Origin of the sequence: Pseudomonas sp. 10S4 (assembly GCF_034344865.1) — a bacterium.
Taxonomy (GTDB): Bacteria; Pseudomonadota; Gammaproteobacteria; order Pseudomonadales; family Pseudomonadaceae; genus Aquipseudomonas.
The window spans coordinates 6,028,510-6,259,195 of the sequence record NZ_CP133774.1; the positions used below are offsets into that span (position 1 = coordinate 6,028,510).

Annotated in this window: 185 protein-coding genes and 34 pseudogenes (1 of these 219 cut by a window edge); 123 read left to right on the plus strand and 96 right to left on the minus strand. The window is 59.1% G+C overall.

What is annotated here, in order from left to right; all coding sequences use genetic code 11:
- Positions 1-114: 114 nt before the first annotated feature.
- Positions 115-1,181: pseudogene (locus tag RHM58_RS28100) on the plus strand (phosphotransferase family protein).
- 38 nt (positions 1,182-1,219) lie between these two features.
- Positions 1,220-1,987, plus strand: coding sequence for an SDR family oxidoreductase (locus RHM58_RS28105; protein ID WP_201197393.1), 768 nt, complete (start codon positions 1,220-1,222; stop codon positions 1,985-1,987).
- Between the two features lie 310 nt (positions 1,988-2,297).
- Here the strand turns inward: RHM58_RS28105 and RHM58_RS28110 are convergent, their stop codons facing one another.
- Positions 2,298-3,128 (minus strand): hypothetical protein, encoded by an 831-nt coding sequence (locus RHM58_RS28110; RefSeq protein WP_322268810.1) that lies wholly within the window; start codon positions 3,126-3,128, stop codon positions 2,298-2,300.
- A 20-nt stretch (positions 3,129-3,148) separates the two neighbouring features.
- On the minus strand, positions 3,149-4,900 hold the full coding sequence (locus RHM58_RS28115; protein WP_322268811.1) for a hypothetical protein: 1,752 nt from the start codon (positions 4,898-4,900) through the stop codon (positions 3,149-3,151).
- Between the two features lie 213 nt (positions 4,901-5,113).
- Here RHM58_RS28115 and RHM58_RS28120 point away from each other — a divergent pair, with 213 nt between their 5' ends.
- Positions 5,114-6,229, plus strand: a complete 1,116-nt coding sequence (locus RHM58_RS28120; protein WP_201254936.1) for a Gfo/Idh/MocA family protein — start codon at positions 5,114-5,116, stop codon at positions 6,227-6,229.
- 3 nt (positions 6,230-6,232) lie between these two features.
- Here RHM58_RS28120 and RHM58_RS28125 read toward each other — a convergent pair whose 3' ends face one another.
- The 6 genes and pseudogenes from RHM58_RS28125 to RHM58_RS28150 form a co-directional block, all read right to left on the minus strand.
- Positions 6,233-6,388 (minus strand): hypothetical protein, encoded by a 156-nt coding sequence (locus tag RHM58_RS28125; protein WP_242486219.1) that lies wholly within the window; start codon positions 6,386-6,388, stop codon positions 6,233-6,235.
- Positions 6,389-6,939: 551 nt separating this feature from the next.
- Positions 6,940-7,188 carry a DUF1652 domain-containing protein gene (locus tag RHM58_RS28130; RefSeq protein WP_201254937.1) on the minus strand — a complete coding sequence of 83 codons (249 nt, stop codon included), beginning with the start codon at positions 7,186-7,188 and terminating at the stop codon, positions 6,940-6,942.
- 193 nt (positions 7,189-7,381) lie between these two features.
- The gene (locus RHM58_RS28135; RefSeq protein ID WP_201204400.1) at positions 7,382-8,878 is read right to left on the minus strand and encodes a helix-turn-helix transcriptional regulator; all 1,497 of its coding nucleotides are present in this window, start codon (positions 8,876-8,878) and stop codon (positions 7,382-7,384) included.
- Positions 8,879-9,094: 216 nt separating this feature from the next.
- Entirely contained in the window at positions 9,095-9,988 is an 894-nt protein-coding gene (locus RHM58_RS28140) for a LysR substrate-binding domain-containing protein (protein WP_201254938.1), read from the minus strand.
- 6 nt (positions 9,989-9,994) lie between these two features.
- Positions 9,995-12,165 (minus strand): annotated as a pseudogene (locus RHM58_RS28145) (molybdopterin cofactor-binding domain-containing protein).
- Entirely contained in the window at positions 12,165-12,629 is a 465-nt protein-coding gene (locus tag RHM58_RS28150) for a (2Fe-2S)-binding protein (RefSeq protein WP_201204403.1), read from the minus strand. Before RHM58_RS28150 ends, RHM58_RS28145 begins: the two are co-directional and overlap by 1 nt.
- A gap of 118 nt (positions 12,630-12,747) precedes the next feature.
- Between RHM58_RS28150 and RHM58_RS28155 the strand changes: the two genes are divergently transcribed.
- The 8 genes from RHM58_RS28155 to RHM58_RS28190 all read left to right on the plus strand — a co-directional run bounded on the left by RHM58_RS28155 (position 12,748) and on the right by RHM58_RS28190 (position 22,159).
- Positions 12,748-13,638 (plus strand): LysR substrate-binding domain-containing protein, encoded by an 891-nt coding sequence (locus RHM58_RS28155; protein WP_322268812.1) that lies wholly within the window; start codon positions 12,748-12,750, stop codon positions 13,636-13,638.
- A 339-nt stretch (positions 13,639-13,977) separates the two neighbouring features.
- Positions 13,978-14,907 carry an amidohydrolase family protein gene (locus tag RHM58_RS28160; RefSeq protein WP_322268813.1) on the plus strand — a complete coding sequence of 310 codons (930 nt, stop codon included), beginning with the start codon at positions 13,978-13,980 and terminating at the stop codon, positions 14,905-14,907.
- 4 nt (positions 14,908-14,911) lie between these two features.
- The gene (locus RHM58_RS28165; protein WP_201204406.1) at positions 14,912-15,817 is read left to right on the plus strand and encodes an amidohydrolase family protein; all 906 of its coding nucleotides are present in this window, start codon (positions 14,912-14,914) and stop codon (positions 15,815-15,817) included.
- Between the two features lie 166 nt (positions 15,818-15,983).
- Positions 15,984-17,369 (plus strand): UbiD family decarboxylase, encoded by a 1,386-nt coding sequence (locus RHM58_RS28170; RefSeq protein WP_201204407.1) that lies wholly within the window; start codon positions 15,984-15,986, stop codon positions 17,367-17,369.
- Positions 17,366-17,995, plus strand: coding sequence for a UbiX family flavin prenyltransferase (locus tag RHM58_RS28175; RefSeq protein ID WP_201254939.1), 630 nt, complete (start codon positions 17,366-17,368; stop codon positions 17,993-17,995). The genes RHM58_RS28170 and RHM58_RS28175 overlap by 4 nt, the downstream gene beginning before the upstream one ends.
- Before the next feature lie 92 nt (positions 17,996-18,087).
- Positions 18,088-19,128, plus strand: a complete 1,041-nt coding sequence (locus RHM58_RS28180) for a CobW family GTP-binding protein (protein ID WP_322268814.1) — start codon at positions 18,088-18,090, stop codon at positions 19,126-19,128.
- Positions 19,129-19,402: 274 nt separating this feature from the next.
- A complete protein-coding gene (locus RHM58_RS28185; protein ID WP_201204412.1) occupies positions 19,403-20,755 on the plus strand; it encodes a nucleobase:cation symporter-2 family protein in 1,353 nt (450 codons plus the stop codon).
- 12 nt (positions 20,756-20,767) lie between these two features.
- Complete coding sequence (locus RHM58_RS28190) at positions 20,768-22,159, plus strand: amidohydrolase family protein (protein ID WP_322268815.1); 1,392 nt, start codon at positions 20,768-20,770, stop codon at positions 22,157-22,159.
- Between the two features lie 257 nt (positions 22,160-22,416).
- Here the strand turns inward: RHM58_RS28190 and RHM58_RS28195 are convergent, their stop codons facing one another.
- Complete coding sequence (locus RHM58_RS28195) at positions 22,417-22,788, minus strand: DUF6124 family protein (RefSeq protein ID WP_322268816.1); 372 nt, start codon at positions 22,786-22,788, stop codon at positions 22,417-22,419.
- A 513-nt stretch (positions 22,789-23,301) separates the two neighbouring features.
- Between RHM58_RS28195 and dapF the strand changes: the two genes are divergently transcribed.
- Positions 23,302-24,105 (plus strand): diaminopimelate epimerase, encoded by an 804-nt coding sequence (gene dapF / locus RHM58_RS28200; protein WP_322268817.1) that lies wholly within the window; start codon positions 23,302-23,304, stop codon positions 24,103-24,105.
- 116 nt (positions 24,106-24,221) lie between these two features.
- Here the strand turns inward: dapF and RHM58_RS28205 are convergent, their stop codons facing one another.
- The 3 genes from RHM58_RS28205 to RHM58_RS28215 all read right to left on the minus strand — a co-directional run bounded on the left by RHM58_RS28205 (position 24,222) and on the right by RHM58_RS28215 (position 28,138).
- On the minus strand, positions 24,222-25,130 hold the full coding sequence (locus RHM58_RS28205; protein WP_201254949.1) for a DHH family phosphoesterase: 909 nt from the start codon (positions 25,128-25,130) through the stop codon (positions 24,222-24,224).
- A 98-nt stretch (positions 25,131-25,228) separates the two neighbouring features.
- Positions 25,229-26,512 (minus strand): Zn-dependent hydrolase, encoded by a 1,284-nt coding sequence (locus tag RHM58_RS28210; protein ID WP_322268818.1) that lies wholly within the window; start codon positions 26,510-26,512, stop codon positions 25,229-25,231.
- A gap of 141 nt (positions 26,513-26,653) precedes the next feature.
- Positions 26,654-28,138: an NCS1 family nucleobase:cation symporter-1 gene (locus tag RHM58_RS28215; RefSeq protein ID WP_322268819.1), complete on the minus strand. Its 1,485-nt coding sequence runs from the start codon at positions 28,136-28,138 to the stop codon at positions 26,654-26,656.
- A gap of 620 nt (positions 28,139-28,758) precedes the next feature.
- Here RHM58_RS28215 and hydA point away from each other — a divergent pair.
- From hydA to preA, 3 genes are all read left to right on the plus strand, one after another.
- Positions 28,759-30,198 carry a dihydropyrimidinase gene (gene hydA, locus RHM58_RS28220; RefSeq protein ID WP_201204420.1) on the plus strand — a complete coding sequence of 480 codons (1,440 nt, stop codon included), beginning with the start codon at positions 28,759-28,761 and terminating at the stop codon, positions 30,196-30,198.
- Between the two features lie 202 nt (positions 30,199-30,400).
- Entirely contained in the window at positions 30,401-31,768 is a 1,368-nt protein-coding gene (locus RHM58_RS28225; RefSeq protein ID WP_201204421.1) for an NAD(P)-dependent oxidoreductase, read from the plus strand.
- Positions 31,769-33,043, plus strand: a complete 1,275-nt coding sequence (gene preA, locus RHM58_RS28230) for an NAD-dependent dihydropyrimidine dehydrogenase subunit PreA (protein WP_201204422.1) — start codon at positions 31,769-31,771, stop codon at positions 33,041-33,043.
- Between the two features lie 116 nt (positions 33,044-33,159).
- Here preA and RHM58_RS28235 read toward each other — a convergent pair whose 3' ends face one another.
- Positions 33,160-33,780, minus strand: coding sequence for a TetR/AcrR family transcriptional regulator (locus tag RHM58_RS28235; RefSeq protein ID WP_201197383.1), 621 nt, complete (start codon positions 33,778-33,780; stop codon positions 33,160-33,162).
- A gap of 135 nt (positions 33,781-33,915) precedes the next feature.
- Between RHM58_RS28235 and RHM58_RS28240 the strand changes: the two genes are divergently transcribed.
- The 3 genes and pseudogenes from RHM58_RS28240 to copD all read left to right on the plus strand — a co-directional run bounded on the left by RHM58_RS28240 (position 33,916) and on the right by copD (position 35,652).
- Entirely contained in the window at positions 33,916-34,356 is a 441-nt protein-coding gene (locus RHM58_RS28240; RefSeq protein ID WP_201254944.1) for an acetyltransferase, read from the plus strand.
- A gap of 67 nt (positions 34,357-34,423) precedes the next feature.
- Positions 34,424-34,789 (plus strand): copper homeostasis periplasmic binding protein CopC, encoded by a 366-nt coding sequence (gene copC / locus RHM58_RS28245; protein WP_201254945.1) that lies wholly within the window; start codon positions 34,424-34,426, stop codon positions 34,787-34,789.
- A gap of 3 nt (positions 34,790-34,792) precedes the next feature.
- Positions 34,793-35,652 (plus strand): annotated as a pseudogene (gene copD / locus RHM58_RS28250) (copper homeostasis membrane protein CopD).
- Between the two features lie 104 nt (positions 35,653-35,756).
- Here the strand turns inward: copD and RHM58_RS28255 are convergent.
- Both RHM58_RS28255 and RHM58_RS28260 read right to left on the minus strand, forming a co-directional pair.
- Entirely contained in the window at positions 35,757-36,917 is a 1,161-nt protein-coding gene (locus RHM58_RS28255) for an HlyD family secretion protein (protein WP_322268820.1), read from the minus strand.
- Positions 36,914-38,578 carry an MFS transporter gene (locus RHM58_RS28260; RefSeq protein ID WP_201204430.1) on the minus strand — a complete coding sequence of 555 codons (1,665 nt, stop codon included), beginning with the start codon at positions 38,576-38,578 and terminating at the stop codon, positions 36,914-36,916. Before RHM58_RS28260 ends, RHM58_RS28255 begins: the two co-directional genes overlap by 4 nt.
- A gap of 307 nt (positions 38,579-38,885) precedes the next feature.
- Here RHM58_RS28260 and RHM58_RS28265 point away from each other — a divergent pair, with 307 nt between their 5' ends.
- The 4 genes from RHM58_RS28265 (at position 38,886) to RHM58_RS28280 (ending at position 43,309) form a co-directional block, all read left to right on the plus strand.
- Positions 38,886-40,181: an OprD family porin gene (locus RHM58_RS28265; protein WP_322268821.1), complete on the plus strand. Its 1,296-nt coding sequence runs from the start codon at positions 38,886-38,888 to the stop codon at positions 40,179-40,181.
- 335 nt (positions 40,182-40,516) lie between these two features.
- On the plus strand, positions 40,517-41,335 hold the full coding sequence (locus RHM58_RS28270) for an NAD-dependent epimerase/dehydratase family protein (RefSeq protein ID WP_322268822.1): 819 nt from the start codon (positions 40,517-40,519) through the stop codon (positions 41,333-41,335).
- 26 nt (positions 41,336-41,361) lie between these two features.
- On the plus strand, positions 41,362-42,252 hold the full coding sequence (locus RHM58_RS28275) for an SMP-30/gluconolactonase/LRE family protein (RefSeq protein ID WP_322268823.1): 891 nt from the start codon (positions 41,362-41,364) through the stop codon (positions 42,250-42,252).
- 172 nt (positions 42,253-42,424) lie between these two features.
- A complete protein-coding gene (locus RHM58_RS28280; RefSeq protein WP_322268824.1) occupies positions 42,425-43,309 on the plus strand; it encodes an aldose 1-epimerase in 885 nt (294 codons plus the stop codon).
- On the opposite strand, the gene RHM58_RS28285 is transcribed toward RHM58_RS28280, so the two are convergent.
- The 12 genes and pseudogenes from RHM58_RS28285 to pedF form a co-directional block, all read right to left on the minus strand.
- Entirely contained in the window at positions 43,294-45,021 is a 1,728-nt protein-coding gene (locus RHM58_RS28285) for a NahK/ErcS family hybrid sensor histidine kinase/response regulator (RefSeq protein WP_322268825.1), read from the minus strand. The two genes, RHM58_RS28280 and RHM58_RS28285, sit on opposite strands and share 16 nt — an antisense overlap.
- Positions 45,005-46,169: pseudogene (gene ercA, locus RHM58_RS28290) on the minus strand (alcohol dehydrogenase-like regulatory protein ErcA). Before ercA ends, RHM58_RS28285 begins: the two are co-directional and overlap by 17 nt.
- A 224-nt stretch (positions 46,170-46,393) precedes the next feature.
- A complete protein-coding gene (gene pqqE / locus RHM58_RS28295; RefSeq protein WP_322268826.1) occupies positions 46,394-47,527 on the minus strand; it encodes a pyrroloquinoline quinone biosynthesis protein PqqE in 1,134 nt (377 codons plus the stop codon).
- Positions 47,524-48,276 (minus strand): pyrroloquinoline-quinone synthase PqqC, encoded by a 753-nt coding sequence (gene pqqC, locus RHM58_RS28300; RefSeq protein ID WP_322268827.1) that lies wholly within the window; start codon positions 48,274-48,276, stop codon positions 47,524-47,526. The genes pqqE and pqqC overlap by 4 nt, the downstream gene beginning before the upstream one ends.
- A gap of 124 nt (positions 48,277-48,400) precedes the next feature.
- Positions 48,401-49,315 (minus strand): pyrroloquinoline quinone biosynthesis protein PqqB, encoded by a 915-nt coding sequence (gene pqqB, locus RHM58_RS28305; protein WP_322268828.1) that lies wholly within the window; start codon positions 49,313-49,315, stop codon positions 48,401-48,403.
- A gap of 55 nt (positions 49,316-49,370) precedes the next feature.
- On the minus strand, positions 49,371-49,442 hold the full coding sequence (pqqA, locus tag RHM58_RS28310; protein ID WP_003253598.1) for a pyrroloquinoline quinone precursor peptide PqqA: 72 nt from the start codon (positions 49,440-49,442) through the stop codon (positions 49,371-49,373).
- 303 nt (positions 49,443-49,745) lie between these two features.
- Positions 49,746-51,267: pseudogene (locus RHM58_RS28315) on the minus strand (aldehyde dehydrogenase family protein).
- A gap of 300 nt (positions 51,268-51,567) precedes the next feature.
- On the minus strand, positions 51,568-53,346 hold the full coding sequence (locus RHM58_RS28320) for a PQQ-dependent methanol/ethanol family dehydrogenase (protein ID WP_201256077.1): 1,779 nt from the start codon (positions 53,344-53,346) through the stop codon (positions 51,568-51,570).
- 177 nt (positions 53,347-53,523) lie between these two features.
- Positions 53,524-54,462, minus strand: a complete 939-nt coding sequence (locus RHM58_RS28325) for a quinoprotein relay system zinc metallohydrolase 1 (RefSeq protein WP_322268829.1) — start codon at positions 54,460-54,462, stop codon at positions 53,524-53,526.
- Between the two features lie 15 nt (positions 54,463-54,477).
- Positions 54,478-55,239 carry a quinoprotein dehydrogenase-associated SoxYZ-like carrier gene (locus RHM58_RS28330; RefSeq protein WP_322268830.1) on the minus strand — a complete coding sequence of 254 codons (762 nt, stop codon included), beginning with the start codon at positions 55,237-55,239 and terminating at the stop codon, positions 54,478-54,480.
- Complete coding sequence (locus RHM58_RS28335; protein WP_201256074.1) at positions 55,239-56,114, minus strand: substrate-binding periplasmic protein; 876 nt, start codon at positions 56,112-56,114, stop codon at positions 55,239-55,241. Before RHM58_RS28335 ends, RHM58_RS28330 begins: the two co-directional genes overlap by 1 nt.
- Positions 56,115-56,117: 3 nt before the next feature.
- On the minus strand, positions 56,118-56,579 hold the full coding sequence (gene pedF / locus RHM58_RS28340; protein WP_201256073.1) for a cytochrome c-550 PedF: 462 nt from the start codon (positions 56,577-56,579) through the stop codon (positions 56,118-56,120).
- A 240-nt stretch (positions 56,580-56,819) separates the two neighbouring features.
- On the opposite strand from pedF, the gene RHM58_RS28345 reads away from it, so the two are divergent.
- The 6 genes from RHM58_RS28345 to RHM58_RS28370 all read left to right on the plus strand — a co-directional run bounded on the left by RHM58_RS28345 (position 56,820) and on the right by RHM58_RS28370 (position 62,025).
- The gene (locus tag RHM58_RS28345) at positions 56,820-58,004 is read left to right on the plus strand and encodes an ABC transporter substrate-binding protein (protein WP_201256072.1); all 1,185 of its coding nucleotides are present in this window, start codon (positions 56,820-56,822) and stop codon (positions 58,002-58,004) included.
- Positions 58,005-58,043: 39 nt separating this feature from the next.
- Positions 58,044-59,003 carry a YVTN family beta-propeller repeat protein gene (locus tag RHM58_RS28350; RefSeq protein ID WP_322268831.1) on the plus strand — a complete coding sequence of 320 codons (960 nt, stop codon included), beginning with the start codon at positions 58,044-58,046 and terminating at the stop codon, positions 59,001-59,003.
- Positions 59,000-59,731, plus strand: coding sequence for an ABC transporter ATP-binding protein (locus RHM58_RS28355; RefSeq protein ID WP_322268832.1), 732 nt, complete (start codon positions 59,000-59,002; stop codon positions 59,729-59,731). Before RHM58_RS28350 ends, RHM58_RS28355 begins: the two co-directional genes overlap by 4 nt.
- The gene (locus RHM58_RS28360) at positions 59,728-60,519 is read left to right on the plus strand and encodes an ABC transporter permease (RefSeq protein ID WP_322268833.1); all 792 of its coding nucleotides are present in this window, start codon (positions 59,728-59,730) and stop codon (positions 60,517-60,519) included. Before RHM58_RS28355 ends, RHM58_RS28360 begins: the two co-directional genes overlap by 4 nt.
- Positions 60,520-60,745: 226 nt before the next feature.
- Complete coding sequence (locus RHM58_RS28365; RefSeq protein WP_201256068.1) at positions 60,746-61,303, plus strand: PQQ-dependent catabolism-associated CXXCW motif protein; 558 nt, start codon at positions 60,746-60,748, stop codon at positions 61,301-61,303.
- A gap of 56 nt (positions 61,304-61,359) precedes the next feature.
- Positions 61,360-62,025: a response regulator transcription factor gene (locus RHM58_RS28370; RefSeq protein WP_201256067.1), complete on the plus strand. Its 666-nt coding sequence runs from the start codon at positions 61,360-61,362 to the stop codon at positions 62,023-62,025.
- A gap of 142 nt (positions 62,026-62,167) precedes the next feature.
- Here RHM58_RS28370 and nahK read toward each other — a convergent pair whose 3' ends face one another.
- The 5 genes from nahK to RHM58_RS28395 form a co-directional block, all read right to left on the minus strand.
- A complete protein-coding gene (gene nahK / locus RHM58_RS28375) occupies positions 62,168-64,804 on the minus strand; it encodes a hybrid sensor histidine kinase/response regulator NahK/ErcS' (RefSeq protein ID WP_322268834.1) in 2,637 nt (878 codons plus the stop codon).
- Positions 64,734-65,897, minus strand: a complete 1,164-nt coding sequence (nosP, locus tag RHM58_RS28380) for a nitric oxide-sensing protein NosP (RefSeq protein WP_201256065.1) — start codon at positions 65,895-65,897, stop codon at positions 64,734-64,736. The genes nahK and nosP overlap by 71 nt, the downstream gene beginning before the upstream one ends.
- Positions 65,898-66,089: 192 nt before the next feature.
- Positions 66,090-66,896, minus strand: coding sequence for a sulfite exporter TauE/SafE family protein (locus RHM58_RS28385; RefSeq protein ID WP_322268835.1), 807 nt, complete (start codon positions 66,894-66,896; stop codon positions 66,090-66,092).
- A gap of 9 nt (positions 66,897-66,905) precedes the next feature.
- On the minus strand, positions 66,906-68,150 hold the full coding sequence (locus RHM58_RS28390; RefSeq protein ID WP_322268836.1) for an NAD(P)/FAD-dependent oxidoreductase: 1,245 nt from the start codon (positions 68,148-68,150) through the stop codon (positions 66,906-66,908).
- A 235-nt stretch (positions 68,151-68,385) separates the two neighbouring features.
- Positions 68,386-68,739 carry an ArsR/SmtB family transcription factor gene (locus RHM58_RS28395; protein WP_201204439.1) on the minus strand — a complete coding sequence of 118 codons (354 nt, stop codon included), beginning with the start codon at positions 68,737-68,739 and terminating at the stop codon, positions 68,386-68,388.
- Between the two features lie 104 nt (positions 68,740-68,843).
- Between RHM58_RS28395 and RHM58_RS28400 the strand changes: the two genes are divergently transcribed.
- Entirely contained in the window at positions 68,844-69,707 is an 864-nt protein-coding gene (locus RHM58_RS28400; RefSeq protein ID WP_201204441.1) for an MBL fold metallo-hydrolase, read from the plus strand.
- 20 nt (positions 69,708-69,727) lie between these two features.
- Here the strand turns inward: RHM58_RS28400 and bkdR are convergent, their stop codons facing one another.
- Positions 69,728-70,216 carry a Bkd operon transcriptional regulator BkdR gene (bkdR, locus tag RHM58_RS28405; RefSeq protein ID WP_169368978.1) on the minus strand — a complete coding sequence of 163 codons (489 nt, stop codon included), beginning with the start codon at positions 70,214-70,216 and terminating at the stop codon, positions 69,728-69,730.
- A gap of 186 nt (positions 70,217-70,402) precedes the next feature.
- On the opposite strand from bkdR, the pseudogene RHM58_RS28410 reads away from it, so the two are divergent.
- The 6 genes and pseudogenes from RHM58_RS28410 (at position 70,403) to RHM58_RS28435 (ending at position 77,160) form a co-directional block, all read left to right on the plus strand.
- Positions 70,403-71,637 (plus strand): annotated as a pseudogene (locus RHM58_RS28410) (3-methyl-2-oxobutanoate dehydrogenase (2-methylpropanoyl-transferring) subunit alpha).
- Position 71,638: 1 nt separating this feature from the next.
- Entirely contained in the window at positions 71,639-72,697 is a 1,059-nt protein-coding gene (locus RHM58_RS28415; RefSeq protein ID WP_322268837.1) for an alpha-ketoacid dehydrogenase subunit beta, read from the plus strand.
- Complete coding sequence (locus RHM58_RS28420) at positions 72,698-73,972, plus strand: dihydrolipoamide acetyltransferase family protein (protein ID WP_322268838.1); 1,275 nt, start codon at positions 72,698-72,700, stop codon at positions 73,970-73,972. It begins immediately after the preceding gene.
- A 3-nt stretch (positions 73,973-73,975) separates the two neighbouring features.
- Positions 73,976-75,358 carry a dihydrolipoyl dehydrogenase gene (gene lpdA, locus RHM58_RS28425; RefSeq protein WP_322268839.1) on the plus strand — a complete coding sequence of 461 codons (1,383 nt, stop codon included), beginning with the start codon at positions 73,976-73,978 and terminating at the stop codon, positions 75,356-75,358.
- Positions 75,359-75,669: 311 nt separating this feature from the next.
- Positions 75,670-76,689, plus strand: coding sequence for a branched-chain amino acid aminotransferase (locus RHM58_RS28430; RefSeq protein ID WP_322268840.1), 1,020 nt, complete (start codon positions 75,670-75,672; stop codon positions 76,687-76,689).
- Positions 76,690-76,818: 129 nt separating this feature from the next.
- Positions 76,819-77,160: a hypothetical protein gene (locus RHM58_RS28435; RefSeq protein WP_322268841.1), complete on the plus strand. Its 342-nt coding sequence runs from the start codon at positions 76,819-76,821 to the stop codon at positions 77,158-77,160.
- Positions 77,161-77,231: 71 nt separating this feature from the next.
- Here the strand turns inward: RHM58_RS28435 and RHM58_RS28440 are convergent, their stop codons facing one another.
- Complete coding sequence (locus tag RHM58_RS28440; RefSeq protein WP_322268842.1) at positions 77,232-77,993, minus strand: ArsR/SmtB family transcription factor; 762 nt, start codon at positions 77,991-77,993, stop codon at positions 77,232-77,234.
- An 82-nt stretch (positions 77,994-78,075) separates the two neighbouring features.
- Here RHM58_RS28440 and RHM58_RS28445 point away from each other — a divergent pair, with 82 nt between their 5' ends.
- Positions 78,076-79,194, plus strand: coding sequence for a cytochrome P450 (locus tag RHM58_RS28445; protein ID WP_322268843.1), 1,119 nt, complete (start codon positions 78,076-78,078; stop codon positions 79,192-79,194).
- Between the two features lie 4 nt (positions 79,195-79,198).
- Here RHM58_RS28445 and dmeF read toward each other — a convergent pair whose 3' ends face one another.
- From dmeF to RHM58_RS28460, 3 genes and pseudogenes are all read right to left on the minus strand, one after another.
- On the minus strand, positions 79,199-80,128 hold the full coding sequence (gene dmeF, locus RHM58_RS28450) for a CDF family Co(II)/Ni(II) efflux transporter DmeF (protein ID WP_322268844.1): 930 nt from the start codon (positions 80,126-80,128) through the stop codon (positions 79,199-79,201).
- A 13-nt stretch (positions 80,129-80,141) separates the two neighbouring features.
- The gene (locus tag RHM58_RS28455; RefSeq protein ID WP_201257098.1) at positions 80,142-80,417 is read right to left on the minus strand and encodes a metal/formaldehyde-sensitive transcriptional repressor; all 276 of its coding nucleotides are present in this window, start codon (positions 80,415-80,417) and stop codon (positions 80,142-80,144) included.
- Between the two features lie 316 nt (positions 80,418-80,733).
- A pseudogene (locus RHM58_RS28460) lies at positions 80,734-81,043 on the minus strand (DUF6124 family protein); the annotation flags it as partial.
- A gap of 222 nt (positions 81,044-81,265) precedes the next feature.
- On the opposite strand from RHM58_RS28460, the pseudogene RHM58_RS28465 reads away from it, so the two are divergent.
- The 3 genes and pseudogenes from RHM58_RS28465 (at position 81,266) to RHM58_RS28475 (ending at position 83,171) form a co-directional block, all read left to right on the plus strand.
- Positions 81,266-82,485, plus strand: a pseudogene (locus RHM58_RS28465) (colicin E3/pyocin S6 family cytotoxin).
- Positions 82,486-82,500: 15 nt separating this feature from the next.
- Positions 82,501-82,740: a pyocin S6 family toxin immunity protein gene (locus tag RHM58_RS28470; protein ID WP_322268845.1), complete on the plus strand. Its 240-nt coding sequence runs from the start codon at positions 82,501-82,503 to the stop codon at positions 82,738-82,740.
- A 95-nt stretch (positions 82,741-82,835) separates the two neighbouring features.
- Positions 82,836-83,171 carry a hypothetical protein gene (locus RHM58_RS28475; protein WP_322268846.1) on the plus strand — a complete coding sequence of 112 codons (336 nt, stop codon included), beginning with the start codon at positions 82,836-82,838 and terminating at the stop codon, positions 83,169-83,171.
- Between the two features lie 197 nt (positions 83,172-83,368).
- Here RHM58_RS28475 and RHM58_RS28480 read toward each other — a convergent pair whose 3' ends face one another.
- Positions 83,369-83,707, minus strand: coding sequence for an FKBP-type peptidyl-prolyl cis-trans isomerase (locus RHM58_RS28480; protein WP_169368969.1), 339 nt, complete (start codon positions 83,705-83,707; stop codon positions 83,369-83,371).
- A 172-nt stretch (positions 83,708-83,879) separates the two neighbouring features.
- Here RHM58_RS28480 and RHM58_RS28485 point away from each other — a divergent pair, with 172 nt between their 5' ends.
- Entirely contained in the window at positions 83,880-84,953 is a 1,074-nt protein-coding gene (locus RHM58_RS28485; protein WP_322268847.1) for a sensor domain-containing diguanylate cyclase, read from the plus strand.
- Positions 84,954-84,987: 34 nt separating this feature from the next.
- Here the strand turns inward: RHM58_RS28485 and RHM58_RS28490 are convergent, their stop codons facing one another.
- Complete coding sequence (locus RHM58_RS28490) at positions 84,988-85,293, minus strand: RcnB family protein (RefSeq protein ID WP_201257100.1); 306 nt, start codon at positions 85,291-85,293, stop codon at positions 84,988-84,990.
- Between the two features lie 148 nt (positions 85,294-85,441).
- On the opposite strand from RHM58_RS28490, the gene RHM58_RS28495 reads away from it, so the two are divergent.
- The 3 genes from RHM58_RS28495 to RHM58_RS28505 all read left to right on the plus strand — a co-directional run bounded on the left by RHM58_RS28495 (position 85,442) and on the right by RHM58_RS28505 (position 88,426).
- The gene (locus RHM58_RS28495; protein ID WP_201257096.1) at positions 85,442-86,047 is read left to right on the plus strand and encodes a DJ-1/PfpI family protein; all 606 of its coding nucleotides are present in this window, start codon (positions 85,442-85,444) and stop codon (positions 86,045-86,047) included.
- A 288-nt stretch (positions 86,048-86,335) separates the two neighbouring features.
- Positions 86,336-87,628 (plus strand): MFS transporter, encoded by a 1,293-nt coding sequence (locus RHM58_RS28500; protein WP_322268848.1) that lies wholly within the window; start codon positions 86,336-86,338, stop codon positions 87,626-87,628.
- A 27-nt stretch (positions 87,629-87,655) separates the two neighbouring features.
- A complete protein-coding gene (locus RHM58_RS28505) occupies positions 87,656-88,426 on the plus strand; it encodes a substrate-binding domain-containing protein (RefSeq protein WP_322268849.1) in 771 nt (256 codons plus the stop codon).
- On the opposite strand, the gene RHM58_RS28510 is transcribed toward RHM58_RS28505, so the two are convergent.
- On the minus strand, positions 88,416-89,330 hold the full coding sequence (locus RHM58_RS28510; protein WP_322268850.1) for a LysR family transcriptional regulator: 915 nt from the start codon (positions 89,328-89,330) through the stop codon (positions 88,416-88,418). The two genes, RHM58_RS28505 and RHM58_RS28510, sit on opposite strands and share 11 nt — an antisense overlap.
- Before the next feature lie 882 nt (positions 89,331-90,212).
- Here RHM58_RS28510 and RHM58_RS28515 point away from each other — a divergent pair.
- Together RHM58_RS28515 and RHM58_RS28520 are read left to right on the plus strand one after the other, a co-directional pair.
- On the plus strand, positions 90,213-90,650 hold the full coding sequence (locus tag RHM58_RS28515; RefSeq protein ID WP_201257094.1) for a GNAT family N-acetyltransferase: 438 nt from the start codon (positions 90,213-90,215) through the stop codon (positions 90,648-90,650).
- Positions 90,651-90,799: 149 nt separating this feature from the next.
- Positions 90,800-91,420 (plus strand): tyrosine-type recombinase/integrase, encoded by a 621-nt coding sequence (locus RHM58_RS28520; protein ID WP_322268851.1) that lies wholly within the window; start codon positions 90,800-90,802, stop codon positions 91,418-91,420.
- A 387-nt stretch (positions 91,421-91,807) separates the two neighbouring features.
- Here RHM58_RS28520 and RHM58_RS28525 read toward each other — a convergent pair whose 3' ends face one another.
- The 3 genes from RHM58_RS28525 to RHM58_RS28535 form a co-directional block, all read right to left on the minus strand.
- On the minus strand, positions 91,808-92,836 hold the full coding sequence (locus RHM58_RS28525) for an alpha/beta hydrolase family protein (RefSeq protein WP_322268852.1): 1,029 nt from the start codon (positions 92,834-92,836) through the stop codon (positions 91,808-91,810).
- A 649-nt stretch (positions 92,837-93,485) separates the two neighbouring features.
- A complete protein-coding gene (locus RHM58_RS28530; RefSeq protein ID WP_201257092.1) occupies positions 93,486-94,055 on the minus strand; it encodes a DJ-1/PfpI family protein in 570 nt (189 codons plus the stop codon).
- A 138-nt stretch (positions 94,056-94,193) separates the two neighbouring features.
- On the minus strand, positions 94,194-94,757 hold the full coding sequence (locus RHM58_RS28535; RefSeq protein WP_322268853.1) for a TetR/AcrR family transcriptional regulator: 564 nt from the start codon (positions 94,755-94,757) through the stop codon (positions 94,194-94,196).
- Between the two features lie 115 nt (positions 94,758-94,872).
- Between RHM58_RS28535 and RHM58_RS28540 the strand changes: the two genes are divergently transcribed.
- The 6 genes and pseudogenes from RHM58_RS28540 (at position 94,873) to RHM58_RS28570 (ending at position 104,926) form a co-directional block, all read left to right on the plus strand.
- Complete coding sequence (locus RHM58_RS28540) at positions 94,873-95,520, plus strand: glutathione S-transferase family protein (RefSeq protein ID WP_242486401.1); 648 nt, start codon at positions 94,873-94,875, stop codon at positions 95,518-95,520.
- 765 nt (positions 95,521-96,285) lie between these two features.
- Positions 96,286-96,801 (plus strand): Hcp family type VI secretion system effector, encoded by a 516-nt coding sequence (locus tag RHM58_RS28545; protein WP_054051032.1) that lies wholly within the window; start codon positions 96,286-96,288, stop codon positions 96,799-96,801.
- Between the two features lie 131 nt (positions 96,802-96,932).
- Positions 96,933-98,974 (plus strand): annotated as a pseudogene (gene tssI / locus RHM58_RS28550) (type VI secretion system tip protein TssI/VgrG).
- A pseudogene (locus RHM58_RS28555) lies at positions 98,919-99,703 on the plus strand (DUF4123 domain-containing protein). The pseudogenes tssI and RHM58_RS28555 overlap by 56 nt, the downstream one beginning before the upstream one ends.
- Positions 99,700-104,513, plus strand: a pseudogene (locus tag RHM58_RS28565) (RHS repeat-associated core domain-containing protein). Before RHM58_RS28555 ends, RHM58_RS28565 begins: the two co-directional pseudogenes overlap by 4 nt.
- The gene (locus RHM58_RS28570; RefSeq protein WP_201257082.1) at positions 104,510-104,926 is read left to right on the plus strand and encodes a hypothetical protein; all 417 of its coding nucleotides are present in this window, start codon (positions 104,510-104,512) and stop codon (positions 104,924-104,926) included. Before RHM58_RS28565 ends, RHM58_RS28570 begins: the two are co-directional and overlap by 4 nt.
- A 29-nt stretch (positions 104,927-104,955) precedes the next feature.
- Here the strand turns inward: RHM58_RS28570 and RHM58_RS28575 are convergent.
- A pseudogene (locus RHM58_RS28575) lies at positions 104,956-105,426 on the minus strand (transposase); the annotation flags it as partial.
- Positions 105,427-105,613: 187 nt separating this feature from the next.
- Positions 105,614-105,970, minus strand: coding sequence for a VOC family protein (locus RHM58_RS28580; protein WP_201257080.1), 357 nt, complete (start codon positions 105,968-105,970; stop codon positions 105,614-105,616).
- A gap of 302 nt (positions 105,971-106,272) precedes the next feature.
- Here RHM58_RS28580 and RHM58_RS28585 point away from each other — a divergent pair, with 302 nt between their 5' ends.
- A complete protein-coding gene (locus RHM58_RS28585) occupies positions 106,273-106,815 on the plus strand; it encodes a demethoxyubiquinone hydroxylase family protein (RefSeq protein ID WP_322268856.1) in 543 nt (180 codons plus the stop codon).
- 558 nt (positions 106,816-107,373) lie between these two features.
- A pseudogene (locus tag RHM58_RS28590) lies at positions 107,374-109,187 on the plus strand (monovalent cation:proton antiporter-2 (CPA2) family protein).
- 139 nt (positions 109,188-109,326) lie between these two features.
- On the opposite strand, the pseudogene hcnC reads toward RHM58_RS28590, so the two are convergent.
- From hcnC to RHM58_RS28620, 6 genes and pseudogenes are all read right to left on the minus strand, one after another.
- Positions 109,327-110,585 (minus strand): annotated as a pseudogene (hcnC, locus tag RHM58_RS28595) (cyanide-forming glycine dehydrogenase subunit HcnC).
- Entirely contained in the window at positions 110,578-111,987 is a 1,410-nt protein-coding gene (gene hcnB / locus RHM58_RS28600; protein ID WP_201257074.1) for a cyanide-forming glycine dehydrogenase subunit HcnB, read from the minus strand. Before hcnB ends, hcnC begins: the two are co-directional and overlap by 8 nt.
- The gene (locus tag RHM58_RS28605; RefSeq protein ID WP_201257075.1) at positions 111,984-112,298 is read right to left on the minus strand and encodes a (2Fe-2S)-binding protein; all 315 of its coding nucleotides are present in this window, start codon (positions 112,296-112,298) and stop codon (positions 111,984-111,986) included. Before RHM58_RS28605 ends, hcnB begins: the two co-directional genes overlap by 4 nt.
- Positions 112,299-112,505: 207 nt before the next feature.
- On the minus strand, positions 112,506-113,081 hold the full coding sequence (locus tag RHM58_RS28610; RefSeq protein WP_322268857.1) for a hypothetical protein: 576 nt from the start codon (positions 113,079-113,081) through the stop codon (positions 112,506-112,508).
- Between the two features lie 298 nt (positions 113,082-113,379).
- The gene (locus RHM58_RS28615) at positions 113,380-114,321 is read right to left on the minus strand and encodes a hypothetical protein (protein WP_201204483.1); all 942 of its coding nucleotides are present in this window, start codon (positions 114,319-114,321) and stop codon (positions 113,380-113,382) included.
- Between the two features lie 209 nt (positions 114,322-114,530).
- Complete coding sequence (locus RHM58_RS28620; protein WP_201257077.1) at positions 114,531-114,866, minus strand: hypothetical protein; 336 nt, start codon at positions 114,864-114,866, stop codon at positions 114,531-114,533.
- Positions 114,867-115,034: 168 nt separating this feature from the next.
- Here RHM58_RS28620 and RHM58_RS28625 point away from each other — a divergent pair.
- Positions 115,035-115,719 (plus strand): annotated as a pseudogene (locus RHM58_RS28625) (response regulator transcription factor).
- Positions 115,697-117,091 (plus strand): sensor histidine kinase, encoded by a 1,395-nt coding sequence (locus tag RHM58_RS28630; protein ID WP_201257078.1) that lies wholly within the window; start codon positions 115,697-115,699, stop codon positions 117,089-117,091. The pseudogene RHM58_RS28625 and the gene RHM58_RS28630 overlap by 23 nt, the downstream one beginning before the upstream one ends.
- 127 nt (positions 117,092-117,218) lie before the next feature.
- On the opposite strand, the gene RHM58_RS28635 is transcribed toward RHM58_RS28630, so the two are convergent.
- Both RHM58_RS28635 and RHM58_RS28640 read right to left on the minus strand, forming a co-directional pair.
- Positions 117,219-117,629 (minus strand): SRPBCC family protein, encoded by a 411-nt coding sequence (locus RHM58_RS28635; RefSeq protein WP_322268858.1) that lies wholly within the window; start codon positions 117,627-117,629, stop codon positions 117,219-117,221.
- A 27-nt stretch (positions 117,630-117,656) separates the two neighbouring features.
- A pseudogene (locus RHM58_RS28640) lies at positions 117,657-117,722 on the minus strand (short-chain dehydrogenase/reductase SDR); the annotation flags it as partial.
- Here RHM58_RS28640 and RHM58_RS34200 point away from each other — a divergent pair.
- From RHM58_RS34200 to RHM58_RS28665, 6 genes and pseudogenes are all read left to right on the plus strand, one after another.
- Positions 117,723-117,833: pseudogene (locus tag RHM58_RS34200) on the plus strand (LysR family transcriptional regulator); the annotation flags it as partial.
- Between the two features lie 472 nt (positions 117,834-118,305).
- Positions 118,306-118,602 carry a hypothetical protein gene (locus RHM58_RS28645; protein WP_322268859.1) on the plus strand — a complete coding sequence of 99 codons (297 nt, stop codon included), beginning with the start codon at positions 118,306-118,308 and terminating at the stop codon, positions 118,600-118,602.
- Between the two features lie 272 nt (positions 118,603-118,874).
- Positions 118,875-121,598, plus strand: a pseudogene (mgtA, locus tag RHM58_RS28650) (magnesium-translocating P-type ATPase).
- A 188-nt stretch (positions 121,599-121,786) separates the two neighbouring features.
- The gene (locus tag RHM58_RS28655) at positions 121,787-123,436 is read left to right on the plus strand and encodes a Na/Pi cotransporter family protein (RefSeq protein ID WP_322268860.1); all 1,650 of its coding nucleotides are present in this window, start codon (positions 121,787-121,789) and stop codon (positions 123,434-123,436) included.
- Positions 123,424-123,776, plus strand: a pseudogene (locus RHM58_RS28660) (SLOG family protein). Before RHM58_RS28655 ends, RHM58_RS28660 begins: the two are co-directional and overlap by 13 nt.
- Before the next feature lie 37 nt (positions 123,777-123,813).
- A complete protein-coding gene (locus RHM58_RS28665) occupies positions 123,814-124,584 on the plus strand; it encodes a hypothetical protein (protein WP_322268861.1) in 771 nt (256 codons plus the stop codon).
- Positions 124,585-124,596: 12 nt separating this feature from the next.
- Here the strand turns inward: RHM58_RS28665 and RHM58_RS28670 are convergent, their stop codons facing one another.
- Positions 124,597-125,511 carry a pyridoxal-phosphate dependent enzyme gene (locus tag RHM58_RS28670; RefSeq protein ID WP_201255605.1) on the minus strand — a complete coding sequence of 305 codons (915 nt, stop codon included), beginning with the start codon at positions 125,509-125,511 and terminating at the stop codon, positions 124,597-124,599.
- Positions 125,512-125,621: 110 nt separating this feature from the next.
- A pseudogene (locus RHM58_RS28675) lies at positions 125,622-126,414 on the minus strand (SDR family NAD(P)-dependent oxidoreductase).
- Between the two features lie 125 nt (positions 126,415-126,539).
- On the opposite strand from RHM58_RS28675, the gene RHM58_RS28680 reads away from it, so the two are divergent.
- Together RHM58_RS28680 and RHM58_RS28685 are read left to right on the plus strand one after the other, a co-directional pair.
- Positions 126,540-127,478, plus strand: coding sequence for a GlxA family transcriptional regulator (locus tag RHM58_RS28680; RefSeq protein ID WP_322268862.1), 939 nt, complete (start codon positions 126,540-126,542; stop codon positions 127,476-127,478).
- Positions 127,479-127,746: 268 nt separating this feature from the next.
- The gene (locus tag RHM58_RS28685) at positions 127,747-128,406 is read left to right on the plus strand and encodes a methyltransferase family protein (RefSeq protein WP_201255602.1); all 660 of its coding nucleotides are present in this window, start codon (positions 127,747-127,749) and stop codon (positions 128,404-128,406) included.
- A 119-nt stretch (positions 128,407-128,525) separates the two neighbouring features.
- On the opposite strand, the gene RHM58_RS28690 is transcribed toward RHM58_RS28685, so the two are convergent.
- The 7 genes from RHM58_RS28690 to RHM58_RS28720 form a co-directional block, all read right to left on the minus strand.
- A complete protein-coding gene (locus RHM58_RS28690; RefSeq protein WP_201204492.1) occupies positions 128,526-129,194 on the minus strand; it encodes an HAD-IA family hydrolase in 669 nt (222 codons plus the stop codon).
- Positions 129,195-129,257: 63 nt separating this feature from the next.
- The gene (locus RHM58_RS28695; RefSeq protein WP_322268863.1) at positions 129,258-129,665 is read right to left on the minus strand and encodes a response regulator; all 408 of its coding nucleotides are present in this window, start codon (positions 129,663-129,665) and stop codon (positions 129,258-129,260) included.
- 113 nt (positions 129,666-129,778) lie between these two features.
- The gene (locus RHM58_RS28700; RefSeq protein ID WP_201255600.1) at positions 129,779-131,386 is read right to left on the minus strand and encodes a GMC family oxidoreductase; all 1,608 of its coding nucleotides are present in this window, start codon (positions 131,384-131,386) and stop codon (positions 129,779-129,781) included.
- Positions 131,387-131,534: 148 nt separating this feature from the next.
- Positions 131,535-132,752: a mandelate racemase/muconate lactonizing enzyme family protein gene (locus RHM58_RS28705; RefSeq protein WP_322268864.1), complete on the minus strand. Its 1,218-nt coding sequence runs from the start codon at positions 132,750-132,752 to the stop codon at positions 131,535-131,537.
- Between the two features lies 1 nt (position 132,753).
- Positions 132,754-134,073: an MFS transporter gene (locus RHM58_RS28710; RefSeq protein ID WP_201255598.1), complete on the minus strand. Its 1,320-nt coding sequence runs from the start codon at positions 134,071-134,073 to the stop codon at positions 132,754-132,756.
- Positions 134,074-134,157: 84 nt separating this feature from the next.
- The gene (gene aldA, locus RHM58_RS28715; protein WP_322268865.1) at positions 134,158-135,582 is read right to left on the minus strand and encodes an aldehyde dehydrogenase; all 1,425 of its coding nucleotides are present in this window, start codon (positions 135,580-135,582) and stop codon (positions 134,158-134,160) included.
- Positions 135,583-135,816: 234 nt separating this feature from the next.
- A complete protein-coding gene (locus tag RHM58_RS28720; RefSeq protein WP_201255596.1) occupies positions 135,817-136,749 on the minus strand; it encodes a LysR substrate-binding domain-containing protein in 933 nt (310 codons plus the stop codon).
- A gap of 384 nt (positions 136,750-137,133) precedes the next feature.
- On the opposite strand from RHM58_RS28720, the gene RHM58_RS28725 reads away from it, so the two are divergent.
- The gene (locus RHM58_RS28725; RefSeq protein WP_322268866.1) at positions 137,134-138,369 is read left to right on the plus strand and encodes an MFS transporter; all 1,236 of its coding nucleotides are present in this window, start codon (positions 137,134-137,136) and stop codon (positions 138,367-138,369) included.
- Here RHM58_RS28725 and RHM58_RS28730 read toward each other — a convergent pair.
- A complete protein-coding gene (locus RHM58_RS28730) occupies positions 138,307-139,221 on the minus strand; it encodes a LysR family transcriptional regulator (protein ID WP_322268867.1) in 915 nt (304 codons plus the stop codon). The two genes, RHM58_RS28725 and RHM58_RS28730, sit on opposite strands and share 63 nt — an antisense overlap.
- A 116-nt stretch (positions 139,222-139,337) precedes the next feature.
- Between RHM58_RS28730 and RHM58_RS28735 the strand changes: the two genes are divergently transcribed.
- From RHM58_RS28735 to RHM58_RS28770, 8 genes and pseudogenes are all read left to right on the plus strand, one after another.
- Positions 139,338-140,219, plus strand: coding sequence for a hypothetical protein (locus tag RHM58_RS28735; protein ID WP_201255593.1), 882 nt, complete (start codon positions 139,338-139,340; stop codon positions 140,217-140,219).
- 59 nt (positions 140,220-140,278) lie between these two features.
- The gene (locus tag RHM58_RS28740) at positions 140,279-141,508 is read left to right on the plus strand and encodes a M24 family metallopeptidase (protein ID WP_201255592.1); all 1,230 of its coding nucleotides are present in this window, start codon (positions 140,279-140,281) and stop codon (positions 141,506-141,508) included.
- Between the two features lie 460 nt (positions 141,509-141,968).
- The gene (locus RHM58_RS28745) at positions 141,969-143,603 is read left to right on the plus strand and encodes an ABC transporter substrate-binding protein (protein WP_322268868.1); all 1,635 of its coding nucleotides are present in this window, start codon (positions 141,969-141,971) and stop codon (positions 143,601-143,603) included.
- Between the two features lie 75 nt (positions 143,604-143,678).
- Positions 143,679-144,634, plus strand: a pseudogene (locus tag RHM58_RS28750) (ABC transporter permease).
- Positions 144,631-145,467: an ABC transporter permease gene (locus RHM58_RS28755; protein ID WP_201255589.1), complete on the plus strand. Its 837-nt coding sequence runs from the start codon at positions 144,631-144,633 to the stop codon at positions 145,465-145,467. Before RHM58_RS28750 ends, RHM58_RS28755 begins: the two are co-directional and overlap by 4 nt.
- Positions 145,468-145,469: 2 nt before the next feature.
- Complete coding sequence (locus RHM58_RS28760; RefSeq protein ID WP_322268869.1) at positions 145,470-147,128, plus strand: ABC transporter ATP-binding protein; 1,659 nt, start codon at positions 145,470-145,472, stop codon at positions 147,126-147,128.
- Between the two features lie 86 nt (positions 147,129-147,214).
- Positions 147,215-148,397 (plus strand): annotated as a pseudogene (locus RHM58_RS28765) (hypothetical protein).
- Between the two features lie 256 nt (positions 148,398-148,653).
- Positions 148,654-149,529, plus strand: a complete 876-nt coding sequence (locus RHM58_RS28770; protein WP_201255586.1) for a LysR substrate-binding domain-containing protein — start codon at positions 148,654-148,656, stop codon at positions 149,527-149,529.
- Positions 149,530-149,653: 124 nt separating this feature from the next.
- Here RHM58_RS28770 and RHM58_RS28775 read toward each other — a convergent pair.
- The 7 genes and pseudogenes from RHM58_RS28775 to RHM58_RS28810 all read right to left on the minus strand — a co-directional run bounded on the left by RHM58_RS28775 (position 149,654) and on the right by RHM58_RS28810 (position 156,388).
- Positions 149,654-150,888: pseudogene (locus RHM58_RS28775) on the minus strand (MFS transporter).
- Positions 150,889-151,257: 369 nt separating this feature from the next.
- A pseudogene (locus RHM58_RS28780) lies at positions 151,258-152,693 on the minus strand (NAD-dependent succinate-semialdehyde dehydrogenase).
- Positions 152,690-153,724: an aldo/keto reductase gene (locus RHM58_RS28785; RefSeq protein ID WP_201255583.1), complete on the minus strand. Its 1,035-nt coding sequence runs from the start codon at positions 153,722-153,724 to the stop codon at positions 152,690-152,692. The pseudogene RHM58_RS28780 and the gene RHM58_RS28785 overlap by 4 nt, the downstream one beginning before the upstream one ends.
- Positions 153,725-153,734: 10 nt before the next feature.
- Positions 153,735-154,247, minus strand: coding sequence for a formaldehyde-activating enzyme (gene fae, locus RHM58_RS28790; protein WP_054615233.1), 513 nt, complete (start codon positions 154,245-154,247; stop codon positions 153,735-153,737).
- Between the two features lie 375 nt (positions 154,248-154,622).
- On the minus strand, positions 154,623-154,919 hold the full coding sequence (locus RHM58_RS28800; protein ID WP_322268870.1) for a pentapeptide MXKDX repeat protein: 297 nt from the start codon (positions 154,917-154,919) through the stop codon (positions 154,623-154,625).
- Between the two features lie 75 nt (positions 154,920-154,994).
- Positions 154,995-155,774 (minus strand): molybdopterin-dependent oxidoreductase, encoded by a 780-nt coding sequence (locus RHM58_RS28805; RefSeq protein ID WP_201255581.1) that lies wholly within the window; start codon positions 155,772-155,774, stop codon positions 154,995-154,997.
- The gene (locus RHM58_RS28810; RefSeq protein WP_201255580.1) at positions 155,771-156,388 is read right to left on the minus strand and encodes a cytochrome b/b6 domain-containing protein; all 618 of its coding nucleotides are present in this window, start codon (positions 156,386-156,388) and stop codon (positions 155,771-155,773) included. Before RHM58_RS28810 ends, RHM58_RS28805 begins: the two co-directional genes overlap by 4 nt.
- Before the next feature lie 158 nt (positions 156,389-156,546).
- On the opposite strand from RHM58_RS28810, the gene RHM58_RS28815 reads away from it, so the two are divergent.
- Entirely contained in the window at positions 156,547-157,488 is a 942-nt protein-coding gene (locus tag RHM58_RS28815) for a class I SAM-dependent methyltransferase (protein WP_201255579.1), read from the plus strand.
- Positions 157,489-157,676: 188 nt separating this feature from the next.
- Here RHM58_RS28815 and RHM58_RS28820 read toward each other — a convergent pair whose 3' ends face one another.
- Positions 157,677-158,444 (minus strand): helix-turn-helix transcriptional regulator, encoded by a 768-nt coding sequence (locus RHM58_RS28820; protein WP_201255578.1) that lies wholly within the window; start codon positions 158,442-158,444, stop codon positions 157,677-157,679.
- A 111-nt stretch (positions 158,445-158,555) separates the two neighbouring features.
- Here RHM58_RS28820 and RHM58_RS28825 point away from each other — a divergent pair, with 111 nt between their 5' ends.
- Positions 158,556-159,659, plus strand: a complete 1,104-nt coding sequence (locus RHM58_RS28825; protein ID WP_201255577.1) for a polyamine ABC transporter substrate-binding protein — start codon at positions 158,556-158,558, stop codon at positions 159,657-159,659.
- 44 nt (positions 159,660-159,703) lie between these two features.
- Positions 159,704-160,818: pseudogene (locus tag RHM58_RS28830) on the plus strand (P1 family peptidase).
- Positions 160,819-160,938: 120 nt separating this feature from the next.
- On the opposite strand, the gene RHM58_RS28835 reads toward RHM58_RS28830, so the two are convergent.
- Positions 160,939-161,550: an NAD(P)H-dependent oxidoreductase gene (locus RHM58_RS28835; protein ID WP_322268871.1), complete on the minus strand. Its 612-nt coding sequence runs from the start codon at positions 161,548-161,550 to the stop codon at positions 160,939-160,941.
- An 86-nt stretch (positions 161,551-161,636) separates the two neighbouring features.
- Here RHM58_RS28835 and RHM58_RS28840 point away from each other — a divergent pair, with 86 nt between their 5' ends.
- A complete protein-coding gene (locus RHM58_RS28840) occupies positions 161,637-162,263 on the plus strand; it encodes a TetR/AcrR family transcriptional regulator (protein WP_201255574.1) in 627 nt (208 codons plus the stop codon).
- Between the two features lie 155 nt (positions 162,264-162,418).
- Here the strand turns inward: RHM58_RS28840 and RHM58_RS28845 are convergent, their stop codons facing one another.
- Positions 162,419-163,141: a GNAT family N-acetyltransferase gene (locus tag RHM58_RS28845; RefSeq protein WP_322268872.1), complete on the minus strand. Its 723-nt coding sequence runs from the start codon at positions 163,139-163,141 to the stop codon at positions 162,419-162,421.
- Between the two features lie 176 nt (positions 163,142-163,317).
- Between RHM58_RS28845 and RHM58_RS28850 the strand changes: the two genes are divergently transcribed.
- The 3 genes from RHM58_RS28850 (at position 163,318) to RHM58_RS28860 (ending at position 166,664) form a co-directional block, all read left to right on the plus strand.
- Positions 163,318-164,424, plus strand: a complete 1,107-nt coding sequence (locus RHM58_RS28850) for an alkene reductase (RefSeq protein ID WP_322268873.1) — start codon at positions 163,318-163,320, stop codon at positions 164,422-164,424.
- 136 nt (positions 164,425-164,560) lie between these two features.
- Positions 164,561-165,448: a LysR family transcriptional regulator gene (locus RHM58_RS28855; protein ID WP_322270913.1), complete on the plus strand. Its 888-nt coding sequence runs from the start codon at positions 164,561-164,563 to the stop codon at positions 165,446-165,448.
- 196 nt (positions 165,449-165,644) lie between these two features.
- Positions 165,645-166,664 carry a Gfo/Idh/MocA family oxidoreductase gene (locus RHM58_RS28860; protein WP_322268874.1) on the plus strand — a complete coding sequence of 340 codons (1,020 nt, stop codon included), beginning with the start codon at positions 165,645-165,647 and terminating at the stop codon, positions 166,662-166,664.
- Between the two features lie 193 nt (positions 166,665-166,857).
- Here the strand turns inward: RHM58_RS28860 and RHM58_RS28865 are convergent, their stop codons facing one another.
- Both RHM58_RS28865 and RHM58_RS28870 read right to left on the minus strand, forming a co-directional pair.
- Positions 166,858-168,129, minus strand: coding sequence for a YbiU family protein (locus RHM58_RS28865; protein ID WP_322268875.1), 1,272 nt, complete (start codon positions 168,127-168,129; stop codon positions 166,858-166,860).
- Positions 168,130-168,283: 154 nt separating this feature from the next.
- Positions 168,284-169,156, minus strand: a complete 873-nt coding sequence (locus RHM58_RS28870; protein ID WP_322268876.1) for an AraC family transcriptional regulator — start codon at positions 169,154-169,156, stop codon at positions 168,284-168,286.
- Positions 169,157-169,513: 357 nt separating this feature from the next.
- On the opposite strand from RHM58_RS28870, the gene RHM58_RS28875 reads away from it, so the two are divergent.
- Complete coding sequence (locus RHM58_RS28875; RefSeq protein WP_201255570.1) at positions 169,514-170,251, plus strand: hypothetical protein; 738 nt, start codon at positions 169,514-169,516, stop codon at positions 170,249-170,251.
- Positions 170,252-170,296: 45 nt separating this feature from the next.
- Here RHM58_RS28875 and RHM58_RS28880 read toward each other — a convergent pair whose 3' ends face one another.
- The 4 genes and pseudogenes from RHM58_RS28880 to RHM58_RS28895 form a co-directional block, all read right to left on the minus strand.
- Positions 170,297-171,097, minus strand: a complete 801-nt coding sequence (locus tag RHM58_RS28880) for a hypothetical protein (protein WP_201255569.1) — start codon at positions 171,095-171,097, stop codon at positions 170,297-170,299.
- A gap of 326 nt (positions 171,098-171,423) precedes the next feature.
- Positions 171,424-171,993, minus strand: a complete 570-nt coding sequence (locus RHM58_RS28885) for a YceI family protein (RefSeq protein ID WP_322268877.1) — start codon at positions 171,991-171,993, stop codon at positions 171,424-171,426.
- Between the two features lie 68 nt (positions 171,994-172,061).
- A complete protein-coding gene (locus RHM58_RS28890) occupies positions 172,062-173,420 on the minus strand; it encodes an ATP-binding protein (protein ID WP_201255567.1) in 1,359 nt (452 codons plus the stop codon).
- A pseudogene (locus tag RHM58_RS28895) lies at positions 173,417-174,075 on the minus strand (response regulator transcription factor). Before RHM58_RS28895 ends, RHM58_RS28890 begins: the two are co-directional and overlap by 4 nt.
- A 131-nt stretch (positions 174,076-174,206) precedes the next feature.
- Here RHM58_RS28895 and RHM58_RS28900 point away from each other — a divergent pair.
- From RHM58_RS28900 to RHM58_RS28920, 5 genes are all read left to right on the plus strand, one after another.
- Positions 174,207-174,530: a PepSY domain-containing protein gene (locus tag RHM58_RS28900; protein WP_322268878.1), complete on the plus strand. Its 324-nt coding sequence runs from the start codon at positions 174,207-174,209 to the stop codon at positions 174,528-174,530.
- A gap of 82 nt (positions 174,531-174,612) precedes the next feature.
- Positions 174,613-175,074: a DUF2271 domain-containing protein gene (locus RHM58_RS28905; RefSeq protein WP_322270914.1), complete on the plus strand. Its 462-nt coding sequence runs from the start codon at positions 174,613-174,615 to the stop codon at positions 175,072-175,074.
- Between the two features lie 25 nt (positions 175,075-175,099).
- Positions 175,100-177,280: a PepSY domain-containing protein gene (locus RHM58_RS28910; protein ID WP_322268879.1), complete on the plus strand. Its 2,181-nt coding sequence runs from the start codon at positions 175,100-175,102 to the stop codon at positions 177,278-177,280.
- The gene (locus RHM58_RS28915; RefSeq protein ID WP_322270915.1) at positions 177,270-178,241 is read left to right on the plus strand and encodes an FAD:protein FMN transferase; all 972 of its coding nucleotides are present in this window, start codon (positions 177,270-177,272) and stop codon (positions 178,239-178,241) included. Before RHM58_RS28910 ends, RHM58_RS28915 begins: the two co-directional genes overlap by 11 nt.
- A 31-nt stretch (positions 178,242-178,272) precedes the next feature.
- Complete coding sequence (locus RHM58_RS28920) at positions 178,273-178,974, plus strand: VIT1/CCC1 transporter family protein (protein WP_322268880.1); 702 nt, start codon at positions 178,273-178,275, stop codon at positions 178,972-178,974.
- A 59-nt stretch (positions 178,975-179,033) separates the two neighbouring features.
- Here the strand turns inward: RHM58_RS28920 and RHM58_RS28925 are convergent, their stop codons facing one another.
- The 3 genes from RHM58_RS28925 to RHM58_RS28935 form a co-directional block, all read right to left on the minus strand.
- Positions 179,034-179,831 carry a c-type cytochrome gene (locus RHM58_RS28925; RefSeq protein ID WP_322268881.1) on the minus strand — a complete coding sequence of 266 codons (798 nt, stop codon included), beginning with the start codon at positions 179,829-179,831 and terminating at the stop codon, positions 179,034-179,036.
- A gap of 25 nt (positions 179,832-179,856) precedes the next feature.
- Positions 179,857-181,254: a cytochrome C gene (locus tag RHM58_RS28930; protein WP_201255560.1), complete on the minus strand. Its 1,398-nt coding sequence runs from the start codon at positions 181,252-181,254 to the stop codon at positions 179,857-179,859.
- A gap of 290 nt (positions 181,255-181,544) precedes the next feature.
- Entirely contained in the window at positions 181,545-182,456 is a 912-nt protein-coding gene (locus RHM58_RS28935) for a universal stress protein (protein WP_322268882.1), read from the minus strand.
- Positions 182,457-182,778: 322 nt separating this feature from the next.
- Between RHM58_RS28935 and RHM58_RS28940 the strand changes: the two genes are divergently transcribed.
- From RHM58_RS28940 to RHM58_RS28950, 3 genes are all read left to right on the plus strand, one after another.
- Positions 182,779-183,204, plus strand: coding sequence for a potassium channel family protein (locus RHM58_RS28940; RefSeq protein ID WP_201255558.1), 426 nt, complete (start codon positions 182,779-182,781; stop codon positions 183,202-183,204).
- Positions 183,205-183,309: 105 nt separating this feature from the next.
- The gene (fnr, locus tag RHM58_RS28945) at positions 183,310-184,053 is read left to right on the plus strand and encodes a fumarate/nitrate reduction transcriptional regulator Fnr (protein ID WP_322268883.1); all 744 of its coding nucleotides are present in this window, start codon (positions 183,310-183,312) and stop codon (positions 184,051-184,053) included.
- A 137-nt stretch (positions 184,054-184,190) separates the two neighbouring features.
- Positions 184,191-184,754, plus strand: coding sequence for a GNAT family N-acetyltransferase (locus RHM58_RS28950; RefSeq protein WP_201255556.1), 564 nt, complete (start codon positions 184,191-184,193; stop codon positions 184,752-184,754).
- A gap of 57 nt (positions 184,755-184,811) precedes the next feature.
- Here the strand turns inward: RHM58_RS28950 and RHM58_RS28955 are convergent, their stop codons facing one another.
- Entirely contained in the window at positions 184,812-185,735 is a 924-nt protein-coding gene (locus RHM58_RS28955; protein WP_322268884.1) for a universal stress protein, read from the minus strand.
- Between the two features lie 209 nt (positions 185,736-185,944).
- On the opposite strand from RHM58_RS28955, the gene RHM58_RS28960 reads away from it, so the two are divergent.
- Together RHM58_RS28960 and RHM58_RS28965 are read left to right on the plus strand one after the other, a co-directional pair.
- Positions 185,945-186,847 carry a GGDEF domain-containing protein gene (locus RHM58_RS28960; RefSeq protein ID WP_201255554.1) on the plus strand — a complete coding sequence of 301 codons (903 nt, stop codon included), beginning with the start codon at positions 185,945-185,947 and terminating at the stop codon, positions 186,845-186,847.
- 258 nt (positions 186,848-187,105) lie between these two features.
- The gene (locus RHM58_RS28965) at positions 187,106-188,032 is read left to right on the plus strand and encodes a universal stress protein (protein ID WP_201255553.1); all 927 of its coding nucleotides are present in this window, start codon (positions 187,106-187,108) and stop codon (positions 188,030-188,032) included.
- 93 nt (positions 188,033-188,125) lie between these two features.
- Here RHM58_RS28965 and RHM58_RS28970 read toward each other — a convergent pair whose 3' ends face one another.
- Positions 188,126-188,530 (minus strand): acyl-CoA thioesterase, encoded by a 405-nt coding sequence (locus RHM58_RS28970; RefSeq protein WP_322270916.1) that lies wholly within the window; start codon positions 188,528-188,530, stop codon positions 188,126-188,128.
- 43 nt (positions 188,531-188,573) lie between these two features.
- Here RHM58_RS28970 and RHM58_RS28975 point away from each other — a divergent pair, with 43 nt between their 5' ends.
- Positions 188,574-189,221, plus strand: a complete 648-nt coding sequence (locus RHM58_RS28975; RefSeq protein WP_322268885.1) for a VOC family protein — start codon at positions 188,574-188,576, stop codon at positions 189,219-189,221.
- Between the two features lie 20 nt (positions 189,222-189,241).
- Here the strand turns inward: RHM58_RS28975 and RHM58_RS28980 are convergent, their stop codons facing one another.
- Positions 189,242-190,600: an MATE family efflux transporter gene (locus tag RHM58_RS28980; protein WP_322268886.1), complete on the minus strand. Its 1,359-nt coding sequence runs from the start codon at positions 190,598-190,600 to the stop codon at positions 189,242-189,244.
- A 255-nt stretch (positions 190,601-190,855) separates the two neighbouring features.
- Here RHM58_RS28980 and RHM58_RS28985 point away from each other — a divergent pair, with 255 nt between their 5' ends.
- The 6 genes from RHM58_RS28985 to RHM58_RS29010 all read left to right on the plus strand — a co-directional run bounded on the left by RHM58_RS28985 (position 190,856) and on the right by RHM58_RS29010 (position 195,103).
- Positions 190,856-191,476, plus strand: coding sequence for a DUF5343 domain-containing protein (locus RHM58_RS28985; protein ID WP_322268887.1), 621 nt, complete (start codon positions 190,856-190,858; stop codon positions 191,474-191,476).
- A complete protein-coding gene (locus RHM58_RS28990; RefSeq protein ID WP_322268888.1) occupies positions 191,469-192,056 on the plus strand; it encodes a Swt1 family HEPN domain-containing protein in 588 nt (195 codons plus the stop codon). Before RHM58_RS28985 ends, RHM58_RS28990 begins: the two co-directional genes overlap by 8 nt.
- 103 nt (positions 192,057-192,159) lie before the next feature.
- Entirely contained in the window at positions 192,160-193,062 is a 903-nt protein-coding gene (locus RHM58_RS28995) for an abortive infection family protein (protein ID WP_322268889.1), read from the plus strand.
- 27 nt (positions 193,063-193,089) lie between these two features.
- Complete coding sequence (locus tag RHM58_RS29000; RefSeq protein WP_322268890.1) at positions 193,090-193,875, plus strand: hypothetical protein; 786 nt, start codon at positions 193,090-193,092, stop codon at positions 193,873-193,875.
- A gap of 449 nt (positions 193,876-194,324) precedes the next feature.
- Positions 194,325-194,597, plus strand: coding sequence for a hypothetical protein (locus tag RHM58_RS29005; RefSeq protein ID WP_201256441.1), 273 nt, complete (start codon positions 194,325-194,327; stop codon positions 194,595-194,597).
- Between the two features lie 104 nt (positions 194,598-194,701).
- Positions 194,702-195,103 carry a GFA family protein gene (locus RHM58_RS29010; RefSeq protein WP_322270917.1) on the plus strand — a complete coding sequence of 134 codons (402 nt, stop codon included), beginning with the start codon at positions 194,702-194,704 and terminating at the stop codon, positions 195,101-195,103.
- A 118-nt stretch (positions 195,104-195,221) separates the two neighbouring features.
- On the opposite strand, the pseudogene RHM58_RS29015 reads toward RHM58_RS29010, so the two are convergent.
- Together RHM58_RS29015 and RHM58_RS29020 are read right to left on the minus strand one after the other, a co-directional pair.
- Positions 195,222-196,175, minus strand: a pseudogene (locus tag RHM58_RS29015) (NAD(P)-dependent oxidoreductase); the annotation flags it as partial.
- Positions 196,176-196,315: 140 nt separating this feature from the next.
- The gene (locus RHM58_RS29020) at positions 196,316-196,822 is read right to left on the minus strand and encodes an AAA family ATPase (protein WP_322268891.1); all 507 of its coding nucleotides are present in this window, start codon (positions 196,820-196,822) and stop codon (positions 196,316-196,318) included.
- A gap of 164 nt (positions 196,823-196,986) precedes the next feature.
- Here RHM58_RS29020 and RHM58_RS29025 point away from each other — a divergent pair, with 164 nt between their 5' ends.
- Complete coding sequence (locus RHM58_RS29025) at positions 196,987-197,466, plus strand: phage infection protein (protein ID WP_322268892.1); 480 nt, start codon at positions 196,987-196,989, stop codon at positions 197,464-197,466.
- Positions 197,467-197,790: 324 nt separating this feature from the next.
- On the opposite strand, the pseudogene punC reads toward RHM58_RS29025, so the two are convergent.
- Positions 197,791-198,986: pseudogene (punC, locus tag RHM58_RS29030) on the minus strand (purine nucleoside transporter PunC).
- Between the two features lie 122 nt (positions 198,987-199,108).
- Between punC and punR the strand changes: the two are divergent.
- Positions 199,109-200,046: pseudogene (punR, locus tag RHM58_RS29035) on the plus strand (DNA-binding transcriptional activator PunR).
- 72 nt (positions 200,047-200,118) lie between these two features.
- Positions 200,119-200,349: a hypothetical protein gene (locus tag RHM58_RS29040; protein WP_201256436.1), complete on the plus strand. Its 231-nt coding sequence runs from the start codon at positions 200,119-200,121 to the stop codon at positions 200,347-200,349.
- 51 nt (positions 200,350-200,400) lie between these two features.
- Here RHM58_RS29040 and RHM58_RS29045 read toward each other — a convergent pair.
- Positions 200,401-200,639: pseudogene (locus tag RHM58_RS29045) on the minus strand (3-methyl-2-oxobutanoate hydroxymethyltransferase); the annotation flags it as partial.
- A 179-nt stretch (positions 200,640-200,818) separates the two neighbouring features.
- Between RHM58_RS29045 and RHM58_RS29050 the strand changes: the two are divergent.
- Together RHM58_RS29050 and RHM58_RS29055 are read left to right on the plus strand one after the other, a co-directional pair.
- Positions 200,819-202,195, plus strand: a complete 1,377-nt coding sequence (locus RHM58_RS29050) for a pyridoxal-phosphate dependent enzyme (RefSeq protein ID WP_201256435.1) — start codon at positions 200,819-200,821, stop codon at positions 202,193-202,195.
- Positions 202,192-203,370: a cystathionine gamma-synthase gene (locus RHM58_RS29055; protein WP_322268893.1), complete on the plus strand. Its 1,179-nt coding sequence runs from the start codon at positions 202,192-202,194 to the stop codon at positions 203,368-203,370. Before RHM58_RS29050 ends, RHM58_RS29055 begins: the two co-directional genes overlap by 4 nt.
- 45 nt (positions 203,371-203,415) lie before the next feature.
- On the opposite strand, the gene RHM58_RS29060 is transcribed toward RHM58_RS29055, so the two are convergent.
- A complete protein-coding gene (locus RHM58_RS29060) occupies positions 203,416-204,306 on the minus strand; it encodes a LysR substrate-binding domain-containing protein (RefSeq protein ID WP_322268894.1) in 891 nt (296 codons plus the stop codon).
- Between the two features lie 213 nt (positions 204,307-204,519).
- On the opposite strand from RHM58_RS29060, the pseudogene RHM58_RS29065 reads away from it, so the two are divergent.
- The 5 genes and pseudogenes from RHM58_RS29065 to RHM58_RS29085 all read left to right on the plus strand — a co-directional run bounded on the left by RHM58_RS29065 (position 204,520) and on the right by RHM58_RS29085 (position 209,969).
- Positions 204,520-205,639: pseudogene (locus RHM58_RS29065) on the plus strand (ABC transporter ATP-binding protein).
- 15 nt (positions 205,640-205,654) lie between these two features.
- Positions 205,655-206,575, plus strand: a complete 921-nt coding sequence (locus RHM58_RS29070) for an ABC transporter permease (protein WP_201206687.1) — start codon at positions 205,655-205,657, stop codon at positions 206,573-206,575.
- Positions 206,575-207,381, plus strand: a complete 807-nt coding sequence (locus RHM58_RS29075; protein ID WP_201206689.1) for an ABC transporter permease — start codon at positions 206,575-206,577, stop codon at positions 207,379-207,381. The genes RHM58_RS29070 and RHM58_RS29075 overlap by 1 nt, the downstream gene beginning before the upstream one ends.
- Before the next feature lie 28 nt (positions 207,382-207,409).
- Positions 207,410-208,457: pseudogene (locus RHM58_RS29080) on the plus strand (extracellular solute-binding protein).
- Positions 208,458-208,517: 60 nt separating this feature from the next.
- Entirely contained in the window at positions 208,518-209,969 is a 1,452-nt protein-coding gene (locus RHM58_RS29085; RefSeq protein ID WP_322268895.1) for an amidase, read from the plus strand.
- Positions 209,970-210,266: 297 nt separating this feature from the next.
- On the opposite strand, the gene RHM58_RS29090 is transcribed toward RHM58_RS29085, so the two are convergent.
- Together RHM58_RS29090 and RHM58_RS29095 are read right to left on the minus strand one after the other, a co-directional pair.
- Entirely contained in the window at positions 210,267-210,896 is a 630-nt protein-coding gene (locus tag RHM58_RS29090) for a LysE family translocator (protein ID WP_322268697.1), read from the minus strand.
- A 298-nt stretch (positions 210,897-211,194) separates the two neighbouring features.
- Complete coding sequence (locus RHM58_RS29095) at positions 211,195-211,896, minus strand: GntR family transcriptional regulator (RefSeq protein ID WP_322268896.1); 702 nt, start codon at positions 211,894-211,896, stop codon at positions 211,195-211,197.
- Between the two features lie 179 nt (positions 211,897-212,075).
- On the opposite strand from RHM58_RS29095, the gene RHM58_RS29100 reads away from it, so the two are divergent.
- From RHM58_RS29100 to RHM58_RS29130, 8 genes and pseudogenes are all read left to right on the plus strand, one after another.
- Positions 212,076-212,909, plus strand: coding sequence for a fumarylacetoacetate hydrolase family protein (locus tag RHM58_RS29100; RefSeq protein WP_322268897.1), 834 nt, complete (start codon positions 212,076-212,078; stop codon positions 212,907-212,909).
- An 81-nt stretch (positions 212,910-212,990) separates the two neighbouring features.
- Positions 212,991-213,911 (plus strand): VOC family protein, encoded by a 921-nt coding sequence (locus RHM58_RS29105; protein ID WP_322268898.1) that lies wholly within the window; start codon positions 212,991-212,993, stop codon positions 213,909-213,911.
- A gap of 119 nt (positions 213,912-214,030) precedes the next feature.
- A complete protein-coding gene (locus RHM58_RS29110) occupies positions 214,031-215,647 on the plus strand; it encodes a bifunctional 3-(3-hydroxy-phenyl)propionate/3-hydroxycinnamic acid hydroxylase (protein ID WP_322268899.1) in 1,617 nt (538 codons plus the stop codon).
- 67 nt (positions 215,648-215,714) lie between these two features.
- A complete protein-coding gene (locus RHM58_RS29115; protein WP_322268900.1) occupies positions 215,715-217,076 on the plus strand; it encodes an outer membrane beta-barrel protein in 1,362 nt (453 codons plus the stop codon).
- Positions 217,077-217,136: 60 nt separating this feature from the next.
- Positions 217,137-218,393 (plus strand): MFS transporter, encoded by a 1,257-nt coding sequence (locus tag RHM58_RS29120; RefSeq protein WP_322268901.1) that lies wholly within the window; start codon positions 217,137-217,139, stop codon positions 218,391-218,393.
- 285 nt (positions 218,394-218,678) lie between these two features.
- Positions 218,679-219,434, plus strand: a pseudogene (locus RHM58_RS34205) (MCP four helix bundle domain-containing protein); the annotation flags it as partial.
- Positions 219,426-220,289, plus strand: coding sequence for a methyl-accepting chemotaxis protein (locus tag RHM58_RS34210; protein WP_416195345.1), 864 nt, complete (start codon positions 219,426-219,428; stop codon positions 220,287-220,289). The pseudogene RHM58_RS34205 and the gene RHM58_RS34210, both read left to right, overlap by 9 nt.
- A gap of 37 nt (positions 220,290-220,326) precedes the next feature.
- Positions 220,327-221,100, plus strand: a complete 774-nt coding sequence (locus RHM58_RS29130; protein WP_322268903.1) for an ABC transporter ATP-binding protein — start codon at positions 220,327-220,329, stop codon at positions 221,098-221,100.
- Here the strand turns inward: RHM58_RS29130 and RHM58_RS29135 are convergent.
- The gene (locus RHM58_RS29135; protein ID WP_322268904.1) at positions 221,060-221,800 is read right to left on the minus strand and encodes a TetR/AcrR family transcriptional regulator; all 741 of its coding nucleotides are present in this window, start codon (positions 221,798-221,800) and stop codon (positions 221,060-221,062) included. The two genes, RHM58_RS29130 and RHM58_RS29135, sit on opposite strands and share 41 nt — an antisense overlap.
- Before the next feature lie 190 nt (positions 221,801-221,990).
- Here RHM58_RS29135 and RHM58_RS29140 point away from each other — a divergent pair, with 190 nt between their 5' ends.
- Positions 221,991-223,208 (plus strand): acyl-CoA dehydrogenase family protein, encoded by a 1,218-nt coding sequence (locus RHM58_RS29140; protein ID WP_322268905.1) that lies wholly within the window; start codon positions 221,991-221,993, stop codon positions 223,206-223,208.
- Between the two features lie 61 nt (positions 223,209-223,269).
- On the plus strand, positions 223,270-223,752 hold the full coding sequence (locus tag RHM58_RS29145; protein ID WP_242485784.1) for a flavin reductase family protein: 483 nt from the start codon (positions 223,270-223,272) through the stop codon (positions 223,750-223,752).
- A gap of 49 nt (positions 223,753-223,801) precedes the next feature.
- Here RHM58_RS29145 and RHM58_RS29150 read toward each other — a convergent pair whose 3' ends face one another.
- Positions 223,802-224,701, minus strand: a complete 900-nt coding sequence (locus RHM58_RS29150; protein ID WP_322268906.1) for a LysR substrate-binding domain-containing protein — start codon at positions 224,699-224,701, stop codon at positions 223,802-223,804.
- Positions 224,702-224,815: 114 nt separating this feature from the next.
- On the opposite strand from RHM58_RS29150, the gene RHM58_RS29155 reads away from it, so the two are divergent.
- From RHM58_RS29155 to RHM58_RS29165, 3 genes are all read left to right on the plus strand, one after another.
- Positions 224,816-225,391 (plus strand): nuclear transport factor 2 family protein, encoded by a 576-nt coding sequence (locus tag RHM58_RS29155; protein WP_322268907.1) that lies wholly within the window; start codon positions 224,816-224,818, stop codon positions 225,389-225,391.
- 114 nt (positions 225,392-225,505) lie between these two features.
- Complete coding sequence (locus RHM58_RS29160; protein WP_322268908.1) at positions 225,506-226,840, plus strand: MFS transporter; 1,335 nt, start codon at positions 225,506-225,508, stop codon at positions 226,838-226,840.
- A 56-nt stretch (positions 226,841-226,896) separates the two neighbouring features.
- Complete coding sequence (locus RHM58_RS29165; RefSeq protein WP_322268909.1) at positions 226,897-228,258, plus strand: outer membrane beta-barrel protein; 1,362 nt, start codon at positions 226,897-226,899, stop codon at positions 228,256-228,258.
- 309 nt (positions 228,259-228,567) lie between these two features.
- Here RHM58_RS29165 and RHM58_RS29170 read toward each other — a convergent pair.
- A pseudogene (locus tag RHM58_RS29170) lies at positions 228,568-228,848 on the minus strand (hypothetical protein); the annotation flags it as partial.
- A 124-nt stretch (positions 228,849-228,972) separates the two neighbouring features.
- Here RHM58_RS29170 and RHM58_RS29175 point away from each other — a divergent pair.
- From RHM58_RS29175 to RHM58_RS29185, 3 genes are all read left to right on the plus strand, one after another.
- Positions 228,973-229,473, plus strand: a complete 501-nt coding sequence (locus RHM58_RS29175) for a lysozyme inhibitor LprI family protein (RefSeq protein ID WP_322268910.1) — start codon at positions 228,973-228,975, stop codon at positions 229,471-229,473.
- Positions 229,470-229,673: a hypothetical protein gene (locus tag RHM58_RS29180; protein ID WP_322268911.1), complete on the plus strand. Its 204-nt coding sequence runs from the start codon at positions 229,470-229,472 to the stop codon at positions 229,671-229,673. The genes RHM58_RS29175 and RHM58_RS29180 overlap by 4 nt, the downstream gene beginning before the upstream one ends.
- Positions 229,674-229,816: 143 nt before the next feature.
- Entirely contained in the window at positions 229,817-230,293 is a 477-nt protein-coding gene (locus RHM58_RS29185) for a tyrosine-type recombinase/integrase (protein WP_322268912.1), read from the plus strand.
- Between the two features lie 139 nt (positions 230,294-230,432).
- On the opposite strand, the gene RHM58_RS29190 is transcribed toward RHM58_RS29185, so the two are convergent.
- Positions 230,433-230,686 carry the final stretch of an AraC family transcriptional regulator ligand-binding domain-containing protein gene (locus tag RHM58_RS29190; protein ID WP_201256429.1) on the minus strand. 709 nt of this gene lie beyond the right edge of the window, so only the last 254 of its 963 coding nucleotides appear in the window; its start codon lies beyond the right edge, outside the window; its stop codon occupies positions 230,433-230,435.

Below are 230,686 nucleotides of genomic sequence, written 5' to 3' on the forward strand. Positions count from 1 at the left end.
TGATTATCCAGCAACACGCTAACCTATAAGACCGAGCCATGCTTGTGGCACGTCCGTCTCACCATTAGATTAGCCAATGATGTCTGGCCTCCAAAATAAGCAGAAGGGATAAGCATGGCGCTTACTGACCAGTCCACCCGTATCCGCTCCGGCGAAGAACTCGATGCCAGCCTGATCGATCCGTACCTCAAGGCCCATATTCCGGGTTTAAGCGGCACACCGGCGATCAGCCAGTTTCCGGGCGGTGCGTCGAACCTGACCTACTTGCTGGAATACCCCGAGCAGGAATTCGTCCTGCGTCGTCCGCCGTTTGGCCACAAGGCCAAGTCCGCTCACGACATGGGCCGCGAATTTCGCATCCTTAATCAACTCAAGGACGGCTTCCCGTACTGCCCCAAGGCCTACGTGCACTGCACCGACGAATCGGTGATCGGCGCCGAGTTTTATGTGATGGAGCGGGTCAACGGCATCATCCTGCGCTCGGATCTGCCACCGGAACTCGGTCTGGATGCCACCAAGACCGAGGCCTTGTGCAAAAGCTTCATCGACAAGTTCGTCGAACTGCACCAAGTCGACTACAAGGCCTGTGGCCTCGCCGACCTCGGTAAACCCGAAGGCTACGTGGCGCGGCAGATCAAAGGCTGGAGCGAACGCTACGAGAAAGCCCTGACCCCCGACGCGCCGCAGTGGGACGTGGTCAAGGCCTGGCTCAACGACAAAATGCCGGCCGACCACCCGACGTCGAGCATCGTCCATAACGACTACCGCTTCGACAACGTAATCCTGGACCCGGACAACCCGATGCAGATCATCGGCGTGCTCGACTGGGAACTGACCACCCTCGGCGATCCGCTGATGGATTTGGGTAACACCCTCGCCTACTGGATCGAGGCCGGCGACCCGGCGCCGGTGCAACTGATGCGCCGCCAGCCGAGCCACGCGCCGGGCATGCTGACCCGCCGCGAATTCGTCGACTACTACGCCGAGCGCTCCGGCATTCAGATCGACAATTTCGACTTCTACTACACCTACGGTCTGTTCCGCCTGGCCGGCACGTGCAGCAGATTTATTACCGTTTCTTCCATGGTCAGACCCAGGACAAACGCTTCGCGCAGTTCATTCACATGAACAAACTGCTGGAGCAGATGAGCTTGCAGGTCATCCAGAAATCCAGCCTTTGATCCAGGCCCCCTAATAAGACTTTTTATAAGAGAATCCCATGTCCAAGACTCAGTTGTTCGACCTCGACGGCAAGATCGCTTTTGTCTCCGGTGCCAGCCGCGGCATCGGTGAAGCCATCGCCAAACTGCTGGCCCAGCAAGGCGCCCACGTGATTGTTTCGAGCCGCAAACTCGACGGCTGCCAACACGTGGCCGACGCGATCATCGCCGCTGGCGGCAAAGCCACCGCCATCGCCTGCCACATCGGCGAAATGGAACAGATCACCCAAGTCTTCGCCAGCATCCGCGAACAATTCGGGCGCCTGGACATCCTGGTCAACAACGCCGCAACCAACCCGCAGTTCTGCAACGTGCTGGACACCGACCTCAGCGCCTTCCAGAAAACCGTCGACGTGAACATCCGCGGTTACTTCTTCATGTCGGTGGAAGCCGGCAAGCTGATGCGCGACAACGGCGGCGGCAGCATCATCAACGTGGCTTCGATCAATGGCATTTCGCCGGGGATCTTCCAGGGCATCTACTCGGTGACCAAGGCTGCGGTGATCAACATGACCAAAGTCTTTGCCAAGGAATGCGCGCAATTCGGCATCCGCTGCAACGCCCTGCTGCCGGGCCTGACGGACACCAAGTTTGCGTCGGCGTTGGTGAAGAACGATGCGATTTTGAAGACTGCGCTGCAGCAGATTCCGCTGAAGCGGGTGGCGGATCCGAGTGAGATGGCGGGTGCGGTGCTTTATCTTGCCAGCGATGCGTCGAGCTATACGACTGGGGTTTCGTTGAATGTGGATGGTGGGTTTTTGTCCTGATCCCGATTTGCCCTGCCTGAAGAAACTGCCTGTAATACAGATGTCGCGGGCATACTCTTCAGGCACTCTGGTCACTCAATAAGTGTTTTACTTCAAGCTCAATTAAAACGCACATCAGAACGAATCAAGTGTTATCTCAATCCGACACACTCAGAGTCTCCCACGCACAGCCACCAGGACATGCCTGATAGATATAAAAAAGCAGCTGTTCATCAACGTAGACATCGTGCGTTTAGAGTTGAACCCTGCTACGACACCCGATCGCTGAATGGGCAGCGACCGGGCGGTAAGGAATCGTCTCCTTACGTTTCTATGAAATAGCCAGCAGTGTGATCCTATCTTCCACCAAAGGCGTTAACGAATACTTGAAAAAAACTGTCTCCTGAACGACACGCTCAACATTCGCTATAACATCTAGCCGTACGGTGCCACTTAAACTATCAAACTGCCTCCCTAGAGGCGGCCGAAAATCAAATTCACCGGGGCTGTTTTCGATGTAGATTTTGGATACCCCGGATGAAACTTCAACACGCATGCTATATTCCCGCCCTCGGACGATACTTTGCGAACCGAAAACCTCCTCATCATCTATAAAATACTTCGCATGTATTTGCCTGCTAATAGGTAGCGCCAATGGCACATCCATCCCCTTACCAACAAGTCTTAGTTCAAACGTGCCGGATTTGTTTGCAGATCCTTTGACAAGCCAACTATACCTTGTTGTTTCCAAGCTCCAAGTTGGCGTACAAGTCAAATCCTCCGCGACAACTCCACTTCCTCTAACCCATTGCAAACTCACTTCGAGGCCTGCCAACGGACTATCCGAGTTGGGAGTCAATGAGATCGTGTGTGTTGCATCTCTCAGGTACAGCACTTCGGAGTTAGTTGCCTCGTTACCGTCAATTTGAAATCTCGCCTCATCAGCGAGTCGACTCGAAAGAAGCTTGCTGACCGCCAAGGTAATCGGCGTGCTCATCCCCTGCCCCGTCAGGGTCAATTGAAAGGTGCCGCTTTTGGTCGCCCCCGTGATGGCCCAACTGTGAGCGGTTTGCGCGCTGCTCAAGGCCGGCACACTGGTCACGTTCGCCGGGTCCAGCCCGGTTTTGATGCTGCACGTCAGCGTCACCGGATAACCGGCCAATGGGCTACCGGCCTTGGGTGTCAGGGTGAGTGTCTGGGCAACGCCCCGGAAAAACACATTGCCCCCGCCGGAACAGGTGCATTAGCAATTTTTACATCCGCTTCATCAGCCAAATTTTTCGAGAGCAATCGACAAGGCAGAGGTAGTACGTCGGGGCGCTCAAGAAAACGAAATTGATACCCGAAATAGCCACTTTTCGCCGCAGCGCCAGTCACGGTCCAGATCAAGGTTTTGTTTTGCCCAATGACTTGCCCATTCGCCTCACCCACCCCAGGGACCACGGTCGCCAGTGTCGAATCTCCGTCACCGGGGTCCAGAACGATAGACATGCCAATCATGGCATCGTCTTTGAACTTCACCTCCAACGTGGTGGGTTGCGCTCGAAAAAACACCAGGTTCGGCGTTTGCAAATCAATGGACGCGCCCCCAACCTTGATCGATTCGATCACGCTCATGTTTAATTTCGAAACGACTCGGCTATCGATTGCCCTGGGCGTCGGAACCAAAGGGCAGCTGACGTTGAGGCGAAAGGCAGCGCTGACGGCGCCCGCAGTGATCTGCCACGTCAGCCTCCCGTCATCCGGCACCTCAACCAATGCTTTGAGCGGTGGAACAGCGCTTACTCGTGCGCCGTCACCGACCTCTTCAAGCGCCACCTGCAGCCCGACCATCCAGGGCTCGAAAGTCAGGGTGAGCGGCTTATTTTCACCGCTGAAAAAAGTGGCGGTGGTGTCCGTCACAGGTCTCCCGTCCACTTCGACTTTTACAATCTCGTCGGCCAGGTTCTGGGAAATCACCCGAGCCGTGATCGGTTGCCAATCACGTTGCAGTTTCGAACATTTAAGACCCAACGAGAAAAGCCCGCGATTCGCGTCGGGGCCGGACGACGTCACACGCCACAAGGCGTTGGCGCCCTCCAATGGTGTGGGAGTGCCAAGGGGTGGATTGAAAACGAGCCCTAAATCGGAAGACGGGACCGAGTCCGAGGTGAGTTCGAAGAGTGTCAGCTGTGAGCCTTTAAGCCGCTCATCCGGGTTGAGTAAGGTCAACGTGTTGTCCTGACCGCGCAGCAATACCACACCCGTTTTTGCCACCTCGGCCACCGGTTTTTCATTGACTTGTAGCGTCGCTGTACTGCCCCAGGGTGTAACGGCTAATACTTCAACCGCTATCTCTTCGCTGACAGTGCCGCGCTCGAAATACAGACTCGGTACGGTCAATGTAAAAGTCCGCACGCCCGTTTTGTCGGCGTTGAACTCATAGGTCGTGATGCCATTTGCCGAGGGCGAGACGTCCAGGGTTTCGCCGTCCAGTATCCAGTTCACCGGAATCGGAATGCCGTCGCGGGTGTAATGGGAAATCACCTTCGAGGACAGTAATGTTTTCTCTTCGTATGCCAGCACCAGAAACTGTTCGTTGCCACGTGTCTCGACGAATTCGAGTCGATGATGCCCTTGTGACACGGCTACTTTGTGGGCCGGCGCGGTGAACTCTGTCTGGATCCATACCTCGTAAGTTTCGGCGGCTGCCGTCGCCGGTTTGTAATCGCAAGCGATCGACCATTGCAAACCGTCCTCTGCAAACGGCGTGTATTCAGCGATCTTCGGGGTGGCGGTGAACGGCAACCCGGCGGCTGATGGATCATTCAAACTCGCGCCCTGATTGATCCAGGGGCTGTCAGCCAGAGCCTTGATTGTCAGGGTGTGTGCGCCACCGTGACAAAAATACAAAGGCGTATCTGTCGCTGATCTCGAATCTCGCATAAGGCTCATCGCCGTAGTCTCACCTTGTTGGATGGTTCAACTATCGAGAACCAACCATCCGCTGGCAACTGTCAGAAATTACAGTTCTTTAGAAAAAATCGAGATAAAAAACGCAAATAAATCACGAATACGGATTCAGAATTATTTTTCTGTTTGTTTACTTTCTTGTATTTTTATTCCATAAATACCCATCCTGAAAACAAAACCAAAAGGACCCCGGCTATGCGCGAACTCGGTATCGGACTCATCGGCACAGGTTTTATGGGCCGTGCCCACGCCTTGGCGTTTCGCAATGTCAGCGCGGTATTCGAACTGCCGCTGAAGCTCAAACTCGCCGCACTGGCCGACGCCGATCCGCAGCGCGCGCGGCAGTGTGCCGAGGCCTGGGGTTTCGACAGCGCCCACAGTGACTGGCAACAACTGATCGATGATCCGAAGGTCAATCTGATCGCCATCACTACCCCCAATCATCTGCACTACCCGATGGCCATGGCCGCCCTCGCCGCCGGCAAACCGGTGTACTGCGAAAAACCGCTGGCGGTGAACCTCGAACAAGCCAACGCCATGCGTCTGGCGGCCAAAGCGGCGGGTGTGGTGACACGGGTTGGTTACAACTATCAGCACAACCCGATGATTGGCCTGGCGCGTGAGTTGATTCAGAACGGCGAGCTGGGCGACATCATCAGTTTCCAGGGTGAATTCAGCGAAGATTTCATGGCCGATGCCGCCTCACCCTGGTCCTGGCGTTGCGATGCCGAACATGCCGGCGGCGCGTTGGCGGACCTGGGCAGTCACTTGTTGGCAATGGCCCGTTATCTGGTGGGCGATGTCGAAGCGGTGTGTGCCGACACCCAGACCGTGCACAAACAGCGCCCCGCCACTGCCGGCAGTCAAGAGCAACGCCCTATCGCGGTAGACGATCAGGTTCATGCGCTGCTGCGGTTTACCAATGGTGCCCGGGGTACGTTCAGCAGCAGCTGGCTCAAGCACGGCTACAAAAATCACCTGAGTTTCGAGATCAGCGGCACCCGAGGCACCCTGCTTTTCGATCAGGAACGCTTGAATGAACTGCGCCTGTTTCGTACCGGGCAAGACGGCTTCCAACGCTTGCTTGCCGGGCCGAATTTGCCGGGTTATGCGGCGTTCAGTCCGGCGCCGGGGCATCAACTGGGTTACAACGAACTCAAGACGCTGGAAGTGCACGATCTGGTGATGGCATTGGCCGGAGTCAGTCAGGGCGGAACGGATTTCGAACAGGCGTGGGAAGTCGAACGGCTGGCAACGGCGATACGCGTGGCCGCCAACGAGTCACGCTGGGTCAGGCTTGAAGAAGTCTGAGGCTCAGCCGCCCATGACCTTCGGCAACTGCCAGTCATAATTCACCGACAACAGGCGCAACGTCAGGCACGCCGCGCCGGCCAACAGCGCGGCGGCCACGGGCGGCACACAACACCGCCGTACCGACCAGGTCGGCCACCAGCACAACTTTCTCGACACGGGGCTTCAACGACGGCTTCGCCCAGGCTTATTGAGTGACGCAGCGGGTGGTCGTGGTGACCCTAGTCACCTGCCCGTCCGCAAGCACATCGCCCATCACATCGGTTTTATCCATGGTCTGGCAGGTGCGTACTGCAGGTGGTGGTGGCGGAGCAGCGGGAGGCGGAGGCGGTGGAGGACTGGCACAACCACTTAAAATCACTGCGCAAAAGGCGAGTGACAGTGGTGTAAAAAAGCGTTTCGCAAGACTGTTCATTGGCTGACCTGCAGTGGCTGATCGACGTGTTTCCGCGACACGAAAACAACACCGCGCAGCCGCGGACCCGGTCACAGAAAATAAGTAGCACTCATTCCTTATAGCCCAGCCGCCGGCCAATGCCAGTAAACACCTGAGAACAGGGTTTGGTTTCGATCAAAAATGGCAGGAACGGTATCAATCCACTGTGGGAGCGAGCTTGCTCGCGATGGCGGAGCGTCAGTCAACGAAGACGTCGAATGTGATGCCCTCATCGCGAGCAAGCTCGCTCCCACAATTGGATGGTGTATACCGCTTACGACGTTTCAGGGCGATACAGCGCATTGGTCTCTAGCTCATACCGCAACTCTTCGATCAACGCCGCCACCGCCTCCGGCGACCGCAGGTTCACAATACTCAACCCACTGACCACCAGATCCACCTGCCCCGACACCGGGTGATAGAGCTTCACGGTCAAGGAGTTGTCTCCGGTGAGCGCGCAATCACAGGCCAGTGGCGAAAAGCTTTGCTCCAGTTGGGTACGCAACTGCGTCAAATAGATCATCTGACTCACCCGACCGACAGTGCAAAATTGAACACGCTGTCGAACTGATCGTTACCCATGTGGCTGTTCCTTTAGCTGTTTTGAAGGGGACGCGATAGTCGCCCTGAGACGCCTATCGCACCCTTACAGGCTAAGAACTGCCCGACCCGCCCAACACACTAATTTGCACCGTTGCGACTAGTGCATTTGCACCTTATCGCTGGCCCTTCGGCCGCCATTCACTGGAGAACAAACCGCGCTCCCGCGCCCAGACAATCGCCTCGCTGCGACTGTGCACATCGAGTTTGGAATACACCGTGGCGACATGATTGCGCACCGTGTTCGGCGCCAGTTTCAGGCGCGCGGCGATTTCCTTGTCGGCCAGGCCTTCGCAGATAAGCCCAAGCACATCGCGTTCCCGGGCGGTCAGGTCGGTGAAGGAGACGCTGGGCATCTTCGGCGAGTTGACGTTCTTCACGTTGGCGAGTTTTTCGATCAGGGTGCGGCTGAACCAGGACGCGTCCTTCATCACCTCTTCGATCGCTGACACTAACTCCAGCTCTGTGCGTTTGCGCTCGGTGATGTCCATAAACACCAACAGATAGCAAGGGTTGTCCTGAATGTTCACGGTGTCGGCCGAGACGGTGCACTCAATCAGCTCGGCGCCCTTCTTGCGCACCCGAACATCGACGCGATCCAGCCTGCTAGCCTTCTCCAGCGCAGCAAACAGCCGCGTGCGAGCACCCTTGTCATCGATAAAGTCGATCTCTGCCACGGTCTTGCCGAGCACTTCTTCACTGGGGTAAGCGAGGGTTTCGAGGAAGGCTTCGTTGACGTCGATCACCAACTGATGCTCGGCGCTGCACACCAGTGTCGGCACCGGGGTCAGGCGAAAGGCCTTGGCGAAACGCTCTTCACTTTGACGCAGGGCAAGCTCGACCTTGTGCCGTGGTTCCATGTCGACGAAGGAAAACAGCATGCAGTCTTCTTCGTTAAGCTCCAGGGGTTGCCCGGCCACGATCACCTGTTTGCTGCCGCCGTCGGCCAATTTAAGCTCGGCCTGCATTTGCGGAATCGTCGCGTGCTCGCGCAGACGATCAATCGCCAGGTCTTTCTTTTCCGCGCCTTCGAGGATGTCCAACTCGTAGGTCGACACGCCGATCACCTGATCTCGCGTGTAGCCAGTCATTTCCAGGAAGCCTGAATTGACCTTGATGTAACGCAAATCGCTGAGACGACAGATCACCGCCGGGGCCGGGTTGGCGTTGAAGGTCTTTTCGAAACGCTGTTCGGCGCTGGCCCACTCGGTGACGTCGTTCATGATCAACACCAGGGATTCCGGTGCACCAGCGCTGTCGGCCAGTTGCATACTGCGCACGCTGTGAACCCACATCCGCGTCTCGTCATCGGCCGGCGTCACTTCCACCAGTACGTCGCTGAAGATTTCACCTCGAGCGATGCGGCTGATCGGGTAGTTGTCCGTCGGCACCGGGTGATTGTTGCGATAGCGCAAGGCGAAACGCTGGGCGTACTCCTCGGCATTGGCGCCCAACTCGTCGATCTCGCTGACACCATGCATTGCCAGCGCGGCGGCATTGGCCCAGAGGATAGTCTGGTTGAGCTCCAGCAAAATCACCCCGTCCGACAAACCAGCGATGATCTGCTGCAACTGGCGACGATTGGTTTCGGTGGTCAGGACGTCCTGGCTCATTGGCTCTCCACAAAGTGCGGCGGCGCTTTTACGCGCCGCCCTGTGAAGATTACGACCGCGGGGGATTACGAACGTGCGGCCGAAAGGCCTTGGCCCTGATTGAAAACACAATCCCCCTGTGGGAGCGGGCTTGCTCGCGAAAGCGGTGCGTCAGTCAACAAAGATGTTGAATGTGGTGTCCCCTTCGCGAGCAAGCCCGCTCCCACATTGACCGTCTCAGCCTTGGCTGTCCTGCACGACCAACTCACGCAACGTATCGAGGAATAGCTTGAGCACTGGCGAGGCGTCGTCGGCGCGGTAGGTGACGTACAGCGGCACTTCCGGCAACGCCGGAGTCAGGCGCCGGAACACCAGGCCGACCGGGGCCATTTGCTCGATGGAGGCCGGCAGCAACGCGACGCCGAACCCGGCTCGCACCAGGCTGAGCAAGGTTTGCACTTCGATCACTTGCTGACGGATTTGCGGCGTGAACCCGGCCTTGATGCAGCACTGATAGAGAAAATCAGCAAACCGCGACTGCTTCAGCTCCAGCGCCACAAACGGCTCCTGCGCCAGGTCCGCCGGCGCCAGGCTTTCGCGTTGGGCCAGCGGATGGTCGGCCGGCATGACCACCCGGATCGGCTCGTAGATCAGCAGTTCGTTGCGTAACTGCGGATCATCGGAACCGACCCGAAAAACGCAGGCATCGATGCGTTTGGCCTTCAACGCCTTGACCTGAGCCGCCGGAGTCATCTCATGCAGACGCCAGTTGACCTGTGGATAGCGCTCGCGAAACAGGTGCAGCGCCCGGGGCAACACACCGACCATCACCGAACTGATCATGCCGATTTCCAGTTCCCCCAACTGCCCGCGACCAGTCTGCCGGGTCAGGTCCAGTGCGCGGTTCAGTTGCTCGAACACCAGCGGCGCCTGTTCCTTGAGCATCTGCCCGGCCGCCGTTAGCTCAACGCGGTGATGGCTGCGCTCGAACAGCGGTGTGCCGAGTTCTTCTTCCAGCAAACGAATCTGCTGGCTCAGCGGCGGCTGGCAAATGTGCAAGCGCTCAGCGGCGCGACCGAAGTGCAGCTCTTCGGCCAGGGCCATGAAGTAACGCAGCAAGCGCAGGTCCATGGTGGTTTATCCCAGAGTCAGTGGTGTCGAGCGTTGGCGCACACCGGTCAGGCTGAACAACGCATTGGCGATGGCCGGGGCCACTGACGGGCTACCGAGTTCACCGACGCCGCCGGGTTTGCTCGGCTCTCCGTCCAGCACCAGGATGTCCGTGGCGGGCATGTCCGACATCCGCGTGACGCGGTATTCGTGAAAATTGCTCTGCACCACCCGGCCTTGTTTGATGTCCAGACGATCGAACAACGCGTGGCCGAAACCCCACATCAGGCCGCCGTAGATTTGCTCCTCGACCCCGCCGGGCGACACTGCCAAACCACAATCGACCACGCAGGTCAGCTTGTCGACCTTGGTCACGCCGTCCTGTTTCGACACTCTGGCCACTATCGCGATGAAACTGGTGTAACCCTGATTGGTGGCGATCCCCAGCGCAGTGCCTTCCGGCAACGACCGGCCCCACCCTGCGCGTTCGGCGGCGCTTTTGAGCACCGCGACATGCCGGGGCCGGTCTTTCATGTTGGCCAGGCGAAACGCCAACGGATCTTGCCCGGCACCATGGGCGAGTTCGTCCATGAAGCTTTCCACAGCGAACACGTTGGGAATGAAGCTGACCGAGCGATACCAGCCGCTGGGCACGTTGCTTTCGTGTTTGACCCAGGCCAGATCGAGGTGCGGCGCACGGTAGGCAAAATCCCACGCGGTGATGGCTTCGGTGGTGCTGTAGTCCATTTTGTCCGGGCGCTCGAAATAGCCCGGCTCCCATTGTTCCGGCGAGGCTGGCGACACGGCATTGAGTTGCAACGCGGTCAATCGGCCCTCGGCGTCCAGCGCGCCTTTGGCCCGATGCAAGGTTGCCGGGTGCATGAACAACGCGCGCATTTCATCTTCACGGCTGTTCATCAACTTGACCGGGACTTTGGCCTGTTGCGCCAGGTACGCCACTTCGAACAGCCAGTACTTGGACTCTCGGGCACCGAAGCTGCCGCCGGACACCAACTCGTTGATCGTCACCTTGTCCTTGGCGATCTTGCACACGGTTTCTGCGGCCTCAAGCGCCGACGACGGCACCTGAACCCCGCCCCAGTAAGTGATCCCGTTGCCCTTGATGTGTGCGGTGATGCAGATCGGTTCCAGCGGATTCTGCACCTTGTACGGCATGCGGTAATCGGCTTCGAGCAGCTTCGCGGCGTTGGGCCATTGGGCGCTTACATCGCCTGCGGTCATCGCGGTGATACGCTGCGCGGTTTTGTCGTCGAGCGCTGCAATCTGGGCCTTCGCCAGCTCATCACTGTCGAACCCGGCCAACGGTGACTCGCTCCATTGCACGTTAAGCACGGCTCGGCCCTGATGAGCAGCCCAATAATTGTCGGCGAGCACCGCGACGCCTTCCAGATTGCCGCCGAGCACATCTGGTCGGCCGGGAATCGCAATCACTTTGCGCACGCCCGGTACTTGCAACGCGGCTATGGAATCGACCGAAAGCACTTTCGCCCCAATCACTGGCGCACGTTGAATCACCGCCACCAGCATCTCTGGCAACAGCACATCGATGCTGTACTTGAAACGCCCACAGACCTTGGCCGCCGCATCCCGTTTATGCCGCAGTTTGCCGATGTATTTGAACTGCGCCGGGTCTTTCAATGTGACCTTGGTGGGTGCCGGCAAGTGGGCGGCGACAGTGACCAGTTCACCGTAGCCGAGGCTGCGCTTGCTGGCGCCATGCAACACATGACCGTCCTCAGTGGTGCAACTGTCGGGGCTGACTTTCCATTGCTTGGCCGCCGCTGCAATCAACAGCACCCGTGCAGTGGCACCGGCCATGCGCAAGCGATCGTATTCCAGGGAAACACTGGTGCTGCCCCCGTGGAAAAGACCTTCCAGACCGGATGAATGTAAGCCTCGAAAAATGGATTTTCCGGGGTGATCACTTGCACGGTCATCGGGTTGACGTCCAGTTCCTCAGCCACGCACGCAGCCAGCGCAGTCTGAGTCCCGGTGCCGGAATCATGCTTGTGCACCACCAGTTTCACCGTGCCATCGGGCAGCACGCGGACCCAGGCGTTAGGTTCGAAGTCACCTGGCGTTGCCGCAATTCCCGACGGCAAATGGAACGAGATCGCCAGCCCCGCCGTCACGGTGGCCGATTGCTTAAGAAAAAGTCGGCGCGAGAGATTGGTCATCACGCCTCCTTCGGCGCAGAGGCTGCGCGTTTGATGGCTTTGTTGATCCGTCCGTAAGTACCGCAACGGCACACGTTGCCGGACATGGCGTTGCGGATAGAGTCGTCGTTCACCGCCGCCCCGGTATTGAGCAATGCGGCGGCGGACATGATCTGCCCGGATTGACAGTAACCGCATTGCGGCACATCTTCGGCAACCCAGGCCAATTGCAGCGGATGCTGTTCGGTGGGCGACAAGCCTTCGATGGTGGTGATGTGGTGCCCCGCCACAGCGGCGACCGGCAGTTGGCAGGAACGCACCGCGACGCCGTCCAGGTGCACGGTGCACGCGCCACACAGGCCCATGCCGCAACCGAACTTGGTGCCGGTGAGTTTCAAGTGGTCACGCAACACCCATAACAAGGGCATGGAGGGCGACGCCTCTACCAGCTCGCGTCGTTCGCCGTTTACCGTGAATTCGATCATTGTCAGGCTCCAAGAGAGCGGCCCGTCTTTGTGCGGGCCTGGTCATCGATTATTGGAAGCCTGCGCAACAGCGGGCCAGCGACGATTTCTGCCATCGTGTGTAAGTAGGACTAACAGCATGTACAAGCGATACCCGTCGGTGCAGTCCATGAGCGCGTTTATCCAGGCAGCCCGCAGCGGCAGCTTCTCCAGCGCCGCGCGCAAACTCGACCTGACCCACAGCGCCATCAGCCAGCAGATCCGTTCGTTGGAAGATTTCATCGGTCAACCGTTGTTCGTGCGTGAAGGCGGCGGCAGCAACCTGACCGATGCCGGGCAGTTGTTTGCCAGCGTGTTGTCCGACGGGTTGGCGCAGATTGATCGGGCACTGTCCTCGGTGAAAAACCGCAGCGTGGCGCAACGGCTGACGATTGATGTGGACAGCGAACTGGCCCAGAGCTGGCTCAATCCACGCTTGCCGGAGCTGCTGGATTTGTTGCCTGAGCATGAGGTGGTGCTGCTGTCGATGCCGCGTTCGGATCGCAGCTCTTTCGAGCGAGTGGATCTGGCGTTGCGCTACGGTTATGGCGATTGGGATGATTGCGAAATGACGCAGATTTGTGCGGACAGCGTCAGGGCCGTGGCGTCGCCGGCGTTGCTGGAACGGTATGGATTGCAGGTGCCGATCAGCCCGGAACAAGTGCTGGAATTACCGTTGCTGGGGTATACGCGCCGGTCGTGGATTCCGTGGCTGGACGCGGCGGGAATGGCTCCGGTGGAACCTGCGGCGCGGGTGGTGTTTGATAATGCGGCGAATCTGATTGCAGCGGCTGAAGCGGGTGTTGGCGCGGGGCTGGTGCGCGGCTTGCTGGCGGCGGATGCGTTGCGTTCGGGGCGGCTGGTTGAGCTGAATGACGCGCAGATTCCAGCGCATTACAACCTGTATGCGGTGTGGCCTCCGGGGCAGGCCGAGCGGGTGGCGCCGGTGGTTGAGGTGATCAAGCAGTTAGCCTTGCGTACACAGGGCTGACGCTTTCGTGAGCAAGCCCGCTCCCACAGTGGATCTTCAGTGGGTGCAGGATTGGTGTCTGACACCGATCAAACTGTGGGAGCGGGCTTGCTCGCGAAGAGGCCCGCAAATCCACCACAAAAACCGACCCGATATCGAACGCATATCAACACCCCGCCCAATTAATATTGTACGAACCCAATCCCCCTTCCAATACTTCCCCCAAGCAACCAGCGTCCCAAGCCGGATGCGACCAGGCGAGGGAATGCGCATTCGTGCGCATAGAAATGGCCGATGACCCGGGACGTGGTTGCTGTGAGCCCAGAGGCTCCCTTCCCCGCTATCAGGAGATCGACTTCAATGATCATCGATATCAGTTGCTATCCCACCGACCTGGTGGACCTCGCCTGGAGGCATGACGGTGACCCGTTCACCGGCGAGCGTCTGCTGGAGATGATGGATGGCCCCTACATGGTCAACGGCAAACCTCGCCGCATCGACAAAGCCTTCATCCAGCCGCCCCAGGGCAACACGATTTACACCTGGACCGACGGCGACCTGACCGGTCGCGAATCCATCGACGCCTACATGGCCTACACCCTGAAAATGGTCCAGACCTACCCGGACCGTTTCATCGGCTGCTTCGTCTACAACCCGCGCTGCGGTGTGGAAAATGGCGTCGAAGCCATCGAGCGTTACGTCACCGAGCACGGCTTCAAAATGGTCCAGATGCAGGCCAACATGCACGCCTATCGCCCTGACCGGGCACTGGATTGGGTGCGCCCGTGCTTCGAGAAATGCGCCGAGCTGGGCATCCCGGTCAAGCTGCACACCGGCGACGGGCCGTACAGCATCCCGTCGGAATGGGTGCCGATGATCAAGGAGTTCCCCAACGTCGATTTCATCATGGCCCACTTCGGGGTGCAGACCGGCGGCGTCTACGTGTTTGAACCGATGCAATGGGCGATGGAGTTGCCCAACGTCTACTGCGAATCGGGCTGGTGCCTGCAATCGCGAATCGTCGAGTTCGCCAAGGTCCTGCCGACCCACAAAATCCTCTTTGGTACCGACACCCCGCCAAACGAACCGGGCATGTGGCTGCGCCTGCTCGAAGTGCTCTGCCATGAGCCGCCGCAGGGGTTGAACCTCGACGAGGACACCCTCGAAGAGTACCTGGGCAACAACACCGCGCGGATGATCGGCCTCCAACCATCGCCACCACCGCGCACCGTCAGCGAAGCAGAGGCGCAACTCAAGCGCCCCGTCACCACTCAACTGGCCAGGAGCTGAATCGATGATTATCGACACCCATCTGCACCCCACCAACCTGGTCGACGAGGCCTGGCGCCATACCGGCGAACCGTTCACTGGCGAGCGCATGCTCAAGCTGATGGACGGCCCGTACATGATCAACGGCAAGCCTCGGCGTATCGACATGGGCTTCATCCAGCCACCACCGGGCAACACCGGTTACCGCGACGGCAACCGCCGGGGCCGTGAAGGCGTGCGCGACTACATGTCCTACATCGCCGAGCTGTGCATGAAGTACCCGGACCGCTTCATCGGCAACTTCAACTTCAACCCGCGCTGGGGCCCGGAAAACGGTGCGGCGGAGCTGGAATTCCACATCAAGGAATACGGCTTCAAGATGCTCAAGCTGCACGCCAACATGCATGGCTACCGCCCGGACCGCGCACTCGACTGGTTGCGCCCGGCGATGAAGGTCTGCGCCAAGTACAACATCGTGGTGTTGATCCATACCGGCGACGGCCCGTACACCATTCCGACGATGTTCTACCCGATCATCCGCGAGTTCCCGATGGTCAATTTCGTCATCGGTCACTTCGGCATCCAGACCGGCGGCAACTACTCGTTCGAAGCGTTCTGGATGGCCATGGATACGCCGAACGTCTACTGCGAATCCGGCTGGTGCTTCCAGTCGCGGATCGTCGAATTCGCCAAGGATTTACCGCGCAACAAGATCGTGTTCGGCACGGATTCGCCGCCGAACGAACCGGGGATGTGGTTGCGCGAACTTGAGGTGCTGTGTTCTCCGGCGCCACAGGGCTTGGGGATTGATGAAGATCACCTTGAGGACTACCTGGGCAACAACATCGCCCGGTTGTGCGGCATCGAACCGACACCACCACCCAAGGACCTGATCGAGGCGGACATTCGCCTGACCACCACGTACCTCTAGGCCTGGGCGCAATCCCATGTGGGAGCGAGCTTGCTCGCGATGAGGCCGTCACATTTAACATCTTGGTCGGCTGACACACCGCTTTCGCGAGCAAGCCCGCTCCCACAGGGAATCTCGTCTGTCCTCCCCCTGAGTGAACAGCACCGCTTTTTTACGAGGTGAAACCATGACCCTCTCGACGCTCGGCGATACCCAGGATTTCCACGATTTCATCGATGCCTATCGCCGGCAGTACCCGGACGATGTGCTGACCGTTCAGCAACAACTCTCTGCCGATCAGGACGTCACCGCCCTGGTCGATGCCCTAGCCAGCCAAGGTCGCGACCCGCTGCTGATCTGCGAAAAGGTTGGCCATCTCGGCGTGCCAGTAGCCACCAACCTGTTCGCCTCCCGAACCCGCATCGCCCGGATCTTCGGCGTAACCCCGGCGCAACTGCACGAGACCTTCCAGGCCCGCGCCAACAATCCGATTCCGCCGCGCTACGTCGACACCGGCCCAGTGCTGGACGAAATCTTCGAAGGCGAAGCCGTGGACCTCGCGTTGCTGCCAATGCTCAAGCATTTCGACAGTGATCGCGGGCCCTACATCACCAACGCCATCATCATTGCCGAAGACCCGATTACCGGCATCGCCAACATGAGCTATCACCGCTCGATGCGCCACGCTCGCCAGACCCTCGCCACCAGCCTGCATTCGCGCGGTCACCTGTGGCGGATGCTGCAAACCGCTCGCGAGCGTGGTGAAGAATTGCGCGTGGCCATGGTGGTCGGCGCGCATCCGTTATTCATGCTCGCCGCCGCAGCACGCTTGCCCTACGGCAGTGACGAACGTGCCGTGGCCGGTGGCCTGTTCGGCGCACCACTGGAACTGGTCAAGACCCCGCGCTACGGCATCGGTGTGCCGGCTTATGCCGAGTTTGTACTGGAAGGCGCCATCGACCCGGCGGCGTATGCCGAAGAAGGTCCGTTCGGCGAGTTCAGTGGTTATTCCTCGGACCGCTCGACCAACAACGTGCTGCGGGTCGATACCCTGATGCGGCGCAAGGATGCCTGGTTGGTCGACGTGGTCGGCGGGCGTTACGCCGAACACCTGACCCTGGCGCGGCTGCCACGGGAAGCGGAGATGAGCGAGAAACTCAAGGCACGTTTCCCGGCCGTCACCGCCGTGCACTACCCGAATTCCGGCACGCACTTTCATTGCTACGTGGCACTGGATCAAAGCCGCGACGGTGAAGCGCGGCAGATCATGCTCGCCCTGCTCGGCTGGGACCCGTACCTGAAAACCGTGATCGCGGTGGACAGCGACATCGACATCACCGATGACAGCCAAGTGCTCTGGGCATTGGCCACGCATTTTCAGCCACATCAGGACATCTTCGTCATCGACGGCTTGCCCGGCAGTCCGCTCGATCCGTCGTCCTCGGTCAACGGCACTACTTCGCGCATGGGGCTCGATGCAACGCGCGGTTCGGGGTTTGACGGAATCAAGGCGCAACTGGATCAGGACGTGGTCGAGCGCGCGCGCAATCTGCTCAAAGGCTATCAATCATGAGCCGCCAGCGGATGGTGGTCGGGATCAGCGGCGCATCGGGGTTTATCTACGGCGTGCGTTTGCTGGAGCTGCTCGCCGAGCTGAACATCGAAACCCACCTGATCATCAGCCGTGCCGCGCTACTGACCATGGCCCATGAAACCGACTACAAACTGGCGGACGTGACCGCGCTGGCCAGCCACTACCACCGCGCCGACGATGTGGCGGCCGGGATCGCCAGCGGTTCGTTCCGTTGCCTGGGCATGGTGGTCGCACCTTGCTCCATGCGCACTCTGGCGGAGATCGCCACCGGCACTTCTTCAGGGCTGATCGGCCGCGCCGCTGACGTCACGTTGAAAGAACGCCGCACGCTGGTGTTGATGGCCAGGGAAACCCCGCTGACCCTCGCCCACCTGCGCAACATGACCGCCGTCACCGAAATGGGCGGGATCATCGCCCCGCCGGTGCCAGCCTTCTACGCCCGCCCGCACAACCTTTCGCAAATGGTCGATCACAGCCTCGGCCGTGTCCTCGACCTGTTCGATCTCGACGCCGGCACCGCGCTGCGTTGGGGTGAACCCACAGAACCCTGTGGGAGCGGGCTTGCTCGCGAAGGCGGTGTGTCATTCACCGGTAATCGCGACTGATCCACCGCTTTCGCGAGCAAGCCCGCTCCCACCCAAAGCAGCAACACTCCAATTCAATGTGCACCGGTCAATTCGTCATCAAGGAGCATTACATGAACAGTCCATTCAACGCCCCAACCCCGAACCGAAAAATCCCGGTGACCATCCTCACGGGTTTCCTCGGCGCGGGTAAAACCACCCTGCTCAACTACATCCTCAAGGAAAACCACGGCCGAAAAATTGCCGTGATCGAAAACGAATTCGGCGAAGTCGGCATCGATGGCGACCTGGTGCTCAGCTCCGAAACCGAAGAAATCTACGAGATGGTTAACGGTTGCGTGTGCTGCACTGCCGAGGTTCGCGAGGACCTGGTGCGCATCGTCCGCGAACTGGTGGCGCGTCCGGTGCGGCTCGATCACATCCTGATCGAAACCAGCGGCTTGGCCGATCCGTACCCGGTGGCGCAGAGCTTTTTCATCAACGACCCGATTGCCGAGGAAGTGGAACTCGACGCCATCGTGACCATGGTCGACGCCAAGCACATCGCCCAGCACCTGGAGGATTTGCAACTCGACGGCGTCGACAACCAGGCGGTGGATCAGATTGTTTGCGCCGACCGGATCGTGATCAACAAGGTCGATCTGGTCAGCGCCGAAGACGTGGAAGCGTTGCGGGGCAAGATTCGCGGATTGAACGCCACGGCGGAACTGGTGACGTCCAGTTATGCCGAGATCGACCTGACGAAAATCCTTGGCATCGGCGCGTTCGAATCGACTCAGAAACTGATGGAGATCGGATCGGAGCATGACCATCACGCTGAAGAACATCATCACGATGAACCGGACCATGAGCACGATCCGAGCGTGTCCTCGGTTGGGATCGCCGTGGACGGCGCGGTGAATCTGGGCGCGTTCCATCGCTGGATCACCAAGCTGCGCAGCGAGCAGGCCGACAACCTTTACCGCATGAAAGGCGTGCTGTCGGTGGCGGATCGGGACCAACGCTACGTACTTCAAGGTGTGCACAGCCTGGTCGAGTTTCGCGCCTCGACCTCGTGGGGCACGGAGCCGCGCTCCAGCAAGATTGTGTTCATCGGCCGCGACCTGGACCGCGCGGCGCTGAACCAGGGCTTTGCCGCCTGCCTGGCAGGCTGAACACAGCATCGGAGCCGGTGGATGGCGGTTCCGGGCATATAGAACGAATAGCTGATGCCAGACAGTCAATTGTGCACTGAACCTGTGGCGAGGGAGCTTGCTCCCGCTGGGCCTCGAAGAGGCCCCCTTATCCCTCAAGAAGGGGGACTGCTGCGCAGTCCAGCGGGAGCAAGCTCCCTCGCCACAGGAACTCATCGCCCGCTCTTTCTTAACTGGTTGGCATCAGAACGAATACCCCTCTCTACCGAATAAAAACAGCAAGAGGTGTTTCCCCATGTCGTCAGCCACTACCGTCTCCACCGTGCACCCGGTCGACCAGATTTTGCCAGTCCGGCAAATGCTCACCCTCGGCCTGCAACACATGGCCGTCTCGTACATCGGCGCTATCGCCGTGCCGTTGATTGTCGCCAGCGCCTTGAAAATGTCCCAGGCCGATACGGTGGTGCTGATCAGCACCACGCTGTTCTGTTCCGGCATCGCCACGCTGTTGCAAACCGTCGGCTTCTGGAAATTCGGCGTGCGTTTGCCGATTCTTCAGGGCGTGGCGTTCAGCAGCGTCGGCCCGGTGATCGCCATCGGCACCAACCCCCAAGTGGGGTTCGCCGGGGTCTGCGGGGCGGTGATCGGCGCGGGGATTTTTACCATGCTCGCCGCGCCATTCGTGGGTCGATTACGCCGGTTTTTCCCACCGGTGGTGACCGGTTGCATCGTCACCGTGATCGGTTTGCAGCTATTCCCGATTGCTTATGAGTGGGTCGGCGGCGGCCGCAACGCCAGCAACTTCGGCGCCCCGGCTTACCTCGCCGTCGCCGCCGTGGTGTTGGCAACCATTCTGCTGGTCAACCGTTATGGCAGCCCGATGATGCGCAACATGGCGGTGCTCTTTGGCATGTTGGTCGGCGCGGGGCTGGCTTACGCGCTGGGCATGGGCAGTTTTCAAAGTGTGCAGGAATCGCCCTGGTTCACTGTGCCCTACCCGTTCTACTTCGGTTTACCGACGTTTAGCGTGATTCCGATCGCCACCATGATCGTGGTGATGATCGTGCAGATGGTCGAGTCCATGGGGTTGTTCGTGGCCATCGGCGACATCGTCGACAAACCGGTGGAAGAGAAACAAGTGATCAACGGCCTGCGCGCCAATGGTCTGGCCAGCACCATTGCGGGGATGTTCGCGGCGTTTCCGTTCATTGCCTTCATGGAAAACGTCGGGCTGGTGATTTTGACCGGCGTGCGCAGTCGCTGGGTGGTGGCGATCAGCGGTTTGCTGATGTGCACGGTGGCACTGGTGCCGAAGGCCGGGGCAATCATTGCCTCGATGCCCATGGCTGCGCTGGGTGGCGCCGGGATTGCGATGTTCGGTGTGGTCGCGGCGGCTGGGATTCAGACCCTGGCCAAGGTCGATTACGAGCGCAATCGCTACAACGTGTTGATCGTCGGTTTCACCATCGCCGCCGCCCTGGTGCCGGTGCTCGCGCCGACCCTGTTCAAGCAAATGCCCGAGTGGTGCCAGCCGTTCCTGCACAGCAGCGTGGTGATCGCCTGCCTGGTGTCGGTGTTGCTCAACGCCACGCTCAACGGCGTCAGCGTTCCTGATGCACCCGCTAAATCTGCCTCCCACATCCTCTGACCGGAGCCGACCATGACTCAACTGCAAAATATCCTGATCAAGAATCCCGTGGCGGTGATGACTGGCCTGCGCGGCCCGCGTGCCCGGGCCGGCAATGTCGACATCCGCATCGTCAATGGCCGCATCGCCGAAATGGCGGCTGGATTGGTGGCGCAACCCGGTGAACGAGTGATCGATGCGCGCAACGCTGTGGTCTATCCGGGCTGGATCAACACCCACCATCACCTGTTCCAGAACCTGCTCAAAGCCGTGCCCGAAGGGTTGAATCAAGACCTGCAAGGCTGGCTCGCCAGCGTGCCCTACCCGCGCCTCAACCGGTTTACCCCGCAACTGACAAGGATCGCTGCACGACTGGGAATGGCGGAACTGCTGCTGTCCGGCGTGACCACTTGCGCCGATCACCACTACCTCTATCACGCCCATGGCAGCACCGAGAGCGGCGATACGCTGTTCGACACCGCTGATGAATTCGGCCTGCGTTTCGTGCTGTGCCGGGGCGGCGCGCTGGGGTCGGCCAGCGCCCATCCGGGGTTCTCGAAAACCGCACTGCAACCGGAGACGCTGGACCAGATGGTCGGGGACATCGAGCGGCTCAAATCCCGCTATCACCAAGACACGCCAGACGCGATGCGCCGGGTCGTGGTCGCCCCGACCACCCCAACCTTCTCCCTGCCTCCGACCTTGCTCCGCGAACTGGCCCACACCGCCCGTGGGCTCAACTTGCGCTTGCACACTCACCTGTCGGAGACGCAGAACTACGTCAACTTCTGCCGCGAGAAATACAACTGCCTGCCGGTGGAATTCGTCGCCGAACACGAATGGCTCGGCCCCGACGTCTGGTTCGCCCACGCCGTGCATCTGCAACCCGGCGAAATCCGCATGCTCGCGCAAACCGGCACCGGCATTTCCCATTGCCCTGTGAGCAATGCACGCCTGGGCAGCGGCGTCGCGCCAGTGCCGCAAATGGTCGAGGCCGGGGTGCCGATTTCACTGGGGGTCGACGGTGTAGCGTCCAATGAATCCGGGAGCATGGTCGGCGAAGCGCACACGGCATGGTTGATTCACCGAGCAGAGCAAGGAGCGTCGGCGACCACCGCTGAAGAGGTGATCCACTGGGGCACGTCGGGTGGCGCGCAAGTGTTGGGGCTAGGCGCGGTCGGGACGTTGGAAGTCGGGCAAGCGGCGGATCTGGTGATCTATGGCCTGGACCATCCACGGTTCTTTGGCTTCCACGATATTGCCGTGGCGCCCGTGGTCGCGGGCGAACCGATTGCCGTGAAATACAGCCTCGTCGGTGGTCGCGTGGTGGTGGATGACGGCGTGATACCGGGGTTGGACTCGCAGCAAATGCGTGCTGACGCGTGGGATGGGGTGCGGCAGTTGATGACGCAGGATGTCGACTGACCGCCCAAAAACACAAAACCCTGTGGGAGCGAGCCTGCTCGCGATGGCGGAGTAACAGTCAACAAAGATGTTGGATGTGCTGACCTCATCGCGAGCAAGCTCGCTCCCACAGGGATGGGTGTTCAGCACAGATTTGCTCTCATACACAACACAAAAACTGTGGGAGCGGGCTTGCTCGCGAAAGCGGTGTATCAGCCAACAGCGATGTTGAATGTACTGACCTCATCGCGAGCAAGCCCGCTCCCACATGGGGTCTATTACGCCTGTTTCGATGGATCGATGTTGTCCAGCGCTCGATTCACCGCCAGTTCGCTCAGCATGATGACTTGCTGAAGCGCCAGCATGGTGTTGCGCTGCGGGCCTTCCAGCAACGCCGCAAAGTCACTCGCCATGACGCTCGCCGAGGCCAGGGATTCGCAGGCGTTGGCCAGCAAGGTCTCGGTGTCGATCTTGGGGAGGATCGTGAAAATCGTGCTGGGTTTACGCGGGGTGTCTTTGACGACAGCGGGATTGAGGTAGTGATTGAGGGCGCGCTCGGCGGCCTCTTTGAGTTTTTTTGAATCGAGGGTGGTGTACGTGAACGTGTCTTCGGTTTCGGATTCTGGTGGATTGGGTGTGGCTTTGAACATTGTGGAACTCCTACTTAAGTGGAGCCACCGCGACCTGTCGCTAAACAAGTAAGGGTGGCGACTGAACGCAGGTTAGCGAACCGGTTAGCAGGCATCCGGCAGACCCGAAGGTCTCCTGCGCTCAGCCGCCATAACGTAATTGCAGGTATAAAGCATGCAATACAGTTTGGGACGTTTTGTGCGCCTACTAGTCGGATCGCTAAACCCGGTCACTGAATATTCAGCGACCCGGAAACAATAAAGACCAGGCACAAGGCGCACAAGCCGGCGGATTCTGGCGTAGTTGTAGGCAAAGGCGCAAGGCGCTGTAGCCTCACATCCCGCGTGTAGGAAAGATCTTTAGCCACAAAATTTTTCGATGATTGCGGCCCGAGCACTCGGGACAATCCAACCAAAAGATCAACAGATTTCAGTCTTCGGTAGCGCTTACCGGGGCATTTATACGCCTTGCAAAAGCCACGCGAGCGCGGCTAGATCGCCCTACACCCAATGCCCCGTCGTCAGGACCTCTTTATGCCGCTGAGCTTTCATAAAATGCACGCCAACGGTGATGACTTCGTCATTGTCGACTCGCGAAACTCGGCCATTCCGATCACCAGCACCCTGGCTCGGCGAATGGGTGATCGGCACCGAGGCATCGGTTTCAATCAACTCGCAGTGATACTCGACTGTGAGAACGCCGCAGCGCGCGTGACGTTCTGGAATGCCGACGGCTCAGCGCTGGATACGTGCGGCAGCGCAACGCGGGGCGTCGCGGATATGCTGATGCGCGAAGCAAATGTGACGTCGATAGCGCTGCGAACCAACCGTGGTCTACTCACCTGCGAACGAACGTCAACCGGCGCTATTTCCGTCAACATGGGAGCGCCGCTGTTCGGCTGGTCGGATATTCCCCTGGCCCGAGAAATGGACACGGCGGCTCTACCGCTGACGGGAGACCCAACCGCTTGCAGCATGGGAAATCCGCACTGCACCTACTTTGTCGATGATCTGGCAGCCGTTGATATAGCGGCCATCGGACCGACGATTGAAAGCAACGCCCTATTCCCCCTCAAGACCAACGTGCACTTCGTCCAGGTCATTAACCGAGCGCACATTCGATTGCGTATTTGGGAGCGTGGGGGTGGTATTCCGTTGGGGTCAGGTTCCTGCTGTTGTGGCGCGGCGGTTAACGGGATTCGTCGCGGCTTGCTGGATGATAGCGTTGAGGTTGAATGCGATGGCGGAAGCGTAACGGTTCAATGGGATGGCGAGGGATCTGTTTTTCTCACCGGGCCGGTAGAGAAGATTTTTTCGGGAACATTCCTGGATCGCTAATTACGGGGTTTATAGCGGCTAGTTATCGCATTTCAAGGCCTCCACAAAACCTATGGGAGCGGGCTTGCTCGCGAAAGTGGTTTGACAGTCGACATCGCAAATCCACCCAAAAAATCTCAGCCGTCAGCACTCAGAGCCATCAGTTCCTTGCGCAGCATCGACCGCTCAAGAACAACCATCCCATCCAACCCCTCAACCTGCAGCAAATCGCTCAGTTTCAGTTGGCTGACCAAGGGCTCGACCAAAAAGTAGCTCCTGCCCTCGCTGATGCTGATGACGTTCAGCAGCCAGTCATCTCCCTGCAACGCTAGCCATTGAGTGATCGCCGCACGATGCTGCCGGATCAACGCCCCGGCATCCCACACCGTCATCTGCGCAAACACTTGAGGCAGATCGCTTTCAGGTTTCAAGCGTTTCATATCAGCCGCCAACGACTCGAAAAGATTAGATTCGATAGCCACCTGACATTCGAGAAAATACCGTTCAGGCCAGTCCACTGGCAGATTGGCGAGTCGCATCAGCACCGCATATGCCCGAACATCCAATTCGGTCACCAGCCGCCCGGTAAAGTTCATCGTGTTATCGAGAATCGCAGTCGCCAGCAGGGCTGCACTTTGCTCGCTGATACGAGGCAACAACCCCGACGCCTCCCAGCGCTCAAAAACCTGAGTCGCGGCGGCACCAATCCGGCGAATGTCCGCTGCGGGCCCGAGCTTCTGCGCCCAGTAATCTTCAAAGCCTGGATGATGGTCAATCACTTCCACGACCCTATCGAGCACCACTAACGGGTCGAAATGGGCGTAATCCGAGACATCCACCAATACGAACTCATCCCCGGCTTCCGGGCGGTAATCGTCGAGGGACACCGGCCAGCCGAGCACGGTTTTTGGAACGCTGGCATTGGGCGCCGCGCTACTGACCGCGCGAGCTTCGATCCCTTGCAGATTCAGCAATTCGGCGTAGGCGATGCAGCAAGCATAGGCGTCGATGTCCAGATAAGCCGAGCCTGAGGTGATGACTTTGATGGGAGACATTGCGCGTCCTTGGCGTCCATTTCAGGGGCGGCAACGTCTCACAGGCTCATGACAAAAACATGACATTTTGAATGTTGATGCAGCCGTACCTAAGCCGCCATTTCACCACTGGCAATCGCCGCCGACGCCGCCAACATCGCCCGCAACAACACCGCACACCCCGCCGCCAGATCATCCGGTGCGGCGTTTTCGATTTCGTTGTGGCTGATGCCGCCTTCGCATGGCACGAAGATCATCCCGGCTGGACCGAGTTCGGCGAGAAAAATTGCGTCGTGCCCTGCTCCGCTGACGATTTCCATGTGCGACAAGCCCAGCCCTTGGGCGGCGCCGCGGACGGCTTCGACGCAGCCCTTGTCGAAGTACAGCGGCGGGAAGTCGGCGGTGGGGGTCAGTTCGAAGGTCAGGCCGTGTTCCTCGCAGGTGGTTTCGATGACTTGGCGAACTTCGGCGATCATCGAATCCAGGCGCGCCGGCTCCAGGTGCCGGAAGTCGAGGGTCATGCGCACTTCGCCGGGGATGACGTTGCGTGAGCCGGGGTAGGCTTGCAGGCAACCGACGGTGCCGCAGGCGTGGGGTTGATGGCCGAGGGCGGCGCGATTGACCGCGCCGACGATGACGGCGGCACCGACCAGGGCGTCCTTGCGCAGGTGCATTGGGGTCGGGCCGGCGTGGGCTTCGACGCCGTGCAGTTTCAGGTCGAACCATTTCTGGCCGAGGGCGCCCATGACGATGCCAATGGTTTTGTGTTCGTCTTCGAGGATCGGGCCTTGCTCGATGTGCGCTTCGAAATAGGCGCCGACCGCGTGGCCGCTGACTTTGCGTGGTCCGGCGTAGCCGATGGCGTTGAGTGCTTCGCCAACGGTGACGCCGTCGGCATCGACCTTGGCCAGGGTTTCTTCGAGGGTGAATTTTTCCGCGAACACGCCTGAGCCCATCATGCACGGGGCGAAACGCGAGCCTTCTTCGTTGGTCCAGACCACCACTTCCAGCGGCGCTTCGGTTTCCACGCCGAGGTCATTGAGGGTGCGCAACACTTCAACCCCGGCGAGCACGCCGAAGCAGCCGTCGAACTTGCCGCCGGTGGGTTGGGTGTCGATATGGCTGCCGGTCATCACGGGTGGCAGGTTTGGATTGCGGCCGGGACGGCGGGCGAAGATATTGCCGACGGCGTCTATGGTGACGGTGCAGCCCGCCTCTTCGCACCAGTTGACGAAAATGTCCCGGGCCTGGCGGTCGAGGTCGGTCAGGGCCAGGCGACAGACCCCGCCCTTGACCGTGGCACCGAGCTTGGCCAGTTCCATGAGCGACTGCCACAGGCGGTCGCGATTGATGTGCTGATGGGTGGATTGCAGAACGTCTACGGCAGCGTTCATGGGGATCTCCTCAGGCAGTTTTTATGGTTTTCTTCAGGCAAGTTTCGGGGGTGTTTGAGGCCGCCTTCGCGAGCAAGCCCGCTCCCACAGGGGAACGCATTTCAAATGTGGGAGCGGGCTTGCTCGCGAAGGGGCCATCCGCTACACCGAAGATTTCACAACAGACGGACTGGTCCGCATCGAACACAACCCGTAGTAAATCAACCCTCCCAGCGCCGAGCCGGTAAACCAGCCATAGCTGTAAAACCAGCTGAATGCGCTGCTACCGAGCGAGAGCAACGTCAGCACCACCGGCACGCCAAACGCGATAAACCCAAACCAGTTCCACGCCGGATAGACGTCATCACGATAGAGCCCGGCCAGGTCCAGTTGCTGTTTCTTGATCAGGAAATAGTCCACCACCATGATCCCGGCAATCGGTCCGAGCAGGCTGGAATAGCCCAGCAACCAGTTGGAATAGACGGTTTCCAGGCTCACGTTCGAAACGATCAGCCCAAGCTTTTTCAGCAGTTCATGCCCCATCAGCAGCAACCCGACCAGACCGGTGAGCATCACTGCTTTAGTGCGGTTGATCACCTTCGGCGCGATGTTCTGGAAGTCGTTGGTCGGCGACACGATGTTGGCCGCCGTGTTGGTCGAGAGCGTGGCGATGATGATCAGCGCCATGGCTACCGCAACCCACACCGGGCTCTGGATATGCCCGATCAGGCTGACCGGGTCAGAGACGGTGACGCCCACCAGTTTCACCGACGCGGCAGTCATGATCACGCCGAGGGAGGCGAACAGGAACATGGTCAGCGGCAGACCGAAAATCTGCCCGAGGATCTGATCCTTCTGGCTTTTGGCGTAGCGACTGAAGTCCGGGATGTTCAGGGACAGCGTGGCCCAGAACCCGACCATCGCCGTCAGCCCGGCGGCGAAGTAACTGACCACGCTCGCGCCTTCAGGACGTTTCGGTGGAATCGCCAGCAATTCGGTCATCGAGACATTGGGCATCGCCCACACCAGCAAGCCAATGCCGACCGCCACCAGAAGCGGTGCGGACAGGGTTTCCAGCCATTTGATCGACTCGGCGCCGCGCAGCACCACCCACAGGTTCAACGACCAGAAGATCATGAAACCGATGACTTCCCCGGTCCCGCCGAGGGATTTCCAGCCCTCGAAAATCGAGCCCAGAAACAGGTGAATCGCTAACCCGCCGAACATCGTCTGGATACCGAACCAACCGCACGCTACCAAGGCGCGAATCAGGCACGGCACGTTGGAGCCAAGGATGCCGAAGGAAGAACGCAGCAACACCGGGAACGGGATGCCGTACTTGGTGCCGGCGAACGCGTTGAGGGTCAGCGGGATCAGCACGATCAGGTTGGCCAGCAGAATCGCCAGCAGCGCTTCGCCAACGCTCAAGCCAAAGTACGCCGTGAGCACGCCGCCGAGGGTGTAGGTCGGCACGCAGACCGACATGCCGATCCACAGCGCGGTGATGTGCCATTTGTTCCAGGTTCGTTCGTGCACCTTGGTCGGTGCCATGTCGTGGTTGTAACGGGGACTGTCGAGGACGTCGGTGCCGGCTTCGAGCTCAAACAAGCCGTCGCGCTCGGTCACTTGCGATCTGATCTGTTGCATGGCCGCTCCACTGTTCTTTGAATTATTTTTGCTCATCAGGGGCTGGCGCCAAGGAGCGCGAGCCGACGATGGCCGGAGGAACTGACAACTTTTACGGACCGGCCAAGGTGTCAGCGGCGGCATCAATAAACGTGCCGGGTGCCCCGCTTGCGCATCGGGCCGTGCCATAAAACCTTTATAACCAACTGATGTTTATCAGTTTTATTTATCCAACTATTGAGCCTTCGGTTACTTGTCACGCCACTCAGGCCGAATGGGCGGCAAGTTGTCCGAACAGTCAGGACTCAATCTGGTGCATGAATCTTTTTTTAAAGTTGCGGATCAACCATAGACCATCCTCAAACGGCTGATTTCACATAGGAAATCTCGTCGATTTTCAGATCCTGTCAAGTGCGTCAAAATGGTGAGAGGCCTCACCATTTTGGTGATTTTTATATTTAACTGTTATTTATCAATAGCTTAATATCGATATAAGCTTATAAAAAATATTCTTGCTCATTCCAATAACACCAGCTAGTTTCTATTCCTGACAGCCATGACAGGAATACACCTGTTTGCGGCCGCTTCATATAAAACATTTAGAACCGGCATAAGTCGGTCATGCCTGCGAGGAACTCGGAATGTCTCTGTTGATCCGTGGCGCCACCGTTATTACCCATGATGAAAGTTATCGCGCCGACGTCTATTGCGCCGACGGCGTGATTAAAGCCATCGGCAACAATCTGGATGTTCCGGCGGGTGCCGAAGAACTCGACGGCAGCGGCCAATACCTGATGCCCGGCGGCATCGACCCCCACACGCATATGCAACTGCCCTTCATGGGCACGGTGGCCAGTGAAGATTTCTTCAGTGGCACGGCGGCAGGTCTGGCCGGTGGCACGACGTCGATCATCGACTTCGTGATTCCCAATCCGCAGCAGTCGTTGATGGAAGCGTTTCATCAGTGGCGCGGCTGGGCCGAGAAGTCGGCGTCGGACTACGGCTTCCACGTGGCGATTACCTGGTGGAGCGAGCAGGTCCGCGAGGAAATGGCCGAACTGGTCAGCCATCACGGCATCAACAGCTTCAAACATTTCATGGCGTACAAGAACGCGATCATGGCCGCCGACGACACCTTGGTGGCGAGTTTCGAGCGTTGTCTGGAACTCGGTGCGGTGCCGACCGTGCATGCGGAAAACGGCGAACTGGTCTATCACCTGCAACGCAAGTTGATGGCCCAGGGCATCACCGGCCCGGAAGCGCATCCGCTGTCGCGACCATCGCAAGTGGAAGGCGAAGCCGCCAGCCGGGCCATCCGCATTGCCGAAACCATTGGCACGCCGTTGTACTTGGTGCATGTCTCGACCAAGGAAGCCCTCGACGAAATCACTTACGCCCGCAGCAAGGGTCAACCGGTGTACGGCGAAGTATTGGCCGGGCATCTGCTGCTGGACGACAGCGTCTACCAACACCCGGACTGGCAGACCGCCGCCGGTTACGTGATGAGCCCGCCCTTCCGCCCCCGCGGCCATCAAGAAGCGCTTTGGCACGGCTTGCAATCGGGCAACCTGCACACCACCGCCACCGACCACTGCTGCTTCTGCGCCGAGCAAAAAGCCGCCGGGCGTGACGACTTCAGCAAGATCCCGAATGGCACCGCCGGTATCGAAGACCGCATGGCGGTGCTCTGGGATGAAGGCGTGAACACCGGTCGCTTGTCGATGCAGGACTTTGTCGCGCTGACCTCCACCAACACCGCGAAGATTTTCAACCTCTACCCACGCAAAGGCGCGATCCGCGTTGGCGCCGATGCCGACCTGGTGCTGTGGGACCCGGAAGGTACGCGAACCATCTCCGCCAAAACCCACCATCAGCAGGTGGACTTCAACATCTTCGAAGGCAAGACCGTGCGAGGTGTGCCCAGCCATACCGTCAGCCAGGGCCGCGTGGTCTGGGCCGATGGCGACCTGCGCGCCGAGCGCGGTGCCGGGCGGTACATCGAACGGCCGGCGTACCCGGCGGTGTTTGATTTGCTGAGTAAGCGGGCTGAGTTGCACAAACCTACCGCCGTCAAGCGCTGACCCCTGTGGCGAGGGAGCTTGCTCCCGCTGGCCTGCGCAGCAGGACCAACACCAGTCGACCCTGGGTGTCAGGTGTATCCAATCGACTGGATATGGGGCGGCTTCGCCGCCCAACAGGAGCAAGCTCCCTCGCCACAGGTTATGCATGAACACCCAATGCCCACCAGAGGCAGCACCTCAAAAAAACATGAGGCCTTAAACCGTGATCAAGACCCTGAACCACCTCCCGCATCCCTACGAGAATGCGGCCACCCTCGCCGGCCATTTCACCGATCTGGCGCCGCCGCTCAACGACCGCCAGGCGCATCTGGAAGCCTCGCGCTGCCTGTATTGCTACGACGCACCGTGCGTGAACGCCTGCCCGAGCGAGATCGATATTCCGTCGTTCATCCGCAATATCCATCAGGAAAACGTCCAGGGCGCCGCGCAGAAAATCCTCTCGGCAAACATCCTCGGCGGCAGTTGCGCCCGGGTTTGCCCGACCGAAATCCTCTGCCAGCAAGCCTGCGTGCGCAACAACGACCATGAGTGCGCGCCGGTGTTGATCGGCCTGTTGCAACGCTATGCCGTCGATAACGCAAATTTCAGCGAGCACCCGTTCCAGCGCGCTGCCGCTACCGGCAAGCGCATCGCGGTGGTCGGCGCCGGCCCGGCCGGTTTGTCCTGCGCTCACCGCAGTGCCATGCACGGCCATGACGTGGTGATTTTCGAAGCGAAGGAAAAGGCTGGCGGCCTCAATGAATACGGGATCGCCAAGTACAAACTGGTGGACGATTACGCGCAAAAGGAACTGGATTTCTTGCTGCAAATTGGCGGCATCGAAATCCGTCATGGTCAGAAACTCGGCGAGAACCTGACCCTGAGCGAACTGCACCAGCAATTCGACGCGGTGTTCCTCGGCCTCGGCCTGGCCGCCAGCAAACAACTCGGGCTCGATCACGAGGACGCGCCGGGGCTGGTCGCCGCCACCGACTACATCCGCGAACTGCGCCAGGCCGATGACCTGACGCAACTGCCCTTGGCCGATCATTGCATCGTCCTCGGCGCCGGTAACACCGCCATCGACATGGCCGTGCAAATGGCTCGTCTCGGGGCTCATGACGTCAATTTGGTGTACCGCCGTGGCGTCGAGGACATGGGCGCCACCGGTCATGAACAAGACATCGCCAAAGCCAATCAGGTGCGCTTGCTGACCTGGGCACAACCGGAAGAAGTGTTGCTCGACGATCAGGGCAACGTGCGCGGCATGCGTTTCGCCCGTACCCACATGGTCGAAGGTCGCTTGCAAACCACCGGACAAACCTTCGAACTGGCCGCCGATGCGATCTTCAAAGCCATCGGCCAGGCCTTCGATGGCAGCGCCCTCGCCGACCCGCTGGCCCGGGAGCTCAAGCGTCAGGGCGAACGCATTCAGGTGGATGAAAACCTGCGTACCAGCATCCCCGGCGTGTATGCCGGTGGCGACTGCACCAGCCTCGATCAGGACCTCACGGTGCAAGCGGTGCAACACGGAAAACTGGCCGCAGAAGCCATCAACGCTCAACTCATGCTCAACGTGGAGGCTGCGTAAATGGCCGATCTCTCGATTGTCTTCGCTGGCATCAAAGCCCCCAATCCGTTCTGGCTGGCCTCCGCGCCGCCCACCGATAAAGCCTACAACGTGGTCCGCGCTTTCGAGGCCGGCTGGGGCGGTGTGGTCTGGAAAACCCTGGGTGAAGACCCGGCGGCGGTCAACGTGTCATCGCGGTACTCGGCACACTTCGGGGCTAACCGCGAGGTCATGGGCATCAATAACATCGAGCTGATCACCGACCGCTCGCTTGAGATCAATCTGCGGGAAATCACCCAGGTCAAAAAGGACTGGCCGGACCGCGCGCTGATCGTCTCGTTGATGGTGCCGTGCGTCGAAGAGTCGTGGAAGTTCATCCTGCCGCTGGTGGAAGCCACCGGCGCCGATGGTATCGAACTGAACTTCGGCTGCCCTCACGGCATGCCGGAACGGGGCATGGGTGCGGCGGTCGGCCAGGTGCCGGAGTACGTCGAACAGGTCACCCGCTGGTGCAAGACCTATTGCTCGCTGCCGGTGATCGTCAAACTCACGCCAAACATCACCGACATCCGTGTTGCCGCCCGCGCGGCCCACCGTGGCGGCGCCGATGCGGTGTCGCTGATCAACACGATCAACTCGATCACCAGCGTCAACCTGGAACAAATGGTCGCGATTCCCACGGTTGGCCATCAAAGCACCCACGGCGGTTATTGCGGTTCGGCGGTGAAGCCGATTGCGCTGAACATGGTCGCTGAAATCGCCCGCGACCCGCAGACCCAAGGCCTGCCGATTTGCGGCATAGGCGGCATCGGCAGTTGGCGCGATGCGGCTGAATTCATCGCCCTGGGCAGCGGCGCGGTGCAGGTGTGCACGGCGGCGATGCTGCATGGCTTCCGGATTGTCGATGAGATGAAGGACGGCTTATCACGCTGGATGGACAGTCAGGGTTACACCAGCATTTCGCAGTTTTCCGGGCGCGCGGTGGGCAACACCACGGACTGGAAGTACCTGGACATCAACTATCAGGTGATTGCGAAGATTGATCAGGAGGCCTGTATCGGTTGCGGGCGTTGCCATATTGCTTGCGAGGATACGTCGCACCAGGCGATTGCCAGCCTCAAGCAGGCGGATGGGACGCATAAATATGAAGTGATTGATGATGAGTGCGTGGGGTGCAATTTGTGCCAGATCACTTGTCCGGTGGCGGATTGTATTGAGATGGTGCCGATGGACAGTGGGAAGCCGTTTCTGGATTGGAATCATGATCCGAGGAATCCTTACCATGTTGCCCTTTAGGATCTGCTGCGCCTGATCTGACGCCTTCGCGAGCAAGCCCGCTCCCACATTTGGAATGCATTTCAAATGTGGGAGCGGGCTTGCTCGCGAAGAGGCCATTGGCTGCGCTGAAAATCTCAGGGTTCCAACCCAATCCCGCGCAATATCACACTCGTCACCGTCTGCACCGCCCGCTCGAACTGCATGTCCGACAACGCCTGATGATCATTCAGGATATTCACCTGATGATCAAAGTCCGCGTAATGCTGGGTCGACGCCCAGATCATGTACAGCAACGCTGAAGGCTCCACCGGCAAGATCCGTTTGTCCTCGACCCACTGGCGAATTTTCGCTTCTTTCATCTTGGCCCAGTCGTACAGGCTGACGTCCAGCGCCTCACCCAACGTTGGCGCGCCGTGAATAATCTCGTTGGCCCAGACTTTCGAACCGTACGGCCGGCTGCGGGAATGGTTCATCTTGGCGCGGATGTAGCTGCTGAGCACCACGCGCGGGTCGTCGAACATCTCAAAGCACAAGGCGTCCTGCTTCCAGACTTCCAGCAGGTCGAACAACACCGCGCTGTACAACTCGCTTTTGGTGCTGAAGTAGTAATGCAGATTGGAGCGCGGCAGTTGCACTTCGGCGGCGATGTCCGCCATGGCGGTGCTGCCGAAGCCTTTTTCGGCGAAAACCTTCTCCGCCCCCAGCAGAATTTTCTCGACGTTACTGCGACGAATCTCGATCTTGTGATTGCCCATGAGGGCTCCCTGACAACAGCGTTGCCCAAGACTAGCATCCGCTCTGGGTCGCGGCGACAGGCCATTTTCACTTCCCCGGGAAAACCGATTCGGTAGCATCCGCCGCTCTTTTCTCGCCGCAATGGATCACCCACCGTGAACATTCGACCCCGCGTCGCGGCCGACGATGCCGCCCTCGCCGCCCTTTGGGAACGCTCGGTGCGCGCCACCCATGACTTTCTCACTGAAGACGATATTCAGTTTTTCTATCCGCTGGTGCGCGATGCCTACCTACCAGCGCTGACAGTGTGGGTCGGTGAAAACCCGGACGGCACGCCCGCAGGCTTCATCGCCACTGGCGGCAACAATGTCGAAATGCTCTTTATCGAACCGGCCCAACGGGGTCAGGGCGTCGGCCGACAGTTGCTCGACCACGTCAACGCCCTGCACCCGACCCTGAACGTCGACGTCAACGAACAAAATCCCCAGGCCCACGGCTTCTATCTGCACTATGGTTTTGAACAGAGCGGCCGCTCGGAAACCGATGGTGAAGGTCGACCGTTCCCGGTGATTCACCTGACGCTAAAACCGGAGTAAACATTTCCCGGCGCGCACCGTTCATGCTTAAGTGACGCCCATTCCCCTGCCCCGAAGGTAATTGACCATGTTGCTGAAAAAAGCCCTGACCACCGCCGCCCTGCTCGGCTCGCTGCTCGCCGCTTCATCGGTGTTCGCCCACGCCCATTTGAAAAGTGAAACACCGGCCGCCGACAGCACCGTGACCGCGCCGACTGAACTGCGCCTGGTGTTTTCCGAAGGTGTTGAAGCGACCTTCACCAAAGTCAGCCTCAGCAAGGACGGCGCCGACGTTGCGGTGAAAAGCCTGGCCACCGAAGGCGCCGATAAGAAAACCCTGATCGTCACCCCGGCAGCGCCGTTGGCGGCGGGTGCTTATAAGGTCGAGTGGCACGCGGTGTCGGTCGACACCCACAAAAGCGAAGGCGCCTACAGCTTCAAGGTTGGCCAGTAATTCATGACCGACGCGCTGGTGCTGTGCCGCTTCCTGCATTTTGTGGTGGTGCTGATGCTGTTCGGGGCCTGGCTGTTCAGGCCGCTGTTGCTGAAAGCTGACGCCCACAACCTGGATCGGCAACTGGCGCGCGTCACCCGCGGGCTGACCGCCGTGGCACTGGTCAGCGGCGTGAGCTGGTTGCTGCTGATCACCGCCAGCATGGCCGGGGCCTGGGACGCGGCGTTCGATCCCTCGACCCTGCGCCTGGTGCTGCGCAATACCTTTTTGGCCAGGTCTGGACCTGGCACCTGCTGCTCAACGCCGTGCTGATGGGGTTGCTGCTGACACCACTGCGCACGAACGTGCCGTTGCGGTTGATCGTCAGCGGCCTGTTGCTCGCGACCCTGGCACCGGTGGGTCATGGCGCAATGCTCGACGGTCTCAGCGGCCAGTTGCTGATCCTCAATCAAATCATTCACCTGACCTGCGTCGGTGCCTGGCTCGGCGGGCTGATGCTGTTGGTGATGATTCTGCTGCACCCGAACAGCGACTCATTGAGCGCGGTTTTGCGCCGTTTCAGTGGGATCGGCTACGGCTTGGTCGCAGCGTTGGTGATCACCGGTTTGATTAACGTGCGAGTGCTGACCGGGGCGTTTTGGCCGACGCCGCTGCTGTCCGGGTTTGCCTTGATTCTGTTGATCAAGGTGGTGCTGGTCGCGGTGATGCTGGGGCTGGCGTTGTTCAATCGGTTGCGGATCAAGGACTGCGAGCAACGGGTTGGCGTGCTCAAGACCAGTGTAATTCTGGAGTGGTTGCTGGGGATGGGCGCGGTGGCGGCGGTTTCGCTGCTGGGCACCATGCCGCCGATGATTGTGGGTTGAAACACATACCCAATGTGGGAGCGGGCTTGCTCGCGAAGGCAGTATCTCAGGCGACATCGATGTTGGATGTGCCTCCGTCTTCGCGAGCAAGCCCGCTCCCACATTTAGTTTTGTGTGGTGTCAGGTTTATTGCTATCGCCTTCTGCCGCGGTATCAATGCTCACCACCACCGACATCCCCGGCCGTAACCGTTCAATCTGTTCCTGATCCGCATCCACCGTCACCCGCACCGGCACTCGCTGGGCGATTTTGACGAAGTTGCCGGTGGCGTTGTCCGCCTGCAACAGGCTGAACTCGGAACCGGTGGCCGGTGAAATCCGCTGCACCCGCCCCTTGAATTTACGATGGTCGAGCGCGTCGACGGTGAAGCTCACCGGTTGGCCGACTCGCACGTCGTCCATCTGGGTTTCCTTCATGTTGGCAATCACCCACAACTGGTTCGGCACCAGCGCCATCAACTGCGCACCGGAGTTGACGTAGGCGCCCAAGCGCACACCGATCTGTCCGAGCTGACCGTCACGCGGGGCCAGCACCCGAGTGTTGGACAGGTCGATCCGCGCCAGTTGCACCGCCGCTTCCGCGCTGGCCACCGCCGCTTCCAGCGAACCGCGATTGACGATCACCGTTTGCAGGTCCTGCCGGGCGATTTCCAGGTTGGCCTGGGCTTGGGCCACCGACGCAATGGTCTGGGCGTTGGCGGCGAGGGCTACGTCCAGCTCACGTTTGGACACCGAGCCGTCATTCACCAGTTCTTGGTTACGCCGCAGATCGGCCTCGCTCTTGCGCGACTGTGCCTGACTGTCGGCAATGGCGGCCTGCCGCAACTTGATGGTTGCTTCGGCGCTGTTGCGTTGCTGCACCACATTGGCCAGCGCGGCTTTCTGCACCGCCAGTTGTGCCAGGGATTGATCGAGGTGTTGCTTGTAGATCCGGTCATCGAGGCGCACCAGCAGGTCGCCGGCCTTCACAAACTGGAAATCCGTCACCGGCACTTCGTACACATAGCCACTGAGCTGCGGGCCGATGATTGTCACCTGGCCGCGGACCAAAGCGTTTTCGGTGGTTTCCACCGCGCTGCCGAAGGGCGGCAGTTGCCAGGCGTACAACACGATCAGCACACCGACGATGGCAATCGCCGCGAAGCCCATGGACGAGACGATCCGCACCCGCAACGAGCGCGGCTCAGTGGCCGGCGAGGACGGTGGCGCAACACCTTCAGGCGTGGCGGCGATGGCGTTGGTGGTCGTAGTGGTCGGTTCGGTCATGAAGAAGTGGCACCGCTGGATGGGACGGAAGGAGTGGCAGGCGCTGGGGCGACGGCTTGAGTAGTGCTCATCAGCCACAGGGCGCGAATGGAAATCCAGATCATGGTCAGCACGGCAATCACCGCGATCAGCATGAATACATCGTTATAGGCCAGCACATTGGCCTCGCGAGTTGCCGCCGTGGCCAGGCTGCGAATGCCCTGAAGATTGCGCAGGCTCGGGTCGGCGATCACCGAACCCACCGCGTTGCCGCCGCTCTGCACTCGAGCCGCGACACGCGGATCAAGCAAGGTCAGGTTTTCAACGATATTGCTGGAATGGAATTTCTCGCGAACGATCTGGAACGTGCCCAGTAGCGCCGCGCCGATCAGGCCGCCGAGGTTCTGGCAGATCCCGAATAACACCGAAAAACTCACCAGGTTACGCGGGTTGGTCAGCACGTTACGCGTGCCGAGAACCATGGTCGGGCCGAGGAAAAACGTGCCGCCGAAGGCCAGTAGAAACTGGCTGAAGTACATGTTTTCCGGGCGAGTCAGGTTGTTCGAATAACTGTCCATCACCGAGCCGACCGCCATCAGCGCCAGGGATACGATCAGCGGCATGAACAGGTGTTTGGGGTCGATGGTCAGGGCACTGGTCGCCAGGCCGGCGATGCTGCCGAGCAACATCACCACGTAGAGGCTGTGCAACTGCTGACTGCTCATGTTCAGCGCCTGCATAAACCCGACCGCGCCGGTGGACTGCTCCGACAGCACCATGCGAATCAGGATCACCGCCAGGGCCAGCCGAATCATCACGCCACTACCGAGCCAACGGGTCATCAGCATCGGGTTGCTGCGGTTATGTTCGATGGCAAGGCCGGCGAGGATCAGCACGATAGACGCCGCCGAGGCCACGCCGATCCATGGCGCTTCCAGCCACCAGTCGATGCGTCCCAGCGACAACACCGCACAGAGCAACGCCACACCTGTGGCGAGGATGGCGAAGGTCAGGAAATCAAGTTTTTCGAAGGTTTTGAAGCGATCGCCCGGTGGCAATTTGAGCAAGAAAACACAGCCCAACGTCAGAAGCGCCATGCCCAGTTCGAACAGGTATAAGCCGCGCCATTCGGCGATTTGCATCAAGTCTTCAGAGAATAATCGCGCCAGCGGTAATGCCAGTTGCGAAGTGCCGAGGCCCAGCACCAACGCCTTCATCCGCCATTTCGCCGGGAAGGCCTGGATCATGTAATACAGGCCGAGCGAACTCAGCGCCGCACCGACCATGCCGTGGGCCGCCCGCACGGCAATCGCCGAACTCAGGTCGTTGACGAACAAATGGCCGAAGGTCACCAGGGCGTAGAGCACCAGGAAGACTTCGGTGAACGCCCGCAAGCCGAACTGCTGGCGGAACTTCACCAGCAACAGGTTCATCGAGACGTTGGTCATCACGTAGGCCGCCGGCAGCCACGCCATCTCGGCGGTGGTCGCGCCGAGTGCGCCTTGCAGGTAAGGCAGGTTGGCAATCACCAGCGAATTGCCGAGGCCACCGGTCAACGCCACCAGCAAACCCACCAGCGCATACGCCAGCCGCTTGGGATTGGAGTGCTCGGGCGTCGAAGGGGAACCGGGCAAACTGGGCCGCTCGTGGGGCTGCCAATTGCGCGGGGCGTAGTGATCCATTCAATGGCCTTGTTCTGGGGATGCCTGCAGTTTGCCGGAAAACGACCGGCAAAACACGAACCCTGTAGGAGCGAGCGGGCGGCGTTCCGACTTGCCCGCGAAGACGGACCGTCAGCCACCATCAATGTTGAATGTTAGATCGCCTTCGCGGGCAAGCCTCGCTCCTACAGGGCTATTTTGGCACACGCATGTCATCGTACAACTTGTGATTGACATTCCCTCAAACCCTCGCAAATAATCGCCGCCAATGTTGTACGACGACGTATAACAAAAAATAAAAACAACAAAGCAACAAGGGAGCGTCACTGTGAGCAAGCTCGTCCGTCATTCCTCCGTCTGCACCCCTCGCCCGACCTTCGTACGCCGCCACACCTTGAGCCTGATCGGTTGCGGCAGCCTGGCCCTGGCCTTGCCCATGACCAGCCATGCTGAAGGTTTCGTCGATGACGCCACGGCCTCGCTGAACCTGCGCAACGCCTACTTCAATCGTAACTTCACCAACCCGGCCTACCCCCAGGGCAAGGCTGAAGAGTGGACGCAAAGCTTTATCCTCGACGCCAAATCCGGCTTCACCCAAGGCACCGTCGGCTTCGGCCTGGATGTACTGGGTCTGTTCTCGGAAAAACTCGACGGTGGTAAAGGCACCGGCGGTACGCAATTGCTGCCGCTGGATCACGATGGCCGCCCGGCGGACAATTTCGGGCGCTTGGGCGTGGCGCTCAAAGCCAAGGTGTCGAAGACTGAAATGAAGGTCGGCGAATGGATGCCGGTGCTGCCGATCCTGCGCTCGGACGATGGCCGTTCCCTGCCGCAAACCTTCCGCGGTGGCCAGGTCACTTCCAGCGAGATCGAAGGCCTGAAGCTCTACGGCGGCCAGTTCCGCGCCAACAGCCCACGCAACGATTCGAGCATGAGCGACATGTCGATGAACGGCAAAGCGGCGTTCACTTCGGATCGCTTCAACTTCGGTGGCGGTGAATACACCTTCAACGACAAACGCACGATGGTCGGCGTCTGGTACTCGCAACTCAGCGACATTTATCAGCAGGAATTTTTCAACCTGAGTCACAGCCAGCCAATCGGCGACTGGACGCTGGGCGCCAACCTCGGGTACTTCACCGGTAAGGAAGACGGCAGTGCGCTGGCCGGCGAACTGGATAACAAAACCACCTTCGCCCTGCTCTCGGCCCGGTACGGCGGCAGCACGTTCTATGTCGGCCTACAAAAACTCACCGGCGACAGCGTCTGGATGCGCGTCAACGGCACCAGCGGCGGAACCCTGGCCAACGACAGTTACAACAACAGCTACGACAACGCTCAGGAACGCTCCTGGCAAGTGCGCCACGACTACAATTTCGTCGCCCTCGGCATTCCCGGCCTGACCATGATGAACCGCTACATCAGCGGCGATAACGTGCACACCGGAGCAATCACCGACGGTAAGGAATGGGGCCGCGAATCGGAACTGGCCTATACCGTGCAGAGCGGCACACTGAAAAACCTCAACGTCAAATGGCGCAACTCGAGCATTCGCAAGGACTTCAGCACCAACGAATTTGATGAGAACCGGATCTTCATCAGCTATCCGATTTCGTTGTTGTAAGGCGTACGTCTCATTTTTTCATGCCTGGCATAAACACTGTGGTGAGGGGGCTCGCCCCCGTTCGGCTGCGAAGCAGTCGCAAAAGAAGGCTATTCGATTTGTCTGGCTGGGTACTGGGGCCGCTTCGCGACCCAACGGGGGCAAGTCCCTTGCCACAGCAAGCTCCCTCGCGACAGGTTCAGTGTGTTCATGTGCACATGGGTAGACAGATGACCCTCCGTCAATTTCAACCGATGGCTCGTTGACAACAACCGGACAGGCTAACGATACTTCGACCAAGTCATACGACAACCTACAACAAACTCAACAACAATAACTACGTACCAGGGACTTCCATGACCACCACACCTACAGCCCCTTTCAATCGTCTGCTGCTGACCGGTGCCGCCGGTGGCCTCGGTAAAGTTCTACGCGAGAGCCTGCGGCCCTATGCCAACGTGATTCGCCTGTCGGACATTGCCGACATCACCCCGGCCATCGATGACCGCGAAGAAGTCGTGCCTTGCGACCTCGCCGACAAACACTCCGTGCATCAACTGGTCGAAGGCGTGGACGCGATCCTGCACTTTGGCGGTGTATCGACAGAGCACGCGTTCGAGGAGATTCTCGGCGCCAACATCTGCGGCGTCTTCCACATCTACGAAGCGGCGCGCCGCCATGGCGTGAAGCGAGTCATTTTCGCCAGCTCCAACCACGTCATCGGTTTCTACAAGCAAGATGAGGTGATCGACGCCCACTCCCCTCGCCGCCCGGACAGCTACTATGGTTTGTCCAAGTCCTATGGCGAAGACATGGCCAGTTTCTACTTCGATCGCTATGGCATCGAGACCGTCAGCATCCGTATCGGCTCCTCGTTCGCGGAACCGCAAAACCGCCGGATGATGAGCACATGGCTGAGCTTCGGTGACCTGACTCAACTGATCGAACGTGCTCTGTACGCCCCGAACGTCGGCCACACCATCGTGTACGGCGTGTCCGATAACAAGAACGTCTGGTGGGACAACCGCTTTGCCACCGGCCTGGGATATGCGCCGCAGGACAGCTCCGAAGGGTTCCGCGAAAAAGTCGAAGCCCAACCGATGCCGGCCGCTGATGACCCGGCGATGGTTTACCAGGGTGGCGCGTTTGTCGCCTCCGGCCCGTTCGGCGACTGAGCCAACGTCCAAAGGAATGATTCGCCATGCAAGCCGAATTGATTGTCGATGCCCGTAACGCCGTTGGTGAAAGCCCGGTATGGGTCGCCGAAGAAAACGCCCTGTACTGGGTCGATATTCCCACCGGCGGCTTGCAGCGCTGGAGTGCCGACACCGGCCACGTCCATGCCTGGACCGCACCCGAGATGCTCGCCTGCATTGCGCGGCACAGCGACGGCGGCTGGGTTGCCGGGATGGAAAGCGGGTTCTTTCATCTGCTCCCGCACAGCGATGGCAGCCTCGACAGCGAACTGCTGGCCCACGTCGATCACGCCCGTCCGGACATGCGCCTGAACGATGGTCGCTGCGATCGTCAGGGCCGTTTCTGGGCTGGCAGCATGGTGCTGAACATGGGCGCCAACGCGGCGGATGGCACGCTCTATCGCTACTCCACCGGCCAGCGCGGACCGCTCGAACCAAGGATCTCTGGCTTCATCGTCCCCAACGGCCTGGGTTTCAGCCCGGACGGCCGGACGATGTACCTGTCGGACTCCCACCCTTTGGCCCAGCAAATCTGGGCCTTTGACTACGACATCGACAGCGGCACGCCGAGCAATCGTCGGCTGTTTGTCGACATGAATCAGTACGCTGGTCGTCCCGACGGCGCGGCGGTCGATGCCGAAGGCTGCTACTGGATCTGCGCCAACGACGCCGGGTTGATTCACCGCTTTACGCCCGATGGTCGACTGGATCGTTCCCTCGCCGTGCCGGTGAAAAAACCGACGATGTGTGCCTTTGGTGGCAATCGACTGGACACACTGTTCGTGACTTCAATCCGCCCCGGTGACGACCATGATGAACAGTCATTGGCTGGCGGGGTGTTTGCGCTTGACCCCGGCGTGAAAGGTTTGCCCGAACCGATGTTCAAAGGCGACTGAATACCTGTGGCGAGTTGCTTTTTGTGGCGAGGGGCTTGCCCCGTTGGGTCGCGAGCGGCCCCCTGCATTCCCTTCAGGCAGATCGAGTTGCCTGGATTGACGACTGCTGCGCAGTCGAACGGGAGCAAGCTCCCTCGCCACAAAAACCGATTCATTGAGCCCTGGAACCTTCATGACACCGACGATTCTCGAACTCGAAGATAACCTCACCCGCCTTACCCTCGCCCCCGAGCTCGGCGCGAGCATTGTCAACTGGACGGTACGCAGCACTGGCCAACCACTGCTACGCCACAACGACAGCCATGCACTCAACACCGGCCTGCCCGGCAAACTCGGCTGTTACCCATTGGCCCCCTGGTCCAACCGCATCGCCGAAGGTGGTTTCGACTGCCCGGACGGGTGGCTGGCCCTGACGCCCAACAGCCTCACCGATCCCTTGCCGATCCACGGCAGCGCCTGGCAGCAGTCGTGGCAAATCATCTCCCACACCCGCGATGAAGCCGTCCTGCAACTCGACAGCGCCACGCCATTCGCCTATCGCGCCCGGCAACGTTTCCAGTTGAGTGAAGGCAAGCTGAGCATCGAATTAACCGTCAGCCATTTGGCCGAAAGCGCCGCGTGGCATGGTCTCGGGTTGCACCCTTACTTTCCACGCACCGCCAGCACCCGGCTACAGGCAAGAGCCAAGCGCGTCTGGTTGTGCAACGAATCGAAACTGCCAACCCAACTCATCCCGTTACCCGCCGAATGGGATTTCCAGCAGCCCAAGGCCTTACCCGGAACGCTGGTGGACAACGGTTTCTGCGAATGGGATGGCCATTGCCTGATCCAGCAACCGGATCTGGGTTATGAGCTGGAATGCCAAGCCACCGGCAGCGATTACTACCTGCTGTATTGCCCAGTGGACCTGGGATTTTTCTGTATCGAACCGGTGAGTCATCCGGTCAACGCACATCACTTGCCTGGTCGACCAGGGTTGGTGTTGCTGGAACAAGGTGAGTCAACCGAACTCGGTTTCAGCCTGCAATACCGCGAGTTCAGCTACCCCAGCAACTGACTCAACACCGCGCGCAACTTGCCGGGTTTTACCGGTTTATTCAGCAGCGGCGCGTCGAGCTGCTGCAAGGAGCGGCGGCACTGGTCGGTGCGATCGGCGGTGATGATCACCGCCGGAATCACCTGATCGAAATGCTCGCGCAAATGCCGCACCACGTCGCAGCCCACCACCCCGTGATCGAGGTGATAATCCGCCAGAATCAGTTCCGGCGCGCGCCCCTGCAACGCCGCTAGCGCAGAGAGCTCATCCGTGGCGATGACCACGTCGCAGCCCCATTGCCCGAGCAACGCGCTCATGCTTTCCAGAATGCTGATTTCATTGTCCAGTACCAGTAAGCGTCTGCCCGGCAATGGATTGCCGGTGCTCGGCTGCGGTGCGGCCAGACTGATCGGTAAAGGCACCTCATGGGAGATTGGCACGTCGATGCTGAACACCGAGCCGCGTCCGGGCCAAGAACGCACCTGAATCCGGTAGCCGAGAATCTTCGCGATGCGCTCGACAATGGCCAGCCCCAGACCGACGCCTTTGCGGTCGGCAGCACGGCCGACGTCCAGTTGGTTGAACTCGAGGAAAATCGAGTCGAGCCGATCCGCCGCAATCCCACGCCCGGTGTCCCAGACTTCCAGTCGCAGCATTTCACCCCGACGGCGAGCCCCGAGCAAGATGCAGCCCTCGTCGGTGTAACGGCAGGCGTTGCTGAGGAAGTTGCGCAAAATCCGCGTCATCAGACGCAGGTCGGTGTTGATCGCGAAATCACCCATGTGCACCCGCAGGTTTAACCCCGCCGCCTCGGCCACGGACTGGAACTCGGACACCAGCGGCGCGAGCAATTCGTCGAGGCGGTAAAGCGCGACGTCCGGTTTCACCGCGGCTTGATCAAGCCGGGAAATATCCAGCAAATCGGTGAGCAAATCCTCGGCCCCTTCCAGGGCCTGGTGAGTGCGTTCCACCAACACCTGTTCGACGTCGGGCAACTGACGCTCGCGCAAGGTCGAGATCAGCAGCCGCGCGGCGTTGAGCGGTTGCAGCAGGTCATGGCTGGCGGCGGCGAGGTATTTGTCCTTGCTGCGATTGGCGGCCTCGGCGGCGTCCCGGGCATCGCGCAAAGCCTGGGCGATCTGTTTACGCTGGGTGATTTGCTGTTGCAGGTTGCGGTTGGCTTCCAGCAACTCGTCGGTGCGGGCGGTGACTCGTTGTTCAAGCTCATCGTTGAGTTGTTGCAGACGTTGCTGGGCGAGTTTGCGTTCGGTGATGTCAGCGACAAAACCTTCCACCAGCCCTTCCTGATCAGGTTTGAGCAACAGGTTCATCAGCACGTCGAGGCTGCTGCCGTCCTTGCGTCGCAATTGGGTTTCATAGCCGTGCAGGCTGCGTTCGGTCTTGAGGATTTCGCCGATGCTGGCCAGCTCTTTGGCACCGCCGATAAACAGGTTGCTGGCCAGATCGGCCAGGGAGAACAGCACCTCTTGTGGATCGTCGTAGCCGAGCATCCGCGCCAGCGCCGGGTTGGCGGCGCGCATGCCTTCCAGCAGGCTGGCCTGGAAGATCCCGTGGACGGCGTTTTCGAACAGCCATTTGTAGCGATTGCGCTCGGCCTCCAGTTCATCCAGCCGCGCGGCGAGTTCCGGGTAATGACTCTTGCGCGCCGAGTGGCTGCCTAATCCCAGTAACCCCGCCAGCGCCCGTTGCTGTTCGTCAGAGGGCTTCGCCATAGACGACCTCGACATCACGCTGACTGGATTCGCGCGGGTTGGTCAGGATGCACGGGTCATGCATGGCGTGTTGCGACAGGAACGGAATGTCCGCCATGCTGACCCCATGCAGGCCGAGGGTCTCGTGGAAGCCGATCGCATGTTTCAACGCGATCAAATGCTCCACCAGGCGCCCGCAAATCTGCCGATGATTCAAGCCCCGGCAATCGATGCCGAAGGTCTCGGCGATCACCTTGAAACGCTCCGGTGCCGAGCTGTAGTTGAACGCCACCACATGTTCCACCAGCACCGCGTTGCACAAGCCGTGGGGCAAGTCGAGAAAGCCACCGAGGCTGTGGGACATTGCATGTACGGCGCCAAGAATCGCGTTGGAAAACGCCAAGCCGGCCTGCATGCTGCCGAGCATGATTTTCTCGCGCAGGGCAATGTCCGTCGGGTTGGCGATCATTTGCACCAGGTTACCGTTGATCAGGCGCATCGCTTCGAGGGCGTGAGGGTCGGTCAGCGGGCCGTGGCCGGTAGAAACGAAGGCTTCGATGGCATGCACCAACGCGTCGATGCCGGTACAGGCCGACAGGAACGGGTCCATGCTCAGGGTGGTTTCCGGGTCGATCAGCGACACGTCCGGCACCGCGGCCTTGCTGACGATGGAGAACTTCATGCGTTCTTGCTGGTTGGAAATGATCACGAATTGCGAGACGTCCGCCGAGGTGCCGGCTGTGGTCGGGATCAAGATTAGCGGCGGGCTGGGCACGCGAATGGTGTCCACACCCTCGAACTCAAGGATGCTGCGCCCGTGGGCCACGACAATGCCGATGCCTTTGCCGCAGTCCATCGGGCTGCCGCCACCGATAGCGACGATCACATCGCAGTGGTTTTCCTTGTACAACTCGGCGCCGAGCATGACTTCTTCGACCCGCGGGTTGGGCGAGACATCGCTATATAAAAAATAATCGATGCCCTGGGCTTGCAGGCTGGCCTCGACATCGGCGACCCAACCGGCGGCAATCACCCCTGGATCGCTGACCACCAGCACCTTGCGGGCGCCGAAGGTCCTTGGCGTAGTTGCCGACGTTGTGCCGGCAACCGGCACCAAAAATGATTTCAGGCGAAACGAATTTACGCAGTTGACTGAGACTCTGGCTCATTGGAAAGCCTGTTTTTATTGTTTTGGAAGGTAGAACCCACACTAAAGCATCCGGCTGCGAATGCAATCAGACCAATGGGTAGCAGGCAGACCTTGAACTCACCGCAAATCCCCTGTGGGAGCGGGCTTGCTCGCGAAGGCGTCGTGTCAGTCGATATCCATGTTGCCTGAAACACCGCTTTCGCGAGCGAGCCCGCTCCCACAGGGGGATTTGTGGTGCCTGGTTCATCCGCGATAGATCAGCCGCGAAGCCTTCTCATTGCGCAGCGTCAGGTGTTCCATCCCCTGCCCCGGCGCGTCGGCTTCTTCGCGGGCCTGGAGGATCACCCCGTGGTGCGGCGACTTGCTGCACACCGGGTCGGCATTTTCGGCATCGCCGGTGAGCATGAATGCCTGGCAGCGACAGCCACCGAGGTCTTTGTGTTTTTCATCGCAGGAGCGGCACGGTTCCTTCATCCAGTCGTCGCCGCGAAAGCGGTTGAAACCGAAAGAATCGGTCCAGATGTGTTCGATGCTGTGCTCGCGCACGTTGGGAAACTGCACCGGTAACTGCCGGGCGCTGTGGCACGGCAACGCGGTGCCGTCCGGGGTGATGTCGAGAAACAGGTTGGCCCAGCCGTTCATGCAGGTTTTCGGGCGCTCTTCGTAGTAGTCCGGGGTGACGAAAATCAACTTGCACGGGTGGCCCTGAGCCTCAAGCCGTTCGCGGTATTCATTGGTAACGCGCTCAGCGCGCTGCAATTGCTCGCGGGTCGGCAACAGACCGACGCGGTTGAGTTCGGCCCAACCATAGAACTGACAGGTGGCCAGTTCGACAAAATCCGCCTCCAGTTCCAGGCATAAGTCGATGATGCGGTCGATGCGGTCGATGTTGTGCCGGTGAGTGACGAAGTTCAGCACCATCGGGTAGCCCTGGGCTTTCACGGCGCGAGCCATGGCGAGTTTCTGGGCGAAGGCCTTGCGTGAGCCGGCGAGCATGTTGTTCACCGCTTCATCGGCAGCCTGAAAGCTGATCTGAATATGGTCGAGCCCGGCGATCTTGAAGTCACGGACCTTCTGCTCGGTCAGGCCAATGCCGGAGGTGATCAGGTTGGTGTAGTAGCCCATGTCCCGCGCGGCTTTGATCAGCTCGGCCAGGTCCTGGCGCACCAAAGGTTCGCCACCGGAAAACCCCAGTTGCGCGGCGCCCATGTCCCGAGCCTCGCGGAATACGCGAATCCATTCTTCGGTGCTCAGTTCCTCACCTTGCTGGGCAAAGTCCAGCGGATTGGAGCAATACGGACATTGCAGCGGGCAGCGATAGGTCAGCTCCGCCAACAGCCACAGCGGCGGGCCGGGCGGCTGATGAATCAGGCTCACAGGGCAATCCCCCGGTGCCAGACGTTTTCGGTGGTGACGGTGTGATACGGCGGCCGTTCCAGTTCGTAGGCCATGCTCATCGCATCGAGCATGCTCCACAGTACGTCGAGCTTGAATTGGAGGATTTCCAGCATCCGTTGCTGACCGTCGACGGTGACGTAATGGGCCAGGGTGATGCGCAAACCGTGCTCGACATCGCGCCGCGCCTGGCTCAGCCGGGTGCGGAAATAATCGTAGCCGCCAGCGTCGATCCATGGGTAATGGGTCGGCCAGGCGTCGAGTCGGGATTGGTGGATCTGCGGGGCAAACAGTTCGGTCAGGGAACTGCTGGCTGCTTCCTGCCAGCAGGCGCGACGGGCGAAATTGACGTAGGCGTCCACGGCAAACCGTACGCCCGGGAGCACCAACTCTTGAGAGAGGATTTGTTCGCGGTCCAGCCCCACGGCTTCGCCCAGCCGCAGCCAGGCTTCGATCCCGCCTTCGCTGCCGGGCACGCCGTCGTGGTCGAGAATCCGTTGCAGCCACTCCCGACGCACGTCGCGGTCCGGGCAGTTGGCGAGGATCGCGGCGTCCTTGAGCGGGATGTTGACCTGGTAGTAGAAGCGATTGGCGACCCAGCCTTGAATCTGCTCGCGGCTGGCACGGCCGGCGTACATGGCTTGGTGGAAGGGGTGATGGATGTGGTAATAGGCGCCTTTGGCGCGCAGGGCGGCTTCGAATTCGCTGGGGGACATTGGGGTGTTGGTCATTGCGATTCTCCGAATTTCGCGGTGGCTGGGCTGGCCTCATCGCGAGCAAGCTCGCTCCCACATTGGATCTGCTGCGCACACAAGCCCCCTGTGGGAGCGAGCTTGCTCGCGATAAGGCCGCCCGCTACAGCTCAATACTCATGCCGTCATAAGCCACTTCCACCCCACGCCGCTCCAGCAACGCCCGCTCCGCGGAATTTGCATCGAGGATCGGATTGGTGTTGTTAATGTGGATCAGCACCTTGCGCTGGCGGGTGAACCCTTCAAGGATTTCAAGCATCCCGCCAGCACCGCTTTGCGGCAGATGCCCCATTTCACTGCCCAGGCTCTGCCCGACTTCGCACACGCGCATCTCGTCGTCGCGCCACAACGTGCCGTCCAGCAGCAGGCAATCGGCGCGCTGCATCCAGCTCAGCACTTCGTCATCGACCCTGCCCAGGCCCGGCGCATAGAACACCGAGGCGCCAGTACGCAAGTCTTCGATAAACAGGCCGATGGTGTCGCCCGGCTGCGGGTTGCCGCGATTGGGCGAGTACGGCGGTGCGTTACTGACCAAGGGAATCGCGCGAAATTGCAGGTGTTCGCAGGCAGCGATGCTGAACGGCTCGCGCGCCAGTTCGATGGGTTGCCATTGCAAGCCGCCGTTCCAGTGTTTGAGCATGGTGAACAGGGGGAAACCGCTGCTCAAATCCTCATGAACCCGTTCGGTGCACCAGACCGAGTGCGGGCACCCTTCGCGCAGGCTCAACAAGCCGGTGCAATGGTCGATCTGGCTGTCCAGCAGGATGACCCCGGCAATGGCGGTGTCGCGTAATTGACGCACCGGTTGCAACGCCGGGAAACTCTCCAGTTGCGCACGAATATCCGGGGAAGCATTGCACAGCACCCAATCCACGCCGTTGTCGCTCACGGCGATCGACGATTGCGTGCGCCGCTGCGCGCGCAGGCTGCCGTTGCGCATCGCGGCGCACTGCCGACAGTTGCAGTTCCATTGCGGGAAACCACCGCCAGCGGCGGAACCGAGAACGCGGATGTGCATGAGCAATGCTCCAGAAGGCAGGCCCGGCCAACGCGTCGGCTGGCCGGGTGATCAATCAACGGTTGGCGAAATACATCGTCACTTCGAAGCCAATACGCAGATCGGTAAACGCGGGTTTAGTCCACATGGGTCAATCCTCTTCTTGTGCCGGGCAATTCCGGTAAAGCCATTAATGCACGGGGCGCCTGGCGTCCGAATGCTACTTTCGAAGGAGGTGGCGGCGTGCGTTGGTAGGGGGTGGTGCACAGTTTTCAAGTACACGTAAAACCCAATGTGGGAGCGAGCTTTTGTGGCGAGGGGGCTTGCCTCCGTTGGGGCGCGAAGCGGCCCCGTCTATCCCAATAAGGAATGGGGACTGCTGCGCAGTCCAACGGGGCAAGCCCCTCGCCACAAAAGCTCGCTCCCACAGGGTTTGTGGTGTGCTTGTGGGTTAGAAGAACCCCAACGGATTGATGTCGTAGCTCACCAGCAGGTTTTTGGTTTGCTGATAGTGATCAAGCATCATCTTGTGGTTTTCACGGCCGACCCCGGACTTCTTGTAGCCACCGAACGCGGCATGGGCCGGGTACAGGTGATAGCAGTTGGTCCAGACACGCCCGGCCTTGATCGCCCGGCCCATGCGGTAGGCGCGGTTGATGTCGCGAGTCCACAGGCCGGCGCCGAGGCCGAACTCGCTGTCGTTGGCAATCGCCAGGGCTTCAGCTTCGTCCTTGAAGGTGGTGACGCCCACTACCGGGCCGAAGATTTCTTCCTGGAACACGCGCATTTTGTTGTGGCCCTTGAGCAGGGTCGGCTGGATGTAATAACCCGTCGACAAGTCGCCCTCCAGTCGCTCGGCCGCGCCACCGATCAGCAGCTCGGCGCCCTCCTCCTGGGCAATTTTCAGGTACGAGAGAATCTTGTCGTATTGCTGCTCGGACGCCTGGGCGCCGACCATGGTTTCGGTGTCCAGCGGGTTGCCGCGCTTGATCTTGACGATCTTCTTCATCACCTCGGCCATGAACGGCTCGTAGATCGATTCCTGTACGAGTGCCCGGGACGGGCAGGTGCAGACTTCGCCTTGGTTGAAGAACGCCAGCACTAGGCCTTCAGCGGCTTTCTCGATGAACTGTGGCTCGGCGTTCATGATGTCTTCGAAGAAGATGTTCGGCGATTTGCCGCCCAGTTCAACGGTGCTTGGGATGATGTTCTCGGCGGCGCAATGCATGATGTGCGCGCCCACCGGGGTGGAACCGGTAAACGCAATCTTGGCGATGCGCTTGCTGGTGGCCAGCGCCTCACCGGCTTCGCGACCGAAACCTTGGACGATGTTCAGCACACCGGATGGCAGCAAGTCGGCGATCAGCTCGGCGAAGACCATGATCGACAGCGGCGTTTGCTCGGCGGGTTTGAGCACCACGGCAGTTGCCGGCGGCCAGGGCCGGGGCGAGCTTCCACGCGGCCATCAGCAGCGGGAAGTTCCACGGGATGATCTGGCCGACCACGCCCAGTGGCTCGTGGAAGTGATAGGCGGTGGTCAGTTCGTTGATTTCGGCGGCGCCACCTTCCTGAGCGCGAATGCACCCGGCGAAGTAGCGGAAATGGTCAGCAGCCAGCGGCACGTCGGCGTTGAGGGTTTCGCGCACGGCTTTGCCGTTGTCCCAGGATTCGGTGACAGCGAGGATTTCGAGGTTTTGTTCGATGCGGTCAGCGATTTTCAGCAGCACCAGGGAGCGGTCCTGCGCCGAGGTTTTACCCCAGGCATCGGCAGCCGCGTGGGCGGCGTCGAGGGCCTTGTCGATGTCGGCAGCGCTGGAGCGCGGAAACTCGGCGATCACTTCACCGTTGACCGGCGAGGTGTTGGTGAAGTACTCACCATTGACCGGCGGGACGAATTCGCCGCCGATGAAATTGCCGTAGCGCGGTTTGAAGGAAACGACGGCGCCGGGTGTGCCAGGTTGTGCGTAGATCATGGTGGGCCTCTGTCTGGGTCGATGCCTGTCAAGCCAACAGGCGATGAACCGATAGTAGAGAGCCCCGCGTGCCGGGCGAATGCGCCGTTGGCAGGGGGATCTCGTTATTTGGTCGTAGGTTTGCCCATTGGTTGGGTGAACCCTGTGGCGAGGGGCTTGCCCCGTTCGGCTGCGAAGCAGTCGCAAACTCTGGCAATTCGACGGGTCTGAAAAATGCCAAGGGCCGCTTCGCGACCCAACGGGGGCGAGCCCCCTCGCCACAAAAGCCCGCTCCCACAGGGGTCTGTGGTGGAATGGGTTTTAGTGCTTGGCCACGACCAAGTCTTTCGGCAACTTGAAGGTCCAGAGCATGCCGCCCTGGTTGAAGTCCTTGATGCGCTTGGCCACTTCGCCGCCCCACAGCGGAACAGCACCGCCCCAACCGGACAGCACCGAGACGTACTGTTCGCCGTCCATTTCCCAGGTCACAGGTGAGCCGAGCACGCCGGAGCCGGTCTGGAATTCCCAGACCTTCTCGCCGGTCTTGGCGTTGAACGCTTGCAGGAAACCTTCCGGCGTGCCGGTGAATACCAGGTTGCCCTTGGTGGTCAGCACCCCGCCCCACAGCGGCGCGTAGTTCGTGTGGCGCCAGACTTCTTTACCGGTGACCGGATCGATGGCGCGCAGCACGCCGATGTAGTCTTCGTTCAACGGTTTGATGGTGAAACCGGCGCCAAGGAACGCCGCGCCTTTCTTGTAGGCGATGCCTTCGTTCCAGATATCCATGCCCCACTCGTTGGACGGCACGTAGAACAGCTTGGTGTCCTTGTTATAGGCCATCGGCATCCAGTTTTTCGCGCCGAGGAATGCCGGGGCGACGAAGACTGAACTGCCTTTGGCTTCGGCACCCGGTGCGCCAGGACGGCTGGCTTCGTTGTAGATCGGCCGGCCATCCTTATCCAGGCCGCTGGCCCAGGTGATCTTGTCCACGAACGGGAAGCCGCGGATGAACTTGCCGTTGGTGCGGTCCAGCACATAGAAGAAACCGTTACGGTCAGCGGTGGCGGCGGCTTTGATTTCTTTGCCGCCCTCGGTGTAGTTGAACGAGATCAACTCGTTGACGCCGTCATAGTCCCAACCGTCGTGGGGCGTGCTCTGGAAGTGCCATTTGATCGTGCCGTCATCCGGGTTCAGCGCCAGGCGCGACGACGAGTAGAGGTTGTCGCCAGGACGCAGGTGCGAGTTCCACGGCGCCGGGTTGCCGGTGCCGAATAGCAGCAGATTGGTTTCCGGGTCGTAGTAACCGCCGAGCCAAGGCGCGGCGCCGCCGGTTTTCCACAGATCGCCGGGCCAGGTCTTTCCGGCTTCGCCACCGGAGATGCCGTTCTCGATCGCTTTGCCGTCCTTGTAGACGTAACCCATGTGGCCTTCAACGGTCGGGCGGACCCACAGCAAGTCACCGTTTTTTGGGTCGTAAGCCGAGATCTTGCCGACTACCCCGAACTCGCCACCGGCCACGCCGGTGATCAGTTTGCCGTTGATCACCAGCGGCGCGGCGCTGATCGAATAGCCTTCCTTGTGGTCGGCCACCTGCTTGCTCCACACCACTTTGCCGGTGTCTTTGTTCAGGGCCACAAGTTTGGCGTCGAGGGTGCCGAAGAACACCAGGTCGCCGTACAGCGCCACGCCGCGGTTGATCACGTCGCAGCACGGGCGGATGTCATCGGGCAGGCGCGCGTCGTATTGCCAGAGTTTTTTGCCGGTGCGTGCATCCACCGCGAACACCCGCGAGTAAGAGCCGGTCATGTACATCACGCCGTCCTTGATCATCGGCTGCGCTTGCTGACCGCGCTGTTTTTCACCGCCGAAGGAGAAGGCCCAGACCGGCCGCAACTCCTTGACATTGTCGACGTTGAGGGTGTCCAGCGGACTGTAGCGCTGACCCTGGACGCCCAGACCGTTGGTGACGATCTGCTCCGGGTTTTTGGGGTCCTGGAGGATGTCCTGGTCAGTGACGGCGGCCAATACCGAGCCGGACAACAGCATGGCACTGAGCAGCACACTCAAGACGAAGGGTTGGCGACGTGCGGGTTGGGTCATGACGGCTACCTCTGCAGTTTTTATTATGCCCGGGGGATTTTCCCGGTCTGATGCAGATTCTTGGGCGCCGCCGCCCTTCCAACAATTGCCCGCAATGCTGAGATTGCTAGTCCCTTAGTACCGGGTCGGAGGGGATGCACCTCGGATTTTGTGATCAACACAACTCCAATGTGGTGTTCACTTGTCCGCGTTCGAATCGACGCGGGGCATTTGCGCGCGCTCATAGCCCGGGTACAAATGGCTGACGCTGCGGATCAGTTCGTAGCGGCTCAGGCTGATGCCGGCAAAACGCTCGGGGATGGGGCTGCGGATCATCTCGGACATGTCGCTGCCATTGGCGGCGCCGTCACGCAGCAATTGGTCGAGCCAGGTCAGGTAATCGCGCATCTGCTCGAACGGCTGTTGATCGGTGGCCACCGGGCCGTGGCCGGGCACGATCAGCGTCCAGGGCAGGCCTTGCAGAGTGGCGATGTCCGCCAGCCACACCGCCAGTCCCGGACTGTTCGGCGTGGTCAGCGCCCGCTGATAAAACACCAGGTCCCCGGCAAACAGCACGCCGGTTTGCTGGTCGAGAATAGCCAGATCCGCGCCGGTATGCCCACCCAGGCCTAGCAGACGCAAATCGTGGTTCCCAAAACTTCGCACGCCGGGGGTCAGCGTCTCGGTCGGCAACACCACTTCGGTGCCGCGCATCCAGTCGCCGACCAAGCGGTACATGTTCTCGGCCATGGCATCGCCCTGCTGATGCAGCAGTTCGGTGGTGCCGGCCAAAGCACCGATCGGCACATCAGTGAATGCCTGATTGCCCAACGCATGATCGGGGTGATGGTGGGTCAACAGCACTTCAATCACCGGTTTATCAGTGACCGCGGCAATCGCTTTGCGCATGGCTTCGCCGTAGCGTTTCGACGGCCCGGTGTCGATCACCACCACCCCGCGCTCGGTGACGATAAACCCGGTGTTGACGATGTTGCCACCGTTGGCCTTGGCGAAATTGTCGGTGCTGCCTTCCAGCAGCCAGGTGTCTTCGGCGATCAGTCGGGGCTTGAGCGAGTATTCAAGCTCCGCCAGCGCCGGCAGGCTCAAACCGATGAACAACAGCAGGATCCAGCGCATCACGCGCTCCTTGGGTCAGGGGACGGCCGCATCAAATTGATTGCCGCTGTTATCGCGCAGCAACAGGCGCGTCTGCCCTGCCCCTTCAATGTCAAAGGCCAGATTGGGGTTTTCGCTGACGGCGGGAAACAGCTCCAGCGTGGCCAGCAACTGATCGTTCTGATCCCGCAGTTCGGCGTGGTTGATGAAGAACTCCGGGATACCGCTGACCATGCCGTTGTCCATCGGGTGCGCCACCCGCAAGCGCACGCGGCTGAATTCGCCACGGGGATAACGCCCGCCGAGTACTTCGCCGATGTGTTCTTCCCAACCCGGCTGGGTGCGCACCACACTTGGTGCCGTGCAACCACCGCCCGCCGCATCGATCAGGGTCGATCCGACGTGCCAGAGGCCGTCGCGGGTCAGCACCGCCGCGCGCAACGGCGTGGCCTGTTCGATGCGGATACGGATCGATAGCCACGGCAGCACCCGGTCCAGCGGTTGAAAATCAACGATTTTCGGCAAGGGGTTGAGTTCGGCCCAGGCGAGGATCTTCACCACCTCGCCCTTGAACGCCCGAGCGTCAATTTCCAGCGGCACCTGGCGGGCGTCTTCGGCGAAGGGCGGCGCCAGCAGCTTGACCCGCTCGTCGAATACAAACGGTGCATCGCCGAGCATTTGCTTGTGATAGAACGCCCACATCACCGACGGCACCGGGTCTTTACCCGGATCGATGTCCACCGCATGGGCGGCCAGGGGTAACCAACAGGCCAACAGGCAACTCACTCGCCAGTTCACTATTGATACATCTCCGGCACTTCGTATTGCAGGCCGTAACTGGCATAAATGGCTTGCACCGAGCCCTCGCGGATCAAGCTTTCCAGCGCCTCCTCCACGGCATATGACAATTGACGGTTACTTTCATGCACCGCCATGCCGATCTCCCAGCGTTGCTTGCCCATGTTCGGGTAGGCGTTTTGCGCCAGCGCCACTTGCGGGTCGTTGGCTTCGTGAACCTGCCAGTCAATTTCGCCACGCATGGCCATCACCGCATCGACCTCACCGGCCTTCATCGCCGCAAAGGCCTGGGGAACGCCGGGATAGTGGTGAGTCTTGGCGGCGAGCATGCCGTTGAACACCGAGGTCAGGTAGAACGACGGCACGCTGTCGACTTCGACGCCAATCGGGTGCTGCTCGAACACCGCGACGCTGCCCACCGAGTCCAGCCGACGGCGGTCATAAGCGACTTGCCATTGTTCGTTCTGATAGGGGCCGAACATCACCACATGATCGTTTTCCAGCTCACCGAGCTCGTTGCGTTTCTGTGAGTAATCGCGGTCATAAGGCACACGCATCATCAGGTCGGCCAGTTGCTGATTGTGCAACTGGCTGCTGCGCCAGATGTAATCGCGCAAGTCGTCATCGAGCTTCTCCCCGGCGGGTGCCCAGATCAGCTTCAACTTCACCCCCAGTGCTTTGGCCAGGGCTTGAGCGAGCTCGACATCCACCCCTCGCGGCTGGCCGGCGTCTTCAAAACTGTAGGGGGCGAAGTCCTTGTAGACCGCGACTTTCAGTTCTCCAGCCGCGATCATTTGGTCATAGGTACGGACCTGCGCCTGCGCCACCTGGCAGCACAGCAACACAGTACTGATCAACACAGCGAGCAGGCGCATGGGTTACTCCTCGGAGTGCACGCTGTCCAGGTAGGTACGCACCGCCCACAAGGCTTCCTGACTCAGGTAATCGGCCATTTTCGGCATGTAGACCCGGCCATCACGCACCGCGCCGTTACGCACCCGCTGGACGAACCATTCATCACCGGCGTCGCCGACATCAAGCAGACGCAAATCCGGGGCGATGCCGCCAGACTTGGCTTCCAGGCCATGACAGGCCGCGCAGTTCTGGTTGTAGGCCGAAGAACCGATTTCCAGCGCCTTATCGTGCTGCGGGGAGTTACGGTACGGATTCACCGCCGCCCAGCCATCGGCATCGACTGGTACGCCAGCATCCTTGATCGGGGTCAGGCCCGGGGTTTCCACCGCTTGCGGTACCACGTTGCCGTGGGCCCAGACAGGACCTGCGCTGATAAAACCGGCCAGCAGTCCGGCAACAAGCAAGGCGTTGAGTTTTGTTGTCATTGTTATGCCCTCAGGGTTGCACGCAAAACCTCTTGGCAGAGGCTATGGCACCCATCTTAGGAATCCCGTCGCGCCAGCCCCATGCTGCTTTGGTGGTCGCCGTCTAATCCCTTGGTAGTAGGGCCAGTGGCGCACCGCCGCAGAGATTTACGACCTTGGTACTGGCTCTCCGATACTTTCTGCATATTTCCTCGACCCCGCAGGGTTCCTATGCTGGCGCTACTTGTAATGGAGTGCCCTATGCGCCAGCTTGCCCCTTACGCCTTGATCTACCTGCTGGCGATTGCCTGCGCCGCCGGGCTGGCGACCCAGAGTCAAGCCGCCGATGCGCCGTTGCAGGTGCAGATCGGCTACCTGGGTTATCGCCCCGATCCGGGGCCGCTGCTGTCCAATGTCATTCCCGAACCCACCGATGCCGGGCTGCGCGGCGCCGAACTGGCGATCACCGACAGCAACAGCACCGGGCATTTTCTCAATCACAGCTACAGCCTGGTCAGCGCCAGCGTCGACACTGCGGATGCGCTGATCGAAGCGGCCAAGGCCCAACACGAACAAGGCCTGCGTCTGTTTGTGGTGAATGCGCCGGTGGAAACCCTGCGCCGACTCAGCGCCGTGTTGCCCGACAGCTTGTTGTTCAACGCCGGCAGCCCGGATGACAGTTTGCGCACCACCGACTGCTTGCCGAACGTGCTGCACAGCCTGCCGAGCCGGGCGATGCTCGCCGATGCTTTGGCGCAATTTCTGGTGGTGCGCAAATGGCAACGAGCGCTGTTGATCGTCGGCCCGACCGCGGACGATCAAGCCTACGCCGCCGCCCTGCGCCGCGCCGCCAAACGCTTCGGCTTGAAACTGGTGGCGGAAAAAGCCTGGAGTTTCGACAACGATCAACGCCGCAGCGCCCAGGCCGACATGCCGCTGTTCACCCAGACCGCCGAGTACGACGTGGTGCTGGTGGCGGACGAACGCGGCGACTTTGGCGAATACGTGCCTTACCAGACCTGGTATCCACGCCCGGTCGCCGGCACCCAAGGCCTGACCCCGGTGGGCTGGCACAAAACCGTGGAAACCTACGGCGCCGCCCAGTTGCAGAAACGCTTCGAAGCCTTGGCCGGACGCTGGATGAATGACCGGGATTTCGCCGCGTGGATGGCCGTGCGCAGCATCGCCAGTGCGGTGACCAAACTGCGCCAGGCCGACCCGATGGCCATCCGGGCACTTGAGATCAGCGATCAATTGCCGCTGGACGGTTTCAAGGGTCGCAAGCTCAGTTATCGGTCGTGGAACGGTCAGTTGCGCCAGCCGATCCCGATCGTCCAGCCCCGGGCGCTGGTCAGCACCTCGCCCCAGGACGGCTTCCTGCACCCGTTCAACGAAATGGACAGCCTGGGCTACGACAAGCCCGAAGTGACCTGCCGCTTTCCCTGATTTTTCTTCCACGACAACCACAATAAAAAGGAATCCACCATGCGCCGTACCCTGCTCTCATGCGCCCTGCTGCTTGCCGCCGGGCACGCCGTGGCCAGCACCGCCTGGGTCTCCAACGAAAAGGACAACACGCTAAGCCTGATCGACATGCAGACCCTGCAAGTCACCGACACCTTGCCCGTCGGCCAGCGCCCGCGCGGTCTGTTGCTGTCCCACGACAGCAAGCTGTTGTACATCTGCGCCAGCGACTCGGACCGGGTCCAGGTGATGGACGTGGCCACGCGCAAGATCATCAAGGAGCTGCCGTCCGGCAAAGACCCTGAGCAATTCGCCCTGCACCCGAATAACCGTTGGCTGTACGTTTCCAACGAGGACGATGCGCTGGTGACGGTGATCGACACCGAAACCTCCAAGGTGCTGAGCCAGATCAACGTCGGCGTCGAGCCCGAAGGCATGGCGGTCAGCCCGGATGGCAAGTGGGCGGTGAACACCAGCGAAACCACCAACATGCTGCACTGGATCGACACCAGCACCCAGACCCTGGCCGACAGCACGTTGGTGGATCAGCGGCCACGGTTCGTCGAGTTCAACCACGACGGTACGCAGCTCTGGGCCTCAGCGGAAATCGGCGGCACGGTGACGATTCTTGACGTGGCGACCCGCAAGATCCTCAAGACCGTGAACTTCCAGATCAAGGGTGTGCACCCGGACAAGGTCCAGCCAGTCGGCATCAAGCTCAGCGCCGATGGCAAGTACGGGTTCGTCGCCCTCGGCCCGGCCAACCATGTGGCGGTGGTCGATGCCAAGACCTTTGAAGTGCTCGATTACCTGCTGGTGGGCCGACGCGTCTGGCAGATGTCATTCACCCCGGATCAGAAGCAATTGCTCGCCACCAACGGCGTCAGCGGTGATGTGTCGGTGATCGATGTCGACAGCCTCAAGGTCAGCAAATCGATCAAGGTCGGGCGCTATCCGTGGGGCGTGGTGGTCACGCCATGAACGCACTGGACGTCAGCGAGCTGAGCTTTGCTTATGGGGCGAAAGAGGCGTTGCGCCAGGTGAGTTTCAGCCTGGCGCCGGGTCGTTTTGCGGCGTTGCTGGGGCCGAACGGTGCAGGCAAATCGACGCTGATTGCCCTGCTGACCCGGCTCTACGATTTGCAGCGCGGGGACATCCGGGTTGGCGGCTGTTCGTTGCGCGATACCCCGCGCCCGGCACTCAAGCAATTGGGCGTGGTGTTTCAACAAAGCACCCTGGACCTGGACCTTAGCGTCGAGCAAAACTTGCGTTATCACGCCGCGCTGCACGGCCTGTCCCGGCGCCAGACGGGCCTTCGGGTCGAAGCCGAACTGGCGCGCCAGGCGCTGACCGAACGCCGTCGCGAAAAAGTGCGCGAACTCAATGGCGGCCATCGACGGCGGGTGGAAATCGCCCGAGCGTTGCTGCACGAACCGCGCCTGTTACTGCTGGATGAAGCCAGCGTCAGCCTCGACCCGGCCAGTCGCCTGGCGCTCAATCAACACATCCGCAGCCTGTGCCGCGAGCAAGGCATCAGCGTGCTCTGGACCACTCACCTGCTTGACGAAGTGCAGGCCAGCGACGACTTGTTGATCCTGCATCAAGGCCGGCTGGTGGCCAGCGGTCAAGCCGACGCCCTGAGCCTGGAACACGGCGGCGACCTCGGTTCAGTCTTCACTCGACTGACGACATCAGGAGCCGCCCGATGAATGCTTACTGGCAGTGTTTCAACGGCATCGTATTGCGCGAATGGCTACGCTTTGTGTTGCAGCGCACGCGGTTTCTGAGTGCGCTGGTGCGGCCGCTGTTGTGGCTGCTGGTGTTCGCAGCCGGGTTTCGCGCGGCACTGGGCATCGCGATCATCGAGCCTTACGACACCTACATTCCGTATGAGGTGTACATCATCCCGGGACTGGCCTGCATGATCCTGCTGTTCAATGGCATGCAAGGTTCACTGTCGATGGTTTACGACCGGGAGATGGGCAGCATGCGCGTGCTGCTGACCAGTCCCCTGCCCCGGACGTTTTTGCTGTGCAGCAAACTGCTGGCGACGTCGCTGATTTCGCTGTTGCAGGTGTATGCCTTTTTGGCGATTGCCTGGGTCTACGGCGTGCAACCTCCCGCCCTGGGCCTGGTGATCGCGTTGCCGGCGTTGTTGCTGGTGGCGTTGATGCTCAGCGCGTTGGGGCTGTTGCTGTCGAATGCGATCCGCCAGTTAGAGAACTTTGCCGGGGTGATGAATTTCGTGATCTTCCCGCTGTTCTTCCTGTCGTCGGCGCTGTATCCGCTGTGGAAAATGCGCGAGTCCAGTGAATGGTTGTATTGGCTGTGTGCGTTGAATCCATTCACCCACGCGGTGGAGTTGGTACGGTTTGCCCTGTATGAACGCTTCAACCCGTTGGCGCTGGCGGTGTGCGTGGGGTTGACGCTGGTGTTCGTGCTGCTTGCGGTACTCACCTTCAACCCGCAGCATGCCGCCCTGCGCAAGGCTGGCTAACAACACAAGTCCCCTGTGGGAGCGAGCTTGCTCGCGATAGCGGTGTATCAGTCAACATCAATGTTGAATGTGAGGGCCTCATCGCGAGCAAGCTCGCTCCCACATAAGGCGCCTGCCAATCAGGTGGAAATTACTACTTTAGTACTGGTTTACCTGTCTATCGTCGCATTCCAATCGCACCGGGACTGGCATGTAATGGGTTCATAACGATAAGGATTGAACCCCCATGCCGCGTGCCCGACGTCGTCTGCTGCGCCCTTGCCTCACCGCCCTGTCCCTCAGCCTGCTGCTGAGTACCGCGCACGCCGACACCCCGCTATTCTCCGCCGACGGCTACCGCATTGGCTTGTACCGCAGCCCGACACCGAATCAGCTGCAAGGCGCGACCATCATCGACACGCCGGCCCTGCAAACCCTGCTCAGTCAAACCCCGCGTCCGGTGCTGATCGACGTCTACCGTCGCCAATGGCTGCAAGGGCGTTTCATCGAAGACCAGCCTCATGAAAACCTGCCCGGCAGCCACTGGCTGGCCAATACCGGTGACGGCGACCTGACACCTGACTGGCAAGCCTGGTTTGCGCGTAATCTGGACAAATTCACCGACGGCGATCCGCAGCAACCGCTGGTCTTCTACTGCCGCGCCGATTGCTGGTTGAGCTGGAACGCGGTAAAACGCGCCGCCGCCATGGGCTATAAGTCTGTGTATTGGTATCGCGATGGCCTGGATGCCTGGCAAGCGGCGAACCTGCCCGTTGCGGCCGCCCAGCCCGAGCCCTTTCCCTGACTGAACACTTGCACGTTGTTGCCCCACCCAAAAACACAATAATGAGGTGAAAGGCTATGTACAAAATTCTGATTGCCGACGATCACCCGCTGTTTCGCGAAGCCATTCATAACGTCATCAGCGACGGTTTCCCCGGCAGCGAAGTGATGGAAACGGCCGACCTGGACAGCGCCCTGTTGCTGACCCGGGAACACGACGACCTGGACTTGATCCTGCTGGACCTGAACATGCCCGGCATGCACGGCCTCAACGGCCTGATCAACCTGCGCAACGAGGCGCCGACCATTCCGGTGGTGATCGTCTCGGCCGAGCAGGACAAGCAGATCGTGCTACAAGCCATCACCTACGGCGCGGTGGGGTTCATCACCAAATCTTCACCACGGTTGCAGATGACCGAGGCCATTCAGCAGATTCTCAACGGCAATGTGTATTTGCCGCCAGACATCATCCGCACGCAAAAACCCGGCACCCACCGGCGGATGAACGACAACCCGAGCTTTGCGCCGGAACTGCTCCAGGCCCTGACCCGCAAGCAGTTGCTGGTGCTTGAACGCATGACCAAGGGCGAGTCGAACAAGCAGATTGCCTACACTCTGGAAATCGCCGAAACCACAGTCAAGGCCCACGTCTCGGCGATCCTGCGCAAACTCAATGTGCACAACCGGGTGCAGGCGATATTGAGTGCCGGGGATATTGATTTTGGGTCTTATCTGCGGCGCTGAAGCCCCTGTGGCGAGGGGCTTGCCCCGTTCGGCTGCGAAGCAGTCGTAAACCAGCGACTCGATATGTCTGAGGATTACTGGGGCCGCTTCGCGACCCAACGGGGGCAAGCCCCCTCGCCACAGGTCCAGTGTCTGACTCAGGTTAGCGGGATGGGCCGAGCAAATGACTCATCGCTGTCTTGAGCTTCATCGGCCGCACTGGCTTATGCATCAGGGTGTGCCCCAACTCACGGATTTGCAGCTTGAGTTCGTTGCTGTAGTTGGCAGTGATCATCATCGCCGGGATGGCCGAGCCGCGCCGGGCGTTGATCCGGGCCACGGCATCGACGCCGTTCTGGTCATCGTCCAGGTGATAGTCGGCAATCAGCAAGTCAGCTTCTTCGTGATAGTTGTCGACCTGCCGCGCCAGGTCCTGCTCCGACAGCGCCGTCACCACCAGACAACCCCAGCCTTCCAGCAACGTGCGCATCCCCGCGCAAATCGCCGCATCGTTGTCCAGCACCCACACCCGCGCGCCACGCAGGCGTTCAAGCATCGGCTCGCTCATCAATAAACTCGGCAACGCCTTCGGCGCCGTGGCGCTGAGCGGCACTTCGACGGAAAACATCGAGCCCTTGCCCGGCCACGACCGCACGTAAACCCGGTGCCCGAGAATCCCGGCGATTTTCTCGACAATCGCCAGGCCCAGACCCAACCCGCGGTCCTGATCCGGACGCTGCACATCGCCGCGCTTGAACTCCTGAAAAATCTCCTCCAACCGGTTTTCGGCAATGCCCATGCCGCTGTCCCAGACTTCAATCGACAAGCGCTGATGGTGTCGCCGGCAACCGAGCACCACGCGACCGCTGTAGGTGTAGCGAATCGCGTTGCTCAGCAGATTGCGCAGGATCCGCGCCAGCAACTGAATGTCGCTGCGCACCAACGCCGAACAGGGAATGAAATGCAGCTCAAGTCCTTCACTGCGCGCCACTTGGGTGTATTCGGCGGCGAGGTTTTCCAGCAATTCACTCAGGGCGAATGGCGCAATGTCGGCCTTGATCACCCCGGCATCGAGTTTGGAAATGTCCACCAAGGTGCCCAACAGATTTTCCACGTCTTCCAGGGAATTACTGACATTGCGCACCAGAATCGCGTTGGCCACCGGCTCCCGGCGTTCCAGCAAGGCGCTGGTAAACAGCCGCGCGGCGTTCAACGGTTGCAGCAAATCGTGGCTGACGGCGGCGAGAAACTTGGTCTTCGACAGGTTGGCCTGCTCGGCTTCAAGCTTGGCTTCGCGCAGGCGTGATTCCGCTCGACGACGCTCATCAATCTCGCGCAATAACTGGTCGTTGAGGGCGGTCAGTTCTGCCGTGCGTTCGCGCACCCGCAGCTCAAGGTTTTGATAAGCCTGGTGCAAGGCCTCGGCGGTACGGCGGCGTTCGGTGATGTCGCGGATCAAGACGAAAATCCCCACCACTTCCCCGGTGGCCAGGCGATTGGGCACGTAGGAACGCAACATATAACGCTCCTGATTGTTGATGTTGGTTTCGGCAACCTCGAACGTCACGCTCTCACCGGCCAAAGCCCTGCCGACATAGGCTTCCAGGCGCTGGTAATGCTGTTCGCTGTGGACTTCGCGCAGGCTCTGCCCGAGCATCACGCCCCGGGGCCAGCAGTACCACTCTTCGTAGACTTTGTTGGTGAACTCGTAGACCAGATCGGCGTTCAGGTAGGCGATCAGCGCCGGCACATGGTCGGTGATCAGGCGAATCCAGCGTTCGCTTTCGCTGAGTGCCTCGGCGTGCTGGTAGCGTTCGGTGATGTCGGTGAAGGTGTTGACGAAACCGCCGGTGGGCAGCGGATGGGTGCGGATTTCCAGGACCCGGCCATCGTAAAGGCGTTGTTCGCATTCCTGCACTGGCCGTCCGTTGCTGTCGCGACTGGCCGGTGTCAACAGGTTCAGTTCACTGTCGGCGATCACTTCGGCGAACGGTCGATGGGCCGCCACCGGCGCCAGGCCGCTGAGTTCAAGGAAACGCCGGTTCCACAGTTCAAGGATGCCTTCGGCGCTGACCATCGCCACACCTTGAGACAGGTTGTCGACGGCCCGTTGCAGCAAGTGGGACTTCTGCGCCACGGCTTGCTCGCGGCGCACGGTTTCGCTGAGTTTGACGTCGGTGATGTCGGTGAACAGGATCACCCGCCCACCTTCCTGGGTCGGCCGTTCGCTGACTTGCAGCCAGCGACCATTTTGCAGGCGATACAACAGATTTTGATCGGCATGACCGCGAGGTTCTTCAGTGAACAACCCGGTGGCCGTCATCAGGCGCTTGACCTCCGCCAGGTGCATGCCGGCGATGATCCGCACCCGGCTGTTGCCCCAAAAGGACTTGAAGCGGCTGTTGAACAGCACGATCCGCTGGTTTTCGTCGAACAGCACGAAGGCGTCGGAAATGCTCTCGATGGCATCGATCAAATGTTGATGTGCCGTTTCGGCCCGCAGCCGTGCGTCGCTGAGCAAGTGATTGCCGGCCTTGAGCTCGGCCATGGCCAGGTTCAAGGCGTCGGTGCGCTCGCGGACCTGCTCGGCCAACACCACCGAATGCTGGAACGCCGCATAGGGATCGTTGCCTCGGGTGATGCCGGATTCGATGCGTTCGATCAGCGCGCCATTGATGCGCTGCAATTTGTAGTTGTCACGCTGCAGGCTGGCGATCTGCGCCTGAAGCTCAACGGTGCCCAGGGGAACGGCCTCGGGAAATGGCAACCCCGGTGAAGGTCTGGTTGATGTGCATGCCATTGAACTGTTCTCCGTAGGTGTTGAAACCCATCACCCGATGCTCACGCAAAAACGCCCCGATCGGCTCCAGGCTGCCGCGGTCTTCCAGTTCCAGGCGCCTGAGAAAGCAATCGCAGCCGATGGTCAGCAGCAGGTCGCCGAGGCGGTCCTCCAAACCTTCGAACAGTGCTTGCAGGTTCGGCAGCATCGGGCCGGGCGTCATGGCGGTGAGGACGATGCCGTTTTCCACGGCGCAGTAGAAACTCAGGCTCAGGTCCGGATGAGCCTGCTGGATGGCGCGCACGTAATACTGTTCGTTGATTCGCACCGCCAACGGGTGCGCGGCGAAAGTCCGGTGATCAAGCTCGGCCACTGGCACCCCAATGTGGCGGGCGTACTCCTCGGCGGCGGGCTCGGCGTTCAGTTCAAAGACCCGCCGCGACGCGCTATCAGCGCCGGTGACCACCAGTTTTTCCTCGCGGGGCAAGATGTGGTGCGTGGTGAACACCTCAAAGTCGAGCCAGGTGTTGACCAGCACCACCACCGCCGCGCCGCTGTGGAACTCGCCGCCGAAATACACGTGGGTGTGGGTCAGGTAGTTGTCATCGCCGGCGGAACCGCCGAAATGCGGAATGTCGCCCAAGGCCGCACTCAATGCGGCGAGGACCATTTCCTCACGGCTAGACAGGCCATCGAGCAGGGTCAGGGCAAAGCTGTTGCCCTTGATCGGCGCCAGGGTGTTGCTGCGACAGCCGCTCACCAGTCGTTCGACCATTTGCTGGGCGTCGATCAGGCTAAAGCGCTCCATTTCGTCGATCAGTTCGATGGCGATGGAGAAATGCCGATGATCGAAACCTACCGCCGTCACGCAGTTGCGGCCGTAACCTTGCGGGGTGATCTCCCCGGCGCTGGTGCAACCCACCAGGCGAATCCCGCCGAAGCTCTGCTGCAAGGCCTGGCCCAGCGCCTGCAAGTCGTACTCGGCGGAACAGAAAAACAGCACAAAGCCCAGATGCGGATGCAACAGCTGTCGCGCCAACTCCTGGGCCGCCTGCTGGGCATCGGTGGCCTGGGACATCGCACTGACCACACCTTCACTCTGGACCTGCTGCATCGTCGCCTCCCGCAGGTGCGCATGTATGAGGTGCGAGTGTACGAAGCCTGCGGGCCGGGACGTATGCTACTTGGGTAGCGGTCAGACGCTTCGATGGGATGAGAGTGGTTGTGCAGGATGCACCAGACACCACAATTCCAATGTGGGAGCGGGCTTGCTCCCACATTGGATGTGCGTTTTATTGGCTACCGGCTAGACGCCCGCTTTCAACAGCATGTAACCGGCAACCACGATGCAAACGCTGGCGAAACCGACTTGCAACGCTCGGGCCGGCACCAGGGCGCACAGCTTGCGACCAATGACCATGCCGACGTTGCTAGCGACGATAAACGCCACGCCCAAACCGTCGATCCGCACGCCCGCATGAAATGCGCCAATCACTCCGATCGCCGAGATCAGGCTGATCACCATCAACGACGTGGCGATGATCCCGCGCATCTGCACGTCGGTCAGTTGCTTGAACGCCGGGACGATCAGAAAGCCGCCACCCACGCCCAACAATCCTGACACCACGCCGGTCACCGCGCCGAGGGCTGCCAGGGTCGCGGTGCATTTGGCGGTCCAGGAAAAACGCCCGGTCTGTTGATCGAGCATGCAGTTCTTCTGGCCCCAGTTGGCGTGGCCGTGGTCGTTCGGGCCCTCCTCCTGACGTTCGCGGCGCAGCATCCGCCAGGCCACCATGACCATCAGCAGACTGAACAGGATCATCAGGATTTTTTCCGGCATCTGATGGGCAAAGTAGATGCCCACTGGCGAAAACACCGCGCCGAGCAAGGCGATCAACAGCGCCGCACGATAGCGCACCAGACCGTGGCGCAAGCCATCGATGGCACCGACCGCCGCCGCACTACCCACCGCAAATAATGCGACCGGCGCCGCTTGGGTCATGGTCCAGCCGAGCCCCAGTACCAACGCCGGCACCGCCAGAATCCCGCCCCCGGCCCCGGTCAAACCGAGGACCAGGCCCATCAGCACACCAAAAAAACTTGCCAGCAGCATAGGGTTCTCTCAATCGACCTTGGACAGGGCAGTCAGCCATTCGCGGCCCTTGAGCATGCCGTTCCAGTAGAACCACGGCAGCAGGCTCGCCTTCAGCCACCACGCAGAACGACGGGCTACGGTCGGGTCCAAGGGAAAGGTCGGCAGCAACTTACCGGCATAGCCAAACTCGGCGAGGATCACCTTGCCCTTCTCCACCGTCAGCGGGCACGAGCCATAGCCGTCGTACTTGAGCGGCAGCGGCTGTTGCTTGCGCAGGGCCAGCAGGTTTTCGGCCACCACCACAATCTGCTTGCGCACGGCGGCAGCGGTTTTCGCGTTGCTGGTGGAGCAGATATCGCCCAGGCCGAAAACCTCGGGATAACGCACATGTTGCAGCGTGTGCATGTTCACTTCGCACCAGCCGGCGGCATCGGCCAAGGGGCTCTCGCGGATGAAATCCGGAGCAACCTGAGGTGGCACGACGTGTAGCAGGTCAAAGGTTTTTTCTTCAACGGTGACCGTACCGGCAGCGTCCTTGACCTCGAACCAGGCGGTTTTCGCCGGGCCATCAACCTTGATCAGGTTGGAGGTGAAGGCCAGCCGTGCGTTGTATTTTTCGATGTACTTCATCAGCGGCGGCACGAACGTTGGCACACCGAACAACGCGGCACCGGCCAGGTTGAACTCGATGTCGATCTTGTTCAGCACACCACTTTTCAACCAGTGATCGCAGGACAGGTACAAGGCCTTTTGCGGCGCTCCGGCGCATTTGATCGGGATCGGTGGCTGGGTGAAGATCGCCTTGCCGCCGCGCAAGCCCTTGACCAGTTCCCAGGTGTAGGCCGCGTGCTGGTAGCTGTAATTGGACGTCACGCCGTGCTGGCCGAGGGCGTCCTGCAAGCCTTCGATCTTCTCCCAGGCCAGGCGCAGGCCGGGGCAGATGATGAGGTTTTGATAGCCGACCGTACGGCCGTCGTCGAGGGTCAGGTGTTTTTTGTCAGCCGCGATTTCAGTGACGGCGGCTTGCAGCCAGGTCGCTTGACGCGGCATGACGCTGGACATCGAACGTACGGTGTCTTCCACCGAGTAGGCACCACCGCCGACCAAGGTCCAGGCCGGTTGGTAGTAATGCTGGGCGCTAGGTTCGATAACGGTGATGTTCAACGACGGATCGCGCTTAAGCAGGCTGGCGACAAAACCAATCCCTGCCGTGCCGCCGCCTATCACCACGATGTCTGCACTGATGGTTGGGCCCCAGTGTTGATCGTTCATAGGTTGTTCCCTTTTTTACTGCTACACGCATTTAGCCGGGTTCGGGCCCGATACCCATCAGTTAAATTGAGTATCAAAGTCTGGCAAACACCCTGTGGCGAGGGGCTTGCCCCGTTGGGTCGCGAAGCGGCCCCTTCATTTATTCAGGTCAACCGAGTCGCCTGGATTTACGACTGCTGCGCAGCCGAACGGGGCAAGCCCCCTCGCCACAAGTAGGGTGCTCACCGTGCCTCCTTTAACTGACAGGTACAGGGTCGGCCCAACTTTTTAGAACCGCCCCGCAATACAGGCCGGACAGCGTTTTCATTACCTGAATCACTTCATGACTGGCCAGGCCATAGAAAATGTATTTGCCTTCACGGCGAGTCGCGACCAGGCCTTCATCGCGCAAAATGCCCAGCTGTTGGGACAGTGTGGGCTGGCGTACGCCGGTCATGGTTTCCAGTTCGCCAACGTTGCGTTCGCCCTGGGTCAACTGGCAGAGAATCAGCAAGCGATCCTCATTGGCCAAAGCCTTGAGCAGCGCGCAAGCTTTGGAGGCCGACGCCCGCAATTGGGCGACTTCACATTCGGTCAGACTGGATTGCATTTGCAGGATGCCTTCGACGTCACTTAAGCTGCAGACATTATGTGTAAACATAAAGTGTTGCAACCGGTTACTGTCTTTCCACCTTTTTCACAGGTTTGCCTCCCATGCCCGCGCTGATTGAAGCCTTCCTCGACCCCGCCTCGTCGACCTACAGCTACGTTGTCTACGAGCAGGCTGGCGGGTACTGCGCGATTGTCGACACGGTGCTCGATTACGACCCGGCCGCCGGGCGAACCGCGACTGTCCAGGCCGACCGAATCATCGCTTTCGTGCGCGAACAGCAGTTGCAGGTGCAATGGCTGCTGGAAACCCACGCTCACGCCGATCACCTCTCCGCCGCGCCGTATCTGCGTCGGGAACTGGGCGGGAAGATTGCGATTGGGCAGTCGATCAGCAAGGTCCAGGGCGTGTTCAAGACCCTGTTCAATCTGGAGCCGGAATTTTGTGTGGATGGCTCGCAGTTCGATCACCTGTTCGCCCCGAACGAATCGTTCATGATTGGCAACCTCAAGGCCACGGCCCTGCACGTGCCCGGCCACACCCCGGCAGACATGGCGTATTTGATCGACGGCGATGTGATTCTGGTGGGCGATACACTGTTCATGCCGGATGTCGGCACCGCGCGTTGCGACTTTCCGGGCGGCAATGCCAACCAGTTGTTCGCCTCGATCCACAAGCTGCTGGCCTTCCCGGCTGGCGTGCGGCTCTACGTTTGCCATGACTACCCGCCTGAGGGGCGCGAGCCTGAATGTCAGACCACGGTGGGTGAGCAGCGTAAAAGCAACATTCATGTGCACGACGGCGTTGAAGAGGCGGCGTTCGTCGCCATGCGGACGCAGCGCGATGCCGGGTTGGGGATGCCGAATCTGTTGCTGCCGGCAATTCAGGTGAATGTGCGGGCGGGGAATATGCCGCCGGCCGAGGATAACGGCGTGACGTACCTAAAGATCCCCGTTAATAAACTGTGAACGCTCCCACAGAGTTTCGCTTAGCCCCCGAGGGTCAACCCATTCGCCGGCAATGGCAGCGCGGTCTTATAGCGCACTTGCTTGAGCGCAAAGCTTGAGCGGATGTTGGCGACGCCAGGCACCTTGGTCAGGAAGTCCATCATGAAGCGCTCCAGCGACTGAATGGTCGGCACCAACACCCGGATCAGATAATCCGGGTCGCCAGCCATCAAATAGCACTCCATCACTTCCGGGCGATCCGAAATCGCTTCTTCGAAATGCGCCAGCGCCTCTTCCACCTGCTTCTCCAGGCTGACGTGAATGAACACATTCACATGCAGCCCCAGCAGGTCGGCGTCCAGCAGCGTGACTTGCTCACGAATCAGCCCTAATTCTTCCATTGCCTTGACCCGGTTGAAGCACGGTGTCGGCGACAGGTTGACCGAGCGTGCGAGGTCGGCGTTGGTGATGCGGGCGTTCTCCTGAAGGCTGTTGAGAATGCCGATGTCGGTACGGTCCAGTTTGCGCATGAGACAAAACCACCTGTTATTTTTGTTTATGCAGAATTTCTATCCTCAAATGACCGCCAACGCAACGAAACAGAGAGAAATATTCTCCTGCACCGGGCCTATGATGTTTGTAGGACAAGATTTCCATCATCCGTGGAAGGACTGCCAGCTCACTACAAGAAATTCACAAGATCGAGCGTAGAAGCCATGAACCAAGCGTATGAACCGCTGCAGTTGCACGTTCCCGAACCATCGGGCCGCCCAGGCTGCAAAACCGACTTCTCCTACCTGCGTCTGACCGATGCCGGTACGGTGCGCAAACCCCCAATCGACGTTGAACCGGCCGACACGGCTGATCTGGCCAAAGGCCTGATTCGCGTGCTCGACGACCAGGGCAATGCCCTCGGTCCGTGGGCTGAAGGCGTCCCGGTCGAGATCCTGCGTAAAGGCATGCGCGCCATGCTCAAGACGCGGATCTTCGATAACCGCATGGTGGTCGCCCAGCGTCAGAAAAAATGTCGTTCTACATGCAAAGCCTCGGCGAAGAAGCCATCGGCAGCGCCCAGGCCCTGGCCTTGAACATCGACGACATGTGCTTTCCCACCTACCGTCAGCAAAGCATCCTGATGGCCCGCGAAGTGCCGCTGGTGGACCTGATCTGCCAACTGCTGTCCAACGAGCGCGATCCGCTCAAGGGCCGTCAGTTGCCGATCATGTACTCGGTGCGCGATCACGGTTTCTTCACCATTTCCGGCAACCTTGCCACCCAATTCGTACAGGGTGTGGGCTGGGGCATGGCGTCGGCGATCAAGGGCGACACTAAAATCGCTTCGGCCTGGATCGGCGACGGCGCTACCGCCGAATCGGACTTCCATACCGCCCTCACCTTCGCCCACGTTTACCGTGCACCGGTGATTCTGAACGTGGTCAACAACCAGTGGGCGATCTCCACGTTCCAGGCGATTGCCGGTGGTGAAGCCACCACGTTCGCCGGTCGTGGCGTCGGTTGCGGCATTGCCTCGCTGCGAGTCGATGGCAACGATTTCGTCGCGGTCTACGCCGCCTCTGCCTGGGCCGCCGAACGCGCGCGCCGCAACCTTGGCCCGACCATGATCGAATGGGTCACCTACCGCGCCGGCCCGCACTCCACCTCCGATGATCCTTCGAAATACCGTCCTGCCGACGACTGGAGCCACTTCCCGTTGGGCGACCCGATTGCGCGCCTCAAGCAGCACCTGGTGAAAATCGGCCATTGGTCCGAAGAGGAACACACCGCCGTCAGCGCCGAGCTGGAAGCCGAAGTGATCGCCGCGCAGAAAGAAGCCGAGCAGTACGGCACCCTCGCCGGTGGCCAGACGCCAAGCGCCGCGACCATGTTCGAAGACGTCTACAAAGAGATGCCGGAGCACTTGAAGCGCCAGCGTCAAGAGTTGGGGATCTGACATGAACGACCACAACACCAGTATTGAATTGGAAACCGCCATGACCACGACCACCATGACCATGATCCAGGCCCTGCGCTCGGCCATGGACGTGATGCTTGAGCGCGACGACAACGTCGTGGTGTTCGGCCAGGACGTGGGTTACTTCGGCGGCGTGTTCCGTTGCACCGAAGGTTTACAAAGCAAGTACGGCACCTCCCGGGTGTTCGATGCACCGATCTCCGAAAGCGGGATCGTTGGCGTCGCCGTCGGCATGGGCGCCTACGGTCTGCGGCCGGTGGCCGAGATTCAGTTCGCCGATTACGTTTATCCGGCATCCGACCAGATCATTTCCGAAGCAGCGCGCCTGCGCTATCGCTCGGCCGGCGAGTTCACCGCGCCGATGACCCTGCGCATGCCTTGCGGCGGCGGCATCTACGGCGGCCAGACCCACAGCCAAAGTATCGAGGCGATGTTCACCCAGGTCTGCGGCCTGCGCACGGTCATGCCGTCCAACCCTTACGACGCCAAAGGCCTGCTGATCGCCTCCATCGAAAACGATGATCCGGTGATCTTCCTTGAGCCGAAACGCCTGTACAACGGCCCGTTCGACGGTCACCACGACCGCCCGGTAACCCCGTGGTCGAAACACCCGGCCGCACAAGTGCCGGACGGTTACTACACCGTGCCACTGGACGTTGCCGCCATCGCCCGCCCAGGCAAGGACGTGACCATCCTGACCTACGGCACCACGGTTTACGTGTCGCAAGTGGCCGCTGAAGAAAGCGGTGTCGACGCTGAAGTCATCGACCTGCGCAGCCTGTGGCCGCTGGACCTGGACACCATCGTCAAGTCGGTGAAGAAAACCGGCCGTTGCGTGATCGTTCACGAAGCCACCCGCACCTGCGGTTTCGGCGCGGAGCTGGTCGCGTTGGTGCAAGAGCATTGCTTCCACTACCTGGAAGCGCCGATCGAACGCGTCACCGGTTGGGACACCCCCTACCCGCACGCGCAAGAGTGGGCGTATTTCCCAGGTCCGTCCCGAGTGGGCGCGGCGTTGAAACGGGTTATGGAGGTCTGAATGGGCACGCACGTTATTAAAATGCCGGACATTGGTGAAGGCATTGCAGAAGTTGAATTGTCGGTGTGGCACGTCAAGGTCGGCGACCTGGTTGTCGAAGATCAGGTGCTGGCCGATGTAATGACCGACAAGGCGATGGTCGACATCCCTTCGCCGGTGCACGGCAAAGTCATTTCTCTGGGCGGTGTGCCGGGGGAAGTGATGGCGGTTGGCAGCATCCTGATCAGCATTGAAGTCGAAGGCGCGGGCAACTTTAAAGAGTCCTCGCAGCCTGCTCCGGTTGCTGCTAAAGAAGCACCGGTTGCAGCGCCTCCTAAAGTCGAAGCCGTAGCTGCAAGCAAGCCCGTAGCAGCGCCTCGTCCTGCGGTTTGTCAGGGCCCGATGGTTGCCCGTGACGCCGATGAACGTCCGCTTGCCTCCCCGGCCGTACGTAAACATGCGCTGGACCTCGGCATCCAGTTGCGTCTGGTGCGTGGCACCGGCCCTGCCGGTCGCGTACTGCACGAAGACCTCGACGCCTATCTGGCCGAGGGTCAGTCGAATGCCTCGACCGCTACCGCCGCTTACGCCCAGCGTACCGACGAAGAGCAAATCCCGGTGATCGGCATGCGCCGCAAGATCGCCCAGCGCATGCAGGACGCCACCCAGCGCGCCGCGCACTTCAGTTATGTCGAGGAAATCGACGTCACCGCCGTGGAAGAACTGCGCACACACCTGAACGAAAAACACGGCGCGAGCCGCGGCAAGCTGACGTTGCTGCCGTTCCTGGTCCGTGCACTGGTCGTTGCCCTGCGCGACTTCCCGCAGATCAATGCCCGTTACGACGACGAAGCCCAAGTCATCACCCGCCTCGGCGCGGTGCATGTCGGCGTCGCCACCCAGAGCGACATTGGTTTGATGGTGCCGGTGGTGCGTCACGCTGAAGCCCGCAGCCTGTGGGACAGCGCTCAGGAAATTTCTCGTCTGGCCACCGCCGCGCGTAATGGCAAGGCCAGCCGCGATGAGCTGTCCGGCTCGACCATCACCCTGACCAGCCTTGGCGCGTTGGGCGGCATCGTCAGCACTCCGGTGCTGAACCTGCCGGAAGTGGCGATCGTTGGCGTGAACAAAATCGTCGAACGCCCGATGGTGGTCAAAGGCCAGATCGTGGTTCGCAAGATGATGAACCTCTCCAGCTCCTTCGATCACCGCGTGGTCGATGGCATGGACGCGGCGCAATTCATCCAGGCCATTCGTGGCTTGCTCGAACAACCCGCAACCTTGTTTGTGGAGTAAGTGATGCAAACTCTGAACACCACGCTGCTGATTATCGGTGGCGGCCCTGGCGGCTATGTGACGGCGATCCGTGCCGGTCAGCTGGGCATTTCGACCATTCTGGTGGAAGGCGAATCGTTGGGCGGCACCTGCCTGAACATCGGCTGCATTCCGTCGAAGGCGCTGATTCATGTCGCCGAGCAGTTTCACCAGACGCAGCACCACAGCCAACATTCGGCCCTGGGCATCAGCGTTTCGACGCCGACCCTCGACATCACTAAGAGCGTCGAGTGGAAGGACGGCATCGTTGATCGCCTGACCACTGGCGTTTCCGCGTTGCTGAAGAAGCACAAGGTCCAGGTCGTTCAAGGCTGGGCGAAAGTAATCGACGGTAAAACCGTTGAAGTCGGCGACACGCGGATTCAGTGCGAGCACCTGGTGCTGGCCACCGGTTCGAAAAGCGTGAACCTGCCGATGCTGCCGATTGGCGGGCCGATCATCTCTTCTACCGAAGCCCTGGCGCCGAAGTCCGTGCCTAAACGACTGATCGTGGTCGGTGGCGGTTACATCGGTCTGGAGCTCGGGATTGCCTATCGCAAGCTCGGCGCCGAAGTCAGTGTGGTCGAGGCTCAGGATCGCATCCTGCCGGCCTACGACGCCGAATTGACTCAACCGGTGCACGAAGCACTCAAGCAACTTGGCGTGAAGCTTTACTTGAAACACAGCGTTCAAGGCTTTGATTCTACAAACAATACTTTGCAAGTTCTGGATCCGGATGGCGACGTTCTGAACCTTGAAACCGATCAGGTCCTGGTAGCGGTCGGTCGCAAGCCGAACACCCAGGGCTGGAACCTTGAAGGGCTGAACCTGGCCATGAACGGTTCGGCGATCAAGATCGACAATCGCTGCCAGACCAGCATGCGCAATGTCTACGCCATCGGCGATTTGAGTGGCGAACCGATGCTCGCGCACAGGGCCATGGCTCAGGGCGAGATGGTCGCCGAGTTGATCAGCGGCAAATCCCGCGAGTTCAACCCGACCGCCATCGCCGCCGTGTGCTTTACCGACCCGGAACTGGTGGTGGTCGGCAAGACCCCGGACGAGGCCAAGGCTGCCGGATTGGACTGCATCGTTTCGAGCTTCCCGTTCGCGGCCAATGGCCGGGCGATGACCCTGGAATCGAAAACCGGCTTCGTGCGGGTGGTCGCTCGTCGGGACAATCATCTGATTGTGGGTTGGCAAGCGGTCGGCGTGGGAGTTTCGGAGTTGTCGACCGCGTTCGGCCAGAGCCTGGAAATGGGCGCCCGGCTGGAAGACATCGCCGGCACCATCCACGCGCACCCGACGCTGGGCGAGGCGGTGCAGGAAGCGGCGTTGCGTGCGCTTGGGCATGCGCTGCACCTGTAAACGCTATCAAACTGTGGCGAGGGAGCTTGTGCTCCCGTTGGGTCGCAAAGCGGCCCCTTGCTGACTTCCCGGGATACCGAGTTGTCAGGATTTACGACTGCTTCGCAGCCGAGCGGGAGCAAGCTCCTCGCCACAGGTATTTTGAACAATGAAGAATCGGCGGCAAATTTCATGAGCTACCTAAGAAATCTGCCAATCAGCCGATAGTCCGGGCTGCGAAACAGGCCCGGAATGAAGTATTGTTGTCCCCATCCAGAAAAACGTCAGAAGCCTTGAACCGTTTCGGCGGTTGTTAAGTGATAGAGGGTGTCATGGGTAACGAAAGCATCAATTGGGACAAGCTGGGTTTTGACTACATCAAGACAGACAAGCGTTTCTTGTCGTACTGGCGCAATGGCGAGTGGGACGCAGGCACCCTGACCGAAGATAACGTGCTGCACATCAGCGAAGGCTCGACTGCCCTTCACTATGGCCAGCAGTGCTTCGAAGGCATGAAGGCCTATCGTTGCAAGGACGGCTCGATCAACCTGTTCCGCCCGGACCAGAACGCCCTGCGCATGCAGCGCAGCTGTGCTCGCCTGCTGATGCCGTTCGTGGAAACCGAGCAGTTCATCGAAGCCTGCAAGGCTGTGGTCCGCGCCAACGAGCGTTTCATCCCGCCTTATGGCACTGGCGGCGCGCTGTACCTGCGTCCGTTCGTGATCGGCGTGGGTGACAACATCGGCGTGCGCACCGCTCCCGAGTTCATCTTCTCGATCTTCGCGATCCCGGTCGGTGCCTACTTCAAGGGCGGCCTGACCCCGCATAACTTCCTGATCTCCAGCTTCGACCGCGCAGCCCCACAAGGCACCGGGGCCGCGAAGTGCGGTGGCAACTACGCCGCCAGCCTGATGCCAGGCTCCCAAGCCAAGAAGGCGCACTTTGCCGACTGCATCTACCTGGACCCGATGACCCACACCAAAATCGAAGAAGTCGGCTCGGCCAACTTCTTCGGGATCACCCACGACAACAAGTTCGTCACCCCGAACTCGCCATCGGTACTGCCGGGCATCACCCGTCTGTCGTTGATCGAGCTGGCGAAATCGCGTCTGGGCCTGGAAGTGATCGAAGGCGACGTGTTGATCGACAAACTGTCGGACTTCAAGGAAGCAGGCGCTTGCGGCACCGCTGCCGTGATTACGCCAATCGGCGGCATCAGCTACAACGATCACCTGCACGTGTTCCACAGCGAAACCGAGGTCGGCCCGGTCACCCAAAAGCTCTACAAAGAGCTGACCGGTGTACAGACCGGCGACATCGAAGCGCCAGCGGGCTGGATCGTTAAGGTCTGACCTGACGTAGCTGTCGCTTGAGTAAAAAAGCCCGGCCATCAAATTGATGGCCGGGCTTTTTTCGCTAGTGCTTTCATGCAAAAGGTCACTAGACTTGCCGGCAACCGATCAATAGGCGCTCTCCACACCATGGGCAAACTCTGGCGAAAGTATCTGGCCTTGCTGGACACTGAGTTCACCACGCAAGTGTTCGACAACATCAAGAACCTGCTGGTGTGCGCGTTGCTGCTCGCGGCAGGCACTAATGCGCTGCACAGCAGCCATCACATGTTCCTGGGACTGTTCGCCGCGGACGTAGCGGGCTGGTCGCTGATCGCGGTGTCGGCGCTGCTGATGGTGCTCAATGTCAGCGACGGTTTGCGGCGCTTGTCTCGGTTGCCGTATCACACAGCGTTTCAGGTGGTCTTGTTTCTGGTTTACCTGGTGTTGGCGATACGAGTGGTGGAAATTGTCTGGGATTTCCGGGCGTAGGGCAGATCAAAAGATCGCAGGCTGCGCCAGCGCCTACATAAATCACGCCGCAGCCCAATCTCCTTGACGAATCACAAGCCCCCCGTAGGAGCTGCCGAAGGCTGCGATCTTTTGATCTTGACCTGTTGAATCGACGAATCCGGCACCACCACATCAAACCGCACCCCAATCTCCTTACGCCCCAACGCCGTCAACGCCAACGCCCGACTGTCCAGATCCTGGGTCACCCATTTGCGCTTGATCGCCGTTTGCAACAACGCCGCCCCCAGTGAACCGCCCAAATGCGGCCGGCGCATACTCCAGTCCAGGCACGGGCAGGCAAACCGCCGGCGCAACGCGCTCAAATCCTTGACCTCAACCCCCAAGCCCTCGAACAACGCCTCGCCGCTCTCGCTCAGTTGATAAACCTGCTCATCGGTTTCCAGCAACCACCCCGCCTCGATCATCCGGTCATGCAGCAACACCGCCAGGGTGCCGGCCATGTGGTCGTAGCAAGTGCGGGCGAATTGCAGGCGATCCGGGGTGCGCGAATTGAACGTCGGCGCGGCGTTCTGGCCGAGCACCATCAAGGCTTCCAGTGCTTGGGCCACACGCTTGTCCGCGAGGCTGTAATAACGATGGCGGCCCTGAACGTGCAGCCGCACCAGCGCCGATTCCTTGAGTTTGGCCAAGTGCGCGCTGGCGGTGGAGGCACTGACCTCGGCAATCGCCGCCAGCTCGGTGCTGGTGCGGGCGTGGCCGTCCATCAACGAGCAGAGGATTTTCGTCCGGGCCGGCTCCGCAATCGCGGCCGCCACTTGAGAAACGCCGATGTCGTGTTGTTCAACGTTCATATTTCGCTCCCGGACGAATCAAGGCCTGGTTGGACTGGAGATAGTAGCAACACTTTTCCCACCACGAACAAGGCTGCGACCCATGGACCCGATCATCGCTGCGACTCATGCCGACCCTTACCCGTATTACGCGCAACTGCGCGCCGAGGGTGGGCTGGTTTTTCATCAAGGACTGAAACTGTGGGTGGCCAGCAGTGCTGACGCCGTGGCGGCGGTGTTCGCGCATCCGGACTGCCAGGTGCGCCCGCTGAGTGAGCCGGTGCCCAAGACAATTGTTGAAGGATTGGCCGGCGAAGTATTCGGTCGGTTGATGCGGATGAATGAAGGTGAACCGCAGCGCTGCCCGAGGTCGGCGATTGAGCCGGGACTGGCGTTGATCGACCGGAATGAAGTGCAAGCGTTGGTCAATGCGCGGTTGATCACCCCGGACGCCGAGGGTCTGTCCAAAGCGATGTTCCGCGGTCCGGTGTGCGTGGTGGCGGCGTTGTTGGGGTTCTCCCCTGCTCAGGGTCGGATGATCAGTGAGTTGACGGCGGACTTCGTGGCCTGCCTATCGCCGCTGAGTAGCCAGGCTCAACTGGATGCTGCGCATGGGGCGACTGAACAGTTGCGGGGTTATTTCATTGAGTTGCTGGATGATCCGGGCGCGCAAAGCCCACTGTTGAGCGACATCAAGCAGCGGTTCGGTGCTTCGGATAACGAGAGGCTGATCGCCAATCTGATCGGGCTGTGCTCCCAGGCCTATGAAGCCACGGCTGGGCTGATCGGTAATGCGTTGGTGACGTTGATTCGCAATCCATCGTTGCAGCGTGATTCGGCATCCATTGACGTTCTGATTTCAGAAGTCCAACGCTTCGATCCATCGGTGCAGAACACCCGTCGTTTCGTCGCCGCACCTTGCGAAATAGCCGGCGTGAGCCTGAACCCCAGCGACGCGATCCTGGTGTTGCTGGCCTCAGCCAACCGCGATTCGCAGCTCAATGACAACCCTGACGTTTTTCTTCTCGACCGTCCGAATCGTCGCAGCTTTACCTTCGGTTCCGGCCGCCACCAATGCCCCGGGCAGAGGCTGGCATTGAGTATCGCCACCGCCACGCTGACGCAGATTCTGGCGATGAAACCTGCGCTGGAACGTTTGACCTGGCACTACCGCCCATCCTTGAACGGTCGTATTCCGCTGTTCAGCGAGGGACAAACATGAACGCTTACGCGGCGGTGCGGTGTTCCACCGTCAGGTGAGACAACTCATGAACCGGCGCCAGACGCTCGCGAATCACCTCGGCACTGACGCTGGCCGCCGCGACCACGCTGACAATCGCCGCCCGCGCGTCAGGGCCGACCTGCCAGACGTGCAGGTCACTGATGGTCACGTCCCCCGACGACTCCAGCAACTCGCGAATTTCCTCGGCCACGTGTTCATCAGTGGTATCGAGCAGCACGGCGGCGCTGTCACGCATCAGGCCATAGGCCCAATTCGCGATCACGATGGCGCCGACGATGCCCATCGCCGGATCGAGCCAGACCCAACCCAAATAGCGGCCTGCCAGCAACGCGGCGATGGCCAGGATCGAGGTCAAGGCATCGGCCAGCACGTGGACGTAGGCTGAACGCAGATTGTTGTCGTGATGGTGACCATGGTCGTGGCTGTGGCCGTGATCATGGCCGTGATGCCCATGATTACCCGCCAGCAGAAACGCGCTGGCGATGTTTACCGCCAGCCCCACCACGGCAATCACCGTCGCCTCGGTGAAGGCCACCGTGGTCGGCTGGAACAGACGCAGGATCGACTCGCCAGCAATACCGAGCGACACCAGCCCCAGCACCATCGCCGAGGCAAAACCGGCCAGGTCACCGACTTTGCCGGTGCCGAAACTGAATCGCGCATTACTGGCATGACGCCGGGCAAACGCGTAGGCCGCCGCTGCGATGCCCAGGGCCACGGCATGGGTCGCCATGTGGAAACCGTCTGCCAGCAGCGCCATGGAGCCGGTGATGTAACCGGCGGCGATTTCGCCAATCATCATCACGAAGGTCAACGCCACCACCCACAATGTCCGGCGGGCGTTTTCATCGTGGGATGCACCGAGGAACATGTGATCGTGGGCGAAGCTTGAAGCCTGAGGTGTCAGTGTCATGTGGGTTGCAACTCTATTTCGAATAACGGCGGATGGCTTGCAGCAAGTCTTCCACGCCTTGGGCGCGTTCTTCGTTGCTGAGATCGGGATGGGCCACGTGTTCACGGGCGTGGGCGTCGATGAACTGATCCAGCAAACCGTTGACCGCGCCACGGATCGCCGCGACCAGGTGTAAGGTCTTGGCGCAGTCGGCGTCAGACTCGAGCGCCTTCTCCACCGCCTGAACCTGCCCGGCAATGCGCCGAACTCGGTTGAGCAAATCGTCTTTGTGTTCGTGAATGTGCGACATACCTATACCCCCTACCCCTATCTGGCGAGCATAGTCACTGATATGGCCGGGGCTGGCAAGGTGTTACTGGAAGTTTCTACAGCTGGAACGCGTTAGCGTTCTTCGCGAGCAGGCTCGCGCCCACAGGGAGTTTGTGTTGGACGGAGATTTCACTCACACCGCCGATCAACTGTGGGAGCGAGCCTGCTCGCGAAGACGCCCTGACAAACAACACTTCATCTGCGACGTAACTTGTGGCGAGGGAGCTTGCTCCCGCTGGGCTGCGCAGCGGCCCCAAAAAGAGGCCGCATCACAACTTCACCAAAGCAGGCCTTCCCTACTCAGTCGGCTCGATTCGATCCAACACCCGGTTCGCCGTGATCTCCGCCAACATAATGTTGTTCGAAATGCCCAGCAACGCATTGCTCGACTCACCCTCCAGATGATCCACCAAGTGATGGACCATCACATCGGCCGACGCCAGCGTCTCGCATAATTGGGCCATGAGGGTTTCGGTCGTTGCTTCGGGATCTACGCAGAACAGCGTGCAGGGTTTATGCGAGGTGGCTTTGATGTCGGCAATCGAGGGGACGTCGGGGGGCGTTGTGGTTTTTTGAGTCGGGTTCGTGCGGGGATGCCGGATCAGTTTATGACATGAAAAACATCACGTAGAGACTCACAGAAAAGACAGACAATAATTTTGAAGAACAGCGTTTCAGATTGGCTTATGGGGTTCAAATTCGAATAACTCGCGAAGAACCCAAAAAAGCCCCGCACAACGGACGGAGATTCAGACTTGTCCTACAGCTTCGAAATACCTTTCTGAGATAGCGTCCGCATCGTTTTCAAAAGATGAAACAAGGACGCTCATGCCTCACAAAACAGATATCCCCCGGGTTCAAAACCCTCCGTCAGGCGACGGGCACCACATCACCAGCCGCTATATGAACGCCACTGAACTGGCTGCGCGCGATGCCAGACAAAAATCCTATGAAGACATGTTGGCCCGGCAGCAGGCATTTGAAGATCGTTTTGTCAGGCTGCCAACGCAGAAGGATCAAAACTCTGTGGGTTGCGTGTTCGCCAAAAGCTGCAACCTCCCCGACGGCGTAATCAACCATGACAACCCAGCCGGGTTCGTCCCTGTCGAGAAACTGGCCGACTACGGAAAGTTTTCTCTTCTGGGTGGCCGCGAAAGGGACGCTGTGGGAAATATCCCTCTAAAAAAATCAGTGGTAGCGCGTTACCTGGTTCACTGGGCACGCTTGTCTTGGGCGGGGCCGGATCTGCTGGTTCCGGGATCACTGTTGCTGGTGGTACAGGCGTAGTGACGGCTGGTATTGCTGCCGGTGCCTTGGCAGGCGTAGTTGCACTGCTCTGGCCGTCGAGTCTTGGGGACAGCTCCCTGTACTCGGATGAACAGCTCAAGTCGCTTAAGGAAGGTCGTACACGTGTCCGACTGCATGTCGAACAACAGGCCGATGGCACATTAAAGGGATACGGGTACAACACCCAAAAACGCAGCGACTGGGAAATGATTCCCATCGTGCAGTTCGTAGTTCAAGGTTCTCAGCAAGTCGCTGACTTTGGCGATGGGACAACGCTGATATGGACGCCGCCTGTTGACCCGTCCAGCACTTCGGGAATCCCATCGTTAGAGGGTGCCCCACAAGCTCCGCAAATCTGGATTTATCCGCCAACACCAGCCGCTGACAGCACTATCGTCAACCCTGTGTACCCTCCCGAATACAAAGACTTCATTCTTGTATTCCCGGCTGATTCTGGTGTGCAACCGCTGTATGTTGTGATTTCAAGACCAGCTCTCGGCGGTGATATAAAGTACCACCGGCCGCCAAAGACATTACCTGCATATCCAGATGCGCTTCCCGTTAAATCAAAAACTAGCGTTCAGGGCGGCGGCGGCAGGCGCAGCCGGTGGAAAGACCGAAAGGGGCGAATATATGAATGGGATAGCAAGACAGGCGCAATAGAGATTTATGACAAGCAAGGTAAGCATCTTGGCGAGTTCAACCACGAAACAGGTGAACAGATAGATCCCGCACAACCCGGCAGATTCACCGATAAATAGATTAGGAGGACATTTATGTTTTTATGGATTAGTGGTTTTCTAAAAGGTGATGACGAGGATGACTCCTTAAAATACGAACTTACAGTTCGACCTGAATTTGAAGCTGCGTTAATGGGTGTTCTGGGCTGGGAAAGTCTTGATGAAAGCGCGGATGGGGAGTGGTTGCTCACCGGTGAGCAAGTCCAACAAATTGCTAAAGCTCTAAATGAGCCGTTACCGATTGACCTGGACCTTTTCATAGGGGTGCGGGGGTAGTTGGAACTGTGGCGATAGGGGCTTGCCCCAGTTTGGCTGCTCAGCAGTTGCCCAACCTGCCGACGCGGGCTGTCCAAAATTCCCGGAGCCAAAAAGTGAGCCTTATCTATCAAGATCCATCAATGAGCCATAACGATGCGATCAGTCTTCTAGCTAGCGGTTCAGAACCGAACGTCGTTGCCGCACTGGTTTCCATCGGCCTGAATGAGCAAGACAGAGTCTGGGCTCAAACCATGTGCTTGAAGTACCTCGACAGTGGCACTGAGTTGATCGCGGCATCGGCTATCACCTCGCTCGGTCATATTGCCCGCAGGCATGGTGAGCTGGACATGAATGCCGTGTTGCCTGCCTTCGATACGGCGAAGAAAAAATTTCCCGCACTTGAAGCGACTATTGCTGACACGCTCGATGATATTGAAGTGTTCACATGACTCGCTAAATCAAAAGATCGCAGCCTTCGGCAGCTCCTACAGGTCCGGCGTACAACGTGATATCGGTGTTAAACACAATTCAGGTAGGAGCTGCCGAAGGCTGCGATCTTTTGATCTTCAACCCCAAACAACAAAAAACCCGCCATCTCATTTCACCGAGATGGCGGGTTTTGTCGTTTCAAACCAAGGACAACGCTTTAATCATCCCGCGTCAGCACTTCCAGCAATTCAATCTCGAAAATCAAATTCGAATTCGGCGTTATCGCGCCCATCGTCCGTTCGCCATACGCCAGATGCGCCGGCACCAGCAGCTTGCGTTTGCCGCCGACCTGCATGCCCATGATCCCCTGGTCCCAACCCTTGATCACCCGCCCAGTCCCAATCACGCACTGAAAAGGTTTGCCACGGCTGTAGGAGGAATCGAATTCGGTGCCGTCTTCCAGCCATCCGCGATATTGAGTGGTGATCAGCGCGCCTTTGACCGCTGCTTTGCCGTCGCCCAACTCAAGGTCGATTACCTGAAGCTCATCATTCATTACATGCACTCGTCTGTTCACACCCTCGAAAGGGCTTCATGGGCAGCGTTTTCCCAGAATTGCAGGCAATTGGCAACCGTTCGGAGCGGTTTAGATCTATTTCCGGCAGTAAGCGTGAACTAATATAAGCGTCATCCCCCACGGTTAAACTCGCCATGACGGCCATCCCTGAATGAGTGTCCTCTGGATCAGCGCTGCCATTGGCTCAGTGATGCTTGCCGTGCTTGTTGCGCTGGTCTGTCGCCAGTATTCCCTGCAACAGCAACTGGTCGAATGCCGTGCGCTGATCGCCAGTCTTTCCACGGGACAAAACATCCATCTGGACGGTGACGCCGAGCGCTTTAAACGCAGCCAGTACTTCGCCCGCATCGGCACTTGGGACTGGGACGTGGACACCGACAAGCTCTATTGGTCGGAGGCGATCTACGGCATGTTCGGGTTCAAGATCGGTGAAGTCACGCCCTCCTACGCCCTGTTCTGTTCCTGCGTGCACCCGGACGACCGGGCCAAGGTCCGCGCCGGAGAGCTGCGTTGCCTGGAAACCGGCGAGAACCATGACGAGGAATACCGCGTGGTCTGGCCCGACGGCACCATCCGCTGGTTGCGCGAGACCGGCAATGTGGTGAAGAACGATCACGACGCCACGATCAAGATGCTGGGCGTGGTCCGCGACATCACCGAAGAAAAGGCGTCCGCCAGTTACCTGCAACACCTGGCCCATTACGACCCGCTGACCGGCCTGCCCAATCGCCTGGTGCTCGAAGAGCGCCTGTCCGAGGCACTGGAACAGGCACGCATCAGCGCCACACGGGTGGCGCTGGTGTTTGTCGACCTCAATGGTTTCAAGGCAATCAACGACCATTACGGCCACGCGGCTGGCGACCGGGTGCTGGTCACCACCGCCACGCGACTCAAGAGAATCCTGCGCTCAACCGACACCGTCGCGCGGATTGGCGGCGACGAATTCGTGGTGATCCTCCAAGGCCTGCCGCAAGGCATCAACCTGCAAGATGAAGCCCGCAGCATCTGCCAGAAAATCTTCGTCGAACTCTCACCGCCAGTGACGATTGGCAATGATCAACGACACATCGGCACCAGCCTTGGGGTCGCGGTGTTCCCGGATCATGCGCCGAGCATGGATCGGCTGATTCATATTGCGGATCTGGCGATGTATGAGGCGAAACGCAGTGGGAATAATCAGTATCGGTTGGGGACCAACAGCCCGATGCGCGTGCACAGCGAGTAGCTTCGCACGAGCGCCAAGACTCTAGTTCTGAGGCTTACCGCTCCACCGGCGTGACATCCACAATCGTCCCGCTGGTAATCAACACCATCATGTATTTGTCATTGATCTGCACCCACTGCGCATCAGACGTCGGCGCCTTCAGGCCTTTCGCCTTCCAGTTTTTCACGGCTTTTTCGCTGCGCTGATAAACCTCCGGCGCGCGATCGCCTTTCACCAGGCTGCGGGAGTTGTTGACGCCGGGCTGGACGGTTTTCTGCGGCTCGGCGGCTTGAACGATGGGATTGATAGCGGCGATACCGGCGACAAGGGCGAGGCTGGCGATAAGGGTTTTGCTGTTCATCGGTGAACCTCTTGGGATGTCGTGGTTACTGAGTTCCGACTGCGCGCGTGGCGAATCATTCCTTACTGTAGCGATGATTCTGCGGCCCACTGTACGGGAGACGTCGCGCCGGGTCGGCGTAGGCTGCGAAAAAACATCGGGATTCGCCATGCACATCGCCATTTTGACCTTCGACGGTTTCAACGAACTGGATTCGCTGATTGCCTATGGCATGCTCAGCCGCGTTTCGCTGCTGGGGGACCAGGACTGGCGGGTGAGCATTGCGTCGCCAACGCCACGAGTGACGTCGATGAACGGTTTGACCATCGATTCGCACATCGATCTGCAGCAAGCCTGCGCCGCCGATGCAGTGCTGTTCGGCAGTGGCATGAAGACCCGGGAAGTGGCCAGCGACCCGGTGATCATGGATCAACTGAAATTCGACCCGGCGCGGCAACTGCTGGGCTCGCAATGCTCCGGCACGTTCCTGCTGGCCAAGCTCGGGCTGCTCGGCGATACGCCGGCCTGCACCGACACCACCAGCAAACCCTGGGTGCAGGCGGCCGGGGCCAATATCGTGAATCAGGCGTTTTATGCCAATGGCAACATCGCCACGGCGGGCGGTTGTTTGTCGGCGCAATACTTGTCGGCGTGGGTGTTAGCCCGGCTCAAGGGTGTTGAAACGGCGCGGGAAGTCCTGCACTACTTTGCGCCGGTGGGTGAGAAGGAAAATTATGTGGCGCGGGGGATGGCGCATATCGAGGCGTATATCTGAGGGTTGGGTTGCTGGTTAGACCGTCATCGCGAGCAAGCTCGCTCCCACAGTTGATCGCTGTTGTTCACAGATTTTGTGTTCGCGGCAAATCCCTTGTGGGAGCGGGCTTGCTCGCGAAGGCGTCGTGTCAGGCGACATCAATACCAAGCGCATTGATCCGCTTCACGCATCAATGCATGCCAACTATGCAATTAACATATCGATCCCCCTGTTCCACTATCCGCGCCAATAAGAACCGTGCGCTGCCCCCACGCGGCGCACGTCATAAAAGCGGTGGAGTACACGTCAATGACAGCATCAATCCCTTCCGGGCGTTCTCACGCCGGTTCGATTTTCCGGGTGACCTCCGGCAACTTCCTCGAACAGTTCGACTTCTTCCTTTTCGGCTTCTACGCCACCCAGATCGCCGCCGTGTTCTTCCCGGCCAGCAGTGAATTTGCCTCGCTGATGATGACTTTCGCGGTGTTCGGCGCCGGGTTCCTGATGCGCCCGCTCGGCGCTGTGGTGCTGGGCGCTTACATCGATGATGTGGGCCGGCGCAAAGGCTTGATCGTCACGCTGTCGATCATGGCCAGCGGCACGATTCTGATTGTGCTGGTGCCCGGATACGAAACCATCGGACTGTTTGCACCGGCCCTCGTGTTGATTGGCCGCTTACTGCAAGGTTTCTCGGCCGGTGCGGAAATGGGCGGCGTCTCGGTGTACCTCTCGGAGATTGCCACGCCGGGCAACAAGGGCTTTTTCACCAGTTGGCAGTCGGCCAGCCAGCAAGTGGCGATCATTGTCGCGGCAGCGCTGGGCTATGGGCTGAACCAATGGATGGCGCCGACGATGATTGCCGATTGGGGCTGGCGGATTCCGTTTTTCGTCGGCTGCATGATCGTGCCGTTCATCTTTTTCCTGCGCCGCAACCTGGAAGAAACCGCCGAATTCGCTGCGCGCAAACACCGTCCAAGCATGGGCGAAGTGTTCCGCACCCTGGCGCAGAACTGGGGCATCGTGCTCGGCGGGATGATGATGGTCGCCCTGACCACCACCGCGTTTTACCTGATCACCGTGTACGCGCCGACCTTCGGCAAAACCGTGCTGCACTTGAGCACCTCCGATGCGTTGCTGGTGACGTTACTGGTGGGTGTTTCGAACTTCTTCTGGCTGCCGATTGGCGGCGCCTTGTCCGACCGTATCGGCCGGCGCCCGGTGCTGATTGCCATGTCGCTGCTGACCCTGGCCACGGCCTATCCGGCGCTGACTTATCTGGTGAACGCACCGAGCTTCATCAACATGCTGCTGGTGTTGCTGTGGCTGTCGTTCATTTATGGCTTGTACAACGGCGCGATGGTCGCCGCCCTCACCGAAATCATGCCGGTGGAAGTGCGGGTCGCCGGATTCTCGTTGGCGTATAGCCTGGCCACGGCGGTGTTCGGTGGTTTCACTCCGGCAATGTCGACGTTGCTGATCCAGTACACCGGCGACAAGGCTGCACCGGGTTACTGGATGAGTTTTGCCGCGCTCTGCGCGTTGTGCGCGACGCTGTTTCTCTATCGCCGCTCCACCGGTCGCCTGCAACCCGCCGTGTCGTGATTGACCTTTGACTGCGAGAAATAATCGATGAAAAAGCTTTTCAGCTATGCAGCGCTGGTCCTGATCGCCAGTTTGAGCACCGTCGCCCAAGCCGAAGAAATCCGTGTGATGACGTCCGGCGGCTTCACCGCTGCCTACAAAATCCTCGGCCCGGAATTCGCCGCATCCACCGGCAACACCCTGCACACCGACCTCGGCCCATCGATGGGTAAGGCGCCGGAAGCGATCCCCAATCGCCTGGCTCGCGGTGAAAAAGCCGATGTGGTGATCATGGTCGGCTACGCGCTGGACGACCTGATCAAACAAGGCAAAGTCGACCCGGCTTCACGGGTGGAACTGGCGGATTCGCGGATTGGCCTGGTGGTGCGCGAAGGCGCAGCGAAACCGGACATCAGTTCGGTCGAGGCTTTGAAAAAGACCCTGCTCGACGCCAAGTCGGTGGCCTATTCCGATAGCGCCAGCGGTGTGTACATCGAGGAGCAGTTGTTCAAGAAGTTGGGCATCGAAGAGCAACTCAAGCCGAAGTCGAAGATGATCCCGAAAATCCCCGTGGGCTCGGTGGTTGCAACCGGCGATTATCAACTGGGCTTCCAGCAGGTCAGCGAATTGCTGCCGGTGCCGGGGGTGAGTTTTGTGGCGAAGATTCCGGAGTCGGTGCAATCGGTGACCCGTTTCGCCGCCGGCATTCCGGTGGGCGCGCAACACCCGGCCGAGGCCAAGGCGTTGCTGGACTACCTGGCCTCCCCGGCCGTTCAACCGCAGGTGCAAGCCACCGGGCTGGACTCGGTCAGCCGCTGACCGCTGGCGGCTGGACTTTCATTGCCACCACCAGCCTTTCCAGTTCCAAGGCTGCCGGGGTCAACGTGCGACCCCGGCGCTTCAGTAGCCCGACACTGCGCATCACCAATGGATCGGTCAGCGGTACCCGGGTCAGAATCGGGTGATCTTCCACTGGCATCGCCATCATCGGCACTGCCGCCACGCCCAGCCCAGCTTCCACCAGCCCGATCATCGTCGTGACGTGACGGGTTTCGCAGATGCTCGGCCGCTGCGGCACTACGCCGGCGAGCGCTTGATCGAGCAAAAAACGGTTGCCCGAAGTCTTGTCGAGCGAGATGTAGTCCTGCTGGTAAAACTCATCCCATGTCACGCTGCTGCGCCCGGCCAACGGGTGATCGCGCCGACAGGCCACCACGTAGCCCTCTTGCACCAGCGGTTCAAAATCAATCTCGGCTTCCAGCGTGCCCAAGAAGCTCAGGCCAAAATCCGCCTCGCCGTTGACCACGGCGCTCAGCACGTCGTGGGCGCTGGAATCGAGGACCTTGACCTTGATCCGGGGAAATTGCCGGTGGTAATGAGCGATCACCCGCGGCATAAAGTAGTACGCCGCCGACGGCACGCAGGCGACGGTGACATGCCCGAGCCGGGTTGAGGCGACTTCGCTGATGCCCAGCAGCGCCACGTCCAGATCGTCCAGCAATCGCTCGACGCTGGGGATGAAACCACGCCCGGCCTGGGTCAGGCTGACCTTGCGGGTGGTGCGCTCGAACAGCTTCACGCCGAGGGCGTCTTCAAGCTTTTCAATACGTCGGCTCAAGGCCGGTTGGGAGATGCGCACCGTATCGGCAGCCTTGCGAAAACTGCCCTGCTCAACCACGGCGCGGAAGGCTTGCAGATCGTTCAGGTCGAAGTTGATGGCCATGGTGCGCACTCGGGGGACGGGCAGATTGATCAGCTTATCCTATGAATGTAACTAATTGATGCAAAATGTAACCGTATAGCCGGTCCTTTTCAGGAAAAATTAATGTTTTTCACAAAAATTAATTTATTCACGCGTAGCATCGAAGCCAGCCCAGTGCTCCTCTTGGGGAATTCCGTATACCAGTTTTTTCTGGGATGGCTCGTCGGTAAAGCACCGCCCCGGTCCTGCCGATGGGTCCACTCTGGTCGTAATGGCAGCAATCGCCCCATAAGCGATCGGTGGACAGAGTAGTGGCCGAACTGGCCAAGGGACTATAGGAAGGTCTAGCGATGTCTAGCGAATTTTGCTAGACATCGCTAGATTTGCGTATTAGTCGATCGCAGCCATGACTGCGTATTACATGTTCTGACGTGCAGGCCAAAGTTTCGGCCCGAGGACGGCTGCAAATTTTTAGTGAGTCGCCCATAGTTTTGTAGACACCGCCAAGTGTCTGCTTTGGGCCCAGTCTGTATGAATATGGACGCAGCGTTTTGAACGCTGCGTTGCTACGTAAAATCTTCCAGCACTGGGTTGATCAGCAAACCTGAAATTTGCGTAGGAACGAAATTTTCGTCGCGGTTCTGATTGGCAAACTCGCTCAAAAACGTTTTCACACAGTCTGCGTCGATTGCCGCCCTTCGTGACAGGCAGTTATCAACCAAAAGCAGACCATGGACACGCAGCTAATACGTCAGTAACGTGCAAAATAATATGCCGCTTCCCCTTCTCAATGTCGCGGTCACAGACTCGATTTTTTTGATTGCTCAAAGGATTACGTATGAGCATGGAATGTTATGCCAAAAGTCGTACGATATTTCAAAGTTGAATTATAGGAGTAATAAGGTGGAAATCAGGATTGATATATTGGATTGTCCAACTGACAAGGATAGAGGAGTTCTGAATAATAGGTTTTCAGAATATCTTCGAATTCAATATCCAAATTTACCGCCAGAATCGGAAGATAAAATATTTATGGTCGTTGCACACGATAAAGCAGGCGATTACATTGGTGCAATAAGCTGTAATTGTTACTGGGATGGCTTAGAGATTGACACCTTTTGGGTCAAGGAATCTCATCGTGGTAAAAAAGTAGGATCTATGCTTTTGGAAAAAGCAGAAACGATTGGTGCCAACAATGGGGCAGTAGTTGCATTCTTAAAAACCTTTGATGCTAAACAGTTCTATGAACGGCATGGGTATGAGGTTTACGGTGTTCTTGAGGATCGCCCTATCGGGACTAGCCTGTATCATTTAAAGAAGCGGCTAGTAAAACATGCATGACAGTTGGCTAAAACCGTTCGCTTCGCTGAATGGGACGGGCTAAAGCCCGCCCTTCCAAATGCTGGTCGAAGTCCGATTTGGGTCGAATAGCGACCACCACTCATTGTGACTGATCCACCCTTGTCCTCCCTGAACGTGGAGGACAAGCCATGAACACTATTGCTACATACAGCCATCAGCCTTGGAACAAGGGAAAGATTTTCGGGCAGAAAGCCCCGCTCCGAGTCAGAGATATCTGGGCAATCCGAGTAAGACTCCAGCTTGCTGAGAAGACACGAGATTTGGCGCTTTTCAACTTGGCCATCGACAGCAAGCTACGTGCTTGTGACTTAACCAAGCTGCGAGTACGAGACATAGCTCATGGGGAGCGCGTGTCGTCACGGGCCATCGTGATGCAGCAGAAAACTCAACACCCAGTGCAATTTGAAATTACTGAGCAAACCCGAACTGTTGTGGAGGCTTGGATGCATCAGGCCCACCTCCGCAGTGAGGACTTCTTGTTTCCTACCCGGTTGCACGACTCAGAACATCTCTCCACCAGACAGTACGCTCGGATAGTCAACGCGTGGGTAACAGCCATTGGCCTTGACGCAACGATGTGCGGTACTCATACGCTACGGAGAACCAAAGCATCGCTGATTTATCGGAGGACGAAGAACCTGAGAGCTGTTCAACTCCTGCTTGGTCATACGAAGCTTGAAAGCACCGTCAGATACCTGGGAATCGAGGTCGATGATGCCTTGAAAATGGCGGAACAGACGGAAGTTTAACCACCCGTTGCGACGGTCGATGCTAGACCGTCGCGATCCGACCCAGGCTGTGTGAAAACGCTTGCATCGTTTTGAAGTCTGCGTTGCTACGTAAAATCTCTCGGCGTTTGGATACTCAGCAGACCTAAGATTTACGTAGTAACGCGATTTTCGTTGCGCTTTTGACCATGGAATACTTTCTAAAACGTTTTCACACAGCCTGGACCCATTGCTGACGCTCGCAAGGGGCTGCATTCGGCCAGAAGCTGTGGCTCGAAGGTGTCTACGAACCCAGAGGCGATTCACCTCGCTCATGACCTGGCGCCGAAAGGGGGCCGGGTCACTAGGTCTTGCGGGGGAAGATTTATACGATGCGTGTTCTATAGCGCCCTTTCTTTTGAGCGTGAACTACTTCGCCAGAAACTCCGTGATCAAGCCTATCACCTGCTGCTGAATCACCTCCCGTGGCCGAGCCCCTTCGCCATCCCGGCAAATCATGCCATCACCCGGCGAACCCTCTTCAATCAACGCAATCGCCCCCGGTTTGCATATCGGCATAAAGCTGAAGTGGTTGGCGTCGCTGATATCCACGTATGTCGTCGACGCTTTGGACAACCGCTTGGCCAAGTCGGCGGACTCCAATTCGGCAGGCATATCCTCCGATAGCACGCCGCCGGCAATAACCAGCACCGGCACGGGCAGTTTGGCCAAGCTGGCATCGGTGAAGCCGCGTGAAAGGCCCAAGTCCAATGACACAATGGCGGTGACGCGCTTGTCGCTCAAGTCTGCGGCCAGATGGCTCTTCAAGGCGGGAGTACCGGCAGGGTTCATCTCATGATAGGCGATGCAAGCCGCCAACTTCGGGTGTGCGTTGCAGTCCCTGCTGAACAGGTCGGGGTCGAAGCGGGCGCCGGCGATTTCCAGCGCGGTCCAGCCGCCGAGGGAATGGCCGATTACGGCGATCCGGTTGTTCTCGACCGCGCCAAATTGCTTCGGTTGAGCCAGCACCGCATCGATCGCGCGGCTCAGGTCAGCAGGGCGTTTCCATAACTGTGCGGCGGCTTGCGGGTTGCGGTCTTTGGTGGTGGTACCCGGGTGGTTGACCGCCGCCACGATGTAACCTTTGTGCGCCAATGCACCGGCCAACCAGACCTGTTTTCCCCAATTGCCGCCGTAACCGTGGGAGAGCACGACCAATGGGTGCGCGCCAGCAGCTGGCGGTGCATCGGGCACGCCGAGGGCACCGATGAAGACCACGGTGTCAGCGATCAGTTCGGGTTTGGCGGCGGTTGTGGCGGGATACCAAACCACCAGTTCCAGTGGGTTGTTATTTTGTGCATCGTGAAGGGTGGCGGTGCGGAAACCGACGGGGCTTTCTTCAGCGAGTGCAGGGGTGGCCAGGCACAGCAGAAGCAGGGCGGTGAGGGCGTTTTTCACTGCTGTTATCGTCCTTGATTTTTTTGTCGGCGCATCATGCCCTGAAATCTGAGGCACGCACATCCCCTTGCGCACGAAAAGTAGCTGCTGCGAATAGGTGGAATTGACTGCTGGTTGAAAACTGTGATGTCGTTCAAGCAGCTTTAAATGTTGGATATGAAAGTGCCAATCAGTTGGGCCGAGAATATAAACGGCTGTTTGGCGAGCCGCCGCGAAAGAATTTGGTGAGTATCAAGGCGGGCACGCAGCAAAGGCAATCTTGAACGGCTCCGGAAACTGTGGGGCTCAACCTTGGTATTGGCCTACACGTCCCTATAACTACACCGGTATCCGCTGAGGTGACCTACCATGACCAACCCAGCCGAAACCGCGATCTTCGCCGGCGGCTGCTTCTGGCCGTTTTTTGCCTGTCGTGACCGGCTCAAAACGGCCGAGGTTGTGTAAAAACGTTTTAGAGCAGGTTTGACGGTCAAAACCAGAACGAAAATCGCGTTCCTACGCAAATTTCAGGTCTTCCGACTAGCCAAGCGCTGGCAGATTTTACGTAGCAACGCGGACTTCAAAACGGCGCATGCGTTTTTACACACTCTGGGCCATGAGCGGCCTCTCGAACACATCACCTGATCGGCTGTTTTGTAGGACCACGCAGTCACCGATGTTCCGCTGCCAACATTGACCTGAACTGAGAAGTGATCTCTGAAGATAGCCCGGCACCTTCAAACACTGCGCAGGTGAAGCTAACGGGTGCAGGGCCTGGAGCAGTTATGATGCGGTCTGCAACCACAGCCACTGGACTGCTTCGATAAAGCGTGCGCCCCTCATAACCTACGGCATTCTGTTGTAAGAAGTCAGCGCTGTTCGAGGTATGAGGAACCGTGTCGAGAAGCCCGGCCCTCGCAAGTGCCAGAGTTCCCCCACAGATACCGGCAATTGTCGCTCCACTTGAACGACTAGCATGAAGAAATTCTCGAATATCCGGTGCTTCTGCGCGTTCCCAGACCATTCCTCCAATGACGACAACAACGTCCGGTTTCCAGTCCAGACATTGTTGCAAACTGCTATCGACAGTTACAGCCAATCCACCCTGCGAGCGGAACTGCCCCGCAGCAGAAGCGAAAAACCTGACGTCGATCCCGTAAAACGGAGTCGCAGTTCCAGCAATGAAAGAATATTCCCAGTCCGCAAAACCGGGTGTCAGTATCAATCCCACGCGTGCCATCAGTCAGAATCCTCCATGAATGCCAATAACATATGGCGACAACAAACATACATCAGGGGCTGCTTTGGGTCGATTTTTGCCTATGACGTGGGGAAGCGTGCGACCCAATGCGGCCGTTTCGTTGCTTACTAAGGCATGTCATAGCTCAACGAGCTGCAAACATCCCTGTTGACAGGCTGTGAGAATTTCTTGCGCCAATTGGTCATCGGCCACAGCTCGAGCTAGTGCCAAGCCCCCAATCATCCCTACGGCAATTTGCAGAGCATGCTGGCGTGTATCCGTCTCTGTCGTCGATTTCAGTCCGGACTCTAGACGTGTGATGAAAGCTGCGAGCACTTGGGTGTAGCTCTCCTGGATGGCTCCGTCCTGCTGAGCAGCATCATTGACCATGAAGGCTAACGGACAGTGCATGCGGCTTGCATCCCGATGGTCCATGCGGAGATAGTCTTTCACCACCTGCTGCAAACCGTCTTTACCAGCCTCTTCCAGTATCGCCCCCCGCGTTCGCGGCATTTCTAATAGCTTCGGTGTAAAGCTCCGTTTTGGATGCGAAGTGACTATAGAAGGCCCCCGGGTCAATCCCGCACTCTCCATAATTGAGTCGATACTGACTTTTTCGAAACCTTCCAGTGCGAAGAGGCGCGATGCGCTATCCAGAATCATCTGTCGAGTGGTTGCGCGCTGTGTAGCAGGCCAGGGCATACGGCTTCTCCTCAGTAAAGCGTGAGATGGAGTATGACAAAACGGGACTTTATGTTCTTGAACATAAAGTCATACCGACCAGAATTGCCGACTCTTCCCCCTCAAGGAGCTACACATGAGATTGCACATACTGGGACCTGGATTTAGTACCTTCGTACGTAGTGTCAGACTTTACTGCGAAGAGAAAGCGCTCGATTACACACACGGGATGCACGTGGATGGTAAAACGATCACGCTCCACAACCCTGAACACAAGGCACTGCATCCTTTTGGCAAGGTCCCGGTATTGCTGCATGGAGAGCGGAGCGTAATCGAAACAACCACCATTTGCCGCTACCTAGATGAAGCCTTTGCGCGCACTTCTCTAAGACCCGCAGACTTGGCCCAGAGGGTAAAGGTCGATCAGTGGTCCGCTGCCTTGGCGACGTATGCCGATGATCGACTGATACGTCGTTATCTTTTATTGCTGGTTTCACCTGCGCAACCGTCACGCCCTATCGATAGAGAAGCTGTGGCTACCGCCGAGCCAATGGCTACCCAAACACTTGGGCTGCTGGAGACGCATTTGGGCGGGCAGCAATTTTTCTGCGGGGCGGACTACAGCATGGCGGACGCCATCCTGACGCCTATGCTCGATTATTTGGAACGTGTGCCCGAAAGTGCGCAATGGCTGAAAAAAACATCAAATCTTCGTGACTATCTTTTTCGCATGCGATTGCGCCAGTCAGGGCGCAACGTGTTGACCGAGCCGAACTTTAGTTAATGCGGAAAATGCTGGGCTTATCGTTCACACAAGGGCCGCTTTTGGCCCAGAGTGTGTAAAAACGCTTCGCCAAAATTGAAGTGTGCGCGTCTACGTTAAATCTGAAATTTATCGGCACGTCAGCAGATGTGGATTTCGCGTAGGAGCGCGATTTTCAGTCCGGTTTTGAGTACCTGTCGCGCTCAAAAACGTTTTTACACAGCCTCGGCCGAATGCTGCCCTTGACGACAGGCAAGAATCGGCCAAAAGCGGTCGGTCAGCCCCTACTTTTTAGGGGATGGTTAAATTTCCAGCCAGAATCGAATATCAGCGACCAGTTGCTTAAAACTACTGGCGCTTTTTCGGGAGACGCATTTGGTATCGCAATACTATTACGTATAAGAAGTTGCGCCTGACTCGGTAAAAACAGCTGCCGACTTCGCTCAATTCGTCGAGCAAATCGGCGCCAGCCATCTGAATGATGGCGCATGGCCTTGATGCGCAAGAAGTTGCGCACTTTTTTCGAAACCCCCTCCAATATCGCTAAGCGCCAAGCCCGCCGTGGCCTCCAGCCGAGTGCGCAAGAAGTTGCGCAGTACTGCGCAACTTCTTGCGCACTTTGTGGGGTGTTTTCCCTTGAAAATCACTCAAGCAATTGAAAAACCTCGGCCATCCCCCGGTTTACTTGGTCCTCAACATTTCTGGCACGAACCTTGATAACAGTCAGGCACCCACCGGGCGATTTCGCCTCCCGGGCACCCTAAATTTTTAGCAAGGAGCACATCCATGGCTACACCAGCGTACATGTCCGTTACTGGCGAAAAACAAGGTCTGATCACTGCCGGCGCCTTCACCGCCGACTCGGTTGGCAACACCTACCAGGAAGGTCACGAAGACCAAGTCATGGTTCAGGCTTTCAGCCACGACGTGATCATCCCGCGTGACCCGCAATCCGGCCAACCAACCGGTCAGCGCGTTCACAAGCCAGTTGTGATCACCAAGGTCTACGACAAGGCTTCGCCACTGCTGCAAGCGGCTCTGACCTCCGGCGAGCGCATGAGCGAAATCGTTATCCAGTGGTACCGCACTTCGGCCCAAGGGACCCAAGAGCACTACTACACCACCAAACTGGAAGACGCGATCATCGTCGCCATCAACAACAAAATGCACAACTGCCAGGATCCGTCGAACTCCCACTTCACGCACCTGGAAGAAGTGCAATTCACCTACCGCAAAATCACCTGGACCCACGAAGTATCCGGTACTTCGGGTTCCGATGACTGGCGTCAGCCAGTCGCTTAATCGCGGCTGACCGCTTCACGCATCGGCCAGCTCTGCTGGTCGATGTTGTTTACGCTCCCCAGAATTTCGCGTCCGTTGACCTGGTTTTCGGGTGTCGACGAACGCAGTAAGCACTGCACAAGGAACAAGGGATGTTCGCGCCGGCCAATCAGACTCACTTTGCCCTGACTATCGAAGGTCTGGATAACGATCTCCAGGTGCTTGCCCTGCAAGGTCGGGAAGCCATCAGCCAGCCTTTTGTGTTTGAGGTGGATCTGGTCAGTGAACAGCCGTCCCTGGACCTCGAAACGCTGCTGCACAAACCGGCCTTTTTGCAGCTCTCGCCTGACGGCAGCGGCATTCATGGCCAGATCTATCGCGCCGCCCAGGGTGATTCCGGCAAACGCCTGACCCGCTACGCGGTGACCCTGCGTCCGCAACTGTCCTACCTGGCGCACCGCATCAACCAACGCATCTTCCAGAACCTCACCGTACCGAAAATCGTCGGCATGGTCCTCGAAGAGCACGGCATTCAAAGCAACGCCTACGAATTCAAAGTCGGGGCGATTTATCCCGAGCGCATCTACTGCGTTCAATACGATGAATCGGACCTGCAGTTCATCCAGCGCCTGTGCGAGGAAGAAGGTATTCACTACCACTTCCAGCACAGCGCCACGGCCCACAAACTGGTGTTCGGCGATGACCAGACGGTGTTCCCGAAACTCGCGCCAGTGGCCTACCAGCAAGACTCCGGCATGGTCGCGACTAACCCGGTGATCAAGCGCTTCGACCTGCGCCTGGAAACCCGCACCAGCCGCACCACCCGCCGCGACTACGACTTCGAAAAACCGCGCCTGACCCTCGAAGCGGAAAACCGTGGCGACGCCCTGCCCGACCTCGAAGACTACGACTACCCCGGTCGCTTCATCGACCGCGAGCGCGGCAAGCACCTGGCCAAACGCGCCCTCGAACGTCACCGCAGCGACTTCCAGCTCGCCGAAGGCAGAAGCGATCAGCCGATCCTGGTCAGCGGCCACTTCCTGGCCCTGACCGAGCACCCGAAAGCCAAATGGAACGACCTGTGGCTGCTGACCGAAATCCTCCACGAAGGCAAACAGCCGCAAGTGCTGGAAGAGTCGGTCACCAGCAATACCACGGCGTTGAAGGACGACTTCCATCAAGGCTATCGCAATCGTTTCCAGGCGACCCCGTGGGACGTGCCGAACCGCCCGCCGCTGAACCACCCAAAACCACGGATCCTCGGCAGCCAAAGCGCCGTCGTCACCGGGCCCAAAGGTGAAGAGATCCACTGCGACCAGTACGGCCGCGTCAAAGTGCAATTTCACTGGGACCGCGAAGGCCAGGCCGACGACAAGACCAGTTGCTGGCTGCGCGTCTCCTCCGCCTGGGCCGGCGCCCACTACGGCGGCATCGCCATCCCGCGGATCGGCATGGAAGTGCTGGTTTCGTTTTTGGAAGGCGACCCCGACCAGCCGCTGATCAGCGGCTGCCTGTACCACAAGGAAAACGTCGTCCCCTACGACCTGCCGGCGAACAAAACCCGCAGCACTTTCAAAACCCTGAGCTCCCCGGTGGTGGCGGCTACAACGAACTGCGCATCGAGGATAAGAAAGGGCAGGAACAGATCTTCCTGCACGCCCAGCGCGACTGGGACGAAAACGTCGAGCACGACCAGAAAATCCGCGTCGGCAACGAACGCCACGACACTGTCGAGCAAAACAGCTACAGCGAATTCAAGGCCGAAGAACACCACACCGTCTACGCCGACCGCAAAGTCGAAACCCGCGCCAACGACCACCTCACCGTGGGCGTTAACCAACACATCAAGGTGGGTACCGGGCAATTCATTGAAGCGGGGCAAGAAATCCACCTGAGCAGCGGCATGAAAGTGGTGCTCGAAGCCGGCAGCGAACTGACCCTGATCGGTGGCGGGAGCTTCATCAAGATCGACGGCAGCGGCGTCACGCTGAGCGGGCCGGTGATCAACATGAACTCCGGTGGCAGTCCTGGTAACGGAACGGGCGCGGCACCGCTGATGCCGGGGGCATTGAAACAGGCCGATGCGGATAAGGCGGGCGCGGTACTGACCCCGGCGCAGATCAATACGCTGAAACGCAATGCGCCGTTCTGTGAAGAGTGTGAAAAATGCAAGGCAGGTGCTTGTGCGATCTGATCTTTTGACTCCGCAGGCGTGGTTGGCTGAGCGGCCGTTGCAGGTGGGTGAGCGGTTGTATTTGATCGTTAGTGCGGCCAGTGATGCCGAAGCGCTCAAAGCTTTCTACCAGCAAGACATGGCTCCAGAACTGACCCCCATCTGGAGCGGCACGCCTTACGCCGATTGGCAGCCCGTTATGCCCTACCTCGCCGAATTGAAACCCAACGCCGGTTTTCTTCAGTGGATTGCCGAAACCGACGCCCAGGATTGGGGTTGGTTGGCGGTGTCCTCCAGCACCCAGGACGTCGTGTTTGAACATCTTCGCAGTTTGACTCAGGTGTTCATGCCTGACGGAACCGAGGTGTTTTTCGGTTCTGGGATGGGCGGCACATCTTCCCGATTCTTGAAGGGCTGGGTGCAGGAGCTGGTGAGGTTTTGCCAGTGTTCGACCGCTACCTGATCAATGGCCAGAAACTGGAGGTGGGGCCAAGGGGAGTGCCACCGGCCAAGGCTTGGCCGTGGTGGGAGGTGCCGCAGAAGTTAGTCGACACACTGGCAGAGAAAGACCACACCACCGTCGTCGACAACTTGATGCAGTGGTTGGGAGAGGATTGCCCGGAACTCTTCTTCGCCTTCCCCGAAAGTAACCTGCGCCACAAGGTCGAGCGCTTCGTGCGCCAACAATCCAATACAGAAGATATGGCAGAGCGTCTTGCTGCTGAGCTGACAAAGGAAGTCACGTCATGATTGATCCCATCGGTAATTTGGTTATTCGAGTTCTCGACGCCAAGACCCCAGACGTGAATGTCATTCTCAAGGACTTCAATAATTGCCTAACCGAATACAAGACCTGGGCCGACGGCTTCTGGACTGGCTGGGCAATGGATGTAGATCAGAAGTTCAAGGTGGGCAACGAAGTCAGCGTTACTGAGCGCAAGACCAAGACAGGGCCGGTTGAAACCTTTGCCACCTGCCCGTTGATGGGTGATTTCACACTGATCCATATGTTTGAGAGCGCTCGGTACGTGCCCATCGGCAATACACCGGTCAAGCTCGAACCCGTCAAAAAAGCGATGTTCGGCGGATACGACGTGGTCGGCCCGGTGATTCCTGCGAATATCGGCCCGAGCGGCATTGAAGTTATCAAGGGCTGCAAGCCGGGTCAGATGTACCGCATCACTTTTTTCCCTAATGTTTCTGAAAGCAACGTCAAAGCGCTGTACGACTCATACCAGGGTGTCATCGGCAATCTTGACGGCTGGTTGAAAAGCGAATGGTCGAGTAAGTTCCAGCCGCAGTGGGCGAGCTACTCGGCGACTGACCGGGCGGGTCGCTCGCTCATATTGATGCAGTCTGCACTCGATAGTCTTGAGAAGGCGCTTCTGGGTCTGTGGGATGACATCAAAAGCCTGTTCGAACTATTAGCCGACCCCTTTAAAAATGTGAAAAAACTTCTTCAGTACCTGAGTGAAGAAGAAATCGAGAAACTCTATTCAGCATCGAAAGAAGCGATTGCCACCGGACTGCTGATTCTCAGCGACGAACCGCTGATGTTCATCTACCTCTCAGCCATTATCGCGTGGGTTGGCATGCTGCCGCCGCAAGTCTGTGTGGAAGTAATTACGGCCATCGGCGCTTCCTTTCTGATCAACGTGGTGCTGGGGATCTGCCTATCGGGCGGTCTCGGGCTGGCGATTCGTGTTGGTACAAAAACCTTGGCCAAGGTCCAATCTGGCACAGCGGTAAAAATGCTAGAGGAGCTCGCGGAAAAACTCTTGGCCGCGAGTAAGGGACACGCCTTGAAGGCTCACGGCGAAACCGTGAAACCACTGTTGGCCAGTGCGCAAGGCGTACCGATGGATGCCGCCAAAAAGGCTGCATTGAAAATCGAGCAAGCCACCGCAGCAACAGCAAAAGGTCCTTTGCCAATCACCAACGACACACCTGCCTTGCTGGAAAAAAACGCCTCCGCATTTGCTCGAAAAAAGCAGAAAAGCAATTCGTCCTGGAGCCAAAGGAAAAGGTCAGCGATGCTCCGGCCCAGTCAAAAACGCCCGACAAAAAAAGCGCAACCAGTGCCGAGAAAACCAGCACCAACAATTGCCCGGTTTCCATGGTTACCGGTGAAGAGCTACTGACGCTGACCGATGGTCAGCTCGATGGACTGCTACCTTTCGAGTGGACTCGCCTTTACCGCACCAGCGCCGCGGAAATTGATTGCGGCCTTGGTTACGGCTGGAGCCATGCACTTGCCCAGCGGGTGGACGTCAAAGATGAAGAGGTGGTCTGGACCGACCACGAAAACCGTATCACCACGTTCCCGTTACCGAGTGTGCAGCGTCCGGCGATCACCAACAGCCTGTCGGAAGCAGCGATTTTCCTTGGTGATGATCCCTCAGAACTGATCCTCACCCAAGCCGGAGAACGTACCCAGTTCTACCACTTTCGTTACAACAACAAGGGCGCCACGCTGATCGCCATCAGCGACAACTACGGCAATCGCCTGCACATCACCCGTGACATTCACGGGCGAATCAAACGCGTCGATAACGGCGCCGGTCGTGCCCTTCTCGTGCGATACGATCGCAAGCACATCGTCGGCATCGACTACCAGCAGTTCATCCCGGCCGACAATCTCGAAGACGCCTGGAGCACCATCCAGACCCTGGTCACCTACAGCTACGACACCCAACACCGCCTGATCGAAGCCAAAAACGCCGCCGGCGAAGCCGAGCGTTATGCCTACAACGACCAGAACGTCATTCTTGAGCGGCAACTCGCCGGCGGCGCCAGTTTCTATTGGGAATGGGAAAAAGAAGGTAAATCGGCGCGATGCATCCATCACTGGGCAAGCTTCTCGCAGATGGACGCGCATTACGCCTGGGATGATAAAGGCAGTGTCACGGTTACCAATGCTGACGGCAGCGAAGAGGTCTACACCCACGACGATAAGGCTCGACTGGTCGCCAAGGTTGATCCGGACGGTGCGGAGCACCTCAAGGCCTACGACGACAAAGGCCGCCTGATCGCCGAAAAAGATCCACTCGGCGCCGTCACCGAATACCAATACAACGAAGCAGGCCGACTGATCGCGGTCATTCCACCCGAAGACACCCCGACCTCTTATGAGTATTACCACGGCTACGTCCGGGTGGTGAATCGTGGCCCGTCGAAGTGGATATATTGGCGCAACGACCAAGGCGAAATCACTGAACAAATCGACCCTGATGGTAATTCAACCCACTACAACTATGACCGCCAGGGCCGTCTTCTAGAAATCCGTCATCCGGATGGCAGTCGTCATCAACTGGGCTGGAACAATCTCGGGCAACTGCTTGAAGAGCAACTGCCGGACGGTGGTCAGCGCAAGTACCGCTACGACGCGTTGGGTCGGCAGATCACCCGTCAGGACGAAAGCGGCGCAATCACCCAATACCAATGGGATGCTGCTAACCGCCTGGCGCAAATCACCCTGCCCGGTGGCGCTACGCGCGCGTTCACTTACAACCCATACGGCCGCGTCACCGCCGAGCGCGATGAGTTGGGCCGAGTCACCCGCTACGAATATGCCGACAACCTGCACTTGGTCAGCCGTCGTATCAATCCGGATGGCAGCCAACTGCGCTATCGCTACGACAACGCACGTCTGCTGCTCAGCGAGATCGAAAACGAACGTGGCGAGCACTACCACCTCGATTACTACCCGAACGGACTCATCCAGCAGGAAACCGGTTTCGATGGTCGTCGTACCGCGTACGAATACGATCTTAACGGTCAATTGCTAAAGAAAACCGAGTTCGGCGATGACGGCAGTGAGCTGATTACCGAGTACCAGCGCGATGCCGCTGGCCGCCTGCTGGTGAAAACCCTGGCCGATGACGAGGAAATTCACTATAGCTACGACGCCCTTGGCCGCCTTGTAAACGTCGACGACGGCCACTGGCCACTCGCTTACGAATACGACCTGCAAGACCGCCTGATCACCGAGCACCAAGGTTGGGGAACCCTGCGTTACGAGTACGACACCGTAGGCCAACTGAAACACTGCCGCCTCCCAGACGGCAGCAAGCTTGATTATCGCCACCAACAAGGCGGTCAACTGAGCAGCATCGACCTCAACGGTTCGCGCCTGACCACTCACCAGTTCAGCGCAGGTCGCGAACAGCAGCGTCAACAGGGTCTGTTGCTCAGCCAATACCAATACGATGAACAAGGCCGCCTGCAAGCTCACAGCGTTAGCCAGCAGGACCGCAACCTGTTCCAGCGTCGCTACGCTTACGATGCAAACGGCAACCTCGCCGGCATCGATGACAGCCGGAAAGGCAATCGTAGTTATCACTACGACCCGCTCGACCGTTTGATCAACGTTCGAGGCGCCACCCCGGAAAGCTTTGCCCACGACCCGGCGGGCAACCTTCTAGGTCAAGGTAACCAACCCACCGCGAACTTGGCCAATGTCAAAGGCAACCGTTTGCTGATGCAGGGCGATCGACATTACGACTACGACGCCTTTGGCAATTTGAGCCGTGAGCGCCGCGGAACAGGACAAAAGCTCGTCACCGAATACAGTTACGACTGCCAGCATCGATTGGTCGGCGTTAGCCTTCCTGGCGGCAGCGTTGCAAGCTACAAATACGATGCCTTCGGTCGCCGTATAGCCAAAACCGTCGACGGCCAAACCACAGAGTTCCTGTGGCAAGGCGAACGCCTCATTGCCGAAAGCGCCAACAATCGCTATCGCAGCTACATCTACGAGCCGGGCAGCTTCCGACCGTTGGCAATGCTCGATGGCGAAGGCCCGCTCAAAGCTGAGCCGTTCTACTACCAACTTGACCACCTTGGCACTCCTCAGGAACTCACCGACTACAGCGGCGAGATCATGTGGTCGGCGAAATACCGTGCCTATGGCAACCTCGCCACTCTTGATGTGGCTCAAATCGATAACCCGCTGCGCTTCCAGGGTCAATACTTCGATGCTGAGACGGGCTTACATTACAACCGGCATCGCTACTACAATCCGGGCACTGGACGGTATCTGACGCCGGACCCGATCAAGCTTGCGGGTGGGTTGAACAACTATCAATACGTACCTAACCCTACGGGGTGGGTGGATCCGTTGGGGCTGAGCTGCGAACCTTGCGACGGTCCTGACGAGAAACAATCAAACCAGTCTCGGGAAACAACATACGAGAGTCTTCCTCGCCTCCCAAGCACTCCAGAGGAAGGATATCTGTACCGCGGCGTTCATAAGGGGCATCCTGCGGAAACTGACGCATTTTCCGGAAAGGTAACTCCCGGAAAGATTGATGGCGTAGTAAACCCTGATGATCACAATTATGGAGGACACTCAGGAGACAGCCCCTATACTTCATGGACAAGATCACCTGATATCGCTAGGCAGTTTGCGAAAGAGGACGGCCTTATTCTGAGAGTCAAAATCGGTGCCCCAAAGGAAGGGGATAAGTGGTCATGGCAGTTTTCCGAAGACCGTTGGGGAGAGCAAGAAGTCCTCATGAAAGGTCCTCGCAATGGAGATATCGAGGTATTTAAACCATGAATATATTAGATTTTTTACAGCAGAGTTTTCATCTCACAGATAACGGGATGAAATCTGCCCAACTGATTGAAAAATTAACTGAAGAAAGTTTCACTTACAAAAACGATTACATTATAAAAAAATCTAGCAATGCGTACAAAGAAGAGCTCACCATTCAAAAAGAAATTGCAAACAGTACTTCATCAGCAATGCCTGGACTTGAAGAGCTGATAAACGCACTTTCATGCATGGCACCTGACGCAATCATATCTATGCGTTTCATTGACGGCCCCAACTGGGACGGTCGTATTTTTTATGACGAAAAAAACACACTTACTGGTGTAATAATTGGAAAAAAGAAAAATAGGGATTGGAAAACACCTCCAAACTGGGACGGCTCAGAAGAAATGTTAAAAACATACAACACCAAATGAGTACACGGGGCAATGAGTCTGGGTGTCGGTACCGCGTCTGTGATGCGACCGTGATTTTCTTTCTTCTGAGTGTGATGGCGCGAGCGACGCATGGCTCGCGTCTGCCGTAAATGCTCAAGCAACTCCTTCTTCAGAGCCCCGCGGGCCTGTATGAAGAGGGTGCGATAGATCGTCTCGTGTGACACCTGATAACTCGTATCGTCCGGGTAGGTTCGCTTCAGCCAGCCGGCAATTTGCTCCGGTGACCACTGCAATTGAAGCTTGTCTGCAACAACTTGCGCCACCGCTCGGTTCTCAACAAGCTTGCAGACCTTAGGTCGATGGGCGCGATCCCAGGCAGCCTGATCAGCTTGATTAGTTCGGTAACACCCTTCGATCTCATGGCTAATGGTAGAGGCTGCTCGCCCTAGCAGCATTGCTATGGAACGGATCGAGTTACCTGCCACCATTGCACGCGAAATCTCCTCGCGCTCAGCCAACGTTAGCGCCAATCTGGACCTGTGGAGTACATCTCCAGCCCATTGTGAGCGACAGAGAACGACCCAAAGCAGCCCTTCATGAAGGGCAGAGTTCGGCCAAGAGCCGACATTACAAAACAACAGTGATCCTTGGCTGTTTCTGTAATGTCGGAGACATTGCTGCCGCCCTAAAGCGTTGCAGCCGTAACGTTGAGGGCTCGCCTCGATATCAAGGAGAGGTCGACCACACGGCTAGCTCATAGCCATCAGGGTCGATGAAGTGGAAACGGCGACCACCCGGAAACGAAAAAACTTCACGACTAATGGTCGCACCCGCTGATTTGATCCTTAGCTGGGTTTGCTCAAGATCATCCGCATATAGGATGATCAAAGGCCCACCCGTTCGCACTGACTCTCCTGTAGTGAATCCACCACTCATGCGTCCGTCGCTGAACTCGGTATAAGTCGGGCCGTAGTCAACGAAACTCCAGCCGAATATGCTTCCGTAGAAGGTCTTGCTTCGATCGATGTCAACGACATTGAACTCAATGTTGTCGATCTGACGGTCTTTTCCTTGCATGCCCATTGACGCTTCCTTGGTTGATTGGGAGGAAGCGAGTTTAGGACATTTGGCCATTCCAGCGTTGAGGCAGATGTCTATTGCCGTCGCTACATCATGAGTGACCGCCATGGGTCGACTGCTGTCCTTTGTGACAGGCAGAGAACGCCCAAAGCGGTCTGTCAGCTGCTTAAAGATCGGCCAAATCGACGATGGTGAGGGACCGCCCTGTGAACTCACTTGCTTATCTGCTTGGCGTTACAGCACGATGCTGGCTCAAGAGCAAGGACAGGCCCGATGACCAAGCCCCTCGAACAAGAAATCTCAATGTGAATTCACCAGACTATACGGCTAAGGGCGAAGACCTCGGCAACCGCATGATGAAGGTCGACCATGCGGGCGAGCATGGTGCGATCTGTATCTACAGCGGACAGTTGTTTATGGCCCGGCTTTTCGTCCCGGGCATGGTGGATGAACTTAAGGAGTTCCTCTCCCACGAGCGCCGCCATCGGACGGTTTTTCAGGAGGAGCTGCAACGTCGCAATTATCCCCGCTGCCGTAGTTATTGGTTGTGTGGCATCGGCGGTCTGGCGTTGGGTCTGGTTACTGGCATCTGTGGCCGCAAAGCAATTGTCGCCACTACCGTCGCGGTTGAAAGTGTGGTGCTTAAGCACCTGGCTCATCAACTTGATGTGCTGGGCAATATCGATCTCCACGCGGTGGCGGCCATTACTTCGATTGTGGAGGAGGAGCAGCACCATCATGACCACTCAGCAGTGCAGATTGATGTGCGCGATCCCTGGTTTAGGGTACTGACACCGATGGTGACTGCATGGACTGAAGCGGTAATCTGGATGGGTATGCGATCTTAGAAAGCAGGTGTAATTATCCCGTTTCACTGCCGCAATCTTTTAGACAAATGACTGACCGCTTCTGGCCGGTTTCTGACTGCCACGACCCAAAAGCCGTGATCCGGAGGCTTCCTGGAAACCCGGGGCGATTCAAACACAACATTTAAGACTTTTGAACAAAAGGCACCAAAAACGCTCACTCAATACAAAATCGAGTGAAATTGATCGATAGCGGCGACTTCCAAGCCGCCATCGCGAGCAGGCTCACTCCCACAGGTTTCCCTGCCGACCACGAAATTTGTGTACTACCGAGATCCAATGTGGGAGCGGGCTTGCTCGCGAAGGCGATGTGTCAGTCGACATCTATGTTGGATGTAATGGCCTCTTCGCGAGCAAGCCCGCTCCCACAGGGGTCTCTGCCGACTACAAAATATGTGAACACCCAAGATCCAATGTGGGAGCGAGCCTGCTCGCGAAGGCGGTACATCAGGCACCATCATCGCAACGGCATAGCTGACGCACGCCGCCCCAGCCTTTATCCTTGCTTCCCCCGCCGTACCGAGTCTATGGAGTTTCGCCATGCCCCATGAAGGCAACCTGTTGCAAGCCGCTGTCGTGTTTTTGTTCGCGGCGGTGCTCACCGTGCCGTTGGCCAAACGTCTGCAATTAGGCGCTGTGCTGGGTTATCTGTTTGCCGGGGTGATCATCGGGCCGTCGGTGCTGGGCTTGATCGGCAACCCGCAAAGCGTCAGCCATATCTCCGAACTTGGGGTGGTGTTGCTGCTGTTTATCATTGGCCTGGAGCTGTCGCCGCGACGTTTGTGGGTGATGCGTAAATCGGTGTTTGGGGTCGGTCTGGCGCAGGTGCTGCTGACCGGTTCGGTGATTGGTGTGCTGGCGTTGTTCGTGTTCGGCCAGTCGCTGAACAGCGCGATGGTGTTGGGCCTGGGTCTGGCGTTGTCGTCCACCGCGTTCGGCCTGCAAAGCCTGGCCGAGCGCAAGGAACTGACCAGCCCCCACGGGCGGCTGGCGTTTGCAATTCTGCTGTTCCAGGACATCGCCGCGATCCCGTTGATCGCCATGGTGCCGTTGCTGGCCGGCGGTGATCACACCACCAGTGCCGCTGAAGATCTGAATCACGGTTTGCGGGTGCTGGGCAGTATCGCGGTGGTGGTGATCGGCGGGCGTTACCTGCTGCGGCCGGTGTTCCGGGTGGTGGCCAAGACAGGTCTGCCGGAAGTGTCCACCGCCACGGCGTTGCTGGTGGTGATCGGCACGGCGTGGTTGATGGACTTGGTCGGCGTCTCGATGGCGCTGGGCGCGTTCCTTGCCGGTTTGCTGCTGGCGGACTCCGAATACCGTCACGAACTGGAAGCGCAGATCGAACCGTTCAAAGGTTTGCTGCTGGGGTTGTTCTTCATCAGCGTCGGCATGGGCGCCAACCTGAGTCTGCTGTTGAGCGCGCCGATCACGGTGCTGGGGCTGACTTTGTTGCTGATCGCGATCAAGCTGCCGCTGCTGTTTGTCGTTGGTCGCCTCGCCGGTGGATTGGGCAGGGTCAGTGCGATTCGTCTCGGCATCGTGCTCGCGGCCGGTGGTGAATTTGCGTTTGTGGTGTTCAAGATCGGTCGCGACCAAGGCTTGTTCGAGCCGCGCCTGTACGACTTGCTGGTGCTGACAATCACCCTGTCCATGGCAGTGACGCCGCTGCTGTTGCTGCTCTGCGCGCGGCTGTATTCGCCCAAGGTGCAACCGGTGGTGGTGCCAGAGAAATTCCGCGAAATCGACACCGATGCGCCACGTGTGGTGATCGCCGGCATGGGCCGGATGGGCCAGATCGTTGCACGGATTTTGCGCGCGCAGAACATCAAGTTCGTGGCGCTGGATACATCGGTGGAAACCATCGAACTGTCCCGCAGTTTCGGCGGCGTGCCGGTGTTCTCGGCGACCCGATGCGCCCGGAAATTCTCAGCGCGGCCAAGGTTGAGCAGGCGGAATATTTCATCATCGCCACCGATGATCCGGACACCAACATCAAGACTGCGGAGGTGGTGCACCGTTTGTATCCGCACATCAAAATCATCGCCCGGGCGCGTAACCGTCAGCACGTTCACCGCTTGGTCGACCTGGGTGCCGAGGCGATTCGGGAAACCTACTATTCCAGCCTGGAAATGAGCCGGCGGACGCTGGTTGGCCTCGGGCTGACCCAGGCACAGGCCGATGCGCGGATCAAACGCTTCAAGCATCACGATGAACAGGTGCTCGAGGCGCAGCATGCGGTTTATGACGATGCGGCGAAGGTCTTGCAGACGGCGCAGGAAGCCCGGGCGGAATTGGCCAAGTTATTTGAATCGGATCAGTTGGAAGAGGAAGAGAAATCGGGCAAGGCTTGAGTCCTTGCGCGACCGTTGGACCGTCTTCGCGAGCAGGCTCGCTCCCACAGGGGATCTGTGGTGGACACAGAATATGTGTACGACACAGATCTAATGTGGGAGCGAGCCTGCTCGCGAAGAACGATGACGCGGTATCAGATCAGGCCAACTCCAGCGCCTTCACCTCAACCGCAGCCTTCACCTCAAACCGGTCCGCCAGGAACGGCGTGATGTCCAGCGGCAACGGCTCGTCGTTCACCAGTTTATCCAGCAGCACCCCGGTAATCGCCGACGTCAGGATGCCAGTGCGGAAATGCCCACAAGCATTGAGATACCCTTGCACCCCTTTCATCGGCCCAAGAATCGGCAGTTCATCCGGTGACCCCGGTCGCAACCCGGCCCAGGTACGCTTGAGATTCACGTCCGCCAACTCCGGAATGCAGCGCACGGCGCCTTGCACCAATCCAGCAATCTCCGGGTAGGTGGTGGTGACGTCGAAGCCTTTGTCCTCGGTGGTGCTGCCGATCAGGATCTCGCCGTTGTCCTTCTGCGCCACGTAGCAATCGCTGGTGGTCAGGCAGCCACGCAGGATCTTCGGCATGCGCTCGGTCAGCAGGATCTGGCCCTTCACCGGGCTCACCGGAATGCGAATGCCGGTAGCCTGTTCACTAAAGTCTGCAGCCCAGGCGCCCGCCGCGTTGATCAGGGTGTTGCAATGAAACACCCCGGCCTCGGCGGTTTGCACGCCGGTGACTCGCGAGCCGTGGTGCAACACGCCGGTGACGTTGGTGTTGAAGTACATGTCCACGCCGTTCTGCCGCGCGCCTTCGGTATAGGCGTCGGCCAGGCGGAACGGGCTGACCTGATGGTCGCAGAGAAACTCCAGCGCCCCCTCGCCTCATGGCTGACGGCGGGTTCGGCTTCGCGCAGTGCGGCTTGATCGAGCCAGCGCACCTGATCCGCCAGGTGCGGAATGCAGGCGACGATGTGCTCGGCGTAGAGCCGGTCTTCATCGTCGTAGATCACGAACTTCAGCCCGGTCTTCTCGAACTTGAAGTCCATGCCGTGGTTGTCCTGCAATTCTTTGTGCAGCGCCGGGTACATGGCGTTGGACTGCAAGGCGAAATCGAAGAACGACTGCGGCAGGATGTGCGGCGTGCTGGAGTCGACCACCACGGCTGAACCGTGGGCTTCACGCTTGCGGTTGGCTGACATCATCCGAAAGAAGATCACCCCGCAGCCCAGCCCGACTGATTCACCGATGGCCCACAAACCGCCGGCCGATGCCCGGGTCGCGTTGCCCGGTCGCTTGAAGTCGATCAACGCGACCTTAAGGTCTTTGCGCTTGGACAGTTGATAGGCGCAGGACGCCCCGATCACGCCGCCGCCGGCAATGACCACGTCATAGAACTTACTCATGGCTGGCGGCCTCCGTGGCGGCGTTGTGAAAGGCTGAAAACGGAATCGGGTCGATCGGAAAGCGCGGTCGCAGCCAGCCCACGTCCTGGCGCCCGGTGGCTTCGCGCAGCCTGTCGCTGCAATAGCCGACGCACATCCGCCCCTGACAGTCGCCCATGCTGACGCGGGTGCGCATTTTCAGGCTGGCCATGTCTTGCACGCCCTGGTCCAGTGCCCGGTCAATGTCGGCGCGGGTGGCGTGCTCGCAGCGGCAGATCACGGTGTCCGCGGCCGGCAATGCGGTCTGCCCGGCGCCGCGCCCGGTGTAGCGGTCAACCGCCGCACGGAAACGCACAATCGCCTTGAGCTTCGACAGGAAGCGGTCACGCCTGACCAGCGCCAGCTCCGTGTCCAGAACATCCCGTTGCAGCAACATCGATAGCGCCGCGATCCGCCCTGCCAGCATCGCCGCTTCACCGCCGCGAATCCCGCCCATGTCGCCGGCCAGGTGCACGTGCGGTTCATTGCTTTGCTGCCAGATATTGGCGTTGGCACGCAGGTAGCCGTCGTCGCTGAAGCCGTGGTTCAGGCCCATTTGCTGACTGAGCTGAGTACGAGGAATGAAGCCGTAACCGACCGCCAGGGTCTGGGCGGTGATCTGTTCGGCGCGGCTCAGGTCCGGCACCCAAGTGCGCGAATACGGCGCTACGGTGACAGATTGCAACTCGCCATCGCCCTGGGCCTCGACCACGCCCCAGCCGTAATGCATGGGGATGCCGTGCATTTTCATGAACGCCAACATGCTCAGGCCATCGAGAAACAGCTGTGGCTTGTTCAGCAGCGCCAGGCTTTCCCGGGCGATTTTGCCGAACGCGCACGCTTCATACACCCCGGCGACCGTCACCCCGGACGCGTGCAACTGACACGCCACCAATGGCAGCAACGGCCCGGTGCCGGTGATGACCACCGGCCCTTGAGGCTTGACCACGCCGCTCTTGATTTGCAGCTGCAACCCGCCGAGCAGGATCACACCGGGCAAGGTCCAGCCAGGAAACGGCACGCTGCGCTCGTGGCAACCGGCAGCCAGCAGCAATTGCGGGTAGGCGATTTCGTGCAGGTGCTCATCGGCGTCCAGTACCACCAATGCGCGAGTGCCCTCGGCACCGACCACGCGATGGTTCAAGCGCACGTCGATCAACCCCGACTGTTCCTCAAACTCGCCGTGCAATCGGCTGAGGATTTCGGAATAACGCGGCCCCAGATAGTCGAGCTGAACGCCATCGCGCAGCGGCCCGCGATAGACCACACCGCCGAGTCGCGAGGCTTCTTCCAGCAAGATGCTACGCACGCCATGCCGGGCCAGTTCAATGGCCGCGGCCATGCCCGCCGGGCCGCCGCCGACGATCACCGGATGCAGGCTCATAACGCCTCCTGCTCGGCGATGCGATTGACCTGGGTTTCGACGGTCATGCCGTCACGCGCGACGGTCTGGCAGGCGCGGCGCTTGTGCCGGCCATTGATTTTCACCAGGCAGCATTGGCACACGCCCATGCCGCAATAGGCGCCGCTGATTTGATCGTGATCGTTGCGAGCCACCTGGCGCAGACCAAGGGATTGAATGACCGTGAGGACGGTTTCGCCGATGGCGGCGCTAACCGCTTGGCCGTTGATGTGCAAAGTCATATCCGCCCTTACCAGCGGCTGGATATCGAAGGTTCTGTCTAAGCGTTGCATTGCGATGTTCTTCCGTGAAAGGTTCAGGTGGGTTTGTCAGCTCCATGCTGCACTACACCTTGCTGGCCAACTGATACGCAAAAAACGAGGAGGTCTGCACTGATACTTCGTCAGCAGCAATAGCTGCGCACCGAAGCACTGTAGTTGATGCCGCAGCGAGGGCTTGATTCATTTACGTTAAGCGATATTTCAGTTCGAAATATTGATCTACGCCAGTGAAACCCGCCCCGCGCTGGCCCGGCCGTCAGTTGGAAAACACGTACTGCCCCTTGATTTTTTCGGACCGATAAAAGCCAGGTCCGGGAACAGCAGCGTCTTGAGCCAGGCGACATAAAACACGATGCCCAGGGTGATGGCGGCCCCAATCAGCGTCGAAATCGGGTCCTCGGTAATGCCTTTGAACATCTGCGCAGACTGGCTAAGGGAAAGGATCACGTAGATGGTGAAGTACTGCGCCCGATTCTTGTAAAAGCCGTACGCGAACCACAACGGAATGAGTGCCGCGAACAAGGTGAAAAACACCGTCGCCTTCGGCCCGATCATCGAGCCCAGGAAGAACCCTGCGACGGCACCGAGCACCGCTTGTGCGATAGTCAATCCGAGCAGGATTTTAACCTTGCCCTCATGCTGTTCCCGTCGTGCCGGGTCCGGATGTGTACCAATCCAGTAAGCCAGCACCTTGTCCTTGATCGCACCGCCGGAGAACGCCTTGAACGTCTCGGTTTTGGAGCGTCCGGCATCGAGCATCGCCACGATTTGCCGTTTGATTTCCTTCTTGTCCAACCTGATTCTCCTTGATGTACACAAATTAAATGTGGGAGCGGGCTTGCTCGCGAAAGCGGTGTATCAGTCAACATCAATGCTGAATGTCATACCGCTTTCGCGAGCAAGCCCGCTCCCACAGTGATAAATCGCGTTACATATTGCCCTAGAAAGCAAAACGCCGCTTCTACCATAGGCAGAAGCGGCAGAGGCACGTGCCTCAGAGGGATCAGTGCATGAACAGGGCAATCAGGATGATGATCGGGATTGGCACGCCGAGAAAGAACAGAAGTAGTGAGCGCATGATGATTCTCCTGGGTTAGCGAACAGGTGGCAGCGAGGTGGTGGTGACGTAGGCATCGGACTCCAGATACACCACGGCATCCCGACGACGACCGCCGAAGGTAGCGGCAAGGCTGGCGAAAAACGCACCGGCCAGCAGCGCGACGAACATCCACAACGCGGTCCAGGCAGCGACTTTGGCGGCGGTGTCGGCAGCCTGTTTAGCGGCGAGTTTTTCGTCATCCACGGCTTTGTGAGCCTTGGCGAAGACTTCGTCTACACGGCGTTCGGCGTCGGCCTGGGTCAGGTTGGTGCGCTGGGCGACCAGTTGCGCGAGGTAGGTCCGGTCTTCGGCAGCCAGTTGGCCGTCGTTGCCCAAGGTGCGCACGAAGATCCGGGTAACGGTGCCACGGGCAGCGTCATCACCGACGGCGGCCGGGCGATCATCGCGGAACAGGCTGTCGACAAAATAACCGTACGGGTCACTGTTGGTGTTGCTGGCAGCGGTGCCCGCTGCTTGCGTCATCGCACTGGCGGCGCCGCCGGCGAAACTCGCCCCGGCCTGCATACCACCGCTGACGATACTGCTGACCGAGCCGACCACCAGGGTCGCCGTCACCAGCGTCGCCACGCACCAGGCCAGGAAGCCATGGGCGGTGTCGCGGAAATAGACTTCATCGCCATGCATATTGGCCCACTTCACCCGTAGGCGACCGGCAATGTAACCGCCGAGCCCGGAGGCAACGATTTGTGTGAAGGCCAGCCAAACGATCGTTGAAATGCCCAGGCCCTTGGCGCTGACGCCCTCGTTGGCCCATGGTGAGACAGCCGAAAAGCCCAGGCCGAAGCCGAGCAACACCAGAATCAACGACAACGCCGCTGCCGCAGCAGCCCCGGCGAAGATCGCGCCCCAGGACACGCCCGAGAGCGTGCTTGATTCATCTGCGGCAGGATAAAAACCCTCAGAAGATCTATTCATTATTGTTCTGCTCCAGGCATGAAAGTCGGTGTTACAACTCGTCAAAAAATGAATTGCAGGCACCGTGCCAGTCGCCAACTTTAAATAAATCTTTAATTTTCAATAGATTAAAAAAATCCGGATTTCTGGACCATGCATTTTGCAAGAGCTGGCAAATATCAGCGGGTTTTATGCATTGAGCTCAATGCGAGCATTTGAGGTTGAGCAGTCTACTTGCGCTTGTAGCTTTTATTACCGCTGGGCGTCAGGCAATACACACCGCCTCGGGGCCCCGTGCAAAAAGAACTGGTGCCGCACGCACAGCCATCGCTGCTTTGTAAAAACGACTCGGGCCGCGCCTGACGCGGGCTGCCATACAGGGCTGAGCAACTCTTTTTCGAGGCGCTGATGGAGCCGTCATTACACAAAAACAGATCGCCATCGCAGCGATCAATCCCGCCCTTCTTCCCTGAACATGGAGTATTGCCAGCCCAGGTGGCTGAGCTGGCAAAGGTTAGTAACAGCAGCAACATCGGCATCCAGCCACGGCGAATCAGCGTGCGCACAGTGAAACTCCTGTCAAAGTAATGGCCCGATGATATCAGCCTTCCAGGCAAATTAACGCTGCGCTTGCAAGGTTGTTGAAGCAACATGAAAGTTAATTTACTAAGCCGCGAGCATTTCTTGGCAAAATGCCCTCACTCTGTATTGAACCGATTAGCAGGCCCCGCCCTATGACTCGAATCTTGACCATCGAAGACGACGCCGTGACCGCCCGGGAAATTGTGGCGGAATTGAGCAACCACGGTCTGGAGGTGGACTGGGTCGACAATGGTCGTGAAGGCCTGGCACGAGCGGTCAGCGGTGACTACGACCTGATCACCCTCGACCGCATGCTGCCGGAGCTCGATGGCCTGGCAATTGTCACCACGCTGCGGACCATGGGCGTGGCTACGCCGATTCTGATGATCAGCGCCCTCTCCGACGTCGACGAACGCGTGCGAGGCCTGCGTGCCGGCGGCGACGATTACCTGACCAAACCCTTCGCCACCGATGAAATGGCGGCGCGAGTGGAAGTGTTGCTGCGCCGGCAAAACACGGTCAGCTCCCACGCGACTACGCTGCGGGTGTCGGATCTGGAACTGAACCTGATCAGCCACGAAGCCAGCCGCAATGGCGAATTGCTGACGCTGCTGCCTACCGAATACAAGCTGTTGGAGTTCCTGCATGCGCAACACCGGGCAGATTCTGTCGCGAATGATGATTTTCGAAGAAGTCTGGGGTTACCACTTCGACCCCGGCACCAACCTGATCGACGTGCACATCGGCCGTTTGCGCAAGAAGATCGACCCGCCCGGCAACGTCCCACTGATCCGGACTGTGCGAGGCTCGGGGTATGTCATTGCTGAACCCCTCTAAAGGCTGGCGCTCTTCCAGCAGCCGTTTGCTGGCGCTCTACAGTTCACTGTTCGTGGCCTGGAGCGGGATCCTCATGGGGGTTATGTACTACGAAGTCTCCGGCTATCTGGACAACCTCGCCAAGCATTCGCTGATGCAGCGCCAACACCTGTTTTCGCGCTTCCAGGGCGAACAACTGGTGGACGCCCTCGCCGCCAGCATGACCTTCGACATCCGCGGCATCGATGCCTATGGCCTGTTCGATGCCGAGCATCGCTACCTCAGCGGCGCCTTGCGCGAGATACCGTCGGATCTGCCGCTGGACGCCCGGATCCACATGCTCGCGGACTGCGCCGAGTCCGACGACCCGACCTTGCCCGAAGACAGCTGCGACGCCGTGGCGACCCCGACGCTGGACGGTCGCTGGCTAGTGCTGGTGCGCGACAACGGTTCGTTGTTTGCCGTGACCCGGATCATCCTCCGCGCGCTGTTCTGGGGGGTGTCCCTGACGATCCTGCCCGGCATCGCCGGCTGGCATTTGTTACGCCGCCGGCCGCTGCGGCGCATCCGCGCGATCCAGGCCAGTGCCGAAGCCATCGTCGCCGGCGACTTGACCCGCCGTTTGCCACTGTCCAACCGGCGCGACGAACTGGACATGCTCGCCGCCATCGTCAATGCCATGCTCGAGCGCATCGAGCGCCTGATGAACGAGGTCAAAGGCGTATGTGACAACATCGCCCATGACCTGCGTACCCCGCTGACCCGCCTGCGAGCGCAGTTGTACCGGATTCAGCAACAGGCCGACCAGAGCTCGCCCCTGGCGCAGCAACTGGATTCGGTAATGGCCGAGGCCGACACCTTGATGGCACGGTTTCGCGGCTTGCTGCGAATTTCCGAACTGGAGGATCGTCAGCGACGTTCAGGCTTTGTGCAGCTTGATCCAGTGCCTCTACTACAAGAGCTGCATGACTTTTATCTGCCGCTGGCGGAAGAAGGAGAACTGGTTTTTCAGCTGCAATTGCCAGCGTCCCTGCCTTCACTCAATGGCGATCGAGCGCTGTTGTTCGAGGCCATTGCGAACCTGTTGAGCAACTCGATCAAATTCACACCGCCGGGTGGCGAAGTGATTTTGCGTGGGGTTAATCAGGGTGGGCATACACGAATCGAAGTGCTCGATTCCGGGCCGGGCATTCCTCCGTCTGAACGTGAGGCGGTGTTCCAGCGGTTCTATCGGGCTGAGGGCGGCAATCAGCAGAGTGGATTTGGCTTGGGGCTATCGATCGTTGCGGCGATTGTCAGCCTGCACGGTTTCACCCTCGACGTCGGCACCAGCGACAGCGGCGGCGCGCGTTTGGCGCTGGATTGCCGGCAGAGTCTGATCCCCCAGAACTGACTGTAACAATGAAGCCCCCTGTGGGAGCGGGCTTGCTCGCGAATGCGGTGGGTCATTCAACACTGATGTTGACTGACATTACGCCTTCGCGAGCAAGCCCGCTCCCACAGGGTTTTGTGCTGGTGGCTCAGGCCGGGTAGTTAGCCCGCAACGCTTCGAGGCCGCCCTGGTAGATACCGTTGAACAGCGCTTCAACTTCTTCGTCGGTCACGCCTTTGGCGGTGAAACGCCCGGACCAGGTCACCCGAACGCCCTGCCCCTGGGCTTCGACGCGCAGAGTCGCCAGGTAATCGGTGGCAGGGAACGGTGCCTGCTCAATCGAATAGCTGTAGGTTTTACCGGCGTTATCGAACGCTTGCAGACGCTCAACCACCACCGCCCCATCCGCCGTTTGCAGACTGCGCACCCGCCCGCCTTCACTCAGCTCGCTTTTGGTAATGAACGGCAGCCAGTCCGGCAGCGAGTTGAAGCCGCCAATCAATTGCCAAACCTCATCGGGCGAAGCCGGAATATCGATAAACGCTGATGCAGTTGCCATGTGAAATGCTCTCTCTATAAATGAGGTTCAGATTGCCATGCTGTCGACGACACCGCCATCAACCCGCAACGCAGCGCCGGTAGTGGCGGAAGACGGGAGGTGCCGTGGATTTCCTTTACCACGCCGCTGTGGGCAGCGTGGCACCGGATCAATTTGCGAGCGTTGGTGGAGACGTTCCGGAAAGTCCTGACGGAGCCGGATTAAAAGTGTGGGAGCGGGCTTGCTCGCGAAGAGGGAGAATCAGTCGACATAGATATGACTGATACACCGCTATCGCGAGCAAACCCGCTCCCACAGGTTGTATGTACACCCGATATATATCGGCCGGGAGTTCATTAATCGTCATCTAACTGTCATTTACCTGAACCACTTCCAACTTCAACAATCGAATCCGAAGTTTTTCCATTCAATACGACATTAACCGGGTATTGGCGGTTGACTTCACCTACCTCCCTGAGTAAATTGCCCGGGCCGGTTTCACAGGCCTTTTTTCAACTCACAAAAGAATCCAATGGACACAGTATCTAGTCGCTGTCGGGTGACTGCGAATTCGCAGGCTCTGGCACACAACCCAGAACATGACGGGACTCGACTTTGCGGTCGGGTGAGCTGCGCTAGAGCTTGATGCTCCACCGTAACTTGCCTCGCCGGCGTCAGTCCGGTCCAGAGGTATGTTATGAACTTCAAATCCACTGTAATGCCCGGCGTACGCGCCTTTGCCTCGACCATGCGGGTCAAGCTCTGCCGTGAGCGTCTGGTCACGGCCCCGGCCCGCGCGCCGTTTTCCAGCCATTCCTCCCCTGCCAAGGCACACCCGCGTGCCAACTGGCGCGTCTGCCCGATGACGGGTCAGCTTCAGCAACGCTGGAGCATGGACGACAGTCAGGACCCACAGAGTCGGGGCATCGCTCGCCTGTTCCAACAGGCGAGCCTGATGCTCGGCCTGTACCTTGGGACGCGCACTTTCAATTGATCTGAAGGCACTTGAAAGGCCTTCCATTAACGTTTTCCTTATATAGGAATTCGGCAACTTCTTATTGCCTGTTAAATAGCGAGTCAGTTATGGACGAAGCCAGTAGACGGTTCGCTGCCCGTCACTTTCCAATAGACGGCCAGCGAACGTTAAACATAAAAACGCAACTATCAGAATCGATCGCTTATTTGCGGCTCGACATACGTGCGCTCGTCTTTAATTAGCTGAGGTGCCTGTGTGTCGTGCCGCAAGCCTGCGGCAGGAGCACAGCAATGACCCTTGTAAAAACCGCAAAGAAAACCACCCAGGGCGCCAGCAGCGACAACGCCAAGCTGTCGATGCGCGCCGCCCGGGAAGCGCAAAACGGCCTGGCCGTGACGCTGACCAACCTCAACGCCACCACCGACGGTTTGACCGAACTCGAAGCCCAGGGCCGCCTCGCCCGTGGCGGCTACAACGAAGTGGCCCACGACAAGCCGCCTCACGCCCTCCTCCAACTGCTCAAAGCCCTCAACAACCCCTTCATCTATGTGCTGCTGACGTTGGCCGGTATCAGTTTTTTCACCGACTACTGGCTGCCGATCAGCAACGGTGAAGCGGATGAAGCCGACCTGACCAAAGTCATCATTATCATGACCATGGTCAGCCTCAGCAGCCTGCTGCGCTTCTGGCAGGAATACCGCTCGGCCAAGTCCGCCGAAGCACTCAAGGCCATGGTCCGCACCACCGCCACCGTGCTGCGGCGCGAGCACAAGGACGGCAAATCGTTGCTGCGTGAAGTGCCAATGCGTGAACTGGTGACCGGTGACATCGTTCAGCTGTCGGCCGGCGACATGATCCCGGCCGCACATCCGCCTGATCGAATCCCGTGACCTGTTTATCAGCCAGGCGGTGCTGACCGGCGAAGCCTTGCCGGTCGAGAAGTACGACACCCTGGGCAACGTGGCGCAGAAGTCGGCCACCAGCACCGCGGCCGATCAGTCGAACCTGCTCGATCTGCCGAACATCTGCTTCATGGGCACCAACGTGGTCAGCGGCACCGCCAAGGCAGTGGTAGTGGCCACCGGTTCGCGGACTTACTTCGGCTCCCTGGCCAAAGCCATCGTCGGTTCGCGGGTGCAAACCGCGTTCGACCGTGGGGTGAACAGCGTTAGCTGGTTGCTGATCCGCTTCATGCTGGTGATGGTGCCGATCGTGTTCCTGCTCAACGGCTTCTCCAAAGGCGATTGGGGCGATGCGTTCCTGTTCGCTCTGGCCGTCGCAGTCGGTCTGACCCCGGAAATGCTGCCGATGATCGTCAGCGCCAACCTGGCCAAAGGTGCGATGGCCATGGCCAAGCGCAAAGTGGTGGTCAAACGCCTCAACGCGATCCAGAACTTCGGTTCGATGGACGTGATCTGCACCGACAAGACCGGCACCCTGACCCAGGACAAGATCATTCTCGAGCACCACGTCGACAGCCACGGCCGGCGCGACGACTCGATCCTCGAACTGGCGTGGCTCAACAGCCATCACCAAAGCGGCCTGAAAAACCTGATGGATCAGGCAGTCGTGCAGTTCGCCGATCGCAATCCGAAGTTCCGGGTACCGTTCGCCTACAGCAAGGTCGATGAATTGCCGTTCGACTTCGTCCGCCGACGCCTGTCGATCATCGTCAAGGACAGCCGCGACGATCACCTGATGGTGTGCAAAGGCGCGGTCGAGGAAATGCTCAGCATTGCCAGCCACATCAATGAAAACGGCGCAGGTGATCGCGCTGGATGCACAGCGCCGCAAAGACTTGCTGGCCCTGGCCAACGAGTACAACGAGGACGGCTTCCGCGTACTGGTAGTCGCCACCCGCGAGATCCCGAAAGCCCAGAGCAAAAACCAGTACAACACCGCCGATGAGCGCGACCTGGTGATACGCGGCTTCCTGACCTTCCTCGATCCGCCGAAGGAAACCGCCGGCCCGGCCATTGCTGCACTGCGCGACATGGGCGTCACCGTCAAGGTGCTGACCGGCGACAACGCCGTGGTCACCTGCAAGATCTGCCGCGAAGTCGGACTCGATCCGGGCACGCCGCTGCTCGGCCAGGACATCGAGCACATGGACGACACCACCCTCAAGCTGCGGGTCGAAGAACGTACGGTGTTTGCCAAGCTGACGCCGTTGCAAAAATCCCGGGTGCTCAAGGCCCTGCAATCGAACGGTCACACCGTGGGTTTCCTTGGTGACGGCATCAACGACGCCCCGGCGCTGCACGGAGCCGACATCGGGATCTCGGTGGACAGCGGCAACGGACATCGCCAAGGAATCGGCGGACATCATCCTCCTGGAAAAGAGCCTGATGGTGCTCGAAGAAGGCGTGCTCAAGGGCCGCGAAACCTTCGGCAATATCATGAAGTACCTGAACATGACCGCCAGTTCCAACTTCGGCAACGTGTTCTCGGTGCTGGTGGCCAGTGCGTTCATTCCGTTTATGCCGATGCTGGCGATCCACCTGCTGCTGCAAAACCTCATGTATGACATCTCTCAGCTGGCTTTGCCGTGGGACAAGATGGACAAGGAATACCTGCGCAAACCCCGCAAGTGGGACGCGAAGAACATCGGCCGTTTCATGCTGTGGATCGGGCCGACCTCGTCGATCTTCGACATCACCACGTTTGCCCTGATGTGGTACGTGTTCGCCGCCAACAGCGTGGAAATGCAGAGCCTGTTCCAGTCCGGCTGGTTCATCGAAGGGTTGCTGTCGCAAACGTTGGTGGTGCACATGCTGCGCACCCAGAAGATTCCGTTCTTCCAGAGCACCGCGGCATTGCCAGTGATCCTGGCGACCGGCGTGGTGATCGGCCTGGGCATCTACATCCCGTTCTCGCCGCTGGGGACGATGGTCGGCCTGGTGCCGTTGCCATGGGAATACTTCCCTTGGCTGGTGGGTACTTTGCTCAGCTACTGCGTGGTCGCGCAGACCATGAAAACCATCTACATCCGCCGCTTCAAGCAGTGGTTTTGAAGATATGAGGGGTCAAGCCCAAATGGATTGAACACCACCATCCATGTGGGAGCGGGCTTGCTCGCGAATGCGGTATGACATTCGGCAACGATATTGACTGACCCACCGCTTTCGCGAGCTAGCCCGCTCCCACAGGGTTGTGTGTTCGGGACTTCGATCAATGCAACACGAAATAAAGGAGAGTTCTCATGTCGGGAACGACTCTACTGATCAACCTCGCGGGCGCCATTGCACTGTTGCTGTGGGGCACGCACATGATTTCTTCGGCGCTGTTGCGCGGCTTCGGCACGCCATTGCGCCACTGGATGGGCCAGCACCTCAATAACCGCTGGCTGGCCTTGCTCGCGGGCATCGGCATCACCGGCGTTTTGCAAAGCAGCACCGCCGTCAGCCTGATGGCCACCTCGTTCACCGCCGCCGGCACGCTGGGCCTGGCCCCGGCGCTGGCGGTGATGCTCGGCGCCAACATTGGTTCGACCCTGGTGGTGCAACTGCTCAGCGCTGACATTTCGATCCTCACGCCCATCGTTTTGCTCACCGGCCTGATTGTCTTCCGGCTGCGCGATGACTCGCGTTTCGAAAGTGTCGGCTGTGCGCTGATCGGCCTGGGGCTGATGCTGATGGCCTTACACATGCTCGGTTCGACGCTGGCAGATGTTGAAAGCACGCCGGTGTTCCAACTGATCATGCAAAGCCTGGACGGCGACTTGCTAATCGCGCTGCTGGTGGCGCTGATTCTCACCTGGCTCTGCCATTCCAGCGTCGCCGTGGTGCTACTGATTGTGTCCCTGGCGGCGACCGGCATGCTTTCGGCGACCACCATAGTCGCCCTGGTGCTCGGGGTGAACATTGGCGGTGCGTTGCCGTCGGTGATCAACGCCAGCTCCAACGTCGGCCGACGCCTGCCACTGGGTAATCTGCTGGTGCGAGCGCTGGGTGCGGCTGTGGTGTTGCCGTTGGCCGGATGGCTGGCGTTGCTGGACCTTAATCCCCCAGCGTTGGTGGTTTACCTGCACACCGGCTTCAACCTGCTGCTGGCGCTGGCGTTCATCGGTTTTACCGAACCGCTGGCCAAACTGCTGACCCGGCTGCTGCCGGAGCCGGTGCGGGATGTCGATCCGGGCATGCCGCACTACCTCGATGAGGCCGGACTGGAAGTGGCCAACATCGGCCTGTCCAACGCCGCCCGGGAAGCGCTGCGCATCGCCGACATGCTCTCGGCCATGCTCGAACGCACGCTGCAGTTGTTCCATAGCTCAGCGCCGGTGTGTGCCGATCAGGTGCGCAACATCGATCAATCCCTGGACCTGCTCAGCGCGGCGATTCGCGCCTATCTGGCGGACATCGGCCAGGAAGGGATCAGCGACGGCGACGCCGATCGCTCCCAGGAAATCCTCACGTTCGTGATCAACCTCGAACATGCGGCGGACATTCTTTCCAGCAGCCTCACGCAGTTGGCGATGCGCCGCTTGCGTCGCGGCGAGCACTTCTCGGTGTTCGAACTGAGGAACATTGCACCCTTGCACGAGGCGCTGCTGGAAAGCCTGAGCCTGGCGATCACCGTGTTCCTGCGCGAAGACATTGTCACCGCGCACCAACTGATCCAGCGCAAGGAGACCGTCAGAAGGCTCGAAGCCACCGCCAGCCGCGAGCACTTCCGCAAATTGCAGGAGGACAAAAACACTTGGGCCGAATCCGGCGACATTTTCCAACGAGTGTTGCGCGATTACCGCCGGGTGCATCACCACATCGCAGCCCTCGCCTACCCGTTGCTGGAGCGGGCCGGTGAGCCGCTGAACGATGACGGCACCAAGGAAACCTCGCCATGCGCGTCCTGATTTGTGCGGGCCGCCATTACACCGACAGCCGCCAGTGCCGCCGCGTGCTCGACGCCTTCCAGCGTTTGCACTCGGTGCAGGTGCTGATCCATGGCGGCAATCAATACCTGGGCGCTGACATCGAGGAATGGGCCCGGGAGCACGGCGCCGACATCGTCGTTACCCGCCCAACTGGCAACGCCACGGCAAATTGGCCGAACGCCTGCGCAACCACTTCATGTTGCGCGACAGCCGCCCCGACGTGGTGATCGCCCTGCCCGGCGGCGAAGACACCGAAGAACTGGTCGCCCAAGCCCGGGCGGCCGGTTTGCAAACCTTAACGGTAGAGGATCGCGGCTAAGTCGCGCCTGCCAACACAACGTTTTGAGGTCACTCCTATGCAAAAGCCAACGCGTTTGTTCACCTCTTTAACCCGCAACCTGCCGCCCGCCCAGGGCCGGAGGCTACGACGCAATCTGCTGTTCGTCAGCTTCACACTGGGTGTGATTGCGCTGTTAAGCACCATCTCCAACGCTCGCGCCGCTGGCGGTTCGTATACCGTGGATGACGCCGGAATCAACGCCCCCGGCGAATGCAACATCGACGCCTGGTATCAGAACGGCCGGCACAGTTCATCCAGTAATAGCGTGGTGTCTCAGGACTGCACGTTCAAAGGCCTGCCCACTGTGCAACTCGGTGCCGCCGTGCAGTACAGCCGCGAGGATGGCACCGGGGAAACGCAACTGAGCCCGCAATTCAAGGCGCAATTGTTTTCCTGGAGCGAACTCGGACTTGAACTGGCGCTGGCCGGCTCGGCGCACGTTGCCGTCAACCGCGCGCATGCCTTTGACGGCGGCGACCTGAACCTGCCGCTGACCTACCAACCGCTGGAAACCCTGCGCCTGAATTTCAACGCTGGTTGGACGCACGCCTATGACGACGGCGAACAAAACCATCGCTGGACCTGGGGCACGGGCGTGGAATACGACCTCGCCCGCTCCCTGACCCTGATCGCCGAACGCTACGGCCAACGAGGCGGCGAACAGGCGTGGCAGGCCGGGCCACGGTTGCACATTGGCCAGCGGATCGATGTTGATCTGGTGCTGGGGCGAAGCCTGATCGGCGAGCGAGACCAGTGGCTGACCACGGGGGCGACGCTGCGGTTTTGAAGGCGCTTTGGTTCAATGGTGCCGCGCCCACCCTGCCACCAATTGCGCCGTAATACTGACCCCGCCACAGACAATGATCACCACGTCATGCGCCTCGGAAATCGCCGGGTGATCGAGGTACGCCACCGCCAGTGACACCCCGCAGGCCGGTTCGACCAACTGGCGCAGGTCACTGGCATAGCGGACCACACCCATGATCGCTTCGTCATCGCTGAGCACCACGCATTCGTGGGGAAAGTCGCGGATGTGCTCCACCGGCCAGGCCGCGACTTGGGTCGCACCGAGCGAGGTGGCAACCGTGTTGATCCGCGCCAGCCGGACCGGATGGCCAGCCTCGACCGCTGCGGCAAACGACGCTGCGCCCTGGGTTTCGCAGGCAACGATTCGGCAATCCATGCGGTTGTGGCGGATCAATCCGGTGAGAATCCCGGCCAGCAAACCACCGCCGCCCACCGACGTCACTACGACGTCGACCTCGGGGCAATCGTCGAGTATTTCATCGATCATCGTGCTGTGGCCTTCCCACAGCACCGGGTGATCGAAGGCCGGTACGTATTCGGTGCGCACGCCCCGGGCGAGTTCCTTGGCACGTTGATTGGCGTCGTCCCAGACTTTGCCGTGGACGATCACCTCGGCACCGGTTTTGCTGATCCGCATGCGGGTGCTTTCGGGGGTGGTGTTGGGGACGACGATGCAGGCTTTCAGGCCCAAGCGGGCGGCGGCGACGGCGGTAGCAAAACCGGCGTTGCCGCCGGATGGGCAGACTACTTTGCGCTTGCCCTGGGCGGCAGCCTGGCTGCACAAAAGCCCCATGCCGCGCAGTTTGAACGAGCCGCTGGGTTGCAGGTTTTCCAGTTTGAGCCAGATTCGCCGGGTTGGCGTGGACAGGCCCGGATGCAGAATCAGCGGGGTTCGGATGTGCAGCATTGCGGGGTTCCTTGTGGCGCCCCGGTTCAGTCGAAATGCGTCAACAAGCCGGGGCAACGGATGAACGTTGCTTATCCAAGCTTAGTCCACCCTGCCCCGCACCTGTCGTTTCAACGATAACGCGGTGCCGCCGTGGAGTGGCCGAACAGCCCGGACAGCGTTTGCCGCTGGGCCTCGTAGGCGTCCCATTTTTCGCCTTCGTGCAAGCTTGGAATGGTCACCACTTCACCCTTCGCCAGCCCGGCGAGCGCGGCATCAACCATGTCCTGCGCCGACATCACGATTTCCTGCGGCAGGTTTTCCACCGGGTTGCCGGCCTCGCTCCAGAAATCGGTGGCGGTGGCGCCGGGCAGTACGACCTGGATGCGGATGCCCTTGTCGGCCAGTTCATGGTGCATGGATTGGCTGAGGCCGAGCACAAAGGCCTTGGTCCCGCCGTACACGCCGTTGAGGATTGTCCGGGCCGATGGCGACGATTGAGGAAATATTGATCACGGTCCCGGCGCCTCGGGCGACAAAACCCGGCACCGCGGCGTAGGCCAGACGCATCAGCGCAGTGACGTTGAGGGTGATCATGTCTTCCATGTCGTCCACCGGGCTGCCAAGCAGCGGCATGACCCCGCCAACCCCGGCGTTGTTGACCAGCAAGGTGATGCTGGCATCGGTGCGCAGGATGGTTTCGACCCGCAACAGGTCGGCCTTGTCTTTCAGGTCGGCGGCGACCACTTCCACGGCGCGGCCGGTTTCGTTGCTCAGGTGGTTGGCCAGGGTGTTCAATTTGCTTTGGCTACGGGCGACCAGAATCAGGTCATAGCCTTGCCGGGCGAGTCGATCGGCGTAGACCGCGCCGATGCCGGAAGAGGCGCCAGTGATCAGGGCGGTACCTTTGGATGAGAGTGCCATTTCAGATGTCCTTCACAGTGAGGCGAGAAGTTCGCCGGGTGTGAACCGTTATAAATGGGCTGACGCTCGTCTCAAATGACGTTTAAAGTACGTTTTTAGGACATGAGCTTTTTGAGGGCGTAGCGATGACTTCCGTGGCGTTTGTGGTATTCGAGGGGTTCCAGTCGATGGCGCTGGCAGCGATGCCGGTGTTCGAGTATGCCAACTTCAGTGCCGGCGAAGCGCTGTATGAAGTCAGCGTGTTGTCAGAGGATGGCCGCACGTTGCGCGCTTCTGGCGGATTGAGCGTCGGCACCGAGGCGTTCGATGCGCGGGTGTTCGACACGGTGGTCGTGGTCGGTGGCGACTCCATCATCGAACAGGCGCCCGAGGCGGTGCTGACGTACTTGCGCGGCAGCGTGAACACCGCACGACGCACCGCTTCGATCTGTTCCGGGGCGTTTGTATTGGCCCAGGCCGGGTTGCTTGACGGTCGGCGCGCCACCACCCATTGGGCGTATGCCCGGGAATTGCAGGCGCGGTTTCCGTCGATCAAGGTTGAGGAAGACCGGATATTCGTGGTCGACGGTTCGATCTGGACCTCGGCGGGCATGACCGCCGGCATCGACCTGGCGCTGGCGATGGTCGAAAAGGACCACGGCGCCGAACTGGCCCGGGCCGTGGCGCAGAAACTGGTGATGTACCACCGTCGCGCGGGCGGTCAGTCGCAGCATTCGGCGCTGCTGGAACTGGAGCCAAAATCCGACCGCATCCAGACCGTGCTTGGCTACGCCCGGGAACACCTGACGTCGGCGTTGTCAGTGGAGCAATTGGCGGACGTGGCGCGGCTTAGCCCACGGCAGTTCAGTCGGGCGTTTCGTGCGGAAACCGGGCAGTCGCCGGCCAAGGCAATCGAGAATCTACGCCTGGAAGCGGCGCGGCAGATGCTGGAACGGGGGCGGCTGACGTTGGATCAGATTGCTGAAGAGACTGGGTTCAGCGATCGGCGTCGGATGCGCGAAGCCTTCCTTCGCGCATTCGGCCAACCGCCGCAGGTTATCCGGCGTAATGCCCGATCGGCCTGACAACACGACTCAATTTCAAACCTGACACCGCCCCTGTGGCGACGGAGCTTGCTCCCGTTGGACTGCGCAGCAGTCCCCTTCTTTTCAGGATAGAGCGGGGGCCGCTTCGCAGCCCAGCGGGAGCAAGCTCCCTCGCCACAAAAGCCCATTCTCCACAAAAGCTCCTTCATTAGTTTTTGGCGACTTCAAGGTTGCTACAGAAGCAAGATCAAAGGATCGCTGCCTTCGGCAGCTCCTACACTGAGGTGTATGACCTGTGGAGGTAGCCATGAAAATCTCGCCCACTCTGGCGTTTTTCGCCGTTGTTTCTACTCTCGCCTACATTGGCCTCGCGGTGTGGGGGTTGGGCGGGTTTGCGGCGTACTTTTCTCATGGGTCGCTGGTGGTGATTGCGTTGGCGACACTGGTGATGGCCATTGCGTCGCTGTTTACCGAGGTCAATTTGAGTTCGGGCGAACGGGAGGATCGGGCCAATCGCTGGGTAATCTGGGCGTTCGGGGTCATCGGCGTGGTGAGCGGGTTTGTGCCGGCCTACACCGACCGCATCGACTTCTGGACCTTTGGTGGCGAGGGCGTGCGCTGGCTCGGTGCGCTGCTGTTCATCCTTGGCGGCGCGCTGCGGCTGTGGCCGGTGTTTGTGCTGGGCAAGCGTTTCAGCGGATTGGTGGCGATTCAGCCGGGACACACCCTGGTGACCGACGGCATCTACCGAAATTTGCGCAACCCCAGTTATCTGGGGCTGATGGTCATTGCCATTGGTTGGGCACTGGCGTTTCGCTCGGGGGTTGGCCTGTTGCTGGCGGCGTTGACGCTGATCCCGCTGATCGCACGGATTAACGCCGAAGAGGCGCTGCTGCGAGCGCAGTTTGGTTGGGAATATGAGGTTTATTGCGGCAGGAGTTGGCGGCTGATTCCCGGAGTTTACTGACCAGCATTAATCACTGTGGGAGCGGGCTTGCTCGCGAAAGCGGTGGGTCAGCCAATATTGATATCGACTGACATTACGCCTTCGCGAGCAAGCCCGCTCCCACAGGGGATTGGGGTGGATCAGGAAGAATGCAGTTGGATCCGGCCATCGGCGTTCGTACGGACCTCGACTGAGGTGTAGTCAGCCAATGTTGCATGCGGGGTCTCGATCGGGTGGTCGTGGGTCGACGTGATGATGACCAGGTCAGAACCGGCAGCTTCGGCCGCTTGTATCCCGACCGTGGCATCTTCAAAAATCAGGCATTCAGTCACCTCAACACCCAACCGCTGAGCCGCCAGTCGATAGCCAGCCGGATCAGGCTTTCCGGCCTTCACGTCTTCAGCCGTGACCATCACACCCGGCTCAGGAATCCCCGCCGCCGCCATCCTCCGCAACGCCAACGCCCTCGGCGCCGAGGTGACAATCGCCCAGCGGTCGGCCGGCAGCGACTTCAGAAAATCCGCCGCACCCGCTACCTCGACAATCCCTTCCACATCCTCGATTTCCGCCTCGGTAATCCAGGCGGCTTCAGCCTCGGCATCCAGCCCCGGCAGAGCCTGACGATTAACGGTATCGATAGCGCGAGCGCCGTGGATGGTCGGCAGGAAGGTCTGGACATCAAGACCATGGCGCACGGCCCAGGTTGTCCAGATCCGCTCGGCGGCGGCGATGGAGTTGAGAACGGTGCCGTCCATGTCGAACAGAAAGGCGCGGTATGGCGTATCGAAAACGGATGTTTTAGCAGGCAAAAGACAGCTTCCTATCGCAAGGGCCGGGCGGGCAATGTAACACCACTGGTCGCCCACGAGCGCCTACAGGTGACGGTGTGACTTTAAGGCCCCGTCCACACAATCGAGCAACTGCCCCAGCGCCCAGGGCTTCTTGATGAACGCCACCTCATGCCGTACTCCGGCGCTTTGCGGGGTTTCGAAGCCGGACATAATCATGATCGGCTTGTCCGGCCAGCGATCACCGAACTCATTGGCCAGGTCCGCGCCGTTGCGCTTGCCGGGCATGGTGATGTCCGTCAGCAACAATTTGACCTCGCCCGCGTGCTGTTCCAGGAACTGCGCTGCCGCATCCGCGCTGGTGTGCGGCTGCACGACGAAGCCTTCTTCCTGAAGAATTTCGCACAGAAACTCCAGAATCAGCGGGTCATCCTCCACCACCAGAATCAAGCTGCCGGGAAGCGACTCGCCCGCCTTTGATATTGGATTCATGACCTGACCACTCCCTGATTGCACCCATAATTTCGCAGTTTAAATCCGCCACCTATCAGGTATGAGCAGCGGGGTTGGCGGAAATTCATTTTTGATACAGTCAGGTGAAGAAATCAGGCGTCCTGCAGGATCAGATCGGCGCCCTTCTCCGCCACCATCAGCACTGCGGCGTGGGTATTACCGCTCGTCACATTGGGGAAAATCGATGCATCGACGATGCGCAAACCACCGATCCCATGCACTTTAAGCCGCTTGTCGACCACCGATTTCTGTTCATCCGCACCCATCGCGCACGAGCCACACAGGTGATAGATCGAACCGCTGTTCTCGCGAAAATACTGCAACATCTGCTCGTCGCTTTCGACCACTGGCCCCGGCAAAACCTCTGCAACGGTGATGCCCTTGAGTGCCGGCGCCTGCATGATTTTGCGCATCAGCCGACTGCCCTGGATCACCTCGTCGATGTCCTTTTGCGTGCTCAGGTAATTGGGGTCGATCAGCGCTGCGTCCCGAGGGTTCTTCGACTTGATCTCGATATGCCCGCGGCTGGTGGGCCGGCACGGGTTGAAGCACAGCAGGAAGCCTGAATACGGTTCGGGCTTGAGGCTGGCCTTGTTGTTTTTCGGGATCTGGTACGACAGCGGGTTGAAGTACAACTGCAGGTTCGGATTGGCTTGGGCTTCATTGCCACGGAAGAAACCACCGGCCTGATTGACGCTCATCGCCAGCGCGCCCTTGCGGGTCAGCAGGTATTTAAGGCCGAGTTTGAACTGACCGAACAACGAGCTGAGCTGATCATTCAACGTCGGGATGTTGGCCTTGTAGTAATAGCTGGCGCACAGGTGATCCTGGAGGTTCTGCCCCACCGCCGGCAGGTGTTTGACCAGCGGGATCTGATGTTTGGCCAGCAGCGCCTGATCGGCGACACCGGACAATTGCAGAATCTTCGGCGTATCGACGGCACCGGCGCAGAGGATCACTTCTTTGCGTGCAGTAAAGGTGCGGACCACGCCGTGCTGAGTCACGGAAATACCGGTCGCACGCTCGTTATCGAACAACACCCGATCCACCAGGGCGTAATGCTCGACCGTCAGGTTCGGGCGGCTGAGTGCAGGGTGCAAATGCGCAAAACTACTGGAACTGCGCTGGCCGTCCTTGGTGTTGACGTCGTAGATGCCCGAGCCTTCGAATTTCGGCCCGTTGAAGTCATCACTGTGCGGATAGCCGAGTTCGTCGCAGCCCTTGAGGAACACATCGCAGATCGGATGGGTCTGGCCCTTCATCGGGGTGATGCTGATCGGGCCGCTGCCACCGTGGTATTCGCTGTCGCCCAGCGGATGATTTTCCAGTTTGCGGAAGTACGGCAGCACGTCCTTGAAACCCCAGCCGTCGTTGCCGTTGGCCGCCCAGTCGTCGAAGTCATGGGCCTGGCCACGGACGTAGACCATCGCGTTGATCGAGCCCGAACCGCCCTGCACCTTGCCGCGCGGGGCATAGATTTCCCGGTTGTTCAGCTGCTTTTGCGGTTGGCTGTAGTACATCCAGTTGAAGGTCGGGTTGTAATACATTTTGGCGAAGCCGACCGGGATCTTGAACCACAGGGAACTGTCCTTGCCGCCCGCCTCCAGCAGCAACACCGTGTATTTCCCCGAGGCCGAAAGCCGATTGGCGAGGATGCAGCCCGCGGCGCCTGCGCCAGCGATGATGTAGTCGTATGTCATGTAAGTCGTTGTCCAAATAAACCGTCAGGCGCAAACCCTGTGGGAGCGGGCTTGCTCGCGAAAGCGGTGGGTCAGTCACTATCGTTGTTGACTGCCAGGCCGCCTTCGCGAGCAAGCCCGCTCCCACAAGGGAACTGCGCCATTTTCGTCAGCCTCTGGCCGGCGATGTGTCTTTGACGTCTGCCGGGGTCGGCGCCATTTGCAGGTGCAAACGCTCGCCGGTGTACGGCGAATGCTTGCGCACCACGTCCATGTTCAGTTCCACCCCAAGCCCCGGCTCGGTGGACGGGATGATGTAGCCGTCCTCCCATTGCAGCGGCTTGGTCAGCACTTCAGCGTGGAAACCGCCCCAGGTCATGATGCTTTCCTGGATCAGGAAGTTCGGCGTGCAGGTCGCCAACTGGAAACTCGCCGCCGCGCCAATCGGCCCGTTGTAAAGGTGCGGGGCGATTTGTGCGTAGTAGGCTTCGGCCATGCTCGCGATTTTCTTGGCTTCCAGCAGTCCGCCGCAGCGCGCCACGTTCATTTGCAGAATCGACGCACCGCCGGCCTGCAACAGCTTGAAGAATTCGTACTTGGTGGTCAGCCGCTCGCCCGTGGCAATCGGGATTGTGGTTTTGGCCGCGACTTGCGCCATCGCCTCTTCCTGACCTGGTGGCACCGGTTCTTCGAACCACAGCGGGTCGTATTTCTCCAGGCGCTTGGCCAGGCGAATCGCTGACGACGGGACCATTTGCCCGTGAGTGCCGAACAGCAGGTCGCACTTGTCGCCCACCGCTTCGCGGATCTTGCGGCAGAAGGTTTCGCAGCGTTCCAGCACTTCCAGCGAAATCTGGTGCCCGGAGTAGGCGGTGTATGGCCCGGCCGGGTCGAACTTCACGGCGGTGAAGCCTTTACTCATGTTCTCGACGGCGCACTCGGCGGCCAGGTCCGGGTCGTCGTAGTCGTACTCGCCCTTGCTGTTGACCGGGTACAGGTAGGTATAGGAACGCAGGCGTTCGTTGACCTTGCCGCCCAACAGTTCGTAAACCGGTTTGTTCGCCGCTTTGCCGATGATGTCCCAGCAGGCCATCTCCAGGCCGCTAACCACGCCCATCATCGTCAGGTCCGGGCGCTGGGTGAAACCGCTGGAATAGGCCTGACGGAAAAAGCGTTCGATGTGGTGCGGGTCGTGGTTGAGCAGGTAGCGCTCGAACACGTCTTCGATGATCGGCAGCATGGCTTTAGGGCCGAAAGTCGCGGCGTAGATCTCGCCGACGCCTTCAATGCCGCAATCGGTCTTGAGCTTGACGAACAGCCAGTACATGCCGCCGATGTGCGGTGGCGGGACGGCAACAATGTGAGTTTCAAGGGCGACGATTTTCATCTCAAGCACCTGTCTTGATCAAAGATTGACGGTTGATACGAGCGCGCAAGGTCAGGGCCGCGAGGGTCCCGAGCAGGCCGACGAAAGCGATGTAGCCGAAATACAGCTTGTAACCAACGGCACCGGGGAAGTGTTCGGTGAGGTAACCGTTGATCAACGGAATAAAGGCGTCCGGCAGGTAACCGACCACCGAGACAATGCCGATGGCCAGGCCGGTGATGCGCAGCGGAATGTTGCAGGTGTCGAGGATCGCCCAGTACAAGCCGCGAATCGCGTAAGTCATCAAACCGATGAAGATCACTGTGCCGATCAGCAGGCCCATGCTGTTGAGCGCCGGGAACACGATCAGGCCGACCATCGCCAATGTCGCGAAGAACAGCGCCACGATCAGCACCGAGATGTTCGAGAATTTGTCACCGAGCCAGCCGCCGCCAATGCCACCAATCGGGCGCATCCACAATTTGATGGTGGTGATGGTGCCGGCCATGACCGCGGTCATACCGCCGCCCTGCAAGTAATCGGAGAAGCTGTAGGTGGCCCAGAAGATGTGATAACCGCAGAACACGATGGCCGTGACCAGCCACAGCTCAGGGATTTTCACCAGGGTGGTCAGGTCGCTGAGCAGGTTGTACTTGCCCTTCTCCACCGGCGCCGTGTCTTCCATCGACTTCGGGTCCTTGATCAGCACCAGCACACAGCCGATGGCGATACAGGTGAAGGCATACAGGTAAACCACATGCTTGAAGCCTTCGGCGGCGGACTCGCCACGGGTTTCGGTGGCGAAGGCGAACAGCCCCAAAGCAACGGTCGCCAGCAAGGCTTCCACCAGGCCGCGACCGCCGTCGAGGATGCCGAAGAACCGGCCCTGTTCAGTGTGATGGGCAATCATCTTCACCCGCTTGAGCACCGAGGCCCAGAACGTCAGGCCGGTGGTCAGGCCCCAGCAACCGAAGATGATCATCAAACCGGTCATCGACGGTGCCGTGGAGTACCAAAGCCCCAGGGCTCCGGTGGCCACCAGCGAAAAGAAAATCAGGAACCGTGGCGCAATCCGGTCCGCCAACCAGCCGCTCGGCAAGTAGCTGAGCAGGAAAATCGTCCCGAGCATCGAGTACAGATACCCCAGCTCGCTGTGGTTGATCTGGAACACTTCGAGCATGGTGGTCTGGTAGACCTGACGCAGGTACAGGATCGGGTAGATCGCCCCGGCGGCCAGTACCAAGAGCATCAACTGGAAATAGCGACTTCCCTTGTCACTGTGGCTTTTTGCACCCGCGTTCGAACCCTGAACAGCGGCAACAGTGGTTGCAGGCTTGGACATCTGTGAGACCTCGGGTAGCCCGGTGGTCCGGGCGCCCCAAATAATTGTTTTTATAGGTGTGGCGTGAGGCGTGTTACGGGTGGATCAGTACTTCATGACGACGAGTCGGGTCTGGGTGAATTCGAGCATGCCGTGCTTGCCGTCATCGCCGCCAAGGCCCGAACGTTTCCAACCGGCGTGGAAGCCCTGGTACGGGTCGGCCGGGGTGCGATTGACGTACAACTCGCCAGCCTCGATGGCGTTGGCGACTTTCATGGTGGTGCGGTAGTTCTCGGTGTACAGCACCGACGACAGGCCGAACTGGTGATCGTTGGCCATGGCCAGCGCTTCGTCGATGTCGCGGTACTTGAGCACCGGCAGCACCGGGCCGAAGATTTCTTCCTGGATGATTTCCATGTCCTGGCGGCAGTTACTCAGCAGCGTCGGCGGGTAGAAATGACCGTTGCCCTGCGGGATAAAACCGCCTGTTTCCAGTACAGCACCGTCGGCGACGGCGCGCTCGACCATGGCGTGAATGTTCTGCTGCGAACTGGCGTTGACCAACGGGCCCATCAGGCTGGCGTCGGCGGCGCGGTCGCCGAACTTCACGGCGCTGATTTTCGATTTCAGCAAGGCGAGGAACTGCTCGTAGACGCTTTCCTGCACATAGACCCGTTCGACCGCCGTGCACAACTGGCCGCAGTGGGTGGTCTTGGAAGCGACGATGGCGCTGGCAGCGGCTTCCAGATCGGCATCGGCTTCGATGATCGCCGGGGTTTTGCCGCCCAGTTCCAGCGATGGCTTGGCGATGTTGGCCTTGCAGTAATCGAGCACGATGCGCCCGGCGTTGACGCTGCCGGTCAGAGTGATCAAACCGACGGCTTTGTGGGTGCAAACCGCCGCAGCAGTGGCGTGATCCATGGTCAGGATGTTCACGACGCCGGCCGGCAAACCGGATTGCTGCACAGCCTTGGCGATTTCAAACGCCGAGGTCGGGGTGTTGTTGCTCGGGCGCACCACCACGGTGTTGCCGGCAATCAGCGCCGGGGCGATTTTGCGCAGCAGCGTATAGACCGGGTAGTTGAACGGAATCAGGCACGCGACCACGCCAATCGGCTCGCGGTGCAGGAAGAGGTTTTCGTTCGGGGTGTCGCTGGGAATGATCTCGCCTTCGATCCGGCGCGCCCATTCGGCGTGGTAACGGGTGATCTGCGCGGAGTAACGGGCTTCGTTGCTGGCGTCACTGACGCTCTTGCCGGACTCGGCGGCCAGGGCTTCACCGATGTTTTCGGCGCAGGCTTCAAGGGCGTCGGCGAATGAGCGCAAGTGCTCGGCGCGTTCGATGCTGGTGAGCTTGCCCCAAAGCTTCTGGGCCGCGGCGGCAGCGTCGACGGCAGCGGTGGCTTCAGCGGTGGTGGCCGCCGAGACCTGACCGACCAAGGCTTCGGTCGCCGGGTTGTAGACCGCAATCAGCGCATCGCTGGCAGGCTCAATGAAGTGACCGTTTACAAAGTTTCGCTCGAGTCGCATGTGAATCGCCCATCGTTGTTTTTATCCAGTTCCCGCAGTCTTGGCATCCTGAACGGGTTGAACAAACGATTTATTGAGCGACAGAACATTCGAAAAATGCAGGTTACGCATTGAACGAATCAAATCCCCTGTGGGAGCGAGCTTGCTCGCGATGACGGAGTTTCAGACAGCATCAATGTTGACTGACACGGCCTCATCGCGAGCAAGCTCGCTCCCACAGGGATTTGCAGTGTTTCAGCTGGCGGCGGTGGAGGGTTCGAGCTGGCGTTGCGCCAACCAGATTTCTTCCTGCAACCACTGGCTGAACACCTGCAATTGCGGCATCAAGGTCTGCTCCGGCCGGGTCACCAGCCAGTAGGATTGATGCCCTTCCACGTGCACGTTCAGCACTTGGGTCAACTGCCCGCTGGCCAGTTCCGGGGCGACCATGTGCCAGTCGGCAATGGTGATGCCCAACCCATCGGTGGCGGCGCGGATCGCCAGGTCCAGCAGGTCGAATTCATACCCGCCCTGGGTGTCGACGCCGCTGATTTTCGCCGCGTCGAGCCAGTGTTTCCAGGTCAGGTAGCGCTGGTCTTCTCGGGCCAGCACATGCAGCAACGTCAGGCGATTGAGGTCGATGCCGCCCTCGCTCCATTCCCGCGCGTACAACGACGGCGCGCACACCGCGATGTGCCGTTCCTGGATCAGCAGCGAGCTGTCCAGGCCATCCCATTCGCCATCGCCAAAGCGGATCGCGCAGTCCAGGGTGCTGGTTTCCGCCAGGCTGTCCTGCAAACGAGTGGTGATGCTCAATTCCAGCTCCGGGTGCTTCTCGCGCAGGCGTCCCAGGCGTGGCATCAGCCAGCGATTGGTGAAGGTCGGCGGCGCGTTGATGTGCAGCCGATTGGCGTGGGATTTCTGCTGAATGCTGCGTACCGTCAACTCGATCTTATCGAAGGATTGGTGCAGCGCTCGCAGTAAAACCCGGCCGGCGCTGGTGAGTTCGAGGTGATGATGCCGGCGCTCCAGCAGGTTCTCGCCCAGCTGTTCTTCAAGCTGGCGCACCTGGCGGCTGACCGCACTCTGGGTGACATTGAGCAACTCCGCCGCCCGGGTAAAGCTGCCGGTGCTGCCGGCCACTTCGAAGGCTTTGAGCGCATTGAGCGCAGGCATTTTGCGTTTCATAACGGTAACTCGCGCAGGGGCTGACGAGTGCCAAGCATCCCACGGCTTGTGGGAAATTTCCTGAGTAACATGCATTTTTGTGTTGTGTAGGACGATTTCCTTGGCCTGGCATCATTTTGCTTTGGGTGGGAGCGGGCTTGCTCGCTCCCACATTTGATCCTCGTTGCATCAACGGGAGTCGTTTTTGATCTGGAAGTTGTCGCTCACGCATAAATAGCATGAGTATTTCGCAGTTCACTCATGACTATTAGGCACTGGCTGTTTTCTTTATATAAACGCTAGTCTAATTTCAATTAAACCCTTTAATAAGCCAACGCACTTACATAGGGCGAACCCTGCAACTTCGCCCCATCCTGTTGCAATTAACCTGATCGAGCCCAACACATGCCAACCACTGCAAGTTCAACCACAAGAAGTATTGGCGTATTGGCTCTTATCTTCACGGCGTGTAACGCCACCACCCACGGTTTCAGTATTTTCCTGTATTCGGCGTTATTACCCGAGATCCGCCAGGTGTTCGAACTGAGCTACAGCCAGGCTGCATTCATTGCGGCGCTGCTGCAACTGTTCTATATGGGCGCGTCGATTGTCAGCGGCATTGCGGCGGCGTGGATCAGCCCACGCAACATGGTGCGCCTGACAATGGCCTTGAGCCCGGCGCTGTTGGCGCTGGCGGTCGCTACGCCGTGGGTGCTGCCGTTTGCGCTGTGTCTGGCGCTGGTCTCGGCCTGTGCGGTGTCGAACTGGAACGCCATCGCCGCGCTGGCCAGCGAAGTGATCCCGGCCTCCCACCGCAGCCGCGTGCTGGGGCTGGCATCTTCGGGGGCGGCGTTTGCGATCTGTCTTAATGGTGTGTTGATCGCTTTGTTGCACGGTATCTCGTTGATGCACTTCTGGCTGATTTGCGCCGGTCTGACGTTGATCGTCACCCTGTTGACCTTCTGGGTATTGGCTCCTTTGAAGACAGACCCGCGCATCAAGCCCAGCAGTGCGCCGTCGTTGCGCCGGGTGCTCAGGCAATGGCTGCATCTGTGCCTTGAGCACCAGGTCGCGCTGCATATTCTGCTGCTCAGCGCCTTTATCGGCGGGATCAGCGGACCGTTCCTGAACTTCCTCTCGGCGTTTGCCAGCGAACGCTTGGGCGCCAACGCGCAGATCACCGGGTCGCTGTGGACGCTGATCGGGATCGGCGGGGTTGTCGGTGGTTTGCTGCTGGGGTCATTGGCTGATCGCTGGGGCGCGCTGCGAGTCATGGCGTTGAGTATCAGCGCGTTCGGCGTGGCGATGCTCGCCCTGCTCTGGCAACCGAGCCTGGGCTTGACCTGGCTGGCGGCCGGGCTGTTCGCGTTGTTCTATTTCCCGGTCTGGGGCTTGATGGCCGCCTACCTCAGCGCACGGTTGAGCCCGGTGCAAAGCCTGCAAGTGGTGAGCCTGAGCATGGTCGGTTACGGCCTGGGCAGCGCCACCGCCAATTGGCTGTGCGGCTGGCTGCTGCAAACCACCGGGCAGTTCGCCCTGGTGCATGGCTGGATCGCCTGCTGGGTGGCGGCCAGCCTGTTATTGCTGGGGTTGATGGCCCGCCGTCAACGTCGCGAGGCCGCGCTCGGCCAACCACTCTGAACGGCCCAACTGGCGCGTGAGAATATCCACCAAAGCCTCTACCGCCAGCGCCTGACACTGAGTCGAACGCCAGAACATCAACCGCGCCGGCTCAATCAGTGGAAAGCCCTGAGCCTCGTCGAGCACCTGCCAACCCGGCGGCACCAGGCGCCGCGCGGTCACGCCCACCGACTGGCCCTGCTCAATGGCAATCCCGATGCCGCGCGGGCTCTGGCTGGTGTAAACCACATGCCACGGCCGCCCGGCCTCGGCCAGCGCTCGCACGGCATTGGCGCGAAATGCGCAGCCCTCGGCATACACCGCCAATGCCACCGACTCGTCCTCACCTGCGCGCCAACCTTCAGCCGCCACCCACACCAGCGGCTCGTCGCACAGGTATTCACCTGGCTGAAGATTCGCGTGCTGCACACCCAGCACCAGATCCAGTTCACCGCGCTGTAAACGGCTGACCAACGCCGTGGACATCTCGCAACAAATGTCCGGCCGCACTTGCGGAAACTGCGCTTGAAAATCCCGCAACACCCCGGCCAGGCAGAATTGGGCGTAGTCCTCGGGCATGCCAACGTGAATGCACACCTGCTCGTCAGGCAGGTGCACGGCGCTGATCGCATCGGCGTGCAGTTTGAGGATCTGCCGGGCGTAGATCAGAAAAGTCTCGCCACCGGGCGTGAGGCTGACTGAGCGACTGGTGCGCTGCACCAACGGCGTGCCGACGATCTCTTCCAGGCGTTGCAAACTCTGGCTAATGGTCGATTGGGTTTTATGCAGGCGCTCGGCCGCCGCGGAAAATCCGTGGCACTCGATAATCGCGACAAAGACTTTAAGCAAGGTCCCATCCAGTTCGCCTGACATAACTATCGCCCCTGCCGATGGATTCGATCACAACTTGTAATTTCCACTTCGCACCTCTTTAAGCAACTATCGACTCAACGCCAAACACTGTTAATTGATAGTTCCAGGAGACTTGCATGAGCCTTCAACTTGCCGACGCCGAAGTGGGCGATATCAGCGACATTATTAATACCGAGCTGTACCCCATACATGATTCGGGCCATGTCCGATTGCAGGCGCTGATCGAACACGCTCGCGCCGAACTGGCCGAAGACGGTTGCTGCCTGCTGAAGAATTTCCTGCGGCCCGAGGCGCTGGAACAGGCCCGCGCCGAAGGTCAGGCGCTGTCGGGCAAGACCTTTTACTCGGTGCGCAAGGTCAACGCCTACTTCACCGAAGACGACCCCGCCCTGCCCCAGGATGACCCGCGCCGCACATTCATGGAGCGCACCAGCGGTTTCGTCACCCGCGACATGATCGCCCCGGACGCGATCATTCATCGCCTGTACGTCTCGCCGATGATGAAGCGCTTTATCGGCGCCTGCCTGAACGAACCGGAGATTTTCGAATACGCCGACCCGTTCGCCGGGCTGGTGATCAACGTCATGCCCCAAGGCACCGAGCAGCCTTGGCACTTCGATACCAACGAATTCATCGTCAGCATGATGACCCAGAAGCCCGAGGCCGGCGGTCTGTTCGAGTACGCGCCAATGATCCGCACCCGCACCCAGGAAAACCTCGGCGCCGTCGGCAAAGTCGTGCGCGGTGACGACCGCAGCCGGGTGCAGGAACTGGAACTCAACCCCGGCGACTTGCAGATCTTCAAGGGCCGCTTCTCGGTGCACCGGGTGACCCGCGTCGAGGGCGCCACCGAACGCAACACCGCAATCTTCGCCTACTCCGAAAAGCCCGGAATCATCGGCCGTGCCCAGCGCACCAAACAGCTTTACGGACGCCTGTCCGAAGCCCACCTGCAAGCCGAACGCAACATGGTCCGCAGCGACCAGTTGCTCGACTGATTCGCCCCCAAAAAACTCTTAGAAAAAACCAACCGTATTTGCCCTGCGAGGAACACCCCATGAGTCTGTCCGGCCCTAACCGCAACCCCGCCGACTGCGAACCGACGTACGACGAGATCCAGCAGATCCAGCTCGACCGTTTGCAACGGGTACGCAACGAACTGAAAAAACGTGACTACGCCGCTTGCGTGCTGTTCGACCCGACCCACATGCGCTACGCCACCGGCTCACGCAATATGCAGGTGTACTCGGCGCGCAACCCGGCGCGATACGCCTTCATCCCGGCGGAAGGCCCGGTGGTGATCTTCGAATTCGGTGGCTGCCTGCACCTCGCGGAAAAACTCAACACCGTCGATGAAGTGCGTCCGGCCAAAGCCATCTCTTATTACTTCTGCGACAGCTTCCTGAACAACGTCACCGCCGAATGGGCCGCCGAAATCGATGAACTGGTGCGCAAGTGCGGCGGCGGCAACAAACGGATCGCCATCGAAAGCGCGACCTCGGCCGCCGCGTTCGAACTACAGAAACTCGGCTACCAGATCTTCGACGCTCAGGAACCGCTGGAGCGAGCGCGCTGCATCAAGGTGCCAAACGAGCTGAAGATGATCCGCGCCAGCCTGCGTGCCACCGAGGCCGGCGTGCGCTTGATGGAAAGCAAACTGGTGCCGGGCATCAGCGAAAACGAGCTGTGGTCGCACCTGCATCAACACGTCATCGCCACCGACGGCGACTACGTGGAAACCCGCCTGTTGTCCTCGGGGCCGCGCACCAATCCATGGTTCCAGGAATGCAGCACCCGGCCCATCGAGGCCGGTGACCTGGTGGCGCTGGACACCGACGTGGTCGGGCGTTTCGGCTACTACGCCGACTTCTCGCGGACCTTCCTCTGCGGCGAGCAAGCCGCGACCGCCAAGCAACAGGAACTGTACAAACTGGCCTACGAGCAAGTGCAGACCAACATGGAAATGCTCAAGGCCGGCCGCAGCTTCAAGGAATACGCCGAGCTGGCGTGGAAGATCCCGGACAACTACAAGGCCAACCGCTATTTCGCTTTGGCCCATGGCGTTGGCATGACCGGTGAATACCCGTACGTGGTGCACCGCGAGGACATTGATGCGCTGGGTTATGACGGCGTGTTCGAAGCCGGCATGACCATCTGCGTGGAAAGCTACATCGGCCACGATGCTGGCGGCGAAGGGGTCAAGCTCGAAGAGCAGATCTACATTCACGAAAACGGCATCGAATTGCTCTCCGACTATCCGTTCGATCCGCGCCTGATGCCGCGTTGAGTTGCCCCGGACGGCGCCGTCACCTCCTTCGACACCGTCCGTTTTTCCCCTTGTTCCCACCCGGAACAAGGGGCGTTTGCGGCCACCGCGCAGTGTTTCGTACCCGCGCTTTCATCTGTCCGGCCTGTCTAGCTCAAGCGGCAGCCTTCCTTACGGTCAGTAACATGCATTTATCGAACGTTTCAGCGTTGAATTTATCGTTTGTCGATCTTTGCCCAGATGACAAAACTGCGAGCATCTCAAATAAAAACAACATGAGAGCAGCCCTATGTCCTATCCCGCCTCCGTCCTCCTGATTTCGTTGCGCCTTGTTCTGCTGCCGGCTTCACGCCTGTTACGCCTGCGCCTTCACGGCGCCTGCCACTGACAGTTTCGGTTCATCGAAAACCGACCGCGTCTGCCGCTCGCCCCATCTGCGGCCAGTCGAAAAACGCACTTTTGCACGTTATCGGAGAGGCATATGAAAGACTTAATGACACTGGACGGCGCCCTGCCGCATCCAGCGGTAAACGACCTGTGTACCCAAGTCAAAAGTGGCGAGATCAATCGTCGCCAGTTCCTGCGCACCGCAGCGCTGCTGGGCATCACCGCCGCCAGCGCCAGCACCTTCCTCGGTTCCGCGCTGCTCGGTAACCCGGCCCGCGCCGCCGATGCGGTCGCGCCACGCCAGGGCGGCAGCCTGCGGTTTGCCTGCGCCATCCAGGAAATCCAGGACCCGATGCTGATTACCTGGATCGAAGCCTCGAACCTGCTGCGCAACTCCCTGGAGTTCCTGACCTGGGTCGACGCCGACAACGTCACTCACCCGTACCTGGCCGAGAGCTGGAGCCCGTCGGACGACCTCAAGACCTGGACCTTCAACCTGCGCCAGGACGTGAAGTGGAGCAACGGCGACACCTTCAACGTCGAGGACGTGCAGCACAACATCGAGCGCTGGATTGCCGCCGACTCCAAGTCGGTCAACCGCACCGCGTTCCAGGACATCACCGCCTTCGAAAAAGTCAGCGACTTCCAGTTCCGCCTGGTGCTCAAGCGGCCGATGCTGGCGATCCCGGAAATGCTCAACGCCTTTACCTGCGCCATCGTCCACCGCAGCTTCAAGGCCGGTGACGACTGGGCGAAAAACCCGCTGGGCACCGGGCCGTTCAAGCTTGTCTCCTTTGCCGTGAACAAGCAGGCGACCTTCGCCAAGCGCGCCGATTACTGGCGCAAACCGGCCAACCTCGACGAGTTGCGCTACGTCGACATGGGCACCGACATTTCCACCCACCTCGCCGCGTTGCAGGCTGGGCAAGTGGACGTGTTGTACCGGGTGACAGTGGCCGAACTCGACTTGGCCAAACGCTTGCCAGGCGCGCAGTTGCTGACCTGCAAATCGGCGCAAACCATCGTCATGCGCATGGCCTGCGACCAGAAGCCGTTCGACGACGTGCGGATTCGCAAAGCCGTGGTGCTCTGCGCCGACAACGCGCAGATGCTCAAAATCGCCTATCGCGGCATGGGCACCTTGGGCGAAGACCACCACGTCGCCCCGTCCCACCCGGAATACTTTCCGTTGCCAAAACGTGCTCGTGATGTCGCTGGCGCGAAAAAACTTCTAGCCGAAGCCGGTCATCCGAACGGCATCGACATCGACCTGATCGTCGGCAACACCCAGGGCCGCTACGAACAGGATTGCGCGCAGATCCTGCAACAGAACTGCGCCGAGGCCGGCATCCGCATCAACCTCAAGGTTATCCCGGCCACCCAGTACTGGCCGATCTGGGACAAAGCCGCATTCAGCCTCACCTACTGGGCGCACCGCCCGTTGGGCGTGATGTCGCTGGAACTGGCCTACCGCAGCGGCGCGGCCTGGAACGAAAGCCACTACAGCGACCCGGCGTTCGACGCCGCGCTGGATAAAGCCATGGGCATCATCGACCCGAAACAACGGGCCGTGGCCATGCAAAGCGTCGAGCAGATCCTGCAAGACGCCTGCGTCATGGTGCAGCCGTTCTGGGGCGACAAGTTCACCGCCGCGAGCAAGAAGGTCCAGGGCTTTCAGGTTCACCCGTCGGACTTCTACCCAATGGATGAAGTCTGGTTGAGCGCCTGATTAAAGCGCCGCTAACGAGCTCGCCCACTGCGGTGCGGCGGGCCGACATCCCTTGATTAGCCGGAGCGTGCGAGCATGGCTGAATTTCTATTGCGCAAGTTATTGGCGCTGGCGGCAACCCTGCTGTCGGTATCGGTAATCGTGTTCCTGGCCCTGGAACTGAACATCGAGGACGTCGCAATCAACGTTCTCGGCCCCTACTCCGCCGCCGACCAACGCGCCGCATGGCTGGTGGAACACGGTTACAACCAACCCTTTGTCTGGCGCTACCTGGTGTGGCTGAAGGATTTTCTCCAAGGCGACTGGGGCACTTCGGTGCACTTTCGTGAACCGGTGATCGACCTGCTGCTGCCGAACCTCGGGCAAACGTTGATCCTTGCGGGGCTGGCCTTGCTGGTGATGGTGCCGGTAGCCCTGACGCTGGGCATTCTGGCCGGGATTCGTCAGGGTTCGGCGGTGGATCGGCTGGTGTCGTTTCTGTCGATCGTCACCACCTCGATTCCGGACTTCGCCAGTGCGGTGTTTGTCTCGGCGATCTTCGTCTTCTGGCTCAACTGGCTGCCGGGCGTGAGCAGCATGAGCGACGGCTTCAACCCGGTGGAACTGGCGCTGCCGCTGATGGTGCTGTGCCTGTTCGGCATCGGTTATCTGGCGCGGATCACCCGGGCCTCGATGGTCGAAGTGATGCAGGCGCCGTACATCCGCACCGCGCGCCTCAAAGGCGCGTCGACTTCACGGATCGTGCTGCGTCATGCCCTGCGCAACGTGCTGATCGCACCGATCACCGTGATCATGTTGTACATCCCGTGGCTGCGTCGAACGTGATCGTGGTCGGACCGGTGTTCTTCGCCTACAAAGGCTTCGGTTCACTGCTCTACACCGCGTCGCTGAACCATGACGTCTACCTGATCGAAGCCTGCGCGATGATCAGCGGCATCGTGGTCGGCGCGACCAAAATCTTCTCGGACCTGGCCTACACCTGGCTCAACCCGCGCATCACCTTGCGCAGTCTTGGCGGAGGCGGCCAATGAACTTCCTCAAAGCGTTCAAACATCCCTTGGCATTGCTCGGTCTGCTGCTGGTCGGCGGCTGGGTACTGATGGCGCTGTTCGCGCCGTGGCTGGCGCCCCACGATCCACTGGAAAGCTTCACCCCGCTGCTGACGCCAATGACCCCGGATGGCGACGGCCTGCGCTTCCTGCTGGGCACCGACATGATCGGCCGGGACATTCTGTCGCGACTGATCTGGGGCACGCGCACCGTGTTGTTCTGGTCGATCCTCGCAACCTTGACCGCGTTCGCCGTCGGCATCGCCATGGGCCTGTGCGCCGGTTACTTCAATGGCTGGGTCGATGGGGTGTTGTCCTACGTTGCCGACACCGTGTTGTCGTTCCCGGTGCTGGTGTTGTACATCGTGATCATCATCGCCCTCGGTGCCTCGGCGCTGAATATCCTGATTGCGGTGACCTTCACTAGTGCCCCGGCAATCTTCCGGATCATGCGCGCACTGACCATCGACATCCGCTCCCGGGACTACGTGCTCAGCGCAATCACCCAGGGCGAAGGCTCGCTGCGAATCATGCTGGTGGAAATCCTGCCCAACTGCGGCGGCCCGCTGATCGTCGATTTCTGTCTGCGCATCGGCTACACCGCAATCATGATCGGCGCCCTCGGTTTCCTCGGCCTCGGCCTGCCACCGCCGACTCCGGACTGGGGCGGCATGATCAATGAAGGCCGCAGCATGGCCATCGCCTTCCCGCACCTGGTGATCTTCCCGTGCATTGCCATCTCCACCCTGATGCTGGGCCTGAGCCTGTTGGCGGACGGTCTGGACGAACACGCCCAGAAAGGCACAAGGAGTTGAGCATGAGCCAACTGCAGAACTTGCAACAGGTGCTACGCGTGGAGAACCTCTCCATCGAACTGCCCGCCGGCGCCGACCGTAGCCACGCCGTAAAGGGCATCAGCCTCGACGTACGCAAAGGTGAAATTCTTTGCGTGATCGGCGAATCCGGCTCCGGCAAGTCGGTGCTTTCGGCGGCGATCATGGGCGACTACGCCAAGGGCCTGCGCCACAGTGAAGGGGTGATCGACTTTCTCGGCGACGACATCTGCCGCATGGACGAACACTCCCTGCGCCGGTTGCGTGGCAACCGCATCGCGATGATCTTCCAGGAGCCGATGGCGGCGCTGAACCCGGCGATTCGAATTGGTCAGCAGGTCGAAGAAATCTTCGACATTCATGCACCACAGATGCCCGCCGCCGAACGTCGCGAACGCATGCTCGCCCTGCTCGACTCCACCCAATTGCCCGACCCGCCACGGATCGCCAACAGCTTTCCCCATCAACTCTCCGGCGGCCAATGCCAGCGGGTGGTGATTGCCATGGCGTTGGCGATGAACCCGGACTTGCTGATCGCCGACGAACCGACCACCGCGCTGGACGTGACCACTCAGGCCCAGGTGCTGAAACTGGTGCGCGACCTGCGGGGGCGTGGCCAGCACGGCATTTTGTTCATCACCCACGACTTCGGCGTGGTAGCGGAAATCGCCGACCGCATCGCCGTGATGGAGGGCGGTGTGCTGGTGGAAATCGGTGAACGCGACCAAGTGCTCAACGCGCCGAAACACCCGTACACCCGCAAGTTGATCGCCGCCGTGCCGGCGCTGCATCCCGAGTTACACGCACCGTGCGCCGACGGTGAGTTGGCGCTGCGCATCGAGCACCTGACCAAAACCTACAACGTCGGCGGCCGCTTGGTTCCGGCGCTCAAGGATGTGTCGCTGCAACTGCCACGGGGCAAGACCTTGGCGATTGTTGGTGAGTCCGGCTCGGGCAAGAGCACGTTGGTCAAAGCGGCGATTCGGTTGGTGGAAAGCGACAGCGGCCACGTCTGGGTCGGTGATACGGATTTCCTCGCGTTGCGCGGTTCGGCCCTGGCGGCCAATCGGCGGCGGATCCAGATGATTTTCCAGGACCCGTACGGCTCGCTTAATCCGCGGCATCGGGTCGGCGACATCATCGCTCGAGCCGCGCAATTGCGCGGGTTGTCGGCCAAGGTTGCGTGGACCGAGGCCGGCGATTTGCTGGAACAGGTCGGGCTCAAGCGTGACGCCCTCAAACGCAAGCCACGGCAGCTCTCCGGCGGCCAGCGCCAGCGCATCGGCATCGCCCGGGCCCTGGCGATGCGCCCGGAAGTGCTGATCGCCGATGAAAGCGTTTCGGCGCTGGATGTCTCAGTGCAGAAGCAGGTGCTGGAGTTGCTCGCCGAGCTGCAGACGGAACTCGACCTGACCTACCTGTTCATCACCCACGACCTCGCCGTCGTCAGCCGGATCGCCGACCGCGTCGCGGTGATGCGCCAGGGCGAAGTGGTGGAATACGGCACGGCAGAACAGGTGCTCTTGCGACCGCAAAACACCTACACCCAGACCTTGCTGGCGGCGGCCCCCGGCGCGTCGGCGATCCCGGTGGTGCCTGTCGCGGAACCGACGCTGAGGCTGATCCGCCCTCAAGCCAACTGACTCAATAACCCTTTCCCCATGCCGCAGCGTTCGCTGCGGCCCGGGCTGCTGTTGCCAACGATAACTAAAAAATCAGGAGTATCACTGTGCGCACAACCACCCCTTTTGCTATCCGTTCCATCGCTCTAATCCCCGTGCTCGGCGCCTTAGCGGCCCCGGCCATGGCGATTCAAGTCACCGACAACCTCGACCTCGGCGGCGCCGTCCGGGCGCGTTGGGACTATGACCCGGATCGCGACATCCAGAAGTTCAACTTCGACACCGCGTTCCTCACCGCCAAGTACAACTCCGATACCTGGATCGGCGCGGCCAAATACCGTTTCTATGGGCGAGCCTACCCTTACCAGTACACAAACAATGTCGGTGACGTGCAGTTCGCCGAATTCGGCGTGGGTCGGCTACAAGTTCAACCCCGACCAGCAGATCCAGGTCGGCCTGAATCAGGTGCCGTTCGGTTTGCAGCCGTACTTCGGCAGCACCTTCTACGAAACCCTGGGCAACGTGGTCGGCCTGGAAGACGTGGAGCAAATCGGCGCCAAGTACATCCAGCAAAGCGGCGACTGGAACATCCAGGCCGGCTACTACTTGCGCCCGGCGTGGCAAGGCAAAGGCACCAGCAATGGTGATACGTACTCCAGCGTCGTGTCCAAAGCCGACAGTTACGTCACCGATGGCAGCAACAACCAGGAACGCAACACCGTGGTGCTGCGCGTGGCCAAGGCGCTGGACCTGGGGCCGTGGAAATCCGAAGTCGGGCTCTCCGGCCTGACCTCGACCCTGGAGAACCAGGACACTGACAACAACGGCCGGCGCAACGCCGTGGCCGTGCACTACATCGGCAAGAACGGCCCGTGGGGCGTGCAACTGCAAGCCGCGCGGCAGCAGATGTCGCCGCGCAACCCCGGCACCGATGAACTGGTGACCCTCGGCGGTTATGACGGCACGTTCAACGTCGCCAGTCGCGGCAATTTGTATGTGGCAGATGTGAGCTACGACGTTGGCGGCAAGTACCTGTTCGACCAGATCAGCGGTGTGAAGCTGTACGCCAACTACAGCGCCTTCGACAAATCCAATGACGACTTCAAGACCTCGCAACGGATGATCTTCGGCACCTCGTTTTCCGTCAGCAAATTGTGGATCGCGACGGAATGGTTGTATGGCAAGAATGACCCGTACATCGGTGGGAGCAGCTACACCCAAAGTCTGGGGGCTGGGGGTAGCAACCAGTGGGAGAATCAGCTGTACATGAACATTGGGTATTACTTCTGATCCGGGTTATTTGGCGTTCTTGAAGCAGCCTTCGCGGGCAAGCCTCGCTCCTACAGTAATGCGGTGGCGCATCCACCGCTTAACCTGTAGGAGCGAGCGGGCGGCGTTCCGACTTGCCCGCGAAAGCGCCAGCCCAAACAACACTTGCACCAGCCCCTCACACAGGAGTCAGATACGCCCTACAGAACAATCACCAAAAACAATAAACCTGCCCCACGCGTCCCTGCGTCGGCGTCAGGTATGGAGTCACCCTTTCATGCGTCAACTGCCCTCGCTCAACATGCTGCGCGTCTTTGAAGAAGTCGCGCGGCATCGCAGTTTCAGCCAGGCGGCTTTGGGCCTGAACGTCACCCAAGGCGCGGTCAGCCGTCAGATCAAACAGCTCGAAGATTATCTCGGTGTGGCGCTGTTTATTCGCACGCCGCAAGGCCTGTCGCTGACCGAAACCGGCCTCGCCCTCTCGCCGCAACTGAGCGACGCGTTCGACCATGTCGAACGCGCCCTGCAAGCGGTGCGCGTGCCCAACCTGCGCCAGCGTCTGCGCATCGTCGCGCCACCGACCTGGGCGACGCGCTGGTTGTCGGCGCACTTGCGTGCGTTCTGCCAACGCTACCCGGACATCAGCCTCAGCGTGACCAACCAGACCGGCCACGACAACCTCGCTGAAATCGACTGCCACATTCGTTTCGGCCTCGAAGCCGCCAACCATTGCAGCAGCCAGTTGCTGGTGATGGAGCGGCACATGGCGGTGGCCAGCCCGGAGCTGTTCGTCAACGGCCAGCCGCCGGATCTGCGGCAGTTTCCACTGCTGCACATCCTGCACGATGGCAAGCGTTTGAAGGTGTGGGAGAACTGGTTGGCGGCGATGGGGCGTGAGGATGTTGATGCCGGGCAAGGACTGGAATTCAGCACGTTGGATCAGGTGATCCACACGGCGTTGGCCGGCGGCGGGCTGGCGGTGATTGACCGGCAGATGATCGAAAAGGAACTGGCGAATGGCAGCCTGCTGCCGATCACTGCGGTGGAGGTGGTTGGGCCTTATGGGTATTGGCTGGATGTGGCGAATGACAAGCAAGGGTTGTCGAAGGTGCGGTTGTTTACGCAGTGGTTGGGGTTGGTCAGCAATCCCTGAAACACCGCCATCCCCTGTGGGAGCGGGCTTGCTCGCGAATACGGTGTGTCAGTTGGCATTGATGGTGCCTGACACACCGCCTTCGCGAGCAAGCCCGCTCCCACATTGGGTTTTGTGGTGGTTTTTAGATTGGGGCTGTGACCTTTGCGGACACCGGCGCCCCGCTCTCCACCGGGCTCTGCGCCTTGCACGCCTGGCTCAACGTCAGGGATTTGGTCTCCGGCGCCCAGGCCCAGGAAATCATCGCGCCCAACGCCAAAATCGCCGCCAATATGCCCATGGTCGGGCTCAAGCCAATCCCCGCCACACTCACCGGTAACAGGAAGGTGCTGACCGCCGAACCCAACCGACTCACCGCTGTAGCAAGGCCAATCCCGCTGGCCCGCACTTCGGTCGGGAAGCTTTCGGCCGGGAATACCCCCACCAGGTTGCTCACCGCCGACAACACCAGCGTGAACACGCCGAACACCAGCACCATCAGGAATGCCGCGCTGCCCGGCAACGCCGCCAACAGGAACAACGCCACCGCCAGGATGATGAACGAGTTGATCAAGAATCCTCGGCGCGAGAATTTCACCGTGCACCAGATACCGATCAATGCACCCAGAATCAGCAGCATGTTCAACATCAACTCGGGCCCAAAGCCCTCGGCCAAGCCCATCTTCTGCAGAATCGACGGCAGGAAGGTGTAGATCGCAAAGTACGGCATCACGATGCAAACGAAGAACAGGCAGTTGAACGCGGTGCGCTTGCGGTATTCACGGCTGAACAGCACCGCGTAGCCGGAACGGGTTTCGGTGGAGCGTGTTTCGTCGAGTTCGACGTTATCGCCCAGGTGCTTTTTGACGATGGCCCGAGCTTCGGCGATCCGTCCCTGATTCACCAACCAACGTGGCGACTCCGGCGTGCCGATCCGCGCGATCAAAATCAATGCCGCCGGGATCGCCGACGAAGCCAGCATCCAGCGCCAGGCGTCGTCACCCAGGTTGAGCATCGCCGTGCCGACGAAGGTCGCGGCGACGTAGCCAAAGGTCCAGATCACACTGAACGAACCGAGCAACACGCCCCGGTGTTTTTTTGGCGAAAACTCGGCGAGCATCGCGTGGCCGACGCTGAAGTCGCCGCCCAGGCCGATGCCGACAGCACCCGGCAGAAGAACAACTGCATCGCGGTTTCGGCGTAGAACTGCATCACCGAAGCAATCGTGATCAGCACAAAACTGACCAGGAAGATTTTCTGCCGGCCGACCTTGTCGGAGATCCAGCCGAAGAACAGGCTCCCGAGGAACAAGCCGAGTAGCGCCGAGGCACCGATCAGGCCCTGCCAGAAGGCATCGAGGTGCATTTGCGGGCTGAGCAAGGTGAAGGCAATACCGATCAGGCCGAGGATGTAGCCGTCGGTGAAGTGCGCGCCGAAGGTGAGGCCGGCGATTTTGATATGGAAGCGCCCGATGGGCAGGTCATCGATCTTTATCGATTGAGCGGACATGTTCGTCTCCAGTTGTTGTTATTGACGGAGAAATGAAACCGATAGCTCTACCCCTCCCTGTAGGAGCGAGGCTTGTGTGGCGAGGGGGTTTACCCCCGTTGGGTCGCGAGGCGGCCCCAAAACCTGCAATCGCCGTATATCAGGTACATCGCGTGCAATGTTTTACGACTGCTACGCAGCCGAACGGGGGCAAGCCCCTCACCACACAAGCGTTGCCCCCACAGGGTGTGGTGTGACGGCTTAGAGACCGCCCATCAACAGGTATTTGATTTCCAGGTAGTCTTCCAGACCGTATTTGGAGCCCTCGCGACCGAGGCCCGATTCCTTGATGCCGCCGAACGGCGCAACTTCCGTGGAGATGATCCCTTCGTTGATCCCGACCATGCCGGCTTCCAGGCCTTCGGCCATGCGCCAGACGCGGCCGATGTCGCGACTGTAGAAGTACGCCGACAGTCCGTACGGCGTGTCATTCGCCCGTTGCAGCACTTCGGCCTCGTCCTGCACAGCGGTAGCATCGCGGCCACCGGGCCGAAGGTTTCGTCCTGGGCGATCAGCATCTCGCTGCTGGCCTCGGTGAGGATGGTCGGCTCATAAAACGTGCCACCCAACGCATGCCGACGACCGCCGCACAACAGTTTGGCGCCCTTCTCCAAGGCGTCGCCGACGTGCAACTCAACTTTGGCCAGCGCCGCTGCGTTGATCAGCGGACCTTGCTCGGTTTCACCGTCCAGTGCACTACCAACGCGCATCGCCGCGACTGCTTCGGCGAGTTTGCCGGTAAAGGCTTCGTAGACGCCGTCCTGAATAAAGAAGCGGTTTACGCAGACGCAGGTCTGCCCGGTGTTACGGAATTTCGAGGCCATCGCACCTTTGACGGCGGCATCCAGATCGGCGTCGTCGAAGACAATGAACGGCGCGTTGCCGCCCAACTCCAGCGAGACTTTTTTCAGCGTGTCCGCCGCTTGGCGCATCAGCAGTTTGCCGGTGCGGGTCGAGCCGGTGAATGACAGTTTGCGCACGATGCCGGAAGCTTGCAGCGCCCCGCCAATCGCCACCGCGTCACCCGAGACGACGTTGAACACGCCGGCCGGAATGCCCGCCTGCTCGGCCAACACCGCCAACGCGAAGGCTGACAGCGGCGTCTCTTCCGACGGCTTGAGGATCATCGTGCACCCCGCGGCGAGCGCGGGGGCGATCTTGCGGGTCGCCATCGCGAGCGGGAAGTTCCACGGGGTGATCGCCGCGACTACACCGATGGCTTCCTTGACCACGATGATCCGCGCGTCGGCCTTGTGGCTCGGAATCACGTCACCGTAAGCACGTTTGGCTTCTTCGGCGAACCACTCCAGAAAACTCGCAGCGTAGACCACTTCGCCCATGGCTTCGGCCAACGGTTTGCCCTGCTCGCGGCTGAGCAAAGTCGCCAGGTCCTTCTGGTGGCTCAGCATCAGCTCGCTCCAGCGCTTGAGGCGCTGGCTACGTTCCTTGGCGGTCAGCTTGCGCCAGGCCGGCAAGGCGCGGTTGGCGGCGGCGATGGCGAGGTTGGTTTCTTCGGCGCCGGCCTTTTGCACCTCGGCGATTAGCTCGCCATTGGCCGGGTTCAACACCGGATAGGTCGCACCACCGCTGGACCATTGGCCGTCGATGAAATTGCCGTTACGGATCAGCGTGCTCATGCCACAGCCTCGGTCAGATTGAAGCGTTCCAGACCCGGACGGGCCGAGCGCAGGATGCGTTTACCGGCGGTGTAATCGTTGATCACGTCGCACGGCGTGTAGTTGCGTTCCAGCTCATGCAGTTCTTCGGCATCGAACCTGGTTTCCAGCGCCGCCAGGGCACTGTCGAACTGTGCGGTGGTGTCGGCGCCGACCAGCATGCAATCGACGCCCGGATGGTTGGCGACCCAGGCCTGGGCGATCTGCGCGTTCGACACACCACGGGCACGGGCCACGCGCTGAACCGAATGAGCGATTTCAAACGAGGCTTCGTCGCTGTACATCTGCTGCGTGAAGAAATCGGTCTGGTTGCGCGTCGACTGCACGTCGCCGGTCAACAAACCGCGAGCCAATGGACTGAACACCGAGACGCCGAGGCCTTGATCGCGGCAGAACGGGATCATCTCGCGCTCTTCTTCGCGGTACGCGCAGTTCAGTTGCAGCTGCATGTTGATCGGCTTGACCCAGCCATTGCGCTCGCAGGCCATGAGGATCTTCGCCAGTTGCCCGGTTAGCATGGTCGACACGCCGATGTAACGGGCCTTGCCGGAACGCACGATGTCGTTCATCGCGCTCATGGTTTCTTCAACCGGGGTGTTCACGTCGAAGTAATGCAGCATGAACACATCGACATAATCCATGTTCAGACGCTTCAGCGAGGCGTCGATGCTGTCCATGATGTGCTTGCGCGAATGGCCGCTGGCGTTGATGCCGTTGCGGGTGCCGTAGCCGACCTTGGTGGTGATCACCAGGTCTTCGCGACGGGCCAGGCGCTTGACGATGCGCCCAACCACTTCCTCGCCGACGCCGGCGGAATAGAAGTCCGCCAGGTCAATGAAATTCACCCCGTTGTCCAGGGCGTGAGCCACGATCGGCTCGCTTTGCTTTTCATCGAAAATCCATGGTTTCCAGTCCGGGGTGCCCATGTTCATGGTGCCCAGGCACAGGCGGGAGACTTGCAGGCCGGAGTTGCCCAAACGAATGTATTGCATGGCGCAGACCTCAGGCTTTTGGCGTGTAGAAAGGGTTGCTGATGTGATCGACCACGTCCGCCAGTTGCGCGGTTTCCGGCTTGCCGGTCAGGGCGGCGCGAATCGCGGTGCGGCAGGCGTTGTAGTTGTTCAGGTACACCGCATCGAGGTCATCGCAGGCCGGGTTGACCCAGTTGGCGGTGACGATGGCCCACTCGTCTTCGGCTTCCGGCGGCAAGGTGCCGTCCAGCAGTGCTTCCAAAACAGCCTTGGCGATCCCGGCCTGGGAAGCGCCCCACGTGGCGTTGCCGTGCAGGTCGCTGCTGATCGCGGCTTTGTTGACGTAAAGGGTCATCGGCTTGACCGGGATGTTCGGCTGGGCGATCACCATGAACGGGCAATGTCCCTGGCTTGGCGACGCCAGGCTGTTGGCAAACGCCTGCCCCGCCGGACCGTTGCGCGGCCCGATCAGAATGTTGATGTGCGCGGCGTTCACGCCAGGGCCTTCGAAACCTTCACCGATGTACAGGTCGAGTTCTTTCATGAGTCGTTACTCTTTTTGGATTTTTTGGGTGATCAGAAGCGCACGCGGATCGTGAAGATCGCGGGGCAAATGTCGGGGTTCGAAGAGCGCAGCACGGGGCTGGCGAGGACGCGGCAGTGAGGCTTAGTCATGATTGCAAACGCTCTTTTTTGTTGTTGATGAGCTGGTTTGCGATTTTTTAACACTGGGGGTTGGCGGGGCTGTAACCATTAAAAGTCATGGGGGTATGAGTTCAGGTCATACCCTTTGCAACCGGTGAAAAAACTGTGGGAGCGGGCTTGCTCGCGAAGGCGTTGTGTCAGGCAACATTTTTGTCGACTGAACTGACGCCTTCGCGAGCAAGCCCGCTCCCACAGGGGTTTGCGGTGTGTTGGATTACTGCGACATGGCGTCTTTGGACATTGCGTCTTTGCTCATGTTGTCCTTGGACATCGCGTCTTTCTTCATGGCGTCTTTGCTCATGGCGTCCTTGGACATGCTGTCTTTTTTCATGGTGTCCTTGGCCATGGAGTCCTTTTTCATCGTGTCTTTCTTCATGGTGTCTTTGGACATGGCGTCTTTGGACATCGAGTCTTTGCTCATGCTGTCGTTGCTCGTGGTGTCGGCGGCGTACACGCTGGCGACGCCCATGGCCAGGCACATGGACAGAACGGCGGTGGCTAACTTCTTCATGGTGTAGTTCCTTTTAGAGCTCAGGTTGCGAATGAACGCAGCGCGTGCTGCGCGGTGTCGTTTTTTCAGCGTTCGTCAGCTGCCACCGAACCAGTTGTAGCCCTGGTCTTCCCAGTAGCCACCGGGGTAGGTGTTGGTGACGAAAATCGCCTGGATGTGTTTGGGGTTCTTGTAGCCGAGCTTGGTCGGCATCCGCAGCTTCATCGGGAAGCCGTATTCGCGTGGTAACACGGCGCCGTCGTAGGTCAGCGTCAGCAGGGTTTGCGCATGCAGCGCGGTGGCCATGTCGATGCTGGTGTAGTAGTCGTCCGCGCATTTGAAGCCCACGTACTTGGCGTCGGTGTCAGCGCCAACACGCTTGAGGAAGTCGCTGAAGCGCACGCCGCCCCAGCGACCAATCGCGCTCCAGCCTTCGACGCAGATGTGCCGGGTGATCTGATCGGTCTGGGCCATGGCACGCAGCTCCTCAAGCTTCCAGCTGCGCTTGTCGGCGACCATGCCGGTGACTTCCAGCCGATAGCTTTCTTCCTCGACCGTCGGTGCCTCGTCGATGCCGTAGAAGGCATTGAAGGGAAACGGCCGGGTGATCATCGACTCGGCATAGGTCGGCGCCATGGCGTTGGGGTTGAACAGCCAGCCCTGCACCCGGTCGTTGAAGCGGGACATCGAGGACAGCGCGGTTTCGACGCTGTCGTTGTCGGTGATGTTGCAGCCCGACAACATCGCCACACCGCCAAGGGTCAGGCTGCGCATCAGGAACGAGCGCCGTGAGCGATCTTCGATTTGCGGGGCCAGGATTTTCCGGGCGTCGGTCAGGATGGACGATTCATCGAGCCCCTGGATGCGCTTTTTCATACGGACTCCTTCCGGCCAACGATCATGTACCACAACGTTTTTGGCACCAGCAGCACCATCACCAGATGCACCACGATGAAGGCCACCAGCAGCGACATGGCGATGAAGTGCACCTGCCGCGCCCCTTCGTAACCGCCCAGCAATCCACGCAACAGCGGGAACTGCACCGACTTCCAGAGCACCAGCCCGGAGACCACCATCATCGTGATGTCGAGCATGACGAACAGGTAGGCAAACCGCTGGACCTGGTTGTAATGGCTCAGGTCGGCGTGCCCCAACCGCCCTCTCAGCGCATCCCCGAGGTCATGCAGCACGCCTTTTGGGGAGACCGGGAGAAACTTTCTAAATAGACGACCACTGGCGATGTTGATGATCAGGTAGATGAGGCCGTTGACGGCGAGGAACCACATCGCCGCGAAGTGCCATTGCAGGGCGCCGCCGAGCCAGCCGCCGAGGGTGAGCGATGCCGGGAAGCTGAAATCGTAGAGCGGCGAGGCGTTATAGATGCGCCAACCGCTGGCGATCATGACCACGACCGCCAGGGCGTTGAGCCAATGGGTCAGTCGCAGCCAGCGTGGATGGCTGGCCTTGGGTGAAGCAGTTAGCTGCGACATGTCCGGCTCCTTGTTTGTTGTTCGATGGGGCCAAGTATGGGAGCCGACTGTTCGCCAAATCCTCACGTAAAGTTAAATTAATCGTGATAACTATCCAGACGTTCCTTCGGCGCAATTGTGGTTAAAATGCCGCCCACTCAAATTGCCGACCCTGCCCGATGAACCCAGACGCCCTCGCCACCCTGCACACTCACCTGCTGACCGCCCTGGCCAGCGCCCCGGCAGAAACCCGCCGCCTGTTCCACGGGCGTGGGCGTTGCTGGCCGGGTCTGGAGCAATTGACCGTCGATTGGTTGCAAGGCGTGGTACTGGTGTCGCTGTTCAAAGAGCCGGAACCGCTGCAACTGGAAGACTTGAAGCGGTTGCTGCTGGAGATCACCCAGTCAGCCGAGTGGCAGCAATCCGGTGCGCACACGCTGTTGCTGCAACACCGCTACCTGCTGCAAAGCACCACCGAATGGCTGCTCGGCGACGCGCTCGAGGAAATGACCATCACCGAGGGCGGCCTGCATTATCGGGTGGACCTGGGCCGCAAGCAGAATGCCGGGCTGTTCCTCGACATGCGCTACGGCCGTGATTGGGTGCGGGCCAATGCCGAGGGCAAGCGGGTACTGAACCTGTTCGCCTACACCTGCGGGTTTTCGGTCACGGCCATCGAAGGTGGCGCGGCGCACGTGGTCAATCTGGACATGTCCAGCTCGGCCCTGAGCCGTGGCCGCGACAATCACCGGCTCAACGGCCACGACTTGAGCAAGGTGACGTTCCTTGGCCACGACCTGTTCAAGTCCTGGGGCAAAGTGATCGGCAAAGGGCCGTACGATCTGGTGATCATCGACCCGCCGTCGTTTCAGAAAGGCAGTTTTCTGCTGACCAAGGACTATCAGCGAGTATTGCGCCGCTTGCCGGAACTGCTCACGTCCGAGGGCACGGTGCTGGCCTGCATGAACGATCCAGCGTTCGGCCCGGACTTCCTGATCGACGGCGTCACCCGCGAGGCGCCGAGCCTGCGTTTCGAACAACGACTGGAAAACCCGCCGGAGTTTCCCGATGCCGATGTTGAGTGCGGGTTGAAGGCGTTGGTGTTTCGGCAGGGGGATTGAGGCGCGGCTATCGCGAGCAAGCCCGCTCCCACTTTGGTTCGTTGCCGTACACAAATCCTGTGTTCAATGAACATCAACTGTGGGAGCGGGCTTGCTCGCGAAGAGGCCATCACATTCAACATTGATGCTGGCTGACACTCCGCCTTCGCGAGCAAGCCCGCTCCCACAGGGGATAAGCGGAGAGTCTGTTATTTCGGCTGCAACACCAGCGCAAATAACTCGCCATGACCGCTGACGTTGAGCTTGTGGTAAAGGTTGCGCCGATGCACTTTCACCGTTTCCGGGGAGATGTTCAGTTGCTGGGCGATGGCTTTGCTGGAGAAGCCTTGAAGAATCAGCCGGGCGGTCTCGACTTCCCGCGCGGTCAAACGCGCGCCGAAGCGATCCAGCAAGGTCGCCAGATCCCCGGCCACCGCCGTCGGCCCCTCCGGCGGCACGAGTTGCAGGTGTCGGCTCATCGCCGCCAGCACCCAGTCGCGGACACACAGCAGGCGCCCCTGTTCCTCGAGGGTGAAACGCGTCGAGCGGCCCAGCGATAAACCGAGTACAGCACCGTCCACATTGATCATGAACTGCAGCTCATCACCACCCACCACTGAGCAGAAGTAGCTCAGGTAATACTCGCTCTGTTGAAACTGGTCCGGGGCCACGGAATCGAGGCTGTGCAAACCGTCAGTTATTCCGGCACAAGCTGCCTGATAGAAGGGATCGAGCAGGTACATGCCGGCGCTGTAATCGGCCAACTCTTCCTCCTCGTGCGCGCTGGCGCGGGAGTCGAAATCGATTAGCAACTGCGGCACCCGACCCGCCCGCATCACCGCGACCAAGGCGTTATCCAGGGGCACCAGCAACCGCAAGGTATCCACCAGCGCCCGCCAGAAACCGTCGTGGCCCAGCGCGCCAAACACCCGGGCCAGCCCTTGGTGCACCGGCAACTCCTTCAGCAACGCCTCCACGCTCTACCCCTTTTGTGTAACCCATGATGGGAATGGGTGACGACCACCCCGATCGATACGCTGCGTACTCTTATCTACCACCGGCCTGACGCAGGCCAGGAGTGCCGCATCATGAGTCGTCACCGCACGTATTTCAATCTGGGACTGGGTGCCTGTCTGTCGACCTGGATGGCGCTCGCAGCGGCGGATCAGCCCACCGTGCACATCTACAACTGGTTCGACTACATCGGCCCGACCACGCTGAAAGATTTCCAGCGCGACACCGGGATCAAACCCGTCTATGACACCTTCGACAGTGGCGAAGTACTGGAAGCCAAGCTGATGACTGGCCATAGCGGTTATGACGTGGTGGTGGCCAGTAACTTCATTCTGCCGGCCCTCATCAAGGCCGGAGCCTTGCAGAAACTGGACCGTAGCCAACTGACCAATCTGCAACACATTGACCCGGTGTTGCTGGAAAAGCTGCGCGCGAACGACCCGGACAACCAATACGCCGTTCCTTACCTGTGGGGCACCGACGGCATTGGCTATAACGTTGACAAGGTCCGCGCAGCCCTCGGAGATCAAGCGCCGGTGAACTCCTGGGATCTGTTGTTCAAAGAAGAAAACCTGGCCAAGCTCAGCCAGTGTGGCGTGGGGATTTTGGACGCTCCCGCCGAGATCATCCCGATCGCCCTGCACTATCTCGGCCTGCCGCCCAACAGTAGTAACCCCGCGGACTACAAAAAAGCGGAAGCACTGCTGCTCAAGTTGCGCCCGTACATCACCTATTTCAATTCGTCGAAGATCCAGACCGACCTGGCTAACGGCGATATCTGCGTCGCCTTGACGTGGTCCGGCACCGTGTTCGGTGCCAAGCAAGCCGCCAATGAAGCCGCGAAGGGGGTGAACATTGAATACAGCATTCCGGTCGAAGGTGCGCCGCTGTGGTCCGATAACCTGGTCATGGTCAACGACGCCAGCAATCCAAAACAGGGGCTGGCCTTTATCAACTACCTGCTGCTCCCCGAAGTGATCGCGCCCGCCACCAACCTGGCGCTCACCGCCAATGCCAACAAAGACGCGACCGTGTTGCTCTCGGACCAGGTGCACGAGTTCAGCAACATCTACCCCTCAGCCGAGGTGATCGCCAAGGCATTCACCCTGCAACCCCAGCCCCATGAGATAGAACGTGTCCGCACGCGCTCCTGGAGCAACATTAAGAACGGCAACTGAGCCGGCATCCACCCCTCCTGTTTAACGTGCCTGAGAGTTCCCGCATGAAACCACGTGCCCGCGACTTGAATATCCAGTTCGGCCAACTGCAACCCGGCCCGCTCAACGCGATCACCGATGTGCCCGGTGTACGGGTCGGCCACAGCGATGTGCGAGGCCGCACCGCCAAGGGTCGCGACATCCTGCCGGCGTCACCGTGATCGAGCCCCGTGCCGGGTCCACCAGCCAACAGCCGTGTTTTGCCGGCGTCCATGTGCTCAACGGCAATGGCGACGCCACGGGCCTTGAGTGGATTCGCGAGGCTGGCCTGTTGACCAGCCCGATCGCCTTCACTAACACCCACAGCCTCGGCGTGGTCCGCGATGCGCTGATTGTGCTGGACCGTGAGCAGCAACCGGACGACGGGCGACTCTACTGGAACATGCCGGTCGTGCTGGAGACTTTCGACGGCCTGCTCAACGACATCAACGGCTTTCATGTGAAGCCCGAACACGTCGCCGAGGCCCTGCGCACGGCGGTCGGTGGTCCGGTCACCGAGGGTAATGTCGGCGGCGGCAGCGGCATGATCTGTCACGAATTCAAGGGTGGCATCGGCACCGCGTCGCGGCGGTTGAGCAATGCCCAGGGCGGCTGGACGGTCGGCGCGATCGTCCAGGCCAACCATGGCATCCGCAACGAGTTACGGGTCGATGGTTACCCCGTCGGGCGTTATATGGAAAAGGCCGATTCACCGTTCCTCAAAGCCTCGCTGCCGCATCCGGGCATGGGCTCGATTGTGGTTTGCCTGGCAACCGACGCGCCGTTGCTGCCACACCAGTGCACTCGCCTGGCCCAGCGCGCCAGCCTCGGTCTGGCTCGCACCGGTGGCGGCAACGAAGACCACAGCGGCGACATCTTCATCGCTTTCGCGACCGGCAACGATGTGCCGCCCGCCGCGTATGAAAGCAAAAAAGCACCGACCTGCGACAACCTGCGCATGGTCAACAACGACCACATTAGCGAACTGTTCCTGGCCGCCACCGAAGCGGTAGAAGAAGCGATCATCAATGCGTTGCTGGCGGGTGAAACGGCTGAAGGCAATGGGCATGCGGTTCCGGGGCTGGATGCCGCGACACTGCTTAAAGCCTTGCGTCAGGCCGGTTGGCCAGGAACCGAATAATCTCCACCCATCCCATGTGGGAGCGAGTCTGCTCGCGAAGAGGCCATAACATCCAACATAGATGCTGGCAGACATATCGCCTTCGCAAGCAGGCTCGCTCCCACAAGGGTCGGTGGGTGCTCACACCGCCTCGGTCACTTCACATGATTTGAAGAGGTTGCGACCCAAGTCCCGCGCGGCCCTCAAGTGAATCTGCGGCGCCTGAATTTCCGAGTCCAACAACAATTCGGACGTCACCACGCGCGCGCCGCAATAATTGAAAATCCCATGATCGATCTGGGTCTTCATCGCGTCGGCGTAACCATGCCGGGCGTAGGTTCCGGCATCAGCGCCGCCAACACCAACCAAGTGAACCCGCAGGTGGCCAAGCTTTTTCACCAGTTTGGCATCTGAACTGAAATCGAACGCCCAACCATTGGCGAACACCCGATCAATCCAGCCCTTGAGCAACGCCGGCATTGACCACCAGTAAACCGGATAGACCAGCACCAACGCATCGGCGCGGTCAATCCGTGCCTGCTCAGCCGCGACGTCGGCAGGGAACCCGGCTTTTCGGTGATGAACCGCCAGATCCGCCGCGCGGAACCTGGGATCGAAGCCTTGAGCCGAAATATCGGCGATTTCATAGGTGTTGTCGGCATCGCTCTGCAAAGCTCCCTGCGCAATCTGTGCCGCCAGACTATGGGTGAGCGACCTAGGATCGTGATGAGCCACAACGATAAGTGCGTGCATGCTGAAAACTCCTGATTGAGAGCACAGGGCGGACCTTATATACTCTTGGTAAGTTACGATCAGTAAGTTACTTTTGGTACATAGCCATGTCAACCACCGAAACAAACGAGCAGGATTCCACGCCTCAACCCCGTCGTCGCTTGTCACGAGAGGACCGCCAGCGCCAGTTGCTGGACGTCGCCTGGCAAATGGTTCGGGAGGAAGGGACGGATGCGTTGACCCTCGGCCGCCTCGCCGAATTGGCGGGCGTGACCAAACCGGTGGTCTACGATCACTTCACCACCCGCTCGGGTTTACTGGCGGCGCTGTATCAGGATTTCGACACCCGACAGACCGCGCTCATGGACGCGGCGCTGCTGACGTGCGAGCCGACGCTGACCAGCACGGCCAACGTTATCGCTTCGTCGTATGTGGCGTGCGTGCTACTGCAGGGCAACGAAATCCCCGGCGTGATTGCAGCGCTGGCCAGTACACCGGAACTGGAGAAGATCAAGCGTGAGTACGAAGCGATCTTCCTGAACAAGTGCCACAACGCCCTGCTCCCTTTCGCTGGAACGGGTGCTATCAAACCCGCGAGTTTGCGGGCGATGCTTGGTGCCGCCGAGGCTTTGTCGAATGCCGCTGCGAATGGAGAGCTCAGCGCAGAGCAGGCACAGGACGAACTGTTCGAAACGATAAAAGGGATGGTTGAAAGATCCTCCCGCAGTAGCTGAGAGTTGATCTGCACACTATCTGAAAACCACCATCAACCCCTTTTGGGAGCGAGCCTGCTCGCGAAAGCATCAGTTCAGTCGACAAAAGTGTTGCCTGACACGACGCCTTCGCGAGCAAGCCCGCTCCCACAGGGAATGTGTGTTGGGTTGAAGGGTTAGACCAACCGCAATCTGGGCGCCATCGCCGGAACGGCATCATCACCCAACCGCCCCCGCACAAATTCATTGGCCTTGCGTGTCAGTTGATCCAGATGCCGATCCCGCTGTTTCTCGGCATCGGTCATCGGCCGCTTACCGTGCTTTTGCAGCAGGTACGTATGAATCTGCCGCACTTCCAGCGAGCTGTAGATCGGTGCCGTGTCCAGCACCGCCATCAAGCCGTCGGTGCCGTGATCACGGGTGTTCATCAGCACCTGAGTCGCGCGGACACCCACCACTTGAAAGCCCAGCGCTTCAAAGTACGGCACCTTGCCGACGCTGCAAGTCAGCTCGGCGTGAGGGTAGCGACCGACCATCTCGCGCAGCATCGCCCGGGCTACTCCCTGGCGCCGATGGCCGGAATCCACGGCCATATAAGCCACACCGCACGCCTCGGGATCGTCCTTGACCGGCAGGTACAGCGCAAAGCCGATGACCTTCTCGGGGTCGTCGACATCCGTGGCCACGATCAACTCAACCGCCATCCCCTTGAGCCCGTTCAACGCTTCCAGATAGAGGTGAACCTCATAGCCGATCGCATACTGGTACACGTTGTACAACAGGTTGCTCGGCGGCAAGGCCACCGCGCTGATCTCGGTCAGGTTGTCGACGACCAGTTGCAGGATCTGGCTGTTGATGTGCTCGGGGCATGGGGTTTTGAAATGGCTGATCTGGGGCATCGAATATCTGACTCCGGGGATTCGTTCGCAGCGGGCCGGGGCATTGTAACGTGCCGAGGCATTAACACCGCACGGTGATTACGGAGCAATCGGTCCAAAGAGAGCGGATCGCCAGCCCGTTTTTCCCGCACGGCGATCGGCCTAAGGTGGCCTCAAGTCACTTACTGGAGGTCACCATGAATCACCCAGCCCTGCTTTCCACGATCAATATCGGCCCACACTCCCTGTCCCACCGCGTGGTCATGGCGCCGCTGACGCGCATGCGTTCCGAGCCCGGCGATGTGCCCGGTGCGTTGATGGCCGAGTACTACTCGCAGCGGGCCACCGACGGCGGCTTGATCATTTCCGAAGCCACCGTCGTGTCCACCACCGGCAACGGCTACCTCGGTTCGCCGGGCTTGTACAACGACGCGCAAATCCCTGGCTGGAAAGCCATCACCGAGGCAGTGCACGCCAAGGGCGGACGGATCTTTTTGCAGCTGTTCCATGCCGGCCGACAGTCCCACAGCGACATGCAACCCAACGGTGCTCAGCCAGTCGGGCCCTCGGCGGTCGAGTACGACGGGGTCGCCTACACCGCCAATGGTTGGGTGCCGAGCACGCCGCACCGTACCCTCAGCGAAACGGAAGTCGAAGCACTGGTCGAAGATTTTCGCAGCGCCGCGCAACGGGGCTTGGCCGCCGGGTTTGACGGTGTGGAAATCCATGGCGCCAACGGTTACCTGATCGACCAGTTCTTGCAGGACGGCAGCAACCGTCGCACCGACGCCTATGGCGGCAGCATCGCCAAGCGTTCGCGGTTTCTGCTGGACATCACCCGCGCCGTGATTTCGGTCTGGGGCAGTGAACGCGTAGCGGTGCGCCTGGGGCCGAGCGGTACATTCGGCGATATGAAGGACAGCGATCCTGAAGCGCTGTTCGTCTACGTCGCCGAGCAACTGGCGCCGTTGAAACTGGCCTATTTGCACTTGATCGAACCGCGTGTGCTGGGCAATTCGATTGATGAGAGCAAGGACCAGAACCCGGTGGCGGCGCAGTTGATTCGTCGTCACTACGACGGTTTGATCATGGCTGCCGGGGGCTTTACGGCTGAGTCTGCCGAGAAGATTTTGCAGGCGGGTGATGCGGACTTGGTGGCATTTGGTCGCGACTTTATTGCCAACCCGGATTTGCCGGAACGTATTCGGCATGATCGGCCGTTGAATGCTTATGACCGGGATACGTTTTATGGTGGTAGCGAGGTTGGGTTTACGGATTATCCGTTTTATCAACAAAGTGCCTGAGCTTTGCGTTGAATGTTAAGTCGCCATCGCGAGCTTGCTCGCGATGGCGGCCCCTGGCTTCCGATACTCCCCTTTGCAAATCCCCCGCCCGCCTCTACTCTGCTTCAACCCTCCTGCATCGAGCACACCTCCCATGATGGACAGCCTCAGCGGTATCACGGCCTTCATTCAGGTGGCCGAAACCCGCAGCTTCACCGAAGCCGGGCGCTTGCTGGAAATCTCCTCCTCGGCGGTCGGCAAAAGTGTGGCGCGCATGGAAGAACGCCTGGGCGTCCGGCTGTTCCATCGCAGCACCCGCAGCGTCACGCTGACCACCGAAGGTGAGCTGTTCCTGGACCGTTGCAAGCGCATCCTCAGTGAAGTGGAAGCCGCGCAAATGGAGCTGCTGGAGTTGTCCGCCACGCCTCGGGGCAAAGTGCGCATCAGCGTGCCGTTGCAGAACGTGCTGATCATGCCGGTGCTGGCCGGGTTCATCCGCGCCTACCCGGACATCGAGCTGGACGTGGACATGTCCGACCGCATGGTCGATGTGATTGAGGAAGGTTTCGACGCGGTGATCCGCACTGGCGCGCCGCAAGACTCGCGGCTGATGGCGCGCAAACTCGGTGGTTATCAGCTGCAACTGGTGGCGTCGCCGGAGTACCTGGCGCGCCACGGTAACCCGACGCACCCGGACGAGCTGATCAACCACGTCTGTCTGCTGCACAAGTTTCCGGCGACGGGGATGATCGAACGCTGGCCGCTGAGGATTGGCGAGACGCACATCGAGCCGAATCTGGCGAAGTCCATGACCTGCACCACGATGGATCCGCTGACGTACCTGGCGATTGACGGGGTGGGGATTGCCTGCCTGCCGGATTTTTCAATTCGCCAGCCATTGGCTGACGGCAGACTGAAGGTTGTGCTCGAGGATTACACCGACCACACCGGCAACCTGTGGATGCTCTGGCCCGCGTCAAAGCAGACTGCACCGAGGCTGCGGGTGTTGATCGATTTCTTCAAGGACAACATTCTCAAGGTCTGAAACCGGCGTCGGATTAACGCCGTTTCTGTCCAGAGTGTTCGGCCCTTTAGCCCGTTTTTCCTCAAGCCTGCGCTCCCTAGACTTTGCCTCGTCTGCCATCCACCTTACGAGGCTAAACCTATGACCACTTCACATTCCCCCATTCGCGGCCGGCATCGTCGGCGTTGGCACCTGGGCCCGCCACGGCCACTTGCGCGTGCTCGCTCTACTGCCGCAATACCACGTGCAAGCGATTTACAGCGAACACCGTGAACGCGCCGAAGCGGCGGCCAGCGAGTACGGCATTCCTCAGGTCGCCGACTCGCTCGACACCTTGATCCATAACCCCGAGGTCGATCTGGTGGTGGTGCTCAACACCGCGCCGCAACACGAACACACCGTGCGTGCCGCCATCGCCGCCGGCAAAGACGTCTACTGCGAATGGCCACTGACCACCACGACCGCCGCCTCCGAACAATTGGTGCACCTGGCGAAGGATGCCGGCGTGCGCCACATCGTCGGCCTGCAACGCCGCCATGCGCCGCACAACCGCTACCTGCAAGACCTGCTGCAGCAAGGTTATGTCGGCCAGTTGCGCTCGGTGCGCCTGCACGTCAGCACCCATTACTTACAGGCGCTGCGGTCCAACTCTCTGCGCTGGACCGCTCCCGAGGAAAACTTCTCCAGCGTCATCGCCATCTACGCCGGGCACTTCCTCGACATGCTGTTCACCGCCACCGGTTGGCCGTTGAGTGTGTCGGGGTTGATGGTCAGTCAGTTCCCGAAAGTCACCATCGTCGAAACCGGCGAAGTGCTGGACAGCACCGCACCGGATCAACTGGTGCTCAGTGGTTTGCTGGAAAACGACGCGGTGGTTTCGATCCATATCGAGGGCGGCAAGCGCAATGGTTCGGGCGTGCAGATCGACATCACTGGCGATCAGGGCGACCTGAAAATCACCAACCGCTCAGCCTTCGGCGACGTGGGTGATGACTATGTGATCGAAGGTGCGCACGGCGATGACCTGCCGCTGCAAATCCTGCCATTGCCGGACAGTTATCAGCGTTTGCCTGAATCTGGATTGCCGTCGGCGGTGCTGGAACTGGCGGAGCTGTATCACGTGTTTGCGCAGGATCTGGCGGACGGGACGCATGCGGCGGCGACGTTTGAGGATGCGCTGCGGCTGCATCGGTTGTTGGAGGTGGCCAAGGCCGGCAATCAGTTGGCGCTTCTGTAGGAGCAAGGCTTGCCCGCGATGGTGTCCCTGAAATCGCCATCGCCGGCAAGCCTTAATGCCATCCAGTTAAGACGCAGAACCTGTGGGAGCGTGGCTTGCCCGCGAAGAACGATGACGCGTAGTTCCTGAAAAACCGCGGCGTTTTCTTCGCGAGCAAGCCCGCTCCCACAGGATTTTCGTCGTTCCAACGCCTTCACTTCGCGACATTAAGACCCAAGCGCCCGATTTCGTTCAATTCATCGACGCTGAATCTGCCCTTCCAGTGTTTTTCATAATCCTCCCGCGGGAAGTCACTCGGGGAGGCTCCCGCGGCGAAGGCGTCAAAAACATCTTTGGCATATCGCCGATTCTTGGGACACATCGGCGCCGCCGGCACGTACATCACGTTGCCCCAGCCCTGCTGGTTTAGCACTGGCGCGACGCTGTGAATCACGTCGCAATGCCACCAAACAGAATCGCCAGCCTCAACGTCAGGGATCGGGCTCAAGCCCTCGACCAGCAGCGGATGCCACTGCTTCGAAACCGGCAGCACTTTGCCCGGCATGACACCGCACAATTCATCCTCCGGGACATCGTTGAGCAGCGGTCGCAGCAGTAAATAAGCCATGGCTTTGGGAATCGGCAGCGTGTGCAGCACACCCTGATTGGCCTTCATATCGCACAGCGCGGTCCAGCCCTGGAAGGTCCGGAAGGCCGAACACTTCACCGTGTCCTGGTGGGCGTACTCGTCGACTTCAGTGCGATAAGCCGCGTCCCAAGGGTCATAGGCCTTGAAGTCATTGCGGTAAATGTTGTCGAAGACCTTCAAGTAAGCCGGATGCAACCATCGCTCCAGCGCCCCGGAATCGGTATGCGGGCCAAGCCCTTTAGAGGTTGTGCCCGGCGGACGGCGGCGTACCCGGTCGGGGTACAGCGCATTCACATCGGGATCGAACCATTGCTGGCCCCGGGAATGAGTTTTCCAGAGTCGATTGAGGAACGATTGCGCTGTGGCCATGCGTTCGTGTTGGCGCACCTGCATTTGCGAGCGGGACCAATAGACTGGAAAGATCTCGGGGCGTGAGGCGTCAAGGTTGCCGAAGAACTGGTCCACCGGGCCGCGGTAGGTGGCATCGAAGGCATTGTCATCGAGGTATTGGAGCAAGCCTTTGTCCCATTCGGCGACTTGTTCTGTGGGAAAGTGCCCTTTTATCACCAGGCAGCCACGGCGGCGAATCATCGCCAACTGCCCTTCTGTCACTTTGCCTGCGGCAATGGTCGAGTAGTCCAGTACCGGCCAGGCGCTGCCGGTCCGGGCTTGCTGTTCCTTGATCGAGATAATTTCTGCTTCGATGAACGCGCTCACTTCGGTAAACAGGGCATCCACATCGCCTATTTGCGCACGCAAGGCACGCTTCATGCGCACGATGTTGTCTTGGTAGTGTTCTGGAAGGACAGCGCTTTGGAAGGTGTGATAGTTGCTCATGGTGGCGGCCTGCTGAGGGTTGTTAAAAGCCACCTGCACTAAAACATTTGCGCCCTTTTCGGCTCAGTCGGATTTACCGCGTTGACCGATACGATTGTGGCGTACAGCCCACGATGGATCGGGTGTACGCAAACCCGTGTCTGCCGTAATCGCGTTACCGAAAATGATGCCCGTGGCGCTTTCGGAAATTGCTGGGGGCGATGCCCTTCTGTGCCTTGAATTGTCGGTTGAACAGCGCCAGCGACGAATAACCTACCGTTTCGGCAATCAGCGCAACGGGGTTATTGCCTTGCAGCAACAGCGCACACGCCCGGCCAATACGTAACCGGGCGATGTAGTCCAGCGCCGTGCAATGGGTATGACGGCGGAACATGCGATGAAACGCCGAAACGCTGATGCAGGCGATGTCCGCCAATTCGGGGATGGCCAGGGGCTCGACGTAGTGAGCGTGGATATGCTCGAGCACCCGTTGCAGGCGCACGTCTTCGCCTGGCACGACGGCGGCGTCGGTCGGTTTATCGGGGAGAATTCTCTGGGCATCGGTGTCACGGGTCAGTCGGGTCAGCACTTGCAGCAGCGACACCAATCGCTCCGGCCCTTGCTGATCCACCATCGCCTCGATGATGGGGCGAAGTTCTTTTGAGGCCGGCTCACTGAAGTGCAACGCACACTGCGCGGCGGCCAGTAGCGCCTGCAATGAACCCAACTCCGGAAACAGCGCTACGAGTGATTGAGCCCAGGCTTGGGAAAACCAGATGACCAGCGCAACGTGGGGCTGCTCCGGGTCAATGAGTTCAGCGGAACACCAACTGTGCGGCACATTCGGCCCCAGCAGCACCAGGTCGCCGTCATCGTAAAGCCGCACGTCGCTGCTCACATAGCGATGGCCACGGCTGTTGAGGGTCAGGGTCAATTCATATTCAGGGTGGTGGTGCCATTCGAACGGAATGTCATCGGCCAGCCGACGGTTGAGCATCGACCACGAGGCATCGGTTGGCGTGGGGATTTTCTCGAAACTCGGCTTCATGACAATGCGTTCCTGCTCGACGGACAAACTCAAACGCCAGAATCGTATCACCCGGTTTACAGCAAAACCCGCAGTGCTTTGATACAACCTCGTTACTCAGCCTGTTACTTGGCTGACCGTCAGCGCATCAACGCCCCTTGCGAATGTAACGCCAAGATACTTCGCCACTCTGCCCGTCGAGCCTAATGTGAAGCCGTCAATGTGCTTACAGGGTTGTGACACATCATCGGCAACGCCCGCCTCCGGCCAGCGGAGGCATGGAAGACCTGTCACGGGTGCTGCCTGATCGTTTGTCTGCTTCGACGCCCGCTGCCCATTGATTGCCTAAACACAACCAAGACAGAACAGAGGGACACCATGAGTAAGTCAAGCGCAGCAAGCATCAAACAAGCACTGCACGACGACCTTCAAAAGGCTGTCAAGTCGCTCCTCGCCGCACCGACGGCCCTGAAAACGACCGACTACAGCAAGGTGCTGACGTCTTCCCTGGCGGCTACCCAAAAGTCGGTCAAGATCCAGATCGCCTCGGCGGACCTGACACAACTCAAGCAGTCCAACTATAAGCTGTGCTTCGCCAAGAAGGTGGGTAACGAAGACTACAATGTGGTCTGGCAGTCCTACTCCAACTACCTGAGCAACAACACGTTCAGCTGGACGCCTCAGTACCAGTTGTTCGGCTCCAATGTATTCCAGGCCAACGTGCAGGTTGATGTTTCGACCAATCTCGTCAACATCGGCCTGGGGCAACAGGCAACACTCGACACGTCTGGCTTGCTGGGCCCAGCGTCAAGCGGCGGCCCTGAGATCTCCATCACGCTGTTGAACAACTATGGTCCGATTCACCCAGGGGTCAGCCAACTGTCCACTGGCATTGATGGCAGACAGGTCTCCACGCCGATCTACGTAGCCTCGCAACAGGTGGTCACCGGCTCGACTGTACTGACGCCCGTAGAGACGATCCTCGTGTGGTTCGAACAGAACGTGCAAACCAGCACGATGTTCAGTACCTCGCGCTCGCAATCAATCGAAATCAACCTGACTGACAGTAACGATGCGGTCCGCCTCTACTCGGGTGGTAGCTGGACAACGCCTTAACTGCCACACAAAGAGGGACAGCTTTGCGGTTGTCCCTCTTGCTCATCAATCGTCACAGCCCTGGGCGAAATAGCCCGTCAGCGACCGACAGATAGACTCTGCCAGATCCTCCTGAGTTGCGATGCCGTATGGTTGCTTGCGATCAAACTGCCCGGACCAGCGAATCCGTCCCTGGGCCACGTCGATCAGGCGTACCGACGCCCGCACACGCGCCGGCTCGACCCGCACGCTACCCTCCAGCAAATAACTGCCCCGCCCCGCACGTGCCGGAACCGCTGCCTTGAGGCTGCTTCGAGGCATATTCATCAATACATGGTTGGCATGGGTCTGGGTTTGTTCGAACGACTGGAACAGCCTGCAGCTCAATTCTTCGCACAAGCCCTGGGTAAAGTCGCTGCCGTCGTGGGTGATGCAGGTGAACGGCTGAAGCTGCAGAACCGGATGGTGGGCGCCGGCCACCTTGGGCGAACGTCGCTCGTAGACCAGCCGATAAGAACCGGCCGGCACGCTCAGGCGCACCGGGTCGTGCTGGCCAAGCGTGGTGTAATAACTGACGAGCTTGCGCCGCAATCGGCCGACCTGCACCCGCACCACTGGGTCGTCACCGGTGCAGTAGACCGCCGGATCACGGCGAAACACCGCGATGCCAATGGCGTGCTCAGTGAGGGGAATGTTCGAGAACTGAAGGTCGTGTTCGACCAAAAAGCCCAACAGGCTGCCCATCCGCCGGGATTTGGCGAACAATGGACTGGCCAGAAGCTGCGCCAGCACTCGCTCCACTTCTTCTCGAACGAAAGGTTCGGGAACCGCGTGCGCACTTAAACCGGCAATACGTTTGATCACCATCAGCCTGCCTCCTTGCAGAGCATCGCGTTCAACTCGGGCGTTTCACCGGCGTAGCTTAGCAGCTGACGGCGATACGGTACCGGCACCTTGATATATAGCTGCCAGGATACAAAAAGACGGTTTGCGGGGAATGCCCTCCCGTCAGCGGGACACAGGGGATGACGGTTGAACTCAAATACTGCGTCTGCCAGAGAGCCAATGTGGGAGTGAGCCTGCTCGCGAAAGCGGTCTGACAGACAGCCCGGTGCCTGAATGTGCCTGAGTCATCGCGAGCAAGCTCGCTCCCACAGGGATTGAGGTGGATCTCACATACTGCTTTCGTCAGATTACCGCTGCGGTGCGACCATCCGAAACCGGATGTTGATGTCTTTGGAGACAACCCCGTCCGCCCACTCGCCCTCGCCGACCTTGAAGTCGTCACGGTTGAGCGCGAACTCGCCGACGAACACACCGATGCCACTCTCCGGTTTCAACTGGACTTGAACCTCGACCTTGCGGGTAATGGTTTTGAGCGTGAGGTCGCCGATGAACAGATAACGGTCGCCGCCGAGGGCTTTGACGCTGGTCGATTTGAAGGTGCCCAGCGGGTAGTGCTCCGTGTCGAACCAGGCCGTTTTTTTCAGTTCGGTGTTGGCGTCGCTGCTGCCGGCGTCGATGCTCGCAAGCTGGATGTTGAGCACGGCGTGGGCGGTTGCGGGATTTTGCGTATCAAAATCGAGGGTGCCTTCGAACTGGCCGAACGTCCCGTAGACCCGCGAGCCAAACTGGCTGAAGGTGAAACTGATCTGGCTGGCGGCGGCGTTGACCTGGTTGTATTCGACGGCTTGGGCACAGGGCAAGCTGCCGAGTGCGACGACCGCCAACAGCGCGATGAAATGAGGAAATCGAACACGCATGGAGTGCTCCGCTCGGATGGCCTTGAGGAACGCCCGTGCATAAGTCATAGCATTCCTGCCGAGAAAGTCTAGCCATCGACCCTGTCGGTCTCTCCATTGAGTGCGAGTTGAAACTGGACGCATACCTCAAACCCCTGCTCCCGGCCCATCGCTGGTGAGGCCAGGGTCATGCTGGCGCCGACGCCCTGGACAATGGTTTTGGCAATGGCCAACCCCAAGCCTGAACCGCTCGTTTCACTATTGCCCCGCACAAAGCGCTCGGTCAGGCGCCGCAATACTGGCTCTGGCACCGCCGGACCGCCGTTGAGCACTCGCAGCAATGCCTGATCGCTGAGGCTGACCTCGACCGGTTGATCGGCTGCGCCGTACTTCAGCGCATTCTCGATCAGATTACGCAACAGGATGCCGAAAGCGTCCGGATCAATAGCCGAGTAAACACTGGCCCCGCCGGGCAACTGCAACGCGATGCGCTGCCCGCTGCTGTGGTTCCACTCATCAACCCCATGGGCCAGCAACGGAATGAGGTCTTGGGGCGCTTCGGACAACAGCCCGCCGCCCTCGGCCTTGGCCAATTGCATGAGTTTTTCCGAGAGCCGCGCCAACTCCCGTAACGAGTTTTCGATCTTCGCCGCACGCACGCGCAACGGGCCTTCCGGCGCTTCGTGGCGCAGGCGCTGGATCTGCGCCAATGTCGCAGCCAAAGGCGTACGCAGTTCATGGGCGCTGTTGGCAGTGAAGCTGCGTTCGGCCTCCAAAGCCTTACGCAAACGCTCCAGCAAATGGTTGACCGCATCGGCCAACGGGTCGATTTCCGCCGGCAGCCGTGCCACTTTGATCGGCGACAGATCGCCCACGCCACGCGCTTCCACGGCACGACGATAGGCCAACACGCTGCGCAGGCTGATGCGTACAAACAGCCAGGTGCCCAACAGGCTGATGGGAATCAGCGCCAACAATGGCAACAACAAGGCAAACAAGGCTTCCCGCGCGGCTTCACGGCGATGATCCAGAGGTTCGGCGATTTCGATGAATAGCGTCCCACGCAGCGCACTCGCGCCATACAGACGGTATTTTTCAGTGGTGGAAAACCCTTCACCCGGTTGTTTATTGAAGATCTTCGGGTTGGCGTCGTGGGACTGCATCAGAATCTTGCCCTGTGCATCGCGCACAAGGTACGTCAGGTATTCCTGACGCACCTTCAGGGTGGCGATGTGTTGTGCTTCTCGGGGTTCTTCACGGTTGCTGATTTCCAGCACGGCCAGGGGCAGGATGCGTTGCGCGGTTTCTTCCAGGGCGCTGTCGAACGCCTCGTTCAACTCATGTTGCACCACCAGCCAGGCACCGACGGTTGCCCCCAGCCAGAGCAAGGTCATACCCAGCGTCAAACCGAGGCCGAGGCGTTTTTGCAGGCTTGACGACGACTTCATACGGACATCAACCGGTAACCCATGCCGCGCACGGTTTCAATCAGGTCGCGCCCGAGTTTTTTACGCAGGCGACTGATATAGACCTCGATGGTGTTGCTCTCGATTTCGGCGCCAAAGGCATACAAGCGTTCTTCGAGCTGCGACTTCGACAACAACGCGCTGGGGCGCTGGACAAAGGCCTCGAACAGCGCCCATTCCCGAGCCGTCAGATCCACGGTCGCGCCGCCGCGCTGCACCGTGCGGGCGCTCATATCGACCTGCAAATCACCGAGCTTGATCTGTGGATTGGGATTACCGCTGTAACGTCGGGCCACGGCGGCTATACGGGCCGAAAGCTCGAACAGGTCGAACGGTTTGATCAGGTAGTCGTCGGCCCCGGCATTGAGGCCGGCGATACGATCGGATATCTGGTCCTGGGCGGTCAGGATAATCACCGGGGTCACGTCCCCGGCTGAGCGCTGCTGACGCAAAAAGTCCAGGCCGCGACCGTCCGGAGCATCAGGTCCAGCAGGATCAGGTCGTAAGGCGTGGTACGCACGCTGTTGCGCGCATGATCCAGGCGCTGCACCCAGTCGACGGCGTGGCCGTCATCGGCGATCTGCTCGCGCACCGCCTCCCCCAGCCCAGGCGCATCCTCGACCAATAAAACCCGCATCTGGCACCTCCTGTGATGGTTGTCGTGCAGCACCTTAACCGCCTTACCTGACGTGAATCTGAAGATTCAGCTGGTTGTCAGGAATGCACCTTAGGGTATGCCTCAGATGCCGATCCGGCAGGAGACAGATCATGAAATCAGCATTTATTGCCAGTTCTGCCCTGTTGAGTGTGCTGCTCAGCGGTTACGCCTTGGCCGATGACGACTGCAAAGACCCGGTCAACGACTGGCAACCGCGTGAAACCTTGCGTCAACAAGTGGAACAGCAATACGGCTGGAGCGTGCAGCGCATCAAGGTCGATAACGGTTGCTACAAGCTCAAGGGCGCTGACCGCAAGGGCAACGCCATCGAAGCTCGTTACGCACCGGCGTCCCTGCGCCTGCGCACGTTGCAAGTCGATTTCGGCGACGACGGTGATGCCAGCGACTACCTCGCCAGCCCGGACTCAGAATGATTTTTCCAGGCTTTCAGGTTGCTGCCAGCCAGCAGGTCCAGGCTCTCGCCACAACGTTCAAACAGGACATCCTCATGAAAAAATCATCGCTGCAACCTGCCTCGCCGGTGCCGTTGCCCTGCCGGGGCTGGCCCAGGCCCGTGAAGTGACCCTGACCACCCAGCTCAAGGACTACGGCGGTAACGATGCGTACCTGGCGATTTACGTCACCGACGCCAATGGCCAATACCAGAAAACCCTTTGGGTGGCTGGCAAGAAGGCCAAGTACTACCGGCACTTGACCGACTGGGCCCGTGGCAGCGGCATGAATCCGAGCGAGTTTGACGGGGTCAGCGGCGCCAGTGTCGGCAGCGGACGCACGCTCAAAGTCAGCGTTGAACTGGCAGACACCTTGATCGACGCCGGGTATCAGATCCATATCGACAGCGCCGTGGAAAACAAGCGTGAAGCCCGCGCCGATGTCAGCGTGCCACTGACCTCCAAGGGTTCGGGCAAACCGGCGACCGGCAGCACTTACGTCGACTCGTTCACTTACGACCTGTAGCACCCGCGATTTCTGGAGGCTGAACATGCTTCGCCAGTTCCATTCACTGCCCGGCCTGATCGCCGCCCTGTTGGTCATGATATTGGCCATCAGTGGCGCGGTATTGTCCGTTGACCCAGCGCTGGAACGCCTGCACAGCACGTCCACCGCTGCCGGGCAGCTCAACGTCGGCCAGTTGGCCGGACGTGTCGCCAGTCACTTTCCGGGCGTGGAGCAAATCCAGCGCACAGCGTCCGGGACGGTCATCGTCTACTACAACCAGGACGGTCAGTCCGGTACCGAAAAGGTCGACCCGCTGACCGGCCAGGGCCTCGCGCCCTACGAGCCGTCCGCCTTCACACGCTGGATGAAAGACCTGCACCGCTCGCTGTTCATGGGCACTCCGGGCCACGGGGTGTCGGGCGCTGGCGCGCTGTTCATGTTGATACTGTCGGTGTCCGGCGCATTGCTGCTGGCCCGGCGCCTGGGCGGCTGGCGCAATCTGCTGCGGCCACTGCGCGGCACGTTCAGCCAGCGCTGGCACGCCGAAGTCGGGCGCCTGGCCGTGCTTGGGCTGCTGCTGTCAGCCTTGAGCGGGCTCTACATGTCCGCCACCACCTTCGGCTTGATCGCCGATGGCAGTCAGAGTGAACCGGCCTTCCCCACCCACATCAGCGCTGGCCCGGCGTTGCCGGTGGCGAACCTGCAAGCCTTGCAGGCCACCGACCTGAATGACCTGCGCGAACTGGTCTACCCAAGCCCCGGCAACCCGCAAGACGTGTTCGCCCTGCGCACGGCTCAGGGCGACGGCTACGTGGACCCGGCCAGCGGCACCTTGTTGTCCTGGCAAGCTCACGACTCGATGCACAACGTTTACGAACTGATTTACCAGTTGCACACCGGTGAAGGCCTCTGGTGGCTGGGCCTGCCGCTTGGCCTTTGCGCCCTCTGCGTGCCGTTGATGAGCGTGACCGGCATCCTGCTCTGGTGGCGCCGCCGCAAGGCCGGCCCGACCATCCGCCACAACAGTCCCGCCCACTCCGCCGACAGCGTGATTCTGGTGGGCAGTGAAAACAACAGCACCTGGGGTTTTGCCAAAACCTTGCATGATGCCTTGCACCAGGCTGGGCACCGGGTGCACAGCGCGGCGATGAATGAATGGAAAGGCAATTACCGCCATGCCCAGCGGCTGTTCATCCTGACCGCGACCCACGGTGATGGTGATGCCCCGGCTTCGGCCTCGCAGTTCCTGACACGGCTGAACCAGGTCGGCGTCAAACCCGGCCTGCCCTTTGCGGTACTGGGTTTGGGGGATCGACAGTTTCAGCAGTTCTGTCAGTACGCCCATCAAGTGCAGGACGCGATGGTGCAGGCCGGTGGCTCGCCATTGCTGGGGCTGGAAACCGTCAACCGCCAGTCCTCCCAAGAATTTTCGCGCTGGGGCCACGCGTTGGCCGAAGCACTGGGGCATGACTTGACCCTGGTCCACACACCGGAGCAACCGTGCACCCATCAACTGGAGTTGACCGAATGCATCGTCTACGGCGAAGAAGTGAATGCTCCGACCCACGTCCTGCGCTTCAAGGCACCGGGCGAGCTGCCGAGTTTTCAGGCCGGTGACCTGGTCGGGATTTTTCCTCCGGATAACCCGGTCCCGCGTTTTTACTCGCTGGCCAGCCGCTCAGAAGACGGCGTGCTGGAAATCTGCGTGCGCAAACACGAAGGCGGCCTGTGTTCGGAGTACCTGCATGGCCTAGAGATCGGCGCGTCGATTGAAGCGTTCATCCAGCCCAACCCGCAATTCCGTCCAGCGTCGGGTGCGCACCCGGTGATCCTGATCGGCGCTGGCACCGGCATTGGTCCCCTGGCCGGTTTTATCCGCAACAACAAGGCCCGACACCCGATGCACTTGTATTGGGGCGGACGCAACCCGGCCTCGGACTTTCTCTACGAACCGGAGCTCAACCGTTATCTGGCAGACCGACGCCTAACTGAATTGCGCGCCGCTTTTTCCCAGGTTCATGACCGCTGTTACGTGCAAGACCGGCTGATCAGCGATGCCCTGGCTTTGCGCCGGTTGATTGAAAAAGGCGCTCAGGTGTTGGTGTGTGGCAGTCGCGAAATGGCAAAAGGCGTGATGCTGGCCCTGGATGAAGTGTTGGCACCGCTCAACCTGAGTGTGCTGACCCTCAAGGCACAAGGACGCTACCGTGAAGATGTCTACTGAGGTGCAACGCTACAGCCTGAACGGCGAGACCATGGGCACGCGCTACACCGCCCTGTTCTATGCGGCGGCCGGAATCGATACCGACGAGATCGGCCAGGCCCTGGCACGCGCCGTGGGCCGGGTGGACCAGCAAATGTCCACCTGGAGACCCGATTCCGACCTCAACCGCCTCAACGCCGCCCCCGAGCAGGAATGGCTGTCGGTACCCAAGGAGCTGACCACGGTGCTGTCTGCCGCGCTGCGGGTCAGTCAGCAATCCGCCGGCGCCTTCGACATCGCTGTCGGTGATCTGGTGGACGCCTGGGGCTTCGGTCCCGGCGAACAATCCATCACAGAGCAAACCCTCGGGACGGCGCCGCCGCGAGCGCGACTGTCCGCCTGCGCCGCCCTGGTGGTTGACCCGCAACGCAATCAAGTGCGTAAACGTGCGCCGCTGAACCTCGATTTGAATGGCATCGCCAAGGGTTTCGGTGTCGATGAACTGGCCCGTTGCCTGGAAGGTTTTGGTATCACTCGTTATCTGCTCGGCATCGACGGCGAGATGCACGCCAGAGGCGTCAAGGCTGGTGCTCAACCCTGGGTCGTGGCCATTGAAAAACCCCACCGTGGCGTACGTGAAGTGATGGGGGTAATGGAGCTTGGCGACGCCGCCATCGCCACATCCGGGGACTACCGACATTGGGTGGATGTAAGTGGGCAGTCCTACGCCCACACCATGAACCCTGTAACGGGTGCGCCGCTGTGCAACCCGCTCGCGGCTGTCACCGTGGTGGCGGCTTCGTGCATGCTCGCCGACGCCTGGGCCACGGCGCTGATGGTGCTGGGTGAAATCGAAGGCCCACGCTTGGCTCAGGAGCGTGGGATGGACGCGTTGTTCGTGCTGCGCGACGGTGAACAGTTCAAGGAAATATCCATTGTCGGCGGCCAGTTGCAGGCGCAAATTGAAACCCGTCCGATATGAACCGCCCCATGACAGTGAGTCCCGCTAAACAATGAAATTCATGCACAGGCACACCGAGTCTCATCGCAGCGATCGTATCGGCTGGCTGCGCGCCGCCGTCCTGGGGGCCAACGACGGGATCGTCTCCACTGCCAGCCTGTTGATCGGCGTCGCCGCGGCCAACGCCACTCACTCAACGTTGCTGGTGACCGGTATGGCCGGGCTGGTGGCGGGCGCCATGTCCATGGCGGCGGGTGAATACGTCTCCGTGCACTCTCAGGCGGATACCGAACGGGCAGACCTGTCCCGGGAACGGGCCGAACTGGCCAGCAACCCGAAAGCGGAACACATTGAGCTGGCCAATATTTACATGCATCGCGGCGTATCAGCCGAACTGGCGCATCAGGTGGCCGACCAATTGATGGCCCATGACGCCCTGGGTTCTCACGCCCGGGACGAACTGGGCATCAGCGCAGTACTCACGGCCAAACCGCTGCAGGCCGCCCTCGCCTCGGCCGCCAGTTTCGTGGTCGGCGCCGCCTTGCCGCTGGCGGTGATTTTCATCGCCCCGGCGCACAGCGTTGTGCCGTGGATTTGCGCTATGTCATTGGTCTTTCTCGCCAGCCTGGGGGCCGTCGCGGCCAGGGCCGGGGGGGCCAACATCTTGACCGGCGCCTGGCGCGTGACGCTGTGGGGCGTGTTGGCCATGGGCATCACGGCGCTGGTGGGATCGCTGTTCGGGGCGGTGGTTTAGATCGCGGCCATGCTCCAAAAACACAAAGGGCGAAGGTCTTTTCCGCAAAGACACCGCAATCAGCAGCAACGGTGTGATGACGAAACCGATGACCGTGGCGCGAACGACTTTGGCCCGCTCCGCCGCACGGGTAACGCGAGGGGCTCAATTACGTGCACTTTCAGGTCACACAACGTCTCCTCAGACGCGTCACAGGTGCCGCAACAGCCATTATTTTTTTCCCCCAGTGTCGCAATGTAATGAGCAACAGATTCAGCGTCGGCATCAGACAGTGAATGAGTGACCTGCTTCATGATCGCGCCACGGGGGCGCTGCTCGGTCTCCTGGAAAACCTTGATCTGGCGAATCATGTAGTAGGCATGTTGACCCGCCAGGCGCGGAAACTGCCCATTGCCCTGGCCATCCGCACCGTGGCAGGAACTGCACGGAACGACGCCCGATTCCGGCAACCCCGTGCGAAAAATCAGTTCACCGCGCGCATCAGGCGTATCGGCGTCAGCCTTCATGGGGCTCTGGCTTGAAAAATAATCTGCCAATTCGGCGATCTGGGTCTCGGTCAAATGGGTGAAGCCCCACATGTACTGAGTCCCGGCCTTGTCGCTGCGCTGATGGCCCTTGAAGTCAGTCAGTTGCAACTTCAGGTAGTCTTTTTGCTGACCGGCCAACTTGGGAAACATCGGTGAGATGGACTCCCCTGTCAGCCCATGGCACATGGAACAAACTTTATCCGCCATGGCGATACCCGCCATGGGCGATGTTTCTTCGTTCGTACTCGTACAGCCCATGAACGCGGTTACGCAGAGGGCAAGAATAAGATGTGACGGTTTGAAAGTACTCTTCATGTCCATTGCGTCCATGGTCTACGCCCCTGCGTTCAACTGATCAAAACGCGTACCACATATAAAGATAAGTGGTGTCGTTGTCGCTGGCATTACGGCCGTTGCCGTCATAGTTGTTGGATGCGCCCAGATAGCGGGTGAAATAGTTGTATTGCAGTCCGACCCTCAGGTTCTGCATCGGCAACCAGAAAACTTCGGGCGTCCACATCTGCGTATCGGGTGAAAAGTTGGCACTGTCCGCATACGCCGTTGCATCCGAGCTGCCATTGACATTGCTATAGGCCAGGCTCGCACCATACTTGGCAAGGTACACATAACTGCCTTTCACTTTGAATGATCGCAGGGACGCGGGGCCGTCGTAGAGTGTCTGGGTGTGGTCTCTGATCTCTTCTTTCACATAGCGTATCTGTGCAGTGAACGCATGTGGATCAAGAAGGTACTGGTACTGGGCATCAAAGCCTGTGTCCCGGTACTCGGTGCTGCCCTGGCCGTAGACCGGATTGTTGGAGTCATCCATGGGAAGGATTTTGGCATTCATTGCAAAGGCCCCCACCATCACGTTTTGGGCGCCCCACTCATAGGTATAAGCCAGCCGTGCGTAAGGGCTTGAGCCATCCATGTAAGTCAACGGATGGTAGGTGTCGCCCTTCTTGTTGCCCAGACTTAGAAACGACCACGTGTCTTTGGCTGTCTGGTAGGAGGTCAGCTCCAAATAGAGCGATTTGTTCAAATAAACATAGGCACCGATCCCCGCCACCTGTTGTGCCAATCCGCCTTCAATCAGTGTCGAGGCAGGGGCGCCGCCAAATGCGCCCAACGTTGAACTGACATAGGGGTAGCCCCAGGCAGGCGTGCTGTTCCAGACATCCTGAACCGTGGGGTTGTTGTTCAACGTGACACCCCAGATGACATCACGTGAGGTATCAACCTTGCGGTCGGCATAACGCAGATCAAAGTTGTCCGAACCCAGATGGCTTACCCAGTTTCCCGAGGCATCCTGGTGGTCATAAGAACTGTAAGTGAATTGGGCAAAGCCACCGATGACATCAGTGATCTTCCCGCCCAAAAACACGCTGGAGTAATCAATGAGCATTTGCTTGTCTTTGGGTGAAATCGAGCCGCCCGCACCGTCGCTGTTGTTACGCGTGCCGGTGTAGTCGCCGACGATCATGGCGGCCAGGGGATTGGTTTGTACGCCGTTCGTATACCCCGTCAACTTGAAAAGGCGCCCATAAGGGGTCAGTTCAGGAAACTGCCCACCCGCATGACAGGCAACACAGCTTTGCCCTGTTTGACGTGCGAAGGAAGGCAACGCCTGGGCCGACTGACAGAACACCAGAAACAACAACCCCAGCAGTATCCCCGTTCGCCCAAACGGCCAAAAATGAAATGACCCAGCCACCGCCTTCGCCCCACACTCTTCGTTGTCCTTTACGTACATTTCAATTCCCCTGAAAAGAGGCCGGCCAGTGGCATCCCCTGGCTGGAGCCTAGCTAGCGGTAGGCCATTTACAATGCGCAATTCAAAATAGGAGTTGGTCTGGCGGGGAACCTGATCCACATCAGAAAACAGATAGACAAGCGAACAAGGGGATAGGCGGTCGCGGGGGCTGCCGCTCGACTTCAATACTGAGCGGCTTACCCAGGCGAATCAGCGAGCCAACCCGAGGTAGAGCCTGGCGAAAAACAAACAGCATCCCTCCGCAGCTTCGTATTATCTTTTCAGTCGAGTCAGGGCAATGGCTTGACGATCATCAAACCGCACGGCGCGCGGTTCAACACGCTCTCGGCGGTGGTGCCGATGAACCGGTCGATCCCATGTTGAGCGTGCGCGCCCAGCACCACCATGTCGAAGGCATGCTGTTGGGCGAAATGTCCGATCACCTTGTGGGGAATCCCGGTCAGTAAGTGTCGGCGCTTTTTCTCGATGCCATAGCGTTCGGCAAGCACATCAAAAGCCTCTTCCTGGGCATCGTTGACCGCGTCTCTCAAACTCGCATTCAGGCTCAGTGTCGGCACACTCATCGCCGCTTCGCCCACTACCGACCAGTTGCTAACGTTCAGCACGTGTAAGGCCGAGCCACATAAGGTCGCCAACGTCGAAGCCAGGTTGAGAATCCGGTCATTGAGCCCTTGGGTCAGTTCCTCCAGATGGGACAGATCGATGGCGGCGAGAATCTTCAACGGCTTTGGATTTTTGGTATCGGTGACCAGATGCAAGGTAGACGGACAGTCGCGCAGCAGCAGCCAGTCCAGCGGGCGGTGGAAAGCACGGTCGAGGGCCGGTACATGGTGGGAGTCCTTGATTACCAGGTCGGGTCGCCAGTCATTCACATACGCCAGCACGTGCGCCGGGCTTGATTTGGCCCAGAACACCTCCGTAGTCACCTGCAACCCCGCGCACCGTTGAAATCGGGCTTGCTGCTCCAGCCAGTGCCAATGCACCTGCAAATAGCCCTCCCGTGCCTGGGCCATGGCGTCGTGGTCAAACAGGCCGGCCACCGCCAACGCCTGGACATAATCGAAGGCCACAATGTGCAGCAACGCACCGGTTGCTTTGGCCAGGGCCAGCGCTCGATCAAACGCCGGAGTACGGGTCATTTCGGTGGGAGCAATCAATAGGATACGTTTGAGTTTGACCATCACATACCTCGTCCTGGGACCGCTTTACCTGCCCGGATGCAAGCCCGGCGTCCTGTCCGAGTTCCAGTATCTGGCGATATCCATTGAGGGCTCTGATCTTTGTCAACAAATGAGGGCTTTCGGTCGCCGCACGAACGGCCGCAGGTTCACAGCGGCATTGTTGATATAACTCAATGCTTTTGCGTCGCTCAGGCGTAGATAAATACTGACTGGCTTGAGCCGTTCATCCGGGGAACCTGCGATCTCCCCGGAGGTTAAATGGGCTGCCTGTTCGCCCCCTTGGCGCGGACTGGCACTCGCCCCCTTTCACTGGAGGTTGGCCATGCTGGCAGTCACGCTGATCAATACGCTGGTGGTCATCATCGTCGTCGTGATCCATTACGAATGCCTGTCGCGCCTGAACGACTGGCTGCCCCGGCTCAGGCTTTGGAGTCGCTTCAGGATAGTCGTCGGCGTCTTCGGTGCCCTGCTGGCCCACGCGACAGAAGTCTGGTGCTTTGCGCTGGTCTATTACCTGATGGCGCGCTCCGGCGAATGGGGAACCCTGATTGGCAGCTTCGATGGCTCATTCATGGACTGCGTGTACTTTTCCTTCACCACGTACACAACCATCGGTTTCGGCGATATTTCACCCGTGGGCAAACTCAAATACCTGACCGGTTTGCAGGCCCTGACCGGTCTGGTACTGATCAGTTGGACGGCCTCCTTTCTGTTTCTTGAAATGCAGAAATACTGGAAGCACAAATAACCCCCTTTCCCCGTTCGTCTATTACTCCGGCAAATGCCCGAATGAAATGCGCAGGCAATGGCCTGCCACCTATGCTTGGTACACTTCCAACGGGCGTCATTTCTCATGCCGGAAACCCGACCACTTCAAATTCAATACCTCAAGGCCGCGTGTTCCACCTGCAGTGTTTTGGAGTTGTGCCTTCCAATTGGCCTTACCGGCCCGGAGGTCGAGCGTCTGGACACGCTGATCGTGCAACGTTTCAAGGTGAAAAAAGGCACAGCCTTGTACCGCGCCGGCGATCCGTTGCGCTCGCTGTACGCGGTGCGTATCGGCTCATTCAAGACCTGCGTGCTCTCGGTCGATGGTCGCGAGCAGGTGACCGGGTTCCAGATGCCCGGCGAAATACTCGGCCTGGACGCTATCAGTACCGATCTGCATGCCTGCAATGCCTTTGCCCTGGAGGATAGCGAAGTCTGCCCGATCCACTTTGCGCATCTGGAGAAACTCGCTCAGGAGTTGCCATCACTGCAGCACAACCTGAACAAAATACTGAGCCGGGAAATCGTCCGCGATCACGACATGCTGATGATGCTGGGCAACATGAACTCCGATGAGCGCCTGGCAGCCTTTTTGTTGAACCTGTCGCAGCGTTTGAATATGCGCGGTTACTCATCCAAGGACTTCGTGCTGAAAATGCGCCGCGAGGAAATCGGCTCCTACCTGGGGCTGCGCCTGGAAACCATCTGCCGGGGCATTGCACATCTGCGGGACCGGGGGCTGGTCGAGATCGCGGGCCGTAACGTCAACATCCAGGACATGGAAGGCCTCAAGCAACTGGTCGTGGGCTGTCATCGCCCCCTGCGCTAACACCCCATGCCCAGACAATCGTCATGCGCGCCGTCTGATCCAGATCAGGTTGAAGCGCCGCCAACGGCGTAGAAAGAAATGAGCCGAGTGGTTCATCACCACGCGCCAACCTTTCAAACCGGATGGAGGATCACCCCATGCTCACCGTCAAAGACCACAATGATCGGGCCGCCGCCGCCTATGCCGCCGTCACGGGTAAATACTGGATCGAAGCGCTCAAGGACGGCCGCCATGTGTTGATTCGGCCCCTGGAGGAAAAAGACCGCGACCGTGAATACGCCTTCATCAAGCGCCTGTCTCCCGAGTCCCGGCACATGCGTTTTCTCGCGCAGGTCAACGAACCCGGCACCGCCATGCTCAACCAATTGATGGACACCGATAACAAACAGCGCACGGCTTACATCGCGCTGGTCCACGAAAACGGTCAACTGATCGAGATCGGCATCAGCCGCTACGCCGCCACCGGTGAACATGAATGTGAAAGCGCCGTGACCGTCGCCGATGAATGGACGCATCTGGGGCTGGGGACCGCGCTGATGGAGCATCTGATCAAATCTGCTCGCCACAACGGTTTTCGCCAGATGTATTCGGTGGACGCCTCCAGCAATACCCGAATGCGCGACCTGGCCAAAGCCTTGGGTTTTGAAACGCACAACGATCCCGATGACAGCTGTCAGGTCATCCATCGGCTTGACCTGTAAAGAGTAACCCCGCGACGTACCGGCCAACGGTTCGTCGCGGGGTGATGCACCTTCTATTCAGGATTGCAGTGTCTGGCCCGGTTTGATCGCCAGCACACTGCACGGCGCCCGATGCAAGAGCTGCTCGGCCGTGGTCCCCAGCAGTTTGTTCAACCCGCTGTGTTGTACGGTCCCCATGACAATCACGTCAATCCGGTGCTCAGTCGCAAAATCACAGAGACCCAACAGCGGCGTGCCCTCGATAAAGTGGCGACGATCCGGCGGTACGCCATGCCGTTCGGCCAGCGCGGCAAACGTCTCGCGTTGCACAACACCTAACGCTTCATAAATCCCGGTGGCCAGCGGCAATGCGCCAATGCCCATGTCCTGGGCATACACCGCCGTCCAGTCATACACATGCACCAGTTCGAGCGTGGCAACACATTCTTCGGCCAGTTTCACCGCAGCGTCGACAATCTGATCGTTGAAGACCGTGTCCTGCTCTTCGCTGCGCAGCACATCGACAATCGCCAACACATGGCGCGGCCGAGGGTTAACGGCATTCGTCACCAAATGCACCGGCACCGGACAATCGCGCAGCAACTGCCAGTCCAGCGGCGTAAAAAACACCCGTTTCAACGCGAATTCTTCCTGAGCGTCCTTGATGATCAGCGCCAGCGACATCTCGTTGACGAAATGCAGGATCTCTTCATAAGGATGCTGCACCCACACCACCTCGCTGGTGACCTCAACCCCGTGTCGGCTTATCAACCCGGCTTGCGCCGCGAGCCATTGCCGGTGGGTTTGCAAATAGCCTTCCCGGGCCAGGTTGATTTGTTCGGGGGCGAACAGACCGGCCACCACCAGAGCCTGCAAATAATCGAATGCCACGATGTGCAACGGCAATTGCATCGTGAGCGCCAATGCCGCGGCTCGGTCGAACGCCGGAGTGCGGGTCATGGCTGGGGGAGCGATTAACAGTAAACGCTGAGTCTGCGACATGGGTACCTCGGCACGCGGCCATCTCAAAGCAGTGAATAGGCCTCCAGATTGAGCGTTCCGGCCTGAGGCGACTTGATCTTTATCAGGTACGGCGTCCCTTTTTGATCTTCTTGGCGCACGCTAAAGTTGATTTTGATCAACAAATCTCCTGCGCCTTCCCCTAGCCTGAATCAAAGTGTCCCGTGTCACTGGCAGTATCGGAGGGTGCAATGATCGAAAATGACCAGCAAGTATTGGTAAGGGCATTGGACGCTGCGACTAATCCGGTATTGATCACAGAGCGGACAGGTTGCATCGTCTGGATCAATAACGCGTTCTGCCTCTTGAGCGGCTATACCAAGCCGGAGCTGGTCGGCAAAACCCCGCACCTGCTTTCTTCAGGAAGACAAAGTACAACCTTCTATCGAGATCTGTGGATGACGATCCTGGCGGGCCTGACCTGGCAGGGAGAAATGGTCGAGCGGCGCAAGGATGGAGGGAGCTGCACCATCAATCAGGTCATCACCCCGGTGCTCGACCATCATGGCGTGGTGACGCATTTCATCGCCATCCTGCACAACTTCAGGATCATGGATGAAGAGCGAGCCGCCATGCAGCAGCTGGCGTTCCATGACGCCCTGACCGGGTTGCCTAACCGCAGTCTGTTCTTGAGCCTGCTCAAACAGGCGATCAACAACGCCACCAAACACCAGCAATCATTGGCATTGATGTTTATCGACCTGGACCATTTCAAATCCGTCAACGACACGCTGGGGCACGCCTGTGGCGACAAACTGCTGATCGCCGTGGCCGAACGCCTGGGCCAGTCCGTGCGCCGGTCTGACGTGGTCTCGCGCTTGAGCGGAGACGAGTTCGCGATTCTGATTACCTGTATGGATCAACCCGACCAGGTGGAGGCCTTGGGCAACAAACTGGTCGCCGCGATCAATCAACCCTTTGTGATTGACGCTCACCGCATAGACGCGCACATCAGCGTCGGTATCAGCCTGCTTCCCGCCAATGGCGCCAGTGTGGAAGACCTGCTCGGGCAGGCCGACAGCGCGATGTATCAGGCTAAAAGAACCGGTGGCAACGCCTGCTGTTTCAGCCTGATTACCGGCCCCTCCGCCTGAGCATAGGCTGACGGTGTAGGGCCTCAATACAGCGAGGAGCCGGCCCACATCGCCAACCTCAGCAATAGCGCAAATCGGCGCAGAAAATCAGCGGCACCCAGCCGACCACACGTCGGGCGCCCCCTGCCGTCACGCGCCTGTTTGATACAGATCAAGCCTGAAACGCCGTTCCGCGCCAGCATCGCTATCAGATGTCGCCAACAGCCTTTCGCGGCCATGTCGGGCCAGCGTCTGTGTGATGACCCAAGGGAGATTTCCATGTCTGAGCAACCCCGTTTCATGCTGGTCGCCTCGCCCCTGATGCAAAACAGCCCCGCGTTCGACCGGGCCGCCGCACTGGCCAAGGCCGAAGGCGCCGCGTTGCACATTGTGGCTTTCGATTACCTGGAAGGCTTGGCGACCGCCAGCATGGTCAACGAACAGGCGCTGGAACAGATGCGCCTGGGGTATGTCGAGCGCCATCGCCAGTGGCTGGAAGAACAAGCCCGGCCGTTGCGCAAAATCGGCGTGACCGTCACCACCGAAGTGGTCTGGGTCGAAAGGCCTTTGCAGGAAATCCTGGTTCACCTCAAAGAGCAGCCAATGGCCTTGCTGATCAAGGCACTGGAGCACGAATCGCTGCTATCGCGACTGATGTTCACCCCACTGGATATTCACCTGCTGCGCGAATGCCCGGTGCCCCTGCATTTTGTCAGTCATGTGCAACACGCCTTGCCGCGAAGGATCGTCGCGGCGGTCGATCCCTTCCATCGTGATGGCCAATACAAAGGCTTCAACGACCGGATCCTGCGCGAGGCGGTGAAATTGGCAACAGCGTGCAACGCCCAGGTCGACGTGCTCTACGCCTACGATCTGTCCTCGATCAGCTCCGATGAGTTCGGCTTCAACAATGCCTCGGCGTTCTTTTCCTCAGGCAACGCCACGTCCCTGTTCGAAGCCCAGGGCGAGGCCTTCAACGAACTGGCAGAGCGCAACGGCATCCCGCCGGAGCAGCGCCACATGGTCATGGGTAACCCGGCCAAGGTCCTGGCCAGTTATGCCGATGCCTATAGCGTCGACGTGATCGTCATGGGCCGGGTCGGCCATCACGGCGTGAGTCGATTGGTGGGCAGCACCGTGGAACACCTGCTGTACAAAATGCCTTGCAGCGTTTGGGTGGTGTCGCCGGAAGTACTTGCAAATTGATCAACGGTTGCTAGATATAAAAAGGGGCCGACGTGTAAACGCCGGCCCCTTTCTACATCGCCAGTCGCGACCCCGAACGACACCAATCGCCACTTAAGAAAGCAGCACTCTCAGTCGCTCCGGTATGACAACGACCTCTTTGGTGTCAGGCGAGATGCAGACATGCGTGACATTGGCGGTAAACGCTAACGTCTCGTCATGAACATAACCCTCGACCAAAAAAGTGAAGGAGTGAACGCCTAACTTTGCCACACTGACCTTGATGCTCAGCTCATCATCCCAGGTCAAAGGCCTGAGCATCTCCACCGACATGGCGCGCACCGGCGGCAGTACATCAAAACTCATCAGCGTCCTAAGGCCGGGCGCCCCCAACCAGCGGTCCAGCGCGGCATAAATGGCTTCAACGGCAAAATATGAAAATCGCGGCGTATACACCACGCCTGCGGGGTCGCAGTCGCCGAATAAAATGGTTCTACTGACAAACACTGCACCAGGCATCGAACGGTTCTTCCCTGTTGTTTTAAATTGAAGGCGCCAACCCATGAAAAGCACCCTCGATCACCTCGCCATCGTCGCCCCCGACCTCGACACCGGCTGCGCCTTCGTGACCAGCGTGCTGGGCGTCGAGCTTCAACCCGGGGGCGTGCATCCTCGCATGGGCACCCACAACCGGCTACTGCGCCTGGGCCCGGAGACTTACCTGGAAGTGATTGCCATCGACCCGACCGCCAAACACCCGGGCCGGCCGCGTTGGTTCGGCATGGACCACTTGGCGGTTGATACGCCGCCACGTTTGGCGACGTGGGTGGCACGCACTGACGACATCCACGGCATGAGCGAGGCCTGCCGCGCCATCGTCGGTGAGGCCGAGCCGATGACCCGAGGCACGTTGTCCTGGCAGATCACCATTCCCGCCGACGGAAGCCTGCCGCTGAACGGATCAGCGCCGACGCTGATTCAATGGGCGCAAACGCCCCATCCTGCGAGCGCTATGGTTGATCAAGGGTGTTCGCTGGTGGCGCTGGATGTGTTTGATCCTGATCCGGAGAAAGTCCAGGCGTTGCTGACGGCGATCAATTTTTCCGGGGCGGTTCGTCTTCATGCTTTGGGAGCAGGTTCAAAGCCGTATTTGGTGGCGCATATTCAAACTCCCAATGGCTTGAAAACTCTGCCGATCGCACATGGTTAAGATCAAAAGATCGCAGCCCCTTACACCAACCGCTCAATCTTCTGATGCTGCCAAACGAACTTGTAGTAAATCGTCTGCAACGCCAGCATCCCCAAATACGCCACCGGAAACGCCATCCACACACCCTGCAACCCAAACCGCGCATCCAGCAGATACGCCACCGGCAACTGCACACCCACCACGCACACAATCGAAATCAGCATCGGCACCAACACCGTACCGCTGGCGCGCATGATCCCGCCGATAATCGCCTGGAAGCCAAACACCAACAGACTCCACAACATGATGTGCAACAAATGCTCAGCCATCGCCCGAGTGGAGTCCTCGGTGAGGAACAACCCCAACAACCAGTGCGACAACAAATACCCCAGCAACACCAACCCACCGGTCAAACACACGTTAATCAAAATCCCCGTGCGCAAAATCGGCGTAATCCGCTCCAACCGCCCCGCCCCAATCGCCTGCGCCCCAAGAATCGATGCGGTAATCGCAATCGACAACGCCGGAAACTGCACATAATTCACAATCTGCGTCACCGCCCCATACGCCGCCGTCGCCTGCGAACCGTGCTGATTCACCAACGCCAGAATCACCAACTCCGACGCCGACAACACCACCATCTGCAACCCGGTCGGCAACCCGATACGCAACACCTTGCCCAGAATCTCCGAGTCCAACCGCATCGCCGCAAACATCTCCCGATCCGGCGCCAACGGATGCCCCTTACGAATCAACCGCCACGCCAACCACCCCATCGCCGACAAGTTGCCCGCCAACCCCGCGAACGCTGCACTCTGGATGCCCATCGGCGCAAAGCCCAACCAGCCCTTTATTAACGTGGGCGTCAGCGCCAGACCGATGCACGTCGACACCACCAGCGCGATCAATGGCGAAACGGTATCGCTTACCCCGCGCAGGAGCTGGGTGAACAGCACGTAGACCAGCAGCGACGGCATGATCCACATCATCACGTGGGCGTAGGACACCGCGTCGTTCAACACATCTGCTGGTGTGCCCAGGCCCTGCAACGCCGGCCTTGCGAACACACTTCCGAGTACCGCCGCGACCAGACCGATCATTGCGCCTAACAGCAAGGTTGTGGCGGCAATGGCTTTCACCATGTGCGGCTCGCGAGCGCCCCAGGCTTGGCCAATGAGCACCCCCGCGCCCGCGCCGAGGCCGATGACCAGGGCGATGAAGAAGAAGACGATTGGGAACATACCCGAGACAGCCGCCAAGGCCTGGGTGCCGAGCATTTGGCCGATGTAGATGCTGTTGATCGTGCCCGACATGGATTGGAGGAAGTTGGAGAGGACCATGGGGGCCAGGAAAAGGAGGTAGGTTTTCCATAGGGGGTTGGGTTGGGTGGGGGTTTGCATTGAGGCTCCGTCTCGGGTTGGGCTGGCGCTTGGGGAATTCTACGCTAGGGAGGTCGGGACAATGCGTTCAGATTTTCGAAGATTTGGTTAGCTTTAGGAATGTCTGGTTTCGGCCAAAAGCAGACGGTGACGTCGAGGAATAAGATCCAGATCTGAACCTGAGTCGGTGTAGCACTGGGGTGATAGACATACCAGTGGCCAAATAGTAGCATCGAGTGAGAAAATCATAATAAATGCTTTAGAATGGAGTCTGATGTGGCGCTAACTAACTCTTATGTGCAAGTGTACGGACAATTACCTGATCTTTTCAGCCGCATACGGGAAGCTGGTGCTCCAGATAAGTTCACTTCTCAACACTTGAAAGACTGGGGATACACCTCATCAAACTATCGCGCTGTTATTCCTCTATTGAAGTCCTTGGGATTTCTAGCTCCCGATGGCTCTCCTACAACCAGATACCACGACTACCGCAACAACGCACAATCGGCAAGTGTGATGGCGGAAGCATTAAGAGATGCTTATGGTGATTTATTCAATATCAAAGCCAACCCAACGCAAAGTGATAGAGCCCTAATCGAGGGGAAATTCAAAAGCTCGCACAATGCCTCTCCAAACACCGCAAAAATGATGGCAAACACGTTTTATTCGTTATTGGGGCTTGCTGACTTATCCATCTCTACAAATCAAGGTGGCAGTGCACAGGAAAACATCCGGGTGCAGATTGCGGATTCTCAGCCGACGCAACAAAATGAACAGCAACACAAGTCTGCACGACCTTCACTTCATTATAATATCCAGATCCACCTGCCCGCGACAAAAGACATCGAGGTTTTCAACGCAATCTTTAAATCCCTAAAGGAGCATCTGCTTGACTGACCTTAAGAAAGATCTGCGTGATTTTATGTTCCGGGGAATCATGTTTGAGTCTGAAGCTAGCCAATTTCAATCGGCTGGCATACAGGTCGGTGCCGATCAAGGAGATGCAGAAGAAAGACTGTTATCCGAAGGCCTTTCTGTTTTCGGTATTTCCAGAAGAAACAATGCGTTAGAAATGGCGAGATTATATGCGATTTTGCATTGCTTTGAAAACGAAGTTCGCTCTTTGATTAGTGAGACCCTGGAAGAAAAAGAAGGGTCAGACTGGGCAGATAAACTGCCCTCGAAAGTACGCCAGCACGCTACATCCAGGCAAAATACTGCACTTACCGATTCTTGGCTAGAAGGAGAAAAGTCAGACATCCTAGGATTCGTTGATTTTGGGCAGTTATCCTCAATTATTCTAGAAAAATGGAGTTATTTTGAAGCCCTAATGCCTTCACAACACTGGTTGAAGCAGAGAATGGACGAATTGGAAAAATCAAGAAACTTTATAGCCCATAATCGCATGCTGCTACCTAGTGAATTCCAACGAATTTACATGTATATAGCTGACTGGAATAAAGTTATCGGGCTTTGATCCTGCGTCTCGATTTTTAAAAAGTTCACAAGCAAGTTATAAAAGGCTACATCTAAGTGGTCGTCCGTGGAGAGTACACGGCGAAGTAAGAAGGAAAAGAACAATGAATAGCGATGGTATTTCGAAACTGGCAGTTCGATCAGCGAAAGTAAGGAGCGAGCATCGTTTGCTGCTCGAAGGTTTGAAGTCCTTTGAGAAGAAATTGGTAGATTTAGTCAATGGGCTTGGATGTGGGGGGAATAGTGTGTCTGTGGTCTTTGAGCACTTCACTGATTCAGATGGTGATCCTATTGCTCACACTGAAGGCTACCTGTATTTCAGTGGAAATCAGCTAATCGTCATTTCCAAAAATGAGCCTCAATCGTGGGGTGAAACCCAATGGCAACAGCATGAGCTTGAAGCTGTTGGTCCTGAGTGGCAGCGTCGGTTGAGCGATCAGAAGGTGCTCGATTCGCTTGTCGCTGACATCCTCAAAAATCTCGATGATGAATACGAATCCACTGCCGTGGTGAACAAGTTATTATCCCAATTCGTAACGGTTGAAAAGGCCGAAACAGATAGCGATCTTGATGAGTTTTTTGGGAAAAGTCCGTCTCTACTTGACTCGTGGTTGAAGGCTCGTAATTCAATTCTGATCGATCCTGAAGAATCCATTACTCGTAGCTGCTCACACGTCGAAACTGTCTTGAAAGGCTGCCTTAAAGCCCTTGGTGCTTCAGAGTACGAAACACTTACCATCGAAAAGTTGATGAGAAAAACCCTGCATGTGCTGAAGGCTAATTCAACTATCGATTCCGCTACTGCCGAGATGCTGCAAGGTGCCGTATCTATGAGCAAAGCCATCGGTGAAACTCGCAACTTCAAGAGCTCGTCCCATGGAAAAAATGACGGCTACGTCCCTCCCGCATCAGATCTTGCCCAGCTCGTCAATCACCTTGCTGGAGTAATCTCGGTGTTCGTGATGAAGCAGACACAAATGAACCAGGTTGGCTATAAAGATAAATAATCACGGAAAAGAGGAATAGCGTATGCAATGGGAGCTTCCCTAGCGGGTTTTCTCAGCTCTGAAGTAGATGAAGCTGTGCCTGCCATATTGCAGGCCAACGAAGAGCTGTTTGCTCTAGCGAAAGATGTTAACCACCTCATCATGGCAATCGCCCAAGAGGCGCTAAATACTGTGCATACAAGCTCGATGGACGAGGGGGCGGTATTGGTACGCCTACTTATGCGGGCGGCAGGTTTCTATCAGGGAGCACTCTTGATGGCAGAGCGGGGCATGTATGTCGAATGCCGCGCGATGGCACGATCGGTAATTGAAGTGAGTCTCGCCGTGGCTGCGATGGACGGTGATAGGGTCACGTTTATGCAAATGCTTCGGGATGACCATTTGAAAAGCCGGCGAAACCGTTACCAGACTCTCTTCACTCATAGCACTGACCCCAAGTCTCGGAAGGCGTTGCAGGCGGCGATAGGTCAGCTTGAGAAGTCACTGAGCCTCATGAGTCCGAAAGCGGTAGCGGCGTTAGGTCCTTTGAAGGCTGCCTACCACACTTATCAGGTGCTTTCTGACAACGCTGGGCATGTCTCAGCCTCATCTCTGGATCATTTCATTGAACCACAAGAAGATAGGAAGTTTTGGAGTTATAAGGTTGGTGCGGGGGCGCCTGAAGAGATAGCTGCTTCGCTTTACTACTGCCTTTATGGCGCAATCCCTGTTGCGGTGGGGATTACTGATTTACTTAACCTCAAGCAGTTCGCTGGTCAAGTTCACGAGGCTGTTGACCGATTCGGCAGAGTTGATTGCGCACGTAGCCTCTAGGCGTTTCGCGGATAAAGGAAAAGAACGCTGCCCCCCGGCCCTTGATCGGGCCTTTTGCAATACTAGGAGGCGGGTTCGCACTCGTGACAACTGATTCTCTTCGATTTTATATATAGCCTCTAAACTCGCAGCCTACAGTTTTCAAATTCTGCCGGTGACTGAATTGCCACTGTTTCGTAGAGAACCGGAGTGACTGATTTTGGCCGATAGGTGCCTTTCGCAAAAGGCAGCTTTGGGTCGAAAGCGAACTTACGACCCTGCATATTTTGGTCTAAATACCCTTCAGCACCTTACCTCTTTTCAATATCAGTCCTACAGCAACCTCGGAAACTGCCCCTATCTTCCGCGAGAAGAAAAAACCTATAGTCACCCCGTCCCCCAAAAAGCGACCAGGTTTGGCGACCTGCTGATCGGATCAGTCCCTTTAATCTGATTCGGAGTTTCACCCTATGGAAAGATACATGCCCCTAACCGGAATCGACCTGATCCCGCCCTCCCTAGTCATCGACACCCAAGCTCCACTCGACGTCCTGCAAGCCATGGCCGACTACCGCATCCGTTCCGTCACGCAGGTGCTGGAGAACATCGCCTACCGCGCCAAGCTCGGTTGCGACACGGTGGTGCTGGCGGACTTTTCCAAGTTGTTGGTCATTCCGTTGCGCGACGGTTGTGATTTGATGGATGTGATCGGCCGGCGCTTGCGGGCGCAGGTTAAGGGGTAAATGGAAACGGGCGCCTTGATGGCGCCCGTTTTTTTGTGCCCGTGATCGTCGTAGCATTGCGGGTCTTGCCTCTCCCCTTCTTTTTATTTGAGTAACCGATGAACATGGATGAATTTCATCAAGGAAGTTGCCTCTGCGGCGCCGTGACGTATGAGGTTTCGGTTCAACTGAAAGCCGTGTCGCACTGCCATTGCGTCAAATGCCGAAAGGCCCATGGCGCCGCGTTCGCGACGTATGCCAGCGCTCCCCGCTCAGCCGTTTCCATCGCGAGCCGCGTAGATGCGCTCAGGCGCTATCAATCGTCGGCCGGCGTCACCCGGCAGTTCTGTTCGAATTGCGGCACTTCGCTGTTCTGGTCTGATTCCAATGGCGCATTTGCGGATTGGATTTCAATTGCCATTGGTACGCTTGATACGTCGTTCCACGCGGTAAATCAGAGGCACACCTGTGTATCGTCGAAAGCGTCTTGGTTTGAAATTGAAGATCGTTGGCCGCAAGAGGGTTGAGATATCGAGGGATTAGTCCTGCACGATATCGCCACTGCCGAAGGCCTGGATCTTGTCGAGCAATTTGCCTTGATGCCTGACTAATCGCCGCGCGGGTGTTGCCGGCGATATGGGGCGTCAGTATCGCGTTGGCAATACCCACCAAGGGCGAGTTGAACTGGTCTTTTTCCCGGGCGAACGTATCGATGGCAACGGCTTTGAGGTGTCCCGGAAACCGGGTCATGTAAGTCGCCAGTTGATCCTCGTCGATGATTCCACCTCGGGCGGTGTTGATCAGGATCGAGCCGGGCCGCATTCGGGCAAAAGCGGCGCTGCCGAATAGGCCCCGGGTCTGCGGAGTTAACGGGGTGTGAATGGACACCACGTCAGCCTCGTCCAATAGTTGCTCCAGGGTTGCCCGCCGGTCCAGGCCAAGGTCGCGAGCACGTTGCTCGGTGAAACGCTCGGACCCGGTGGCAATCACTTTCATGCCCAGTGCCTGGGCCTTGCGCGCCACGGTTTGGGCAATACAACCGGTGCCTACCAATCCCAGGGTCAGCTCGGCAATTTGCGCAGTGGGTGGCAGGCTGCCTTTTGACCAATGGCCGCTGTGGGTTTCGGTGTTGTATTGATTGAGGTCTCGGGACAAAAACAGTGTTTGGGCCAGGACATATTCGGCGACAGCCACAGCGTTGGAACCGGGGGTATTGAGCACCGCAACACCCCATCGCTTGGCCGCTTGCAGATCGATGTGGTTGACCCCTACTCCCGCCTGCGCGATTGCGCGTAAAGGATTGGCCAGGGTGCGCGACGCGGCGGCCTGTATCAGTTCGTCATCGAGTGGGATGTTCAATCGGGTCTTCAATACGCTGTAGCCACCGTTCTGCTGGATGGCGGCAATCAATGCCGGTTTATCGTGGCAGTTGATGTGGGCATAGCGCAGACGATCACCGTAGTGGCCGATGATGCTGTCCGGGTCGGCGAAGTAGTGAAGGTTCAGGGTAATTGCCAGATCGTACTCAAGGAATCGGTCGATTTCCTCAAAGAGCAACGGTGGGCCAGGCGCATCCAGTATCAAGGTGCAAAACGTCATCAGTGCTGTCCTCTGCTTGAAGTGCTGACACAGCCGAGCGGTATCACGGGGAGTGACTTCCAGGGAGGAACACCTTCTGTCAGTGACTTCGCGTCCAGGCGTTGCCGATTACACCTTGCTTTGTTTGCGTTTGGCTAACGCTATACCTCGGATAAAAATTGCCGGGTGATCGTTGCCACGGCCTCCGCCGGCGATGTAATGGCGGTGTCTATCTCAAATGGCGCGTCATCCCACGTTTCATAATCATGATCCAATACCGACTGCCAAGTGGGCGGAGTCAGCCCTGGAATATCAATCTTCCTGGTCTCTACCCGTCGTCGATGCTCATGCTTATCAGAGCAAACGACTTGGATATTCACTAATGGAACACCCGCACGCGTGGCTATTTCACTCCACGCCTTTCGGCTTTCGTCTACCGGGTTAACACCGTCCACAACGACCGCGTTACCCAAGCGAAGATTGCTCAGGGCAAGCTCGTTAGCAACCCTATAACCGCTGCACCCCACGTCTCGTGCCAGAACTCCAGCCTCTCGGATCGCCTGCTCAATCGTATCGATCCGCAGATACAGGGCGCCGATTCTGGTCACAAGATCTCTCGCGATCGTCGTTTTTCCGGTACCCGGAAGGCCGCTGAAGACAATAAGCATTGCATATCCTTTGGCTGGCAAGTTGAGCAAGCTTAGGCGGTTGGCGCACTTTGCGCAGCCATCGCCAACGTCGATAGTCACCATCACGTCAATGAAGTTCTCATAAAAATCCTCGGCGTAACATCCGCTCCATACCCAACTAACAACACCCGGAGCACACGATCATGAAACGCCAAACCCTTCTCAGCATCGCTTTCTCGGTTTTTGCAGTTAACGCTTTTGCCGCTACCTCTACTCAGCCAGTTGTCGCTGAAGGTGGTTCGGATCGCCTGATTGAAAGCCGTGTGGCTGAGGGTGGTTCGGATCGTTTGATTCAGAATCGTGTTGCTGAAGGTGGCTCGGATCGTCTGATCGAAAAACGCGTTGCTGAAGGTGGTTCCGACCGTTTGATCCAGAATCGTGTTGCTGAAGGTGGCTCGGATCGTCTGATCGAAAAACGTGTGGCTGAAGGTGGTTCTGATCGTTTGATCCAGAATCGCGTTGCTGAAGGTGGCTCGGATCGTCTGATCGAAAAACGCGTCGCTGAAGGTGGTTCGGATCGTCTGATCCAGAGTCGCGTTGCCGAAGGCGGTTCGGATCGTCTTCTGGAAAAACGCGTTGCTGAAGGTGGTTCCGATCGCCTGATCCAAAACCGCACCGCATGAATGAATGTCTCTAAAGCAGTCCTCAAACAAGAGCCCGGCCTGACAAGCCGGGCTTTTTCTTGCCTTAAATAAAATCAGTCCACTTTTTGCCAGTCAGTTAAGCGTGACACTGAACCTGTGGCGAGGGAGCTTGCTCCCGCGCCACAGGTTATTCATCGCCCGCTCTATCGCTTAACTAACCGGCATTAGCCTTATCAGCCGGGTTTTTTTATGCCTGTGGTAACTCGGTAGTCATTTGGTGTTTGGTTGGGCGTCGAAGATCAAAAGATCGTCCGAACGCGGCCCGAGCCTTCGGCAGCTCCGGGGGATGCGACATAAGTTGATTTAGCTTTTAACCGGTCCAAACCGCTCTACCTCGACCTGCTTACTCCGCTGAATCCAATACCCCAACACCGCCAACGGCACCGTTCCCACCATCACCATTACCGCAATCTCCAGTGGTCGCTCAACCCACGACGACACCAGCAAACTGGCGCCAAAACACATCCCCAGTTGCAGCGCGTTTTGCAAAGCCGCCGCTTTGCCGGAGTTTTCCGGAAATGGCATCAGTGCGTTCGTGACGATGATCGGGAAACTGGCGCCGTTGACCAGGCCCAGCAGGCAGAAAGGGATCAGCAGTGTGGTCAGGGTCGGCGTGGTCAGTGTTGCCACCAGGTACAACCCGACCATGCTGATGCAATAGGCGAGGATCAGCCACGGCAGCATGGTTTTGCCGCTGATCCGTTGCAGCAGGCTGCGGCAACTGAAGCCGCCGATCAGGAATCCCACGGTTGGAAGTGCGTAGCTCAGGCCGATGTCGCTGGGGCTGTAGCCCATGCCGCCGAGGATGAAGGGGGAAGCGGTGAGCCAGGCGAAGAAGCTGGCCGAGCAGGCGGCGTAGATCAAGACGTTGCCGCTGAATGGCGTGGATTTGAGGAGTTGTCCGAAACTGATGCGAGGGCGTTCGCCGTTGGCTGTCAGGCGTTTCGGTGTGGCTTTGAGCAGCGCGGTGGGCACCAGCAAAGCGACGCTGATGCCGACCAGCACGGCAAAAATTGCCTGCCAGCCCCAGTGGTTGAGCAGCAGCGCGCCCAGCAGTGGCGCGAGTGCGGGTGACAGGGACATCAGCGGGATGATCGCGGCGAACAGGCGATTGGCTTGCTGCGCCGGGTAGCGGTCGATCACCAGCGCTTGCCAACTGACTGCCGCCGAACACACGCCGATGGCCTGGATAAAGCGCAACGTCCAGAGTTGCGCGGCGGTTTCGACCCAGAACATCCCCAGGCAGCCCAGCGCAAACAGGCTCAGGCCCATCAACAACACCGGTTTGCGGCCGATGCGATCCGACAGCGGCCCCCACAACAATTGCCCGACGGCAAACCCGGCGAGGAAGATGCTCAAACTCGCCCCGACCGCGCCGGCCGACAATTGCAGCTCGCCGCCGAGGGCGCCGAGCACGCCGGTAAATACATGTCCATGCCCAGATAGCCGAGCACGCTCAGCCCAACCAGGTAACCCGAGAAACCAAAAGAATTTTTCATCAACGCCCTAACTGAATCTTCAATCAAATAATTTGTTAGCAGCGTGCCATTATGGGAGCTGAGTATTTCGTGTGAAGCGTTAATAATTGGACGCTCTTATCAATATTTTTGAAGGCAACTGAATGTGGTCTGAATATTCCCTGGATGTGGTCGACGCCGTGGCCCGGCACGGCAGTTTCAGTGCGGCGGCTCAGGAACTGCATCGCGTACCTTCGGCGGTCAGCTACACCGTGCGCCAACTGGAACAATGGCTGGCGGTGCCGCTGTTTGTGCGGCGGCATCGCGATGTCGAGCTGACTGCGGCCGGCAAGCTCTTTATCGAGCAGGCTCGCGGGGTGATGAAAACCATGCTCGACACCCGGCGTCTGTGCCAGCAAGTGGCCAACGGTTGGAGCGGTCAGTTGAAAGTGGCGGTCGATGCGATCGTCAAACAAGAGCGTTGCCGGCAACTGGTGTTGGATTTTTATAAGCAGTTTCCCGACGTGGAGTTGCTGCTCGGGTACGAGGTGTTTAACGGCGTGTGGGACGCCCTCGCCGATGAGCGCACCGACATCGTGATCGGCGCCCCAGTGCCGTGCCGGTGGCCAGCCATTACAGCTTCCGCGACATGGGCCTGTTGGACTGGTTGTGCGTGGCCAGCGCCCGGCATCCATTGGCGGCGTTGAACGGTGCGCTGGATGACGATCAATTGCGCCCCTACCCTGCGCTGTGTATGAACGACACTTCACGCCACCTGCCCAAACGCGACACCTGGTCGCTGAACAATCAGCGTCGGCTGGTGGTGCCGAACTGGGCCTCGGCCCTGGATTGTCTGCGCGAAGGTTTGTGCGTGGGCATGGCACCGGCGCACTTGGTGCGACCGCTCATCGAACAAGGCGAACTGGTGGCCCTGAACCTGCAACGGCCCTTCGCCGCCAGTCCGTCCTGCGTGGCGTGGAACCAGAGCAAGCTGTCGCCGGCCATGGCCTGGTTGCTTGATTACCTGGGGGATGCGCAGACGATGAACCAGGAATGGCTGAATGGAGCGCTGGTTTTACCGAGTGACAATGACCTCCAGTAAGACCGCCGGAAAATATCTCGAACTCGCGCCTTACCGCTGCATCCAACGATTAGGTCAATGGAGGTAAGTGCGATGAACAACGATGATGTTAACGACGTCGATTCAACGTCAAACGGCCAGGCTACCGATGCGTCTGGTAAACCGGTCAATGTGGTGGAGCGGGATCTTGAGGATCTGGATAGCGACACCAAAATTGTAGATGAAGTGTTTACGCCCTCTTCAATCAGAACCAAAGAGCAGGAAATTGAGGAGATGAAGAAGAAAACGGACGCAATAGAACGCAAGGTCGCGGACGGGAACTAGCTAAATGCTTTAGCCGGAGGGGCCAAAAGGGTTGCCCCTCCATCAGCCGCCTCAAACCGAATACCCATGCTCCCCCGCCGGAAATTCCCCACCCTTCACCGCCGCCACATACGCCTCCAGCGCCGACTGAATACTCCCCTGCCCCAACATAAAATTACGCACAAACTTGGGCGTGCGCCCGGTCCGGCGCCGATGCCAATGATCGGAATGCGCACGGCTTGACTGATCTGTTCGGCCAGCGGGCTAGGCAGGCATTCCAGCAGTAGCATCGCAGCGCCGGCCTTCATCAGGCGACCGGCATTCTGCATAGCGTGCTCGGGGCTGGTGTAACTCATGAAGGGCATGTCGACAAAGTTGCGGCTAACGCCATCCAGGCCTATGGTCGTAGCGAGATCTTGTAGGCGAATGTCGTGCGCAAACTCGCCGTCAGTCGCTGTCCACCCAGTGTAAATTCACAGGAGGTGACAACATGCCAAACAACTCCCGCCCGGCCGTGCTCGAACTGATCGGCAATACGCCGCTGGTGCGTGTCAGCCGCTTTGATACCGGGCCATGCACGCTGTTTCTCAAGCTTGAATCACAGAACCCCGGCGGTTCGATCAAGGACCGGATCGGTCTGGCGATGATCGACGCCGCCGAGCGCGATGGGCGCTTGCGACCCGGCGGTACTATCGTCGAGGCCACCGCCGGCAACACCGGTCTGGGCCTGGCGCTGGTAGGCCGCGCCAAGGGTTATCGGGTGGTGTTGGTGGTACCGGACAAGATGTCCACCGAGAAGGTTTTGCACCTGAAGGCCATGGGCGCCGAAGTGCACATCACCCGCTCGGATGTCGGCAAGGGTCATCCCGAGTATTACCAGGATGTCGCGGCGCGGCTGGCACAGGAAATTCCCGACGCGTTCTTTGCCGACCAGTTCAATAATCCGGCCAACCCGCTGGCCCATGAGTGCAGCACCGCGCCGGAGATCTGGGCGCAGACTCAGCATGATTTGGATGCCATCGTCGTCGGTGTCGGCTCGGCCGGCACGCTGACCGGGCTGACCCGTTTCTTTAAACGCGTGCAACCGAACCTGGAAATGGTGCTGGCCGATCCGGTGGGCTCGGTGATGGCTGAATACAGCCGCAGCGGCACCCTCGGTAAGCCTGGTTCCTGGGCGGTGGAAGGCATTGGCGAAGACTTCATTCCGTCGATTACCGACCTCTCCAGTGTGCGCCACGCCTACTCGATCAGCGATGAAGAAAGCTTCGATCACGCGCGCCAACTGCTGCGCGCCGAAGGCATTCTCGGCGGTTCGTCGACCGGCACTTTGCTGGCGGCGGCGCTGCGTTACTGCCGCGAGCAAACCGAGCCGAAGCGGGTCGTCAGTTTCGTCTGCGACACCGGTACCCGTTACCTGTCGAAGGTCTACAACGACCAGTGGATGAACGATCAGGGCCTGCTGAAATACAAACGCTACGGCGACCTGCGCGACCTGATCGCCCGACGTTTCGAGGATGGCCGGGTGATCAGCGTTGGCCCGGACGACACGCTGCTCACGGCCTTCCAGCGCATGCGTCTGGCGGATGTCTCGCAACTGCCGGTGCTGGTGGACGGCAAGCGCCTGGTCGGTGTGATCGATGAATCCGACATTCTGCTCGGCATGCAGGAAGACGCTTCGCACTTTCGCCTGACCGTGGCCAGCGCCATGACCGACAAGCTGCAAACCCTGCTTCCCGGCGCGAGTCTGGCTGAACTGCAAGCCGAGCTCGACCGGGGCCTGATCGCAATCATTGCCGACGCCTCGGGCTTCCACGGCCTGATTACCCGCGTCGACCTGCTCAATCACTTACGGAGATCCCTTGCATGAGTCAGCATGATGAAACCGGTGCGCCCCGCGCCTTCGCCACCCGCGTGATCCATGCCGGGCAGGTGCCGGACCCAACCACCGGGGCGTTGATGCCGCCGATTTACGCCAACTCCACCTACTTGCAGCAGAGCCCCGGTGTGCACAAGGGCTTCGACTATGGGCGTTCGCACAACCCGACGCGGTTTGCCCTGGAGCGTTGCGTCGCCGACCTTGAGGGCGGCAGCCAGGCGTTCGCCTTCGCTTCCGGGCTGGCAGCGATTTCCACGGTGCTGGAACTGCTCGACGCCGGCTCGCACATCGTCTCCGGCAACGACTTGTACGGCGGCACGTTTCGCCTGTTTGACAAGGTGCGCCAACGCAGCGCCGGGCATCGCTTCAGCTTCGTCGACCTGACCGACCTCGCAGCCTTCGAAGCCTCGCTGCAGGACGACACGCGGATGGTCTGGGTCGAAACGCCGAGCAACCCTTTACTAAGCCTCACCGACCTCAGCGCTATCGCCCGCGTCTGCCGCGCCCGCGGCATCATCTGCGTGGCCGACAACACCTTCGCCAGCCCATGGATCCAGCATCCGCTGGAGCTCGGCGCCGACGTCGTCGTGCACTCGACCACCAAGTACCTCGGCGGTCACTCCGACGTGCTCGGCGGCATCGCCATCGTCGGGCAGAACCCGGAACTGGCCGAGCGGCTGGGCTTCCTGCAAAACTCGGTCGGCGCCATCGCCGGGCCGTTCGACGCGTTCCTAACCCTGCGTGGCGTGAAAACCCTCGCCCTGCGCATGGAGCGTCACTGCAGCAACGCGCTGGAACTGGCGCAATGGCTGGAACGCCAACCGCAAGTGTCACGGGTCTACTATCCGGGCTTGCCGTCCCACCCGCAGCACGAACTGGCGCGCCGGCAAATGCGCGGCTTTGGCGGGATGATTTCCGTTGATTTGAAAACCGACCTGGCCGGCGCTACGCGCTTCCTTGAGAACGTTAAAATCTTTGCTTTGGCGGAGAGTCTGGGCGGAGTGGAAAGTCTGATCGAGCATCCGGCGATCATGACTCATGCCAGCATTCCAGCAGAAACCCGTGCGCAGTTGGGGATTGGCGATGGGTTGGTGCGCTTGTCGGTGGGGGTTGAGGATGTCGAGGATCTGCGCGCTGATTTGGCCCAGGCTTTGGCGCTGATTTGAGTTAAGGCACTGGATGGGGCCGTGAGCATCGAAGTTTAACGATGCTCAGTCTCCAAACTCTTTTCCCAACTCCGTCTGCAACCATTGGATAAACCACGCCACGTCCGCTGACAGTTCAGCGGACGGCGTGAGCACCCGATAGCTTTCGAGCTTTACCTGCGCGTCTACCGCCAGCACCAGCCGACCGGCATCAAGTTCTTCTCGCACCAGCACTTCGTTGGCCAGTGCAATACCCTGCCCGCTCTCGGCCACCGACAGCGCATGATCGTTGTTGACGTAAAGCATGTCCGAATTAAGGTGGAAATCCAGACCGTGGGCGGTGAACCACAGGTTCCACCATTCGCCATCATCGACGTGGATCAGGTTGTGTTTCACCAGATCGGCAGGACATTCGATGGGATCGATACTGGCCAGATAAGCCGGGGTGCAGATCGGAAAGACTCGCGGACAGATAAGGGTCGCACGGGAATGGGCGTACTCCCCGTCCATGCCGTAGACAATCCCAAGGTCGGTGTTCTTGCCATCCACCTCGGTGAAGGTGGAGTTGGGCTCGATGGCGAACTTCAAACCCGGCCGCAAGTGACGCATCGCTTCAATGCGCGGCATCAGCCAGCGCTTGGCGAACCCCGGCACCACCATGATGCGCAGCCACCGCTCGGCAGCCTTGGGCCGCGCCTCTTTGCCGGCTTCGATGATGAGCTGCAACGCCGCTGAAATCTTGCGATGGTACTTCTCCCCCGCCGACGTCAGGGTGACCCCGCGAGACGTACGTTCGAACAGTTGGATTCCCAGCCACTCCTCCAGCAACTTCACATGCCGACCGATGGCGGGCTGGGTCACGTGCAAGGCTTTCGAGGCCTCGACGTAGCTGCCCAACCGGGCGGCGGCATCAAAGGCACGCACCGCGTTGAGTGGCGGCAAACGGTCATCCGGCATAGCTGTCGACGCCCCTGGCTATTAAATTATTTAACAGCAGCTATGTTAAAACTGAAGTTTCGCTCCCGCAACCGCTCACTGATAATCGACCCAACAGCACAATAAAAAAACACCGAACGCATTTCGATCCTGCCCACAAAAACAATATCCATGGCCCGTCGGTATTGCTGTCCACAGCACATCCGCAGGCGATGGGGGAATCGGAGGTAACGCATGAATGCCCTGCATTCGCTGCAAACGCTGGCGGTGTCTATCCGCTCAGTGCGTAAAGTCTACGGCGATCCACAGTCTGGTCCGGTGGCGCTGAAAAGCATCGACCTGGACATTCACGACAACGAATTCTTCACCCTCCTCGGCCCGTCCGGCTGCGGCAAAACCACTCTTTTACGGATGATCGCCGGGTTCGAATTCCCGACCGAGGGCGAGATTTTGCTCTACGGCGAAAACATCGCCGACCGCCCGCCATTCGAACGGCCGGTCAACACCGTGTTCCAGCATTACGCGCTGTTCCCGCACATGACCATCGCTGAGAACCTGGCCTTCGGCCTCGAATCACACCCGATGGGCAAAGTCCTGAAAAAGCACCAAATCACCGACCGAGTGCGCGAGATGCTCGCCCTGGTGCAGATGGAACGCTTCGCCGCGCGCAAACCGGCACAACTGTCTGGCGGCCAGCAACAGCGTGTCGCCCTGGCTCGCGCGCTGGCGCCGCATCCAAAAGTGCTGTTACTGGACGAGCCGCTATCGGCATTGGACCTGAAGTTGCGCCAGGCCATGCGCGAGGAACTGAAAACCATCCAGGCCAAGACCGGCATCACCTTCATCTTCGTCACTCACGACCAGGAAGAAGCCCTGACAATGTCCGACCGCATCGCGGTGTTGTCGGAAGGTGAAGTGCAACAAGTCGGCCGCCCGGAAGACATCTACGAACGGCCACGTAATCGCTTTGTGGCGGACTTCATCGGCGAAACGAATTTCATTGAAAGCACCGTCACGCGTGTCGAAGCAGACCTGGCCTGGTTCGCGGCGGCCTGCCGGTCACCCGCTGCCCGCGCAACCTTGCAGCGACGTTCGGGTCGGCGCCACGGTGACGTTGTCGGTGCGTCCCGAACGCCTGCATCTGGTACCTGTCGGCACCGAAGGCGCGCTGCCGTGCCGGGTCGATGCGCAAATCTACCTCGGCACCGACCTGCAATATCAAGTCAGCCTGAGCGACGGTTCGCGCCTCACCGTGCGCACACCCAACAGCGTCGACCATAACCTGCGCTTCGCCGTGGGCCGTCAGGCCGGTCTGTTGTTCGACCGCGGTAGCGCCAGCGTCCTGCACGATTGAGCACGAGGATTTGCCATGCACGCTTTACCAATCGCCCATACCCTGGAGCGCCGCCGGGCTTTCCAGAGCTTCCTCGGCGTCAGCCCCGCGCTGGTCGCCATCAGCCTGTTCCTGATCGTGCCCATCCTGATCGTCATCGGCTATTCGCTGATGGAGGCCAACCCCTACGGCGGGGTGAACAAGGTCTTCAGCAGTGAAGCCTACACATCGCTGCTATTCGAACGGCAACTGGATGACAGTCTGGCCTTCACTGACGCCTACCTGATGATTGCTTTGCGCTCTATCGGCATCGCCGGATTAACCACCCTGATCACGCTGCTGATCGGCTTTCCGGTGGCGGTGTGGCTGGCCATGCAACCGGCGCATCGGCGCGGTTTGCTGATTTTCCTGATCACCGTGCCGTTCTGGGCCAACCTGCTGATCCGCACGTACGCCTGGATTCTGCTACTGCGTAATACCGGGGTGATCAACAACAGCCTGATGGGCCTCGGCATCATCGACCAGCCGTTGCAGATGCTCTACACCGACGGCGCGGTGCTGTTGGGCCTGGTTTATACCTACGCGCCCTTCGTCGTGCTGCCGATCTACGCCACGCTGGAAAAAATGGACACGCGCTTGCTGGAAGCCGCCCAGGACCTCTACGCCGGGCGCCTGCGCACCTTGCGCAAAGTGGTGCTGCCGATCGCCAAACCGGGGATTCTTGCCGGCGCCATCCTGACGTTCGTGCCCTGCCTGGGCGCGATGATTGCGCCGGAGCTGTTGGGCGGAGGGACTCGAATGATGCTCGGCAACCTCATCTTCAGGCAGTTCAGTGATGCGCGTAACTGGCCATTCGGTGCGGCCCTTTCGCTGGTGTTGATGGCGGCGGTGATGCTGGTGCTGACCGTGTATGCCTTGCGCGCCGAGCGCCAGCGCATCGCCAAGGGAGGTGCGTAATGCTGCGTTTATTTAAACGAAACGGGTTGAGTGTGCAGGACTTCCCGGGCTTCGGCGGATTCAGTTTTTTGTTTTACCTGTACCTCTATGCGCCAATCGTGGTGCTGGTGGTGTTCTCTTTCAACGCCAATCAGTCCGCGACCGTGTGGACCGGGTTCAGCCTCGACTGGTATCGCGCAGCGTTCGCTAATCAGGCACTGCGCCAGGCGGCCGGCAACAGCCTTTTGATTGCCGTTTGCGCAAGCGTTGTGGCCACGGCCATCGCGACCCTCGCCGCCCTCGGTACGTCGCGAGGCGCCAAGTTCAAAGGCCTTCAACTGTCGATGGGCGCAATCATGCTGCCTCTGGTGCTGCCGGAGATCGTGGTCGGTGTCGCCACGCTCGCGCTGTTCTCCACCATTGGCCTGTCACTGGGCTACGGCAACTTGATCATCGCCCATACGGTGTTCTGTATCCCTTTTGCCTACCTGCCGATTCGCGCCCGACTCAATGACATGGACCTGTCACTGGAGCAAGCCTCGGCTGACCTTTATGCCGGCCCTTGGCGGACCTTTCGCAAGGTCACTTTGCCGCTGCTGATGCCCGGGATTATCTCCGGGCTGATGCTGGCCTTCATCGTTTCGCTGGATAACTTCGTGATCTCGATGATGGTCTCCCAAGCGGGCACCACCACCTTGCCGATTTTTATCTTCGGCCTGTTACGCATGGGTGTGACACCCGACGTCAACGCCGTTTCGACCCTGATCCTGGGCGTCTCGGTGCTGTTCGTCAGCCTCTCCTATCTGTTGAGCAAAAAGAACGCCTGAACCTTTCTACGTACTGTGGGGAAAAAGCATGAGCAAGTTGATTATAAGCATCGGCACCTCGTTGTTACTGACCTTACCGCTGACGATTGTCGGCAGCGTTCAGGCCGCGGAAAAACTCAACGTGGTGAGCTGGAGCGGTTACTTTTCGCCCGAGATCCTCGCCAAGTTCCAGAAGCAAACCGGGATCGAAGTCACCGTAGATTCCTACGACTCCAACGAAACGCTGCTGGCGAAGCTCAAGCAAGGCGGCGCGGGTTACGACGTGGCGATTCCGTCGCACCAGTTCGTTCCGATCCTGATCAAGGAGCATTTGCTGGAACGCTTCGACCCGGTCAATGAGCCCTACTATGCGAACATCGTCGACAACCTGAAAAAGCCCACTTGGGACCCGGAAGGCGCCTATTCCGTACCTTTCATCTGGGGCACCACCAGCGTGGTACTCGACGCCGGACGCTACAAAGGTCCGACCGACAGCTACAAGGTGCTTTACGAGCCGCCGGCCGAATTGCAGGGACGAATCAACATGTTCGATTCGGTCAGCGAAGTCATCGACATGGCCAGCCTTTACCTGAATATCCCGCTCTGCAGCGAAGACCCCAAGCAGATACAGCGAAGTGCTCACCCTGCTCAAGGCGCAGAAGCCCTTCGTCAAAACCTACAGCTCCAAGGCCGGCTCGATCCGCGAAAACCTCGCCTCCGGTGAAGTCGACATGTCGATGTTCTGGGGTGGCTCGTCGATGCGCGCCCGGGAAATGAAACCCAGCCTGAAATACCTGTACCCGAAAGAAGGCGTGCTGGCCTGGGTCGATAACATGGTCATACCAATGGGCAGCAAGAACCCGGCGAACGCCAAGGCGTTTATCGCGTTTCTGAGCCAGCCTGAAAACTCCGCGATGACTCAGAACTTTCTCAAGCACCAGAGCCCGGTCAAGGGCGTTGAACCGTTCCTCGACGCAGGCCTCAAGGACGCACCGGAGTTGCACATTCCACAAGGTACGCAGGTCGTGTTCAGCAAAACCTGCGGTGAAAGTGCGATCCGCCTGGCCGACCGTTTGTGGACCAACCTGATGCGTTGATTTTTACCGCCCCGTCGCAGTGACGGGGTGTTTCTCCAGCCGTCTGAAAGGCAGCGTGCAATGACTTCTAACACCATCAGCGAACTGGTCCTGCTACAGGCCAATGAACTCGCCGAACGCATCCGCCTGCGCCAGGTTTCCTGCCGGGAAGTGATGCAGGCTTATCTTGGCCATATCGACCGTTTCAATCCTCGTGTCAATGCGTTGATCAGCCTGCAAGCACCGGAAGACCTGCTGGCCCAGGCCGACGTCCGCGATGCCGAGCTGGCCCGTGGCGAGTACCTTGGCTGGATGCACGGTTTGCCCCACGCCATCAAGGACTTGTCCCTGACCCGCGGCATTCGCACCACCCTGGGTTCACCGCTGTTCAAAGATTTTGTCCCGGAACGCGACGGCATCATGGTGGAACGGATCAAGGCCGCTGGCGCGATCATTATCGGCAAGACCAACACACCGGAATTCGGTCTTGGCTCGCAAAGCTATAACCCGTTGTTCGGCGTTACCGCTTGTGCCTTTGACCCGAGCAAGACGGCGGGCGGTAGTAGCGGCGGCGCGGCGGCAGCACTGGCCATGCATTTGGTGCCGGTGGCCGATGGCAGCGACATGATGGGGTCGCTGCGTAATCCGGCAGCCTTCAACAATATCTTCGGGTTCCGCCCATCCCAGGGCCGTGTGCCGTTCGACGACAGTGCCGATCTGTTTTTCGACCAGCTCGGTTACGAAGGGCCGATGGGCCGTAGCGTGCGCGATGCGGCCTTACTCTTGTCTGTGCAGGCGGGCGCGGATGCCCGCGCGCCGCTGTCCATCGCCGAATCCGGCGGTGCCTTCGCGGCACCCTTGGAGCGCGACTTCAAAGGCACTCGTATTGGCTGGCTAGGAGACTTCAACGGCTACCTGCCGATGGAACACGGCATTCTTTCGCTGTGCGAAAAGGCCTTTGCCGATTTCGAAAGCCTGGGTTGCCACATCGAATCGGTCCAACCCGAATTCGCCCCGCAACAACTGTGGAGCAGTTGGCGAACCTTGCGCCACTGGACGGTTGCGGGTTCTCTGGGGGCAATCTATACCGACCCGCAAAAGCGCAAGCAGTTGAAACCGGAAGCCTGCTGGGAAGTCGAAAACGGCCTGAAGCTGACGGCCAGCGAAGTCTTTTCCGCTTCGGTCGCGCGCAGTAACTGGTACCGCGCCATTTCCAGACTGTTCGAACGCTTCGACTACCTGCTGCTGCCGAGCGCTCAGGTCTTCCCGTTCGACAAAAACATCCCGTGGCCGACCTCCATTGAAGGTGTCGCCATGGACACCTATCACCGCTGGATGGAAGTGGTGATCCCGGGCTCGCTCTCTGGCTGCCCGGTGGCCAATGTTCAAGTGGGGTTCAATGAGAACGGGCTTCCGATGGGCATGCAGATCATCGGCCGGCACCAGGCTGACTTTGCCGTACTGCAACTGGCTCACGCTTATGAAGTGGCAAGCCGTTGGTTTAGTCGGCATCCTTCGCCGTTGTTGGGTTAGGTTTGGGGTTGTTAGTGGCTGGTCTTTGTGACTGGCTGCTTTCGGCCCAGAGTGTGTAAAAACGCTTCGCCAAAATTGAAGTGTGCGCGTCTACGTTAAATCTGAAATTTATCGGCACGTCAGCAGATGTGGATTTCGCGTAGGAGCGCGATTTTCAGTCCGGTTTTGAGTACCTGTCGCGCTCAAAAACGTTTTTACACAGCCTGGACCCATAGTGGACATCTCGTCTAGGTCACGGTATTCGACGGTGCGGATAGGCAAGGAAAATATTTTGCCAAATCGGTGTGACTCGACCCTTTAAAGCGGCCGGTTGAGCAGCAGTAAACGTGCCGCCAGAGCTGTCATTACCGCAGCGAAGCCATAAGCACCAAGGCGTTTAGATATCATGCCTTTGCTGAGGCGCCCATGCAGCCGTCCGGCGCAAAATCCGAGCAGGGAATGGAAGATCAATGCGATCAGCGCAAGCAACAAACCTAAGAACATCAATTGCGAGGTGACGCTGCTGGCACCTACGCTGACGAACTGCGGCAGGAATACCATGAAGAACAACAGCGCCTTAGGGTTTAACAGACTGTTGAGCGTGGCTCGGGCAAGGATCTTCCGAAACGAAGCCTGTGTAGCTTGAGTATCAGTGTCCGCAGGAGGAGTCTTCAATGCCTGCCAGGCCAGCCACATCAGATAACAAGCCCCAGCCCACCGTAGCAAGTCAAACGCCGGCGCCCAACTCATCACCAGCGCACCGAGACCTGCGCTAACCATGACGGTCATCAGCACATCGGCCAGGGTTATTCCTAGTGCTGCGGCGAGGCCGGCGCGCCAGCCGTGGGCAACTGCATGGCTGCTGACGATAGCCATGTTAGGGCCAGGCACGATCAGCAACATCAAGGCGGCGGCAATAAATAGGTAGAGGTTAGTGGCGTCCGGCATAGAGCAATACTTCCTTGGATGAGGAGTAATGCTAACCGGTAGTAGTTAGGCAGAAGCAGATACAGTGGGGATGGATTTGGCCGCAACAGTCTGGCGTAGAGAGGAAAAATAATCCGTTCGACAGCATGGTGAAACAAGTTCGAGCGGCTGCTATTGGCCGATTCTTGCCTGTCGTCAAGGGCTGCATTCGGCCAAAAGCGGTCACTCACAAATGATCAATGTCGGTCATTTAGTTTTATCTACGTAACCTGCGGCGCACCAGGCTTCGCAACGAAACTTGATCGAGAGAACGACATCGCTATCCCAGCAGTGCGTGTTTGAGCACCGAGTCGGTCGTGGTCTGGTAGTGGCTGGACAGCAATTCGCAAGCCTTGCCGATGTCTTTGGCCAGCGCAGCATCCATCAACTGGCGGTGTTCGTTCGGCACATCACGTGCGCTGCTGTCGGCATAGTGCATCGACAGAAAACGATAGCGCGCTGTCTGGTCTCGCAGTGACGAGCACAGCCGCAGTAATGTCGGTGAATTGCAGCCGGAGATCAGCGCCTGATGGAATACTTCGTGAGCTTTTTCCCACTCGGGTTTTAGCAGTCGCTCCGGGCCTTCGACGATGGTCAGGCGATCCAGTCGATGGTGAGCGGCAAGAACACGACTCTCCCACTCCACATCACCCTGACGAATCGAATCGGCAAGCGCCTTGCATTCGATGTGCAATCGCGCAGCTGTGATGTCGGCGATTTCTGCTGCAGAGATACGGCCGACACTGAAACCTTTCTGATCGGCGGCAGATACGAAGCCACTGCTGGCCAGGCGCGACAAAGCTTCACGCAGCGGAATCACACCGACGTCGTAAGCTTCGGACAATTCCTTGAGACGCAGGCGACTGCCCGGAGCCAATCGGCCATTGATAATGTCCTGGCGAATCCGTTCTTCCAGCTGCGAAGCCATGGTGCGCTTTTCGGTGGGCTCGGCCGATTGCCAGTTGATCATAGGGGAATTCAAGGTCGACTCCATTTTTCGCTTGTCTGCACGAATCATACACAGGATGAATAATTTCTCACATTATCTGAAATATATATTTTCTTGTTGACGATATATTTTTTTGCCTCTAGCTTTGTGAACACGCAGTCGGTACTGCCCTTCACCACCGACACCCATCAAATCAACAAGAGAAACCTGTCATGCGCTACGTCCGCTTCCTCAATCAAGGTCAACCTGTTCTGGGTGTCGTCACTGCCGACGGCGTACGCGTACTTGGAACCGAAACGCTTGAGTCGTTGTTGGCGCGAGGTGTCGATCTGACCACTCATGCCCAAGGTGCCAATGGCGCTATCGTCGAAATCGCCGAAGACGCTTACCTGCCATTGATGGAGCGTCCGACCAAAATCGTTTGCGTCGGCCTGAACTACGCCGATCACACCAAAGAGTCCCCTTACGCTCAACCGACCTACCCCACCCTGTTCCCTCGCTGGAACTCCAGCCTGACAGCCCATAACAAACCGCTGATTCGTCCGCGCATCTCCGACACCCTCGACTACGAAGGTGAAATGGCTGTGGTTCTGAAAAGCGGCGGCCGTCATATCCGCAAGGAAGACGCACTCGATCACGTCGCCGGTTATGCGCTGTTCAACGAAGGCTCGGTACGCGATTACCAGTTCATCTCGCCGCAGTGGACCGTCGGTAAAAACTTCGATGACACAGGTGCGTTCGGGCCGGTGCTAGTGACTGCCGATGAGTTGCCAGCGGGTGGCAAGGGTTTGTTGCTTGAGACACGCGTCAACGGCAAGGTTGTACAATCAGCCAACACCAAAGACATGCTCTTCGACGTCGCTACCATCATCTCTACGCTGAGTGAAGCGGTCACGCTCGAAGCAGGCGACGTGATTGTCAGCGGCACCCCAGCTGGCGTTGGTTTTGGCATGAATCCCAAGATTTATCTGAAAGCGGGCGATGTGGTCGAAGTATCGATCGAGGGCATCGGCAAACTGGTCAACCCGGTTGTCGACGAAGTCTGATAACAGACTCAGCTTCGAACTCGGCGCAGGGCCGACCTCGCCCCTACGCCCCACTACAAGAATAATTAAATGGAGGCAATCATGAGCGTGTCCCATGGTGTGCATTCAATCGATCATTACGCGCTGAACGTCCCGTCTTTGGACGAAGCCTGCCAGTTCTTCGAAAGCTTCGGCCTCGACGTTCTCCGTGAACAGAACCAGCTTCTGTTGCGAGCAACTGACGGCCATGTCTGGGCAAAAATTTTCCCTGCGGCCTCCAAGTCCCTCGCTTATCTGAGTTTCAACTGCTACGAGCAGGATTACGCTGCGTTGCGCCAGCAGATCGAAACCGCTGGCGGGCTGTTCGAAGATCGTCCCGAAGCCGGAATGTGGTTTCGCGACCCGGACGGCAACCTGTTGCACGTGAAGGTCGGCGAAAAAACCATGCCCGATCAAAAGTCCGACCACCACAACAGCATCACCCCGTCCAACAGCCGCGGCGCGACGACCCGCGACGCCATGGCGCAGGTCCGCCCTCGCCGCTTGTCCCATGTCCTGTTGTTTACCCCCGATGTGCTTGGCGCGCTGCACTTTTACCAACAGGCCCTGGGCTTGAAGCTCTCCGACAAGTCGATGGACATTATCGCCTTCAGTCATGCCGCCCACGGTTGCGACCATCATCTGGTGGCGTTCGCCAAGAGCAGCGCCAAGGGCTGGCACCACGCTGCGTGGGAAGTCGACAGCATTGATGAAGTCGGTGCAGGCGCTTCGCAGATGGCGGCGGCGGGACACGTGAAAGGTTGGGGCACGGGTCGTCATTGCCTGGGTTCTAACTACTTTCATTACGTGCAGGATCCATGGGGTTCGTTCTGCGAGTACTCGGCAGACATGGACTACATCTCCGAAGGCAGCGAATGGCCTGCCGGCGATTATCCCCCGGAAAACTCACTGTACCTCTGGGGCCCGGACGTGCCGGATAACTTCATTTTCAACACTGAAGCGGACACCCCGGCACCTGCCTGAGTCGCCTGCCGCTTATTGTTTTAAAAAACTGGAATTCCTGCATTGCGCGAGCCTCCCTGGTTCGCGCAACAGGCCCGGCCATGTCCGGAAATCATTGCGAAGTACACGAGGCACAGATCATGAACCAGCACACTACAGTCGATGTCGCCATTGCCGGTTACGGCCCCGTCGGCCAGACCCTGGCCATTCTATTGGGCCAAATGGGTTATTCAGTCGCCGTCTTCGAACGCTGGCCAGCGCTTTACCCGCTCCCGCGGGCAGTATTTTACGACCATGAGATTCGCCGAATTTTCCTCTCCATGGGCCTTGGCGAAGAACTGGCGAAAATCTCCCAGCCATCGGCACGCTACCAGTGGTTCAACGCTGACTGGAAAGTCCTGGTAGAGATCGATTGGTCGGCTGAATCCATCAGTGACGGGCCGTTCGGTTACCTGTTCAATCAGCCATCGCTGGAAGCCGCACTGGACCGCAAAGCCAAAAGCATCGGCAACGTGCAGGTCCATCAAGGCTGGGAAGCGACTGCGCTGCAACAAGACACCCAAGGCTGCGACATGGTCCTCAATCGGATCATTCGCGAAGGCGGCAAGTTTTCACTCAGTGAAGAGCAGCAAAGTGTACGGGCTCGTTATGTGATCGGTGCCGACGGTGCCAATAGCTTCGTGCGCCAGTCGCTGGGCGTTGAATGGCAGGATCTGGGCTTTCAGGAAGACTGGCTGGTGGTCGACTTGCAACCCAAGCCCGGTGTGCAACTGGATGTGCCGGACATCGGCCAATGGTGCAACCCCGAACGACCGACCACCATGGTCCCTGGGGGCCCCGGTTATCGCCGCTGGGAATTCATGCGCCTGCCCCATGAAACCATCGAAGACTTGCAAGACACCGACAAGGTCTGGTCGCTGCTGTCGCGTTGGGTGACGCCGGACACTGCTGACCTGGTGCGCCACGCGGTCTATCAGTTCCGTTCACGCATTGCCTCGAACTGGCACAGCGGTCGGATAATGTTGGCCGGCGACGCGGCCCACGTGATGCCACCGTTCATGGGCCAAGGCATGTGCTCGGGGATCCGGGACGCATGGAACCTGTCCTGGCGTCTCGATTTGCTGCTGCGCGGTTTGGCTGACGACAGCCTGTTGGACAGCTACACACTGGAGCGCAAACCGCAGATCCGCGCCGTGATCGAAGCGTCCATGGCCATGGGTAAAGTCGTTTGCGTATCGGACCCGGTGAAGGCCGCCGAGCGCGATGCAGCCTATTTGAGCGGCAACGTCGCACCACTGCCGCCGTTCCCGGGTTTAACCGATGGTCTACTGCAGAAGGATGGCCAATTGCGCGGCATTCTCGGGGTTCACGGCTCGATCGAAATCGGTGGCAAGGTCAGCCGCTATGACGAAGTTATTGGACGTGGTTTCCATCTGCTTGTCCGAGGTGACCAGGATCCCCTGGCATCGCTCACGCCTGAACAGCAGAGCTTCATCCATGACTACGATCTGAAAGTCGTTCGACTCGCAGAAACGGCTGACAGCAGCAAAGGCATCTATCGCGACGTCTCTGGCAAATACCTGCGCTTCATGGCCGAGGCCGGACTCAAAGCCCTTATCGTGCGTCCCGACTACTACTGCTATGGCGGCGTTGCAGAGCTGTCTGCGTTACCCAAATTGCTCAACTCCCTGCGCGAGCAATTGCAACAAAGCAGCCAACCCCACGTCGTTAATGGTGGAAAGGCCCGCCACGCCTGACACGACTTTCCGGTGGCATGGACGCCCCGCCCTCTAAAACTCTGACAAAAAAAACAAGAGACAGAAAATGATCAACATCAAGGTGAAAACGCTTGGTGCGGTTCTGGCCGCCTTCGCAACGCTCAACACACACGCAGCCGAATCCCCTGAAACGGGTGAAGGCACACTGTTTCGCAGCCTGTTTGGAGACACGCTGGAAAAGGATTACGGGATTCAGGTCTCAGGCCTTTTTGACGCCGCTTACTCTCGCAATAATCGCTCGACACACGATGAGCGTCAGGACGGTTTGAGCAATCTCCCAGTGGTTGGTTTCGCCGACGAGGGGCTGGAATGGGGTAGCTTGCATCTTTTCGTCGACAAGCAACTGAAGGGCACCATGGTGCCACGTATCACGCCGTTGCCAGGTCCTGCGCCGAGCGAAGCCTCCTTCGGTTTCACCTTCGAAATGAACTACGGGCGTAATGCCCAGTTCGCCCGTACCACGGGTTGGGACATGCACTGGGACGTTAATTCTCCTGGTGACGACAACCTCGCCAAGGCCCAGCGCGACAAGCAGAAATTCCTTGCCATTCCCAACATCGCCGCCACTGCTTACCTGCCTTACGGCCCTGGAATCACCGCCATGGCCGGGGTCTTCGGCCCGGCGATGGGCTATGAAATCCCGCCCAACATTCGCGCTGCTCGTAACCCGTTTGCCAGCAAGAGCTACGCCTTCGTCAGCGAGCCGGGAACCGTAAGTGGCGTGCTGCTCGGTACGCGATTGTACAACGGCGAATCGTCGATTCTCGGCGCCGAACTGGGGGTAGTCCAGGGCTGGAACAACCTGCGCGACAACAACGATCAGAAGTCGGTGATGGGGGCCTTGCGTTGGCGTACTGCAGACATGCAGACCTGGGTGGACTATGAGTTCATCCTCGGCGATGAACAGAACGACAGCTTCAGCGATGTGCAGGCTCCAACGTCGCGCCTGGTGTCACCACAAGGTCAGTTCAAACAACAACACTCGCTCAACGGCTGGCATCGTTTCGACTCAAACTGGTCGATGGGCGCCGAACTGGTTTATGGCCGTCAGGACGGTGACGGCAAGGCCACAACCGTCGACATTATCAACGGTCCTGGTTTCGATGGCGCCCATTGGTGGGGTGCCAACGCGGTGCTCACCTACCAGCAACGCCCGGACCTCTCCTACTCGGTGCGCGCCGAACATTTTGCCGATCCCGACGGGTTCATCCTGCTGCCGGTTTCGACTGCTCGCGGCAGTTTCAATGCCCTCACTACGGGCCTGCGCTATGACCTGAACAAGTACGTCTCGTTGCGCCCTGAAGTGCGTTACGACGTGTTCGATGGCAATGCCGACGATCACCCGTTTGGCGCGGGTCGCAACAACACGCAGCTGACCGGCCTGGTTGAAGCACTGTTTTATTTCTAATCCCTTGGCGGCCGGGCTTGCGTACGGCCGCTAACCCTCAACTCCATCCGAGTAACAACCATGAATAACAATAAGCATGCGTGGGATGTGCGTTACGAGTTCAAAGCGGTAGCGCTGCTGGCCTTGGGTTTCGGCCTCGTGGGCCTGGACCGGTTCATCATCCTGCCGCTGTTCCCGGTAATGATGAAAGACCTGGGCCTGAACTATCAGGATCTGGGCAACGTGACCGCGATATTGGGCCTGGCCTGGGGCATTTCTTCGATTTTCATGGGGCGGCTGTCCGATCGCATCGGTCGACGCAAAGTGCTGATTCCAGCCGTGCTGGTGTTTTCGCTGCTCGCAGGCCTTTCCGGTTTGGCGACCGGCATCGGCGGGTTGATGCTGATCCGCGCGATCATGGGCATTTCCGAAGGTGCGTTCACCCCAACAGCCCTGGCGGCCACGGCAGAGTCATCGCATCCTCGTCGGCGCGGGATGAACATCGGCATTCAGCAGGCGTTTTTCCCGATCCTCGGCCTGGGTCTCGCGCCCATTCTCGCCACACAGCTGTTACTCGTCGTGCCTTCGTGGCGCTGGGTGTTCGCAATCGTTTCGCTGCCGGGTTTCCTGCTGGCATTGGCGATGTACCGTTACTTGCGGGAAACGCGCGCAGCCACTGCGAAAAAAGCCGAAGCCAGTGCCGCAGTGGGCCACCCGAGCTGGCTGGATGCCCTGCGCTATCGCAACGTGCTGCTGAACATCGTCGGCATGTTCTGCATGCTGACCTGCCTATTCGTGATCAGCGTGATGATGCCTAACTACTTGATGGACTATTTGCACCTGGAAGTACAGCAGATGGGCTTCGTCATGTCGGCCATCGGGCTGGGTGGTTTTCTCGGGCAATTGATCATGCCAGCCGTGTCAGACCGCATCGGCCGTAAACCGGTGGTGCTCATTTCGTTCGTCGCCACCGGCGCATTTCTTTGGTTGCTGATGGCCACTGGTGCCGAACCGGTCAAGTTATTCGCGCTACTGTTTCTGACGATTTTCTTCAACTTCAGCATGATCTGCATGACGGTCGGGCCACTCACCAGTGAATCGGTGCCGGCCGCGCTGACGTCTACCGCAACCGGGTTGGTGGTGGGCATTGGTGAGATTTTTGGCGGCGGTGTCGCGCCGGCTATCGCGGGTTATATCGCACAGCATCACGGAATCGAGAACACGATGTATCTGGCACTCGGCGCGGTGGTGGTCGGGTTGCTGGTCGCGACCTGTTTACGTGAAACCGCACCCGCCAGAGTGGCCGAGCCTGGGGTCGAAGGCATCGACAGCGTTTAACAAAATTCACTCTCCACCCGGAGAGCGACAGGAAGTCGGAATGGGATTGTTTGTTCGCAAGAACAGCTCTGCTGCGCCACGCACACGATGAGCGTGCCAGCGCCAGGCGCCACGATCGCCCGGCGCTGATTTATCCCTTGAGCGGTTCATCGAAGTAAGGCGCCGGCCACAAGCCGGCGCCGTCTCATCTGATGTTCGCTATGACAGCGCGCAAAAACAAAGCGTCCATCAATGCGCACGCTGCGATCCCCTTCTTTGAGGACAAATCCGTTGTTTTTCAGAAAAATGAAGTTGGCACCGCGCTCGATTTTCGGCTTTGGCTTGATTGGCCTGGTCGTCCTGCTGCTTGGCCTGTTCTCGTTGAGTATGGTCAAACAAATGAGCGTGCAGTCCGAAGCCATTAGAGAGATCTGGGTCCCCGCAATCATCCGGCTTGCCGCGTTGAACACAACGGAGGATCGAGCCGGAATAATGACCTTCAGGATGGTTGTTCTACAGGATCGCGTTGCCTTGGCCGCCAATCAGACTGCGTTGAAGCAAGTGCTCGAAAGCGTTCGACAGCAGCAAGATGATTTTACCGCGCACCTGCACGAAAAGTCGGAGCAGGAAATGTTCGAACGCTACCTTCAAGCCTACAAGGCTTTCAGTCATGAGCGACTCGAAGTCATTCGGCTCGCAGCAGGAGGGCAAACGGCATCGGCTATTGAGATACTGAACGGCCCCATCGATAAATTTGCCATGGAACTGGGCGTCAGCTCGGGGCAACTGCTGGATTTTTATCTGAAGCATTATCATCAGGCGGCTGAAAACGAACAGCAGACACGTGATCGTGTCGTGACCGGGGTCATTGGGGCAATGGCACTGGCCGCCCTGCTGACGGTACTGTTGGCTACGCTCTACACCAGAAGTATTAACCAGCCTCTGCTCGACGCTCTTAAGGTAGCGGAGAACATTGCGCAAGGTGATTTGACCTCTTCAATCGACGATACGGGGAACGACGAGCCAGCCTTATTGCTTCGAGCATTGAGGGCCATGCAGGGCAATCTTCACGACACCGTTCTGTGCATAACGGACTCTTCCACCCTGCTGGCTTCGTCCTCGCAGCAGTTTCATTCAGTGATAGCGATCGCTACGAGCGGGCTTCAGGAACAGAACAGGGAAATCGAGCAAGCCGCCACGGCTGTGAATGAAATGACGGCTGCGGTCGATGAAGTGGCGCGAACCGCATCGGCAACGGCGCACGCTTCTCGAACCACGGATGTCGCGGCACAAACTGGTAAAGCTCGGGTCGGCGAAACACTTGAGTCGCTCTCAGTATTAGCAGAGCGCATTTCCATTACCGCAGATCGCGTAGAGGCACTTGCAAGCAGCGTATCCGGCATTAACCGGGTGCTTGAGGTAATACGGTCTATTGCCGAGCAGACTAACCTCCTCGCGCTGAATGCGGCCATTGAAGCCGCCCGGGCGGGGGAAGCAGGTCGTGGTTTTGCTGTCGTCGCCGAGGAAGTGCGGGCATTAGCTTTTCGGACGCAACAATCTACGGGTGAGATTGAACAAATGGTCAGCGAGCTAAGCGGCGTGGCGGCGCACACATTGTCGTCCATGCAACTGAGCACGGATCGTGTCAACTCAACCTTAGGCCTTGCTCAAGAGGCGGATTCGGCGTTGCAACAGGTAACCATTGCAGTCGAGTCAATCAGTCAAATGAACATCGTCATCGCCACCGCGTCCGAGCAGCAAGCCCAGGTCTCTCGGGAAATTGACCGTAGCTTGATCAGCATTCGTGATCTGTCGGTGCAAACCTCGGCGGGCGCGGTACAGATTCATTCGACCAGCAAAGAACTGTCGCTCCTGGCCACGGGCCTGCGCGGACACATCAACAGGTTTCGCCTCTAACTCGGGCGTTCAGCATTCTTTGCGCGAGGTTTTATACATGATCGAATTCCACCAAGTCACCGCGTACCAGCAACAGACACGGGTGCTCAATCGGTTGTCGTTGAAGATTGAGCCGCACGAGCGCGTGGCAATCCTGGGCCCCAACGGCGCGGGTAAAAGCAGCCTGCTTAAATTGATAAACCGGGAGCTGTATCCCGTTGCGCAGGAAGGCAGCTACCTGAAGCTTTTTGACAGCGAAACGATTCATCTTTGGCAGTTGCGGGACAGGATCGGTTTTGTTTCGCACGACCTGCAAGAGCACTACACGCCCTATACCACGGCATTAGAGGTTGTCGTTTCCGGGTTTTTCGGTGCCATTGGCAGTCATGAACACCTTCAACCGACGAATATCCAGGTCGATCAGGCCCGGGCAATGATGACCAGACTCGGAATTGCGCAGGATGAGGCCTGCATGTTTCAGCGCCTTTCCACCGGCCAGAAGCGGCGTCTCCTGCTGGCCCGAGCACTTGTTCATCATCCCGAGGCGTTGATTTTCGATGAGCCCGCCAATGGCCTGGACATGGGCGCCAGCCTGGCCATGCTGACGCTATTGCGCAGCTTTTGCAGTGAGGACCGATCATTGATCATCACTACTCACCACGTTGACGAGATCATTCCCGAAATCGACCGCGTGGTGCTAATCAACCGAGGACAAATTATTGCTGACGGCCCAAAACCCGACATTCTGACGAGTAAAAACTTGTCGGAGTTGTATCAGACCAGGCTACAAATCACCGAGAACAACGGTTGGTATCGCTGCTGGCACGATTGAGGTTGCCGTTCAAATCAAGGCGAATCAGTGGGGGGCTCGCCGGCTCACCCGCAGCCGATGCCACTCCCGCCTGCAGGTAGGCCTTTGAAAACGCCACGGCCTCCTGCGCCTGGGCGTTCGCCACACCGAAACCGCGCAGCACCATCAAAATGACCGCGTCGATGTAGACCTCCGGGTCGTCCACCTTGCGCAGGGTCATGCTACGAACCCCTTCCAGCGTCGCGCCGATCAGAGCATCGACGCCTGCCTGCATCGAGGGCAGTTCAAGCAAGCCCGCGTCTCGCCCCGCCTCCAGGTCGGCGAATACGTACTTCAGCAGGATCGACTCGTGCTGCACTAACTCGGCCCTCAGGAAAAACGCCGCCCAGCGACGGTCGGTATGCGCACGAAGCAGAAAAAGCCGCATCGCCGTGCTGATGCGCTCCAACGGATGAGTCAGCACGTCATACACGGGCAGGATGTGCAGGGTCATGCCGTCGGTGGCTTCCTGGCCTATGGCAGCCAATGCCTCCTCCAGTGAAGCAAAGTGTTTGTAGAACGCTCCTCGGGAAATCTGCGCCACCCGGGCAACATCCTCGATGCTGACCGAAACCTTCGCAGGGTCGGCTAGCAAGTCCATGGTCGCCGAGAGTATTCGAGCGCGCATCGCATCACGTTTGCGCCGAGCGGTCACGGTTCGGTGATCCGGCGGTGCGTCCATGTCCGCTCTCACTGGGGCCGGACTTTCCATTTGCGTTATGCCTTTTTGCATCAAATCGCCCACTCGCCTAGATGAATATATATCTTGACGTTAAAAATATATTTTAATTAGTATCAAATTCGTCACCGTGACGGATTCGTCACTATTGTGTCACATGCTCATCCAAACAATCCCAATAACAGGAAAAGCCATGAATTCCGTCCTCCACAATGCGGTTGTCAATGCCCACATCGATAGCAGCGATCTTATTGCCCGCGCCAGCGGTTTGGTCGAGACCTTGCGTTCGCGTACCCGTGAAGTCGATGAACTGGCCCGTCTGCCCGAAAACACTGTGGCCGACCTCGACGCCATCGGCGCCTTCGACCTGATGATTCCACGCCAGCATGGCGGCCTGCAAACCAGCGTCAGAACCTACATGGAAGTGGTCAGCGAAATCGGCCGTGGAGATGCCTCGGCCGGCTGGGCCTGCGCGCTGATCAATATTTGTAACTGGATGGTCGCAACCCTATATCCCAAAGCGGTCAGCGACCCCATCTTCGCCAGCGGCGGCAAGGTGCGCAGCAGTGGTGTGCTGTCGCCACGCAAAGCTAAGGTCAAGCGCCAGGCAGGCGGTATCCTCATCGAAGAAGGCCTGTGGGGATTCAACAGCGGCGTGTACCACGCACAGTGGGACCTGCTGGGGATTCCGATCGTCAACGAAGCGGGTGAAACCGTGGACCAGGGGCTGGCGCTCATCCCGATCCAGGACATCACCCTGTTGCACGATTGGGACACCATGGCACTACGCGGTAGCGGCAGTACCTCGGTGTCGGTAAAAAATCTGTTTGTACCCGATGAGCGCATCGCTTCGGTATCCAAAGCAATCGCCGGCGATTACGCGTCCACACACCTGCAAGGTAAAGCGCTTTATCGTGGAGCGTTCATCCCGCTGCTGGCCATCATCCTGGTGTTTCCGGCCCTGGGCATCGCCAAGGCAGCACTGGAAACTTTTCTCGCCAAACTGCCCGGCCGCGGCATTCAGTACACCTGGTACAGCCAACAGGACGAAGCTGCAGTGACCCACCTGCAGGTCGGTGAAGCCTCGGCCAAGTTCGATGCTGCACGGCTGGTGGTGGAGCGCTGCGTGGACGAAATCGACACCTATGCCGCTCGCGGCTCGTCTATGGACCGACAAACCCGCGCGCGCATCCGTCGCGACACCGGTTATGCCAGCCAGTTGATCTGGGAAGGCGTCGATCTGCTGGCCACAGCCAGCGGCGGTTCGCTGGCGGGTACTTCCAACCCGTTCAACCGCCTGTGGCGCGACGCCAGAGTGGCCAATCTGCACGGTGTGGTGTGCACCTCCACCAACCTGGAACTGTTTGGGCGAATCCTGTGTGGCAAAGAGGCCAATACACCTCTGGTGTAAATGCACGATTCAGGCAGCGGCCACGCGCACTGGCCGCTCGGCAAACTAATGGAGAATGACAATGAATAACGCACACAATGACGCTGCCAAGTTTCGCCGCGTGATGGGCCGCTTTGCCACGGGTGTAACAGTGGTGACCTACGAACGGGAAAACCAACCGGCGGGTATGACGGCCAATGCGTTCCTGTCGGTGTCGCTGGAGCCGCAACTGATCCTGGTGTCGATCAAGAACGAGTCACGCTTTTGCAACCACATTAAGCAAGGCGACTGTTACGGCGTGAACTTTTTGACCGAACAACAGGAGCACCTTAGCGGCCACTTTGCCGGGCGTGCCGTCGAGGGATTGAACGTGGCCATGAACAAGGTTCAGGGCGTGCCAATCATCGAGGGCAGCCTGGCCCACATTGTTGCTCGGGTGGTCCAGATCCATGCGGCTGGCGACCACCAACTGTATATCGCTGAGGTGGTCGAACTTGTTGAAGCAGAACAGGCGCGGCCGCTACTGTTCTTCTCTGGCCAATACGGCAAGTTGAACGCGGCTTGAGGCCGGGAGGGTCGACGGCGAGCCAGCTTCATTGCCCCCGCGCCAACAATCACAACGTTGCTGGTGCCACTGTGCCTTGATGTGCAACCCTCAGAAATGCGCGCACCGCACCGCCGGTTTCGTTGGCGCGGCTGATGAGTAGCAAGTCGGTGTGAGGTTCTACGTCGTCGAATGTTCGGTAGGTCAGGCCCGGAATGCTGACCTGCATCAACGGCGCAGGCACCATCGCAACCCCCATGCCGGAAGCAACCAGCGCGAGCACGCTTAACGTGCTGGTGGTCCGTTGAACCTTCGGCTCGCGCCCCAATACCTTGCGCAGCCCGGCCAGCATGTATTCATCTGCGCCGTGAGCGGCATAAATGATCAACGACTCCGCGCCCAGCATTGGCACGCGCAACGTTGGCTGCTTCGCCAACGGGTGGTCTTCGGGTAATGCAACCACTAAGGGCCAAGTGCCGATGCGCTCGAATAACAAGGCGCTGTCGAGGGCCTGACCGCCGTGACTCGGCGCATAACCCAAGTCCAATTGACCGCTCTGAATGGCTTCGACCTGTAGCTGCGGCGCCAGCTCGCGGAGGATGACTTCCGCGTCCGGATAAGCCGCGCGAAAGGCACGAACGTCAGCCATCAACCGGCCGCTGAACACAGCGTTGCCTGCGAAGCCGATTCGCACGCTGCCCATCTCTCCACGTAGCGAACGCTGCACCACGCGCTGGGCATGCGCCGCCTGATCGAGGGTGCGCTGTGCTTCGGCACGCAACAACACACCGGCCTCCGTGAGTTCTACGCGACGACTCGTACGAAGGAACAAAGGACCACCGAGTTCCTCCTCCAGGGCGCGGATCTGCATGCTCAACGCGGACTGAACAATGTGCAGACGCTGAGCTGCCCGGCCGAAATGGCCTTCATCTGCGACAGCAAGGAAATAACGCAAATGACGCAAATCCATAAGTGCCTTTACCCATCATAAATAGTGATCGATCGTTCATATCAATCTATTTGAAGTTATCTGTCCAGGGGAAGATGCTGGCATCAACACCCCACCGCCCGCCAAGGACACCGCATGCAGACTTACCTGGAAGACCGCCTCCAAATTACCGACCTGATTACCGGCTGGATCCATCGCGATTTAGGCCAATGGGATCAACTGTCCAACCTTGCCCACCCCGACGGGACGATAGAAGTCACTTGGTTTGAAGGACCGTTTGCCGAGTTCGTCGAAGGTTCAAAGCGCATGGGCAAGTCCGACTTGCGTACCAAACACCTGATCGGCACGCCAGTGGTCACCATCAATGGCAGCAAGGCCATCGTTGAAACCAACGCGGTAATTGTTGGCGAAAACGTCCGGTTGGATCTGGGTTGCAGCGTGCACAACCGTTTCTACGACCTTGTCGAGAAACGCCGAGGTCTGTGGAAGCTGGTCAAGCGCCAGAGCATCTATGACATGGGCGGCTTCACCTTCCCCCAAGGCCTGATTGAGATTGATCGTGAAACCGTGGCGCGCTACCCGCGCGAGTACGCGCCGCTTGCCTACCTTCTGGAAAAAAGCGGCTTCCCGCTCAATCGGGTATTCGCCACCCGCGGCAGCGACCTTGAACTGACCATGCGGGCCGAGGCCAGCGCGTGGCTCGCTGACTAATAACCCGCTATCGCCCACTTCACAACAGAGATTTTCTCGCAGCCAACAACCGCTTTGATCCTGCGTCCCGAACAGCGCCACTACCGAAAATAATTACAACAGAGGTATTCACTCGTGAACAATCAACTCGACATCTGCGCGATCGTCGAAAGGAGTCGCTTGGGCGCCTTTCAGGTGCTTGTGCTCGTACAGTGCTTCCTGTGCATGGTCGTCGATGGGTTCGACATTCAAGCCATGGCTTATGCCGCGCCCAGCCTCATCACTGAATGGGGCATTCCCAAAGCCAACCTGGGGCCGGTGTTCAGCATCAGCATGCTAGGCATGTTGATAGGTTCGCTTGCTTTGGGTTCGATAGCCGACCTTATCGGTCGCCGGCCAGTATTGGTGACCGCCTCGTTAGTGATGACGTTTCTGATGTACTTCACCGCTCACACCACGACGGTGGACGGACTATTGGCACTGCGCTTTCTTACCGGGATCGCCATGGGTGCAATCGTGCCTAACGTCGCCACCCTGGTGACGGAATATGCCCCCCGGCACAACCGTGTGATGCTGTTGACTCTGGTGTCATCGGGAATGGTCGTGGGAGGTCTGGTCGGCGGCGCCCTCGCTGCCGCACTGATTCCGCAGTATGGCTGGCAAGCGGTTTTCTATTTGGGTGCCGTCGCCCCACTGTGTGTGGGTGTGCTGATGTTCTTCGCACTCCCCGAATCGCTGCAGTGGTGCGTTCTGTGCGGACGCCAACTCGACCGCGTGCGGGCCATCCTCATGCGTATTGAACCTGGCCTGCAGATCAACGAACAGACGATCCTGGTAATTGCAGAGCCGCGTAAAAAAGGCCTCTCGCTCACTCACCTGTTTGCGGACGGCAGACTGCCCGGCACGTTGCTGCTGTGGCTGATCAACTTCATGAATATGCTCTGCGTATACTTCCTCGCTTCCTGGACTCCGGTGCTGATGAGTGGTGCCGGCCATACGCCGTCGCAAGCGGTGTTGGCGGGGACCTCCATGTGGCTGGGTGGACTTGCGGGCGGTTGGCTACTCGGCTGGTTTGTCGACCGACGCGGCTTCGGCGCCGTGTTGGTTCCCACCTTCATCGTCTCTGCCGTGGCCATCGTTCTGTTCAGTCAGTACTACACCTCGATCAATCTGGCTTACGTGACCACTGCGGTCGCCGGCTTCGGCATCCTCGGCGGCCAAGCGGCACTGAACGCCATGACCTCTACCTTTTATCCGACTGCTCTGCGCGCCACCGGTACTGGCTGGACGCTGGGACTCGGTCGCCTGGGGGGCATTTGCGGTCCTTTCATCGGCGCCACTCTGCTGCATCTGCAGTGGTCGACGAGTGACCTGCTGGTGGCCGCAGCCGTTCCCGCCAGCATCGCGGCCATCGGCATCATCGGCTTCTGGCGCCTGAATCGAACAACGGCTGTACCGGTCACCCAATAAGAGCTTTACGAAGCGGCCTGTAGGTAGCCACCCCTAATAAAAACAAGAGAAAACTCATGAAGAACATCAACGTCAAATCGTTTGGTGCGGTTCTGTTCGTCCTCGCCACGGGTCATTGCCTGGCGGGCGAACCTGCCGACGTCGGAGAAGGCACTGTATTTCGCGGCCTGTTCGGTGACTCGCTGGAGCGCGACTATGGCATCAAGGTGTCCGGCCTGGTGGACGCCGGTTACTCTCGCAACAACAACTCATCCCATGAGGATCGCGAGTCCGGACAGACCAACACCCCCGTGGCCGGATTCGGCGACGAAGGCTTTGAACTCGGCACCCTTCACCTGTTTGCCGACAAAGCGTTGAAGGCCAATTTCATCCCGCGTATCACGCCCTTACCGGGCCCGGCCCCCACTGAAGCCTCTTTCGGCTTCACGCTCGAGACCGCCTACGGTCGCAATGCGCAGCAGGCCCGTACCTACGGCTGGGACATGCACTGGGGAATAAACTCTCCGGGCGACGACGATGCGGACAAGGCCCGACGCGACAAGCAAAACTTCCTCGCCGTGCCCAACATCGCCGCCACGGCCTACCTACCTTATGCCGGCGGCTTTACCGCAATCGCCGGCATCTTTGGCCCAGGGCTCGGCTACGAAATCCCACCCAACATCCGTGCCGCGCGCAACCCGTTTGCCAGCCGCACCTATGCCTTTATGACCGAGTCCGGAGCGGTTTCCGGGTTCCTGCTGGGCAAACGTCTAGTCAATAACTCAAGCATGTTGCTCGGTGCCGAGTTAGGCGTGATTCAGGGCCAAGGCAATCTGCGCGACAACAACGACAGCAAGGCATTGCTGGGAGCACTACGCTGGCGCACGCCCGACATGAACACCTGGATCGACTATGAATTTCTCGTCGGTGATTCACAAAACGACAGCCGCAACGACATACAAACACCTCGCGGTCGGCTGATTTCCAGCGACGGCCAGTTCAAGCAGCAGCACTCGCTCAATGGCTGGCATCGATTCGATGAAAAGTGGTCAATGGGCGGGGAAATGGTCTACGGCCGTCAAGCGGGCGACGGCAAAGCCTCGACCGTGGACATCGTCACCGGTCCCGGTTTTGATGGGGCGCACTGGTGGGGCGCCAACGTGGTGTTGACCTACCAGCAACGCAAAGACTTGGCGTTCTCCGTGCGGGCCGAGCATTTCGACGATCCGGACGGCTACATTCTGTTCCCCTCCTCCACGTCACGAGGCGCGTTCAATGCGCTGACAACGGGCCTGCGCTACGACTTCAACAAGTACCTGTCGCTGCGTCCGGAGCTACGCTACGACTGGTTCAATGGCCGCGACGATGCTCGCCCGTTTGGTAACGGTGATGCGCGTAACCAACTGACCGGAACTGTGGAAGCGCTGGTGTATTTCTGAGATCTGCTACGCGCTAACGCTATGACTCCGTGACGGGATGACGGATTAAAAGCGTTAGCGCAGCTTCCATGGCGACGCACCGGCTTATGGGGTCGAACGTCGGCGTTCATGACGGGCGGCTTTCGGCCGAGGCTGTGTAAAAACGTTTTTGAGCGCGACAGGTACTCAAAACCGGACTGAAAATCGCGCTCCTACGCGAAATCCACATCTGCTGACGTGCCGATAAATTTCAGATTTAACGTAGACGCGAACACTTCAATTTTGGCGAAGCGTTTTTACACACTCTGGGCCAAAAGCAGACATTCAGCTTCGAAGGCATAGATTTATCTCACCGTCTTTTAACAGGGTATGAGACAACGCAGGGATCAGCGCCAACCACCCCTCGATGACTTGCTCGGCAAAGGCGTCCCAGGAAATGACAGCCTTAATGGCGACGCACGAGTCACGGCCCGATTGCTTGGCGTCAATCAGAGCTTGGCCGACGCACCCATCCAGCCCCATGGCGGTGATGTATTTGCCGGACGCCAAAACTGTTGCTGATGCTTCTTCTTAGCAGCGTTGAACAGCTTGCCCAAGATGCAGTCAAACAGGCGCTGGGGCAGTGAGCGCTACTCGACCTCAATGAGTCTAATCCTGCGTACGTAGTACACAATGGGCCTAGCATTCAAAGTTGTTTCTGCCCCTCGAAAAATGCTTTCCAAAGGATAGATAAAAATGAGAAAACTCATTTCTGTGGTCGTTGTAGCGACTACATTTGCCATTGGTACGGCATTCGCTCAAGTACCCGCGAAACCTGATGTGAATCCAATCACAAATGGCGCGGTCAATATGGCATCTACGCCTACTACCATCGCAGCAAAAACTGCAGTGACCAGCGACACTCAAGCTGGAGCATTGAACGAATGCTACAACACCATTGGCGATCAGCCCCGGACAGCGTTGCAGCCTTGCCTTGAGCGTAAGACTCGCGAAGTCACGTCACAAATGAATATCGCCTACAAAAAACTGGAAGCCAAGACAAAGGAAATCGATTCGAGTGCGACGGCCAAAGCCCTTGCCTCGCTGCTCGCCTCTCAGAAGGCTTTCGAGAAGTTCAAGGAGGCTCAGTGTCAATGGGAAGGTGACTCGGTGATGGGTGGCTCGGGCGCTGGAGATATTTTAAGTTCCTGCAAAGTCGATTTGATGCGCTTTAGAACCAAGCAACTTTCCGATTGAATTTATTGACATGGGCGGCTGGCTATCCCACTTACGAGAACCAGTTCGCCATTGAAGCAGCCATCATAGAGCTATCGAGCTGGGTTGAGGCGCGCGGCTCGGCCGACGTCGCCAACAACGTGCACGGCGCCCCGGACACCATCGACAAGAACGAAGAGTTCATCAAGATGACGCTCGCTGTTCTGATGGCACCGGAGTGATGGCTAGAGCTCATCGCCTGGTCCTCAATGGCAAAAATAAGGTTCTTCACGGATTACCGGGAAAGTCGGCTATGGGTCGGATAGCGCTCCCCACGCACTGTAACTGATCCACCCTTGTCCTCCCTCAACCTGGAGGACAAGTCATGAACACAATTGCCACATACAACTATCAACCTTGGAACAAGGGAAAGCTTGTCGGGCAGAAAGCCCCGCTCCGAGTGAGAGATATCTGGGCCATCGTGATGCAGCAGAAAACTCAGCAGCCTGTGCAATTTGAAATCACAGAGCAAACCCGAACGGTTCTGGAGGCTTGGATGCATCTGGCACGCCTCCGCAGTGAGGATTTCTTGATTCGGACCCGGTTGCACGGTTCAGATCATCTCTCCACCAGGCAATACGCTCGAATAGTCAAAGCGTGGGTCACAGCCATTGGCCTTGACCCAACCATGTACGGTACCCACACGCTACGGAGAACCAAGGCATCGCTGATCTATCGCAGGACGAAAAACCTGAGAGCTGTTCAACTCCTGCTTGGTCATACGAAGCTTGAAAGCACCGTCAGACACCTCGGAATTGAGGTCGATGACGCCCTGGAAATGGCGGAACAGACGGAAGTCTGACCAGCCACTGCGACGGTCGATGCTAGACCGTCGCTGTCCGGCCAAGGAGGTCAGAACTGTGCAAAAGGATTGCTCTAACGACGCCTGAATGGCTCTCAGATCTATACCTACGCTGAATCGCCTTTAGATAACGATGCCTTTACACTTTTACGCGCCATCTATTACGGGCGTGGAGATAGGCAGTCAAATCGCTATAGCCTAACTGGTCAGCAATATCTGCTCGAGATTCTCCCTGCAATTCCAGATGCAGTTCCAGTTCTGCGCGGACCTGATCAAGCAAATGCCGGAATGTCGTGCCTTGCTCTTCCAGGCGTCTACGTAAAGTGCGCGGTGTCTGGTGAAGAGTCTTTGCCAGATTTTCCAGATTCGGGGGCTCACCTCGCGATAATGCCC

Coding starts and splice junctions, on each gene's coding strand:
- RHM58_RS28105 (WP_201197393.1), top strand. CDS start 1,220: ATGTCCAAGACTCAGTTGTTCGACCTCGACGGCAAGATCGCTTTTGTC.
- RHM58_RS28115 (WP_322268811.1), bottom strand. CDS start 4,900: ATGAGCCTTATGCGAGATTCGAGATCAGCGACAGATACGCCTTTGTAT.
- RHM58_RS28120 (WP_201254936.1), top strand. CDS start 5,114: ATGCGCGAACTCGGTATCGGACTCATCGGCACAGGTTTTATGGGCCGT.
- RHM58_RS28130 (WP_201254937.1), bottom strand. CDS start 7,188: ATGATCTATTTGACGCAGTTGCGTACCCAACTGGAGCAAAGCTTTTCG.
- RHM58_RS28135 (WP_201204400.1), bottom strand. CDS start 8,878: ATGAGCCAGGACGTCCTGACCACCGAAACCAATCGTCGCCAGTTGCAG.
- RHM58_RS28140 (WP_201254938.1), bottom strand. CDS start 9,988: ATGGACCTGCGCTTGCTGCGTTACTTCATGGCCCTGGCCGAAGAGCTG.
- RHM58_RS28150 (WP_201204403.1), bottom strand. CDS start 12,629: ATGATCGAATTCACGGTAAACGGCGAACGACGCGAGCTGGTAGAGGCG.
- RHM58_RS28155 (WP_322268812.1), top strand. CDS start 12,748: ATGTACAAGCGATACCCGTCGGTGCAGTCCATGAGCGCGTTTATCCAG.
- RHM58_RS28160 (WP_322268813.1), top strand. CDS start 13,978: ATGATCATCGATATCAGTTGCTATCCCACCGACCTGGTGGACCTCGCC.
- RHM58_RS28165 (WP_201204406.1), top strand. CDS start 14,912: ATGATTATCGACACCCATCTGCACCCCACCAACCTGGTCGACGAGGCC.
- RHM58_RS28170 (WP_201204407.1), top strand. CDS start 15,984: ATGACCCTCTCGACGCTCGGCGATACCCAGGATTTCCACGATTTCATC.
- RHM58_RS28175 (WP_201254939.1), top strand. CDS start 17,366: ATGAGCCGCCAGCGGATGGTGGTCGGGATCAGCGGCGCATCGGGGTTT.
- RHM58_RS28180 (WP_322268814.1), top strand. CDS start 18,088: ATGAACAGTCCATTCAACGCCCCAACCCCGAACCGAAAAATCCCGGTG.
- RHM58_RS28185 (WP_201204412.1), top strand. CDS start 19,403: ATGTCGTCAGCCACTACCGTCTCCACCGTGCACCCGGTCGACCAGATT.
- RHM58_RS28190 (WP_322268815.1), top strand. CDS start 20,768: ATGACTCAACTGCAAAATATCCTGATCAAGAATCCCGTGGCGGTGATG.
- RHM58_RS28195 (WP_322268816.1), bottom strand. CDS start 22,788: ATGTTCAAAGCCACACCCAATCCACCAGAATCCGAAACCGAAGACACG.
- dapF (WP_322268817.1), top strand. CDS start 23,302: ATGCCGCTGAGCTTTCATAAAATGCACGCCAACGGTGATGACTTCGTC.
- RHM58_RS28210 (WP_322268818.1), bottom strand. CDS start 26,512: ATGAACGCTGCCGTAGACGTTCTGCAATCCACCCATCAGCACATCAAT.
- RHM58_RS28215 (WP_322268819.1), bottom strand. CDS start 28,138: ATGCAACAGATCAGATCGCAAGTGACCGAGCGCGACGGCTTGTTTGAG.
- hydA (WP_201204420.1), top strand. CDS start 28,759: ATGTCTCTGTTGATCCGTGGCGCCACCGTTATTACCCATGATGAAAGT.
- preA (WP_201204422.1), top strand. CDS start 31,769: ATGGCCGATCTCTCGATTGTCTTCGCTGGCATCAAAGCCCCCAATCCG.
- RHM58_RS28235 (WP_201197383.1), bottom strand. CDS start 33,780: ATGGGCAATCACAAGATCGAGATTCGTCGCAGTAACGTCGAGAAAATT.
- copC (WP_201254945.1), top strand. CDS start 34,424: ATGTTGCTGAAAAAAGCCCTGACCACCGCCGCCCTGCTCGGCTCGCTG.
- RHM58_RS28255 (WP_322268820.1), bottom strand. CDS start 36,917: ATGACCGAACCGACCACTACGACCACCAACGCCATCGCCGCCACGCCT.
- RHM58_RS28260 (WP_201204430.1), bottom strand. CDS start 38,578: ATGGATCACTACGCCCCGCGCAATTGGCAGCCCCACGAGCGGCCCAGT.
- RHM58_RS28270 (WP_322268822.1), top strand. CDS start 40,517: ATGACCACCACACCTACAGCCCCTTTCAATCGTCTGCTGCTGACCGGT.
- RHM58_RS28275 (WP_322268823.1), top strand. CDS start 41,362: ATGCAAGCCGAATTGATTGTCGATGCCCGTAACGCCGTTGGTGAAAGC.
- RHM58_RS28280 (WP_322268824.1), top strand. CDS start 42,425: ATGACACCGACGATTCTCGAACTCGAAGATAACCTCACCCGCCTTACC.
- RHM58_RS28285 (WP_322268825.1), bottom strand. CDS start 45,021: ATGGCGAAGCCCTCTGACGAACAGCAACGGGCGCTGGCGGGGTTACTG.
- pqqC (WP_322268827.1), bottom strand. CDS start 48,276: ATGACCAACACCCCAATGTCCCCCAGCGAATTCGAAGCCGCCCTGCGC.
- pqqB (WP_322268828.1), bottom strand. CDS start 49,315: ATGCACATCCGCGTTCTCGGTTCCGCCGCTGGCGGTGGTTTCCCGCAA.
- RHM58_RS28320 (WP_201256077.1), bottom strand. CDS start 53,346: ATGACCCAACCCGCACGTCGCCAACCCTTCGTCTTGAGTGTGCTGCTC.
- RHM58_RS28325 (WP_322268829.1), bottom strand. CDS start 54,462: ATGCGCTGGATCCTGCTGTTGTTCATCGGTTTGAGCCTGCCGGCGCTG.
- RHM58_RS28335 (WP_201256074.1), bottom strand. CDS start 56,114: ATGCGCCTGCTCGCTGTGTTGATCAGTACTGTGTTGCTGTGCTGCCAG.
- pedF (WP_201256073.1), bottom strand. CDS start 56,579: ATGACAACAAAACTCAACGCCTTGCTTGTTGCCGGACTGCTGGCCGGT.
- RHM58_RS28345 (WP_201256072.1), top strand. CDS start 56,820: ATGCGCCAGCTTGCCCCTTACGCCTTGATCTACCTGCTGGCGATTGCC.
- RHM58_RS28350 (WP_322268831.1), top strand. CDS start 58,044: ATGCGCCGTACCCTGCTCTCATGCGCCCTGCTGCTTGCCGCCGGGCAC.
- RHM58_RS28355 (WP_322268832.1), top strand. CDS start 59,000: ATGAACGCACTGGACGTCAGCGAGCTGAGCTTTGCTTATGGGGCGAAA.
- RHM58_RS28360 (WP_322268833.1), top strand. CDS start 59,728: ATGAATGCTTACTGGCAGTGTTTCAACGGCATCGTATTGCGCGAATGG.
- RHM58_RS28365 (WP_201256068.1), top strand. CDS start 60,746: ATGCCGCGTGCCCGACGTCGTCTGCTGCGCCCTTGCCTCACCGCCCTG.
- RHM58_RS28370 (WP_201256067.1), top strand. CDS start 61,360: ATGTACAAAATTCTGATTGCCGACGATCACCCGCTGTTTCGCGAAGCC.
- nahK (WP_322268834.1), bottom strand. CDS start 64,804: ATGGCATGCACATCAACCAGACCTTCACCGGGGTTGCCATTTCCCGAG.
- nosP (WP_201256065.1), bottom strand. CDS start 65,897: ATGCAGCAGGTCCAGAGTGAAGGTGTGGTCAGTGCGATGTCCCAGGCC.
- RHM58_RS28385 (WP_322268835.1), bottom strand. CDS start 66,896: ATGCTGCTGGCAAGTTTTTTTGGTGTGCTGATGGGCCTGGTCCTCGGT.
- RHM58_RS28390 (WP_322268836.1), bottom strand. CDS start 68,150: ATGAACGATCAACACTGGGGCCCAACCATCAGTGCAGACATCGTGGTG.
- RHM58_RS28395 (WP_201204439.1), bottom strand. CDS start 68,739: ATGCAATCCAGTCTGACCGAATGTGAAGTCGCCCAATTGCGGGCGTCG.
- RHM58_RS28400 (WP_201204441.1), top strand. CDS start 68,844: ATGCCCGCGCTGATTGAAGCCTTCCTCGACCCCGCCTCGTCGACCTAC.
- bkdR (WP_169368978.1), bottom strand. CDS start 70,216: ATGCGCAAACTGGACCGTACCGACATCGGCATTCTCAACAGCCTTCAG.
- RHM58_RS28415 (WP_322268837.1), top strand. CDS start 71,639: ATGAACGACCACAACACCAGTATTGAATTGGAAACCGCCATGACCACG.
- RHM58_RS28420 (WP_322268838.1), top strand. CDS start 72,698: ATGGGCACGCACGTTATTAAAATGCCGGACATTGGTGAAGGCATTGCA.
- lpdA (WP_322268839.1), top strand. CDS start 73,976: ATGCAAACTCTGAACACCACGCTGCTGATTATCGGTGGCGGCCCTGGC.
- RHM58_RS28430 (WP_322268840.1), top strand. CDS start 75,670: ATGGGTAACGAAAGCATCAATTGGGACAAGCTGGGTTTTGACTACATC.
- RHM58_RS28435 (WP_322268841.1), top strand. CDS start 76,819: ATGGGCAAACTCTGGCGAAAGTATCTGGCCTTGCTGGACACTGAGTTC.
- RHM58_RS28440 (WP_322268842.1), bottom strand. CDS start 77,993: ATGAACGTTGAACAACACGACATCGGCGTTTCTCAAGTGGCGGCCGCG.
- RHM58_RS28445 (WP_322268843.1), top strand. CDS start 78,076: ATGGACCCGATCATCGCTGCGACTCATGCCGACCCTTACCCGTATTAC.
- dmeF (WP_322268844.1), bottom strand. CDS start 80,128: ATGACACTGACACCTCAGGCTTCAAGCTTCGCCCACGATCACATGTTC.
- RHM58_RS28455 (WP_201257098.1), bottom strand. CDS start 80,417: ATGTCGCACATTCACGAACACAAAGACGATTTGCTCAACCGAGTTCGG.
- RHM58_RS28470 (WP_322268845.1), top strand. CDS start 82,501: ATGTTTTTATGGATTAGTGGTTTTCTAAAAGGTGATGACGAGGATGAC.
- RHM58_RS28480 (WP_169368969.1), bottom strand. CDS start 83,707: ATGAATGATGAGCTTCAGGTAATCGACCTTGAGTTGGGCGACGGCAAA.
- RHM58_RS28485 (WP_322268847.1), top strand. CDS start 83,880: ATGAGTGTCCTCTGGATCAGCGCTGCCATTGGCTCAGTGATGCTTGCC.
- RHM58_RS28490 (WP_201257100.1), bottom strand. CDS start 85,293: ATGAACAGCAAAACCCTTATCGCCAGCCTCGCCCTTGTCGCCGGTATC.
- RHM58_RS28495 (WP_201257096.1), top strand. CDS start 85,442: ATGCACATCGCCATTTTGACCTTCGACGGTTTCAACGAACTGGATTCG.
- RHM58_RS28500 (WP_322268848.1), top strand. CDS start 86,336: ATGACAGCATCAATCCCTTCCGGGCGTTCTCACGCCGGTTCGATTTTC.
- RHM58_RS28505 (WP_322268849.1), top strand. CDS start 87,656: ATGAAAAAGCTTTTCAGCTATGCAGCGCTGGTCCTGATCGCCAGTTTG.
- RHM58_RS28510 (WP_322268850.1), bottom strand. CDS start 89,330: ATGGCCATCAACTTCGACCTGAACGATCTGCAAGCCTTCCGCGCCGTG.
- RHM58_RS28520 (WP_322268851.1), top strand. CDS start 90,800: ATGAACACTATTGCTACATACAGCCATCAGCCTTGGAACAAGGGAAAG.
- RHM58_RS28530 (WP_201257092.1), bottom strand. CDS start 94,055: ATGGCACGCGTGGGATTGATACTGACACCCGGTTTTGCGGACTGGGAA.
- RHM58_RS28535 (WP_322268853.1), bottom strand. CDS start 94,757: ATGCCCTGGCCTGCTACACAGCGCGCAACCACTCGACAGATGATTCTG.
- RHM58_RS28540 (WP_242486401.1), top strand. CDS start 94,873: ATGAGATTGCACATACTGGGACCTGGATTTAGTACCTTCGTACGTAGT.
- RHM58_RS28545 (WP_054051032.1), top strand. CDS start 96,286: ATGGCTACACCAGCGTACATGTCCGTTACTGGCGAAAAACAAGGTCTG.
- RHM58_RS28570 (WP_201257082.1), top strand. CDS start 104,510: ATGAATATATTAGATTTTTTACAGCAGAGTTTTCATCTCACAGATAAC.
- RHM58_RS28580 (WP_201257080.1), bottom strand. CDS start 105,970: ATGGGCATGCAAGGAAAAGACCGTCAGATCGACAACATTGAGTTCAAT.
- hcnB (WP_201257074.1), bottom strand. CDS start 111,987: ATGAGCCTGCATCCGGTGATCGTCGGCGGCGGCCCGGCGGGCATGGCC.
- RHM58_RS28605 (WP_201257075.1), bottom strand. CDS start 112,298: ATGCAACGCTTAGACAGAACCTTCGATATCCAGCCGCTGGTAAGGGCG.
- RHM58_RS28615 (WP_201204483.1), bottom strand. CDS start 114,321: ATGAATAGATCTTCTGAGGGTTTTTATCCTGCCGCAGATGAATCAAGC.
- RHM58_RS28630 (WP_201257078.1), top strand. CDS start 115,697: ATGTCATTGCTGAACCCCTCTAAAGGCTGGCGCTCTTCCAGCAGCCGT.
- RHM58_RS28635 (WP_322268858.1), bottom strand. CDS start 117,629: ATGGCAACTGCATCAGCGTTTATCGATATTCCGGCTTCGCCCGATGAG.
- RHM58_RS28645 (WP_322268859.1), top strand. CDS start 118,306: ATGAACTTCAAATCCACTGTAATGCCCGGCGTACGCGCCTTTGCCTCG.
- RHM58_RS28655 (WP_322268860.1), top strand. CDS start 121,787: ATGTCGGGAACGACTCTACTGATCAACCTCGCGGGCGCCATTGCACTG.
- RHM58_RS28665 (WP_322268861.1), top strand. CDS start 123,814: ATGCAAAAGCCAACGCGTTTGTTCACCTCTTTAACCCGCAACCTGCCG.
- RHM58_RS28670 (WP_201255605.1), bottom strand. CDS start 125,511: ATGCTGCACATCCGAACCCCGCTGATTCTGCATCCGGGCCTGTCCACG.
- RHM58_RS28680 (WP_322268862.1), top strand. CDS start 126,540: ATGACTTCCGTGGCGTTTGTGGTATTCGAGGGGTTCCAGTCGATGGCG.
- RHM58_RS28685 (WP_201255602.1), top strand. CDS start 127,747: ATGAAAATCTCGCCCACTCTGGCGTTTTTCGCCGTTGTTTCTACTCTC.
- RHM58_RS28695 (WP_322268863.1), bottom strand. CDS start 129,665: ATGAATCCAATATCAAAGGCGGGCGAGTCGCTTCCCGGCAGCTTGATT.
- RHM58_RS28700 (WP_201255600.1), bottom strand. CDS start 131,386: ATGACATACGACTACATCATCGCTGGCGCAGGCGCCGCGGGCTGCATC.
- RHM58_RS28705 (WP_322268864.1), bottom strand. CDS start 132,752: ATGAAAATCGTCGCCCTTGAAACTCACATTGTTGCCGTCCCGCCACCG.
- RHM58_RS28710 (WP_201255598.1), bottom strand. CDS start 134,073: ATGTCCAAGCCTGCAACCACTGTTGCCGCTGTTCAGGGTTCGAACGCG.
- aldA (WP_322268865.1), bottom strand. CDS start 135,582: ATGCGACTCGAGCGAAACTTTGTAAACGGTCACTTCATTGAGCCTGCC.
- RHM58_RS28720 (WP_201255596.1), bottom strand. CDS start 136,749: ATGAAACGCAAAATGCCTGCGCTCAATGCGCTCAAAGCCTTCGAAGTG.
- RHM58_RS28725 (WP_322268866.1), top strand. CDS start 137,134: ATGCCAACCACTGCAAGTTCAACCACAAGAAGTATTGGCGTATTGGCT.
- RHM58_RS28730 (WP_322268867.1), bottom strand. CDS start 139,221: ATGTCAGGCGAACTGGATGGGACCTTGCTTAAAGTCTTTGTCGCGATT.
- RHM58_RS28735 (WP_201255593.1), top strand. CDS start 139,338: ATGAGCCTTCAACTTGCCGACGCCGAAGTGGGCGATATCAGCGACATT.
- RHM58_RS28740 (WP_201255592.1), top strand. CDS start 140,279: ATGAGTCTGTCCGGCCCTAACCGCAACCCCGCCGACTGCGAACCGACG.
- RHM58_RS28745 (WP_322268868.1), top strand. CDS start 141,969: ATGAAAGACTTAATGACACTGGACGGCGCCCTGCCGCATCCAGCGGTA.
- RHM58_RS28755 (WP_201255589.1), top strand. CDS start 144,631: ATGAACTTCCTCAAAGCGTTCAAACATCCCTTGGCATTGCTCGGTCTG.
- RHM58_RS28760 (WP_322268869.1), top strand. CDS start 145,470: ATGAGCCAACTGCAGAACTTGCAACAGGTGCTACGCGTGGAGAACCTC.
- RHM58_RS28770 (WP_201255586.1), top strand. CDS start 148,654: ATGCGTCAACTGCCCTCGCTCAACATGCTGCGCGTCTTTGAAGAAGTC.
- RHM58_RS28785 (WP_201255583.1), bottom strand. CDS start 153,724: ATGCAATACATTCGTTTGGGCAACTCCGGCCTGCAAGTCTCCCGCCTG.
- fae (WP_054615233.1), bottom strand. CDS start 154,247: ATGAAAGAACTCGACCTGTACATCGGTGAAGGTTTCGAAGGCCCTGGC.
- RHM58_RS28800 (WP_322268870.1), bottom strand. CDS start 154,919: ATGAAGAAGTTAGCCACCGCCGTTCTGTCCATGTGCCTGGCCATGGGC.
- RHM58_RS28805 (WP_201255581.1), bottom strand. CDS start 155,774: ATGAAAAAGCGCATCCAGGGGCTCGATGAATCGTCCATCCTGACCGAC.
- RHM58_RS28810 (WP_201255580.1), bottom strand. CDS start 156,388: ATGTCGCAGCTAACTGCTTCACCCAAGGCCAGCCATCCACGCTGGCTG.
- RHM58_RS28815 (WP_201255579.1), top strand. CDS start 156,547: ATGAACCCAGACGCCCTCGCCACCCTGCACACTCACCTGCTGACCGCC.
- RHM58_RS28825 (WP_201255577.1), top strand. CDS start 158,556: ATGAGTCGTCACCGCACGTATTTCAATCTGGGACTGGGTGCCTGTCTG.
- RHM58_RS28835 (WP_322268871.1), bottom strand. CDS start 161,550: ATGCACGCACTTATCGTTGTGGCTCATCACGATCCTAGGTCGCTCACC.
- RHM58_RS28840 (WP_201255574.1), top strand. CDS start 161,637: ATGTCAACCACCGAAACAAACGAGCAGGATTCCACGCCTCAACCCCGT.
- RHM58_RS28845 (WP_322268872.1), bottom strand. CDS start 163,141: ATGCCCCAGATCAGCCATTTCAAAACCCCATGCCCCGAGCACATCAAC.
- RHM58_RS28850 (WP_322268873.1), top strand. CDS start 163,318: ATGAATCACCCAGCCCTGCTTTCCACGATCAATATCGGCCCACACTCC.
- RHM58_RS28855 (WP_322270913.1), top strand. CDS start 164,561: ATGGACAGCCTCAGCGGTATCACGGCCTTCATTCAGGTGGCCGAAACC.
- RHM58_RS28865 (WP_322268875.1), bottom strand. CDS start 168,129: ATGAGCAACTATCACACCTTCCAAAGCGCTGTCCTTCCAGAACACTAC.
- RHM58_RS28870 (WP_322268876.1), bottom strand. CDS start 169,156: ATGAAGCCGAGTTTCGAGAAAATCCCCACGCCAACCGATGCCTCGTGG.
- RHM58_RS28875 (WP_201255570.1), top strand. CDS start 169,514: ATGAGTAAGTCAAGCGCAGCAAGCATCAAACAAGCACTGCACGACGAC.
- RHM58_RS28880 (WP_201255569.1), bottom strand. CDS start 171,097: ATGGTGATCAAACGTATTGCCGGTTTAAGTGCGCACGCGGTTCCCGAA.
- RHM58_RS28885 (WP_322268877.1), bottom strand. CDS start 171,993: ATGCGTGTTCGATTTCCTCATTTCATCGCGCTGTTGGCGGTCGTCGCA.
- RHM58_RS28890 (WP_201255567.1), bottom strand. CDS start 173,420: ATGAAGTCGTCGTCAAGCCTGCAAAAACGCCTCGGCCTCGGTTTGACG.
- RHM58_RS28900 (WP_322268878.1), top strand. CDS start 174,207: ATGAAATCAGCATTTATTGCCAGTTCTGCCCTGTTGAGTGTGCTGCTC.
- RHM58_RS28910 (WP_322268879.1), top strand. CDS start 175,100: ATGCTTCGCCAGTTCCATTCACTGCCCGGCCTGATCGCCGCCCTGTTG.
- RHM58_RS28915 (WP_322270915.1), top strand. CDS start 177,270: ATGTCTACTGAGGTGCAACGCTACAGCCTGAACGGCGAGACCATGGGC.
- RHM58_RS28920 (WP_322268880.1), top strand. CDS start 178,273: ATGAAATTCATGCACAGGCACACCGAGTCTCATCGCAGCGATCGTATC.
- RHM58_RS28925 (WP_322268881.1), bottom strand. CDS start 179,831: ATGGACGCAATGGACATGAAGAGTACTTTCAAACCGTCACATCTTATT.
- RHM58_RS28930 (WP_201255560.1), bottom strand. CDS start 181,254: ATGTACGTAAAGGACAACGAAGAGTGTGGGGCGAAGGCGGTGGCTGGG.
- RHM58_RS28935 (WP_322268882.1), bottom strand. CDS start 182,456: ATGGTCAAACTCAAACGTATCCTATTGATTGCTCCCACCGAAATGACC.
- RHM58_RS28940 (WP_201255558.1), top strand. CDS start 182,779: ATGCTGGCAGTCACGCTGATCAATACGCTGGTGGTCATCATCGTCGTC.
- fnr (WP_322268883.1), top strand. CDS start 183,310: ATGCCGGAAACCCGACCACTTCAAATTCAATACCTCAAGGCCGCGTGT.
- RHM58_RS28950 (WP_201255556.1), top strand. CDS start 184,191: ATGCTCACCGTCAAAGACCACAATGATCGGGCCGCCGCCGCCTATGCC.
- RHM58_RS28955 (WP_322268884.1), bottom strand. CDS start 185,735: ATGTCGCAGACTCAGCGTTTACTGTTAATCGCTCCCCCAGCCATGACC.
- RHM58_RS28960 (WP_201255554.1), top strand. CDS start 185,945: ATGATCGAAAATGACCAGCAAGTATTGGTAAGGGCATTGGACGCTGCG.
- RHM58_RS28965 (WP_201255553.1), top strand. CDS start 187,106: ATGTCTGAGCAACCCCGTTTCATGCTGGTCGCCTCGCCCCTGATGCAA.
- RHM58_RS28970 (WP_322270916.1), bottom strand. CDS start 188,530: ATGCCTGGTGCAGTGTTTGTCAGTAGAACCATTTTATTCGGCGACTGC.
- RHM58_RS28975 (WP_322268885.1), top strand. CDS start 188,574: ATGAAAAGCACCCTCGATCACCTCGCCATCGTCGCCCCCGACCTCGAC.
- RHM58_RS28980 (WP_322268886.1), bottom strand. CDS start 190,600: ATGCAAACCCCCACCCAACCCAACCCCCTATGGAAAACCTACCTCCTT.
- RHM58_RS28995 (WP_322268889.1), top strand. CDS start 192,160: ATGAATAGCGATGGTATTTCGAAACTGGCAGTTCGATCAGCGAAAGTA.
- RHM58_RS29000 (WP_322268890.1), top strand. CDS start 193,090: ATGGGAGCTTCCCTAGCGGGTTTTCTCAGCTCTGAAGTAGATGAAGCT.
- RHM58_RS29005 (WP_201256441.1), top strand. CDS start 194,325: ATGGAAAGATACATGCCCCTAACCGGAATCGACCTGATCCCGCCCTCC.
- RHM58_RS29010 (WP_322270917.1), top strand. CDS start 194,702: ATGGATGAATTTCATCAAGGAAGTTGCCTCTGCGGCGCCGTGACGTAT.
- RHM58_RS29020 (WP_322268891.1), bottom strand. CDS start 196,822: ATGCTTATTGTCTTCAGCGGCCTTCCGGGTACCGGAAAAACGACGATC.
- RHM58_RS29025 (WP_322268892.1), top strand. CDS start 196,987: ATGAAACGCCAAACCCTTCTCAGCATCGCTTTCTCGGTTTTTGCAGTT.
- RHM58_RS29040 (WP_201256436.1), top strand. CDS start 200,119: ATGAACAACGATGATGTTAACGACGTCGATTCAACGTCAAACGGCCAG.
- RHM58_RS29050 (WP_201256435.1), top strand. CDS start 200,819: ATGCCAAACAACTCCCGCCCGGCCGTGCTCGAACTGATCGGCAATACG.
- RHM58_RS29055 (WP_322268893.1), top strand. CDS start 202,192: ATGAGTCAGCATGATGAAACCGGTGCGCCCCGCGCCTTCGCCACCCGC.
- RHM58_RS29060 (WP_322268894.1), bottom strand. CDS start 204,306: ATGCCGGATGACCGTTTGCCGCCACTCAACGCGGTGCGTGCCTTTGAT.
- RHM58_RS29070 (WP_201206687.1), top strand. CDS start 205,655: ATGCACGCTTTACCAATCGCCCATACCCTGGAGCGCCGCCGGGCTTTC.
- RHM58_RS29075 (WP_201206689.1), top strand. CDS start 206,575: ATGCTGCGTTTATTTAAACGAAACGGGTTGAGTGTGCAGGACTTCCCG.
- RHM58_RS29085 (WP_322268895.1), top strand. CDS start 208,518: ATGACTTCTAACACCATCAGCGAACTGGTCCTGCTACAGGCCAATGAA.
- RHM58_RS29090 (WP_322268697.1), bottom strand. CDS start 210,896: ATGCCGGACGCCACTAACCTCTACCTATTTATTGCCGCCGCCTTGATG.
- RHM58_RS29100 (WP_322268897.1), top strand. CDS start 212,076: ATGCGCTACGTCCGCTTCCTCAATCAAGGTCAACCTGTTCTGGGTGTC.
- RHM58_RS29105 (WP_322268898.1), top strand. CDS start 212,991: ATGAGCGTGTCCCATGGTGTGCATTCAATCGATCATTACGCGCTGAAC.
- RHM58_RS29110 (WP_322268899.1), top strand. CDS start 214,031: ATGAACCAGCACACTACAGTCGATGTCGCCATTGCCGGTTACGGCCCC.
- RHM58_RS29115 (WP_322268900.1), top strand. CDS start 215,715: ATGATCAACATCAAGGTGAAAACGCTTGGTGCGGTTCTGGCCGCCTTC.
- RHM58_RS29120 (WP_322268901.1), top strand. CDS start 217,137: ATGAATAACAATAAGCATGCGTGGGATGTGCGTTACGAGTTCAAAGCG.
- RHM58_RS34210 (WP_416195345.1), top strand. CDS start 219,426: ATGCAGGGCAATCTTCACGACACCGTTCTGTGCATAACGGACTCTTCC.
- RHM58_RS29130 (WP_322268903.1), top strand. CDS start 220,327: ATGATCGAATTCCACCAAGTCACCGCGTACCAGCAACAGACACGGGTG.
- RHM58_RS29135 (WP_322268904.1), bottom strand. CDS start 221,800: ATGGACGCACCGCCGGATCACCGAACCGTGACCGCTCGGCGCAAACGT.
- RHM58_RS29140 (WP_322268905.1), top strand. CDS start 221,991: ATGAATTCCGTCCTCCACAATGCGGTTGTCAATGCCCACATCGATAGC.
- RHM58_RS29145 (WP_242485784.1), top strand. CDS start 223,270: ATGAATAACGCACACAATGACGCTGCCAAGTTTCGCCGCGTGATGGGC.
- RHM58_RS29150 (WP_322268906.1), bottom strand. CDS start 224,701: ATGGATTTGCGTCATTTGCGTTATTTCCTTGCTGTCGCAGATGAAGGC.
- RHM58_RS29155 (WP_322268907.1), top strand. CDS start 224,816: ATGCAGACTTACCTGGAAGACCGCCTCCAAATTACCGACCTGATTACC.
- RHM58_RS29165 (WP_322268909.1), top strand. CDS start 226,897: ATGAAGAACATCAACGTCAAATCGTTTGGTGCGGTTCTGTTCGTCCTC.
- RHM58_RS29175 (WP_322268910.1), top strand. CDS start 228,973: ATGAGAAAACTCATTTCTGTGGTCGTTGTAGCGACTACATTTGCCATT.
- RHM58_RS29185 (WP_322268912.1), top strand. CDS start 229,817: ATGAACACAATTGCCACATACAACTATCAACCTTGGAACAAGGGAAAG.